This window comes from Mesorhizobium sp. IMUNJ 23232 (assembly GCF_044326205.1).
In the GTDB taxonomy this organism is placed as follows: domain Bacteria; phylum Pseudomonadota; class Alphaproteobacteria; order Rhizobiales; family Rhizobiaceae; genus Kumtagia.
In genome coordinates, this window is record NZ_JBIRCY010000001.1 from 1 (window position 1) to 227,896 (window position 227,896).

Consider the following 227,896-nt stretch of genomic DNA (forward strand, 5'->3'; position numbering starts at 1 on the left):
TCGACTGCGCGGTGTTGTTCTGGCATTGTCATGAACGTCCATCCGAGGCTCCTGGCTGGCGGTCGCGTGTGTGGTAACCGCAACCTCGCATCCAAGCCTCGGACGGACAACCTCCATAGCAATGACACCTAGGCAGCACGATCCGTTGCACCGTCGCCATGCCCTTCGATCCGCTCGCGCATCCGGTCGGCCAGCACTTTTTCCAGCCGCCGCGCCACGCCGGCGTCCCAGGCGTTGCGTTTGCCTTGACTAGTCTGTGGCACGACGGGCAGTGCCAACAGGCGGTCGACGATCGAGTCGTCCTCGCCGAAACCCTCGAAAATCTCGGCATCGAGACGCCCCGGCAGCGCGTGATTTGTACGATTCGTTCCCATGCCGCGAAGCATAGAGGCGCTTCATGACGGACCGAAGGCAAGCCCATGCCGGAAATGTGGTCCGCCGCGCCGACACGTTCCAAACCCGCGCGGTTGCTGGAAAAACGCTTCCCGAATTTTTCAGGAGGCGGCCTCGACCCGGTCGGGAATGCGCCCTTCGACCCGGCCCGCGCCCTCCGCAAACAACTCCACCGGCTCGGAGCGGCCGCGCAGATAGCGCGGCCCCAGGCTGCGCCATTTGCTCGCCGGCTCATTGGCCAGCCGCAGCGCGTGCGCCGAGATCAGCAGCGGCTCCTTGAGCACCTTCGTCTCGCTCTCGACGCGGCTGGCAACGTTCACCGCGTCGCCCAGCACCGCGAATTCCAGCCTGGCCGCGGCCCCGACGATGCCGACAAACGCCTCTCCCGCATGGATGCCGATGCCGACGCGGATCGGCTGGTCGCCGTTCAGCGCACGCGCATCGTTCCAGGCGCGGATCGAGGCCAAAATCGCCTCGGCGCAGCGCACCGCGCGGGCCGCGTCGTCGGGCCGGGCTTCCGGCACGCCGAACACCAGGAACGCGCCGTCCCCGATGAATTTGTCGACCACGCCGCCATGGTTGGCCGCCGCATCGAGGATCAGCGCGCGGTAGTCGCTGATAATGTTCACCAGTTCGTCGGGTGCGGCGTTTTCCTCCAGTGCGGTCGAATCCCGCATGTCGACGAACATCAGGGCGACCTCAGCCTTGCGCCCGGTGCGCAGCGCGCCGGCTGTGCTTGCGGCCATCAGCGGCGCAAGCTCGGTCGGCACGAAACGGCTGAGATTGACGCGGTTCGCCGTCTCCTCGACAGCGTTGAGCAGCATGCGCCGGCCGCGCGCCGCAGCCAGGATGAAGACGCAGGCGGTCAGCGCCAGCATGACCAGCCGCATGATGTTCGGCGGCAGGCTGAACAGCATGTCGAGGGTCTCGGACGCCTGGTGGAAGGAACCGTCGCCGGGATGGGCCGCCAGTATCGCCACCGCCGCGCCGGCCGCAAACAGCAGCGACGCGCAGACCTGCACCGCTGGCCGGAACCGCAGCATGTTGACGGCAAGGAACAGCGGAATGGCGGTGACGATCGGGAAGGCGAAAGCGAAGTCGGCGGGAAGCAGCGATACCCATGAGGTGAAATAAAGCAGGGTCGCCACCAGCGCGGCGTCGACCAGCGCAGCGAGATAGGCCATCCATGGTCGCCAGATGCTGAACCGCAGGAACAGCAGCGTGACAAAGCCCGAGGCAACCACAATGCCAGTCATCAGGGTCGCGTTGGCGAGCAGCGGCCCGAGGGTATCGAGATGTTCCGGGTTCCTGTAGGCCGCCGACCGCAGGCCGACCAGGAGCACGACACCGGCGATGACGCGCACCGCGCTGGCAATCCGCTCCGTCGTGGTGTCAGCCTTGGCCAGAAGCGCGGAAGCCGTCTGATCGCTCAGGGATCGCATGGCGGGAACTCCCAACGATGTCGCCGGGAAGGGATATGCAGCAGCGGCAGGTCCGCGACAAGCGGCCTAAGGTAGCACCGGGATCAGGCCCTTCAGCGATAGCGGCTAACTCGCCGCTCACTCGGCGGCCCGTTCGGCGATCTCGCGCCAGCGCTTCAGGGCAGCGTCGCGGCTGCGTGCCATCGCCTCGATCTCGCGGTCGAGATAGTCGCCTGAGACGACCCACAGGTCGCCGCCTGCCTGCAATACCTTCACATCGAACGGACGTCCGGAGACCGTCACTTGGGCCGTGCGATCCATGATCTCTCCAAGCTTCGCGCAACCCGCCGCCACGATCTTTTTGCCATCCGGGCGTGACAGCCGTTTGTAGGGGTAGCGGCGATGCCGGTGGTCAACGGCTTGCCGTGGCGTGTTCTTCCCGACCCTGCATGGCGCGCGCATCGATCGCCACGCGGGACACGTATTGGGCTTCTGCCGAGTACAAAATATCACTCGCAATGATCGGTGCCTGAAATAGTCCAGCGTTATTTACCGTGAGGCACGCAGTTCCGGAATGACCACCGAAACCGGCATTCCGTCGGCATATCCGCAATGACCCCACGTAACTTACATCCGGCGACTGGCTCCATAATGAGGGCAGGCGTAGTCTGACCAGCAATCCAAGCCGCGTTAACGGCCGACGCGGCTTCTTGAATGATTGAGGGTGGCAATGGATCGCCGGCAGACCAGTCGTATCGCGAAGGTGGCGACCTTCCTGGCAACGATACTGCTGTTCTGCGGCCAAGCGTCGGCGGAGGACGACGCACAGGAACTCGCGAAGAAACTGTCCAATCCGATCGCCTCGCTGATCAGTGTTCCTTTTCAGTTCAACTACGACAGCGGCTATGGCCCGAACGACGGCAACAAGGCCTACGTCAATGTCCAGCCGGTCATTCCCTTCTCGCTCAACGCGGATTGGAACCTGATCTCGCGCACCATCCTCCCCGTGGCTTGGCAGGAAGATATCGCCGGGCCTTCCGGCGACCAGTTCGGCCTCGGCGACACCACGCAGAGCCTTTTCTTCTCGCCTGCCAGGCCGACGCAAAGCGGCCTCATCTGGGGCGTCGGACCGGCCTTCCTGCTGCCGACCGCGACCGACGATCTGCTCGGCGGGGGAAAATGGGGAGCGGGACCCACCGCCGTCGTTCTCAAGCAGAGCGGCGGATGGACCGTCGGCATGCTGGCAAACCACATCTGGTCCTTCGCCGGCGACAGCGAACGGCCGGATGTCAACTCGACATTCCTGCAACCCTTCGTCTCCTACACGACCAAGGACGCCTGGACGTTCACGCTCAACACGGAGAGCACCTACAACTGGGAAGCGGAGGAATGGTCGGTCCCGATCAACTTCCAGATCGCCAAGCTGCTAGTCATCGACAAGCAGCCGATCAGCCTCTTTGCCGGCATCCGTTATTGGGCCGAAAGCCCGGAGAGCGGTCCCGACGGGTTCGGGGTTCGCACCGGAATTACATTTCTGTTTCCGAAAAAATGACCTTTGCGTCACCTTTTGCAACGTGAGGAGTAAGCCAATGACAATCAAATATGCATCTGGCATCGCAATAGCGCTTGCGGGCCTGCTGTGTTCATCGGGACTGGCGCTCGCGCAGGATGCGATCGCTGCGCCTGCCCAAAAGACGATTGGCGCGCACACCCCCAAGATGGTGCCGTCGCTCGCCGTTCTCAATTCCGGAGGAGCCAAGCTCGGGGGCGGCAAGCTGACGATGACCGGCATCGCGCCGAACTCCATCGTGTTCGCCGATCGCCCGGTGAGGGCGGCGGGGCATGTGCTCACCTCCGAATTCATCAAGCAGTGGGATGAAGGCAACGACAGCTTTGCCAAGGATCCGCCCAATGCGACGATATCGGTGATGAACAGCGACGGTTCGGCGATCGAGGACGCCGTCGTGGTTCTGAAATCGCCGAAGCTCGAAGGCAACACGCTGACCTTCGACGTCGCGGTGCTGGAGGGCGAGGTCAAGACGGCAGACGGGCCTGCCTCGCTGTTCATAGACTGGTTTGCCGCTCGCGGCGCTTATGGCCGCGTTGGCGTGGTCGGCGGCGTGGGCTGGCACGCTCCAGTGTGGCACGGCGGCTGGTATGCCCATCCCGGCGCGTATTACGGCGCGGGGTTGGCCACGGGAGCGATGATCGGAGCGGCCGCCGCCTCGGCATACCACCCCTATTATCCGCCGCCTGCCTGCGGCTATTACCCCTATCCGCCCTGCTACTAGGTTTCTGCTCTAGCAACTATCGATCGTTGTCCAGGTCACTGGACCTCGGAAAATCTTGAGGATGAAATGAACGTATCACGTCGCACTGTTTCACTTGGCGGCCTCGGCCTGCTTGCCGCCACGTCGCTGAGCTCGACGGCCGCAAAGGCCGAAGGCCTGATCTCGGACCTGATGGAAGGATCCGACGAATTTGCCGACGCCGTCGAAGCCTACATCTACGGCTATCCGCTGGTGACGATGGAAATGACCCGCCGGGTCATCACCAACGTCGCCGAGCCCGTGGGAACCAAGGGTCCGATGGGCCAGCTCATCAAGCTCAGGGAGTATCCAAACGCCTCGTTCCGCGATGTCACCGCGCCGAACGCGGACACGCTCTACACGACCGCCTTTCTCGATGTCGGCGACGAGCCGTGGGTCGTCAGCCTGCCGGACCTGAACGATCGCTATGCGCTGTTCCCGATGCTCGACGGCTGGACGACCGTTTTCGACGTCCCTGGCAAGCGCACCACCGGAACCGGGGCGCAGACCTTCGCCATCACCGGCCCGGGCTGGGAAGGCACGCTGCCGGACGGTGTCAAGCAGTACAAGTCGCCGACCAGCATCGTCTGGCTGCTTGGCCGCATCTACTGCACGGGCACGCCAGAGGACTACGCCGCGGTCCACAAAATCCAGGACGAGGTGAAGCTCTACCCGCTCAGCGCCTGGGGCAAGGAATGGACGCCGCCGGCCGGCAAGGTCGATCCTTCGATCGATATGAAGACGGCGGTGCGCGACCAGGTGAACAAGATGGACGCGGTCGAGTACTTCACCCTGCTCGCCGAGCTCCTGAAGCGCAATCCGCCGAATGCAGCAGACGCGCCGATGCTCGAGAAGCTGGCCCAGATCGGCATCGTGCCCGGACAGGATTTCGACAAGTCGAAATTCGATCCGGCTTTCGCCAAGCGCATTCCCGAGCTTGGCTTTGCCAAGATCATGCTGCACTTCAAGTTCAGCGATGGCGACATCAAGAACATCGACGGCTGGGGTTTCACGACCAAGACCGGCATCTACGGCACCAATTATGTCCAGCGTGCCTTGATCACGGCGATCGGTCTCGGGGCCAACCGGCCGCAGGACGCGATCTATCCAACGTCACTGAAATCGGCCAGCGGTCTCATCAGGCGGAAGTACGACGGCGCTGAAAAATACGTTCTGACCTTCAAGAAGGGCCTGACGCCGCCCGTCTCCGGCTTCTGGTCGCTGACCATGTATGACGAGAACTACTTCTTCGTCGACAACCCGCTGAACCGCTATTCCATCAGCGAGCGACAGCCGCTGAAGGCCAATGCCGACGGGTCCATCGATCTTCTGATCCAGAACGAGTCTCCCGGCGCCGACAAGGAATCCAACTGGCTCCCGGCGCCGAAGGGCAAGTTCATCCTGATGATGCGGCTCTATTGGCCAAACGAAAGCGACCCGTCGATCATCGACGGCTCGTGGACCATACCGCCGGTCAAGAAGGTGGGATGAACGAGAACGGGCTTGTTCGCTGGCAAGCACCAGTCACCAACCGGGCGCCCTGCGACCGAAAGGCCGCGGGGTGTGTCATCCGAGGTTGAGCGGCTATCAGCCGTATCCGCCCTGCTACTAGGCGCTTGGCTCCCGCCCGTTTGAGGACAATCGGGCAACGACGACAATCCAATGGCAATCGAACTTCCGTATAGAGGATTGACAGATGCGTGCAGGATTTAGGTTCGGCCTTTTCGGCCTGACAACCATTTTATTGGCACTCTCCGGACATGCGGCCGTAAGCGCCGAATGGCCGGACATCCGCGAGGCGAAGAATATCGCCGAGGAAGGCTTCATCTATGGCCTGCCGCTGGTGATGAACTACGCGGTGATGAATGAATTTGCCGTCGACCCGAAGTCCAGCCAGTTCAAGGCGCCGTTCAACAAGATCGACAGCCTCAACCACGTGGCGACCTACGAAGACACGGCGGTCGTCACGCCGAACAGCGACACGCCATACTCGATACTGTGGCTGGACCTGCGTGCCGAGCCGATGGTGATCTCCGTGCCGGCGGTCGAAAAGGAGCGCTATTATTCGGTGCAATTGATTGACGGCAATACCTACAATTTTGGCTACATCGGCAGCCGCGCTACGGGGAATGATCCGGGCTCCTATCTCGTTGTCGGACCCGACTGGAAAGGCGAGAAGCCCGCCGGCATCAAGCAGGTGTTTTCCTCGACTACCCCGTTCGTATTCGCCAACTTTCGGACCCAGCTTATCAACGTCGAAGATATGCCGAACGTGGAGAAGGTGCAGGCCGGCTACGGCGTGCAGCCGCTGTCGGCCTTCCTGAAGCAGCCGGCGCCCCCCGCTGCCCCGAAGATCGACTTCCCGCCGGCCACAACGCAGGGCATAAAGGACAACTTTTTCGACTATCTCGATGCCGCCCTCGAATTCGTGCCGCCCACGCAAGAGGACGAGGCCATTCGGGCCAAGCTTGCACGCATTGGTGTAGGCCCGGGTAAATCGTTCAATTTCAAGGACCTTCCGATCGCTCACAAACTGGAAATCGGCCTTGGCATGAAGGATGGCGATGACAAGGTCGCCAAATTTGCGGCCAGCGGAAACAAAACCATCAACGGCTGGAGCGTCGGTTCCTTGTTTGGCGACCGCGCGTTTTACAAGGGAGATTGGCTGAAACGTGCCGCCGCCGCCAAGGCGGGTCTCTACGGAAACGATGCCGTGGAAGCCATGTATCCCTTTACCCGCACGACTGCGACTGGCGAAACACTCGACGCCAGCAAGCGTAACTACACCATCACCTTTCCCGCCGGGCAACTCCCGCCGGTGAACTCCTTCTGGTCGGTGACGATGTATGACGGGAAAAGCCAGCTCCTGATCAAGAACCCGATCAATCGCTACCTCATCAATTCGCCGATGTTGCCGGGCATGAAGAAGAACGAGGATGGTTCGCTCACGCTCTATATCCAGAAAGACAGCCCCGGCGCGGACAAGGAAGCGAATTGGCTGCCGGCGCCCAATGACACTGTCTATCTCGTGATGCGCCTGTATTGGCCGAAGACCGAAGCGCCATCCATCCTGCCGGCCGGCGAAGGCACCTGGCAGCCGCCCGGTATCGTCGCGGCGCAATAATTTATCCCGACCATGAATTGTCCCGACATGCTGATGCGTGGCGTTGGCTATCGATGAGGAAAGAGCAAATGATACGAACGACGAGACTGCTTTGCGCCAGCGCCGCGATGGTGCTGATAAGCTTGGGCGCCGCGTCCGCCGATACACAGACCTACAAGATGACGACGCCTTTCGCACCGGGCGTCGCCGTGCCGGACAAGATCGAGTCCTCGATCGGGCCGCTCAACCTCCACTACGGCTATCCGTCGGCCGATACCGTCGACAAAATCTACGACAACCTGGACCGCTCGCGCGCGCTACAGGCTTACCTGCTGGCGATTCCGATCGTCAATCAGGCCGGCATGCGCGAATCGATACGCCAGTTCGGGCCCGACAACCAGACCAACGTGATCTGGGAAAATCTGCTCGGTCCGAGGACCGTAGCGCTGACCGGCAACGACAACACGATCTACAACTTCATGTGGGTCGACACGAGCAAGGGGCCGCTGGTTGCCGAGATTCCGCCCAAGGTTCTGGGGATGGTCGACGACTTCTGGTACAAGTGGGTGGCCGACGTCGGCATCACCGGGGCCGACAAGGGCGAGGGCGGCAAGTACCTCCTGTTGCCGCCTGGATACAAGGGCGACATACCGGCCGGGTATCACGTTTTGCGGCCGAGCACCTTCGGCAGCTACCTTGTCTTTCGCGCCTTCGTCGTCGATGGCTCCACCCAACCCGGGGTTGACTCGGTCAAGAAGAACCTGCGGATTTATCCCTTGGCCGAGGCTGCCAATCCGCCGCCGATGAAATTCGTCAATGCCTCCGAAATTCCTTCGAACTTCGTCGCACCGGGTGACTACTCGTTCTGGAGCCTGTTGAACCAGGTCATCCAGGAAGAGCCGGCGGACGGTTCCGATCCCACCACCTTGGGCCTGTTCGCCTCGATCGGCATCGAAAAGGGCAAACCCTTCGCACCCGACGAGCGGATGAAGAAGATCCTCACCGACGCCGCCAACATCGGCGCCGTGACGGCGCGGACGATCGCCTTCAAGGTTCGCGCGAAAGATGCGTATTTCTATCCGGACAGCACGTGGCGCCTGCCGTTTTTCGGCGGCTACAAGTTCGAGTCGGCGCCCGGTGTCAGCAATCTGGACGGTGCTGTCTTCTATTATTACTTCGCCATCGGCGTCACGCCGGCGATGGAGGAGAAGATGGTGGGCCAGGGTTCGCAATATCCCTGGTCGGTTCAGGACGCGGAGGGCAATCCCTTCGATGGCGGCAAGACCTACAAGATGCGTCTGCCGCCAAATATCCCGGTCAAGGATTTCTGGTCGGTCATCGTCTACGACAACCAGACCCGCTCGATGGTGCAGACCGACCAGCAAGCCCCAAGCGTCAGCAGCCAGAACAAGGGGGTCAAGGTCAATGCGGATGGTTCGACGGATGTCTACTTCGGACCCAAGGCCCCGGCAGGAATGGAGAACAACTGGGTGCAGACGATTCCGGACAAGGGCTGGTTCATGATCCTTCGCCTTTACGGTCCGCTGGAACCGTGGTTCGACAAGACTTGGAAGCCGGGTGAGATCGAGCTTGTTCACTGACGGCCTGCATCGCCAACAACCGGACGCCTCGCGACCGAAAGGCCGCGGGGCTGAGCCACCGGATAATGACGGCGAGAACTGCCAGGGTCAGGATCGTCAAGCGATTCACAGGAGTTGGAGATGCATGGTCATGAACGATGTGATCGATCGAGAGCCGGCTTATGATCCCCAGGATTTGGAGCGCCTTCTGGTGGCCCGGCAAAATGCAGGCGACGTCGATGGCATGACCGCCTTGTTCGAGCCCGACGCGGTGGTCGACTGCGGCGGCGGACGGCTGGTGCAAGGCCTGGAGGCCATTCGCGGCTTTTATATCGAGACCAATGCATCAGGGCGAAAGTTCGCGTTCGGCGAGCAGCGGCCGGCGCTGATTTGCGGCGATCTGGCCCTCACGTCGACACGGCTTCCCGATGGCGACGTGACCACGGAGGTCGCCCGCCGACAGAGCGATGGAACCTGGCTTTGGGTGATCGACAGGTACTCCGTCAGCTAGTTGGTGCCATCCGGTTCTGCGCGCTACGCCAGCCTCGCCCGCATCTCGCCTACGCCACCACCACGATCGGCGTCTTGCCCTTGCCCTTCACCCGGTCATACAGGTCGATGACGTCCTGGTTGATCATGCGCACGCAGCCCGACGAGGCCGCCTTGCCGATCGAGCGCCATTCCGGTGTGCCATGGATGCGGAACAGCGTGTCGACGCCGTCCTTGTAGATATAGAGCGCCCGCGCCCCGAGCGGATTGTCGAGACCGCCCGGCTGGCCGCCGGCATATTTCTTCAGCGCCGGTTTGCGAGCCACCATCTCGGAGGGCGGCGTCCAGGTCGGCCATTTGCGCGTGTGGTCGACCACGGCGCGGCCCGACCACACGAACCCTTCCTTGCCGATCGACACGCCGTAGCGGATCGCGTCGCCATTCTCTTGCACCAGATAGAGATGGCGCTTCTGCAAATGGACCACGATGGTGCCGGGTGCCTCACCGGTGGGGTCGACCACCAGCCGCCTCAAGTGAATGGGTTTCAGTTGGTCCGGCGGTATGGCTGGCAGACGGAACCCGTTGTCCGTTGCCGCGGCATACATCAGTTCGGGCTTGCCGAGATTTCCGTAGCCGCCGGGGTTGGGACCGACCGAGGCGGTCTTGATCTCCTCCGAGACCGGCGGGGGCGCCGGCTGAGGCGGTGCCGGCGGCGTCATCGCCGCCACTTTGGGCTGGCTTCCAGGCAGGCCGATGTCGATGGTGCGGCTGCACCCGCCAAGCATCAGGGCGCCGAGACCAACCAGCGCCGCACGCCGGCTGACCGGCGCGGAAAAAGACGGTTCGAGGGTGTCCGCGGGCGAGGAAAAGGCAAGCTTCATCATGCCCGCGAAGCTACACCAGAAGGTCCGAACGTACTGTGTCCGTTCACCCTCTCTATCGAATCTTCACGAAACGTGGTTGATGAAAAGTAAATGAGTTAAGTAGCTGATATAAAAGGTTTTTGGGAGTCGAGACACGTCAAATCGGCGCTGTTGCCGTCATTCTGCACGCGCCGACACCAGAACTCCTCCTTTGCGTCACAATCTCGACCGGAGCCGTTCCTACCTGTCCGCCGAAACATCGTGAGGGACGTCATGACCGAGTCGCTGAAGAACCAGTTCGCACTGCTTTTGGCCGGGGCGCTTGCCGTCGGCCCGCTGGTTGCGGCCAGCGCCGGCCTGATCGCGCTCTTGTCGGCGGGGGTTTTCTGATGGACGCCCGCCAACGCCCCTCCTTGCCCGCTGCGTCGCGCACGCAAGGCCCCTTTACATCTCCGCGCTGGCAGGGATTTATCCTCTCCTTTGAAGAGAGGAGACATCCATGTCGTTTGAAGCCTGGGCGGCCTTCGCCGCGGCGTCCGCTATCCTTCTGATCATTCCGGGGCCGACGATCCTGCTCGTCGTGTCCTATGCGCTCGGCCAGGGCTGGCGCACCGCGCTGCCCGTGGCGGTCGGCGTCGCGCTCGGCGACTTCACCGCCATGACGCTGTCGATGCTGGGCATCGGCGCGCTGCTCGCGGCTTCCGCCACCGTCTTCACCATACTGAAATGGATCGGCGCCGCGTATTTGATCTATCTCGGCATAAAACTCTTCCGCGCCGGCGGTACGCTCAATGCCGAGCCGCGCACCGACAAGACCTCGGCTGCAAAAATGATGGCGCATGCCTGGCTGGTGACGGCGCTCAATCCGAAAAGCATCACCTTCTTCGTCGCTTTCCTGCCGCAGTTTTTGATCCATGAAACGGATTTCTGGACGCAGATGCTGGTATTCGAATCGACCTTCCTGGCGCTCGCTTTCGCCAATGCCTTCGGCTACGCGCTGATCGCCTCGCGCGCCCGCGACCTAGTACACAACCCGCGCGCTTTGCGCATCTTCAACCGCAGTGGTGGCACGCTGCTGGTCGGCGCCGGCATCGCCACGGTGGCGATGCGGCCGGCCGGCTGAGCGCACGGAGGCAGTCATGGCGGGTGACGAAACCCTCACCGGCGCGTCCGACGCCGCTGCCGCGCTGTTCGAAACGGCCCAGCACGAATTGCGCTGTTTTGTCGGCGATCCGGTGGCCTCGGTCGAGGCCGCACTTGCCGACAGCCCCGACTTCGCCATGGCGCATGCCTTCAAGGGCTGGCTCTACGGCCTCTCCACCGACAAGGAGGCGATGCCGGTGACGCAGGCCTGCGCCGAGGCCGCCGCCCGCCTCGCAGGGACCGAGCGCGAACGGGCGCACGCCGAAGCACTCGGCGACCTCGCCGCCGGCGGCTGGCATCGGGCCGGAAAGCGGCTTGCCGCTCACACCGAAACACAGCCGCTGGACGCGCTGGCGCTGCAGGCCGGCCACCAGATCGATTTCTTCACCGGCAACGCTGAAATGCTGCGCGACCGCATTGCCCGCGCCCTTCCGGCATGGTCGCCGGACATGCCCGGCTATCACGCGATCCTCGGCATGCAGGCGTTTGGCCTCGAGGAAAACGCCGACTATGCGCAAGCCGAGGCGCTCGGCCGCCGCGCCGTCGATATCGAGCCGCATGACGGCTGGGCCCAGCACGCCGTCGCCCATGTCATGGAGATGCAATCCCGCCAGCACGACGGCATAGCGTGGATGCGCGACAACGAGGCGGGCTGGACGGAGCGCAGTTTCCTGCAGGTACACAACTGGTGGCATCTGTCGCTGTTCCACTACGATCTCGGCGAGACGGAGCAGGTGCTGGCCCTCTACGACGGGCCGATCTACGGCAGCGGCTCGACGCTGGCGCTCAATCTGCTCGACGCCTCGGCGATCCTCTGGCGGCTCATGCTCGGCGGCATCGACATCGGCAGCCGCTGGTCGCCGCTCGCAGAAAACTGGCTGCCCAAGGCGCGCGACGGCAACTACGCCTTCAACGACATGCACGCCATGATGGCCTTCGTCGGCGCCGGCCGCGACGATGCCGCGCGCGACCTGCTCGCCGCGCAGGAAGAGGCGATGCGGGCCGGGGACGACAACGCAGCCTTCACCCGCGAGGTCGGCCGCCCGGCCACCCTCGGCATCAAGGCGTTCGGCGAAGGCCGCTACGCCGAAGCGGTCGAAGCACTCCGCCCGCTGCCCGCCATCGCCCATCGGTTCGGCGGCAGCCACGCCCAGCGCGACGTTATCGGCCTGACACTGATCGAGGCGGCCCTGCGTGCCGGCGACGGATATCTGGCCCGCGACCTCACCGCGAAACGGCTCGCTGCCCGCCCCGCCAGCCCGCTTTCGGTGCTGTTTGCGCGGCGCGCGGCAATTCTTCCGCCCGCCGCCTGACCGTCAGCAGTGCCGTTGATCTCAGCGGCCTTGCAGGATGCGGATGATTTTCGGCGTCGGACGCCCCGCCACGAAGGCCTGATAGTCGGCATAGGAAAGGCGGCCGGAAGCCGTGGCGGCGATGACCCGCCGGCAGACCACCGTTTTCACGGAGGCCTCGGAGCTGTTCGTCAGCGCTGCTAGGATTTCCATTTCCTTCTTGGATGGATGGGCTTTCCTGACACAATCCGCCACGGCCATCGACCGCAGCTTCGGGCTGCCATCCAGCGCCGTCTGCGCCGCCTCGTATTTTTCCTTGCTCACCGCGCAGCCGGCGAGCGCGAACAGCGCGACACCGACCAGAATTGAAAGCCCTTTCAAATTACCCCCCACAAGTATGAGTTTGCCCGGCAATCTCATACTTGCAACCACAGGACGCGGCAATCCCTTGCGAGTCGGCGGTTACGCCACTCATTTTCCACCAATTTTTCCGAGGCTCGAAAAAAATCTTCTCCGAAGCGGCTTTTACCCATTCGCAGGCGCTGATTTTTTGTTATGAAAAAGCTCTTCTCCGGCGAATGGCGGCTCAGGCCGCTTGTCCGGGTTGCAAAACGACCGCGCGGACGGGAGCCGCGCGGCGATCGGGAGGATTGCGATGTATCTCGGCATAGACCTCGGCACGTCCGGCGTGAAACTTCTGCTGATCGACGGCGATCAGGAGATCGTCGGCTCGGCCAGCGCGCCCATCGAAGTGTCGCGGCCCAATCCCGGCTGGTCCGAGCAGGACCCGGCCGACTGGATCAAGGCGACCGAGGACGCCGTCGCCGCGCTGCGAAAAAAACACCCGAAGGAGACGGCGGCGGTCAAGGGCATCGGCCTGTCCGGCCACATGCACGGCGCGACGATCCTCGGCGATGGCGACGCCATGCTGCGCCCCTGCATCCTGTGGAACGACACGCGCAGCTTTCGCGAGGCAGCCGAACTCGACGCCGACCCGCGTTTCCGGAAAATCACCGGCAACATCGTCTTCCCTGGTTTCACCGCGCCGAAGCTAGTGTGGGTGAAAAACAACGAGCCGGAGGTTTTCGGCAAGGTCAAAAAGGTCCTATTGCCGAAAGACTATCTGCGCCTGTGGCTGACCGGCGAGCATATTTCGGAAATGTCGGATTCGGCCGGCACCTCCTGGCTCGACACTGGCAAACGCAAATGGTCCGCGCCGCTGCTGGAGGCCACGCATCTCGGCGAAGAACATATGCCGTCGCTGGTCGAGGGCACCGAACGCGCCGGCACGCTGCGCGCCGAACTGGCCGAGCGCTGGGGCCTTGGCAAGGGCATCACCGTGGCCGGCGGCGCCGGCGACAATGCGGCCTCGGCCTGCGGCATGGGCACGGTCAAGGCCGGCCAGGCCTTCGTCTCGCTCGGCACGTCGGGCGTGCTGTTCGCCGCCAACGATTCTTATCTCCCCAACCCCGAAAGCGCGGTCCACGCCTTCTGCCATGCTCTACCGAATGCCTGGCACCAGATGGGGGTCATCCTGTCCGCCACGGATTCGCTCAACTGGCTGTCCTCGATCACCGGCCGCAACGCCGCCGACCTCACCACCGACCTTGGCGAAGGGCTGCGCAAACCGACCGGCGTCACGTTCCTTCCCTATCTCTCCGGCGAGCGCACACCGCACAACGACGCCATCATCCGCGGCTCCTTCACGGGGCTGGCGCATGAGTCGGATGTCGCCGTGCTGACGCAGGCGGTGCTGGAGGGCGTCGCCTTCGCCTTCCGCGACAGTCTGCACGCGCTGGAAGCCGCCGGCACAAAACTCAACCGCGTCACCGCCGTCGGCGGCGGCTCGCGCTCGCATTACTGGTTGAAGGCCATCGCCACCGCGCTGAAAATCCCGGTCGACATTCCCGCCGACGGTGATTTCGGCGCCGCCTTCGGCGCCGCCCGCCTCGGCCTGATCGCCGCCGAAAATGCCGACCCGCACGAGGTTCTCACCGCCCCGGTCACCGCCGAGACCATCGAGCCAGTGGGCAAGCTGACCGCGGCCTACGACGAAGCCTACGCCCGCTACCGCGCGCTTTACCCAGCGATCAGGGGGACGATGTGAGCGGGGCGGCAGCTCTTACCTTCTCCCCGTTCACGGGGAGGTCCGCAGGACGCCCCGAAGGGGCGGATGAGGGGCGGCGCCGATCGTCGCCGTTCACGCCGCCCCTCATCTGCCTGCCGGCATCTTCTCTCCGTGAACGGAGAGAAGAGATCCTACCCCGGCACCTTGTCCAAAAACCCCCGCACCATATTCAGCTTGCCATCCTTGATAATGCCGACATCGGTACCCTCGATCACCGACTCGGTTCCTTCCGGCCCGAGCGCCCACGAAAAGCGGATGTAGTTGGCAAAGCCGTCCGGCTTGCCCTTCAGCGAAAACCGGAAGCCGGCGAACTTCTGGTGGACTCCCACGATCAAAGCACTGAGCCCGTCATGGCCGTCTGCCTGCATGACCGGGTCGGCATAGCTGATGTCGTCGGTGAAGGCCGCGCCGAGCAGCGCCCCGCGTTCGGCTGCATCGGTTTCGTTCCACGCCGCGATGTAGCGTTCGGCGATCATGTTCAAATCGGTCATGGCCCTGTCTCCTCTGCTTCGGGTTTCGACACGGGCGTTGTCGGCCATCGCCGGCGGCAATCCAATTACGCGGCAGGTAATCGGGCGCACGCCGCTTATCCATTCCACCGCGGCTGAACCGGCCGGTTGAAATTCGAGAGGAGAAAAAATCATGAGCACGGGATTTTTCGGCGACATCAAGCCGGCCAAATATGAAGGTCCGGATTCGGCCAATCCGCTGGCCTACCGCTTCTACCACAAGGACGAAATCGTCGCCGGCAAACGCATGGAAGACCATCTGCGCTTCGCCGTCGCCTACTGGCACTCCTTCGCCTGGCCGGGCGGCGATCCGTTCGGCGGCCAGACTTTCGAGCGCCCCTGGTTCGGCGAGAGCATGGACAAGGCAAAACTGAAGGCCGACGTCGCCTTCGAGATGTTCTCGCTGCTCGGCGTGCCCTATTACTGCTTCCACGACGCCGACGTGCGCCCCGAGGGCAAGAATTTTTCGGAAAGCGCGGCGCGCCTCGACGAGATCGTCGATATCTTCGCTCAGAAGCAGGCCGAGACCGGCGTGAAACTGCTGTGGGGCACGGCCAACCTGTTCTCCAACCGCCGTTTCATGGCGGGCGCGGCCACCAATCCCGACCCGGACGTTTTTCTCTACTCGGCCGCCACCGTTAAGCGCTGCATCGACGCCACGAAAAAGCTCGGCGGCGAGAACTATGTGCTGTGGGGCGGCCGCGAGGGCTACGAGACCCTGCTCAACACCGACCTGAAGCGCGAGCGCCAGCAGGCCGGGCGCTTCCTGCAAATGGTCGTCGACTACAAGCACAAGATCGGTTTCAACGGCACCATCCTGATCGAGCCGAAGCCGCAGGAGCCGACCAAACATCAGTACGATTACGACGTCGCCACCGTCTACGGCTTCCTCAAGGATTTCGGGCTGGAGAACGAGGTCAAGGTCAACATCGAGCAGGGCCACGCCATCCTTGCTGGCCACTCCTTCGAGCACGAGCTGGCGCTGGCAGGCGCGCTCGGAATCTTCGGTTCGATCGACATGAACCGCAACGACTACCAGTCCGGCTGGGACACCGACCAGTTCCCCAACAACGTGCCGGAAATGGCGCTGGCCTATTATTACGTGCTGCAGGCCGGCGGCTTCACCACCGGCGGCACCAATTTCGACGCAAAGCTGCGCCGCCAGTCGCTCGACCCGCAGGATCTGCTGATCGGCCATATCGGCGCCATGGACTGCTGCGCGCGCGGCCTCAAGGCGGCGGCAAAAATGATCGAGGACAAGGCGCTTTCCGGCCCGCTCGCCGAGCGCTACGCCGGCTGGGACGGCGCCGAGGCGAAAAAGGTCTTGGCCGGTGGCTACACGCTGGACGAGATCGAGCACTATGTCACCAGCCGCGGCATCGAGCCCCAGCCGCGCTCCGGCCGCCAGGAGCTTTTGGAGAACATCGTCAACCGGTACGTGTGAAGTAATTCTGCCCTCTCCCTCCACGAAGTGGGGGGAGAGGTGTCCAGCCCCAAGCGTGCCAAGGCGGAGCGGAGAGGGGCGATCCTGACCAACCGCCGATCGTTTGCGTCACGTCCGTGTCCAGAAAGCCCGCTGCCAGTCAAGGCGATCAGCCTGGACGTCTCCCCCAACCGCCGTTTTCGGCTGTCGGTGACGCGAACCTGCACCCTGGTAGTCGGTCGGCTTGGCACCTAAGCCACCACGTCCCGACGGCCGAACTCGTTGAGCTTAAAGCAAAGGTCGGATTTTGCCAATATTTCTCGCCAGCCTGGTTCATAATAGCCTCTGGTTTCCTGATGCCCTCTGTAGAGACGATTTGATTTTATGACGATTTGCTAATATCCTGACGCCGGAATTTTGGGGAACACCCCATGAAAAGTTCCCAGAGGCATTTTGCTTGTCAATTGTTGTGGCTTGCCCTTGCCGGCGAGGCTGGCGCCCACGATTGGTATACCGACAAAATCGACCCTGTTCTCCATTCAAAATGCTGTGGCAATCGCGATTGCCACTCGCTCAATCCCGATGACGTCAGGTCGGCAAAAGGTGGCGGCTATTTTGTCAGGCAACCTGTTCCCCATTACCGGAATGATCCGCCTGTGGGGGAGTGGTTTATACCGAAAGAGCGTGTGCAAACGGCGCCGGATGACCGCTACCATATCTGTGAGGCTTTGGTGCCGATCAACCGCTTCGTCAGCCCTTACTCGGACGTAGAAACCGATTACAGGCTGAGATGGATGTGCTTCTTCGCGCCCATGGGTACAAGTTCAATCCGCAAAGCGGGCGGTTGTCGAAACTCGAACATTAACTTGCTTGCCCTGGATTCAAACTGACCACTATCGGCGCCCGGCGGCGGATGCATCCCGGCAAAGTCTTGAAAATCAACGAAATTGCGGACCTGCCAAAGAACGGAAGACACTTCGACCGCGACTCGTTCATTGCGCCACCGAATCTCCAATCATATCAGCAGATGGAAGCCGCTCTCCGCAACGATCTCACCATTCGCCAGCAGTTCGATGCGATGATGACCTGCAAAATGCTTGCGTGTGGTGAAATCCTTCACCGTCTGGCTGATCGACAGTTCCGCGGCCGCTCCGGGCGCCAGGTCCAGAACCTTCAGCTTGAACACTTTCCGGTTCGCCACGCCGTTCTTCTTCACGTAATGAACGGCATAGTCGACAACCAGCCGCTGGGATTCATTCGCCGTTGAAACCAGCCGGGCGGCCAGAGAAACCCGCTCGCCAAGCGCGATCTTTTGCGGCGTCACCGCCATCGCTTCGACCTTGAGCAGCGGTTTGCCGCCCGCGCCGACCAGCGCCAGCGCGCGCGAATCTCCTTTTTTGATCAAGGTTCTGAGCGCATGCTTGGCGATCCATGACGTCCGCTCGTCGTCGAGTGGCCACTTTGAAAGCCGGTCCAGCACCCAATCAGGATGGTCCTTGGCGATATCGTTCAGATGGTTGGCGACCGATTTGCGCACATAGAGGCTCGGGTCGCTTTTCAGCCTTTCGAGGATCGGCGCAACCGGCGACGGGTCCTTGATCAGCGACGGGATACGCACCGCCCAGGGCAGGCGCGGCCGGCAGCCTTCGCTGGCCAGCCGCCGCACATGTTCGTTCTCGTCGCCAGCCCATTGCTCCATCACCGCCAAGGTCCGGCTGAGGTCACGCAAAAGGAATGGCCGGACCGCAAATTCCGCCGAGCCGAATTGCGTGAAAAACCGCAACGCTTTCATAGAGATATCAAAATCATCAAGGCCGTAGAGCGCTACAAATTCGGCCAACGAGATCGCCACGAAACTGTGCCTGAGGTGCGGCGCGAGCGCGGAAAGAACCTCGATATTCCGAGCATAGCCGCCCGGCAGCGCCGCGTGCAAAGCCACCGCCACCTGCCGCATCCGCTGCATGATGCCGAGCGCGTCGAGATTTTCGGCCGCCCGAGCCATGAAGGTGTCGGTATCGAAGCCGGCCGAGACGGCGGCCGCCTCGCGCGCGATATGGGCAAGCCGCTCCCGGTCGAAGATTTCCTTCAGCGCTGGCGTACCCGTATCCGATTGTTCCTGCATAACTTTCCGCGCCGCTCAAATCGCCTGTCCGAGGCATTCATAACACGGCCTGTTGCCGACGATCTGTCAGGAGCGTCGGCTCATTACCGAGACAACTGGATGTTTCCGCGGACGGTCGGACTCGCTGGAACAGACCTGACGGTATCGGCCGAGGCTAACCGTTCGCCGCTACCAGCGCCCTCTCCAGCTTGCCCATGCCTTCCGCCAGAATCTCGTCGGAGATGGTCAGCGGCATCAGGATGCGGATCGTGTTGGCGTGAACCCCGCAGGACAGCAGCACCAGCCCTTCGGCGAGTGCGGCCTGCGTCACCCGTTTGGTGGCGTCGGCGTCGGGCTCGGAACCGCCGCGCCCCTTCAGCACGTCGAACGCCACCATGGCGCCGGGTCCGCGGACAAAACCCATCGGCACCGTGTCGTTGCGCTGCGAAATCCGCCCAAGTTCGCCCTTGATGCGCTCGCCGAGCGCATTGGAGCGGTCGAGAAGTCGTTCTTCTTCAATGACATCCAGCACCGCCAGGGCGGCCGCGCAGGCGATCGGGCTGCCGGCATAGGTGCCGCCCAGCCCGCCCGGGTCCGGCGCGTCCATGATTGCGGCCTTGCCGACGACGCCCGACAGCGGGAAGCCGCCGGCCAGCGATTTGGCGATGGTGATCAGGTCCGGCTCGACGCCGGAATTCTCGATGCCGAACAGCTTTCCGGTGCGCGCGAAACCCGTCTGCACCTCGTCGGCGACCAGCACGATGCCGTGGTCGTCACAGATTTTCCTGAGCGCCTGGAGAAGCTCGACCGGTGCGGGATGGAACCCGCCTTCGCCCTGCACCGGCTCGATGATGATTGCCGCAACATTGGCCGGGTCGACGTCGGCGCGGAACAGGTACTCTATCGCCCGGAGCGAATCCGCCACCGTCACATTGTCCTGCGGCACCGGGAACGGCACGTGCCAGACACCAGCCGGCATCGGCCCGAACTTTTTCTTGTAGGGCGCCACCTTGCCGGTGAGTGCGCTGGTGAACAGGGTGCGGCCGTGGAAGGAGCCGGAGAAGGCGATGACATTGGTGCGCCCGGTATGAGCGCGGGCGATTTTCATGGCGTTTTCAACCGCTTCCGCGCCGGTCGAAAACAGGATGGACTTTGCCTCGCCCTTGAATGGCGCGAGCTTGTTCAGCTTTTCGCACAGCGCGATGTAGGGCTCGTAGGGCACGATCTGGAAGGCCGTATGGGTGAAGGCGTCGAGCTGCGCCTTGACTGCCGCAATCACCTTCGGGTGGCGATGGCCTGTATTCAGCACCGCGATGCCGCCGGCGAAATCGATGAAGCGGCGGCCGTCCCTGTCCCAAAGCTCGGAATTTTCCGCCCGCTCGGCGAAGACAGGATAGGCGGTTGCCACCCCGCGCGGTATCGCGGCGACGCGGCGGGACTGGAGCGATGCGTTTTCGGACATGGTTTTCCTCAAGATTCGTAAACAGCAATCGGCGGGGATGTTTTCCGCGCCTTCTCGGCCATCACTATAGCGTGATGGCCCGGCTTTGTATGGCGCACAGGCAAAAATCCGCTGCGGCCAGCGGCGAAGCAATCCCTACGATTGACCGGACACCTCCTCCCGTCCAAAAAGCCAGAACTGGAGCCTAATAGGAAAGTCGCATTGAGCGAATACCCGTATCCGTCGGATTGGGACTTGGCGTGGCTTGCATCCGATAGGAGCAACTACCTCGCAGCCTTCATCACGGCTGGTTCAGGACCGATACCTATCAGCTTGTTGCCTCAACTTAACCGCTATGAGGCAAGCGAGAATCTGGAGTATCTAATGCTCCAGCTACCCATCGTTTCGGAAGCTTGTCTCCTGGTTACGGTACCCACCCCCGATAGCTATATTGAGCTTGCTAGGCGCGGTCTCTACGTTTTCGATTTGAATGACGTTCATCGGACTACAGCCTACAGCTACGCCTACGAGGCGGTTGCTGCGCCGACCTTTCCGATCAGAGCTACTTCTCTGAGCGGCAAACTTGCCAGGACTGCGTCCGAGCAAAACTTGGCTAAGGTTCGCTTTGACGAAAATCGGCTTATTGACATTTCATCATACCTCGACTGCTCGTCGTCCTGACGGGAAAGGCGAGGCTGACTTGGTGGGCAAATTCTCTGTCGCCAATTATTCGTTGCGGTTGCGCTGTCGCAAAACTGCGCTAAACCTGCGGCGACATTCGATCGGAGGAATTCATGGCCGGGACATTCGTGATTGCGCAGGGCGGCGGCCCGACCGCGGTGATCAACCAGACCATGGTGGGCGCGGCGCTCGAGGTGCGCAAGCGGCATCCCGGGGCAAAGGTGCTTGGCGCGCTGCATGGTGTGCGCGGCATCCGCGACGGCAACTATGTCGACCTGACGGAAATCCCGGAGGCCGAATTGCGCCGCATCGCCGGCACGCCGAGTGCAGCGCTGGGCTCGACCCGCGACAAGCCGGACGCCGCCTATTGCGAGGTGGTGCTGAAGGGGCTCCAGAAGATAGATACCCAAGCCTTCATCTATATCGGCGGCAACGACACGTCGGGTACGCAGCAGATCCTGACCGAGGCGTCGGGCGGCAAGATCGCCTTCGTGCATGCGCCGAAGACGATCGACAACGATCTGGAAGAAAACGACCACACGCCGGGTTTCATCTCGGCCGCCGAATATGTCGCCGGCGCGTTTCTCACCGCCGACCTCGATTTCCGGGCGCTGCCCGGCATCTATGTGGCGATCGTCATGGGCCGCCACGCCGGCTTCCTCACCGCCGCCTCCGCCGCCTGGCGGATCGACGGAGATTCTGGGCCACATCTGATCTACGTGCCGGAACGCGCCTTCTCGCCAAAACAGTTCGTCGACGACGTCAAGCGCACGTTGGCGAAACACAAGCGCTGCATCGTGGCCGTCTCGGAAGGCGTCACCGCCGAGGACGGGCGTGCGCTGGTCGAGACCCTGGTGCCGCCGGAGAAACTGGAGCGCGACGCGCATGGTAATCTGAAACTGTCGGGCGGTGATCTCGGCATGGCGTTCGAGCATGCGCTGAAGGAAGGCGTCCCGGGCGCGCGCGCCCGCGTCGACGCGCTGGGCTACATGCCGCGCGGTTTCGTCGGCGCGATCTCCAAGGTCGACCAGCAGGAGGCCTTCGACGCCGGCGCCTTCGCGGTTGCCGTGGCGGGGGAAGGCGGCGGCTCGGTGGCACTGCAGGTCGAGAACGGCAAGACCGCGCTGCGCAAAGTTCCACTGATCAACGTCGCCGGAAAGACGCGGCATATGCCCGACGATTTTCTCGACACCGCCGGCACCGGGCTCGCGCCGGCCGGAAAAGCCTATTTCGAGCGGCTGGTGCCGAAAAAATACGACGTCGGCAAACCGTTCGTCTGAGGCGCGCCGAGACCTCGATGTCCCGTCACACCCGGCTGCGGCGCTGGCTCTATATCCGCCTCGAGCCGACAGCGTGGCACAGGAAAGGCCTGTCGCGGCTCAACAAGTTCATCGTGCTGGTCATCGCCGCCGCCGTGCTGGTGGCGATCCTGGAAAGCGAGCCTACGATTTATTTGGGCCGGGAAAATCTCTTCCTCGGCCTCGAACTGGTCTTCGGTTCGATCTTCCTGGTTGAATATCTGGCGCGGCTGTGGACCTCGGCGGAGGACCCCCGATATGGCGGCGGCTTTTTGGGTTATGTCCGCTACGCGCTGTCGCTACCGGCGATCATCGACTTGCTCGCCATGTCGACGCTGTTCCTCACCTTCTACGGCAACGAGACCTCGCTGCTGCGGCTGTTCCGGCTGCTGCGCATCCTGTCGCTGGCAAAGCTCGGGCGCTATTCCAGAGCCTTCAACGCCATCGGCCACGCCGTCTATTCGCGCCGCTACGAACTGCTGATGAGCCTGATGATCGCCACCGTGCTGCTGCTGGTGTCGTCGACGCTGCTCTACATCATCGAGGGCGAAGGCCAGCCCGCCGCTTTCGGCTCGATCCCGCGCGCCATGTGGTGGTCGATCGCCACGCTGACCACGGTGGGTTACGGCGACGTCATTCCGGCCACGCCGATAGGCAAGATGCTGGCCGGGCTGACGGCGATCACCGGCATCGGCCTGATCGCCATGCCGACCGGCATCCTGGCCGCCGCCTTCAGCGACGCCATCCAGCAGCACCGGGCCGCGCAGGAGAGGGAGCGGGAGGAGAGAGACAACAGAATGTCGTGATCTTCCAGCGTTTCCCTTGCGATCCCAAAAGGGAGCAAGGATGCTGGCGGACTGATCGGCCCGTCAAAAACGCGCAGACAGCATCCATCGCCGCCGAGGGGCGGAAAAATCCGCGCCGGCCGGAAATCCTTCGCTTTTCACGTCCAGTTTGCCGCCGTCATGACGTGTCGGGGCGCAGCGGGTTCAGCGCGTCCAAGGCCAGCGCATGGGCATGCGCCAGAATCTCGTCGACCTCGCGCACGTTCTTGCGGCGCCGGGCGTCGGGGTCGCAGGGCGACAGCCGGCCGCCGGGCGGCCGGCCAAGCCACAGTGGCCGTGTCCGCTGGAACCGGACCGTGCCGCGCGCCGTTCTGCCGCGCACGACTACGGCGCTGCCGATTTGCCGCATTTCCGCGACCGCCGCGTCGCATCGCGCCTTCCAGCGGGCGAACCGTTTTGCCTGTCCCGGCAGGTCGTCGAGCGCCGCGCCCAGCGCCTGGAGCCGCAAGCCGAGACGCGCCGCATCGATCGGGTCGTCCGGCGATGGCGGCGGCGGCAGCGGAGACGGCTCGCTGAAGCCGGGAACTGAAATGCGCGGCACGCCGCGCGCCGGTACATAGCGGCGGCGGACGCGGAACGGATACTTTTGGGGATCGAACAGCGGCAGGCTGATGGTGCGGGGCCTGGCGGCGCGGAGAGCAACGGCCCTCCTCGCTGCTTCGGCACGCCTGAGATCGTCATTCGACACGGTGACGGCGAGGCCGAGGCGGCGCATGGCGGCCGCCGTGTCCACTGGCTTCGGTTTTCGCGGGCGCAGCGGCGGCAAGGTCACCACGATGCCGTGCGCCGCCGCGATGACGAGGCGCCGCGCGGCGGATTCGGCGGGACGCAGCAGCCGCAAGATGGCGCGGTAGAGATGGCGGGGAAGCGTAAGTGCCGGGTCAAGTGCCGGGGACAGTTTACTTTTTTCCGCCAGCGCCTCGTTCTGAACCTCCGGGCCCTTCTGCGGAAAGAAAGTAAACTGTCCCCCTGCGCCAAACCCCATCTCGGCCATGCCGACGAGCATCAGGAGGATGCGCTTCAGCGCCTCCACGTTTCGCTCGATTGCCGCATTTCCGTCGATCAACTCCACCGCCGCTTCCTCCGGACAAGGCCGGCACGCAGCATAGAACATATAGGGAACATTGGCAAGTGTCCAAGGAAAATAATCCTTTGCATTGGCGGTACGGCGAAACTGCCGTCTCGGCGTCAGCACAACACATTGAAAAGGAATGATTTTTCGGGCGGTGGCGGCCCGCGTCGGCGCCTACCCGGCCTGGACGCAAGGCCGGTCGAAAACAATGTCATGCCTGTAAAGCCAAGCAGAAACAGATAGTTGGTGGCAACCCGCGTGGAATCTTGCGTAATAAGCATGACCAAGGGGCCGGCAAGGCCGACAAAGCCGCGATCGGGGCGATCATGGAAACCCCGGGGTAAAACTGTCCCGGATTCAGACCGTGTTCTGGCTCCGGTTGTGGAATCTCAAGCCGGGACATTCGCGTGCTGTCCCGGCGGATGGCATTGAATTGCGGGGTGCGCCTGGTGGAACCGGCTGCCTACGTGTGCGCTTTCAGGGCGTTACCCGGCAAGCGGCGGGTTGAGGCGGGCAAAACCTTCCTGTCGACGGACGAGATTGAATCGCATCGGCGAAGCTGTCTGTCGAAGCCCGCCCAACCAGCTTGGCGGCCAGAGCCCATTGCGGTGGCACATGAGACGTGCGAACCCTGCGGAGTTGAATGTCCGATGCGGGACGCTTTGCCGGCACCGGTTGCAATGTGAGGGCTCCAGAATGACCGCAACCACCGCCGGTGCCGTTCCGCGGCGCGGCATCTGGGGCTGGATGCTGTTCGACTGGGCGGCGCAACCCTTCTTCACCGTGGTCACCACCTTCATCTTCGGCCCATATTTCGTGTCGCGCATGGCCGGCGACTCTACGTTGGGATTGGCCGCCTGGGGCTGGGGCGTGGGCGCCGCCGGCCTCGCCATCGCCATCCTGTCGCCGGTGCTGGGCTCGATCGCCGACCAGACCGGACGCAAGAAGCCTTGGATCATGTTCTTCGCGGCGATCAAGATCACCTGCCTTACGATGCTCTGGTATGCGGCGCCGGGGTCGAGCCTTGTCGAAGTGCTTTTCTTCTTCTGCCTCGCCACCATCGCCGCCGAATTTTCAATCGTCTTCAACGATTCGATGATGCCGCGCCTGTTCTCGAAAGAGGAAACTGGCCGGGTGTCCAATATCGCCTGGGGCCTCGGCTATCTCGGCGGCATGATCGCGCTGATCTTCGTCGTCACCTTGCTCGCTGCCTTGCCGGGGACCGGCAGGACCATCGTCGGCCTACCGCCTCTATTCGGGCTCGATCAGGCGCAGGGCGAGGACGCCCGCGCCACCGGGCCGCTGGCAGCGTTGTGGTACTTCGTATTCATCCTGCCGATGTTGTTCTTCACGCCGGATGGCGCTCGGGGCATGCCGCTTGGCCCGGCGATCCGCACCGGCCTTTCCGAACTGAGATCAACCCTCACGGAAGTGCGCCAGCGGTTCGGCCTTGTCCGCTTTCTCGTCGCCCGCATGGTCTATCAGGACGGCGTCAACGCGCTGCTGGCGCTGGGTGGGGCCTTTGCGGCAAAGATGTTTGGCTGGACAGTAACCGAATTCGGCATCTACGGCATCATCCTCAACGTCATCGCCATATTCGGCTGCTTCGCGGCGAGCCGCCTCGACACCGCTTTCGGCTCGAAATGGGTGGTGATCGTCTCTCTGATCCTGCTGACGCTTGCGACGATCGGCATTGTCTCGACCGGGCCAGGTTTCACCCTGTTCGGGCTGGTCGAATTGTCCACCGCCGACAGCGGCGGCATGTTCGGCACCGCGGCGGAGAAGGCCTATATCGCCTACGGCCTGCTGATCGGCATTGCCTTCGGGCCTGTGCAGGCGTCGTCGCGCTCCTATCTGGCGCGCAGCGTGACGGCGGAGGAGGCAGGACGCTATTTCGGCATCTACGCGCTCGCCGGACGGGCCACCAGCTTTGCGGCGCCAACCCTCGTCGCGACGGTCGCGGCCGTCACCGGGTCCGACCCGGCCGGCATGGCGATGATCCTGCTGTTCCTGGTCGGCGGCCTGCTTGTCCTGCTGCGCACACCCTATCCGGCCGATCGGCCCGCCGGCTGAGTCCTGCCCTGCCCGCCGGCGGGAAGCCGCATCAATGCCTGAAATGCCGGACGCCGGTAAACACCATGGCGATGCCATGCGCGTCGGCGGCCGCGATCACGTCCTCGTCGCGCATCGAGCCGCCCGGCTGGATGACGGCGGTCGCGCCAGCCTCGACCGCTGCCAGCAACCCGTCGGCAAAGGGGAAGAAGGCGTCGGAGGCGACCACCGAGCCTTTTGTCAGCGGCTCGGCCAGTCCGGCAGCCTCGGCCGCGTCCAGCGCCTTGCGAGCTGCGATGTGGGAAGAGTCGACGCGGCTCATCTGGCCGGCGCCGATGCCGACCGTCGCACCGTCCCTGGCGTAGACGATGGCGTTCGACTTCACATGCTTGGCGACGCGGAAGGCGAAGCGCAGATCGGCCAACTCCGTCTCGCTCGGAGCACGTTTCGTCACCACCTTCAGGTCGAGCGCGTCGACCACCGCATTGTCGCGCGACTGCACAAGCAGACCGCCGGCGACCGATTTCACCGTGATCCCGGCCGTGGCAGGGTTCGGCAAGCCGCCGGTCACCAGCAGGCGAAGGTTCTTCTTCGCGGCGATGATCGCCAGCGCTTCCTCGCTGGCCTCCGGCGCGATGATCACCTCGGTAAACGTCTTGACGATCTCTTCCGCCGCCTCGGCGTCGAGCAGCCGGTTGACGGCGACGATGCCGCCGAAGGCCGAGACGGGATCGCAAGCGAGCGCCTTGGCGTAGGCCTCGCGCAGCGTGCCGCCGACGCCGACGCCGCAGGGGTTGGCGTGCTTGATGATGGCGACCGCCGCCGACTGCGTGGGATCGAACTCGCCGACCAGCTCGAAGGCGGCGTCGGTATCATTGATGTTGTTGTAGGAAAGCTGCTTGCCCTGCAGTTGCCGGGCGGTCGCCACGCCCGGCCTTTTGTCGCCGGTGACGTAGAAACCCGCCGACTGGTGCGGGTTCTCGCCATAGCGCATGACTGTCTCCAGTTTTCCGCTGAAGGCGCGCCAGGCGGGGTGCTCGACCTCCAGCGTTTCGGCGAACCATTGCGAGATCGCCGCGTCATAGGCCGCGGTGCGGGCAAACGCCTTGGCCGCCAGTTTCTTGCGGAACTCCAGCGTCAGGCTGCCGGTGTTGAGCTCCAGCGCGTTGAGCACGGCGGCATAGTCGTCGGGTTCGGTGACGACGGCCACATAGGCGTGGTTCTTCGCCGACGCCCGCACCATGGCCGGCCCGCCGATATCGATGTTTTCGACCACTGACGGATAGTCCGCGCCGGAGTGGCGCACCTCCTCGAACGGATAGAGATTGACGACGACGAGGTCGATCGGCTCGATGCCGTTCTGCCGCATCGCCGCGGTGTGCTCGGGATCGTCGCGCACGCCGAGCAGGGCGCCGTGGACCGCCGGATGCAGCGTCTTGACGCGCCCGTCCATGATCTCGGGAAAACCCGTCAGTTCCGACACGTCGCGCACGGCGAGACCGGCGGCGGCAATCGCCTTGGCCGTTCCGCCCGTCGAGACCAGTTCGATGCCGAAGCCGGTCAGCGCCCGCGCGAATTCGACGAGGCCGGCCTTGTCGGAGACGGAAAGCAGCGCGCGGCGGACCATGACGAGATCGGGCGCGGGGATTTTTTTCGAGGCAACGGCCATGGGAGGGTCTTTCGCGACGGGGCGTTGGGTGCGACCTAACACGGGCTGGCCGGAAATCAAGGGAGTCGCGGGCCGGGGATCATACCTGCGGCATCGCCGGTTCGCGGCGTTTCTTCTGGAATTGCCATTGCGCCTCCGGCACCTCGGAAGCCCGGAACGCCAGCACGATCTGGCGGCTGCGGCGCGGGCCGCCGAGCGCGGCGAAGAAGATCGATTCCTCGACCCGCGGCGCAATGTTGGTGGAAAAGAACCAGCGGTCGGCGTTAGGCGGCGCAAGCACCAGCCGCCCCTGGTTGTCGCGGAACAGTTCCACCTCCGGATGGAGATGGAAACGGATGGCCACCGCATCCTGTTCGGAAGCCGGCCCGCCCTGCAGCGTGAAGCGGTCCAGGCCGGCCAGCGTCTCGCCTTCCGCCGAGAGCGTCAGCCGGCGTTCGTGGTAGATGCCGAAACGCCTGACATAGCCGTCGTGGCCGGCGATAAAACCCTGGGCGCCCGGCTGGTCGAGCCGGTCGCAGCGCACTTCGTGCGGCCCGTCGACCAGCGGCGCGCCGATGATGCTGCTGATGCGTTCCGGATGGCTGAAACGCGCCAGCGACGTATCGTTGATGGAGGCGGTGGAATGCGCGGCGGTGGCGCGGCCGAGCGGGCGGAATTCTTCCGCGCCATAGGTGTCGACGCCGGCATTGACGACGAACTGGTGCCGGCCCGACGACAGCTCGAAGGACAGGCAGCCGGCGTGCGCGGCCTCGGCGACCTCCAGGGGCGGCGGCGCGCCGGTGTCGGCGATCACCACCGTTCCGCCCATGGAAAGCCGCTCATAGCCGGAATGCGGCGCATGCAGCAGCGGCGCGCCGGCCGTGTCGTCATGGCGCAGTATGGCGGCCACGCGTTCGTGGATGGTGACGCCCATGCCGTTGAAATGCGCGAGGCTGCCGTCGGCATGGCGGAAGAAGCGCAGCGCCGGCAGCATGCGTTCGACCGCGCCGATCAGCGCCCCCGGCGGGGCTTCCGCCTGGTTGGCGTAGGTCTGGCGCAGCGGCAGGAGATCGGCCAGCAGTTCCATGACCGCCATCGGATTGCGCGAGATGTGGCCGCCGTCGGGCAGGACCTGGCGTTCCAGTTCGTCCGCGAGGTTGCGGGTGGCGTTGCGCAGCGCCGAGGGCGGTGCGGGCAGCGAGAGCGCGGCATAGGCCAGCGCGATGCGGGCGCGCAATTTGCCCTCGCCGTCCGGCATTTCCCGCACCACCGAGCGGAGGTAGCGGATCTGCATCGCCAGCGATCTCAGGAACGAGCGATAGAAGGCGAATTCGGCGCCTTGCAGGACCACCGACGAATGCTGCAGCCAGGCGATCAGGCGCTTGGCCGTCATCGCCGGCTCCCACGCGACGCCCGCAATGTGCGAGCCGTGCGCCGCGATCCAGTCGGACACCAGCGCGCGGGCGTTGGCGGCGGCGAGTTCGGTGCCGGCGGCGCGCATGTGGCGAAGCCAGCGAAACCCGTTCAGGGACTTCAGCCAGCCACGATCCGTCACGTCCAGCAGGAAGGGCGAACGGCCCCCCGTCTCGACCATATGGCCGCTCAGCGGAAAACGGCCGTGATAGATTTCCACCGCCACCTGCGGGTCGGCGAGGCGCAGGTCCGGCGGTGCGATCAGCACACGCTCCGGCGTGCGGCCGCTGTAGCGCCAGCGGTAGAGCGGGCCCGTGCGCAGGCGACGGCGACCCCTCCGCCAATATTCCCTGGCGACCAGCGTCCACAGACGCCTCGTGCTGGCAGCCGCCAAAAATTGCTCCTGGGCTTCGGCTAATTCGCGCCTTGTAGATGATTCAGCCGATGCTGCGAAGGCGAAACGAGATGTTTGGCCGAGCCGGCTCAGATGCTGCGGCGCAGGCGCGCGGCGAAAAATCCATCCATGCCCGAAAGCGATGCGTCCGCCATCGGCATGTCCGCCGGCGTGGTGCGCAGCCAGCCCTCCGGCGTGATGAAATCGTCGATCCCGGCGAATTCGCCCCGTTCGATCGGGTCGGTAGCGAAATCGGTGCTTTGCGAAAGGAACTGCCGGATCATCTCCTCGCCCTCCAGCGGATCGAGCGAGCAATTTGAGAAGACGATCCTTCCGCCGGGCTTGAGCAAACGTACGGCATGATCCAGCAAGCGGCGTTGCAGGCCGGCAAGCTTCTCGATGTCAGCGGGCGACTTCGTCCACGGCACGTCCGGATGGCGGCGCACGGTGCCGGTCGACGAACAGGGCGCATCGAGCAGCACCGCGTCGAACGTCTCGGGCGGCATCCAATCGATGGCATCGGCCTGGACGATCTCCGCCTTCAGCCCGAGCCGGTCGAGATTGGTTTGCAGCCGCGCCAGCCGGCTGCGCGAACTGTCTACGGCGGTGACGGTCGCGCCGGCCGCGGCAAGCTGGGCCGTCTTGCCGCCGGGCGCGGCGCAAAGGTCGGCGACGCGCAGCCCCGCCACATCGCCAAACAGTTTTGCCGGCAGCGCGGCGGCCGCATCCTGCACCCACCACGCGCCCTCCGCATAGAAAGGCAACTCGGCTACGGTGGCGGGCAGCCTGCCGACCCGGACAGAGCCCGTCGGCAGCACGACGCCGCCGAAAATGTTCGCCCAGTGCTGCGGATCAGTCTTTACGGTGAAGTCCGTCAGCGACTCCAGCCGATGCGCGGCAAGGATTTCTTTCGCGCGCTCAGGACCATACGCCTCGCGCAGCCGCGCAACAAACCAGTCGGGCGCATCCGTCACTGCCGCGAGGGTTTCTGGCAGGTCGGCCGCCTTGTCGCGGGCAACACCCCTCAGCACGGCGTTGACCAGTGCCGCGAAACGGGCGGTGCGTGGGTCGCCCTTCGCATGCGTCACGGCAAGGTCGACGGCTGCGCTGTCGGGCACATCGAGAAACAGGATCTGCGCCGCGCCGACATGCAGGATGTGCGACAGCGTCGTCGCGTTGGCCGGCAGCGGCGAGCGCAGCCGCGCCGACATCAGCGCCTCGATTGTTCTGCGGTAACGGAGCGCGGTGACGAGGATGGCGCGGACCAATCCGCGGTCGCGCTGGTCGAGTGCCTTGAATTGCGGATGGCCGTGCTCCTGGTCGGTCAGGCCGTCGAGCGGCGTCTTTGCATCGACCACCGCCGCGAGCAGCCGCGCCGCCGCCATGCGCGCGGCGAGGCCGGGTGCGGACGGCTCGGCAGGCCGGCCCGGCTGGGAGGAAGAGTGCTTGCTGCGTCGTCTGTCCCGCGGCGGCGATCCTTCGCCGCTCACGACCAGCGGCCCTTGCCGCTCTTCGGACCGGTCGGGTTGCGTCCCCAGGGATTGGCCTTGGGTTCAGGCTCCGGGTCTGGCTCGGCGGGCGCAGCCGATGGGTTTCCCCACGGTCCGCCTGTTGAGGCAGGCTTGCGGGCAGGCGTCTCGGCGCGTGGCTGGGGACGAGGCTGGGCGGCCTGGTCCGAGCCGAACTCCTGCGTCATCGCCTCAAGTGCGGCGATGCGGTTTTCCGTGTCCGGGTGCGTCGAGAACAGATTGTCCATGCGCTCGCCCGACAGTGGATTGATGATGAACAGCGGCGCGGTCGCGGGATTGCGCTCGGCGTCGTCGTTGGGGATACGCTCGACGTTGCGGGCGATCTTGTTCAGCGCCGAGGCCAGCCAGAGCGGATGGCCGCAGATCTCGGCGCCGCGCCGGTCGGCGGAGTACTCGCGGGTGCGGCTGATCGCCATCTGCACGATAGCGGCGGCGAGCGGCGCCACGATCATGGCGACGAGCACGCCGATGAAGCCCAGCGGATTGTTGTTTTCGCGATTTCCCCCGAAGAAGAAGGCGAAGTTGCCAAGCATGGAGATCGCGCCGGCAAGCGTGGCGGTGATCGTCATGGTCAGCGTGTCGCGGTTCTGCACATGGGCGAGTTCGTGCGCCATCACGCCGGCGACTTCCTCGTAGGAGAGGCGGTTGAGCAAGCCGGTGGTGGCGGCCACGGCGGCGTTCTGAGGGTTGCGCCCGGTGGCGAAGGCGTTGGGCTGCGGATTGTCGATCAGATAGACCTTCGGCATCGGCAGGTTGGCGCGCGCGGCGAGGTCGCGCACGATGCGGTAATATTCCGGCGCGTTGCGCTCGTCGACCTCGACCGCGTGGTGCATGCGCAGCACCATCTTGTCGGCGTTCCAGTAGCTGAACAGGTTCATGCCGGCGGCGATGAGGAAAGCGATCATCATGCCGCCCGAGCCGCCGATCAGATATCCGACCCCCATGAACAGCGCCGTCATCAGCGCCAGAAGCATGGCAGTCCGCATCATGTTCATTGAAAGCTCCTTGCAGGTCGATCCCAGAGGATTTGCTGCTATATGATGGGGGAGACGCGAGGTTGTTTCAATGATTTCCGACGAAGACGCAATGGCCGTACCCGCCGGCGAAGCGGCAGCAAACCCGCCGGCTTCCAACGGTCCATCGCAAGCAAGGCCGCTGACGGCCGCGGCCCGCAGGGCGCTTGACGAAGCGGCGGCGCGCCGTGCCCAGACCGAAGCGCGGGTGGCCGCCATGCCGCGCGAGTTCGGCGGCCGCCGCGGCGAGGAACCGGTCCGTTACGGAGACTGGGAAATCAAGGGCATCGCCAGCGATTTCTAACGTTTCGTGGTTCGGTCGGGGCCGCGCCCAGCCTGCCGAACGAACTGTCCAGTCGGAACAAAATCGGCCTCCGTCGCGTTTTGGACGACTTCTTTTCCAGATGCGGGGAGGCAATCCATGCTCATTCGGCTCGGCTATGAAATCGCGATTTCCTGCCCTCAGCCGACGCCGGTGATCTCCCTTCTCGAAATCCACCGTGACCGTCAACCCGACATCAAGCGCCAGACCCGCGTCCTGACCTCGCCCTCGGTGCCGACGCGAATTTACACGGATCTCTTCGGCAACATCTGCCGCCGGTTCAGCGCCCCCGCGGGCGGCGTGCGCATCCTCTACGATGCCGTCGTCGAGGACAGCGGCGAGCCGGACGCGGCAAATACGCTGGCGCAGGAAAGCCTGGTCGAAAACCTGCCCGACGATGTGCTGGGCTACCTGCTCGGCAGCCGCTATTGCGAGACCGACCATCTGATGGGACCTGCGTGGCAGCTCTTCGGCCATCTTCCGCCGGGTTGGGCGCGCGTGCAGGCGATCGTCGACTATGTCCATGCGCGTCTGTCGTTCGGTTATGGCTATGCCCGCGCGACCCGAACGGCGGCACAGGCGCATGAGGAGCGCGTCGGCGTCTGCCGCGACTTCGCGCATCTGGCAATCACGTTCTGCCGCTGCATGAACATCCCGGCGCGCTACGTGAACGGCTATCTCGGCGACATCGGCGTTCCCGCCGACCCGGCGCCGATGGATTTCAGCGCCTGGATGGAGGCCTATCTCGACGGCAAGTGGTACAGTTTCGATCCGCGCCACAACATTCCCCGCATCGGCCGCGTGGTGATCGCGCGCGGCCGTGACGCTACCGACGTGCCGCTGCTGCATACGTTCGGGCCGCACTCGCTGTCGACCTTCAAGGTCTGGACCTATGAGCAGGAGACGTCGGCGACGCAGGCGCCGGTGAGGGCCATCAACCGTATGATCGGCACGCATATGCTCTCATAGGTTGAATTTTCTCGACTGAGACAACCTTCTCAACTATGTTTGCTCTTGCGTGATTCATGGAAAAGGAATAAATTCCTTTTCCATGAATCACCATACCTTCCTTCGCCGTGGCATTTCGGCCCTGCTCGCAGCGGTGGGGATCATCGGCGTGTTTCCGTGCAAGGCAGGGCTCGCCGCCGCAAGCTTCGCAGGGCCGGTAGAGGCGCGAGTGCTTTCGGTTCTCGACGGCGACACCTTTGTCGCCGAGACGCATGTGTGGCCGGGGCAATTCGTTCGGATCAATGTTCGTATTCGCGGGGTAGACGCGCCGGAGATGAAAGGCCGCTGCGCATCCGAGCGGCAAGCGGCGCGGCAGGCGCGCGACGTGCTGTCGCTCATGCTGGGCGACGATCCCATCGTCATCTCCAACATCGGCGGCGCCAAATATTACGGCCGGGTGCTGGCCGACGTGTTCACGGCCGAGGGCGAGGAGGTCTCGCGGGTCCTGATCGAGGAAGGGCTGGCCCGCCCCTACAAGGGCGGCAAGCGGCAAAGCTGGTGCGAATGATCCGCCGCGATACAGCGCCGCCGTCCCGATATGGCACATTCTTTCCGGCGCTCGTAGGTCATGGTTAACGCTTGTCAACCAATAGGGCAGGCGCCTGGCCAGCGCTAACCATAACTCCGGGCGACAGTCAGCAATTTCAAAGAGTTGAGACTTCTCCTCGGCTCTCGGCCGGCAACGACTGATCCAGGCCGGAATCCTGCAATGCGCCTTGCGAACGGTTGGCGGACCGTCGGCATGGAGGCGGCAGATGAATTCTCTCGGATTGAAGCTCGCGGCGATTCGTTTCGCCGAGGATCGTAGCGGCAACTTCGCGGTGCTCTTCGGCATGTCGATGATGACGGTCATGATGGCGGCTGGCTTCGGCGTCAACCTGACGCAGGCTTATCATGTGCAGTCCAGCCTTCATGCCGCGCTCGACGCCGCCGTGACCTCGACGGCCCGCGACATCACGACCGGCGTTATCAAGAAAGAAGACGCGCGTAAGGAGGTGGAGAAGATCCTCTCCGCCAACGCCGACGGCAAGTTCGCCGACAAGGGCGCTTTCGTGCTCGACACGCTGACAATCGATGACAGCGCCAAGACGCTGGAGGCTACGGCCCACGCCTATGTCGACCCGGCCTTCCCGTTGTTCGGCTATGATCCGAAGGTGGCGATCACTTCGGCCGCCCTCTATTCCGACAAGAAGGTCGAGATCGCGATGATGCTCGACAATACGTGGTCGATGGATCCGAAGTGGGCGTGGGGGCATGACAAGATCGGAGACCTCAAGAAGGCTGCCACCAACGCGGTCAAGCTGGCGCTCGCGCAGAACCGCGACCCGAAAAATCCACGCGTGCGCGTGGCGCTGGTCCCCTATGCGGATGCGGTCAACATAGGCGATCTCGCCGACCAGGCGAGCTTTTTTGAAACTGCCACCGGTCCGGACGTTCCTCCCTCGAACTACGTCATCAGTTCGGTGAAGCGGCTGGACAACTGCGTGACCGAGCGCAAACGCATAGACGGCAAGCCGGACTTTACGGACGACGGCCCGCAAGAGGAACGGCTCGGGCTGGACAAAAAATGGTATAAGGCGCTGGTCAACCGCGATAACCGATTGAAGCGTAGCGATGGGCAGAAATCCTGTCCCGATGGTGTGCTCGTGCCACTGACGGCTGATGCTGACAAACTTCTTGACTCGATCGAAGGATACAAAGCGGTTGGTGTCACCGCGGGCGCAATCGGAATACAGTGGACCTACTATATGCTGTCGCACCGTTGGGCGAATGCGATAAAGGACGCGTCGATGGGTAAGGGTCCGTCAGACTACGACCCGAAGAAGACCACCAAGGTGGCGATCCTGATGACGGACGGCGTGTTCAACACCGCATTTGCTGGTGTTCCCGCCGGCGGAGAACGCGACAGTTCGGTATCGAAGACCAAGTCGGCGAGCTACGCCAAAAGCCTGTGCAAGAACATGAAAAAGGACGAAATTCAGGTCTTCACCATCGGTTTCGACCTCGACAATGTCGACAAGGACGGTGCGGACCCGAAGGAGGTCAAGGCCATGCTGAAGGCATGCGCGAGCCCGGACACCAAGACCGTCAAGCACTATTTCGAAGCGTCGACAGGCGCGGAACTGGATGCAGCTTTCGCCGAAATCATCCGCAACACCGAACGGCTGGCGCTCACCAAGTAGGCGCTTCCGGCGTTAACGACCCAAAGAAAAAGGCCTCTGTCCCGACCGGGACAGAGGCCTTCCGTGTCTTTCGTCCAGCGCGGCCGTCAGCGGCGATCCCTGGGGATCACCTGCCGCACGTGATCGCGCTTCAGCGGGAAGACTGCTCCCCGAAAAGGCAATCCGCCGAGACCACACGCTGGGAAACGAATACACTCGACATCGGATCACCTCCTTTCGATTGGTTGAACACATGCATATGATGGGGTCTCGCCGCCGGTTTGGCAAGAGCGGCCGCAACCTGCGGGCGTGCAAGCAGATTTGCAGGCGTTGAACGAGGGGTCAGGTCAGAGGCCGGGCGGGTTTGAAAACTGCCCGATGGGGGTGGGAATGGACGCAGGCGACAGGGCGATCCGTATCATTCGGGCGGTGGTGGATACGCTGAGGCCCGGGTTCGCGGTCAGGCTCTGGACGGGGGAGCGTCTCGGCCCGCCAACCGGCGCGACGATTGTGCTCAACGATCAGGCCATCGTCTGGCGTCTGCTTCGCTATCCCAAACTCGATACGCTGATCGAGATGTGGGTGTCGAAAGCGGTCGACATCGAGGGCGGGACGCTCTTCGACATCTTCGAACGCCGCTCGGAAGGCAAGCTGAGAGCAAAACTCAAGACCTTGCCAAAACTCGGGCTGCTGCGCGACTTGCCAATGATCCTGTTTTCGGGAAACCCGACACGGAAAACCGCGGAGCTTGCGGGCCGTGACCCCTTCGTCAGCGGCTCCAGCGCCGAGGCGATCCGCCACCACTACGACATTTCCAACGCCTTCTACCGGCTCTTTCTCGACGAGCGCATGGTCTATAGCTGCGGCTACTTCACCGATTTCGCCAATGGCATCGACCAGGCGCAGGCGGACAAGCTGGAGCACATCTGCAGAAAACTTCGGCTGAAGCCGGGAGACCGGCTGCTCGACATCGGCTGCGGCTGGGGCGCCATGCTGATCTACGCGGCAAAACATTATGGCGTGACCGGCCACGGCGTGTCGCTGTCGGAGCGGCAGACCGAGCTTGCGCGCGAGCGCATCCGCGCGGAGGGGCTCGAGGACCGCATCACGATCGAGATCAAGTCCTACACGGAACTTAAGGGCAGTTTCGACAAGATCTGCTCGATCGGCATGTTCGAGCATCTGGGCATCGCCAACCATGCCACCTATTTCGCCAGCGTGCGCCGCCTGCTGAAGCAGGACGGCATCTACCTGCATCACGCGATCACAAGGCGGTCGAAAGGCACGATGCGCAAGACGCTGAAGAAGGGCGCGGAATACCGGGCGATCATCAAATACATCTTTCCGGGCGGCGAACTCGACACGATCGGCATGACGACCGGCAATCTCGAAGCGCACGGGTTTCTCGTCTACGATGTCGAGAATTTGCGGGAACACTATGCCCGCACCTGTCGGCTCTGGGCCGAGAGGCTGCAAAACCGTTTCGACGAGGCGGTGGCCGAGGTGGGCGAAGCCAAGGCGCGGCTGTGGCTGCTCTATCTCACCGGCTGCTCGATCACCTTCCAGCGCGGCTCGACGCAGATTTTCCAGACGGTGGCGGTCAAGCGCGGCAAGGGCCTCAGCATATTGCCGCCGACGCGGGCGGATTTGTATCGATAGAGTTGGAAACGCTACCGCCTGTCCGCCGAGCCACCTCGACGAGGCCCTACAGGAAGCGCATCGGCGCGCCAAGCGAGACCCGCGCCGGCCTGTCGACGGTGCAATAGACGCCCATATTGTGGGCATTGTGGCGCACCAGGTTGCGCAGGATATTGGGATCGTTGTCAAAACCGTCCTGCGCAATGATGGTGAAGCCGCAGCGGCGGCACGGTTCCGAGATCGTCAGTTCCAGGTCGCCCACAGCCAGCCGCCGGCCGATCCATTCCGTCTCCGGGAACGATCCATCGACCTCGGGCATGTCGACCACGATGTTTGGCCGAAAACGCCGGGCATCGGGATCGCCCTGCGGGTGCAAGGCTTTCAGCCGTGCCATTGAAGCGGTGGTGAGCAGATGCACCGGCGCCTTGCGGTAGCGTTCCGCGGTCAGCGGGCCGGCATAGGCGTCGGAAGCATATTTTCTATCGAACGGACGGATGGATACCGCAAAACCGAGATAGTCTGATACAGCCTCGTCGCTTTCGACGCCCGGCGCCGACAGCCAGCTGCTCTCCGGCGTTGCGATTTCCAATAGACCATCTGGCGAGAGCCGCGTCTTGATGTGCGGCACCTTGTGCCATTTGCGGTCGCCGTCGGGCCGGGCGATCTCGTCCGTCGGGGCTTCGACCAGGCCGAACAGACGATCACCCTCGGCGCCTGAAGCGCCGATATCCAGAATTCCTACCTGCTCGCCACCCAGCGAACTCGCCGGATAGCGCCAGAGACCACTAACCCGGCCGATCTCTTCCATTCGCGGCCTCCAGACCGAGGGTCTACCCTTTCTTGTTCTGACGGTTGGCGACGAGGTCGTCGACCACCGCCGGATCGGCGAGCGTCGATGTATCGCCCAGCGCGCCAAAATCGTCTTCGGCGATTTTTCGCAAAATGCGGCGCATGATTTTCCCGGAGCGTGTCTTCGGCAGGCCGGGCGCGAATTGCAGCTTGTCGGGCGAGGCGATGGCGCCGATTTCCTGGCGCACATGCGCGACCAGTTCCTTGCGCAATTCGTCTGATCCCTGCTCGCCGGCCATCAGCGTCACGTAGCAATAGATGCCCTGGCCCTTGATGTCGTGCGGGTAACCGACGACCGCGGCCTCCGAGACCTTCGGGTGGCTGACCAGCGCCGACTCCACTTCCGCCGTGCCCATGCGGTGGCCGGAGACGTTGATCACGTCGTCGACGCGGCCGGTGATCCAGTAGTAGCCGTCCTCGTCGCGGCGGCAGCCGTCGCCGGTGAAATATTTGCCCTTGTAGGTCGAGAAATAGGTCTGCACGAAGCGCTCGTGGTCGCCATAGACGGTACGCATCTGCCCCGGCCACGAATCGCTGATGCAGAGATTGCCGCTGACGGCGCCCTCCAGCAGCTTGCCGTCGCCGTCGACCAGTTCCGGCTTGACGCCGAAGAACGGCCTTGTCGCCGAGCCGGCTTTGAGGTCCGTGGCGCCCGGCAGCGGCGTGATCAGGATGCCGCCCGTCTCGGTCTGCCACCAGGTGTCGACGATTGGCACCTTCTTGTCGCCGACGACGTTGAAATACCACTCCCAGGCTTCCGGGTTGATCGGCTCGCCGACCGTGCCAAGCGTGCGCAGCGACTTGCGCGAGGTTTTGGTGACATGACCGTCGCCGGCGCCCATCAGCGCGCGCAGCGCGGTGGGCGCGGTGTAGAAGATGTTGACCTGATGCTTGTCGATTACCTCCCAGAAGCGCGACTGCGAGGGATAGTTCGGTACGCCTTCGAACATCAGGGTGGTCGCGCCGTTGGCGAGCGGCCCATACACGATATAGCTGTGGCCGGTGACCCAGCCGACATCGGCGGTGCACCAGTAGATGTCCCCGTCGTGATAATCGAAGACATACTGGTGGGTCATCGAGACCCAGACCAGATAGCCGGCGGTGGTGTGCAGGACGCCCTTCGGCTTTCCGGTCGAGCCGGAGGTATAGAGGATGAACAGCGGGTCCTCCGCCTTCATCTTCTCCGGCTTGCATTCGGCCGGAACCGAAGCAACCTCGTCGTGGTACCAGACGTCTCTACCCGGCGCCCAGCCGACCTTGCCGCCGGTGCGGCGCACCACCAGCACGTTCTTGACCATGACATGCTGGCGCGCCGCGATGTCGATCGCCTTGTCGGTGTTTTCCTTGAGAGGAATGGTCTTGCCGCCGCGCAGGCCCTCGTCGGCAGTGATCACGAAGGTCGATTCGCAGTCGACGATACGGCCGGCCAGCGAATCCGGCGAGAAGCCGCCGAAGACGATCGAATGGATGGCGCCGATGCGGGTGCAGGCGAGCATCGCATAGGCGGCTTCCGGGATCATCGGCATATAGATGGTAACGCGGTCGCCCTTCTTGACGCCGTGCTTCTTCAGCACATTAGCGAGCCGGCAGACGTGGCCGTGGAGTTCCTTGTAGGTGATCTTCTTGTCATCATAGGGGTTGTCGCCCTCCCAGATGATCGCCACCTGGTCGCCGCGCTTCTTCAAATGCCGGTCGATACAGTTGTAGGAGACGTTGGTGCGGCCGTCCTCGAACCATTTGATCGAGACCTTGCCGTTGTAGGAGGTGTTCTTGACCTTGGTGAAGGGCTTGAACCAGTCGATGCGCTGGCCGTGCCTGGCCCAGAACTTGTCCGGATTCTTGATCGAATCGGCATACCATTTCAGGTAGGTCTCGTTGTCGATCAGGGCGCGCTTCTTCCACGCGGGCTGGACCTTGTGGACATGCACTTCGGACATTCTTTTCCCTCCCTTGCGCCGCGACCCATCTGCCATGCGCCGCAACCCGGCGCCAGCCGGTCCGTGATTTGGCCGGCATTATTATCAATTCGCCGGAAACGACAATATTAGACGTTGGGGGCGCGTGGCGGGATGCCGCATCGGCCCTGATTCAGGCGCCGCGATATCTGTTAGCACTCAGCCGGCTTCGCTGCCAAGTTACTGAAATTCTTGACAGAACCGGGACGCCGGGAGCAAATTTGTTAATCGACAGGTAACCGTTGCGTCGCACAATTTGCTTGGGAGGATTGTTCGGCGCTCGAGACGAGGACCGCCATGCGAACCGCTTCCGAAATGGAACTGATGCTCCAGGGCTACGGGCTGACCACCGCGAAGATCCTCTATCATTATCCCGACCATCCGCATCTGCTGCAGACCTACGTCTGGCAGGATTTCGACCTCGCGCCGAAATTCCCGATGCTGTTCAAGTTCCTGGACTTCTGGCAGGAAAAGCTGGAAGGGCCACTGCACTCGGTGGCCTACACCCATCGACGGCTGATCGCGCCCAATGAATGGCGCAAGGTCGACGGCGAGATCGTGCTGCACTGAACCTATTGGCTCGGCGTCGAGCTTGCCACGACTTTCGACTGCTCGCACTTGCTGGCATTGTCGGTCTGCCGATATTCGCCCTTGTTTGCGATCACAAAAGTCGCGATAGGCCTAGGAAGGCCATATTTGTTGGAAAGTATATCACGCAGGGCGAAGAATTCCTGCCGGCAGGTATATAGCGGAAATCCGTTACGCCCAGACGAAAAGCCCGCAGCTTCTATCTCCCCCGCCGTCAATTCGCCATCGACGTCATCGCTTCCCGAAATATAAATTCTTACGGATTTTGGCTCACTCGAACAATTCTCGCGCGTACGGTCGGTCTTTATCTCATAGATCACGCCGGATCGCGTCGTACGGTCCATATCGAAATCTTCCCCCTTCGCGTACTCGGTCTTTCCGGACACACCGCCGGTCATCGCCAGTTTCGCTGTTATTGGGGAAAGTATCGTATTAAGATCGATGCCAAGCTCCACATCAAAGGTAAAATCGAAGGAGATTTGGGTTTCGCAGCTTTTGCTATCGAGAAATCTGCTGTTTAGATACCCAAGTATCTTATCTTTTAATTCATCAATATCTCGGTTATTCTTCCTAAACGCATCTTCTATCGCGTTGTATGCCTCTTTGGCGGGATCATATTTCAGGAACGGAAATGCCCATTCGTTGGATTTCAGAAAAACATCCCTCGAAAGCACCGCAACATCATCGGTTGTCGTGGTAACAACTTCATCGGCGCGCCAAAGGTCGCCAAGTTTTGATTTATCGAGAACAAGTGATATCTTGTTGTCCTCTGAATTTATGTCCGCAACGGCATAGACTTCAGACTGAGTTAATCCAATCTGATTGTATTTTTCGGTTTTCACGTCCTTTTTCGCCTGAATGACGGCGATAAGCTTTACAGATCTACCCTTCGTCTTTTCATCGAATATCGCGCTTCTGAAGAAACCAGCTGGTGGCTTTGCAAGGGTTTTGTTCTCTCCTATCACATAGGTCAACAATCCGTCATAGGTGATTGCAAGGTGCCATGTATTACCTGCGCTGTCCTCATAGCTATTGTTGAGCAAGGCTAATGGGGTTCCTGCCGGTATGTATATTTTCTTTTCATGAATTTGAGGATTTTTTAGAGCGTCATTGCTGTAGATATTGAATAGCCGCCCGATGGTGCTCTTCGCAATTGCATAATCGACAATCTCTACATCTTTGTCTTGCACTTGAAGAGGTTGTGCGTTCAGCGGGGCCAGGACGAACATGGCCACCATGAAGATCGCGAAGCTTAGAAGTCGCATCTGTTGCCTCCCGCACAGCGACCATAGCGGGATTGTAGTCATTAAGCTCCGATCTTTGCAACAGCGTGGCTGCCACTAAAGCGCGCCAAGTATGCCGGAACTGGTCTGTCCGATACGGTAGGTTCATTCAGGAAAACGCGGCGGGACGGCGCCCCGCCGTTCGGTTTCTCTGCCCACTCGCCTCGGCGGCTACGCTCGTTTGACCAGCCCGACAATGATCAGGATGATGATCGCGCCGATCGCCGCGGCGATGATGGAGCCAATCATGCCGCTGCCCAGCGAAATGCCGATCTTCGGAAGCAACCAGCCGGCGACGATAGCGCCGACAATGCCGAGCACGATGTTGCCGACGAGGCCAAAGCCCATGCCTTTGACGACCAGGCCGGCAAGCCAACCGGCGAGGCCGCCTACGATGATCCAGATGATGACGTTGTAGAGTACGTTCGAGCCTTCGACGGCTGCATTTTCCATGAACATTCTCCTGCATCGACCACGGTCGCTGCCTGCCAGCGAATCCTCGCCATGGCCGAATCAGAGAATACGCCTCACGGGCATCCTTATCCAGCATGCGGTTGTGGCCGCCGTTTGCAGGTGCGCATCGCGTGCGGGACGAATCTCAGAGGAAGTTCGGAACAACCCACGGGTTGATCTCGATGCCCGAGCGGCGCGGCGCAGGCGCATTCCCGTTCGGCGCCGGATCGATCGACTGGGTCTTGAATTGATCGAGCACCGGCCGCTCCGCCGGCTTGACCACGCGGGTCTTGGCGGTGGGAGCCGCCGGCGGCTGCTTGACGGTATCCATGGCGAAGAGCGGGCTGGAGACGGCCACCATGACCGCCAGGGCAAGGGCGACTTGTTTCACGATCGGATCCTTTCGCGTAAAATCTCGTACATGTACGCCATTACGTACGCATACGGCATGCGAAGGTCGTGCGCAATAGAAATCTCGTACGTGTACGAAAATATTTCCGAAACGTTAAGAAAAGTCGTGCGAAGCGGCGTTGGGCGTCAGCAGCGTCGCGGATCGTCCAGCGGTGGAACGGGAGCGCTGCGGATGCCCGCAAGCACGACCTCGATCGAGCGCTCGACATAGGCGTCGCGGTCGCCGAAGGGATAGTTCGGAAAGCTGATCAGCAGCGACACGGTGCCATGCCCAAAAGTCCAGATCAGCGTGGCGATGGCGAACACGTCGCCTGAAAGCACGCTCGCGTCGACGCAGGCCTGGACCCGCTGGAGGAGGAGCAGCAGCGCAGGATTGTCCTTGTGGATGCCCTTTAAATCCATGTCCGCGAAGCCGGCCGGGTCGCGCGTCATGAAGACGGTCCGGTATTCGTTTGGATTGTCGAAGCCGAATGCCGCGTATTCGCGCATCAGCTTGATGAGGGCTTCGAGCGGGTCGGCGGGCGCGTCGCGCTCCATGCACCTGGCCAAGACGGCGAAAGCGTCCTGGGCCAGCGCGAACAGGATGGAATGCTTGTCCGGGAAATAGGAATAGACCGACATCGGGGCATAGCCGACGCGCGCAGCCAGCTTCCGGATCGTCAGGCCTTCGTAGCCGTCTTCCTTGACCAGCGCGTGGGCGGCCTCGATCAGCTCGGCGCGGATCCCGGCCTTCTGCGTTTCCCTGCGGCTCCTGGCTTGCATGCTTGGCGGGCCTCCCGACGTGGATTATACGCTGTACGAAAAATGCTTCAACGGCGATGCGGGTTGCAAGATGCAGGTTTCGCGGACGGCAAGGTGTGCGGCATGACGGGAGAAACGAAGCTTGCGGCATTGATTGCCGGGATGCGGCCTTGCTTGCAAACCGGCGTCTTTGTGTTCTGCAGCATCCCGAGCGGCCACGCCGTGCTGCAATATGTCGAACCGGTCATGCTGTTCCGCGAAGCCGAAGGCATCACACTGATCCTGCGCGAAGAGGACGCGGATGCCGCCGGTCTGGCCAAAACCTTCCCGTGCAGGATGATCACGCTGGAGATTCATTCCTCGCTGGAGGCGGTAGGATTCCTTGCCGCCATCACAGCGCGACTTGCCGCCGCGGGCATGGGGGTCAACCCTGTCTCCGCCTTCTACCACGACCATTTGTTCGTGCCGGCCGGCCGGGCGGAAGAGGCGATGGCGATCCTGCGGGAAATGGCGAAGGGCTGAAGTCAACGCCTGCGGACATAAAGAATGTCCGGCAGGCCTTCCTCGTTGCCGCTGCCGTCGCCAAAAGCTTCGGCTTGAAAGCCGTACCATTCATAGAAACCGCGCGCGCCGGAATTGGCTTGGAAGCAATGCAGCTTCGCCACCGGCATGGTCTCGACCGTCTGCGTGAGCAACCGGCTGCCGATGCCGCGACCCGTGAAGGCCGGATCGAGATAGAGCTGTTCTATCCATTCGCCTTTCACGGCAATGAAGCCGACAACGTTTTCGCCGGCTTCAGCGACGGTAACGGCCTGATGGGGAAGAACCTGGTTGGCGATGAAGGCAAGATCCTCGTCGGGCGTATGCAGCACCGGCATCCAGTCGAAGGATGCCAGCGCCGCCCGCATGATCCGGGCTATATCAGCCGCGTCGGCCGGATTTGCCCGACGCAGGACGACCTGTCGCGAAGTGTCCGTCAAGCCGCCTTCTGCTTGGGCTTGACCAGCCCGCGCGCCACCAGCAGTTCGGCGATCTGGATCGCGTTGAGCGCGGCGCCCTTGCGCAGATTGTCGGAGACGATCCACATGTTGAGGCCGTTGTCGAGCGTCGAATCCTCGCGGATGCGGCTGATATAGGTGGCGTCCTCGCCGGCCGATTCCAGCGGCGTGATGTAGCCGCCGTTCTCGCGCTTGTCGATCACCTGGCAGCCCGGCGCGTCGCGAAGAATGTCGCGTGCCTCGTCGGCGGTGATCGGCTTTTCGAATTCGATGTTGACGGCCTCGGAATGGCCGATGAAAACCGGCACGCGCACGCAGGTCGCCGTCACCTTGATCTTGGGGTCGAGCATCTTCTTGGTCTCGGCGACCATCTTCCACTCTTCCTTGGTCGAGCCGTCGTCCATGAAGACGTCGATATGGGGAATGACGTTGAAAGCGATGCGCTTGGTGAACTTTTTTGCCTCGACCGGGTCGGCGACGAAGACGGCGCGGGTCTGCTGGAAAAGCTCGTCCATGCCTTCCTTGCCGGCGCCGGAGACCGACTGATAGGTGGAGACAACCACGCGCTTGATGGTGGCCGCGTCATGCAGCGGCTTCAGCGCCACCAGCATCTGCGCGGTCGAGCAGTTCGGATTGGCGATGATGTTGCGCTTGGTATAGCCGTCGATGGCGTCCGGGTTCACCTCGGGCACGATCAGTGGCACGTCCTGGTCGTAGCGCCAAGCCGAGGAATTATCGATGACGATGCAGCCCTGCTTGCCGATCTTTGGCGACCATTCCTTGGAGACGTTGCCGCCGGCCGACATCAGGCAGATGTCGGTATCGGAAAAATCGTAGGTGTCGAGCGCCTTGACCTTCAGCGTGCGATCGCCGAACGACACTTCGGTGCCGACCGAGCGTCGCGACGCCAGCGCCACCACTTCGCCGACCGGAAAACCGCGCTCTTCCAGAATGTTCAGCATCTCGCGGCCCACATTTCCCGTGGCGCCGACAATCGCTACCTTGAATGCCATGTTACCTGCTCCTGTCCCTCACCGCTTTGCTCTGGGAAAACCCGCTGGCCGGCGCGGGTCTCGTTCCCGGGCCGGACCCGGGTGAGGGCGAGATGGCCAGGGAAATCAGACCGTTTTGGTGACGGTCGTTTTTTTGGCCGGGGTTTTGGTCGAAGCAAAGGACACGCGGTCGCGCCCGGCGCCATGGCCGGGAAAATCGACTGCAAAAAGCGCCATCAACAGGCCGCGCATCGTCCACCTTTTTCGCGGTCTCGACTGTCAAGACCGCCGGCTGTTCGCCCGCGCGTCTCTTTACGCGGTTCGGCTGAAGAGTCAATTGCGCCCCGACGTCGCTTCAGGGCAATCTGGATCACGGAAGCGGCAGCCGGGTCGCGCCAGCAGACCAACATGATCTGCCAGCTCGACCGCAGCCGCCGCGAGGACAAGGCAGCCGCCGCGAGGACAAGATAGTCTATCTGTTCAGTTCCATAGACGGCGTGTGGAGCACCCTCATGCGGCCGAAGGGCCGGGATCGTCGAAACCGTTCGGTCCGGCCGGCACCAGCCGAGGCTGGCCATAGAATGCGCCACGGATCAGCTTCAGCGCGGGCTTGCGCTGCACCGGCGCGGACAGTCCGGCCATGGCTTCCTTCTCGCGCCTCGCGGCTTCGGGCTGGTAATGCACCTTCTCGAGCAGGATTGCCTCTTCGTCGCCGTCACTGTTGGTGAGGACGAATTGCTGGCCCTCGGCGAGGCCAAGCAGCGCCAAGCCGCGCTCCGTGGTGATCGGCAGCAACATGCCGACTGGCGAGCCCATCCGGTCGTGCGAGATCACGCGCGTGTCCGGATCGCGCCCGTCGATGCTGAAGGTGACGCGGCTGCTCAGCGTGGCGACGTTCACGGGAACGTCCTCGCGGAAGACGACCAGGGCGGATTCGATTTTCCGTTTCAGGATCGGCGCCAGCGGGTCGTCTCTGCCGAGGCAGCGGTCGCGCATGACCTCGAGGATGGTGTAGTCCTTGGTCGTCAGGATACAGGTTTCTTTTGACATCGCAGTTCTCCATCGCTCCGCTGAAGGAGCGGTTGCATAAAAACGATATGGAGAATCCCCTGGCCGCGCGGCGCGGCGCAGGGGCTAAAATCCTGCGATGAGGCAGCCTCCGAACAGGGACAGGCGGCAGGGCGGGAAGCACATGGTCATGCCGTCCGCAATTCCCGGTATGCCTGACCTGGAGCCGCGGGAACCATCGGCTCGACGTTTTCGACCGTGAGCCGGTGGATTCGGCCGTCGCGTGCCGTCCAGTCGATGGACTGGCCGGCGGAGAGGCCGATCAGGGCCGCGCCGATGGGCGTGAGGATAGAAACCTTGCCCTCGGCGATGTCGGCTTCGCCCGGGAAGACCAGCGTGACGGCCCTGTCTTCGCCAGCGTCCGTGGTGAAGCGCAAGCGGGAACCCATCCTCACGACATCGGCCGGGATGCGTGCGTCCTCGACGACGCGGGCGCGGTCGAGTTCGGCGAGCAACTGATCCGCGACGTCGGGATTCCTTGCCGAATAGGATTCCGCCAGCCGCGACAAACTCTCGTAGTCCGACCGGGTCACCCTGATCGCAGGCTTGTTGTGTTTTGTGGGAGCCATATCGGCCTCCTCGCAATTTTTCGCCGCAACGGCGCGGAAGCGCCTGCGGCCTTGAACTCATTGTGGATTGATGTCGCCTTCTACGGCGCGGTCCATCCCGCGAGGCGGGGAAACCAGCCTATGCCCCGCGGCCGGGGCGCGACGCGACCGGGCCGGGGGTCAGTGGCCCGCGATAGGGCACACCCGCTCAAGACGAAGAGGGAAGCGCTCGGTCAACATGCCCTGAACGTGGGATGCCGCGGACGGAAAGTCAAGCTCGGCGCGACGCGCCGGGCTATCGGGCGAGGCTCCATACCGTCGTGCGCTTCACTTCGGCGTCTTCCAGCGCACGCGTTACCGGGACCTTATACACGGCGAGCCGGCCGAGCCTCTCCTTCGGCAGGTAGGAGCGGCCGGGATCACCCACGAGTACCTTTGCGCCGCGCGCCGCCAGCGCTGTGAACCATGGGACAAGGCGGTCCGTGAAGGCGCGGTCATAAAACACGTCGCCCGCAAGCACGGTGTCCCAGCCCTCGTCGTGCCCGATCAGATCATCGCCAGAAAACAGCACCGACACGCCATTGGCCGCCGCATTCAGCGTTACGGCCGCCTCGCAGAAGGGATCGATGTCGGCGGCGGTAACGCGAGCCGCACCGGCCTTCGCGGCGGCAATTGCTACAAGGCCGGAGCCGGTCGCGAAGTCGAGAACCGAGCGGCCGCGCGCACACTCCGGATTGTCCAGAACATAGCGTGCAAGCCCCTGGCCGCCGGCCCAGGCGAAGGCCCAGAAGGGCGGCGGCAGGCCGATCGCCTCAAGCTCTTCCTCGGTCCGATGCCAGAGGTCGTGCGCCTCATCGGCGAGGTACAAAATGATTTCAGGCACATGTGGCGGCGCCATCAGCGCCGTGTTGGCGAGGATGAAGGCGGTCTTGTCGCTGGATTGAGGTGCCTTGCCGGGCGCGTTCACGGCGCCGGGTCGACCCCGCCGACGCGGCAGATCTCCCGCCACTCATCCGCCGACACCGGCTGCACCGAAAGCCGGGAATTGTTGACCAGCACCATGTCCTCCAATTTCGGATTGGCCTTGCAGTCGTCGAGCGTCACCGGTTTCGGCACGTCCCGCACCGCTCGGATGTCGACGCATTCCCAGCGTGCGTCGTCCGTGGTGCTATCCTGGTGCGCCAGCTTGCAGACCTCGGCGATGCCGACGATGGCCAGGCCCTCGTTCGAATGATAGAAGAAGCCGAGGTCGCCTATCTGCATGGCGCGCATGTTGTTGCGCGCCTGGTAGTTGCGCACGCCGTCCCACTCCTGGCCGGTCTTGCCCTTGGATTTCAGCATCTCCCAGGAAAAGGACCCCGGTTCGGATTTGAAAAGCCAATACTGCACGGCGTTTCCCCTCGTCTCGATCGACGGCCTCAGGCGGCCGGGTTGTTGAACACCCAGTTCCACTGCTGCACGGTCACGCTTTCGAACAGGCCGACCTTCGAGAACGGATCGTTGGCGGCGATCTCCTTGGCGGCGGCAAGGTCGGCCGCCTCGACCGCAACGAGGCTCCCGCACGGCTTGCCGTCGCCGTCGAGGAATGGGCCGGCGAATTTCAGCCTGCCCTCGGCGTTCAGCTTGTTGAGGTATTCGACATGGGTCGGGCGATTGTCCACCCGCGTCTGCAGATGGCCGGGCTTGTCCTTGCAGGTGAAGACGAAAATCATGGTGGGCTCCTCGTTTGATGCCTATTATCGCAATGCGCAGCCGACCGGAAAGGCCAGCGGCCGCAATTCAGTCGGCCTCGGATTTCAGCGGCCGTGTCATCAGGTTCTCGACCGCCTGTGCGATTGTCAATTTGCCGGTCAGAATGAGCGCGGTGGCGGCGATGATCGGCGCCTCCACGCTTTTTTCGTCGGCGATGCGCGCCGCAATGCCGGCGGTGGCGACTCCTTCGGCGAGCGGCCTTCCGGCGAGCGCCTCGCCGCGCCCGAGCGCCAGCCCGTAGGCAAAATTGCGCGACTGTGCGGAGGCGCAGGTGAGCAGCAGGTCGCCGAGCCCGGACAGGCCCATCAGCGTTTCCGGCTGCGCGCCAAACGCCGCTCCGATGCGCCGCAACTCGACAAAGCCGCGCGTAACCAATGCAGCCTGCGCGCTGGCGCCGAGCTTTGCGCCGATTGTCGCGCCGGCGGCGATGGCAAGCACATTCTTCAGTGCGCCGCCGATCTCGACGCCGGTCTGGTCCGTGGTTGAATAACAGCGGAAGGCGCGGGTCGACAGCGCCGTTGCCAGATCGGCCGCCAAGCCCTCCGACGGCGCCGCGACGACGACGGCGGTCGGCATGCCGCGCGCCACGTCGGTCGCGAAACTTGGGCCGGACAGCGTCGCGCTGGGATTTGCGGGACAGGCTTCGGCGGCGATCTCCGACAGCAGTTTTCCGCTGCCGCTTTCAATGCCCTTGGCGCACAGCACCACCGGCACGCTTTTCGGCATGTGCGGCGCGGCCTGCGCCAGCACCGCGCGCAGCGACTGCGCAGGGATGACGGCAAGGATAGCTTCGGCACCTGCGAGCGACTGCGCGATATCGGTGTCAGTAGCGATGCCAGTCTCGAAGGTCATGTCCGGGAGGTAGCGCGGATTTTGCCCCGCGGCGATGGCGCGCGCCGCGTCCGGTTCGCGTGCCCACAGCGACACATCATTGCCGGCGCGCAAGGCCGTCAGCGCCAAGGCGGTGCCCCAGGCGCCGCCGCCGAGAACCGCGATCCGCGTCATGCCTTGGCGCCCCTGCGTCCGGCTCCGACCACCGGCGCCGACACGTTGTCCAACGGCCAGCGCGAGCGCGGCACGAAATCCATGCCGTCCTCGCCGGCGAGATCGGCGCGCAGCCGCTCGATGCCGGCCCAGGCGATCATCGCCGCATTGTCGGTGCAGAGCGCCAGCGGCGGGGCGACGAAGCCGAAACCGTGTTCGGCGCAAAGTGCCAGCAACGCCTCACGAACTGTCTGGTTGGCCGCGACGCCGCCGGCCACCACAAGTGCGGGCGCGGCTACGTCGGGAAACTCGGTGTTGAATCGGACCAGTGCGCGCCCGACCCGGTCGGCGAGGGCGTCGGTGACCGCCGCCTGAAATGATGCACACACATCCGCGACATCCTGTTCGCCGAGCGGCGCAATCGCTGTCGCAGCCTGTCGAACCGCCGTCTTCAGCCCGGAGAAGGAAAAATCCGGACGTGCCTCGCCTTTCATCGGGCGGGGGAAAGCAAAACGGCCGGCGTCGCCATCCTGCGCCGCCTTCTCGACATTCGGTCCGCCGGGATAGGGCAGGCCCAGCATCTTCGCCGTCTTGTCGAAGGCTTCGCCCAGCGCGTCGTCGATCGTCGTCGCCCAGCGCTGGTAGTCGCCCACGCCGCGCACCAGCACGATCTGCGTATGGCCGCCGGACACCAGCAGCAGCAGGTAGGGGAACGACAGCCCATCGGTCAGGCGCGGCGTCAGTGCATGGCCCTCGAGATGGTTGATCGCCAGCAGGCGCTTTCCGGCTGCCGAGGCAATCGCCTTGGCGGTCATCAGCCCGACGATCAGCCCACCGACCAGCCCAGGCCCGGCGGTTGCGGCCACCGCGTCGATATCGGCGAGTCGGGTATCCGCGTCGGCCAGGGCCGCCTCGATCAAACCGTCCAGTGCCTCGACATGGGCGCGCGCCGCAATCTCCGGAACGACGCCGCCGAAGGCCGCGTGTTCCTCGATCTGGCTGAGCACGATGTTGGAAAGGATGCGCACGTGCCCGGCGTCGTCGAGCGCCACCACGCTCGCGGCGGTCTCGTCGCAACTGGTCTCGATGCCCAGAACGCGGATCATCTGTCCCTTGAAAAAGCGTCTATGATTGTCCGGCGGGGATTTCCCCGTTAGGAGAGGCCCCGCCGGGCGTCACGGCCGGCTGCCTATCATGGACGCGCCCTTATGCAAACTGCCACTCTCAGGATCGGAACGCGCGGAAGCCCGCTAGCACTTGCCCAGGCGCACGAGACGCGTGCGCGGCTGATGGCGGCGCACGGTCTGCCAGAGGAAGCCTTTGCCGTCGAGGTGATCTCGACCAGCGGCGACCGCATCCAGGACCGGCCGCTGTCGGAAGCCGGCGGCAAGGGGCTGTTCACCAAGGAGATCGAGGAAGCGCTGCTCGCCGGCAGCATCGACATCGCCGTGCATTCGTCCAAGGACATGCCGACGCTGCTTCCCGAGGGCTTGCGGCTCTCCGCCTTCCTGCCGCGCGAGGATGCGCGCGACGGATTCGTCGGAAAGGCGGCCGTCACGATCGAATCGCTGCCGCATGGCGCGACGGTCGGGTCGTCGTCGCTGCGCCGGCAGGCGCTGATCCGGAGGATGCGGCCCGACATTTCGGTGGTGACGTTTCGCGGCAATGTGCAGACGCGGCTGCGCAAGCTGGAGGAGGGGCAAGTTCACGGGACGATCCTCGCCCATGCCGGCCTGAGGCGGCTTGGCATGGCCGATGTCATCACCGACCTGATGCCGCTCGAAAAATTTCCACCGGCGCCGGGGCAGGGCGCGATCTGCATCGAGAGCCGTATCGGCGACGCCCGGGTGGAGCGATTGGTAATGCCGATCAACGATGGTCCAACCTGCGTAGCCTTGCTTTGCGAGCGCGCCTTCCTAGCCGCACTCGATGGGTCCTGCCGTACACCGATCGCTGGTTACGCGACGGTGGATGACTGCGATATGCATTTTGCTGGATTGATCCTGTCGCCGGACGGGCAGACTGCGTTCGATGTCGCGATGGGCGGCAGCATCGGGGGACCGGAAAACCTTGGCCGCCGTGCCGGCGAGGCCGTGCGCGAAAAAGCCGGAACGCGCTTCTTCGAGAGCTGGACCTGACTTGTGGCAAAAGTGCTGGTGACCCGCCCGCAGCCGGGCGCCGCGCGCACCGCCCGGCGTCTCGCGGAACTGGGGCACCGGCCGGTCGAACTGCCCCTGACCCGCACGGTGGCACTGCCCGTTGAGGCCGCGTCGCTATTTTCAACGGTCGACGCCGTGGCGGTGACCAGCGCCAACGCGCTTCGGTATTCGCCTGCCCCATTGCTCGCGAGCTTCGGCGACCGCCCCTGTTTCGCCGTCGGCGAACGCACTGCCGCAGAGGCCCGCGAACGCGGGTTCCGGAACGTGACAGCCGCCACCGGCGATGTGGAGTCTCTTGCCGGTCTCATCAGCGCGCGTCTTCGTCCCGGCGCTACCGTTGCTTATTTGACCGGAAAGGTTCGCCTCAGCGATTTCGAGGCCCGGGCGGCTGCGGCCGGGATGACCGTTGTGGTGGTCGAAACCTACGATACGCAGGATATCGACTATCGGTCGCAACAGCTTGCAGACATCGTCGGAACGGAACCGATCGACGCCGTGCTGCTTTATTCGGCCAATGCGGCGGGTTGTTTTTCCAGGCTGCGTTGGCCGGAGGGTTTTGACCATCGGATGGCGCGGGCGGCGTATCTGTGCATGTCATCGCGTGTCGCCGACAGGCTCGAAAACCCTGTGAAAGCGCGTATTCTTGTCGCACCGGAGCCATCGGAAGCCGCATTGTTCGGGCTTCTGCCTGAGGTGGCGGAGCGGCCATGACCCGCCCTCTTTTCAGCCGGAGCCGATGTGATAGGTATCGACCGAGGCGGCATGCCGGCTCGTGAACAACGACAGCGGAGACCAGTGCATGGTCAAGACGCCGAGAACCCGGCATTCCAAGACACGGCGCGAGCCTCTCACCATCGAGCTCGACCCGGCCGATGTTTCGCGCGTGGCCGAAGCGGCGTCGGACGGCCAGCCTTCTTTCGAGACGGACGCGGCCGAACCTGTGGCGGAGACTGATGCCTTGAAGGAGACGACGGCAGGCAAGGGTTCGGACGTTGGCGAGACGGATACGAGCAGCGTTCAGGCGGCTTTTTCCACGGAGACCGGCACCGCTGCGCAGCCCGAACAGGAATACCAGCCGGCCGAGGCGGCGCAGGAGCCGCCCGGCTACGGTTTCGACGAGCCGGAGACGAAACGGGCCGCGCAGGCCGCATCCGAAGAACCTGCCAAGGCAGCCGTCCCGCCTCCACCGCCCCGCCGTGACGGATTTTCGCGCATTGCAGCGGGTGTGATCGGCGGCGTCGTTGCGCTCGCCGCGGCGGGCGGGCTTCAGTATGCCGGCCTGCTCGGCGCGCCGGTTGCGCAATCGGGTGGCAGCCAGTTCGGCGCCGAAATAGAGAGCCTGAAACAGGAAATCGCTGGGCTGAAAAGCGGCCCGGGCGGCGGAGACGCGTCCGGTCAGGTCACGGCGCTCGCCGGCGGACTCGACACGGTCAAGGCCGATGTCGCCGCGCTGAAAGACGCGATGTCCTCCGGCGCCGGTGGTGACGCTGCGGCGGTCCAGGCGCTGGGCGACCGCATGAAGGAACTCGAAACGGCCGTGTCGGCCCTCGGCCAGGCCGGCGCGCCGGATGCGGCAGCCGTCTCGCAACTCGGCGAGCGGATCGCGTCGGTGGAGGCACTGGTCAAATCGGCGGGCGAATCGGCGGCGGCCACGGAAAGCAAGCTGGCCGCGCTCGAACAGTCCGTGACGGCGCTGACTGGCCGCGTCGACGCGCAGGCGCAGCAGCCGAAGATCGCGCTGGCCATCGCCACCGCCGCGCTGAAATCGGCGGTGGACAGGGGCGCGCCGTTCCAGGCGGAGCTCGAGACGTTTGCCGCCATCGCGCCGAACGCGCCGGAGCTTGCAACGCTGCGCGCCCATGCCGAGCAGGGCGTGCCGACGCGCGAGACGCTGCTTGCCGAAGTCGAACCCGCCGCAGCCGCGATGATCGCGGCGGCAAAACCCGCCGATCCCAATGCCGGCTATTTCGACCGGCTGCTGAACAGCGCCGAATCGCTGGTTTCGGTCCGGCCAATCGGCGAGGTCGAAGGCACCGGCGTGCCGGAGATCGTGGCGCGTTTGGAAGTCGCGCTCAAGGCCGGCGACCTTGACAAGGCGGTCACCGAGTTCGATGCGCTTCCCGAGACCGCCAAGGCCGCGGCCGGTTCTTTCGGCGAGAATCTGAAGGCGCGTCGCGATGTCGAGCGGCTGGTCGACCAGGCGATTGCCGGCGCGATGAAGGCCTGAGGACGACAGATGATCCGTATCCTGATCTTCCTCCTCGTCGTTTTCCTGCTTGGCCTGGGTTTCGCCTGGCTTGCCGACCGTCCCGGCGACATGGTGGTGACCCTAGACGGCTACCAGTACCGCGTCACGCTGATGGTCGCCGCCGTCTGCGTGGTGGCCGTGGTCGCGGCCGTGATGATCCTGTGGTGGCTGGTCAAGTCGATCTGGAACAGCCCCTACACCATTTCGCGTTATTTCCGCGTGCGGCGGCGGGACCGGGGCTACCAGGCACTGTCGACCGGCATGATCGCGGCCGGCGCCGGCGACGCAGCACTTGCCCGCAAGAAGAACAAGGAGGCGGCGAAGCTGATCCGCTCCGACCAGGAGCCGCTGATCCAACTGCTCGACGCGCAGGCGTCGCTGCTGGAAGGCGACCATGACGGTGCTCGCCAGAAATTCGAGGCGATGCTCGACGATCCGGAGACGCGGCTGCTCGGCCTGCGCGGCCTTTATCTGGAAGCCGAACGCCTCGGCGACGGCGCGGCGGCGCGGCATTATGCGGGCCGCGCGATCGATCTCGCGCCGCAACTCGGCTGGGCGGCGGATTCGACGCTGGAGGAAAAGACCGCGCGCGGCGACTGGGATGGCGCGATCAAGATCATCGACGCGCAGAAGGCGACGCGGCAGATCGAGCGCGACGCGGCGAACCGCAAGCGGGCCGTGCTGCTGACGGCCAAGGCCCTTGCGCTGTTCGATACCGGATTTGCCGCGGCCAAGACGGCGGCGCTTGAGGCCAACCGGCTTCAGCCGCATTTCGTGCCGGCGGCGGTCGTTGCGGCCAAGGCGCTGTTCCGAGGCGACGATACCCGCAAGGGCGCGAAAATCCTCGAAGCTGCCTGGAAAGCCAACCCGCATCCGGATATCGCCGATCTCTACGTCCACGCCCGTCATGGCGACGCCGTCAACGACCGGCTGGCGCGGGCGAAGAAATTGCAGTCGATCAAGCAGAATCATCCCGAATCGTCGCTGGCAGTGGCGCGCGCCGCGCTCGATGCCGGCGATTTCGCGCTGGCGCGCAAGGAGACCGAATCGGCGATCCGCATGCAGCCGCGCGAAGGCGCCTGGCTGCTGCTGGCTGACATCGAGGAGGCGGATGCGGGCGATGTCGGCAAGGTGCGTCAGCTTCTCGGCAAGGCGGTGCGTGCGCCGCGCGATCCGGCCTGGGTAGCGGACGGGATCGAATCCGACACATGGGCGCCGGTCTCGCCGGTCACCGGCCATCTCGACGCGTTCGAATGGCGCATCCCGGTCGAGCGTCTCGGCAGGGTGATCGAGGACGAGCCCGAGCCGGCGGAGAAGCCGGTGCTCGCCGCGCCTGCTCCAATAGTCGTCGAGGAGCCAGCCGAAGCCGCCGCGCCTGAGCCGATCGTCGAGTTGGAAGCGAAGCCGGCGCCGGTTCCTCCCGAGCCAGCCAACGATCGCAGGCCCGCCGAACCGCTTGCGAAGGCTGCGATGGGTGCCGCCGTGGAACCGCCGGCTGCCGACCGTTCGCCCGAAAAACCCGACGGCGTGGCAATTGTCATCGCGCCGCCTTTGCCCGATGATCCGGGCGTCGATCCCGACGCTCCGGCCAAGGCGCCGCGGCGTTTCGGATTGTTCTGACGGACGGGCGCGGAGTTGTCGGCGATGCTTGAACGAGTGAAGTCCTTCTTCAAGGATTTGCCGGGCGCTGCCAAAGGTCGCGGCATAAGCGGGGACGATCCGCGCGTGGCGGCTGCCGCCCTGATGTACCACGTCATGGATGCCGACGGCGTCCGCCAGGATGTCGAATGGGACCGGATCAAGCAGATCCTGGCCGATTCCTATCATATCAGCGGCCGGGAACTCGACGAGCTTGTCAAGGCGGGCGAGAAGGCCGAACAGGAATCGGTTGACCTCTATGCCTTCACCAGCGTGCTCAGCAGGCATCTCGACGAGGAAGGCCGCATAGCCTTCATCCGGCTGATGTGGGATGTGGTCTATGCGGACGGCGTGCTCCACGAACTGGAGGACAACACCTTGTGGCGGGTCGCCGAATTGATCGGCGTCGACCGCCGAGAGCGCGTGCTGGCCCGTCAGGAGGCGGCGAGCAAGGTTCCGGGCGCGAAAGGCACGCCGACCGATGAATAGAAGGACGGCCGGCAAGCGGCCGCGCATCCTCGTCGTCCTGCATCAGGAATTGTCCAGCCCCGGCCGCGTCGGCCATTTGCTGACCGAGAGTGGTTTCGACCTCGACATCAGGCGGCCGCCGCTCGGCGATCCGCTGCCGGATACGCTCGCCGAGCACGCCGGCGCGGTCGTGTTCGGCGGCCCGATGAGCGCCAACGACGGCGACGAATTCGTCAGGCGCGAGACCGAATGGCTGGCCGTGCCGCTGGTCGAGAACCGGCCCTTCCTCGGCATCTGCCTCGGCGCGCAGATGCTGGTCAACCATCTCGGCGGCAGCGTCGGCAGCCGCGACGACGGCATCGTCGAGATCGGCTGGTATCCGCTCAAGCCGACCGAGGACGGCAAGAGGCTGATGCATTGGCCGGAGATGGTCTACCAGTTCCACCGCGAGGGATTTTCGTTGCCTGCTGGCGCGACCCTGCTCGCCACGGCGGATCACTATCCCAACCAGGCGTTCCGCTATGGTGGCAATGCCTGGGGCATCCAGTTCCATGCCGAACTGACGCGGGCGATGATGCAGCGCTGGGTTGTGCGCGGGGCGCATCGTTTCGAACTGCCCGGCGCGCAGCCAGGCCGAGACCATCTCGGCGGCCGCATGATCTGGGACATGCATCTGAAACGCTGGCTGACCGAGTTTTTGGAGACGGTGTTCGGCCGGCCGGAAGCGGCCTGACGCAATTTCCATCACAGCCCAGCGATTGGCTCAATCGCTCCAGTCACCCTCCGGCGTGCCGTTGAAGCGTTTCCTGAGGCCCGCCCAGCAGTCGATATAGTCCTCCTGCAAGGTCTTGAGTTCGGCCGCGAAGCTGGTCAGCATCTGCGGAAAGCGCGTCTCGAACATGAAGGCCATGGTGTTTTCGAGCTTTGCCGGCTTGAGCTCGGCGCGCGACGCCTTCTCGAAGCCGAAGGCGTCCGGGCCGTGCGCCAGCATCATGTTGTGGAGGCTGACGCCGCCGGGGACAAACCCCTTTTCCTTGGCGTCATACTGTCCGTGGATGAGGCCCATGAACTCGCTCATGATGTTGCGGTGATACCAGGGCGGGCGGAAAGTGTCCTCGGCCACCAGCCAGCGCGGCGGAAAGATGACGAAGTCGACGTTGGCCGTGCCCTCCTCGCCCGAGGGGGCGGTCAGCACGGTGAAGATCGACGGGTCGGGGTGGTCGAACAGGATGGCGCCGACCGGCGAGAAGGTGGCGAGGTCATATTTGTAGGGCGCGTAGTTGCCGTGCCAAGCCACCACGTCGAGCGGCGAGTGGCCGAGTTCGGTGACGTGGAAGGAACCGCACCATTTGACGATCAGCCGGCACGGCGTCTCCCTCTCCTCGAACCAGGCGACCGGTGTCTTGAAGTCGCGCGGATTGGCGAGGCAGTTGGCGCCGATCGGCCCGCGATCCGGCAGCGTGAATTTCGCGCCGTAATTTTCGCAGACGTAACCGCGCGCCGGGCCGTCGACGATCTCGGCCTTGAAGGTGAGGCCGCGCGGCAGCACCGCGATTTCGCCGGGTTTGATTTCGATGACGCCCATCTCGGTGACGAAACGCAGGGTGCCCTGCTGCGCCACCACCAGCATCTCGCCGTCGGCGTTGAAAAAGTGGTCGTCCACCATCGAGACGTTGGCGGCATAGACATGCGCGGCCATGCCGGACTGTCCGAGCGCGTCGCCCGCCGTGGTCATGGTGCGCATGCCGGAAATGAAGTCGGTCGCTCCCTCCGGCATCGGCAGCGGGTCCCAGCGGTACTGGCCGAGCGCCAGCGCGTGGTTTTCCGCGTTCGGCGCGGTCCGCCACAGCGGATAGCTTGTCGCCTTGAAGCGGCCGTGATGCTTGACGCTCGGACGGATGCGGTAGAGCCAGGAGCGCTCGTTGGTGCCGCGTGGCGCGGTGAAGGGCGAGCCGGAAAGTTGCTCGGCATAGAGTCCGTAGGCGGGACGCTGCGGCGAGTTGCGGCCTTGCGGCAGGGAGCCCGGCAGGGTCTCCGTCTCGAAGTCGTTGCCGAAACCCGGCATGTAGGAATGGGTCATGGCCATTCTCCTCCCTCATTCCGATTTATGCGCTTGTTGCAAGCGTAGCCGCCGAGAATGTAACCATCAATGAGGATGAACGCAGGGAGAGACCCCGTGCTCCAGTTCAGATTCGAGGCGGAGGTGATCCACTGGAGAGGGCCGTCGCCCTTCTTCTTCGCGCCGATCCCACTGCAACATAGCGCGGAAATCAGACGGGTATCGAAGCTCGTGACCTATGGATGGGGCGTGATACCCGTCGAGGCGGAGATCGGCGGCGTCGTTTTCCGTACGTCGCTGTTCCCCAAGGACGAGATATATTTGTTGCCTCTCAAGGTCGATGTCAGGCGGAGAACCAACATAACGGCAGGCGATCCGGTTTCCGTCGACATGATAGTTCGGCCTGCCCAGCGATAGACGGCACTTGTGCGTCCGGCACCATCGTCGCTGTCGCCGCCCATATTGCGGAGCGGGGTGAAACCGGGATCTCCCATGCTGCGCAAGCTTGACAGCCGGTCGCCTTTCCCCTTATGAGCCAGCAACACTTTCGGGCGCGCTCTCGGGCGCGCCTTTCCGTTAGGCCCTGCCGGGGCCCCGTTCGACAGGCCAGACCAATGAAGATCAAGAACTCGCTCAAGGCCCTGAAGGGCCGCCACCGCGACAACCGCATGGTTCGCCGCAAGGGCCGCATCTACATCATCAACAAGACCGCCCCGCGCTACAAGGCGCGCCAGGGCTGAGCCCCGGCTCGCCGACGATCCCGGCCGCGGGCCTACCTGCACGGGCATCACGCGAATTTCAGTTTGACGTTCCGCTCCGGGGGCCTAGAGTTCCCTGGATGCGGAATCGTTTTGCTTTCCTGACGGCACTGGTGCTTTTCGGCGCCGCTCCCGCATTCGCCGCCGACGCGGCCTCTCCCCCTCCCACCGAAAAACCCGAAGCCACTATCCCGAAGACCAAGGCCGAGCGGCTTGACGAACTGTTCGCCAATCTCAAGCGCGAGCGCAACGAGAAGGCGGCCGAGCGCATCGCCTCGCGCATCTGGGAGGAATGGAACCGCTCCGACAGCGCCATCGTCGACCTGATGATGCAGTGGTCGCAGCAGGCGGTCGAGAAGAAAAAATTCGACGTCGCGCTGGATTTCCTCGATCAGGTCGTCACCCTGTCTCCGGACTATGCGGAGGGCTGGAACCGCAGGGCGACCGTGCATTTCATGATGCACAACTATGCGAAGTCGATGGCCGACATCGAGCGAACGCTGGAGATCGAGCCCCGGCATTTCGGCGCGCTCTCCGGCCTCGCCCAGATCATGAAAGAGACCGAGCGCAAGGAATTGGCGCTCGACGCCTACCAGCGGGTGCTGGTCATCTATCCAATGCTGCGCAACGCCCAGAACGAAGTCGCCACCCTGTCGGAAGAACTGACCGGCGAAGGCATCTGATCCACGCCGGACGAGGCGCGTATAAAACGATCATCCCCGCCGGCAGCCCATCTTGAATCTCCTGACAGCCGCAGTCGCCTTCCTGCTCGCCCTGGTCCTCGTGCTGATCGGGGCGACGCGCATCGGCGCCTGGCTGATCGAGCGCCGCAACCCGCCCGTCGGCGCGTTTGTGGAGGTCGGCGGGGCGCGCATCCATTATCTGCATGTGCCCGCGCCGGCCGGCGCCGACCTGCCGCCGCTGGTGTTCGTCCATGGCGCCAGCGCCAATCTCAGGGACCAGATGGCGCCGCTTGAGCCCCTGCTGGAGGGCCGCGCCGAAATGCTGTTCTTCGACCGCCCCGGCCATGGCTGGTCGGAGCGCGGCGGCGGCAACGAGACGCTGGAAGGCCAAGCAAAAACGCTGGCGGCGCTGCTGGAGCGGCTCGGCATCGAAAAGGCCGTCGTCGTCGGCCACTCCCTGGGCGGCGCGGTGACGGCGGCTTTCGCGCTGCAATATCCCGAGAAGGTGGCCGGCCTGGTTTTCGTGTCGGCGGCGACCCATCCCTGGCCGGGCGGCGGCACCTCCTGGTATTACGACCTAGCTGCGCTGCCGGCGGTCGGCCGGCTGTTTTCCGAAACGCTTGCCTATCCCGCAGGCATGCTGCGCATGGCTGCCGCGACCGATTGCGTGTTCGCGCCGAATCCTACGCCCGAAAACTATCTGGCCCGGGCCTCCATCCCGCTGGTGCTGCGTCCGGCGACTTTCCGGGCCAACGCCATCGACGTCCGGGGTCTTTACGGCTTCGCGCTCGCCAATGCGCCGCGCTATCCCGACATTTCGGCGCCGACGGTGGTGATCTCCGGCGACAGCGATACGGTGGTCTACGAGGAACTGCATTCGCTTGGCCTGGCGCGCGACATTGTCAGCACGAAACTCGTCTGGGTAAAAAATCTCGGCCACAAGCCGGACTGGATCGCGCCGCAGCTCATCGTCGCGGCGGTCGAGAAACTTGCCGGCAGGCCGGTCGATCTCGATGCGATGGCGCGGGAGGTCGAAGCGCGGATCGCCGGCGACCGGCAGGGCGAAGGGGTTTGCGCCGACGAGAAGCCGGCCGGCGCGGAACTCGCGCCGCAGTAGCGGCGTACAGTGTCTGCCTACGATTGGCTACGGATTTGGGAAAGGCCGGCCTCGACCGCTCAGGCGCGCTTGTCGGCCTCGATATAGGCGATGCGCAGCATGTTGGTGGAGCCGGGGGTGCGCAACGGCACGCCGGCCGTGATGATGACGCGGTCGCCCTGCTTGCCGAAATCCTCTGCCTTGGCGATGCGGCAGGCGCGCTCGACCATGTCGTCGAGATCGGCGGCGTCGGGCGTCACCACGCAATGCGTGCCCCACAGCAGCGACAGCCGGCGCGCCGTCGCCACGACCGGCGAGAGTGCGACGATCGGCACGCGCGGCCGCTCGCGGGCGGCGCGCAGGCCGGTGGTGCCGGAGGCGGTGTAGGTGACGATCGCCGCAAGATTCAGCGTTTCGGCGATCTGCCGCGCCGCCAGCGACACGGCGTCCGCGCCTGTGGCTTCGGGCTCGGAGCGCTGGGCATTGATGATGCCGGGATAGAACGGGTCCTGCTCGACCTGCTCTGCAATGCGGTTCATCATCGCCACCGCCTCGACCGGATAGGCGCCGGCAGCGGATTCGGCTGACAGCATGATGGCGTCGGCGCCTTCGAAGACCGCGATCGAGACGTCCGACACCTCGGCGCGGGTCGGCACGGGAGCGGTGATCATCGATTCCAGCATCTGCGTGGCGACGACCACCGGCTTGCCGGCGCGCCGCGCGGCGCGGGTGATCTGTTTCTGGATGCCGGGCACGGCTTCCAGAGGCATTTCGACGCCGAGGTCGCCGCGCGCCACCATGATCGCGTCCGAAAGCTCGATGATCTCGGGCAGCCGGGCGACCGCCTGCGGCTTCTCGATCTTCGACATCAGCAGGGCACGGCCGCGGGCGATCTTGCGCGCCTCTGCGAGATCGTCCGGGCGCTGGACGAAGGACAGCGCCACCCAGTCGACGCCGGTTGCCAGCACCGCGTCGAGATCGGCGCGGTCCTTCTCGGTCAGCGCCCCGACCGGAAGCTCCGTGTCGGGCAGGCTGACGCCCTTCTTGTCGGAAATCTTGTCGCCGGCGATGACGATCGTCTCGATCGAATTGCCGTCGCAGCGGACGGCCTTCAACTCCAGCTTTCCATCGTCGATCAGCAGCCTGTGGCCGACCTGCACCGACTGCAGGATCTCGGGGTGCGGCAAATGCACGCGATCGGCATTGCCGGGCGTCGCATCGTTGTCGAGGGTGAAGGTCTGGCCGAGCCGCAGCGCCACCTTGCCTTCGGCAAACTTGCCAACGCGCAGTTTTGGCCCCTGCAGGTCGGCGAGGATGCCGATGGGCCTGCCGACCGCTTCCTCGACGGACCGGATCCGCTCGACCAGCGTGCGCATCTGCGGGTGGTCGGTGTGGCTCATATTGATGCGAAAAACGTCGGCGCCGGCCTCGAACAGCTTGCGGATCATCTCGACCGACGAGGAGGCCGGCCCGATGGTGGCGAGGATCTTGACTTTGCGGCTGCGTCTCATGGTGTAGGCGTCCCCGTCGCGGCGGCATCTCCGCCGGTCGCGGGCTGGTCGGTGAGCTGGACCATCCAGCTTGCCTGTTCACCCGTGTCGTATTCCTGGAAGCCGGCGCGTTGAAAACCTCTGGCCACGCAGTCGGTTACGCCGGCGATCTTGAATTCCTTTTCCGCCACGCACATGGTGATCGGACCGTCCCAGCGGCCGCCGCGCTCGGCGTCCTCGGCGTAGAGATAGTAGAAGCGTGAGGCGAGCGGCCCCTCGATCAGCGTCTTGCAGCTCGATCCCTCGACATGCCACCAGCCTTCGGTGACCCATCCGGCCTTGGCGCGATAACCGATGCCGACGCCGACCAGGTTCTGGGTGGCGTTGCAGACGCGGAAATCGGCCCGCGCCTCGCCGGCGCCGAAGCCAAGGAACGCCATGAAGACAGCCGCAACCGCGACGGCGCAACGGCTGCGCAGGCCGGCGGCAAGGACCATTTCCAAACCTCTTGAAGCTGACGAAATCATTCCCGGGCACCCCTTTTCGGAAAACTGCGCGCGCATGTCAACGCGCGCGGCCCGTCGATCCAATCGATTTAAGTCCCGGCGCGCCAAATCATGAGCCCGCTTCGGACTTCGGGCTCAAGATTGGCGAAACAACGGCATTGCGCCTTCCGCCGCTTCATGGAAAGACCCGTGCCTTCCTTAGATTGCAACGATCCATATGGAATGTTCATGACACGATCGGCACTTTTCGCCCCCGTCGTGATGATCGAGGGCGACCGGCGGCGTGGCATCCTGCTGGTCGCCGACCATGCGCGCCGCGACCTGCCGGACGAATATGGCGACCTCGGCCTGCCGCGAACCGAGTTCGACCGTCACATCGCCTACGACATCGGCGTCGAGGAAGTGATCCGCGGGCTTGCCGCCCGCCTCGGCGCGCCGGCCGTCTTTGCCGGCTTCTCGCGGCTGCTGATCGATCCGAACCGGGGCGAGGACGATCCGACGCTGATCCGCCAGCTCTATGACGGGACGATCGTGCCCGCCAACTATCCGATGACGGATGCGGAGCGCGAGCGGCGGCTGGACATGTTCTACCGTCCCTACCAGGATGCCGTCGGTGCCATGATCGCGTCGGTGGCGCATGAGAGCGGCGCCGCGCCCTTCATCTTTTCCATCCATTCCTTCACGCCGGTCATGCAGGGCCGGGTGCGCCCGTGGCATGCCGGCGTGTTATGGGACCTGGACGATCGCGTGGCAAAACCGCTGATCGAGATGCTGGCGGCCGACCCGCTGCTCACGATCGGCGACAACGAGCCTTATGACGGCGCGCTGAAGGGCGACACCATGTACAAGCACGCGATCGTCAACGGCTTCGCCCATGCGCTGCTGGAGATTCGGCAGGATTTGATTGCCGACGAGACCGGCGCCGAGGCCTGGGCCGAGCGGCTCGCGCCGATCGTTGACGCAATCAACCGGCAACCCGATATACATGTGGTGAAACAATATGGTTCGCGCACCGGCCCCTTCTAGTGGGATTTGGGTAAAACCGGCCTGCGAATGACAGGCCGCGATGCGATCCCGAACGCGAGCCGGTGGAGGCCGACATGTCCGAACTGAGCGACGACCAGAAGCGCGATTTCGAGGCGGCGGCTTTCCGGCGGCTGGTCGAGCATTTGCGCGAACGAAGCGACGTGCAGAATATCGACCTGATGAACCTCGCGGGTTTTTGCCGCAACTGCCTGTCGAACTGGTATCGCGAGGCGGCTGAAGCGTCCGGCACCGACCTGTCGAAGGAAGCGTCTCGCGAAATCGTCTACGGCATGCCCTATGCCGAATGGCAGGCGCTACACCAGACCGAGGCTTCCGACGCCAAGAAGGCCGTCTTCGAGCAGAATCGCCCGAAGGACCATTGACAGGCGGCCTGTTTCCAATGGATCGCGGCGGAAGCTGACTGGCGACCCGTCGCGCCACAAACGCCCGCCTGCCCGCTCCGGTATGGGCATTCCCGGACGGCAACACGCATCGCTCTTGACCCTCCTTCACGCTTCGGGCATCGAACCGCGTCCTCGCCGCGCTTCCGAGTCGCGGCCCTTTCAATCGCCGTTCGGAGACAGACATGGCCGAAGACATCACCGAAACCAGCCAGACCGTCGCGGCAGGCCAGCTCAAGGCTTTCATCGAGCGCATTGAGCGACTGGAAGAGGAAAAGCAGACCATCGCCGACGACATCAAGGACGTCTACGCCGAGATGAAGGGCACGGGTTTCGACACCAAGGCCGTGCGGACGATCATCCGCCTGCGCAAGAAGGACGCCAACGAGCGGCAGGAAGAGGAAGCGATCCTCGACCTCTACATGGCCGCGCTCGGCATGGCCTGAATTTTCTCGCGGCCACGTGGTTGGCCGCGCGACGCTTGCCGAGAGCGAAGGCCTCGGTCATGCCGGCGGCAGTGCGCCGCTGTGCGTCAAGCCACGTCGAGGACGATCTTGCCGATGTGCTCGCCCTCTTCCATCCGCTCGTGGGCGCGCCAGGCTTCCTTGAACGGAAAGATCATGTCCATCACCGGCACGACGCGGCGGGCGGTGAGCAGCGGCCAGACCTGGGCCTCCAGAGCCGCCGCGACCGCGCCCTTGAACTCGGTGGTGCGCGGCCTCAGCGTCGAGCCGGTGTGGACGAGGCGCTTGACCATGATCTTCGACACATCGGCGCTGGCCGTCGCCCCCATCTGCGTGGCAATCTGCACGATGCGCCCCTCGACCGCCGCCGCCGAATAGTTGCGGTCGACATAGTTGCCGCCGACCATGTCCAGGATGACGTTGGCGCCCTTGCCTGATGTAAAGGTCTTTACGGCCTCGACGAAATCCTCCATCTTGTAGTCTATGGCGAGATCGGCGCCGAGCGCACGGCAGGCTTCGCATTTGTCGGGCGAACCGGCGGTGGTGATGACCGTCGCGCCAAATGCCTTGGCGAGTTGGATGGCGGCCGTGCCGATGCCCGAACTGCCTCCATGGACGAGCAATGTTTCTCCTGACTTCAGGCCGCCGCGCTCGAACACGTTGTGCCAGACGGTGAAGAAGGTTTCGGGAAGGGCGGCCGCCTCGGTCTTGGTGAAACCCGCGGGCACCGGCAAAGCGTTGGTTTCGTCGACCTTGCAGAATTCCGCATAGCCGCCGCCTGGCGTCAGCGCACAGACCGCGTCGCCGACCCGCCAGCGCTTCACGCCCGGGCCGACTGCCGCCACCGTTCCCGCCACTTCCAGCCCTGGCAGGTCCGAAGCGCCGGGCGGTGGCGGATAGGCGCCCTTGCGCTGAAGCACGTCCGGCCGATTGACGCCGGCTGCGCTCACACGGATCAGGATCTCGCGCCCTTCGGGTTCTGGAACCGCTCGTTTCTCCGGCTTGAGCACCAGCGGCCCGCCCGGCTGCGAGATCGCCACCGCCGTCATGCGCGCCGGGATTTTCGTGTCGTCCGCCATCATCTTTCGCTCCGATCTGTCCTGCCGCCGCAATTGCCTATTGGGTCAGCCCTTATGTAGGGTGTCCGCCGATCTGGCAAACCGGAGGTCGAAGATGGCGATATTCGACGACGAACCACGCAAGCCGGCAAGTGCCCACGTGGTGGGCCAGGACATATCCCTGGTGTCCGTCGATGAACTGTCCGAACGGATCGGGCTGCTGAAAGCCGAGATCGAACGACTGGAGGAAGAACGCGCCAAACGCGGCCAGACGAAATCTGCGGCCGAGGCGCTTTTTCGAAAGTGAGCGAGGTCGTGGGCGACAAGCGCTTAACACTCGTTGTTCAATTTATGTTATAGGATGGCGCGACCAGACAGGAGATTGCGCCGTGAATGTATCGATCGGAAAACGCTGGGAAGACTTCGTCGACGACTTGGTCAAGGAAGGCCGCTACGGTTCGCAGAGCGAGATAGTCAGGGAAGGCTTGCGGCTGGTGGAGGAGCGCGAGGCGAAGCTGAAGGCGTTGCGTGAGACCATTGATGCGTCGATCGCGAAGGGCGGCAGCCATAGCGCCGAGGAGGTCGACGCTTACGTGGACCGGCGCCTCGATGAATGGGAGGCCGCGCGGACACAGGGCTGATCGTGGCCACGCTGCGTTACACCGATGTCGCCCGAGCCGACATCGCGGACATCACGCTCTACATCGCAACGGAAAGCGGCAGCCGCAGAACGGCTGAAAACTTCCGCGCTCGACTTCACCAGAAGTGTCGGCACCTTGCATCACTGCCCGGCACGATGGGGCGGTCGAGGCCGGAATTGCGGCCGGATCTGCGCAGCGTGGCATTCGGAAGCTATGTGATCTTCTTCCGCTATCGAGATGACCTCTTCGAGGTCGTCAACGTGCTGGAAGGGCATCGGGACATTGGAGACTATTTTGCCGGGGATGAGACGTAGCCATCTTCCTCGGTGGTAGGCTCTTTCAGCAACGTTGCTTTCCGCGCTGTCAGGATTGGGCATGAGTTGGCTCCGGGCGCGCGGGCAACCGGCGGAGGTCTATTGCAGACGAAGCAGCCGGCCGGCGGCACCCGGCGTCGTATGTCGTGGTCACGCTATGGACGAAATCGGCTATTGTAACGCCGGTCCCTTCCTCTTCTGATCCGGATTGAATGATGTTTGCGACCTACCGGCCGATCCTTTCCCTGCTGCGCGGCACCGCCTTCCTGCTGGCGGCGTCGGGCCTGCATGGTCTGCTGCTGCCGCTGCGAGGGCAGGAAGAAGGATTCTCGACAACCGTGCTCGGCTTGCTCGGCACGGCCTGGGCAGGTGGGTTCGTTGCGGGCTGTTTCCTTGCACCGCGCCTTGTCAGGCGCGCCGGGCATGTGCGGGCTTTCGGGGCGTTTGCTGCGTCCGGCGCGATCATCGCGCTGCTGACCGGGCTGATGATCCATCCCGTCGCCTGGATCATCCTGCGCGCCGCCACCGGCTTCACCATGGCGGGCGCCTTTATGGTCATCGAAAGCTGGCTGAACGAGAAGGCGACCAACGAGAACCGCGGCACGGTCTTCGGCCTCTACATGATGGTGACCTATGCCTCGATCATGGCCGGCCAGATGATCGTCGCGGCGGGGGACGTGCGTTCCGATTCGCTGTTCATGGTGGCCGGCATCTTCTTCTGCCTCGCCCTGCTGCCGACCGCCATGTCGACGGCCGCGACGCCAAAGCCGCTGCAGGACGTCTCGCTCGACGTCAGAAGCCTGTATGCAAACTCGCCGGTCGCCTTCTTCGGCTGCCTGCTGGTCGGCGTGGCCAATGGCGCCTGGGGCACGCTGGGCGCCGTCTACGGCGCCCGCATCGGCATAACCACGGCCGAGATCGCGCTGATGATGAGCCTTGTCGTCGTCGCCGGCGCCGCCATGCAACTGCCTGTCGGCCGCGTCTCGGACCGGACGGACCGGCGCTACGTGCTCGCCGCTGCCTCGCTGGGCGCGGCGCTGTTCGGCCTGCTTGTGTTCTTCGCCACGCCACGCGGCGGCGTAACGGTCATCGTCATGACCGCCTGCTATGGCGCGCTCGCCTACACGCTCTATTCGCTGGCGGTGGCGCACGCCAACGATCATGCGAGTCCCGAAGATTTCGTGAAAGTGTCGGGCGGCCTGCTGCTGCTCTACGGGTTCGGCACGATGATCGGCCCGCTGCTGGGGTCATTGCTGATGAGCTGGATGCGGCCGGAGAGCCTGTTCCTGGCGACGGCCGCCGCGCATATCGCGCTAGCCGCCTACACGCTGCTGCGCATCTCGAAGCGCGCGCCGGTGCCCGTCGATGCCCGCGAGGCGTTCAAGACCATGCCGTCCGAGCGTGGCGCGACCCCCGAAGCGGCGCGGCTTGATCCGCGAATCAAGCCCGAACAAGACGGTTGAGTATTTTCGGGACTTGCCGCACCATTAGGTCATGCTCACTGACGCGTTCGCGGCAATTGCAGACCCACACCGGCGACATCTGCTGGAAGAACTCCGGCGCGGGCCGAAGACGGTCGGTGAATTGGCCTCCGGCCTGCCGGTGTCGAGGCCGGCGGTCTCGCAGCATCTGAAAGTCCTGCTGGATGCCGGGCTGGTGAGCGCCAGGGCCGAGGGAACGCGGCGCGTCTATGCCGTCAGCGAAAACGGCTTTCTCAAACTGAACATCTGGCTGGATCAGTTCTGGACGGCATGAGGCCGACCCAAGCATAAATCGGATTGCCAACGCCTCGACATTCTGTCGAGCAGCGATGTGAAGGCTCGCAGATAAAAACCAACTACCGCCCTAGCGGCAAGAATTGCCGCCGGGCGCCGGGAAACGTTTCTGAACCGATGTCTGGCTCAGTGCGTGGTATGCCTCAATTTCTCCATTTCGTCTTTCAGTGCCAACTTGCGTCGCTTGAGGGTCACGATTTCGAGATCGTCCACCGACGGATGGCTCAATGCCTCGTCGATCTGGCGTTCGATGTCGCCGTGTTTCCGCTGAAGTTCGTCAAGGTGGTGGGCAAGAGACATGCTTGCTTCTCCCTTCATGGTTTCCTCGATCGCACGCCATACCGCGGCTACCGCCCATGCCGCCGTGTGACGGTACGGTGACACTCTGCCACCAGATTGCGGCAATGTCGAATGCGATCTGGTAGGATTTCCTGAAACGGCGAAATATGGTATTGGGTTCGCGCCGGGCGGCCCAGCACGACCGGACCCGCCTCATTTGGCGCCCGGCGCCGGAATTTCGTTGACGGAAACCCATGTCGGACCAGGATCAGACCGAGATTCGTCTCGAGTTCGCCAAGCTCAAACAAGAACATGCCGATTTCGACGCCGCGATCAACGCGATGATCGCCATGGCCTGCGATCCGCTGCAGATCCAGCGCATGAAAAAGAAGAAACTGGCGATCAAGGACCGGCTGGTCACGCTGGAAGACCGGATTATCCCCGACATTATCGCGTGAGCGGCCCGGCGTCGCGCGCATTGATCATGCGCGCGACGTCATTTCGGGCAGCCCGGAGTTCCCGCCTGCTGGCCTTCAGCGCTTCGGCAGCCACTTCTTTTCGATTCGGCAGACCATGGTGAAGGCCGGGTCGAAGACGTTGCCGACGTCGTAACGGACGACCTGTCCCATGAGGTGGCTGGCGGCTTGCGGGCTCAGGCCGTAGTCGCCGGTCAGCCAGTTGAACATGTCGGTCGTCGCATGCTGCAGCGCCTGGTCGAGCGGCCTGGCGTTGCCCACCGAAAAGATGTCGGTGGCGCTCTCGCCACGCGGCCAGACAAGATTGCAGTGCTTTTCGACGGTCAGGCGAATCTCGACGTCGAAGCAGGTCTCGATGCCGGTGCCGACGATCTCGCCGTCACCCTGCGTCGCGTGGCAGTCGCCGAGGAAGAACAGGGCGCCGGGCACGGCGACGGGGAACCACACGGTCGCGCCTGGGCCAAAACCCCGGTAATCCATGTTTCCGCCGTTCTCGGCGCTGGTCGCGGTGGAGAAGGCCTGGCCGCCGCCCGGCGCCACACCGAAGCAGCCGATCATCGGTTCCAGCGGCAGGACGAGGTGCTCGAGGCCCGGCACGGCGGGCTCCGGGGTGGCCGTCAGCGCCTGCCGGTCGATCCGCCAGTTCGTCTTGTCGCGCGGCGGCAGGCCGCGGACGAATTCCGGGTCGACGACGTTGCCCGCCAGCGACGCCCGGGTCCATCCCGTGGCGCGGATCGGCGTCATCCGCAGGATTTCGACCTTCAGCGCGTCGCCCGGCTCGGCGCCGGTCACGAAGATCGGGCCGTTCATCGGGTTCGGCTCGGGGGCGCGCTTGACGCCGTCCTTGTCGATGCCGTGAGCGTCGATCGTTTCGGTGATCACCGTATCGCCCGACGCGATGGTGAGGGCGGGAGGCAAGGTGCCCAGCACATTGTGCCAGTGGGTGGCGCTAAAGCGATGCGTTGTCATGGTCGAAGGCGTAGCCAAACGCCTCTGTCGCCGCAAGCGTGCGTCAAGCCATTCGCCGGACCTGGAACAAAGTCGCCGCCGGAACATGCTGCCGGTGGTGGCAACAGGCCGTTCCGCGCCGGCTATCCTTGCGAGCCTCCCGGAATTCCGTTATGCGCCGCATTCCGTACGATCGGGGATACACCGTGACCGAACGCAGAGCCGATGTGGCGATCATCATGGGCAGCCAGTCCGACTGGGCGACCATGAAACATGCCGCCGAGACGCTGGACGCGCTCGGCGTGCCGCATGACGACCGCATCGTCTCGGCGCATCGGACCCCGAAACGGCTTTATGATTTCGCCACAGGCGCAAAGGCAGCCGGCCACAAGGTGATCATCGCGGGGGCCGGCGGAGCGGCCCATCTGCCGGGGATGACGGCGGCCTTGACCTCACTGCCGGTGTTTGGCGTGCCGGTGGAATCCAAGGCGTTGTCCGGACAGGACTCTTTGCTTTCCATAGTCCAGATGCCGGCAGGCATTCCCGTGGGCACGCTGGCGATCGGGCGGGCCGGCGCGGTGAATGCCGCGCTGCTGGCCGCCGCTGTCCTTGCCCTCACCGACGAGGGGCTGGCGGCACGGCTGGAGGACTGGCGCTCGCGGCAGACCGCCGCCGTGGCCGAGGCGCCATCCGACGCATGACAAAGCCGCTTCAGCAAAATTCGACCATCGGCATCATCGGCGGCGGCCAGCTCGGCCGCATGCTGGCGATGGCCGCGGCGCGGCTGAGCTATCGCACCGTGATCCTGGAGCCGCAGGCGGATTGCCCGGCCGCGCAAGTTGCTAACAGGCAGATAGTCGCTGCCTATGACGATCCGGCCGCGCTGGACGAATTGGCGCATGTGTCTGCCGTCGTGACCTACGAGTTCGAGAACGTGCCGGTCGCCGCCGCCGAACGGCTTGCGGCCTCCGTTCCAGTTTTTCCGCCGCCTCGTGCGTTAAAAGTGTCGCAGGATCGGCTGACCGAAAAGACGTTTCTCAACGACATCGGCGTGAAGACCGCCGATTTCCGGGCCGTCGGCAGCGATGGCGATCTCGCCGCCGGGCTGGCAGCGTTTGGCGGCAGCGGCATATTGAAGACACGGCGGCTGGGTTATGATGGAAAAGGCCAGCGCCTGTTCCGCGACTTCGCGGACGATCCGGCCGGCGATTTCGCCGCGATGGGCGGCGTGCCGCTTATCCTCGAAAAATTCGTGCCGTTCGACCGCGAGATTTCGGTGATCGCGGCGCGCGCGGCGGATGGCGCAATCGCCGCTTTCGATCCCGCCGAAAACGTGCACCGGCACGGCATCCTCCATAGCTCGACTTTGCCAGCTTCTGTTTCGCCGGCGACCGCGAAGGCGGCGACCGAGGCGGCGTTCTCCATACTTGAGGCGCTGGACTATGTCGGCGTCATTGGCGTCGAGTTCTTCGTGCTGGGCGACGGCGGCCTGCTTGCCAACGAGATCGCGCCGCGCGTTCACAATTCGGGGCACTGGACCGAAGCCGCCTGCGCGGTCTCGCAATTCGAACAGCATATCCGCGCCGTAGTTGCCCTGCCGCTGGGAGACGCGCGCAGGCATTGCGACTGCGTGATGGAAAATCTGGTCGGCGACGACGTTCTTCGCGCGCCGGAGTTGCTGCGGGAGCCCGATCTGGTGCTGCATCTCTACGGTAAGGCGGAAGCCCGGCCCGGCCGCAAGATGGGACATTTCACGCGGCTGCGGCCGACCTGAAGTAAGCCGGCGAAAAACTGCCGCCTATACGCCTCGGACTATGACGCGCCTTTCAGGCTGGCAGGGATTCCGATGACATTTCCCACGCCAAACGAATCGTCCGCAGACGCACGGGGCACCTGTAGGAAATGTTGAACGGGCGGTTTACCCATTCGACACGAAACTGTCATGCAACTGTTACATAGGCTCGTTAAGGCCTCTCCGCGTGACGCCGATGACAGGCGTGCTAGCCAAATTTTCCGACAGGAGCAGGCCCCATGAAAAAAGCTATCCTCACAGCGTCGGCTGCGGCCTTGGCGCTTGCCGCCTCGGCCGGCTATGCCGCCGCGCGCGACCAGATCCAGATCGTTGGATCGTCCACCGTGTTTCCGTTCACCACCGCTGTCGCCGAGAAGCTCGGCCAGGGCGGCAAGTTCAAGACCCCCGTGGTCGAATCCACCGGCACTGGCGGCGGCATCAAGCTGTTCTGCGGCGGCGTCGGCGAGAACACCCCCGACTTCACCAATGCCTCGCGTGCCATCAAGGACAGCGAGCTTGAGACCTGCAAGGCCGCCGGTGTTACCCCGGTCGAGATCAAGGTCGGTTTCGACGGCATCGTGCTCTCCAACTCCAAGGCCGGTGCGGTTGCGGACCTGACGAAGGAAGAGATATTCAAGGCTCTCGCCAAGAACGTCGCCGTCGACGGGAAGGTCGTGCCCAATCCGTACAAGAACTGGTCTGACATCGACGCGTCGCTCCCGAATTCGAAGATCGAGGTTCTTGGCCCGCCGCCCACGTCGGGCACGCGCGACGCCTTCGTCGAACTCGTGATGACCGAAGCCTGCCAGGAAGAGGTCAAGGCCGCGAACGCCAAGGCCTGCGGCGAAATCCGCGAGGACGGCGCTTTCGTCGAAGCCGGCGAGAACGACAACCTGATCGTACAGAAGCTCGAAGCCAATCCGGCCGCCTTCGGCATCTTCGGCTTCTCCTTCCTCGACCAGAACGCCGACAAGCTGCAGGGTCACAAGATTGACGGCGTCGAGCCGACCTTCGAGAATATTGCGTCGGGCAAATATGGCGTGTCGCGCTCGCTCTTCATCTACGCCAAGAAAGAGCATGTCGGCACGATTCCCGGCATGGAAGAGTTCATCGCCGAATACACTTCTGACGCCGCCTGGGGTCCCGAGGGCTATCTGGCCGACAAGGGCCTGATCCCGCTGCCGGACGACCAGCGCGCCCAGTCGGCCGCTGACGCCAAGGCTCTCAAGGGCATGGGTTCCTGATAGGCTTCAAATGGCCGGCCCGGGCGAGAGACTTGCCCGGGCCGGCTGTTCCGTGCTCGGAAGGCCGGATGTTTGATCCGGGAAGGTGTGCGTCCTTGAAAACGGCGGATTCGAGTTCCTGAAAATGGTCAGCTACCTCGTCCTTGCTCTCATCGCTCTTTTCATAGTCGTATTTTTTGTCGGGCGTTCCCGCGCGATTGCCTGTGTCGACGGTGAAGTCGCCAAGCTCCATTCGCTGCCCGGCCAGCACGGTATGTTCCTGGCGCTCGTGTCCGCCGGGCCTGCTCTTCTTGCCGTCATCGTCTGGGGCATCATAACGCCGGGAATTGAAGCGTCGGTCGTCGAAAACCGTTTCGCGGCGGAACTTGCTGGCATGGGCGTGCCGCAGGTGGAGGCTTTCCTGCGCGACGCCCGCGCGATTGCCTTCGGCGGGGTCGTCGGCTTCACCGACGCGACGAAGGAAGCGGCGGCCGCGGTTTTCAAATCCGCTCACGCGACGAGTAGCTGGGTCATCCTGGTTGTGGCGGCTGCGCTTGCCGTGGCCGGATTCCTCTGGGCCTATTCCAGAATCGCGCCGGCCTATCGGTCGCGCCACGTCGTCGAGCGTATCGTCCGTGTTTTCCTGATCGTCTGTTCCGCTGTCGCGATCCTGACGACGATCGGCATCGTCCTGTCGCTGATTTTCGAATCGTTCCGCTTCTTTGAGCAGGTACCGTTCTACAAATTCCTGTTCGGCACGCATTGGAGCCCGCAAAGCGCCTTCACCGGCGCGGGCGCTCAGGCGGGCGATGTCAATACCGAGATTTTCGGCATCGTTCCGCTGTTTGTCGGCACCTTGCTGATCACGTTGATTGCCATGCTGGTCGCGGCCCCCGTGGGGTTGATGGCCGCTATCTATCTCTCCGACTACGCTTCAAAGCAGGTGCGCGCGGTCGCTAAGCCGGTCCTCGAAATACTCGCCGGCATCCCGACCGTCGTCTATGGCTTCTTCGCCGCGCTCACCGTGGCCCCGTTCTTCCGCAATCTCGGCGAAAGCGTCGGACTGAGCGTGGCGTCGGAGTCCGCGCTGGCGGCGGGCATCGTCATGGGAATCATGATCATCCCCTTCGTTTCATCTCTGTCCGACGATGTCATCAATGCCGTGCCCCAATCGCTCCGCGACGGCTCGGCCGGCCTTGGCGCGACCAAGTCGGAAACGATCCGCAAAGTGGTCATCCCCGCCGCGCTCCCGGGCATCGTGTCGGCTATGCTGCTCGCGGTCAGCCGTGCCATCGGCGAGACGATGATCGTGGTCATGGCGGCGGGCCTGGCGGCCAACCTGACGCTCAATCCGCTCGAAGCGGTAACGACGGTGACCGTTCAGATCGTCACGCTCCTCGTGGGGGATCAGGAGTTCGACAGCGCCAAGACGTTGGCTGCCTTCGCGCTCGGACTGGTCCTGTTCTGCATCACGCTTGCCCTCAACATCGTCGCGTTGCGCGTCGTCCAGAAGTATCGAGAGCAATATGACTGACACCACCGCCTTTCCCGGCATCGCAACCCGTCCGACGAGCATCCATACAGACGACACGGCCAAGGCGCGCCTCAAGAAGCGTTATGCGGCCGAGTTGCGCTTCAAATGGCTGGGCGCCGGAGCGGTAGGGCTCGCCGCCCTTTTTCTCATTCTGTTGCTGTCGACGATCGTCACTGAGGCGATCCCGGCGCTGCGCATGAACTATCTGACGCTGCCGCTTGATCTTTCGGCCGCCAAGGTGGATCCGGCCAAGCTCGATACGGTCAACTACGATGCCATCGTTCAAGACGCCCTGGCGGCGAAGGTTCCCGATGCGAGCAGCCGCCAGGACCGGCGGCTGGTGCGCGGCCTCGTCTCTACGGGCGCCGGTCTGCTGCTGCGGCAAGACATCGCCAAGGACCCGTCCATGCTCGGCAAGACGGTCGACTACGCCGTTCCTGTGGACGATTTCGCCGACCTCTATTTCAAGGGTCTTCTTGCCGACGCCGGCAGCGTGTCGGCGTTGACAGGCGAGGTGACCGCCTCGGCCGACAGCGGCGACGTCGACGTGACCTTCTCAAGCGATGCGATACTGGCGATCGCCCGCGGCGCCGGCGCTACGGAAGGCGAGGGCGGCGTGCTGCAGCTAACCAGCGGCGCTTCCTCGCTTCTCGTCGAGATGAACGGTGGAACGGTCAAGCTCACGCAACTCGCGAAGGGCGCCGATGGCGGAGTGGCTGCGAAAGGCCTGGTTCTTAAAAAGCTGTCGGGCACCGCACCCGCGGCGAACGGCACCGCCTCTCTGCGGATTATCGACATGCCGGAAAGCTCGCGCAAGATTTCCGACAAGGAGATCGTGTGGCTCGATGCCCTCAAGGCGCAGAACCTCGTCGAGAGCCGGTTCAACTCGATCTTCTTTTTTTCCGGCGCCAGCCGCGAACCCGAGCTTGCCGGCGTTTGGGGCGCTATCGTCGGTTCGTTTCTCACCATGGTCGTGACGCTGGCGATCGCTTTCCCGATCGGCGTCGCCGCCGCGATCTATCTGGAGGAATTCGCGCCGAAGAACCGGTGGACGACCCTCATCGAGGTCAACATCAACAATCTCGCCGCCGTTCCCTCGATCGTCTACGGCCTGCTCGGACTTGCCGTGTTCCTGAATTTCTTCGGCCTGCCGCGCTCGGCGCCGCTTGTCGGCGGCATGGTGCTGGCGCTGATGACGCTGCCGATCATCATCATCGCGTCGCGCGCCTCCATCCGAGCGGTGCCGCCGTCGATCCGCGAAGCGGCGCTGGGCATCGGCGCGTCGAAGGTTCAGACTGTGTTCCATCATGTGCTGCCGCTGGCGATGCCGGGCATCATGACCGGCACGATCCTTGGCATGGCGCATGCGCTCGGCGAGACGGCGCCGCTGCTGATGATCGGCATGGTTGCCTTCATCGTCGACATACCCGGCGGATTCACCGACCCGGCGACGATTCTGCCTGTGCAGATATTTATGTGGGCGGATTTTCCGGAGCCCGGGTTCCAGCAGAAGACATCCGCCGCGATTCTCATCTTGCTGGCGTTCCTGATCGTGATGAACGCCATAGCTGTCATCCTGCGCAAGCGCTTCGAGCGCCGCTGGTAAGGGGTAGAGGGACATGAACATCATGACGGAAGCCAAGGTCGAGCAGAAGCTTCGGGACCAGTCGGTCGGTCCGGCGATCAAGGTAAAGGGCGAGAAGGTCACCGTTCATTACGGCCAGAAGCAGGCGCTGTTCGACGTCAATCTCGACGTGCGCGAAAACCAGGTGACGGCGCTGATCGGCCCGTCGGGGTGCGGCAAGTCGACCTTCCTGCGCTGCCTCAATCGCATGAACGACACGATCCCGATCTGCCGCGTCGGCGGCAACATCACCCTCGATGGCGAGAACATCTACGACCCGAGGATCGACGTGGTCGAATTGCGCGCCCGCGTCGGCATGGTGTTCCAGAAACCCAACCCGTTCCCGAAGTCGATCTACGAGAATGTCGCCTACGGCCCGAAGATCCACGGCCTCAGCAAGAGCAAGGCCGATCTCGACGGCATCGTTGAATCCAGTCTGCAGAAGGCGGCGATCTGGAATGAGGTCAAGGATCGTCTGCACGAGCCCGGCACCGGGCTTTCCGGCGGCCAGCAGCAGCGCCTCTGCATCGCCCGCGCCATCGCCGTGTCGCCGGAAGTCATCCTGATGGACGAACCCTGCTCGGCGCTCGACCCGATCGCCACCGCCAAGGTGGAGGAGCTGATCGACGAATTGCGCGCCAACTACACGATCGTCATCGTGACGCACTCGATGCAGCAGGCGGCGCGCGTGTCGCAACGCACCGCCATGTTCCATCTGGGCTACCTGGTCGAGGAAGGGGCGACGGACAAGATGTTCACCAACCCCGACGACAAGCGCACGCAGGACTATATTACCGGCCGCTTCGGCTGATCCGGCTCAAGGAACACGAGAATGCGCGAACATACCGTTGCCTCGTTCGACGAGGATCTGGAACAGATCGACCAGTTGATCCGCGACATGGCCGATCTGTCGAGCTCGATGGTCGGCGATTCGATCCGGGCGCTGCTGCACACCGACACGGCAGCGGCGCAGCGGATCATTTCCGAAGACACCGTCATGGACGCCAAGCAGCGCGAGCTGGATGACCGGGCTATCACCTTGATCGCCAAGCGCCAGCCGATGGCGCAGGATTTGCGCGCCGTGTTGGGCGCCATCCGCATGGCCGGCGACCTCGAGCGCATCGGCGATCTCGCCAAGAATGTAGCCAAGCGCGTTGGCGCGATCGGCGAGGGCGCCACGCCGCGCGGTCTGTCGCACGGCATCGACGACATGGCGACGCTGGTGCTCGCCCAGATCAGCGGTGTGATTGCCGCCTATACCGGACGCAAGCCGGACGAACTCGACAGGCTGCGCGCCGAAGACGAGAAGATCGACCTCAAATACACTTCGGTGTTCCGCGAATTGCTGACCTACATGATGGAAGACCCGCGCAACATCACCACCTGCACGCATCTGCTGTTCTGCGCCAAGAATCTGGAGCGCATCGGCGACCACGTGACCAACATTGCGGAAAACGCCTATTATGTGCTGACCGGCTCGCAGCTTCCGGCGAACCGCCCGAAACTCGACGAGACGGCGACGACCGTCCTCGCCGAATAATTTCAAGCGAGGTGCGATGATCGCTCCGAAGGTCATGGTGGTCGAGGACGAAGAACCGCTCGGCGTCCTCCTCCGCTACAATCTGGAATCGGAAGGTTATCAGGTCGAGGTCGTCATGCGCGGCGACGAGGCTGAGATACGGCTCCAGGAAAACGTGCCGGACCTGCTGGTGCTCGACTGGATGCTGCCGGCCGTCTCCGGCATCGAGCTCTGTCGGCGGCTCAGGATGCGGCCGGAGACCGAGCGGCTGCCTATCATCATGCTGACGGCGCGCGGCGAGGAGAGCGACCGGGTGCGCGGGCTGGCCACCGGCGCCGACGACTATCTGGTAAAACCGTTCTCGACGCCGGAATTCGTGGCGCGGGTGAAAGCGCTGCTGCGGCGCGCCAAGCCGGAGGTGCTGTCCTCGGTGCTGAAGGTCGGCGACATCGTGCTCGACCGCGAATCGCACCGGGTCTACCGCAAGAAGAGCGAGATCAGGCTTGGGCCGACCGAGTTCCGGCTGCTGGAATTCATGATGCGGCATCCCGGCCGGGTATTCTCGCGCGGGCAACTGCTCGACAATGTCTGGGGCGAGACGATCTACATCGACGAGCGCACCGTCGACGTGCATGTCGGACGGCTGCGCAAGGCGGTGAACACCGGCCGCCTGCCTGACGTCATCCGCACCGTGCGCGGCGCCGGCTACTCCATAAGCGAAGAATGATTGCCCATCCCGTCGCGGTTTCGCGGCGGGCGTCATTCTCGCGCAATCTTCTTCCCCGACAGTGCGCGGCGCGCTCCCGGCCGGCATTAGCGTTTTGTTATCCTTAATTCGATACTTTGGCAGGCATGAAGCCTGCGGGAAACCATATGCAAATCCTGTCCAAGAATCGGAACATCGCCGAGATGGACGCCCTCATGGATGCCCAGGACGACCGCAAGACAAAACTCGTCGACCGGCGCGCCATCCAGGAATCGGTTTCGTATCTAAGAAGTCACGGCTTCGACGCCGAAGAGGTCCAGCGCTGCCTGGTGCGGTATTTCTACGTCGACCTCGACCTGCTCAACGAAGCGCTGACGGAACACTAACCGCCTCGGCGGTCTCAGCGAGATCAATGTGGCCGGCTCTGGCCAGGTGTCTTGGCGCTGACATCGACGCCGATATGCGGCGGCGGAGCGCGATGGACCTTCCGGCGTCGTGTAGCCCTTGCGACAGCCTTGTCTTCGCTGCTGTTTTCCTCGACCAGCCGGCGGCCAATTCGATAGGCCACATATCCGGCCAGCGCGGCGGCGGCCAAACCGAAGCGGGTCATTTCATTGTCCTCCGTCTTTTTGGCTTTCCTGAAGATGCATCTGCCGGAACGGGTTCGGCTTCAGCGTCGGGCGCCATGTATTTTGCGGCGAGCCGTGTCGCCACCACCGCCAGACCGAGCCGGACAAGCCATTTGATCATCGAAAAATCTCCATTCGCTCCAGCGGAAACTCGCATGTGCGAGAAGAAGTTCCGGGATGATCGTCCGGCGCTTGGGACTCCCTTCTTGACCTGGCAAAGATTGCCGTGCGACTTTTCTGCCACCCGCGCGTTGAACCAGCCAACGGAGGAAGACCCGATGGCGAAGACAGCGAAGCAAGAAGGCCAGTTGGCGGCAGGCCAGGAACTCGAGGTTAAGCATCTGGCGGAAACGACCGACCTCTCGCCACGCCAGGCGCGCGAACTTCTGAAGCGCCACGGCAACGATTGGGAAAAGATCCGCAAGGAAGCGGAAACGTTCAAGGCCGAGGGGTAAGACATGGCGGGCTTCGAAGGACGCACCGCCGATCCGCCAATCTCGGAGGGAGCCCGCCTTCTTCTTGGTCCAGCCGCGAATTAGGGGCGATAACGGCCGCGAACCGCGCTAAGGACAGCGCGGTTCCTTCACTCGCATACCGAGCCCGATGTCTTCTCAAACCGCGACAGCCGCAAGCCAGCGCTATGCTGCCTTCCGGCACCGCCCGTTCCTCGCCTTCTGGTCGGCACGTTTCCTGGCGACGTTCTCGACCCAGATCGTTTCCGTGGCTGTAAGCTGGCAGGTCTACGACCTGACGAGAGATCCTTATGATCTCGGGCTTGTCGGCATCGTTCAGTTCATCCCATCGCTGCTGCTCGTGCTTGTCACCGGCGCTATTGCTGACCGGTTCGGGCGCCGTTTTGTCATGGGACTGGCGGCAATGCTTGAGGCGGCATGCGCGCTGGCGCTGCTTTTGCTTACGCTCCGTGGATTGAACAGCGTCATGCCTGTTTTCGCGGTGCTAGCCATGTTCGGCGTTGCGCGCGCCTTCTTCGGCCCGGCCGCCGCTTCGCTGGTCGCCAATCTGGTACCGCCCGAGGATTTCGCCAATGCCGTCGCATGGAATTCGTCCGCCTGGCAGACTGCGACGATCGTCGGGCCGGTTGCCGGCGGCCTGCTCTACGGCATTTCGGCCGAGGTAGCCTACGGTTTGGCCACGCTGCTGATGGTGGCCAGCGCGATATTGATTTTCGTCATTCCCAAGCCGGCCCGGCAGGCCGGTGCGGAACGCCCGTCGCTGGATACTCTGTTCGCCGGGTTCCGCTACATCTGGAGCGAAAAGGTCGTGCTGGGCGCCATATCGCTCGACCTCTTTGCGGTGCTGCTTTCCGGTGCGGTCGCCCTGCTGCCGGTCTATGCACGAGATATTCTCGATCTTGGGCCGTGGGGACTCGGCATGCTGCGCGCTGCGCCGGGCATCGGCGCCCTGCTGGTTGCCGTCTGGCTTGCCGGCCATCCGCTGCGCGACCGTGCGGGCATCATCATGCTCGTGTTTGTCGGGCTGTTCGGTGCCTTCACCATCGTATTCGGCGTCTCGACGATCACCTGGGTATCGATCTTCGCGCTCGCCATGCTCGGCGCTACCGACATGGTCAGCGTCTATGTGCGCGAGACGCTGATTCAGTTGTGGACGCCGGATGAGGTGCGCGGTCGCGTGAACGCGGTCAATATGGTCTTCGTCGGAGCGTCCAACGAACTCGGCGAATTCCGCGCCGGAAACATGGCTTCCTACATCGGCACGGTTCCCGCTGTTGTTTTCGGCGGCGTAGGCGCCATTGCAGTCGCGGGGCTGTGGGCGTGGCTGTTCCCGAAACTGCGCAACATCCGCAGCCTTGCGGGGCGGGAATGAGGCTGTAAGCTCCCTGCGCTCGCCGTTGCCTTCAAAACCAGGCCGGCCGGACGTTTATCCCCCTGTCGCATTTGCGTGGGAAATTACGCGGCAAATGTTTCTGTTGGCCGGTGCGTCGATCCGGCGTAGGGATGCCGCCGCAAAAGGACCCGCGTGGGCGCGTTTCCGGGGAAATGCGCCCTCATCCAAGAGAAGGTAGACTATGCGCGTATTGATGGTTGGCGCCGGCTATGTCGGGCTGGTCTCGGCGGCCTGTTTCGCCGATTTCGGACACCAGGTCGTCTGCATCGACAGCGACGCGGCCAAGATCGACGCCTTGCGCGGTGGAAAAATCCCGATCTACGAGCCGGGCCTCGGCGACCTGGTCTCGGCCAATCTCAGGGCAGGGCGGCTGAGCTTCGATACCGATCTCAACAAAACCATCGCCGATGCCGAGGTGGTGTTCATGGCGGTCGGCACGCCGTCGCGTCGCGGTGACGGCCATGCGGACCTCAGCCACGTCTATGCCGCCGCGAGGCAGATCGCCGGCGCGCTGCGCGGCTTCACCGTCATCGTCACCAAGTCGACCGTCCCGGTCGGCACCGGCGATGAGGTGGAACGCATCATTCGCGAGACAAATCCGGGTGCCGATTTCGCGGTCGTGTCCAATCCAGAATTCCTGCGCGAAGGCGCGGCGATCTCTGACTTCAAGCGGCCCGACCGCATCGTCATCGGCATGGACGACGAGCGGGCGCGGGCCTGCATGGCGGAGGTCTACCGGCCGCTCTACCTCAACGCCGCGCCGATCATGTACACGTCGCGCCGCTCCGCCGAACTGATCAAATACGCCGCCAATGCCTATCTGGCGATGAAGATCACCTTCATCAACGAGATGGCCGACCTCTGCGAGGCGCTCGACGCCGATGTGCAGGACGTGGCGCGTGGCATCGGGCTCGACCAGCGCATCGGCTCGAAATTCCTGCATGCCGGGCCGGGTTATGGCGGCTCGTGTTTTCCCAAGGATACGATGGCGCTGGCCAAGGCGGCGCAGGATGCCGCCAGCCCGGTGCGCCTTGTCGAGGCGACCGTCGCCATCAACGATTCGCGCAAGCGGGCGATGGCCCGCAAAGTGACGGCGGCCTGCGGCGGCGAGGTGCGTGGCAAGACGGTCGCGGTGCTCGGGCTAACCTTCAAGCCGAACACCGACGACATGCGCGAGGCGCCGTCGCTGGCTTTGATCCAGGCGCTGCAGGACGGCGGCGCCCGCGTGCGCGCCTATGATCCGGAGGGCATGGAAGGGGCAAAAACCCTGCTCGACAATGTCGATTTCGGAAAATCGCCCTACGAGATCGCCGAAGGCGCGGACGCGCTGGTCATCGTCACCGAGTGGGACGCGTTCCGGGCGCTCGATCTCGAGCGGATCGGCAAGACGATGAAAGCACCGGTGCTGGTGGACCTGCGCAACATCTACAAGCAGGACGAGGTGGAGAAATACGGTTTTGCCTATACCAGCGTCGGCCGGCCGAGGGCCAAGCGGGCGGCGTGAGCGACGGTTTGGAGCGAGGAACTGCGATGAGCGAACGGAGCAGGCCGTCGGCACGGGCGGACTACCGGATGTTCCGGACCATCCAGACGCGCTGGATGGACAACGACGTCTACGGCCACATGAACAATGTGGTCCACTATTCGCTGTTCGACACGGCGGTGAACGGTTGGCTGGTCGAGAATCGGCTGATCGATTTCCACGGCGGCGAGACCGTGTTTTTCGTCGTCGAAACCGGCTGCCGTTATTTTTCGGAGCTTGCTTTTCCGGACGTAGTCGCAGCGGGAATCAGAGTGACAAAACTCGGAACGTCATCCGTGCGCTACGAGATCGGCCTGTTCCGAAACGACGAGGATGTCGTGGCCGCCGAGGGGTTCTTCGTGCATGTCTTCGTCGATCGCGCGACACGCAAGGCGACAGTTATCACCCCCGAATTGCGCTCGGCGCTTGAGGCCATTTCCGCCTGATCCAAACCGGCGATTTATGACAGTTTGACTTTTGTCAGTAGCCGTGACTATTGTCGAAGCCGGAGGAAACATGCCCATCCGTCCGGCGGAACAGATCATACACAAGGCCGCGTGGCTCTACTATTCCCACGGCCTGCGGCAGGACGAGGTGGCGCGCGAGCTCAACATCTCGCGGGCGTCGGTCGCCATGTATCTGCGCAAGGCGCGCGATACCGGCATCGTCACCATCTCCACCTCGACCCAGCTTTTCGCCGACGACGTGCTGGCACGCGAGCTCGAGGACGCACTGAAGCTCGACGCCGTGTGGGTGGTGCCGGACAGCACGCATTCGTCCGATCCGACCGCCGACATACCGCTGGTCGCCGCAAACGTCTTTCTCGGCCTGATCACGCGCGGCGCCCGCATCGGCGTCGCCTGGGGGCGGACCGTCTACACCATCGCCGACCAGATGGCCCATGCCGATCTTCAGGGCGTGACCGTGGTGCAGCTCTGCGGCAATCTCGGTGCGCCCTACTCCTACCGGCCCGACGAATGCACGATGGAGATCGCGCGGCGACTTAACGCCAAGGGCCTGAATTTATATGCGCCGCTTGTGCTGAGCACGGAAGAGCTGGCGTCGATGCTGCGCGCCGAACCCGTCATCCGCGAGCAGCTCGACGGAATCCGCACCTGCGACCTGGCGCTGTTTTCGATCGGCACCGTTGGCGCCGACAGCCATATCGTCAAATGCGGCGCGGTCGATCTCGACGAACTCGGCGAGTTGCATGCGGCCGGAGCGGCCGGCGTCATTGCTGGGCGGGTCATCGACCGCCGGGGGACGTCGCTCGATTGCGCCTACAACCGCCGCCTGATCTCCGCCGACATCGAGTCGCTGCGCGCCATTCCGAAGCGGCTGGTGGTGGTGCAGGAAGACAGCAAGTTCGAGCCGCTGAAGGCCGCTCTCGCCGGAAAACTATGCACCCATCTCGTCGTCGGCGCGGGCATGGCGCGGCGGCTTCTCGATTTCGCGCGCGCCGGGCGCGAGACCTGATCATCAACGGTCATGACCGGCCGCTCATCCAAAACGCCGCGTGACCTCAACCGCCAACCGATACCGGGACGAAGACGATGAAGAATTTGTGGAATGACGCCGAGGCTGAAAGACTGGTCGAGGCCTATGCGAAAAAGGGCGTCGGGCGCGAATTGGCGCTGCGCGTCTACACGACCCGCCTGCTCGGCGGCGACCCGCGGCTGGTGCTGCATGGCGGCGGCAACACGTCGGTCAAGGAGGTGATGACCGACCTCGTCGGCGACGAATGGGACGTGCTCTGCGTCAAGGGCAGCGGCTGGGACATGGGTGTGATCGAGCCACAGGGCCTGCCGGCGGTTAAGCTGAAGCCGCTGCTCAAGGCGCGCAAGCTCGAAAAACTTTCGGACGAGGACATGGTGGCGCTGCAGCGCGCCAATCTGATCGACCCGAACGGCCCGAATCCCTCAGTGGAGACGCTGCTGCACGCCTTCCTGCCGCATAAATTCGTCGACCACACCCACTCGACCGCCATCCTGTCTCTGATCGACCAGGCGGACAGCCAGCCGATCTGCGAAAAAGTGTTCGGCAAGACGTTCGGGTTCGTGCCCTACATCAAGCCCGGCTTCGATCTCGCCAAGGCAGCGGCCGAGGTTTTTGAGCAGGACACATCGGTGATCGGCCTGATCCTCGACAAGCACGGTATTTTTACCTTCGGCGATACAGCGCAGGAGGCCTACGACCGGATGATCGATGCGGTCACCCGCGCCGAGGAGTATGTGGCGAAGGAGGGCAAGCCGGCGGGCGCGCCCGCCGCGATGCCGGCCAGCCTGGCGAAAGCCTCCGACATCGCGCCGATGCTGCGCGGCGCGGTCGCGGTGTCGAAGGGTGAAGGCCGCTTCGACCGGATGATCAGCGATTTCCGTACCTCGCCGGCGATCCTCGACTTCCTGCGGGGGCCGCGGCTGGAGGCGCTGGCGAAGACTGGCGTGTCGACTCCCGACCTGTCGATCCGCATCAAGACCGGGCCGATGGTGCTGCCGGCTCCGGACGCCGCCGACCTGAAAGGTTATGAGGCCGCGGTGCGTGAGCGGGTCGCAGCGTTCGCCCATCTCTATGAAGATTACTTCACCAGCAACGACGCGCGCGACGACGTGAAGCGCACGATGCTCGATCCGATGCCGCGCCTGACGCTGGTGCCGGGGCTCGGCATGTTCGGTCATGGCCGCACGCTGAAGGACGCGAAGATCGCCTCCGACGTCGGCGAGATGTGGATCGAGGCGGTGAAGGGCGCGGAAGCCATCGGCACCTTCCAGCCGCTAGCCCATTCCGACCTTTTCGAGCTGGAATACTGGTCTCTGGAGCAGGCGAAACTTGCCGCCAACAAGCCTAAGCCGCTGACCGGGCAGGTGGTGCTGGTCACCGGCGGGGCCGGCGCGATCGGCGCGGCGACGGCAAAACTCTTCGCCGACTATGGCGCGCACGCGGTAGTGGTCGATCTCGATGCCGAGCGCGCCGCCGAGGCGGCCAAGAAGGCGGGCAACCAGTCGATCGGCGTCGGCTGCGACATCACCAATCCCGTGGCGCTGCGTGCAGCGTTCGACCGGGCGGTCGAGGTTTATGGCGGCCTCGATATATTGGTGTCGAACGCCGGTGCGGCCTGGGAAGGGGTGATCGGCGATCTGGACGACGCGCTGCTGCGGAAAAGTTTCGAGCTGAACTTCTTCGCTCATCAGAACGCGGCGAAAAACGCCGTGCGCATCTTCAAGCAGCAGGGCACGGGTGGCGTGCTGCTATTCAACACCAGTAAGCAGGCGATCAATCCGGGCGCAAAATTCGGCGCCTACGGCCTGCCCAAGGCGGCGACGCTGTTCCTGTCGCGCCAGTATGCGCTGGAATACGGCCCCATCGGCGTGCGCTCCAACGCGGTCAACGCCGACCGCATCCGCTCCGGCATCCTGACCGCCGACATGATCGCCAGCCGCTCCAAGGCGCGCGGCCTGTCGGAGAAGGACTATATGTCCGGCAATCTGCTCGGCCAGGAGGTCACCGCGCAGGACGTGGCGCAAGCGTTCCTGCACCACGCGCTGGCCGAGCGCACCACCGCCGACGTGACCACCGTCGACGGCGGCAACATCGCGGCGACGCTGCGATAGAGTTTGCGAAGGCAGTTTCGTTTTGCCGCTGGAAGTGCTATATTTGTAGCACTTCCAGCGGAGACTTATAATGTCGGTTACATCGAAAATCCGTCGCCAGGGTGGCGCGGCTGTGATCACCATCCCGCCGGCGCTCCTCAAGCTGATGGACCTTGACGTTGGTTCTCAGGTTTCCCTCACCGTATCCGAGGGAGAACTGATCGCTCGGCCTGTGAGGCATTCTCGCAAGCGGTATTCCCTGGATGAACTGCTTGAGGGTTCCGAGGTTTTGACCGAATTGAATGCTGAAACCGAATGGGCGCGCGAAGGCGAGTCGGTTGGGCGCGAAATCTCTTGATGGTGCGAAGCAGCGTACCGCGCCGGGGCGACGTCTTCTGGATCGATCCGAATCCGATTTCAGGCCGGGAGATGAAGGATCGGCATCGCTTCGTTGTTATTACACCTCGCGAGATCAATGCGCTCGGTGTCAGCATGACGGTGCCGATCACCACTGGAGGCATGTATTCCCGAAATGTCGGTCTAGCGGTGCCGGTCATCGGACACGAAACGACCGGCGTGGCGGTATGCAATCAGGTCCGGAGCTTCGATATCGAGGCCCGTGTGCGAGCCGGCACAGCACGTTATGTGGAAACGTTGGATGACGCGACAACCACCGAGATTGTCGCGCGCGTGGTCAGTGCGATCGATCCGGAAGAATAGCCGCTTTTCTGCTCAAGCGTCGGCATGGCGTCGCGGATTGGAATGCCGAAGAGCGAGTTTGCAGCAATTGTCACCTCAATTGACAATTGCCAAAGGCATTTCTAGTTTGCGGCGGAATGCTGTCGCGCTGCAAAGCCGATAGTCGGGGAGGATTGAATGACGGCACATGATGCCTTCAAGGCGTTGACGGTAGAAACGCTGCCGGCGCGGCTGGGCGGCCTGGAGGCTATGCAATCGCGGCTTGGCGCCGATTCGGCCGCCTGGCGGGTGCGCGAGGTGGGCGACGGCAATCTCAACCTCGTCTTCATCGTCGAGGGGCCGGCGGGCGGCGTGGTGGTCAAGCAGGCGCTGCCCTATGTCCGCCTCGTCGGCGATTCCTGGCCGCTGCCGCTGAAACGCTCCTTCTTCGAGTATCACGCGCTGACGCGACAGGAAGCGCGCAATCCGGGCTCGACGCCGAAGATTTTCCATTTCGACGAGGCGCAGGCGCTGATCGTCATGGAATATCTGTCGCCGCACATCATCCTGCGGCGCGGGCTGATCGCCGGCAACATCTACCCTAAGGTCGGCCGCGACCTCGGCCTGTTCATGGCGCGCACGCTGTTCCGCGGTTCGGACTTCCACATGGAGACGAAGCAGCGCAAGGCCGATCTCGCGCTGTTCGCCGACAATGTCGAACTTTGCGATATCACCGAAAACCTCGTGTTCTCCGATCCTTATTTCGACGCGAAACTCAACCGGCATACATCGCCGCAGCTCGATCCGCTCGTTGAAGAACTGCGCGCCGACCGCGACCTGAAAGTCGAGGCGCAGCGCTTAAAACATCTGTTCGCGGCCAATGCCGAGACGCTGGTGCATGGCGATCTGCATACCGGCTCGATCATGGTGACCAACACCGACACGCGCATGATCGATCCGGAATTCGCCTTCTACGGGCCGATGGCCTTCGATGTCGGCATGGCGCTGGCAAATTTCTGGATGGCGTTCTTCTCGCAGCGCGGCCACGAGAAGGCGCCGGGCGACCGCGCGGCCATGCGCGCGTATCTGCTCGATGTCGTCATTGAGGCGTGGTCGGTTTTTCGGGCCGAATTCTCGCATCTGTGGCGCACCGAGCGCACTGGCATCCTCTATCAGAAGAGCCTGTTCGAGGATCAGGGCGATGTTCTCGCCTCCGAGCAGGCGCTGGACCATGTGCTTCATCAACTCTTCGACGACATGCTGGGGTTTGCCGGCGTCGAATGCCACCGCCGCATCCTCGGCCTCGCCCACAACGCCGATTTCGAGACGATCGAGGACGCCGACCTGCGTGCCTCCTGCGAGGCCAAGGCGCTGCGTTTCGGCCGGCATCTGGTGGTCAACCGCCGGAACATCCACGGCATCGAGGAAGTTAACAATCTGGCCAAGCTGATCGAGAAGGAGCCAGCTCTATGAAGGTCGGCGACACGCATTACCGGACTATCTGGCTGAACAAGGATGGCCGCTCGGTCGACATCATCGACCAGCGCTGGCTGCCGCACGCTTTCCGCGTCGAGACCGTGGATACGGTGGACGGCATCGCCACGGCGATCCGCGACATGTGGGTGCGCGGCGCGCCGCTGATCGGGGTGACGGCGGCCTATGGCGTCGCCTTGCAGATGGTGGAAGACCCTTCGGATGAGGCGCTGAAAGCCGTCTGGCACAAACTTCACGAAACGCGCCCGACCGCCATCAACCTGCGCTGGGCGCTGGACGAGATGACGCGCTTGCTGAAAACCTTGCCGGCTTCCGAACGGGCCAAGGCTGCCTATAGGCGCGCCGCGGAGATCGCCGACGAGGACGTCGAACTCAACCGCTCGATTGGCCGCAACGGCCTGAAAATCATCCAGGACATCGCGGCGCGCAAGAAGCCAGGCGAGAGGGTGAACGTTTTGACCCATTGCAACGCCGGCTGGCTGGCGACCGTGGACTACGGCACGGCGACCGCGCCGGTCTATCTCGCGGTGGAGGCCGGAATCCCGGTGCATGTCTTCGTCGACGAGACGCGGCCGCGCAACCAGGGCGCACAGCTTACGGCGTGGGAGATGGCAGGGCACGGCGTGCCGCATACGCTGATCGTCGACAATGCCGGCGGGCACCTGATGCAGCACGGCGAAGTGGACATGGTCATCGTCGGCACCGACCGTACGACCGCCAATGGCGACGTGTGCAACAAGATCGGCACCTATCTGAAGGCGCTCGCCGCCGCGGACAACGGCGTGCCGTTTTATGTCGGGCTGCCGTCGCCCACCATCGACTGGACCGTGGCCGACGGGCTGAAGGAGATCCCGATCGAGGAACGCTCCGCCGACGAGGTGTCGCTGGTGTGGGGCCGCGCCGGCAATGGTGAGATCGCGCAGGTCCGCATCTCGCCGGACGCGACGCCGGCCCGCAACCCCGCCTTCGATGTTACGCCGGCACGGCTGGTGACCGGGCTGATCACCGAACGCGGCGTGGCGAAGGCTTCGCGAGATGGGCTGCTGGAGCTCTTCCCGGAGCGCCGCCGGGCGGCATAGGGGCCTCGTTGGACGGCCTGTTTGAAGTCGGCGAAGGTTTTGGCGGAGGTGTTCCCCCTGACGGGATGCCTCCGCCATTGTATGCCGCGCTATCGTTTCTGCTCAAAAAATATCCACACTCGGCCAGATGATGCAAAAATAGGCATGTCACTGCCCTGCCTGCGCAAAAAAATCTCACGCCGATCGTGAGCCGCGCAAGCATCTTGCAGGCCGGAATCGCGCGACCGCGCGGTAAACGACTGTAAATAATCCGTTAATTCTGAGGTTCCGTGACATCTCCAACAACTGGCACAGGGGTTGCATCGCTTGCTGCGGTGCAACAACCCAGTTCCGGAGGTGTCCATATGAGGGGTTTCCAAACAACCATAAAAAGTCTGTTCGCGGCGGGGGCGCTTGCGGCTGGCTTGAGCATGGCCGCACCGGCCATGGCGCAGGACGACACGATCAAGGTCGGCATTCTGCATTCGCTGTCGGGCACGATGGCGATTTCCGAGACGACGCTGAAGGACACGATGCTGTTCCTGATTGACGAGCAGAACAAGAAGGGCGGCCTGCTCGGCAAGAAACTCGAGGCGGTGGTCGTCGATCCGGCTTCCGACTGGCCGCTGTTTGCCGAAAAGGCGCGCGAGCTGATCGAGAAGGACAAGGTCGCCGCCGTGTTCGGCTGCTGGACCTCGGTGTCGCGAAAGTCCGTGCTGCCGGTGTTCGAGGAACTCAACAACCTGCTGTTCTACCCCGTCCAGTATGAGGGCGAGGAAAGCCAGCGCAACGTCTTCTATACGGGTGCCGCGCCGAACCAGCAGGCCATCCCGGCCGTGGACTACCTTATGAACGAGGAAGGCGTGCAGCGCTGGGTGCTCGCCGGCACCGACTATGTCTATCCGCAGACCACCAACAAGATCCTGCAGGCCTATCTCGAATCCAAGGGCGTGGCCAAGGAAGACATCATGGTCAACTACACGCCGTTCGGTCATTCCGACTGGCAGACCATCGTCACCGACATCAAGAATTTCGGCTCGGCCGGCAAGAAGACCGCCGTGGTGTCAACCATCAACGGCGACGCCAACGTTCCCTTCTACAAGGAACTCGCCAACCAAGGCATCAAGGCCGAGGATATTCCGGTCGTGGCTTTCTCGGTGGGCGAAGAAGAATTGGCAGGTCTCGACACCGGCCCGCTGGTCGGCCACCTGACCGCGTGGAACTATTTCCAGTCGGTCGACGTGCCCGAGAACGCTGACTTCATCGCCAAGTGGAAGGAATATACAAAGAACCCAAAGCGCGTGACCAATGACCCGATGGAAGCCCATGTCATAGGCTTCAACATGTGGGTCAAGGCGGTCGAGAAGGCTGGCGCCACCGATCCGGACGCTGTCATCGACGCCATCGTCGGCGTGTCGGTGCCGAACCTGTCGGGCGGTTTTTCCACCATGATGCCGAACCACCACATCACCAAGCCGGTGCTGATCGGCGAGATCCAGGCCGACGGCCAGATGGAGACGGTGTGGCAGACCTCCGGCCTGGTGGTCGGCGACGAATGGTCCGACTACCTGCCCGACTCCAAGGATCTGATCTCCGATTGGCGCGCGCCAATGTCCTGCGGCAACTTCAACGTTGCAACCGGCAAGTGCGGCGGCAAGGGCGTGAACTAAGGCATGATCCCGAAAAGTTGCAGACTTTTCGGGCCAGATCATGCCCACAAACGATAGCGCATCCTCCCAAGTGACCGCGCAAAGACCCCGGGCGGGGTTCCTCTCTCGCCTCGCCCGGGGAAATCTCTCCCAAAGACGATTTAGAGTGCTGGCCTAGATGAGTTCATCCGCTCTACGTTGCCCACTTTTGTCCTGCCGGACATCTCCTGCTGCGGCGAAAAGCCAGCCGGGAATGGAGATCGCGACCTTGCAAGGTCTGCGCCAAAGGCCCGTCCCTGTCGTCATTCCCGACCTTGTGAGCGAGCGAAGCGAGCGGAGAGTGTCGGGAATCCATGCCTCACGCTTTCCGCTTCCGTATCGTGGCGGAACCGAGGAAGCATCCGGTTCTGCACCGGCTCTGGAGTTTCCATGCGGAGGCATGGATTCCCGACACTCTCCGCTCGCTCACGAGGTCGGGAATGACGACAGGGATGAGAGCGCTCACAAAGCTGCACTCTTCTCCTCGCCGGAAGCGAACACCTCGGCGACGGACCTTTCCTCGGCAGGTCGAAGGAAGACGCCAGGAAAAGCGATTCTCACCTTTCTGACATTCTTCCTTTCACTCCTGATCGCCGCCCTTCCCGCTTCCGCCGACGAAGCCGCGTTGCGTGCAACCGTCGCCAAATTCGCGACGGTCAAGAATTTTCCCGAGACGGAAGCCGTCGTTCGCGAATTGGCCGCGACCGGCGACCCGGCGGTCGCAAAGCCGCTAACTGCGCTGTCCGATGGCGATCTCTATTTCCGCAAATCCGATGCGGCCGTCTTTATCGGCAAGGAAAGCGGCCAGACCGTCAAACTCGCCGACCCGCTCACAGCCGCCGACGCCGGCGAGGCCGCCAAGGCGGAAGTCACCAAGGTCAAGGTCAACAACAGCCTGCGCCGCACCATCCGCGAGGCATTGGGTGGTCTGACCCTGAGCTCACCGGACCCGGCTGCGCGGCTCGCCGCCGCGCAGACCATGTTCAAGGCGCCCGACGCCAATTCCATCGAAGCGCTCGACGCGGCGATCATCGATGAAACCGTCGCCAGCGTGAAAAAGCAGCTTGAGCAGGCGCGTGCCTCCGCGGTACTCGTTTCCGACATGCCCGCCAGCGAAAAGCTGGCGGCAATCGCCGTGCTGGAGGCGCGCGGCGATCGCGACGCGCTGTCGCAACTCACCGCCGTCGAGGCGAAGTCCGATGGCGCCGTCAAGGATGCCGCCACGGCGGCGATCGGTGAGATTAATTCGTCGCTGGCGCTGTGGGCCGCCGGTCAGAACGTCTGGTACGGCATCTCGCTCGGTTCCGTGCTGCTGCTGGCGGCGATCGGCCTCGCCATCACCTTCGGCGTCATGGGCGTCATCAACATGGCGCATGGCGAGATGGTGATGCTCGGCGCCTATACGACCTATGTCGTGCAGGAGGTGATTCGCAGCTCGGCGCCCGGTCTCTTCGACTGGTCGCTGGCGATAGCCCTGCCGCTGGCCTTCCTGGTGGCGGCCGCCGTCGGTTTCTTGATCGAGCGCGGCATCATCCGTTTCCTCTACGGCCGCCCGCTGGAGACGCTGCTCGCCACCTGGGGCGTGTCGCTGATCATCCAGCAGGCGGTGCGCACCATTTTTGGGCCGACCAATCGCGAGGTCGGCAATCCGTCCTGGATGTCCGGCGCCTTCGAACTCGGCCAGCTTTCGATCACCTGGAACCGGCTGTGGATCCTGTGTTTCGCGCTCGCCGTGTTCTTCGTGCTGCTGTTCGTCATGAAACGCACGCCCTGGGGCCTGCAGATGCGCGCCGTCACCGCCAACCGGCGCATGGCTGCGTCCATGGGCATCCGCACGCCGTGGGTCGACGCGCTGACCTTCGCGCTGGGCTCCGGCATCGCCGGCATCGCCGGCGTGGCGCTCAGCCAGATCGACAACGTCTCGCCCAATCTCGGCCAGGGCTACATCATCGACAGTTTCATGGTCGTGGTGTTCGGCGGCGTCGGCAATCTCTGGGGCACGCTGGTCGGCGCCCTGTCGCTCGGCATCCTCAACAAGTTTCTGGAACCCTATGCCGGCGCGGTGCTCGGAAAAATCCTGGTGCTGGTGCTGATCATCCTGTTCATCCAGAAGCGTCCGCGCGGCCTGTTCGCCCTCAAGGGCCGGGCGGTGGAAGCATGATCAACGAAGTTACCCCCACCCCTAGCCCCTCCCCACAAGGGGGAGGGGGATGCGGAAGCGCCGCCGCCAGGTCCCCCTCCCCCTTGTGGGGAGGGGCTAGGGGTGGGGGTTCTCGGTTCGGTATTGGGCACCGGAGATCCCTGCCATGATCTCCGGAAAGTTCTTCGCCGCCGGCGCAGACCGCCGCATCGCCATCACTATCCTCATCCTGGTGGCGGTGGCGATCGTCGTGCCTGTGCTGAACATTCTGGTGCCACCGGATTCGGCCCTGCACGCGCCCTCCTACATGGTGGCGCTGACCGGCAAATACCTCTGCTACGCGCTGCTGGCGCTCTCGCTCGACCTGGTCTGGGGCTACTGCGGCATCCTTTCGCTCGGCCATGGCGCCTTCTTCGCGCTCGGCGGCTACGCGATGGGCATGTACCTGATGCGGCAGATCGGCGACCGCGGCGTTTACGGCAATCCGATCCTGCCCGACTTCATGGTGTTCCTGAATTACAAGAAACTGCCCTGGTTCTGGTACGGGTTCGACCAGTTCTGGTTCGCCGCCCTCATGGTCATGTTGGTGCCCGGCCTGCTTGCCTTCGTGTTCGGCTGGTTCGCCTTCCGCAGCCGCGTCACGGGAGTGTATCTGTCGATCATCACCCAGGCGATGACCTATGCGCTGCTGCTCGCCTTCTTCCGCAACGACATGGGATTCGGCGGCAACAACGGCCTGACCGATTTCAAGGACATTCTCGGCTTCCACGTGCAGGCCAACACGACGCGCTCGGCGCTGTTCGCGGCCAGCGCGCTGGCGCTGGCGCTGGGCGTCTGGGTGACGTGGCGCATCATCGGCTCGAAATATGGAAAGCTGCTGATGGCGGTGCGCGACGCCGAGAGCCGCACGCGCTTTCTCGGCTGGCGGGCGGAGAACGTAAAGCTGTTCGCCTTTACTGTTTCCGCAGTGATGGCGGGTATCGCCGGCGCGCTCTACGTGCCGCAGGTCGGCATCATCAATCCCGGCGAGTTCGATCCCGCCAACTCGATCGAAGTGGTTGTTTGGACGGCGGTCGGCGGCCGCGCCACCGTCGTCGGGCCGATCATCGGCGCGCTACTCGTCAATGCCGGAAAAAGCTGGTTCACCGGCGTGCTGCCGGAATTCTGGCTGTTCGCGCTGGGCGGGCTGTTCGTTTTCGTCACGCTGTTCCTGCCGAAGGGTGTCGTCGGCATGTACGACCAGTGGCGGGCTGGTCGCGGTGAGCATCGCAAGGCGGCGGCCGGCGACGCACCGCCGCCTGCCCCGGTGTCGCCCACGGTCGAGTCGGCGCGCGCCGAAAAAGGTTGGCAGGTCCCGTCCGGCGGCCCCGAACCGGCGGCAGCGGAGTAGCGCCATGTCGAAGAGCGGCACCATCCTCTATCTCGACGGCGTCTCGCGCTCTTTCGACGGGTTCAAGGCGATCAACAATTTGTCGCTGGTGCTCGACAAGGGCGAGATGCGCGCCATCATCGGCCCGAACGGCGCGGGCAAGACTACGATGATGGACATCATCACCGGCAAGACCAAGCCGGATACCGGCGAGGTTTTCTACGACGGGCAGACGGATCTCACCAAGCACGACGAGGCCGAGATCGCCATGATGGGCATCGGCCGGAAATTCCAGAAGCCAACGGTTTTCGAGAGCCACACCGTCGAGGACAACATCGTTCTGTCGCTGAAGGGGCCGCGCTCGATTTTTCCGGCGCTGTTCCACAAGCGTTCGGCCGACGAGCAGCGGCGGATCGACGAGATCTTTTCGACCATCCGCCTCGGCGACAAGCGGCACGACCTCGCGGCCAACCTTTCGCACGGCCAGAAGCAATGGCTGGAGATCGGCATGCTTTTGGCGCAGGACCCGAAGCTGCTCTTGGTCGACGAACCGGTCGCCGGCATGACCGACGCCGAGACCGAAGAGACGGCGCGATTGCTGAAGGAAATCAACAAGACGCATTCGGTGGTGGTGGTCGAGCACGACATGCATTTCGTGCGTGAGCTCGGCGTCAAGGTCACCTGCCTGCACGAAGGCTCGGTGCTGTCGGAAGGCACGCTGGATTTCGTGTCCGCCGACGAGCGTGTCGTCGAGGTCTATTTGGGGCGGTGACGGCGATGTGGCGGGTTTGTCTCGACAGATTTGATGGGGTCCGTTCGCGTGGTACCCCCACCCCTAACCCCTCCCCACAAGGGGGAGGGGGACCGGATTGCATCGCCGCTGGGCTCAGATCGTTGACGGTTTCGCACGGCGTGACGGCAGTAAAGTCCCCCTCCCTCTTGTGGGGAGGGGTTAGGGGTGGGGGTAACCCACCTAGCCATTTCACCAACCTCCCCTGGCGTGCCGGAAGGCCCGCCACCCCCGCCGTCGAGGCGGCGGGGGCGCGGGGGGACCAGAAGGGGGCGGTTGGCCATGCTTGAGGTCAAGGACGCCACTTTGCACTACGGCGCGGCCCAGGCGTTGCGTGGCGTCTCCCTCAAGGCCGATGCCGCGAAAATCACCTGTGTGCTCGGCCGCAACGGGGTCGGAAAAACCAGTTTGATGAGATCGATCGTCGGCCACCACAGGCTGACGAGCGGCACCATAGCCTTCGAGGGGAAGGCGCTCGACCGGAGCGCGGCGTATGATCGCGCCCGGTCGGGCATCGCATTCGTACCGCAGGGGCGGGAGGTGTTTCCGCTGCTGACGGTAAAGGAGAACCTCGAATCCGGCTTCGCGCCGCTGAAGCGGGCGGACCGCAACGTGCCGCCGCATGTGTTCGAGCTTTTCCCGGTGCTGAAGCAGATGCTGTCGCGGCGCGGCGGCGATCTTTCCGGCGGCCAGCAGCAGCAACTGGCGATCGGCCGGGCGCTGGTGATGCGGCCAAAACTTTTGGTGCTCGACGAACCGACCGAAGGCATCCAGCCGTCGATCATAAAAGATATCGGCCGCGCCATCCGCTATCTGCGCGACACCGCCGGCATCGCCATCCTGCTGGTAGAGCAATATCTGGACTTCTGCCGCGAACTCGCCGACGAGGTGAACATCATGGACCGCGGCCAGGTGGTCCATACCGGCCCGGCGGAAGACCTCGACCGGCCGGAAGTAAGGAGGTTCCTGACAGTATAACGCGGTCTTTTCTTACGTCGCGGAAAGGCGCATCATTCTCTTCTCAACGGGAGGAGGGTCAAGCATGAATGCCGTCGATACCGTCAAGAAAATCTATGAGCTTTATGCAGCGGGGGACCTGGAGGGCACGATGAATTTGTGCGCGCCGGATGTTCGTTTCGTCTGGAAAGCCGATCCGGGCTTTACGCGCTTCTGCGGAACGCAAGCCGGGCTGGAGCAATTCCGCCGGAGGCTCGATCATCTCCACGAAGTCTTCGATTACAATTCCTTCCGGGTGGTTTCGATCTTCGGCGACGGCGAGCGCGTCGCCGCCGAGACCGAGATCGAGATGACCCACAAGGGCAGCAACAAGCGGATGCGGCTGGAGAACGCGCATTTCTGGACGGTCAAGGACGGCAAGGTCACCGAACTCACCGAATATTACGACACCGCCTTGGTGGCTGACGCCGACAGGGCGGCAGCATAGCTTCGAACGAGCGGTCGAGGCGGCTCAAGGCCGCCTCGTTTCCTCAAGCCGCTTAAATCCGGTCAGAGCAGCAGATCGGACGAGTTCAAGGCCGTCCCGACCACATGGATGGCCATTTCGGGGTCGATGTCCGTATCCAGATTGACCTCGACGAGAAAATTGTCGCCGGATAGTGACGTGATCCGCACCTGATAGGCTTCCGAGAATGCGCCGCCGACATAGCTCAGCGGCTGGTCGCCGAACACGTTCGGATCGGTGTCGATCGGCCTGAGATCGATCTTGTCACCTTCGGCACGCGAAAAATCCTTCACGCTGTCGAGCGTGCCGGAGACTGGCGATTCGCCCGCATCGAAGACGAAGCGGTCGGCGCCCGCGCCGCCGAAAAGCTGGTCTGCGCCGTTGCCGCCGGTGAGATAGTCGTCACCCAGCCCGCCCATCAGCTTGTCGTTGCCGCCGTCGCCGAACAGGCGATCCTGGCCGCGGCCGCCGAACAAATAGTCGGTGCTGATCGTGCCCGACACCGTGTCCGGATCGCCGTCGGTGTCGAGCAGCAGGCCCGATCTGACCTCGGCGAGTGTCGCGTTGCGGACGGTGATGCGCTCCAGATTGCCACCCCAATAGGTGTTGATGAGGACGTCGGCGCCGGACTGGACGATATACGGGTCGATCGAGGCGAGGTCGCCGACATGCATGCCGCGCAGGTCGATCCTGTCGCCGGCAGCGAAGTCGGCAATCGTGTCGCCGCCGAAGCCGCGGCTGTCATAGACGAAGACGTCGTCGCCGGCGCCGCCGCGCAGCAGGTCGCTGCCGTTGCCGCCATAGAGATAGTCGTCGCCGACGCCGGCATTGATGTGGTCGTTGCCGCCCTCGCCATAGATCCGGTCCTGGCCGCGCCCGCCGAACAGATAGTCGGTGCTGATGGTGCCGGAGAGCGTCAGCGGGTCGGTGTCCGGGTCGACCTTGATGGCCGCCTTGACCGCGTCGAGCGAAGCGTCCCGGATGGTGATGCGCTCCAGATTGCCGCCCCAGTAGGTGCTGATGACGACATCGTCGCCGGACTGCACGATGTAGGGCGTGATGCTCTGGATGTCGCCGACATGGATGCCGCGCAGGTCGATCTTGTCGCCGGTGGCGAAGTCGCCGATCGTGTCGCCGCCGAAGCCGCGGCTGTCATAGACGAACAGGTCGTTGCCGGCGCCGCCGCGCAGCAGGTCGCTGCCGTTGCCGCCCGTGAGGTAATCGTTGCCGACGCCGCCGTTGAGCTGGTCATTGCCGCCGTCGCCATAGAGACGGTCCTGGCCACGGCCTCCGAACAGAGTGTCTTCGCTGATCGTGCCGGAGACCGTGCGCGGATCGGTGTCGGCGTTGAGCTTGATCTGGGCGAGCACATTGGCCAGCGTGGCGTTCTGGATGGTGACGCGCTCCAGATTGCCAGCCCACGAGGTGGTCATGACGACATCGTTGCCGGACTGCACAATGTAGGGCCTGATGCTGTCGACATCCCCGACATTCATGCCGCGCAGGTCGAGCCGGTCGCCAGTGGTGAAGTCGGCGATGGTGTCGGAGCCGAAGCCGCGGCTGCCGTAGCCGAAGAAGTCGTTGCCGGTTCCGCCGCGCAACAGGTCGTTGCCGTTCTCGCCATAGATGTAGTCGTTGCCGACGCCGGCATTGATCTCGTCGTCGCCGCCGCCGCCATAGATACGGTCCTGGCCGCGCCCGCCGAACAGCACGTCGTCGCTGATGGTGCCGGAAATGGTCAGCGGATCGACATCCGGGTTGAGCCGGATCGAGGCCAGAACGTTGGCCAGCGTGGCGTTCTGGATGGTGATGCGTTCCAGGTTGCCGCCATAGAAGGTGCCGATGACGACGTCGTCGCCGACCTGCGTGACATAGGGCCTGATGCTGTCGAGGTCGCCGACATTGATGCCGCTGAGGTCGATCTTGTCGCCGGTCAAGAAGTCGGTGATCGTGTCGGCGCCGAAGCCGCGCGAATCATAGGCGAAGATGTCGCTGCCGGCGCCGCCGGTCATGGTGTCGTTGCCCGATCCGCCGACAATGATATCGTTCCCGCCGCCCCCCAGCAGCGTGTCGTTTCCGCCATAGCCATAGATGTAGTCGTTGGCGGAACCGCCTGTCAGTGTGTTGTCGCCGATCGTGCCTTCGATCACAGCCATTCAGGACTCCTTTTTGGGCTGTTGAGGGGTGGGCATGCTTAAAGCGCAACCATGACGTGTCAATCACAACCGTCTTTCCTGCGGTTGGACCAGCCGGGAATTGTGCAAAAATACCGCTTGACCTTCCAGTGACTGGAAAGATTACGGTTCGATCCCACATAGGAATGACACGGGAATGACGGCCTTGAACCATCACCACCATGCGAATCACCGGCACGAGGGCGGCTCGGCACTCGAGGTCGTGCGCGACCCGGTCTGCGGCATGACCGTCGACCCGGCGGCGGGAAAACCGTCGCTGGAATACGGCGGGCGTACCTATCACTTCTGCTGCAACGGCTGCAAAACCAAGTTCGAAGCCGATCCGGAGCGCTATCTGGAGGCAAAAGACCCGGTCTGCGGCATGACGGTGAAACGGGCCAGCGCCAGACATTTTCTGCGCCATGAAGGCACGGGTCACTATTTCTGTTCGGCCGGCTGCAAATCGAAATTCGAAGATGAGCCGGCAAATTATCTCGGCGAACGGAACCCCGAGCCGCCGGCGCCGAAAGGCACCAAATACACCTGCCCGATGCATCCGGAAGTGGTGCGCGACGGCCCCGGCTCCTGCCCGAAATGCGGCATGGCGCTGGAGCCGATGGGCGTGCCCACCGGTGAGGAAGGCCCCAATCCCGAGCTTGTCGACTTCACCCGGCGGCTGTGGGTCAGCGCCGTGCTGTCGATCCCGCTGCTGGCGCTGACCATGGGGCCGATGCTGGGCCTGCCGATCCGCGATTGGCTCGGAGAGCAGGTATCGGTTTGGACAGAACTCGCGCTCGCCACGCCCGTCGTATTGTGGGCGGCGATCCCGTTCTTCCACCGCGGCTACGAATCGATCGTCAACCGCAGCCCGAACATGTGGACGCTGATCTCCATCGGCGTCGGCGCGGCCTATGTCTTCAGCGTCGTCGCCACGCTGTTCCCGGACATGTTTCCGCATGAGATGCGTGGCCATGGCGGCGCCGTGCCGGTGTATTTCGAGGCCGCCGCCGTCATCGTGGCGCTGGTGTTTCTCGGCCAGGTGCTGGAGTTGAAGGCGCGCGAGCGCACCGGGTCGGCGATCCGCGCGCTGCTCGACCTCGCGCCGAAGACGGCGCGCAGAATCGGCAAGGACGGCGGCGAGACCGACGTGCCGCTCGACCAGGTGCACACCGACGACCTCCTGCGCATCCGCCCCGGCGAGAGCGTGCCGGTGGACGGCATTGTCGAGGATGGCCGTTCGGCGGTGGATGAATCCATGCTGACGGGCGAGCCGCTGCCGGTCGAGAAAGGCAAGGGCGATGCGCTGACCGGCGGCACGCTTAACCGCAACGGCACGCTGGTGATGCGCGCCGAAAAAGTCGGCGCCGATACCATGCTGTCGCGCATCGTCGAGATGGTCGCCAAGGCGCAGCGCAGCCGCGCGCCCATCCAGGGGCTGGCCGACACGGTGTCCTTCTACTTCGTGCCGGCCGTCGTGTTGGTGGCCATCGTAGCCTTTGCGGTGTGGGCAATCTTCGGGCCGGGACTGACCTTCGCCATCGTCTCGGCGGTGTCGGTGTTGATCATCGCCTGCCCCTGCGCACTGGGGCTGGCGACGCCGATGTCGATCATGACGGCGACCGGGCGCGGCGCGCAGGCCGGCGTGCTGATCAAGGACGCCGAGGCGCTGGAGCGTCTCTCCAAGGTCGATACGCTGATCGTCGACAAGACCGGCACGCTGACCGAGGGCCGGCCGCGGCTGACCGACGTGGTGGCTGCCGGCAGGTTGGACGAGGACGCGCTGCTCGGCCTGGCCGCCGCGCTGGAACAGGGTTCCGAACACCCGCTGGCGGAAGCGATCGTCGAAGGCGCGCGCGAACGAGGCGTTTCGATCGACAAGGCGACCGCCTTCGAGGCGGTGACCGGCAAGGGCGTGAAAGGTGTCGTTGCCGGCCACGCGGTTGCACTCGGCAACGCCGCGATGATGCAGGACATCGGCGTGGACGTCGCTTTGCTCGCGCCCAAGGCCGATGCGCTGCGCACCGAGGGACGGACGGTGATGTTCGTCGCGCTGGAGGGCCGTCTCGCCGGCTTCGTCGCCGTCGCCGATCCGGTCAAGGCCAACGCCGCCGACGCCATCCGAGCGCTGCACGACAGCGGCTTGAAGATCGTTATGGCGACCGGCGACAATGCGCTTACGGCGAAGTCCGTAGCCAGGAGACTGGGCATCGACGAAGTCCGCGCCGACATGACGCCGGAAGCAAAACACGCGCTGGTCGAGGAGTTGCGCGGGCGTGGAGCCAAGGTGGCCATGGCCGGCGACGGCGTCAACGACGCGCCGGCGCTGGCGGCGGCCGATGTCGGCATCGCCATGGGCACCGGCGCCGACGTTGCGCTGGAAAGCGCGGGGATTACGCTGCTCAAGGGCGACCTTTCCGGCATTGTGCGGGCGCGGCGACTCTCCCAGGCGACCATGCGCAACATCCGCGAAAACCTGTTCTTCGCCTTCGCCTACAACGTCGTCGGCGTGCCGGTTGCGGCGGGCGTGCTCTACCCCATCTTCGGCACGCTGCTGTCGCCGATGCTGGCCGCCGCCGCCATGAGCCTGTCGTCGGTGTCGGTGATCGGCAACGCGCTGAGGTTGCGCGGGGTGAAGCTGTGACCGGCTGCCGCAGCGAAGGGGCTTGAGCTTCCACTTGGTGGAAGCCCTAGCCTGCCGAAGGAATTTGGAGAAGAGATATGAACATCGGAACGGCTTCGGAAAAGTCCGGCCTGCCGCCCAAAACCATCCGTTATTACGAGGATATCGGCCTGCTCAGCCCGGGCCGCGCCGGCAACGGCTATCGCGACTATTCGGTCGCCGATGTTCACCGGCTAAGATTCCTGCAGCGCTCGCGTGGGCTCGGCTTCTCGGTCGAGGAATGCCGCCAGCTCCTGTCGCTTTATGGCGACACGCATCGCGAGAGCGCCGAGGTCAAGGCGATCGCCGAATCGAAACTCGTCGAGATCGACCGCAAGATCGCCGAACTGCTGGAACTCAAGGCGACGCTCGGCCACCTGGTCGAAGCCTGCCACGGCGACCATCGGCCGGAATGCCCGATCCTCGACGGGCTGGCCGGACACCATCACTGAGCGTCTCGGCGCCCAATTTCTCCCAACTGCACCGAAAGGAACTGCAATGACCTTGCTCCGCACCACCCTGCTCGCCGCGACGCTCGCCCTGCCGCTATCTTGGGCCGCCTTCGCGCAGACGGACCATAGCGGCCATACAATGACCCAGGACGCTGCCGCGCCGGCGGCCGAGGCCGGCTACAAGCGGGCGATGGACACCATGCACGAGACGTTCGGAAAGATCGTCTATTCCGGCAATGCCGATGTCGATTTCGTGCGCGGCATGATCCCGCACCATCAGGCAGCGATCGACATGGCGAAGGTTCAGCTCCAGTACGGCAAGGACCCGGAAATCCGCAAGCTTGCCGAAGCCATCATCTCCGCGCAGGAGAAGGAGATTGATGAGATGGAGGCCTGGCTGAAGGCCAACGCACCGAAGTAGTCAGTGGAAGTGAACGGCATTTGCTGGGATTTCGGCCGGCGCAGCCTGCGGATGGAACCCAGGCCGGCCGGCTTCCCCGACGGATTGCCCCGACCCATGCATTTCAATGTTGTCCGTCAAGCAGGACGCGGCAAATGAGATTTTGGCATAGTTGCCGGGCAGGCTGGCCAGCCTGAAATCCGGGGCGGTTTGCGTAATTCCGGGTTCAAGCCCTGCCGCAACGGCAGCGCGGGAACGGAATTGAGCAAACTGTCCCCCGGGCACTTCCATGATCGCCGCTTTGTCGGCCTTGCCGGCCTCTTGGTCATGCTTGTTACGCAAAAATCCACATGGGTTGCCACCAACTATCTGTTTCTGCTTGCCTTTACAGGCATGACATTCTTTCCGGCTGGCCTTGCGCCCGGGCCGGGAAGGCCCTGAGGCACGCCGCCATCTCCCGAAAAATCAAGCCTTTTCAATGTGTTGCGTGAGCAGTGTGAAGCCAGCCTCGCCGCGCCGTTATCCTCAAGGATTATTTTCTTAGGGTGCTTGTATTTGTTCCCCATATGTTCCATTCTGGATGTCGGCCTTGTCCGGAGGAGGCGGTGGTGGAGGTGATGGACGGGAGTTGGACAATCGAGAAGAACCGGGAGGCGCTGAAGCGCATCCTCCTGATGCTCGTCGGCATGGCCGAGATGGCCGGCGGTGCGTCAACTCTGCCCCGCCACCTCTACCGCGCCATATTGCGGCTGCTGCGCCCGGCCGAATCCGCCGCGCGTCGGCTGATCATTGCGACAGCGCGCGGCATCGTGGTCAACCTGCCGCCGCTGCGGCCGCGAAAGCTCAAGCCAAAAATTTCCGACACGGTGGCCGCCATGCGCCGCCTCGGCCTCGCCGTCAATTTGTCGAAGCAAGACTTTGCCCGCTATGAAGCCGAGTGCAAAGCCGCCGAACGGCGCGCCGCCAGGCCCCGCGCAATCTGCCTGCCGCTGTTCGATCCGCAAAAATATCCGTTCCGCGTCCGCCGCCGCTATGTACCGGCGCGCGGCGTGCCGCGTATTTCAGTTCCCGGCTTCAGCGAGCGGGCTGCGCTGCCGCCGCCGCCATCGCCGGACGACCCGATCGATGCGGCGCGGCTCGGCTTGCGGCTCGCCGCACTGGGTGCGGCGCTCGACGACCTGCCAAAACAGGCAAGGCGCTTCGCCCGCTGGAAGGCGCGCTGCGACGCGGCGGTCGCGGAAATGAGGCAAATCGGCAGCGCCGTGGTCGTGCCCGGCAGAACGGCGCGCGGCACGATCCGATTCCAGCGGACACGGCCACTGTGGCTGGGCCGGCCGCCCGGCGGCCGGCTGTCGCCCTACGATCCGGACGTTCGGCGCCGCAGCAACATCCGCGAGATCGACGAGATTCTGGCGCATGCCCATGCGCTGGCCTTGGACGCGCTGAACCCGCTGCGCCCCGACACGTCCTGACGGCCGCAAGCGGGACGCGATAATCGAAGCATAGAGGCCCGGCGCGGATTTTTCCGCCCCTCGGCGATGATTCGTGCTGTCCACACCTACCGTTGCGCGGTTGTTGGCGAAGCCGGCCGGACCGACTTGGAGATTGTCCTCAAATGCGATGAGCTGGCCGCTATTGGAGGATCCGTGATGAATCACATCACCGTCAAATCATGCATCAGCCCGGCCGCCACCGACAGACGCGAGACCGTGATGTCGCCGCCCTCCGTCAGCGCCTGCAGCCGCTCGCGGGTGCGCGCGACGCGCTCGCCGCCGGCTTCGAGCCAGCGCGCGACGGGATCGCTTTCCCCGCTTTGCGAGGCCAGCGCCGAGATCGCCATGCCGCGCCATGCCGCGCCGATCGTGTCCATAGCGCGGATCAGCGCCAACCCCTCATAATAATCGGAGGGCGCGATGGCGCGGGCGGCGTCCTCGATGCGGGCAATGCGGAACGCCTCGCTGACGGCGAAGAACGCCTTTGCCGCGTCGATGATGCCCGCTCCCGCGGTGCGCGCGACCAGGGCGATGTCGGGTAAAGCGTGCACCGCATCGGCATTGGCGAGTTTTTCAGCCAGTGCTTCCGGCGCGCCGTCCGCGACAAGAGTCTCGCGGCGCTCGTCGAGCTTGGCCTTGGTATAGGCGGGCACCAGCCCGGCAAGCTTCGGCTCGAGCGCCTTGCGCGCCTCTTGCAACTCGGCGATGCGGACGCCGACCGGTTCGCCGGAATGGTCGTTCTTCAGCAGCCAACCGGTCTCGATGAACAGCAGCCGCCCGACCGACTGATAGAGATCGAGCTGGAACTGGCCGTCGATCCTGTTGTCGAGCGCGTCGATCTGGGCATAGAGCGCCGGCAAGGCAAAGCCGTCGCGCACCACGACAAAAGCTTTCGCCACGTCGGCGGCGCTGCAGCCCGTTGCATCCTGAAGCCGGCTCAGGAAGGAGGGTCCGCCGCGATTGACGAGGTCGTTTGCAAGCACGCGCGACACGATCTCGCGGCGCAGCCGGTGCTCGTTGATGTCTCCCTCGTATTTCTGCGCCATCTGGTCGGGGAAATAACCGAGCAGGTCGCGCTCGAAATGCGGATCATCCGGCACGTCGCTGGCGACGAGGTCGGAGAACAGCACGATCTTGGCATAGGCGAGCAGCACGCCGAGTTCGGCCCGCGTCAGCGGCTCGCCGCGCGCCCCGCGCTCGGCAAGGGCGGCATCCGACGGCAGCGTCTCGACTGCCCGGTCGAGCAGGCCGCGCGATTCCAGCCCGGAGATGAAACGCGCCTGGTGCGGCAGGTCGGCCAACCCGCGCTTCCTCTGGAGCGAGAGCGCCAGCGTCTGCTGGTAGTTGTTGGAAAGCACCAGCTCGCTGACTTCCGGCGTCATTTCGGCCAGCAGCGTGTCGCGGGCGGGGCGCGTCAGGGCGCCCTTGCGCATGGCCGAGGCCAGCGCAATCTTGATGTTGACCTCGACGTCGGAGCAGTTGACGCCGGCGGAATTGTCGATGGCGTCGGAATTGCAGGCGCCGCCCTTCAGGCCGAACTCGATGCGACCGCGCTGGGTGACGCCGAGATTGGCGCCTTCGCCGATCACCTTAGCGCGGACTTCCGAGGCGGTCACGCGGATGGCGTCGTTGGCGCGGTCGCCGACCTCCTGATTGGTCTCCCCCGTGCCCCGGACATAGGTGCCGATGCCGCCGAACCACAGAAGATCGGCCGGCGCCTGGAGGATGGCCTTCATGATCTCGGCCGGCGAGGCTGTAGTTTTTTTAAGCCCGATCGCCGCGGCGGCGGCTTCCGACAGCGTCACCGACTTCTGCGCGCGCGAGACGATCGCACCGCCTGCGGAAAGTTTTGCCTTGTCGTAGTCCTGCCAACTCGATCGCGGCAGATCGAACAGGCGCTGCCGCTCGGCGAGCGTCGCGGCCGCATCGGGCGCGGGGTCAATAAAAATGTCGCGGTGGTCGAAGGCGGCGACCAGCCGGATTTCCGGCGACAGCAGCATGCCGTTGCCGAACACGTCGCCCGACATGTCGCCGACGCTGACGACGGTGAACGGCTCCTTCTGGATGTCTCGGTTCATCTCGCGGAAGTGGCGTTTCACCGCCTCCCAGGCCCCCTTGGCGGTGATGCCCATCTTCTTGTGGTCGTAGCCGGCCGAGCCGCCGCTAGCGAATGCGTCGTCCAGCCAGAAATCATGCGCCTGGCTGATGGCGTTGGCGGTGTCGGAGAAGGTCGCCGTGCCCTTGTCGGCGGCCACCACGAAATACGGATCGTCGCCGTCGCGGCGCATCACGCCCTGCGGTGGAACGATGCCTTTGGCATCGATGTTGTCGGTGACCGACAGCAGGCTGGAGACGAAATTGATGTAGGCCTGCCGGCCTGCCTCGAACCACAGGTCGCGGCTGGAGGCCGGCGGCAGCCGTTTCGGTAAAAAGCCGCCCTTGGCGCCGACCGGCACGATGACGGCGTTCTTCACCTGCTGCGCCTTGACGAGGCCAAGCACCTCGGTGCGGTAGTCCTGTGCCCTGTCCGACCAGCGCAGGCCGCCACGCGCCACCGGGCCGAAGCGCAGATGCACGCCCTCGACCTCGGGTCCATAGACAAAAATCTCCCGCCACGGCCTGGGCTCGGGCAGGCCGACCAGCGCCCGCGAGTCCAGTTTTATCGCCAGCGAGCGCGGCTTGTCGGTGGCAGGGGCGAAATGGTTGGTGCGCAGCGAGGCTTCGACGAGGTTGAGATAGCGGCGGATGATGGTGTCGTCGTCGAGGTTCGGCACCTCCTCCAGCGCGTCCTTGATCTTGGCCTTCAGATGTTTCGCCGTCACCTCGCCGTCCTGACCGGCAGGGTCGAACATGGCGACGAAAAGCTGGAACAGGCCGCGCGAGATCTCCGGATAGCGGTTCAGCACATTGGCGATGACGTCCTGGCTCTGCGGAATGCCGGCCTGCTGCAGATAGCGGCCATAGGCGCGCAGGATGACGATCTCGTTCGACCACAGGCCGGCGGTCTGGGCGAGCGCGTTGTAGCCGTCATTGTCGGCCACGCCGTTCCAGACCGACAGCAGCACGTCCTCCAGCAACTTGCCGCCGTCGGACAGATCGATCGGCTTGCCGAAGGCGTTCTTCAGGTCCATGTCGTGGATGAAGACCCGGCCGCCGTCGTCGCGGTCGATCTCGAAGGTGCGCTCGCTGATGACGCGGAACCCCATGTTCTCCAGCATCGGCACGCGGCGCGACAGCGTGACCGGCTCGCCGAAATGATGGATCTTCAGCGCCGCCTGTTTTTGCGGCTGGTCGGCATGCCGGTAATAGTCGATGGCGATCGGCTTTTCCGCGGACAAGCCTGAGACGCGGCGCGCGTCGGCCAGCGCTTCCGCCGCGGTAAAACTGCCGCGATAGCTTTCCGGGAATTTTCCGGCCACCGCCGCCAGCTTTTCGTCGAGACCCGAGGCCGCCGCCTCGTCGCGCAGCGCATCCTCCCAGGTCCGCACGATGTCGCGGATCGCCGCCTCGATCGCCTGCGGCTCGACTTCGGGCGTCTTGCCCCCCGAGCGGCCGATGATGAAATGCACCCGCGCCAGCCCGCCCTCGGGGAAGGCCGGGTAGTAGGCGGAGAGCCGCCCGTCGAAGACAGTTTTGAGATATTGCCCGATCTTTTCACGAACGATCGAATCGTAGCGGTCGCGCGGCACGAAGACGAGGACCGAGACGAAGCGGTCGAACTGGTCGACGCGCACCAGCGCGCGGATGCGCGGGCGTTCGACCAGGCCGAGGATCGCCTCGGCATGCGGCTGGAGCACGGCGATCGGTATCTGGAAAAGCTCGTCGCGCGGATAGGATTCCAGCACGTTGATCAGCGCCTTGCCGGAATGGTCGCCCCGGTCAAATCCGGATTTCTGGATGATCGTCTCGGCCTTGGAGCGCAGATAGGGTATCCGCATCACCGAACGCGTGTAGGCGGTCGAGGTGAACAGGCCGACGATGCGCAGCTCGCCGGTAAGCTCGCCCTCGGGGGAAAAGGTCTTGACGCCGATATAGTCGAGATAGGCACGCCGGTGGACGACCGACTTGGCGTTGGCCTTGGTGACGATCAGCGGCTCGGGACCGTGCAGGAAGGCGCGGATCTCCTGCGTGGTCTGGCCATCCGAGGTGTTGTCGCGCCTGAGCACCCGCACGTCCGGGTCGGCGAGGATGCCGAGGCCGCGTTTGTCGGAACGCTCCAGCGTGCCGGTCTTCTCGCCGCCCTGGTAGCTGAACTCGCGCATGCCGAGGAAGGTGAAATTGTCGTCGCGCAGCCATTCCAGGAAGGCGATCGCCTCGGTCAGCGCCGCCTTCTCCAGGGGGATCGGCGAATAGCGGAATTCGGTGATCGCCCGGTCGAGGCGGGCCAGCATCGGCTTCCAGTCGGCCGTCGCGGCGCGCACCTGCGCGACCACTTTCGCCAGTTGCTCCTTGAGCTTGGCCGCCTCCTCCGCCGACAGCGGCTTGACGTGGACATGAATGACGCTCAGCCGGTCTGCCGCGAGGTCGCGCGCCGACCCGTCGCCGAGGATCTCCTCGACGCCGCCTTCGCCATGGCGCACGACCAGCACGGGGTGGGTGACCAGAGTCGGCTCGCCGGCCGCTTCGGTGATTTCGCCCAGCACCGAATCGAACAGGAACGGCATGTTGTCGTTGACGACGGTGATGACCGTGACCGGCAATCCCTCGCGGGTGACGCCGGCGTCGCGGTTGATGGCGACGATGCTTTCGCCCTTGTGGTGGGCGGCAACCGCTTCGCCGGCGAGGCTTGCCGCTCGCTTCAGCATCGCGGGATCGTAGGCTGCCGTGTCCTCGGCGGGAGCCCGGGCGAGCAGGAAATCGGCGAGGCCGGTCAGCCGGCCGGCATCGGACGCGGCGCGCTCCTTGCCATTCTTCTTGGGTCCGTTTCTGGATTTCGCGTCGCCCATGAAAATCCTCCCGTCTTATTGTTTTGCCGCATCGTATCAGATGAAAGGCGATTTTCGACCCGCCCTGCGCCTCAATTCAGCCGGAAAATGGGCGAGCGCCATGACCGCCGCGTGACGTTTGCGGTATCGGACGATCGCAATGGCAGGAAATCGCAGGCCGCACCGCCAGCGAGCACCACACGGCCCGCCCACGATCCTTAACCGGCGGCATTCAGCGCGCGGCGATTGCCGCCGCCGCGCCGGCCATGGTGGTGGCGCTTATCCGATTGGCGATGCGCATCGCCCTGGCGCTCTTCAGCAGGCGGCGCGCCTGCGCCGCGGCGACCACCCAGGCGAGGTCGATGGCGATCAGCACCAGCGCCATGGTCACCGTCAACTCCGCCCAGCCGAGCAGCGTGACCGAGGCAAGGTCGATGATGGTCGGCAGCAGCGCCAGGTAGAACATCATGATCTTCGGGTTGCCGAGCGTCACGGCCATGCCGGCGAAGAACAGTTTTAGCGGCGCGTCCTCCTTCGGCAGGCCGCCACCCTCGGTCTTCACCGGCGCCGTCCACATCTTCCAGGCGAGATAGATCAGGTAGACGACACCCAGCCATTTCACGACCACGAAGGCGAGATGAAAAGTCTGGGCGATGAAGGCCAGCCCGAACACCGCCAACGTCAGCCAGATGCCCTCGCCGATCCACATGGCGAGCAGAAACGGGAAGACGTCGCGAAAGCCCTTGGAGATGACGCGCGCGACCAGCGCGGCAATGCTGGGACCGGGTGAGCCAGCCGCCACCAGCAGCGCACCGGCAAAGATCAGCAGGGAAGAAAGTTCCATCGCAAGGCTGCTCCGTCAGAGACCGCATTATTGGACACCCTGGCGGCTTTTTCCAGGGCGCAGCTTTTTGAAAAGGCTTGGTGCAGCCGGATTGCCGACTTCAGCCGGTCCGTGACGGGCGCCTCAGCGCCTCACCGCCGCCTCGGCATGCCCGCGCAAAAGCACCATCAGGCGTTCGGCCTCCGCCGCGGCGCCGGTCTCGTCGCGGTCGAGAATCTTCTGGATCAACTCGACATGCCGGCCGGCCGACTCCGCCAGTCCGGTCTCGCGCTGGTAGCGGAACCAGAACCGGCGCGAATGCGTCTGCAGCGGAGCGGCGAGGCGCGCGGCGAAGGGATTGTCGGCGGCAATCGCCATCGCCTCGTCCAGCGCCTTGTCGGCTTCGAGGAAGGCGACCACGTCGGTGGCCAGAACGGCGCGGTGCATGGCCTGCGCGGCGTCCTGGAAACGCTCCCCGGCGTCGGGCGTGGCGAAGCGGGCGGCGGAACGGGCCAGCACGATTTCGATGCCGGTGCGCGCGTCCAGCACGCGCAGCCAGTCGCCGGCGTGAAGCGGCGCGATGGCGAGCCCGGCGCGCGGCCGGATTTCCAGCAGCCCCTCCCACGCCAGCCGCTGGATCGCCTCGCGCAACGGCGTGCGGCCGAAGCCCAGCCGGTCGGTCAGCGCACCCTCGGTGGTGACGCTTCCAGGGGCCAGATCGAGCGTGACGATGGCCCGCTCCAGCGCCCGATAGGCGCGGCTGCTGGCTGATTCGGCACTGATATCCAAGCGGTCCAAGCGAAACTCCGGCGTTGATATTCTGTTGATATATCACATCGGAATCACCGTTGACACTCCCGCCGACAATAAGATATATCAGTAATATATCTGAAGGAGAGCAATCATGTGGAGCGGTGTCTTCCCGGCCGTGACGACCAAGTTCACGCAGGACGATAAGTTGGATTTCAAGGAAATGGAGCGCTGTTTCGCCCTCCAGATCGAGGCCGGATGCGACGGTATCATCGTCGCCGGCTCGCTCGGCGAGGGCCCCATGCTGTCGCATGACGAGAAGATCGACGTGCTGAAGACCGCGCAGAAAGTTGCCGCCGGCAGGCCGGTCCTGCTCACTGTCAATGAGGCGGCGACCCGCGATGGCGCAGCCCTTGCGAAGCGCGCGGCCTCGGGCGGCGCGGACGGGCTGATGGTGGTGCCGAGCCCGATCTACCACACCAATCCCGAGGAGACGGTCGCCACGTTGAAGGCCGTCGCGGCGGCCGGCGGCCTGCCGGTGATGATCTACTCCAACCGCATCGCCTACCGCGTCGACGTCACTGTTGAAATCATGGAAGAACTGGCGTCCGATCCGCTCTTCGTCGCCATCAAAGAATCGTCGGACGACATCCGCCGCTCCACCGACATCATCAACTGCTTCGGCGACCGCTTCGACCTGTTCACCGGCGTCGACAATCTAGCCTTCGAGGCGCTGTCGGTCGGGGCCATCGGCTGGGTCGCCGGGCTGGTCACCGCCTTCCCGAAGGAGACGGTCGCCATCTACCAGTTGATGAAGCAGGGCCGCCGCGACGAGGCACTGAAAATCTATCGCTGGTTCCGCCCGCTGCTCGACCTCGACGTGTCGAGCTACCTCGTCCAGAACATCAAGCTGGCGGAAGTGTTCGCCATCGGCACCAACGACCGCGTCCGCATGCCGCGCCAGCCGCTGTCGGGCGAGCGCCGCGCGGCCGTCGAGAAGATCGTCAAGGGCGCGCTGGCCGTGCGGCCCGAACTGCCGAAGCTTTCGGTGGCCAAAGCGGCTTAGTCCGTCGTCCGTTCGCTGTACCGTTCATGCCCCCTCACCCGCCCTCCGCTTCGCTCGGGCGACCTCTCCCCGCCGGGGAGAGGAGATCGGCGCCGCCGCTACTCCGCCTTTTGACGCTGCAAGGGTGGCGCAATCGGTGCGGAATCTCCTCTCCCGGGCGGGGAGAGGTCGCCCGAGCGAAGCGGAGGGCGGGTGAGGGGGCCATCTCGTCTATCTGGGGCGAACACGTCAAATGAGCTCGACGGCCTCAGACGACATCATCATCGTCGGCGCCGGCATAATCGGCATCTGCGCCGCGGCATATCTGGTCGAGGCCGGCCGTTCCGTCACGGTCATCGACCGCACCGGCATCTGCGAGGAGACGAGCTCCGGCAATGCCGCGGCTTTCGCCTTCTCCGACGTGCTGCCACTCGCCCACAAGGGCATGATCCGCCAATTGCCGAAATGGCTGGCCGACCCGCTCGGCCCGCTTGCCATCCCGCCTGTTTATCTGCCGAAACTTTTGCCCTGGCTGTTTCGCTTCTGGCGGGCCGGTTCGGCAGCGAGATACGAAGGGGCGCTGGCCGCACAGGCGTCGCTGATGAAACTCGCCGAGGCGGAATGGATGGGCCTGATGGACCGGTCCGGTACGCGAAAAATGCTGCGCGAGGACGGTTCGCTCGAACTCTATGAAAGCGAGGCGGAGTTTTCGGCCTCCCTGCCCGGCTGGGCCGCGCGCGACCGTTTCGGCATAAACTACAGTCACGTGGCGGGCGACGAACTGGCGGCGCTCCAACCGGGCCTGTCGTCGCGTTTCGTCAAGGGCACTTTCGTGCCAGGCTGGAAAACCGTCGCCGACCCGAAACTGCTCGGCAAGGCGGTGTGGGCCCATGCCGAAAGCAAGGGCGCGCGATTCCTGCAAGGCGATGTCGGTTTGGTCACCCGGTCGAGGGACAGGATAGCCATCCAGTTGCGCAGCGGGCGCACGATCATGGCAGAGCGGCTGGTGGTTGCGGCCGGCGCTTGGTCGCATCTTGTTGCGCGGCATTTCGGCGACCGCATTCCGTTGGAGACCGAGCGTGGCTACAACACGACGCTGTCCAAGACCGCCTTCGACGTGAAACGGCAGTTGATCTTTTCCGGCCACGGTTTTGTCATCACCCCACTCGACACGGGACTGCGCGTCGGCGGCGCGGTGGAACTCGGCGGACTACGGCGTCCGCCAAACTACGCCCGCTCGAAAGCCATGCTGGAGAAGGCGAAAACTTTTCTGCCGGGGCTGGACCCGTCCGACGGCCGCGAATGGATGGGCTTTCGGCCCTCGCTCCCGGACTCGCTGCCGGTCATCGGCGCATCGGCGGCCGTTCCGAACGTCTTCTACACCTTCGGCCACGGCCATCTCGGCCTGACCCAGGCCGCCGCCACCGGCCGCTTGATCCGCGACATGGTTCTCGGCCAGAGTCCGGCGATCGACATAAAACCGTTTTCGGCACAACGCTTCTGAGGCATCGGCGCCATGGCGCGACATTCCTTCTTCTGCATAGACGGCCACACCTGCGGCAATCCGGTTCGCCTCGTCGCCGGCGGCGGGCCGCTGCTCGACGGCGCGACGATGATGGAGCGCCGCGCCCATTTCCTCGCCGAATACGACTGGATCCGCACCGGGCTGATGTTCGAGCCGCGCGGCCACGACATGATGTCGGGTTCGATCCTCTATCCGCCAACGCGCGAGGATTGCGACATCGCCATCCTGTTCATCGAGACCTCCGGCTGCCTGCCCATGTGCGGCCACGGCACGATCGGCACGGTGACCATGGCGATCGAGCACGGGCTGATAAGGCCGAAAACGCCGGGCGTGCTGCGCCTCGACACGCCGGCAGGGCTGGTGATCGCCGAATACCGACAGGAGGGACAATATGTGGAGGAAGTGCGCATCACCAACGTGCCGTCCTTCCTCTATGCGGAGGGACTGACGGTCGACTGCCCGGTGCTCGGCGAGATCACCGTCGACGTTGCCTATGGCGGCAATTTCTACGCCATCGTCGAGCCGCAGAAGAATTTTCGCGACATGGCGGATTATTCAGCCGGCGACCTGATCGCCTGGAGCCCTGTCGTACGCCAGCGGTTGAATGAAAAGTATTCGTTCGTGCATCCGACCAATCCGGGCATCGACCGGCTGTCGCATATGCTGTGGACCGGCGTGCCGACGCAGCCCGGCGCCCATGCCCGCAACGCCGTGTTCTACGGTGACAAGGCGATCGACCGCTCGCCCTGCGGAACCGGCACTTCGGCGCGCATGGCGCAGCTTCACGCCAAGGGAAAACTCAAAGCCGGCGACGATTTCGTGCACGAATCGATCATCGGCTCGCTGTTCCATGGACGGGTCGAAAACGAGGTCGATGTCGCCGGCAAACCGGCGATCATTCCGTCGATCGGCGGCTGGGCCCGGCAGACCGGTTTGAACACCATCACCATCGACGACCGCGATCCGTTCGCGCATGGGTTTGTCGTCAAGTAACCTTTGGGAAGGTTTGACAAGCTTTTAGGCCAGCGGAGGGAGCGAGGAGTTTCGTGCAAAAAATCACGAAAAATTGGGATTGAAACGACGGTTTCTTTCGGTTCACCTGTTGAAAACAGCCGATTCATCAAGGACATTGCGTTATGCCAATGATAGGTTCCGCGCTGGTCCAGTTAGCCGACACAAAAAACCGGCAGGCGGGTGGGGTGCCTGATTTCGGGCAGGGCGATGCAAGAATGGCATTGCAATCCGGCCTCGAAACCGTAGGACTAGGGGAACAAAGAAAAGGAATGCACCCTGCCGGGCGACATTCCAGGGGAGCCGCAGACATATGGGATATTTTATCCAGCAGCTTGTGAACGGGCTGACGCTGGGGTCCATCTATGGGCTGATCGCGATCGGCTACACGATGGTCTACGGCATCATCGGCATGATCAACTTCGCCCATGGCGACATTTTCATGCTCGGGGCCTTCACCGCCCTGATCGTCTTCCTCATCCTCGGCGCCATGTTCTACTCGATACCGGTGGTCGTCGCCCTGCTGATCATGATGATCGTGGCGATGCTGCTGACCAGCCTCTACAACTGGACCATCGAGAAGGTCGCCTACCGGCCTCTGCGCGGTTCTTTCCGGCTCGCCCCGCTGATCACCGCCATCGGCATGTCGATCGCGTTGTCCAATTTCGTGCAGGTGACGCAAGGCCCGCGCAACAAGCCGATCCCGCCGATGGTCAGCAAGGTATACGAAGTTGGAGGCATCTCGATCTCGCTGAAGCAGATCATCATCGTCATCGTCACGGTGCTGCTGCTCGCGCTGTTCTGGTATCTCGTCAACAAGACCTCGCTCGGCCGCGCCCAGCGCGCCTGCGAACAGGACCGCAAGATGGCCGCACTTCTCGGCATCGACGTCGACCGCACCATCTCGATCACCTTCATCATGGGCGCCTCGCTTGCCGCCGTCGCCGGCACGCTGTTCCTCATGTATTACGGCGTCGTCGCCTTCTCCGACGGCTTCGTGCCCGGCGTGAAGGCCTTCACCGCCGCGGTGCTCGGCGGCATCGGGTCGTTGCCCGGCGCGGTGCTTGGTGGGCTGATGATCGGCTTCATCGAGAGCATGTGGTCGGCCTATTTCTCGATCGACTACAAGGACGTCGCCGCCTTCTCGATCCTGGCCATCGTGCTGATCTTCCTGCCCTCCGGTATTCTCGGCCGGCCCGAAGTCGAAAAGGTCTGAGCCCATGGCGGCGATCACCACCTCCGCCCCGGCCGTCGCGGTCAATCCGATCCAGCAGGGCCTCAAGGAAGCGTTTTTTGCGGGCATCATCGCCTTCGGCCTGTTCGTGCTGTTCATAGGGCTGAAGACCGACCAGAACATCAGCAACGAACTGATCCTCGTTCAGCGCTGGGGCCTGTTGGCGATCATCGTCATCATCGTGATGGCCGTCCGCTTTCTCTATGTCGCCTTCGCCCTGCCGGCGCTTGCAAGCCGCAAGGCGGCGAAGGCGGCGGCTCCCGCCGTGGCGGCGGAACCCGGCTTTTTCGGACAGCATTTCCAGCAGATCGCCGTCGTGCTGCTGTTCCTGTTCCCGGTTGTCGCCATCTCGCTCAGCGGCCTGCAAGGCTCGCTGAAATGGATCGACAATTTCGGCATCCAGATCCTGATCTACGTGATGCTGGCCTGGGGTCTGAACATCGTCGTCGGCCTCGCCGGCCTGCTCGATCTCGGCTACGTCGCCTTCTACGCCGTCGGCGCCTACGCCTACGCGCTTATCGGCACCTACCTCTACGCGGTGCTGCCGCCCGAATATGCGTGGATGGCGTTCTGGATCCTGCTGCCGGCAGCGGGACTCATGGCCGCCTTCTGGGGTGTGATCCTCGGATTCCCGGTGCTGCGCCTGCGCGGCGACTATCTGGCCATCGTGACGCTGGCCTTCGGCGAGATCATCCGCCTCGTGCTGATCAACTGGCGCGAGGTCACCAACGGCTCGGCCGGCATCTCCGGCATCCCGAAGGTCGAGTTCTTCGGCTGGTTCACCTTCAACGTCTCCAGTCCGAACTACATCGCCAAAGTGTTCGATCTGCCGACGTCGAGCGTCTACTACAAGATTTTCCTCTATTATCTCATCCTGCTGCTCTGCCTGCTCACCGCCTACGTGACGATCCGGCTGCGCCGCATGCCGGTCGGCCGCGCCTGGGAAGCCATGCGCGAGGACGAGATCGCCTGCCGCTCGCTCGGCATCAACACCACCACTACCAAGCTGACGGCGTTCGCCACAGGCGCGATGTTCGCCGGTTTCGCCGGCTCCTTCTTCGCCGCCCGCCAGGGGTTCGTCAGCCCCGAATCCTTCGTGTTCATCGAATCGGCGATCATCCTCGCCATTGTGGTGCTGGGCGGCATGGGTTCGCTGGTCGGCATCGCCTTCGCCGCGCTGGCGATGATCGGCGGCACCGAGATCCTGCGCGAGCTGCAGTTCCTGAAGCAGGTGTTCGGTCAGGATTTTACGCCGGAACTCTACCGCATGCTGCTGTTCGGCATGGCCATGGTCATCGTCATGCTGTGGAAGCCGCGCGGCTTCGTCGGCAGCCGCGAACCGACCGCGTTCCTGCGCGCAAGAAAGGCCGTGTCGGCCTCCTTCACCAAGGAAGGTCACGGTTGATGAGCGCAGCGACTGCGATGTCCGATATGCCCATCCTCAAGGTCGACCATCTGTCGATGAAATTCGGCGGGCTGGTCGCGATCGGCGACCTTTCCTTCGAGGCGCGGCGCGGCGAGATCACCGCGCTGATCGGCCCGAACGGCGCCGGCAAGACCACCGTGTTCAACTGCATCACCGGCTTCTACAAGCCGACCGAAGGCATGATCACGCTGACCCGCCGCGACGGCTCCGCCTATCTGCTGGAACGACTGCCCAACCACGAGATCCCGGCTTACGCCAAGGTGGCGCGCACCTTCCAGAACATCCGCCTGTTCTCCGGCATGACCTTGCTGGAGAACCTGCTCGTCGCCCAGCACAACAAGCTGATGAAGGCCTCGGGCTACACGATCATGGGCCTGCTCGGCATAGGCGGCTATCGCAAGGCCGCCGCTGAGTCGGTCGAACTCGCAAAATACTGGCTGGAGAAGGCGGACCTCGTGGACCGCGCCGACGACCCGGCCGGCGACCTGCCCTACGGCGCGCAGCGCCGGCTGGAGATCGCCCGCGCCATGTGCACCGGCCCGGAACTGCTCTGTCTCGACGAGCCGGCCGCCGGCCTGAACCCACGCGAGTCGCTGGCGCTCAACACGCTGCTCAACGACATAAAGAACAATACCGGCACCTCGATCCTGCTGATCGAACACGACATGTCGGTGGTCATGCAGATTTCTGATCATGTCGTCGTGCTGGAATACGGACGGAAGATCTCCGATGGCGACCCGGGCTTCGTGAAGAGCGACCCGCGCGTCATCGCCGCCTATCTCGGCGTCGACGACGAAGAGGTCACCGATGTCCTGACCGAAGTCGGCGACGACCAGGTGATCGAACAGCTCGACGCCGAGCCAGACCGCGCCCACGGTCCCGCCGACTCGTCCTCGATGATGGCGGGCGCGGTTTCCGACACGATCGCTCACAGCGACGACTACGGCGAGCGCATCACCGTGTCGCCGTCCGCGTCCAAGGCGCGCCAGATCGACGAACGGGAGGCGCGCGCCAAAGCCGCCAAACCCGGCGACGCCAAGCGTGAGGGTGACGAATAATGGCCGCGCAGACTTTGCTCGACGTCAGGGGCGTCGAGACCTATTACGGCAACATCCGCGCCCTGAACGGCGTCAACGTCGCCGTCAACCAGGGTGAGATCGTCGCGCTGATCGGCGCCAACGGCGCCGGCAAGTCGACGCTGATGATGACCATCTTCGGCAGTCCGCGGGCGCGCGCCGGCACCATCACCTTCGCCGGCACCAATATCACCAACATGCCGACGCATGAGATCGCGCGGCTCAGGATCGCGCAGTCACCCGAGGGCCGGCGCATTTTTCCGCGCATGACGGTACTCGAAAATCTCCAGATGGGCGCCAGCCTCGACAAGCTGAAGCATTTCGACGAGGACGCCGAAAAAGTCTTCACCCTGTTTCCGCGCCTGAAGGAACGCATCAGCCAGCGCGGCGGCACGCTTTCGGGCGGCGAGCAGCAGATGCTGTCGATCGGCAGGGCGCTGATGGCGCGGCCTAAGCTGCTTCTGCTCGACGAGCCGTCGCTGGGTCTGGCGCCGCTGATCGTCAAGCAGATTTTCGAGGCGATCCGGGAGCTCAACCGCTCGCAGGGCCTGACGGTTTTCCTGGTCGAGCAGAACGCCTTCGGCGCGCTGAAGCTGGCCACCCGCGGCTACGTCATGGTCAACGGCAACGTTACCATGAGCGGCACGGGCAAGCAGCTTCTGGCCGACCCGGAAGTGCGCGCCGCCTATCTCGAAGGCGGACGGCACTGAGCTTTTGGAGTGACCGCGATGCACGGAATTCTCTACGAGGAACCCTCGATCTGGCAGTTCTTCTTCGTCACCTGTCTGCTCGGCGGCTGGGCGGCGTGGATGACCGGCCGCGCCTGCGCGCAGACCTGGCGCCCCGTCGCCGCGCTGGTCATCTACCTGCTGCTGCTCGGCATAGCGGTGCGTTTCATCCATCACGCCTTGTTCGAGGGCACGATGTTCACCGCCCAGTATTACATCGTGGATACGATTATCCTGCTGATCGTCGGCCTCGTGGGCTATCGCATCACCCGGACGAACCAGATGGTATCCCAATACCACTGGCTCTACGAAAGGACGTCGGCGCTCGGCTGGAAAGCCAAGAGCTGAACGTTCACCAATCGCGCCGAAACAAGGACGAAACGGCGTGACAACCGCCTGAAAATCGGCAAACTGGCCTTTCTGCGATAAGGGTGGGCATCGCATGAAGGCATCATCCTCGCCCACCCCGTAAATGGGAGCGTTTAAATGAAGAAATCACTTCTGTCCGCAGTTGCGCTGGCCGCCTTGATGGCGTTCGGCGGCAGCGCTTGGGCGGACGTTGTCATCGGCGTCGCCGGCCCGATCACCGGACCGAACGCCGCCTTCGGAGCACAGCTCCAGAAGGGCGCCGAGCAGGCTGCCGCGGACATCAACGCCGCGGGCGGCATGAATGGCGAGCAAATCAAGATCGTTGTCGGCGACGACGTCTCCGATCCGAAGCAGGGCATCTCGGTCGCCAACAAGTTCGTCGCCGATGGCGTCAAGTTCGTGGTCGGCCACTTCAACTCGGGCGTCTCGATCCCGGCCTCGGAAGTCTATGCCGAGAACGGCATCCTCGAGATCACGCCTGCCGCCACCAACCCTGTCTTCACCGAGCGCGGCCTGTGGAACGTGTTCCGCACCTGCGGCCGCGACGACCAGCAGGGTTCGGTCGCCGGCGCCTACCTAGCAGCCAAGTTCAAGGATGCCAAGATCGCCGTCATCCACGACAAGACCCCTTATGGACAGGGCCTTGCCGACGAAACCAAGAAGGCGATGAACGCCGCGGGCGTCAACGAAGTCATGTATGAAGGCGTCAATGTCGGCGACAAGGACTTCTCGGCCCTCATCGGCAAGATGAAGGAAGCCGGCGTCTCGATCATCTACTGGGGCGGCCTGCACACCGAGGCCGGCCTGATCATCCGCCAGGCGGCGGATCAGGGCCTGAAGGCGACACTGGTGTCGGGCGACGGCATCGTGTCGAACGAACTGGCCTCGATCGCGGGCGATGCGGTTGCCGGCACGCTGAATACCTTCGGCCCGGATCCGACGCTGAACCCGGCCAACAAGGAACTGGTCGAGAAGTTCAAGGCCGCCGGCTTCAACCCGGAAGCCTACACGCTCTACTCCTACGCCGCCGTCCAGTCGCTGGTCCACGGCGCCAAGGCCGCCAACTCGATCGACGCGCAGGAAGTCGCCAAGGCCCTGAAGGCCTCCGCGCCGTTCCCGACCGCGCTCGGCGACATGTCCTTCGACGAGAAGGGCGACCCCAAACTCCCGGGCTACATCATGTATGTCTGGAAGAAGGGCGACGACGGCAAGTACACCTACGTCCCGGAGTGAGCTGATCATCGCTTGACGGAACACAGATGCCCGGCGCTTGCGCGCCGGGCATTTTTTCGTTCGGCGGCTGCCTATTCTTAAATCGGGTTCTACGTTCTGCCGATTTTGGTTGCACTGCAACATTTTCGCGCTATTCATGGATTTCCAGCCATCTCCAGGCAGTCGGAGCGCGTTCTTGCCGATCACCAAGATCCTCGTCGCCAACCGGTCCGAAATCGCCATCCGCGTCTTCCGCGCGGCCAATGAGCTCGGCCTCAAAACCGTGGCGATCTGGGCGGAAGAGGACAAATATTCGCTCCATCGCTTCAAGGCCGACGAGAGCTACCAGGTCGGGCGCGGACCGCATCTCGCCAGGGATATGGGTCCTATCGAGAGCTACCTCTCCATCGAGGAAATTATCCGCGTCGCAAAACTCTCGGGCGCCGATGCGATCCATCCCGGCTACGGCCTGCTTTCGGAAAGCCCGGAATTCGCCGAGGCCTGCGCCGAAAATGGCATCACTTTCATCGGCCCGAAGCCGGAGACGATGCGCCGGCTTGGAAACAAGGTCGCGGCGCGCAGTCTCGCCATAGAGGTCGGCGTGCCGGTCATCCCGGCGACCGATCCGCTGCCCGACGACGCTGATGAGATCAAGAGGCTTGCCAAGGAGGTTGGCTACCCCGTGATGCTGAAGGCCTCCTGGGGCGGCGGCGGGCGTGGCATGCGCGCCATCCGCGGTGAAGCCGATCTGCTGCGCGAGGTGACGGAAGGCAAGCGCGAAGCAAAGGCCGCCTTCGGCAAGGACGAGGTCTATCTCGAAAAGCTGATCGAGCGTGCCCGGCATGTCGAGGTGCAGGTGCTGGGCGACACGCATGGCAACGCCGTCCACCTGTTCGAACGCGACTGCTCGATCCAGCGCCGCAACCAGAAGGTCGTCGAGCGCGCTCCAGCGCCTTATCTCAGTCAGGAACTGCGCGAGGAACTGTGCGGATACGCGCTCAAGCTCGCCAAGGATACGCACTACATCGGCGCCGGCACTGTTGAGTTCCTGCAGGACGCCGACACGGGCAAATTCTACTTCATCGAGGTCAACCCGCGCATCCAGGTCGAGCACACCGTCACCGAGCAGGTGACGGGCATCGATATCGTCAAGGCGCAGATCCACATCCTCGACGGTTTCGCCATCGGCACGCCGGAGTCGGGCGTGCCCGTGCAGAAGGACATCCGCCTCAACGGCCACGCCCTTCAGTGCCGCATCACCACCGAAGACCCGGAGCAGAATTTCATTCCCGATTACGGCCGCATCACCGCCTATCGCGGCGCCACCGGCTTCGGCATCCGGCTGGACGGCGGCACGGCTTATTCCGGCGCGGTGATCACGCGCTTCTACGATCCGCTGCTGGAGAAACTCACGGCATGGGCGCCGTCGCCGCTTGAGGCAATCGCCCGCATGAACCGCGCGCTGCGCGAGTTCCGCATCCGCGGCGTGGCGACCAACCTCACCTTCCTCGAAGCGATCATCAACCACCCGTCCTTCCGCGACAATTCCTACACGACAAAATTCATCGACTCGACACCCGAACTTTTCGCGCAGGTGAAGCGGCAGGACCGCGCCACCAAGCTGCTCAACTATCTTGCCGACGTGACGGTCAACGGCCATCCGGAAACCCGCGGCCGGCCGATGCCGAAGGCCGACGCGGCTGCGCCTGAGGTGCCTTATCTGGACGGGCCGGTGGCGGACGGCACCAGGCAGAAACTCGATGCGCTCGGTCCAGAGAAATTCGCTGCCTGGATGCGTGGGCGGAAGCAGGTGCTGGTCACCGACACGACTATGCGCGATGGTCACCAGTCGCTGCTGGCGACCCGTATGCGCACGCATGACATAGCGGGCATCGCCGGCACCTATGCCCGCGCCCTGCCGCAATTGCTGTCGCTGGAATGCTGGGGCGGAGCGACCTTCGACGTCGCCATGCGCTTCCTGACGGAGGACCCCTGGGAGCGCCTGTCGCTGGTTCGCGAAGCGGCGCCCAACCTGTTGCTGCAGATGCTGTTGCGCGGCGCCAACGGCGTCGGCTACACCAACTACCCGGATAATGTCGTCCAGCATTTCGTAAAACAGGCGGCGGAAGGCGGCATCGACCTTTTTCGCGTCTTCGACTGCCTGAACTGGGTCGAGAACATGCGCGTCGCCATGGACGCCGTCGGCGCCCAGGGAAAACTCTGCGAAGCGGCGATGTGCTACACAGGCGACATCGGCGATCCCGACCGTGCCAAATACGACCTGAAATATTATGTCGGCCTCGCCAAGGAACTGGAAGCCGCCGGCGCCCACATCCTGGCGGTCAAGGACATGGCCGGCCTGCTCAAGCCGGGCGCGGCGCGCGTGCTGTTCAAGGCGCTACGCGAGGCGACCGACCTGCCGATCCATTTCCACACCCACGACACGTCCGGCCTGTCGGCCGCCACGGTGCTCGCGGCCGTCGACAGCGGCGTCGACGCCATCGATGCGGCGATGGATTCCTTCTCCGGCAACACCTCGCAGCCCTGCCTTGGTTCGATTGTCGAGGCGTTGAAGGGCACCGAGCGCGATCCCGGCCTCGATACCGGATGGGTGCGCCGCATCTCCTTCTACTGGGAGGCCGTGCGCAACCAGTACGCCGCCTTCGAAAGCGACCTGAAAGGCCCCGCCTCCGAAGTCTACCTGCACGAAATGCCGGGCGGCCAGTTCACAAACCTCAAGGAACAGGCCCGCTCGCTCGGGCTGGAGACCCGCTGGCACGAGGTCGCGCAGGCCTATCACGACGTGAACCTAATGTTCGGCGACATCGTTAAGGTAACGCCTTCGTCCAAGGTGGTTGGCGACATGGCGCTGATGATGATCAGCCAGGACCTGACCGTCGCCGACGTCGAGAACCCGGCCAAGGATATCTCCTTCCCGGACTCGGTGGTTTCCATGCTGCGCGGCGATCTCGGTCAGCCCCCCGGCGGCTGGCCAGAGGCGCTACAGAAGAAGGCCCTTAAGGGCGACAAGCCGATAACGGTCCGTCCCGGCTCATTGCTCAAGGCTGCCGATCTCAAGAAAAGCCGCAAAGAGATCGAGGAAAAGCTCGGCCGCAAGCTGACGGAGCAGGAGTTCGCCTCCTGGCTCATGTATCCGAAAGTGTTTTCGGACTTCGCTGCGGCGCAGGACGTCTATGGCCCGGTCAGCGTGCTGCCGACGCCGATCTATTTCTACGGCATGAAGGCCGAGGACGAGATCTTCGTCGACATCGAGAAGGGCAAGACGCTGGTCATCCGCTGCCTTGCCATCGGCGAAGTCAACGAAAAGGGCATGGTCACTGTCTTCTTCGAGATCAACGGCCAGCCGCGCCGCGCCAAGGTGCCGGATCGCGCCCATGGCGCCTCCAACGGCAAGGCCCGCCGCAAGGCCGAGCCCGGCAATGACGCTCATGTCGGCGCACCGATGCCGGGCGTGATCTCAACGCTTGCGGTCAATGCCGGGCAGGCGGTGAAAGCCGGCGACGTGCTTCTGTCCATCGAGGCCATGAAAATGGAGACGGCCATGCATGCCGAACGCGACGGCACCATCGCCGAGGTTCTCGTGCGCACCGGCGACCAGATCGACGCCAAGGATCTGCTGGTCGTCTTCGAATAGGGTGACGACCATGCCGATGACGCCCTGATCGCGGCTGCATGGCGGTCGAGCTTTCGTGGGATCGGAGCGGCGTGTCGCACAGGCGGTTGTCCGCGCGGCGTTGCCTTGGCGAAAGCTTTCCATTTCCGTTGCGATTCGGCTTGGCTCTCGCTATATAGATCGTGATTTCCCAAAAAATCGGTGGTTCTGACCACCGCCCGCGCTAGGGACGCGGGCGAACGAGAGGATATTTCGCGATGGCAAACACCCTGCTCATGCCCAAGGCGACCGCCGTCTGGCTGGTCGACAACACCGCCCTTTCCTTCGACCAGATCGCGCAGTTCTGCTCGCTGCATCCGCTCGAGGTGAAGGCTATCGCCGATGGCGAATCAGCCCAGGGAATCAAGGGCATGGACCCGATCATGACCGGGCAGTTGTCGCGTGACGAGATCGCCAAGGCCGAGAAGGACGAGAACTACCGCCTGCGACTGTCGGACCCAAAGGTACGCGTGCCGGAATCAAAGCGCCGCTCACCGCGCTACACGCCGCTGTCGAAGCGCCAGGATCGGCCGAACGCCATCCTGTGGCTGGTGCGCAACCATCCTGAACTCAAGGATGCGCAGATTTCGCGCCTCGTCGGCACCACCAAGTCGACCATTGAGCAGATCCGCGAGCGCAAGCACTGGAACGCCGCGAACCTTCAGCCGATGGATCCGGTAACCCTCGGGCTTTGCTCGCAAATCGACCTCGACATCGAGGTCCAGCGCGCCTCCGCGGGCAAGCCGGCGCCTGCGCCTGTCGGCGACACGCTTCTGCCGGCGTCGATGACCGAGCGGCTGACGCCGGCGGTCACCAAGCCGAAGGAAGAGGACGATGAACTCGACGCCGACGCGGTGTTCGCAAAACTCTCGGCGCTGAAGTCCAAGCCGGAAAACGACGAGGAATAGGCGGCCGGTCGAAGCGCGCGGGACCTACGACTCCCGCGCCCGCCCTGCCATCCCCATATCGTCGCCTGTCCGCTCCATGGTCCGGTAGAAGTCGGCAAGCAGCTTGCCCTTCTCGGGCTTGAACTTGCGCTCGGCGCAGGCGACGCTGGCGATGCGGTCGATGCGGAAGGCGCGGAAATCGCGACGCATCTCGCACCAGGCGACGAGCGTCCACACCTTTCCCCAGAACCACAGGCCGAGCGGCCGCACATCGCGCATCGAGCCGCGACCGGCCTCGTCCTTGTAGTCGAGGGTGAGCACCGTGCGGCTCTCCACCGCGCGTTCGATCAGGTCGATCGCCTGGCGGTCGGCGTCGCTGACCACCCACATCGGCGTATGGATCTCGGTGCGTGCAATGCGGTCCTTCTCGCCGTCTGGCAGCACGGCGCCGATCTTGATCAGAGCTTCCTCCGCAGCCCGCGCCATCGCTGCGCCGCCGAAGGCCCGCACCATGCGCGCGCCGGCGACTAGCGCCACGATCTCGTCACGCGTGAACATGAGCGGCGGAAGGTCGAAACCCTCCCGCATGATGTAGCCGACGCCCGCCTCCCCGTCGATCGGCACGCCTGTCGATTGAAGATCGGCGATATCGCGGTAGATGGTCCGTTCGGATACTTCGAGCCATTGCCCGAGCATCTGCGCGGTCACCAGCCGGCCGCCGCGGAAATGCTGGACGATCTGGAAGAGACGGTCTGCTCGCCGCATGGATCAATCTCCGAGCCCTTCCCGCCGCCGCTGTTTTGCGACGAAGTCCGCGCCGAACGACAGTCTTTTTGTCGTGGGCGTATTGGCGTCGAGCACCCGCCAGAACGGCGTGACATCCTCGATCGGCATGCCGCGCTGCAGCGCTTCGTTGGCCGCTTCCGCGACGGTCCTGAGATGATATCCCATATAGACCGGGCAGGACACCTCGGCCCCGTTCTCGATTGCCAGCGCTGTTCGCAGGGCACGCACGTCGAGCTTCACGCCTTCCGGGATGGAACGGATGTAGTCGTCGACCTGGCGCGCCGTCGGCACCAGCATGGTCTGACCCTCGATCACGTCGCCGACGGTGCGCGGCGACTGCTTGATCACCGGCTGGCCGGTGTCGAGCCTGTCGGTCCAGGTCTTCATCAGGCGCTTCCAGTCGGAACGAACAGGCCGAAACTGTTGCCGTCCAGGTCAAGGCAATAGGCAAAACGGCCAGCCGGTATCTCGATCGCCGGAGAGACCACCTTGCCGCCGTTTTCGGTCACGCGCCGCATGCCGTCTTCCAGCGGCGCGGCCACGGCCAGATGGACGGTCGGCCCGGTACCTGCGGGAGCCGGCTTTCCCGGATAGACATGCCCGGACGCCCCAGGTTCGCGTGCAGTGAACATGGCGATCGGGTTAGGGCCGGATTCTTCGAGCGAGAGCGTGTTCTGCAGAACCGCGCCATAAAAGCGCTGTGCCGCATCCATGTCAGTCACCGGTATTTCGAACCAGAGAGATGCTTTCGGCGGTATGAAGCTGGTCATGACGTTCCCTCGGCTTATGATTGTATCTTGTCATGAGGCTCCTGACAGCATTCTGTCAGGAGGAGAGTCATGACGATGGCAGGTGTTCCCTGGCGTACAGGGCCTTCATCTCGGAAAGCTCCGCTTCCCGCTCCGGATGGAGGGCCGACAGGAAAGCGTGGGCGAAGGTGCCGGGCGCCGATCCCGGCGCGGAAATGATCCTGCCGTCCGCGACGGCATGTGGCACGTCTGCGTATCTCTCGCGTCCCGGATAGTCCGGCAGATGTTTCAATATCCAGTCGCGACCATTGCTGGTGTGTTTCGCGTGCGCGAACAGTCCGGCCCGGGCGAGCGGCAGCGTTCCGCCGCAGATGCCGCCGACCACGCCGCCGCGCTCAACAACAGCGTTGAGCAGCGCGGCAAGGTCCGGCGCCTGCGATGTCGGCCACAGGTCGGAACCGATTACCGCAACGGCATCCAGATCCGCGTTGTCCGCAACGGCGATGTCGCGGTCGGGCGTCAGCAGGAAACCACCGATCGAGCGGACGGGTTTGCGGCCGGGCGACATAGCGACAGCCTTCGCCCCGAACCATTCGACGGCAGAGGCCGAAAGCAGGCCGAATTCCCAGTCGGCAAAACCCTCGACGAAAACGAGCCCGATCGTGCTCTGCATCAGCTTGCTCCAGACCCGTTACGGCGGCGTATATGTCGCCGCCGTACCTTCATTCCAATGCTTCGCGGCCTCAGTTGAATGTGGCCGGCTTTCCGAAGCGATCCGGCCAGCCTATATCCTTGCGGATGTCCGCCGGCAGCGAATTGAGAAACCGCTCGGTGCGCGCTTCGTTGCGAAGGGTCTGCATCTTGCCCGTATAGCGGCGGATCGAACGGACGACGTTCAGCGGATTCATGATGGCTTCTCCTCATCTTTACGAAGCCATCATCGCACACCCCTCCTGACAGCACTCTGTCAGGTGGTTGCGTTTTCGTTCAGGCCGTCGGTAGGGGCACCGTATAGTTGAGGGCAAGCCGTCCGCCATCGGCGTAGAGTGTCTGTCCGGTGACGTAGCTCGCCTCGTCGGAAGCCAGGAAGGCGGCAATTGCCGCGATTTCGTCGGGATTGCCGATGCGGCCGAGCGGCGTTCGCGACAGCAGCCGGTTGCGCGCGCCGGCATCGCTGTTGGTGGCCGCCAGCATGTCGGTGGCGATCGAACCCGGACCGATCGCGTTGACGCGGATCCCGTGTGGCGCCAACGCCAGCGCCATCACGCGGGTCAACTGGTTGACGCCGCCTTTCGAAACGGAATAGGCGACCTGGTCGGGGATCGCGACCACCGCGTTGATCGACGACATGTTAACGATCGAACCGGGACTACCGCCGCCCTTGACCTTGTCGACCATATATCGGGCAACGGCCTGCCCCGCAAGAAACGATCCTTTCAGGTTGACATGCAGGACGCGGTCGAAGTCCTCCTCGCTCAGGTCGAGGAACGCCTCACCGTGGACAATGCCGGCATTGTTGACGAGGATGTCGATGTCCCCGAAACCCTCCAGCGCCGCGGCGACCAGATTGTGGACGTCGAGCCGTTTGCCGACATCTGTCTTGCAGAACCTGGCCTCCCCGAAACCCGACAGGTCACGCTCGGCCTTGCCGCCGCGCGCCATGTCGATATCGGCGATCATCACCTTGCAGCCTTCCTGCAGGAACCGCCTGGCGATGGCGAAGCCGATGCCGCCCGCCGCACCCGTCACGATAGCCACCTTGCCTTGCAGTTTCATCGTGTCGTTCCTCCGGCCGGCCGAACGTGACAATGCGGCAGCACTTGGTCAACAGGCGCCATGCGGCTTCGCCGATGCTTGAGGGATTGTGCTGGCGTCGAAGCCACGACACACTATCTACAAATGATGGCCAGAGAAGAACGCTCGAAATGCCGATATCCATAGGCAAGTCAGTCGCAGCGATGGCGATCATTCTTGCCACTTTGCTGAACTGCGCCACCCAGGGCAATGCGCTTACCCTGCAGCAGCGACAAAACGACTACGCCACGCAAAAGCGTCTCGGAATACCGCTACCCGCCATCGAGCAACGCCGGCGAATGCTGGATTTCCAACAGCAGCAGCGGCGTTATCGCGCCCAGGACCGCCGCAATGCGATGAAGCCGCGGCCGAACACCGTCATCCCGCGCACACAGCCAACCTGCCAGAATCAGATCTATGGGAACGAATATCTGCGACGGCGCAACTGTCCCTGACGCAGGGATTGGCTGGTGGTCGCCCTACGGGGCGCTATCCCTTTTGTAATTTGATCCACAAGCGGCGATAATTCGCCTGTCGCTGTCGATTTGTCATGACATGCCCCGATAAGTCCCGCGCTGCCTCCTCGCGCTGAAACCCCGCAAAGCTATTCTCGTCGCGTGATCGCCTCTCGATCAGCGGCGGAGGCTTTTCGTGCCGTCTGTCGTCGCAGCGACCGAGGGAGGCATGCTGTGCCGAACGCCCCTGGCCGCCATTGGCCTCGGCTGGTCGGAGAGAGTGGATAGCTTCTGCTCTAGGACCGGCTGAGACACGAAGGGAGTTACCAAAATGGTCGCCTGGACCGGCACCGTAGCCAACGAGTTCAAAAGCGGCAGCGCCGATGCAGACCAGCTTGATGGCGCCGGCGGCAACGACACCTTGCATGGCCTTGACGGTGACGACGAACTACGCGGCGGCGCCGGCGACGACGAGATCTATGGCTGGCAAGGCGCCGACCAGCTTTTCGGCGGCGACGGCAATGACTGGATCGTCATGGGCCGTCCCGATTTCTACGGCACCCCGGGCGGCACCTATGGATCCGACATAGCCGACGGCGGCAACGACGTGGACATGATCGTGATCAGTTGGTGGAACCAGTTGATCAACGGTGTCGCCACCTCGATCACGCTGGATTTCGGCGACGGCAATTTCACCGTGCACGGCGGCGGCTCGGACTGGGAGAAGGCGTCGAATTTCGAGCAGCTCTCTTACTACGGGTCCGAAGGCGGCGACGTCATCACCGGCGGCGAAAGCGACGATTTCTTCCAGCTCGGCGGCGGCAACGACATCCTGCGCGCCAAGGGCGGCGACGACTACATCTACGACAATGGCGGCAAGTTCGACATCGACGCTGGCGCGGGCACCGATACGCTGCGGCTGGATACGCTGTCGCTCCTGACCTCGAGCGCGACGTTCAAGCTGACCGGCAGCGGCGTGGCGACGGTCGGCGGCTCGCTGAGCGGTGCCGTCAAGAATGTCGACGCGCTCTACATCGAATGGAACAGCGGCACGGGCTATGACGATGCCTTCACCGGCGGGAACTACGACGACACGATCCACGGCGGGGCCGGCAACGACACGATCGAGGGCGGCGGCGGCAACGACAAGCTCGTCGGCCAGGCGGGCGACGACGTCATCCGCGGCGGCGCCGGCAACGACTCCATCGACGGCGGCGGTTTCCTCGGCGTCAATCCGAACTTCACCGGCTACGACATCCTTTACGGCGAGGACGGCAACGATTCGCTCGATGCCGGGTCGGACGGCAGCACCATGCGCGGCGGCAATGGCAGCGACAGTCTCGCTGGCAGCGGCGAGGTCGACGTCCTCTACGGCGATGCCGGCAATGACGGTCTTTATGGCGGCGGCGGCGACGACAAGATCTATGGCGGCGACGGTGACGACGGCATCCGCTGCGACGACGGCGCCGACCGGATCGACGGCGGTGGCGGCATCGACGGCATCACCTTCTACTGGGCCGAGGTCGATCCGGCGACGTTGCGTGAATACGGCGCGACCGCCGACCTCGAGAACCAGAGCAACAACAAGGGCCGCGAGGCCGTAGGCGATATCTACATCTCGATCGAGAATATCCACGGCACCTATAACGGCGAGGACACGCTGCGTGGAAACGACGCCGACAACATTCTCGACGGCGACGGCAACGCCGACATACTGGAGGGGCGCGGCGGCGCCGATCAGCTTATCGGCGGTCCCGGCATCGGCATACGCGCACTGGATACGGCCTCCTACCTGAGCGCACCGACTGGCGTGACCGCCAATCTTGCGGCGCCGGCCGGCAACACCGGCGACGCCAAGGGCGACACCTACGTTTCGATCGAAAACCTCGAAGGCTCGGCCTTCGCCGACAAGCTCACAGGCAACACCGTCGCCAACGTGCTGACCGGCCTCGGCGGTAACGACACGCTGGCCGCCGGGGCCGGAGCCGACCTGCTCGACGGGGGAACCGGCGCGGACAAGATGGACGGCGGCGCAGACAGCGACAGCTACATCGTCGACAATGCGGCCGACTTGGTTATCGAAGCGGCGGGCGGCGGTACTGCCGACCGGGTGTCGGCTAGGGCGAGTTTTGTGCTGACGGCGGGCGTCGAGGTCGAACTCTTGACCACGACCTCTTCCGGCGGGACCACCCCGATCGACTTCGCCGGCAATGCGCTGAGGCAGGAGATCACGGGCAATGCCGGCGTCAATACGCTGAAGGACGGCGGCGGAGCGGGCGACCTGCTGCGCGGCATGGGCGGCAACGACACCTATCTCGTCTATAGCGCTGCCACGACCATCGTCGAAGCCGCTTCGCAGGGAGCCGCCGACAGGGTCATGGCGGCCGTCGACTACAAGCTCGGTTCGGGCGTCTGCGTCGAGCAGCTTACGACCACGAGCGCGAGCGGAACGTCGGCGATCGACCTCACCGGCAATGCGCTGAAGCAGGAGATCATCGGCAACGCCGGCGCCAATATCCTGAATGACGGCGGCGTGGGCGCGACCGACACGCTAAGGGGTCTCGGTGGCAACGACATATACCTGATCTACAATTCCGGCGATCTCATCGTCGAGGGCTCTTCGCAAGGTGCGGCGGACAGGGTCGCGGCGACCGTGGACTACACGCTCGGCGCCAGCGTCTACGTCGAGGCCATGCAGACGACCAGTTCCGCCGGGACCTCCGGCATCGACCTGACGGGCAACGCCATCGCGCAGGCGATCTTCGGCAATGCCGGGTCGAACATTCTTGACGGCAAGGGCGGCAGCGACGCGCTGACGGGTGGCAACGGCAAGGATTTTTTTGTCTTCTCGACCGCGCTAGGCGCATCCAACGTCGACACGATCGCCGATTTCAGCGCCGTGGACGACACCGTCCGGCTGGAGAACGCGGTCTTCACCGCGCTGACCGCAACCGGCACGCTTGCCGCTTCCGCGTTCCGCGCCAACACCACCGGACTTGCCGGAGACGGCACCGACCGCATCATCTACGAGACCGACACCGGCAAGCTCTACTACGACGCGAATGGTACCGCGTCGGGCGGCGGCGTTCATTTCGCCACGCTTACCGTCGGCCTCGGCCTCACAAGCGCCGATTTCGTCGTGGTGTAACCGGCACAGCGTCCGCATGGACGTCGGATGCGCCTATCGACCGGCGCCACACAGAACGGCGCTCCTTGCCGTCCCATTGAATAGGCCTCCATAACCCGACGATTGCGCCGTTGCTGGTTGCTTTTAGACGGCACCGCAAGGGCAACCCTTCTCTCCCGAGAGCAGGCAACGCCTGCACGGCGGCGCAAGTGCTGTTGATCCCTCAGCCCTGGGACGCAGGGCGATGCTGCTGACGGATGTTGTCACGAAGACATTGCCGCCGACTTGTTTCACACAGCGCTCGTCCCTAAGTGCACCGCACAAGAAACGTCTTCCGCCCTTGTCGGAGGGCACGGTACTCGCGACGGGATCGAGTGTATCGGGTCGAACCGCAGGGAAAATAACAGGATTGTCATAGGCATAGCCGGACTGTCGTTGCCCTGGGGAAATGCTGCGGCGCAACAGGGCTTGATAAACCAACCCGGCTGGCTCCATAAATCGATTATAGCGCGCAAGCGACGAGTGAGAGGCGCATATGGTTATGAGCGATATTTCCTCCAGACGTTCGATGCAGCGCTCAGGTGCGGCGAGATTGCGGTCGCTGATCGCCGGGCTTTCGGCGGCGCTGCTGTTCCCCTCAGCCGCCGCGTGGGCGCAGCAGGCGCCGCCACCTCCACCCGTCACTGTGGCGAAGCCGGTCGTGCGCGATATTGTCGAAGACGACGAGTTCGTCGGACGTTTCGAGGCCGTCGACGAGGTGGCTGTTCGGTCGCGCGTCGCCGGCTATCTGCAGGAAGTCCATTTCCGGGACGGCGCCCTGGTGGCGAAAGACGACCTGCTGTTCACCATCGACCAGCGCCCTTACCAGGCCGCCTATGATGCGGCGAAGTCGCAAGTGGACGTGACCACCAGCGCGCTGGAGTTCGCCAAAATGCAGCTCGAACGAGCCGAACAGCTCGCCAAGACGGGCAACCTGTCCGCTTCCGCGCTCGACGACCGTCGCCGCGAGTTTCTGGCCGGCCAAGCGCAGCACAACGGCGCCCAGGCCTCGCTGCGCACCGCCAGCCTCGACCTCGAATTCACCGAGATCAAGGCGCCGCTTGCCGGCCGCATCGGCCGGCGGCTGGTGTCGGTGGGCAATCTTGTGCAGCCCGATTCGACACTGCTGACCACGATCGTCGCCGTCGACCCTATCGATTTCTATTTCGACATCGACGAGCGTTCCTACTTCGCTTACGCCCGCGACGCTCGCACCCGGGGCGGCGTGATGCAGGAGGGCGGCGGCGGGCTCGACGTGGTCGTGCATGTCGCCGATCGCAATGAGGCCGCCTTCAACGGCAGGCTCGACTTCGCCGAGAACCGGCTGGACCAGCAGACTGGCACGATGCGCGTGCGCGCCCGCTTCGACAACAAGGACGGCGTTCTCCAGCCCGGCATGTTCGGACGCGTCAACGTTCCGGGTTCCCTGCCGCACAAGGGCATCCTCCTGCCCGACGAAGCGATCGGCGCCGACCAGAACCGTCGCATCGTCTATGTCGTCGATGACAAAGGGCTGGTCTCCACCAAACCGGTGCGCACCGGCCCGCGCATCGACGGCTACCGGGTGATCCGCGAAGGCCTGACTGGCGACGAGACCGTCGTCGTCAACGGCCTGATGCGCGTGCGCCCCGGTGTCACCGTCAAGCCCGAGATGACCACCCTTTCGCCGAAAGCGACCGAAGGTCAGACGCAATGAGTTTCTCGCATTTTTTCGTCAACCGCCCGATCTTCGCGGCGGTGCTGTCGATCGTGCTCTTGATCGTCGGCTCAATCGCTTACACCCAGCTTCCGGTCGCGCAGTATCCGGAGATCGCGCCGCCGACCATCGTGGTCCGTGCCTCCTATCCCGGCGCCGACGCCGAGACCATCGCCGCGACGGTGGCGACGCCGATCGAGCAGGAGATCAACGGCGTGGAGCACATGCTCTACATGTCGTCCTATTCCTCCAATGACGGCGCGATGGCGCTCACCATCACCTTCAAGCTCGGCACCGACCTCGACCAGGCGCAGGTGCTGGTGCAGAACCGGGTGTCGATCGCCGAGGCGCGTCTTCCCGAGGAGGTGCGGCGGCTCGGCATCACAACGGCCAAGAGCTCGCCCGACCTGATGATGGTCGTGCACATGCTGTCGCCCGACGATACCTACGACCAACTCTACGTCTCCAACTATGCCCGCACCCGCATTCGCGACGTGCTTTTGCGGCTCGACGGCGTCGGCGACGTGATCATTTTCGGCGAACGCGAATATTCGCTTCGCATCTGGCTCGATCCGCAAAAATTGTCGGGCTACGGCATGACCGCCGGCGACGTGGTGGAATCCTTGCGTGAGCAGAACGTGCAGGTTTCCGGCGGCTCGATCGGCGCGCCGCCGATCGACGATGGCGCAGCCTTCCAGTATACGGTGACAACCCAGGGCCGCTTCGACGACGCCCGCGATTTCCGCTATGTCATCGTCAAGTCCACCGAAGACGGCCGCCTGATCACGCTGCAGGACGTGGCGCGCATCGAACTCGGCGCCAAGGACTACGTCACCAACTCCTATCTCAACGGCAAGCAGGCGGTGGCGCTCGGCATCTTCCAGCGGCCCGGCACCAACGCACTGGCTTCGGCGGAAGAGATTCAGCAGACCATCAAGCAGCTTTCGGCCGATTTCCCGAAGGGGCTCGCCTACGACATCATCTACAACCCGACCGAATTCATCGCCGAATCGATCAACGAGGTTTACAAGACCATCATCGAGGCGATCCTGCTGGTCGTCATCGTGATCATCGTCTTCCTGCAAAGCTGGCGCATGGCGATCGTGCCGATCGTCGCTATCCCCGTCTCGCTGATCGGCACGCTGGCGGTGCTGCTCGCGTTCGGCTTCTCGCTCAACATGCTGACCTTGTTCGGCCTGGTGCTGGCGGTCGGCATCGTCGTCGACGACGCCATCGTGGTGGTCGAGAATGTCGAACGCAACATCGCCATGGGACTCAGTCCGCGCGGAGCGGCGCACCGCACCATGGACGAAGTGGGCACGGCGGTCATCGCCATCTCGCTGGTGCTGATCGCGGTGTTCGTGCCGACCGCCTTCATCCCCGGCATCTCCGGCCAGTTCTATCTGCAATTCGCGATCACCATCGCGGTGTCGACGGCGATCTCCGCCTTCAACTCGCTGACGTTGTCGCCGGCGCTGGCCGGCGTACTGTTCAAGCCGCACGGCACGCAGCATTCCAGCTTCTTCCTTGCCCGCTTCGGCCGCGCTCTCGCCAACGGCTTCAACCGCGGCTTCGACGCGATGGCGCACGGCTACGCCAGGCTGGTGCATTTCCTCGTCGGCTCGACGACGATGCTGCTGGTCATGCTGGCGGTCTTCGCCGGCCTGATCTACGCCACCTACCACATGCTCCAGACGGTGCCGCGCGGTTTCATCCCGCAGATGGACCAGGGCTACGCGATCGTCGTCATCCAACTGCCCGAGGGCGCATCGCTCGGCAGGACCGACGCGGTGGTGCGGAAGGCGTCGGACATCATCCGCGCCACGCCCGGCGTCGCCAACGCGGTCGCCTTCGCCGGCTTCTCGGGCGCGACCTTCACCAATGCCAGCAATGCCGGTGTGGTGTTCGCGCCGTTCAAGAGTTTCGAGGAACGGCTCGAGCACGGCCAGTCGGCCGGCCAGATCATCGGCCAGTTGTTCGGCAGCCTGCAGAGCATCCAGGAAGCCTTCATCATCGCGGTGCCGCCGCCCTCGGTGCGCGGCATCGGCAATTCCGGCGGCTTCAAGATGATGCTGCAGGAGCGCAACAGCGCCGATATGCGGCCGATCCTGGCGCTTGCCTATCAGATCATGGGCGTTGCCAACCAGACACCCGGCCTGACCGGCGTGTACACCACCTTCTCGGCGTCCAGCCCGCAATTCTACCTGGAGATCGACCGCGACAAGGCGCGCATGCTGAACGTGCCGATCCCCAACATCTTCGAGACTCTGTCGATCAATCTCGGCACGTCCTATGTCAACGACTTCAACGCCTTTGGCCGCGTCTACCAGGTGCGGGCGCAGGCCGACCAGGCCTTCCGCGTCGACCGGGACGACATATTGAGGCTCAAGGTGCGCTCGGCGACGGGCGCGCTGGTGCCGCTGGGCACGCTGGTCGAGATCCGCGACGTGACCGGCCCCTCGCTGGTGCAGCGCTACAACATGTATGTGTCCGTGCCGGTGCAAGGCAACGCCGCGCCCGGCGTGTCGACCGGCACGGCGCTCGACCTGATGGAAAAGGTCGCGGCCGAGAACCTGCCGCCGGGAACCTCCTACGAGTGGACCGAACTGGCGCTGCAGGAAAGGCAGACCGGCAATACGGCGGTCTTCATCTTCGGCCTGTCGGTGCTGTTCGTCTTCCTGGCGCTGGCGGCACAGTATGAGAGCTGGGTCATGCCCTTCGCCATCGTGCTGATCGTTCCGCTCGGCGTGCTGGCGGCCTTGCTCGGCGTCGCTTTCCGGGGACTGGACAACGACATTCTGGTGCAGATCGGCCTGATCGTGCTGGTCGGCCTGGCGGCGAAGAACTCGATCCTGATCGTCGAGTTCGCGCGACAAGCGCAGGAACGCGGCGCCTCGCCGGTGGACGCCGCCGTCGAGGCGGCGCGGCTGCGCCTGCGGCCGATCCTGATGACCGCCTTCGCATTCATCCTTGGCGTTGTGCCGCTGATGATCGCCACAGGCCCGGGCGCCGAGATGCGCCAGTCGCTCGGCACGGCGGTGTTTTCAGGCATGCTCGGCGTCACCATCGTCGGCCTGTTCCTGACGCCGGTCTTCTATGTGACGCTGCGGCGGCTGGTGCCGTACCGCCCGCCGGCCGACACCGCGACGCCGGTGCTCACGCCGGGTGAGTGACAGACGCAAGGGCCGCCTCGGTGAGGCGGCCCTTGCCTTTTGTTGATTTCCCGCTTTGCGTCAGATGACGCTGAAATCAGCGTTCGTCAGTGCGAGACCGGCAGTCAATATGGCGAACTGGATGCCGACAGTCGCGCCGGTCCCGTCGGCGTCGTAGAACAACTTACCCGTATCGCTCTCGTAGATGATGCGGTCGCTGCTGTCTCCCGCCAGACCGGTCGTGTTGGCGCGGAAGGCGGCGGACGCCAGCGTTCCCGTCGTGGTCAGCGCGGTGAAGACCACATTATCCAGTTGCACCGTGTCGTCGGCGACCGAGAAGTCGGTGACAGTATCGACATTGCCGCTGGCGCTGAGCGTGGTGTTGAAACGGAAATTGTCCTTTCCGGCACCGCCGGTCAGCGTGTCCTTGCCGGAACCGCCGTTCAGCGTATCGTCGCCAGAGCCACCGCTCAGCGTGTCGTTGCCCGATGAGCCGGCAAGCGAATTGTTGGCCGAATTACCGGTGATGATGTTGCCGAGGCTATTGCCCGATCCGTTGATGGCGCTGCTGCCGGTGAGCGTCAGCCTTTCCACATCGCCGAACACCTTTGTCGTGTCGGCAAGGTTGAAGCTGATCGACGACTTCACCGTGTCGGTCCCCGCACCGCCGTCGGAATTCTCGTCGACGATATCGCCAGAATTGTCGACGACATAGGTATCGTTGCCGGTGCCGCCGCGCATGTCATCGGCGCCTGCCTTGCCGTCCAGCACGTCGTTGCCGCCGAGACCGCGAAAGCGATTGGCGGCGCTGTTGCCTGTGAACGTGTCGTCGGCGTCCGTGCCGCGAGCCCTTTCGATGCCCACCAGCGTATCCTGCCTGCCGAAACCGTCGACGGCCACGCCCGTCGTCAAGTTCACCGTAACGCCGTCGTTGCCGCCTCTGCTGAAGTCGCGGTCGTAGCGTACCTCGTCAAGACCGCCCTTGCCGTCGATCTTGTCGCGTCCACCCAATCCCATGAACTGCTCGTCAAGCGAGGAGCCGTTGAGCGTGTCGGCGAACTGCGTGCCGCGAAAACCTTCGAAGCCGGTGAAGGTTTCGCTGTTGCCCCACGGGTCGACCACCGTTCCCGCCGTGGCGTCCAGTACAATGCCGCGTATCGCCGTCTGATCACCATAGGTGGACCGGAAACTCAACTGGTCGAACCCTGCGCCGCCGTCACAGCTGTCTTTGCCGGCGCCGCCGTCGATAATGTCGTCGCCAGCGTTGCCTTTTAGCACATCGTTGCCGGCATGGCCGTAAATGTCGTCAGTTCCTGACGACCCGTTGATCGTATCGTTGCCCTTCATCAGCCATTGATTGAAACCCCAGGAATCGAACCCGTCATCGTACTGGTAAGCCTCAGACGAATCGTAAACATCGACCAGCGGCAGACTGAGACCCGTGATGGTCTGCTGAATCGTTGTGCCGTCCTCCCGGAACAACTGCAGGTCCGTCAGCGTGCCTGCCGTCGCCCAGCCGTCCGCATCAAGGGCGAAGCCCGTGCCGTTCAACCTGAGAACGAGGCCGTTCTGCAGCTCGAAGACTATTCCCGTCGCGGTCGGCGTGCCGACCAGCGTTGCGTTGTGGAGATCGAGAAGTTCTCCAAGAGATGGATTGTAATCCACGAAAGCCGGTAGATACGTTCCTCCCGGGAACGCCATTGTCACGGTTGCCATTTGACTTCCCCCTATTTGGCGGTTGCAAAATCAACCATCCGGCCGTTCAGACAGCCGCTGCCGTATGACAAATTCCCGGCGGCATCCGCGCTGGACAGACACACTGTCGGCAGGGCGGCCATGCGAGCCTCCCACCAGTTCCCCAATCGCCATTTAGTGGAGGTTACGGGTTTTTCGCGTTTTTTTCAAGCATCTCTACGACACCTGGAAACAGTAGTGCAGGATCAAGCCGATTTTATCTCCGAACCGACGCAAAGATGCTGCCGCCTTCTACCTGAGGTCGAAAATCTATTCTCGACAAATTTCCTGAGACAAGGGTAACAGTCGAGGATCGGCGCAATTGCTTATCCGGCCGCCGGCATCATCCCCAAACGGGATACTGCGCTATATGGCCCGGCTTGCCGCCTACAGGCCGATCCCCCGCGCCTTTAGCGCCGCCGCGATCTCGTCGAGGATCGCCGGGTCGTCGATGGTCGCCGGCATTGTCCACGGCTCGCAGTCGGCGATTTTCTGCATTGTGGCGCGAAGAATCTTGCCCGACCGCGTCTTCGGCAGGCGCTTGATCACCACCACAGTCTTCAGCGCCGCCACAGCGCCAATCCGGTCGCGCACCAGCGCCACGATCTCGCTTTCGATCTCCGCCGGGTCGCGGTTGGCGCCGGCGTTAAGCACGACGAACCCGCACGGCACCTGGCCCTTCATCGCGTCGGCGATGCCGATCACCGCGCATTCAGCGACGTTGGGGTGTTCCGCCAGCACCTCCTCCATGCCGCCGGTCGACAGGCGATGGCCGGCGACGTTGATGATGTCGTCGGTTCGCGCCATGATGAAGAGATAACCGTCTGCATCGACCAGCCCCGCGTCGGCGGTTTTATAGTGGCCAGGGAACTCAGCGAGATAGGCTTCGCGAAACCGCCGGTCGGCGTTCCAAAGCGTCCGCAGGCAGCCGGGCGGCAGGGGCAGTTTCAGCACCACATTGCCGAGCGTGCCGGCCGGCACCGGATGGCCGGCGTCGTCCAGCACGCGCACGTCGAATCCCGGCATCGGCACGCCCGGCGATCCGTGTTTCACCGGCAGCATGCCGAGCCCGACCGGGTTCTGGGTGATCGGGTGGCCGGTTTCCGTCTGCCACCAATGGTCGATCACCGGCACGCCCAGCATCCGTTCCGCCCACTCGAGCGTCGGCGGATCGGCGCGCTCGCCGGCGAGGAACAGCGTCCGGAATTTCGACAGGTCGTATTTCGGGACAAATGAGCCCAGCGGGTCCTGCCCCTTGATGGCGCGGAACGCGGTCGGCGCGGTGAAGAGTGTCACCACGCCGTGCTCCGCAATCACGCGCCAGAACGTGCCGGCATCCGGCGTGCCGACCGGCTTGCCCTCGAACAGAATTGTCGTACAGCCATGCAGCAGCGGCGCGTAGACGATGTAGGAATGCCCCACCACCCAGCCGACATCCGACGCCGCCCAGAACACCTCGCCCGGCTTGACGCCGAACTCGTTTTCCATCGACCATTTCAGCGCGACCATATGGCCGCCATTGTCGCGCACCACACCCTTCGGCTGACCGGTCGTGCCCGACGTGTAGAGAATGTACAGCGGGTCGGTGGCGGCGACCGGCACGCAGTCGACATTGGCGCCGGCGGCACGCTCGCACGCCACCTGGTCGGCGAAGTCGAGGTCGCGGCCCTCGACGAAATCACAGCGCTGATGGTCGCGCTGCAGGATCAGGCAGCGCCCGACCTTGTGGCGCGCCATGCCGATGGCTCCATCGAGCAGCGGCTTGTAGGCGACGGTGCGCCCCGGCTCCAGGCCGCAGGAGGCGGAGATGATGAGCTTCGGCGTCGCATCGTCGAAGCGGGTGGCAAGCTCGCGCGCGGCAAAACCGCCGAAGACGACGGAGTGGACGGCGCCCAGCCGCGCGCAGGCGAGCATGGCAAACACCGCTTCCGGCACCATCGGCATATAAATGATTACGCGGTCGCCTTTTTCGACGCCCTGGTTCTTCAGCACCGAGGCCAGCGCCACAACCTCGCGCTTCATTTCGGCATAGGTGAATTTCTGGGTCGTGCCCGTGATCGCGCTGTCATGGACCAGCCCAAGCTGGTCGGCGCGCCCTCGCTCGACATGGCGGTCGAGCGCGTTGAAGCAGGTGTTGCATTCCGCGCCTACGAACCAGCGGCCGTAGATGCCGGCTTCTGCGTCGAACACCTTGTCCCACGGCTTCGTCCAGTCGATATCGCGCGCCGCTTCGGCCCAGAACTTTTCCGGGTCGGTTTGCCAGGCCGCATAGACTTCGTGATAACGCGACGCCACCGGCGCTCCTCCCGCTCCGATCCTACGCGAAGCTTAGCCGCCCGTGCGCCTGTGCGTCCACCTGACTATTGGCGAAGGAAGCGTCTGGCCGCTGGCAGGAAGATTCTCGCTGACAGCGGATTGCGCTTTGACAGCACGATCCGCGCCTGCTCAATGGCATGATGTCGAAAGCGCTGTCGCTCGTCATCGTCGCCATGATGATCATCCAGCTCATCAAGCCGCTCGGCTTGCCGGGGCTGAGGCAGCGCCGCGATTTCTGGAAGCTCGCGGTTGCGGCGCTCGCCGCGATCTCGCTGACGATGATCCTCAGCCACGCGACGACATAGTCGTCAAGCCTTCTTCAGCACCTCGACGCCGGGCAGTGGCTTGCCTTCCATCCATTCGAGGAACGCGCCGCCAGCGGTCGACACATAGCTGAAATCATCCGCCACACCGGCATGATTGAGCGCGGCCACCGTGTCGCCGCCGCCGGCCACCGACACCAGTCCGCCGGCCCTGGTCTCGGCCGCGGCGGCCTTGGCGGCAGCCACGGTCGCGGTATCGAAAGGCGCGACCTCGAAAGCGCCCAGCGGCCCGTTCCAGACCAGTGTGTTGGCGCGGCCGATCCATTCGACGATCTTTTCAACCGTCTTCGGGCCGACGTCGAGGATCATGCCATCAGTCGGTATCTTTTCGATCGGCATCACCTCGTTCGCCGCGCCGGCCTTGAACTCCTTGGCCACCACGCCGTCCGACGGCAGGATGATGGCACAGCCGGCGGTGGCCGCGTCGATCATGATCTGCTTGGCGGTGTCGGCGAGATCGTGCTCGCAGAGCGATTTGCCGACATTGGTGCCGCGCGCCGCGAGAAAAGTGTTGGCCATGCCGCCGCCGATCACCAGCGCGTCGACCTTCTTCACCAGGTTGGTCAAGAGGTCGATCTTGGTCGACACTTTTGCACCGCCGACGATGGCGACGACCGGACGCTTTGGATTGCCGAGGCCGGCATGCAGCGCGTCGAGTTCGGCCTGCATAGTGCGGCCGGCATGGGCAGGCAGGTGGCGCGCCAGTCCCTCGGTCGAGGAATGGGCGCGATGCGCGGCGGAGAAGGCGTCGTTGACGAAAATGTCGCCGTTCTTCGCCAGCGCCTCGGTAAACGCCTTGTCGTTTTTCTCCTCGCCCTTGTGGAAGCGGGTGTTTTCCAGCAGCAGAATGTCGCCGTCCTTCATCGCCGAGACCGCCGCCGCGGCCTTGTCGCCAATGCAGTCGGCGCTGAAACCCACTTTGCGGCCAATAATCTCGCTGGTGGCGCGGGCGATGGGCTCCAGCGAGAATTCCGGCGTTGGACCGTCCTTCGGCCGACCGAAATGCGCCAGTAGAATAACCTTGGCTCCCTTGTCGGCAAGCTCGGTGATCGTCGGCGCGACGCGCTCGATGCGGGTGGCGTCGGTCACCTTGCCGCCGGCGACCGGCACGTTCAAATCAACGCGGACGAGCACGCGCTTACCCTTTGCGTCGCCGATGTCGTCGAGGGTCTTGAAGGCGGTCATCCAGCGTCTCCTAACTGATTTGGGCGGACATTATCGCGCCGCGCCGTCGATGCAAGGTGGCCTTTCAGCCGACAGTCGTGTCTTCCGGGGAGCGCGTTGCCGCAGGCGCCGGCGTCGTCGCAACTGCCGATCTGTCGAAGCGCCGGCGGAGATAGGCCTTGATCCGGTCGCGTATTTCCGCCGCGCCGAAGAAGGCGGGTATCGCCGGCGGCAGCGTCGGCTCCAGCGCCACGCCGACGCTCATGATCCGTCCCTTCTCGTCCACGTCGCGCACGATCAGTTCGATCGTCCCGAGGTTTACCCGGTCCGCATATTCGGCATGTCCACCGAGCCTCGCCACCATCAGCGCGCCGATGGTCAGGCCGCGTTCCGGCTCCGCAAGCGTCGCTTCGTAGGCCGCTTCGAGGTCGGTCGCTGGTCGCGCCGGATCGACGGCAAAGGCGCCGAAGAAATCCTCGTCCTCTGGGTCGACCTCGGTGCGGCTGGCGAACAGCCGGTCGAGCAGCCGCGGATAGCGGTCCGGCACGAAGATGTAGACATGGTCGCCGGCGACCAGCCGGCCCGCATCCTGGAATTTGATCGAGCGGCCCTCACGCACCACCAGCGACGGCCGCGCCCAGCGCGGGATGCGTTGGCCCCGCAGCACCGGGCTGCCGGCAACCACCGTGTAAGCGAGCAGTTCATGATGCGCCGAACCGGGAAGCTCCAGCTCAACCTTCTGCAGCGGCCCCAGCCGCGCCGGCACGATCAGGCCGAGCCACCGCGCCAGCGGCCCCACCGTCCAGCCCTGCACGACCAGCGACACCAGCACGACGATGAAGGCAGTGTTGAAGATCATTCTTCCATGCTCCAGTCCGCCAAGGATCGGCGTAATGGCGAGCAGGATCGACACCGCGCCGCGCAGGCCAACCCAGGAGATGAACGCCGTCTCCTGCCTGGGCATGCTGAACGGGATGAGGCAGAGCCACACCGCCAGCGGCCGTGCCACGAATATCAAGACAAGACCGAGCAGGACCCCCATAGGTAGGATCGGCAGGAACTGCGACGGCGTTGCGAACAGGCCGAGCACCAGGAACATGATGATCTGCGCCAGCCACGACATGCCGTCCTGGAATCGCTTCAGCACGGAGACGGCTCGGATGTCGGAATTGCCGGCGACCAGCCCCGCCAGATAGACGGCGAGGAAACCCGATCCGCCGATTGCGCCGGCCGCCGCGAAGATCATCAGCGACAGCGTCAGCACGAAGATCGGCAGCAGGCCACTGTCGAGGTTGAGCCGATCGACCAGGCGCACGATGCCGTAACCGCCGGCGAAGCCGATGAAGCCGCCGACGACCATGTGGGTGACGAAGCCGATCACCAGGTCGAGCAGGATGACGTCGGCGTCGGGATTGGCGCCGATCGCGATCACCTCGACCAAGGTGATGGTGAGGAAGATGGCGATCGGATCGTTGGTGCCGGACTCGATTTCGAGCGTGGCGCGCACTCGCTCGCGCAGATTGATGTTGCCCGCGCGCAGGAGGAAGAACACGGCGGCGGCATCGGTCGACGCGACCGCCGCCCCGAGAAGAAAGGATTCCAGCCAGGACAGGCTTGTCAGGTAGAAAGCCGCGATCCCGAACAGCAATGTCGTCAAGGCAACCCCAAGGGTAGCCAGGGTCAGTGCGGGCGCGGCCGCCTGGCGAAAGATCTTCAGTGGCGTACCGAAGCCGGAATCGAACAGGATGACGGCAAGCGCCAGTGAGCCGGCAAAATAAGCCAGTTGCGCGTTGTCGAATTCGATGCCGAGACCGTCGGTACCGCTGCCCAGCCCGATGGCCAAAAACAGCAGCAGCAGCGGAGCGCCAAAGCGGAAGGCGATCAGGCTCGAAAACGCGGCGGCGACCACAAGGGCCGCGCTGACCAGCGTTGCGAGATAGATTGCCTGATCCATGCCGATTTCGCTCCCTCATTCGCAAGATCGTCGATTCATGCAGAGTGCGGCGAAGACAAGGCGTTGGGCAACCGATTTGCGGCAAACGTACCGGCAAAACGAAAAACGCCCGGCCGAGGCCGGGCGCTCCGAATTTACGAATGCGTATCGGGAGTTAGGCGATCGTCTTGCCGAAGGTCGCGGTGACGTCGGCCATGCGGTTGGAGAAGCCCCATTCGTTGTCGTACCAGCCGAGGATGTTGACGAAATTGCCGTCCATCACCTTGGTCTGGTCGAGCAGGATGGTCGCCGAATGCGGATCGTGGTTGAGGTCGGACGACACCAGCGGATGGTTGGTGTAGGTCATGACGCCCTTCAGCTTGCCGTTGGAAGCCGCGATCAGCGCGTCGTTGACCTCTTGCACGGTGGTGTTGCGCTTGGCGACGAACTTCAGGTCGACCAGCGAGACGTTCGGGGTGGGCACGCGGATCGAGATGCCGTCCAGCTTGCCCTTAAGCTCCGGCAGCACGAGGCCGATTGCCTTGGCCGCCCCCGTCGAGGTCGGGATCTGCGAAAGTGCTGCGGCGCGGGCGCGGTAGAGATCCTTATGCATGGTGTCGAGCGTCGGCTGGTCGCCGGTGTAGGAATGGATGGTGGTCATCATTCCCTTCTCGATGCCTACCAACTCGTTCATGACCAGTGCCATCGGCGCCAGGCAGTTGGTGGTGCACGAGCCGTTCGAGATCACGACGTGATCCTTGCTGAGCTTATCGTGATTGATGCCGTAGACGACGGTCAGGTCGGCACCATCGGCCGGAGCCGAGACGATGACGCGCTTGGCGCCAGCGGTGAGATGCGCCGAGGCCTTGTCCTTGGAGGTGAAGATGCCGGTGCATTCGAGCGCGATGTCGACGCCGAGATCCTTCCAGGGAAGCTGTGCCGGATCCTTGATCGCGGTCACCTTGAACTTTTCGGAGCCGATGCCGATGGAATCGCCGTCGACCGTTACCTCATGCGGGAACCTGCCGTGCACGCTGTCGTAGCGCAGCAGATGCGCGTTGGTCTCGACCGGGCCGAGATCGTTGACGGCCACGACGTCGATGTCCTTGCGGCCGGACTCATAGATGGCGCGCACGATGTTGCGGCCGATGCGGCCGAATCCGTTGATGGCAACTCTGACGGTCATGAAATTCCTCCTGTCGCGGTAAAGGCGCGGCTACGCTTGGGAATGGTGCCGCCCGCTTCTTAGCGTCGGGCGGGCAAAGAATCCATATGCCGGAAGGGCGAATTTAAATCGATTAGCACCTGGTACAGCGCTTTATTCCGCCTGCCCGGCATGCGACATCGCGGCGCATGACGGGCGCCGCGAGCCAAAGGTGGAACGGAAGCCGCTACTTCTTGTGCAGACGCTTCTCGACCGCATCGACGGTCGCGCCGGCTGTGATGCCGAAATGCGGGTAGAGCTGCTCGATCGATCCGGACGCGCCAAAACCGTGCATGCCGATGAAGATGCCGTCGAGGCCGATGAAACGGTCCCAGCCGAGCCTTATGCCGGCCTCGATCGCCACTTTTACCTTGGCCTTGCCGATCAGCGCGGCCTTGTATTCCTCCGACTGTTCCTCGAACAGTTCGAAGCAAGGCACCGAGACGACCCGCGTCGGATGGCCGTGCTGCTGCAGCAGGGTGCGGGCAGCAACCGCGATCTCGACCTCGGAACCGGTGGCGAAGATCGTCACGGCCGTCTCGCCGTCGGCGGTGGCAAGCTCGTAGGCGCCCAGCCGGCACGGGTTCTCCTCGTTGAACTCGGTACGCAGCGCCGGCAGGTTCTGGCGGGTCAGCGCCAGCGTCGACGGGGTCTTCGTGCTCTCCAGCGCGATCTGCCAGCATTCGGCCGCCTCGGTGGCGTCGGCCGGACGCATGACCAGATGGTTGGGGATGGCCCGCAGCGCCGCAAGGTGCTCGACCGGCTGGTGGGTCGGGCCGTCCTCGCCGAGGCCGATGGAATCATGGGTCATCACGAAGATGGTGCGGATGCCCATCAGCGACGCCAGCCGCATCGATGGCCGCGCATAGTCGGAGAAACACATGAAGGTGCCGCCATAGGGGATGACGCCGCCATGCAGCGTCAGGCCGTTCATGGCCGCCGCCATACCATGCTCGCGGATGCCGTAGTGGACGTAACGGTTGCCGTAGTTCCCCGCCGAGATCGCGTTGGTCTGGCTGGTCTTGGTGTTGTTGGAGCCGGTCAGGTCGGCCGAGCCGCCGATGGTCTCGGGCACCACGCCGTTGATCACCTCCAGCGCCATCTCGCTCGACTTGCGGGTCGCGACCTTCGGCTTGTCGACGGCAAGCTTCTTCTTGTAGGCGGCGATCGCCTCGTCAAAGCCGACCGGCAGGTCGCCGCGCATGCGCCGCTCGAATTCGGCGCGCGTGTCGGCGCCGCTTCCGGCCAACCGCGCTTCCCAGTCCTTGCGGCTCTTCGCCGAGTTTAGGCCCGCCAGCCGCCAGGCGTCGAGGACGTCGGAAGGGACCTCGAAGGGCGCAAACTCCCAGCCCAGAGCCTTGCGGGTCGCGGCGATCTCGTCCTTACCAAGCGGCGACCCGTGGGCAGCCTTGGTGCCGGCCTTGGTCGGCGCGCCGAAACCGATGGTGGTCTTGCAAGCAATCAGGGTCGGACGGTCGGATTTCTGCGCCTGCTCGATGCAATTGGCAATGGCTTCCGGGTCGTGGCCGTCGCAGGCCAGCGTGTTCCAGCCGCTGGCGGCGAAACGCGCGCCCTGGTCGGTCGAATCGGCCAGCGACACCGCGCCGTCGATCGAGATGTTGTTGTGGTCCCAGAACACGGTCAGCTTGTTGAGCTTCAGATGGCCGGCCAGCGCCAGCGCCTCCTGGCTGATGCCCTCCATCAGGCAACCATCGCCGGCGATCACATAGGTGTGGTGGTCGACCAGCCCGTCACCGAACTGCGCATTGAGGATGCGCTCGGCCAGCGCCATGCCGACGCTGTTGCCGAAACCTTGCCCGAGCGGGCCGGTGGTGGTCTCGATGCCGGCGGCATGGCCGTATTCCGGATGGCCGGCGGTCTTGGAGCCGAGTTGGCGGAAATTCTTGATCTCGTCGATGGTGATGTCCTCGTAGCCGGTCAGATAGAGCAACGAGTAGAGCAGCATCGAACCGTGACCGGCGGACAGAATGAAGCGGTCGCGGTCGGGCCAATGGGGATTCTTCGGATCGTATTTCAGGAAGCGCGTGAACAGTACCGTGGCGATGTCGGCGCAACCCATCGGCAGGCCGGGATGCCCGGAATTCGCCTTCTCGACGGCATCCATGGACAGGAAGCGGATCGCATTGGCCATGCGGTCGTGCTTTTCGCGGCTCGTCATGCGGGATCTCCGAGAGCTTGGGGGGAATGGACTTTCCAAAAGCAATGGACACATGACCGTTGTCAAGTCGCTTTCAGCATGGCTGTTCTAGGCGCGCTGCTCGCGCTTGAGGAAGTCGACGAACGCACGCAGCGGGCCGGGCATGTGGCGGCGGCTGTGATAGTAGAGGAACGGCCCCGAGAACGGCGGCAGCCAGTCGTCCAGCACACGCTCCAGCGCGCCCGAGGCCAGTTCGGCGGCAATAAACCCTTCGAAGGTGCAGAGGATGCCCAACCCGTCGACGGCGGCCGCGATTTCCAGGTCGCCGTTGCTGGAGACCAGCGGCCCGTGCGGCACGACCTTGACCGCCTCGCCGTCGCGCTCGAATTCCCATGACAGCGCAGCGCCACTCGCAAAGCGGTGACGGATACAGGCATGATCGAGCAGGTCGCGCGGATGTGCGGGGCGGCCGTGCGCCGCGAAATAGGCCGGAGAGGCGGCGGCGACATAACGCTGCCGGCGCGGACCGATCGGCACGGCGATCATATCGCGCTCCAGCCGCTCGTCGTAACGCACGCCGGCGTCGAAGCCGGCCGCCAGCACATCGATGAACGTATCCTCCGCCATCACTTCCAGCACGATGTCCGGATGCTGGCGCAAAAAGCGCGTGACCAGTCGCGGCAGCACAATGCGCGCCACCACCGTCGGCACGTTGAGCCTGAGCGTGCCGATCGGGCTGTCGCGAAAACTGTTGACGGCATCGACCGCCGCGCCGACCTCGCCCAGCGCCGGCGCAAGCCGCTCCAGCAGCCGGTTGCCGGCCTCGGTCAGCGTCACGCTGCGGGTCGTGCGCTGTATGAGGCGCACGCCGAGGTTTTTTTCCAGCCGGCGCAACGCTTCGCTCAGCGACGACGCCGACACGCCCCGCGTGATCGCCGCGGCGCGAAATCCGCCGGCGCGCGCCACGGCGGCAAAGGCATCGAGATCGGCAAGGTCGGGCATCGCCATTGTTCGTTCATCCGCACAAACTGTTCCGCATTGCCCGGATTATCGCACGAAACGACAGGGCGCATATAGAGTCGACAGCACCTGCGATCGAAAGGAAAACCGCAATGCAAAAGCGTCCATTGGGCAAGACAGGCCCGCTCGTCTCCGCTCTCGGCCTCGGCTGCATGGGCATGTCCGATCTCTACGGACCGTCCGACCGCGCCGAAAGCATCGCCACGATCCACGCCGCGCTCGAAGCCGGCATCAACCTGCTCGACACCGGCGATTTTTACGGCATAGGCCACAACGAGATGCTGATTGCAGAGGCGCTGGCCGGCGGCAAGCGCGACGAAGCCGTCATCAGCGTGAAATTCGGCGGCATGCGCGATCCCGCCGGCAATTTCATCGGCTTCGACACCCGTCCCGTGGCGATCAAGAATTTTGCCGCCTATTCGCTGAAGCGGCTGGGCGTCGACCACATCGACATTTACCGGCCGGCGCGCCTGGACCCGAACGTGCCGATCGAAGACACGGTCGGCGCCATCGCCGACCTGATCAAGGCCGGCTATGTCGGTCACATCGGCCTCTCCGAAGTCGGCTCCGAGACGATCCGGCGCGCCGCCGCGATGCATCCCATCGTCGACCTGCAGATCGAATATTCGCTGATCTCGCGCGGCATCGAGACCGGCATCTTGCAGACCTGCCGTGAACTCGGCATCGGCATCACCGCCTATGGCGTGCTGTCGCGAGGCCTGATCAGCGGCCACTGGAGCAAGGACCGCAAGGTCGAACGCGATTTTCGTGCCCACAGCCCGCGCTTCCAGGGCGACAACCTCGACCGGAACCTGGCCCTGGTGGAGGCGTTGCGCAGGGTCGCCGAGGCGAAGGGCGTGTCGGTTGCCCAGATCGCCATCGCCTGGGTCGCCGCGCAGGGCGACGACATCGTGCCGCTGGTCGGCGCCCGCCGTCGCGACCGGCTAGCGGAAGCGCTGGGCGCGCTGGCGGTGACGTTGACCGCGGCCGATCTCGCGGCAATCGAGCAAGCCGTACCAAAAGACGCCGCTGCCGGCGAACGTTATGCTTCGGCACAGATGGCCATGCTCGACAGCGAAAGGGCCTGAACGCCCGTCGCCGCACCCCTGATTAGAAAATTCCGGCGCCCTCGCCACCTATTGGCGTGGGTGCCGGCATTGCTGCGCCGGTTAAGCAGGGGATAGGTCAGCCGGCGTGTTGACTGGCAATTGACACGGTGCCTAATCTTTCCCGGGTAAACTGTTATTATCCGTCAATGATTCGGGGATTGGCGGAATTTCGACGGGTGCCATGACCGGGGAAACGACGCTACGGGAAGTCATCATCCGCCTGGGCAAGGCGATGGACTTGCTCGAACATGCGGCGGCCGGGCGGCTCGAAAGCGAACAGGACTATTCCGAAGCCGAGGCCGAAGTGCAGCGCATGAACGCCGACCGCAGCCGGCTGGCGCAGGAACTCGACCTCTCCGAAGCGCGCGCCGAGCGGCTGGAGGAAGCCAACAAGGAAGTGTCCCGGCGTCTGGTGACCGCGATGGAGACCATCCGCGCGGTTCTCGACAGGTAGGTTCCCATGGCCCAGGTGACGGTCTCGATCGACGGCAAGACCTATCGGATGGCTTGCGACGAAGGCCAGGAAGAACATCTTCTCGACCTTGCCCAGCGCTTCGACCGCTACGTCTCGCATCTCAAGGATTCCTTCGGCGAGATCGGCGACCAGCGGCTGACCGTCATGTCCGGCATCATGGTCATGGACGAACTGACCGAGTTGCAGAAGCGCGTGAAAGGCATGGAGAGCGAGATCATGACGCTCCGCAAGACCCGCGACGACGCGCTGATGAAGGCCGACAAGAACGACGCCGCGCTGACCGGCGCGCTGGCCGGCCTCGCCCAGCGCATGGAGACCCTGGCGGGCCGGCTCGCCGTCAAGAAGGACTGAGCGTTTTCGGCCTGTCCTCCCCGCACTTCGCGCTCGACGCCATTCCTACATTCTGCAACACTTTAGCCCGACCGGCGTGGATGCCGCGTCCATGTGGTGAGCGGGGTGGATATGCGGCGACTGCTTCTCATGGCGGCCTTGATGCTGGCGGGACTCCTTGCTCCAACTCTTGCCCAGGCCGAGGAAATCCCTGTCCCGACGCAAGCCCAATGGGCGGACGCCAAGAAGACGGTGAAACTCGCCAACGGGCGGACGCTGACCTATGTCGAGATGGGCAGCACGGATGGTGCGCCAACGCTGCTGCTGCATGGCTACACCAACAACAGCCGTAGCTGGTCGCTGGTCGCGCCATTCCTGAAACATCGGCATCTGTTCGCCATCGATCTGCGCGGGCACGGCAAGTCCGATGCGCCGCCCTGCTGCTACGCCTATACGGACCTTGCCGACGACGCTTCCCAGTTCCTCGACGCAGTGGGCATCGCCAAGGCCGACGTGATCGGCCATTCGCTGGGATCGCTGGCAGGCCAGTTGCTCGCGGCCCAGCATCCGGAAAAGGTCGGCAAGCTGGTGCTGGTCTCCTCGACCACGGCGATCGGCAGCGGGCCGGGTTCCTGGCTGTGGGACAACGTCACCCAGCTCAAGGCGCCGATCGACCCGAACAGCCAGTTCATGAAGGACTGGTATGCCAACCCCAACCCGGTCGACGAGGATTTTCTCACGCGCGAGCGGACGGAAAGCGCCGCAACGCCTATCCATGTCTGGACCGGCGTGTTGTGGGGTGCGGCCATTGGCGACCTGACGCTTATCGCCTCGCAGGTAAAGGCGCCGGTGCTGGTGCTTTGGGGCGAGAAGGACGGGCTGTTCGACCTGCCGCACCAGGAGAAGCTGGAAAAGGCCTATCCGGACGCGCGCTTCGAGGTGTTTGCCGGTGCTGGCCACAACATGTTCTGGGAGTTTCCCAGGGACGCTGCGACCATTATCAAGGATTTTCTGAACCAGAAGGACGAGCCTCCGCTTCCGGACCAGCCGGCGCCGGCGCAATAGGCGCGGTTTGCTCGCCTACCGGCTGGCGATCAGCGCACCGGTGCCGATCATGGCACTGCCGGCAACGCGGTTCATCCAGCGCAGCCGCGCGCCGGTGCGGAACCAGGCGGAGGATTTGCCAGCCAGCACCGAATAGGTGCTCATGGTCAGCACATTGACGCTGAACACCACCGCCATGATGAGCAAGGCGTCGATCATCGTGAGCGTCCGGAGGTCGAGGATCAGCGGCATCAGGCTGGCGTGGAACAGGATCGCCTTCGGATTGGAGAGCGCCAGCGTAAGCCCGAGCAGGAACGGACGTCCGCCGCCGCCGGCCGGCTGCGCCGTGTCCGTCTCGATGGTGCCGGCCGAGCGCCACATCATGATACCCAGCCAGATCAGGTAGGCCGCGCCGGCATATTTCGCGACGAGGAACACCACGGAAAACGCCTGAGCCAACGCGATCAGGCCGAGCATCGCGATGGTAACCAGCGTCATGTCGCCCAGCGCCACCCCGAGCCCGACCATGATGCCGCGCCGCGTGCCGCGCGAGATGCCTGTGGCGATCACCGCCAGCATCGACGGTCCGGGCGTGGCGGCGGCGACGAAATGCGCCGCGCAATAGGCGAAAAACACGGTCAGTGTCATGGCGGTCCTCCTTGTCGGAGGGCCACGCTATGCCAGCCGCGGCGCATCGTCAGCGGCGGCATTGTGACGGGGACAAGAAATGCGGCAGCCATTCGGACGTGCGGCGACGTGGACTACGCTCGGGCGGGTTGGGCGGCGGTCGGGTGCACCGGAGTCCGCCTAGGGCGTGTCGAGATCACTGCGAGTGAATGAAGGCAGGCGACACGGGTCGGTTTGGGGGAAGGCTGCCGGCAACGCAGCAGTCGGTCTCCTCTTGCGTACCGCCTATCCGTGCGCTACATACTGAACCAAATGGTTCAGTATTCAACAGCCCGCCTCGATGCCTCGTTCGCCGCGCTCTCGGACGCCACCCGACGTGGCGTCCTGGAGCAGCTCGGACGTTCAGACGCTTCGATCACGGAGCTTGCCGAAAAATTCCACATGACCCTCACGGGCATGAAGAAGCACGTCGGCGTCCTGGAGCAGGCGGGGCTTGTTACCACTGAAAAGGTCGGCCGGGTGCGGACCTGCAAGCTCGGCCTACTCGGACTGGAGGAGGAGGCGGCATGGATCGAGAGGCACCACCAGCTCTGGGATGCACGCTTCGACGCGTTGGACAAAATTGTTGAGGAATTGAAACGGAAGGAGAAACTCGATGGACGATAGAAGAGAGAGTGAGCCCATGAAGAACCGCACGACGGTGGAACGGAAGTCCGAGCGTGAGCTGGTCGTCACGCGGACCTTCGACGGCCCGACGCGCATCGTGTTCGAAGCGTGGACCAGACCCGAGCTGTTCAGGCAGTGGTGGGTGCCAAAGTCGATGGGCATGCTCCTGCGTTCCTGCGAGATGGATGTTCGTGTCGGGGGCGGGTACCGTTTGGTGTTCGGCCAGGATGCCGCAACGGCCATGGCATTCTTCGGCAAGTACCTTGAAGTGATACCGAACGCACGCCTCGTCTGGACGAATGAGGAAAGTGACGACGCTGCCGTGACCACGGTGACCTTCGAGGAAAAAGGAGGCAAGACGCTGCTGGTCCTGCGCGAACTCTACCCCTCGAAGCAAGCTCTCGACGCTGCCGGCACCGGGGCGGCGGATGCGATGCCCGAGCAGTTCGAGCAACTGGACGAGCTTCTCGTCACGCTCGGCGCGAGCGCGGGACGATCATGAAGTCGCCGACCTCGCGGCCGGCTGCCTGGCTCTGCGCCGTTCCCGGTCCCTGAGCTACCGGCAGCGAAGTCGAAAGCCATTCGGAGCGCCCGAATCTCAACTTTGGCGCTCCGCCTTGCCGCGCGTCGCCTCCGGTGCTATTGGCCCGCGGCCAACCGGAGGGAGGCTACAATGCGCAAGACCCGCACTTTCGACGACCAGCCCTGCTTTTGAGGTCACCTCGAAGCGCCGTAAATCCTATCCATCGGAAACCCACGTGAAACGTGGGCATCGCTTCGTCCATGACGGCGTCGAGCTGATCGAAAAGCTTGGCCGCAACGATCCCTGCCCATGCGGCTCCGGGAGGTTGTTTCAAGAAATGCTGCCTGAAGAGCGGGCGGTATGACGGCGCGTTGCGTGCCCATTACTTTTAGGGAGTGAGGAGCGATCGAGACGCAGGAGCAATAGCGAGAGAGTAGCTGGCTCCTGCACCCGAGCTGATCCAAAACCAAACGGCGGGCTTTTGGCCCGCCGTCGGTTCAGTGTCCGCTAAAAACCCGGATCAGGACGCCGCGGCTTCCTCGGCCGGGGCGGCGGTGGCGGCGGCGATTGCCGCGGCGGCCTCGTCCTGCGCCTTCTTGATGGCGTCGAGGCGGGCCTGCGCCTTCTTGCCCGGCAGCGCCTTGGTCGGGTTGGAACGCGCCTCGCGCTTGGTCAGGCCAGCCTCGTCGAGGAAGCGGGCGACGCGGTCGGTCGGCAGCGCGCCATTGCCCAGCCAATGGGTGATGCGCTCGTTGTCGAGTTTTACGCGTTCACCATCCTTCGGCAGCAGCGGGTTCCAGGCGCCGACCGCCTCGATGAAGCGGCCGTCGCGCGGGGAACGCACGTCGGCGACGACGATGTGGTAGTAGGGACGCTTCTTCGAGCCCGCACGGGCCAGTCGTATCTTCAGGGACATTGTCTTACTCCTAAGTCCTGTTGGTTGGCTGAGGTCAGCCGTTGGTGGAGGCGCCCTCAGCGCCGGGTGCAGTCGCGCCATTGCTGGCGGCGATCTGTTCGTGGTGGCGGATCACTTCCTTGATGACGAAGTTCAGGAATTTTTCCGCAAAATCGGGGTCGAGATTGGCGTCCTGCGCCAGTTGCCGCAGCCGCGCGATCTGCTGCTGCTCGCGCGCCGGGTCCGCCGGTGGCAGGCCATGCGTGGCCTTCAGCACGCCGACCGCCTGGGTACAGCGAAAACGCTCGGCCAGCATGTGGATGAGTGCGGCGTCGATGTTGTCGATCGAGGCGCGATAACCCTTCAGCGCTTCATAGGCATCCGTCACGCGCTTGTAGCCGGCGGCGATGGGATCGTAGGCGTCCTGCTCCTTCATCTCCTCCTCACTTCTTCTTGCCGAGACCCGGCAGCCCGCCAGGACCGCCGAGACCCGGCAGTTTCAGGCCGCCCGGCAGGCCGGGGAGCCCACCGCCGCCAAGACCCGGAAAGGTCGGCGGCAGGCCCTTCGGCATACCGCCGCCGAGGCCGGAAGCCTCCGCCTGCTTCTGCAGCGCCTCGAGTTGTTTCGGGTCCATCTTAGACAGGTCCGGCATTCCGCCCGGCATCATGCCGCCCAGCCCCATCTTGGAGGCGAGCCCGCCCATCATGCCGCGCATCAGGCCGCCGCCTTTGCCCTTGCCGCCCATGGCCTTCATCATGTCGGCCATGCCGCGATGCATCTTCAAGAGCTTGTTGATGTCGGAGGCATCGGTGCCGGAGCCGGCGGCGATGCGCTTCTTGCGGCTGTGCTTCAGCATGTCCGGATTGGCGCGCTCGGCCCTGGTCATCGACGAGATGATGGCGAGCTGGCGCCCGAACATCCTGTCGTCCAGCCCGGCGGCGGCCATCTGGTCCTTCATCTTGCCCATGCCGGGCATCATGCCCATGATGCCGCCCATGCCGCCGAGCTTCTGCATCTGGCGAAGCTGGTCGGCGAGGTCGTTCAGGTCGAACTTCCCCGACTGCATCTTTTTCGCCATCGCCGCGGCCTTTTCCGCGTCGATGTTTTCGGCGGCCTTCTCGACCAGGCTGACGATGTCGCCCATTCCGAGGATGCGGTCGGCGATGCGGCGCGGGTGGAATTCCTCCAGCGCATCCATCTTCTCGCCGACGCCGATCAGCTTGATCGGCTTGCCGGTGACCGCGCGCATCGAGAGTGCAGCGCCTCCGCGCCCGTCGCCGTCCATGCGGGTGAGCACGAGGCCGGTGATGCCGACGCGCTCGTCGAAGGAGCGGGCGAGATTGACGGCGTCCTGGCCGGTCAAGGAATCCGCCACCAGCAGGATCTCGTGCGGCGAAGAAACGGCCTTGATCTCGGCCATCTCCTGCATCAGCGGCTCGTCGATATGGGTGCGGCCGGCGGTGTCGAGGATGACCACGTCGTGGCCACCTAGTTTTGCCGCCTGCACCGAACGCTTGGCGATGTCGACCGGCGACTGGCCGGCGACGATCGGCAGCGTCGCGACTTTCGTCTGCTCGCCGAGCTGGCGCAACTGCTCCTGCGCGGCCGGGCGGCGCGTGTCGAGCGAGGCCATCAAGACCTTCTTGCCTTGCCGCTCGGTCAGCCGCTTGGCGATCTTGGCAGACGTCGTGGTCTTGCCCGAGCCCTGCAGGCCGACCATCATGACGACGACCGGCGCCGGCGCGTTGAGGTCGATCGCCTTGCCCTCGGCGCCGAGCATGTCGACCAACTCGTCATGGACGATCTTGACGACCATCTGCCCCGGCTTGATCGACTTCAGCACCTCGGCGCCGACGGCCTTGGTGCGCACCTTGTCGACGAAGGAGCGGACGACCTCGAGCGCCACGTCGGCCTCGATGAGCGCGCGCCGCACCTCGCGCAGGGCCGCCGAGACATCCGCCTCCGACAGCGCGCCGCGGCCGGTCAGACCGTTCAGAATGGAACCAAGCCGTTCCTGTAGGCTCTCGAACATCCGTCTTCCTTCGTCTCGTGCGTGATGCCCGAGAGGTAGTGCATTCGCGGCGAAGTCCCAAGCACCGGGGACAGTTTACTTTCTTTCCGCAGAAAGGCTCCGGCCGCGGCGATCTCGCGCGGGCGGAAAGAAAGTAAACTGTCCCCAGCATCAGACCGCCAAAACCAAAAAGCACCCGGGGGCGCATCGCGCTGCCGGGTGTTGGCCTCCGGGATCGGTCCTGACTGGTCAGGCGCCCCGGTCGGCGGCTCGGAAAAAATCCTCGTCGCTGAATTGCGTCGGCTTCAACAGGAAATTTGGTGGAAAGTCAAGGACGGCGGAATTTGCCGCCGAGTTTACCGCGTGTCGAAGGATCGCGTTAGAACTCCAATCAACGAATCAACTCCGCAGCCCCGGTGCCTCCTGCCCCGTGCGCTCGACATATTCGGTATAGCCACCACCATAGGCGTGCATACCATCCGGCGTCAGTTCCAGCACGCGGTTCGACAGGGCCGCGAGAAAATGCCGGTCGTGGCTGACGAACAGCATCGCCCCTTCGTAGCGCGACAGCGCCTCGATCAGCATCTGCTTGGTGGCGATGTCCAGATGGTTGGTCGGCTCGTCCAGCACCAGGAAATTCGGCGGGTCGAACAGCATTTTTGCCATCACCAGCCGCGCCTTCTCGCCGCCCGAGAGCACGCGGCATTTCTTCTCGATCTCGTCGCCGGAAAAGCCGAAACAGCCGGCCAGCGCCCGCAGCGGCGCCTGGCCGGCCTGCGGAAATGAATCCTCCAGCGATTGCAGCACGGTGCGCTCGCCGTCGAGCAGTTCCATGGCGTGCTGGGCGAAATAGCCCATCTTGACGCTCGGGCCGCGCGAAACCGTGCCGTCGTCAGGCTCGGAAGCCCCTGCAACCAGTTTCAGCAGGGTGGATTTCCCCGCCCCGTTGACCCCCATCACGCACCAGCGCTCGCGGCGACGCACCTGGAAGTCCAGCCCCTCATAGATGCGGCGGCTGCCAAAACTCTTGTGGACGTTCTTCAGCGTCGCGACGTCCTCGCCGGAACGCGGCGCCGGCTGGAACTCGAAGCGCACCGTCTGCTGGCGCTTCGGCGGCTCGACCTTGTCGATCTTCTCCAGCTTCTTGACGCGGCTCTGCACCTGTGCGGCGTGGCTGGCGCGCGCCTTGAAGCGTTCGATGAAGGCGATTTCCTTGGCCAGCATCGCCTGCTGGCGCTCGAACTGCGCCTGCTGCTGCACCTCGGCGACTGCGCGCTGCTGGCGGTAGAACTCGTAGTCGCCGGAATAGGTGGTCAGCGCGCCACCGTCGATCTCGACGATTTTTCCCACGATCCGGTTCATGAACTCGCGGTCGTGCGAGGTCATCAGGATCGCGCCGTCAAAACCTTTCAGGAAATTCTCTAGCCAGATCAGGCTTTCCAGATCGAGATGGTTCGAAGGCTCGTCGAGCAGCATCGCGTCCGGTCGCATCAGCAGGATTTTCGCCAGCGCAACCCGCATCTTCCAGCCGCCGGACAGTTTTCCGACGTCGCCGTCCACCATCTCCTGGCTGAAACCGAGGCCGTCGAGCACCTCGCGGGCGCGGCCGTCCAGCGCATAGCCGTCGAGTTCGTCAAAACGGTGCTGCACGTCGCTGTATCGCGTCAGGATATCGTCCATCTCGTCGGCGCGATCGGGATCGCCCATGGCGGCCTCCAACTCGGCCATCTCGGCCGCCAGCGCACTGACCGGGCCGACGCCATCGATAACTTCATGCACGGCGCTGCGGCCGGCCATGTCGCCGACATCCTGGTTGAAATAGCCGATGCTCACGCCCCGGTCGATCGAGACCTGGCCCTCGTCCGGCTGCTCCTCGCCTGTGATCATGCGGAACAGCGTCGTCTTGCCGGCGCCGTTGGGGCCAACGAGGCCGACCTTCTCGCCGCGCTGGATCGCGGCGGAAGCCTCGATGAAGACGATCTGCTTGCCGTTCTGCTTGCCGATGGATTCGAGACGGATCATGCGTTTCCAACTTTGGAAATTCCGGCCCGAATGCGTCGCGACCGCGAGAAGGCACCCCTAAACCATTGCGCCAGCGGCCGCGCAAGGGTTGCGGATGTCACAGCCAAAGCGTCGAGGCGGCAGAAACAGGCCGCTTGCGGAAGCGCGACCTCGGGTCAAAATGCAGCCGAAATATCACGGCGCCGACGGAGACGACTGAAACAGTCGCTCAACCGCGCCCGGTTGTTTCGCAGATCCGGCAGCTTACGGGGCGAACACCTCGATCGCCTCCTCGAACCCCTTGACCTCGTGGCTGCCGCACGAGCGGAAGCGCTGGTCCTTGTCCGCCCACGCTTCCGCAAACGCTGCACTCACCAGGATCGGCCGGTCGACCACCCTTGTCAGGCTTTCGATGCGGAAGGCGACGTTCACGGCGTTGCCGAGCGCGGTGTTTATGCCCTTGCCCATCGAGCCCAGCGCCACCGTGCCGACATGGATGCCGATGCGGCAGTCCATGCCGATACCGTGACGGGATTTCAGCAGGGCGCGGGTCGGCGAGGTCGGCGTCAGCTCGATCGACCGCAAGGCTTCCGCCGCGAACAGCGCCTGCTTGCGGATGCCGATCTCGGTGCCATGCCAGTAGGCGAAGACGCAGTCGCCGATGAATTTGTCGATCGAGGCGCCGTGGCGTTTCAGGATGGCGTCGCAATCGGCATACCATTCACGCAGCAATTCGGCGACCTGACCCGCCGACAGCAAGGTGCAGATGGCGGTAAAACCTTTCAGGTCGCCGACGAGAATGGTCATCTGCGCGTTCTGCACGGGCTCGGGCGCATGCCGCGATATCTGCGTCCGCTCGTTCAGGACCTCGGTCCTGGCCGCAGTCGAGCCGGCGTCCTCGAACACCAGCAACACCTTGCCGATCTGCAAGCGGTCGCCGGATCGCAGCGCGCGCGCGGCGTTGAGGGCCGAGCCGTTGACGAAGGTGCCGTTGGCGCTGCCCAGGTCGACGACCCAGAAATTGGCGTTCTCGTAGCGCACGCTCGCATGCTGGCGCGAGACGCTAGCGTCGGCCAGGCGAATGGTCGCGGTATCGCTGCGCCCGATTAGCGACACGTCGCCGAGCGGAAAAATCTCGCCGCTGATCGCATCCCGCATCGACGCCCGCATCGGCCTGCCGTCCACCCCGTCGAATCTCGCCCGCGCGCCCGGATAGCCGGGCGAAGCGGTGAAGGATACTATGGCCGCGCCGCTTGTCCAATGCGCGGACCGAAGACTTTCCCGGCGTTCTTTCAGGAAAGCTTTAGCCCAGATAAGTAGACGCCACAAAAGCCGCCAGCACGACGAAGGCGAACAGATCGCTCACCATCGCGATGGTCTCGTTGCGACTGCGGGCCGGCTCCATGACGTGTCTGCCACCCGCGACCCCGTAGAAAATGCCGGCCGCGATCGCCGCCGGCAGCACGAAGCTTTGAGCCAGCAGCGACAGGACGCCGACCACGCCGATCGAAAAATTGGCCACGCCCAGTTCGCGCACCACCGGAAGCGCCTCGTTGCTCTTCATGTCGAATATCTCGCGCGCCGTGAACTGCGGCTGAAAATATTGCCGTAGGCCGGCGAGCAGCAGGCGGACACCGGCGCACCAGAACACGAACCACTTTCCGACCAGCGGCATGATTGCCGCGCCGGCAGGGAGGGAAAGATATTCGACCAGCACCGAGACGATCGGCAGGACGAACATCAGCCCGACAACGAGCGCCAGATACATGTCCTCGCCCTTTCCACGTCGCACCAGCCCCATAGAGGCGGCGCCGGATGCGCCCGCGCAATGTCCTTATTGCAAAGGTTTCAGGCCCGCAAAAACCGTCGGCAGGAATTCGGAAATCGTCGGGTGGATCGGCACGGAACGCACCAGCGTGTCGACCTTGGCCTTGGCATACATCAGGTCGAGGATGCCGTGCACGACCTCGTCGCCACTGGCGCCGAGGATCGACGCACCGAGGATATGGCGGCTGTCGGCGTCGACCAGAACCTTCATGAAGCCTTCCGTCTCGCCGCGCTCGACGGCGCGGCCGACGCGCGACATCTGGATGCCGCCGATCAGGCAGTTTTTGCCCGACTTGCGCGCTTCCGCCTCTGTCATGCCGACGCGGCCGAGCGGCGGATCGATATAGAGCCCGTAGCATGGGAAACGGTCGCTGAGCCGGCGGTGGTCAGCGTCGAGCAGGTTCGCCGCGACGATCTCAAAATCATTGTAGGCGGTGTGGGTGAAGGCGCCGCGGCCGTTGCAGTCGCCCATCGCCCAGACGTTTTCGGCGGTGGTCCGCAACTGGTCGTCGACCTTGATGTAGCCGCGCTCGTCGGTCTCGATGCCGGCGACCTCCAGGCCGAGGTCGTCGGTGTTGGGCCGCCGGCCCATCGCCAACAGCACATGGCTGCCAAGGACTTCCGGCGCGCCGTCGGTGCAGTCGACGCCGACCGCGATGTCGTCGCCCTGAAGCCGGAATTTTATGCACTCCGCTTTCAGCCGGAAGGCGATGCCTTCCTTGGCCAATATGTCGTGGATCGCCTGCGACACGTCCTCGTCCTCGCGCCCGGTCAGCCGCGGCCCCTTCTCAACGACCGTCACCTCGCTGCCGAAGCGGCCGAACATCTGTGCGAATTCCAGCCCGATATAGCTGCCGCCGACCACTATGAGGTGACGCGGCAGCGTGTCGAGTTGAAGGATCGAGCTGTTGGTGAGGTAAGGGACGTCATTGACACCCGGCAGGTCGGGCACCGAGGCGCGGCCGCCAACGTTGAGAAAAATCTTCTCTCCGGAAAGCACGTCGCCATTCACCTCGATCTGGCCTGGCGAACGAAATCGGGCGTGGCCCTCGATGAAGGTGACATTGGGGGTGGCCGCCAGCCAGTCGCGCAGGCCGTTGCGCGAATCCAGCGTCACCTTCTCCTTGCGCGCCATGACGCGCTTGATGTCGATGCCGATCTCGCCCAGCACCACGCCGTAGTCGGCGCCGCGCCGCGCCATGCGGGCGGCGTAGGCGCTGGCGACCATCGTCTTGGTCGGCTTGCAGCCGGTGTTGACGCAGGTGCCGCCCAGGAATTTGCGCTCGATCATGGCGACGCGCTGGCCCGCATTGGCCAGCCTCACGGCGAGCGAAGGTCCAGCCTGCCCGCCGCCGATGACGATCGCGTCGAAGGCCGTCGTCATAGGAAGGCCGACACGGCCACCAGTCCGAGCACGATGGCGACCACGTCCTCGATGAGCGCCGCCGGCCGGTCCTGCCCGAACATGGCGGCGAGGCGGCCGCGCGCTTCGGCGCCGCCATAGGTACCGATCACGGCGCCGATGACGCCGGCGATTGCGCCGCCGATCGTCGCGCCGCCGGCCGCGCCGATCACCCCGCCGCAGAAGGCACCGCTGACGATGCGCGCGCCGAATTGCTGCGGCACTTTCCGGCTCGGCGTCGACGGAAGCTGGTCGGTAACGAACTCGACCAGCGCGAGTATGGAAAAAATCCACGGCGTGAACCGGTAGCCCATGAAGGCCGCCCAGCTTTCCGAAATCCCCGGCAGCCAGCCGAGCGCCGCGCCCCAACTGACGACCGCCGGCGCGGTCATGGCGCGCAGCCCGGCGACGATGCCGATCAGCAAGGCGGCAAGATAGATCGACATTGTTCGGTCCCCGAGCTTTTGCGGCAGTACAGCACTCCGCCCGCCCGCCCGCAACCGGCGTGCGATGCCGCACTGCAATATTCCTGCATCGGTGAAGCGGATGTGACGGATGGTCCAGGCGAACGAGTGCCGGGGACAGTTTACTTAATTCCGCCCGCGTCAACCTTTAAGCGCCGCGTCTTTCTGCGGAATTAAGTAAACTGTCCCCTGGAGTTCCCCTCAGCTCAGCGAGTCGATCTTGCGCTGCATGGCGGCGATCTGCTCCTTGAGTTCCGACAGGTCGTCGGCCTTGTCGGCAGGCTTTTTCTCAGCCGGCTCGGGCGCAGTGGTACCTGGCACGCCACCCGGAAACGGCGTGAACATCCGCATCGCGTTCTGGAACAGTTCCATGTTGCGGCGTGTCTGCTCCTCCAGTGCCTTCATCGGCGGCGCCATCTTCATGAGGTCGACCGGCGTCTTGCCGAAGGCCGACTTCATCTGCTCGCGAAAGCGCTCCTGCTCCTTGGCGAAGGCCGACATCGACTGTTCGAGGAAGCTCGGCACGATCATCTGCATCTGGTCGCCGTAGAAGGAAATCAGTTGCCGCAGGAACGGGATCGGCAGCATGTTCTGCCCGTCCTTGTTCTCCAGCTCGAAGATGATCTGGGTCAGCACCGGATGGGTGATGTCTTCGCCCGACTTGGCATCCTGCACGGTGAAATCCTCGCCGCGCTTGACCATGCCGGCGAGGTCCTCCAGCGTCACATAGGTGCTTGTGCCTGTATTATAGAGGCGGCGGTTGGCGTATTTCTTGATGACGACGGGTTCGTCCTTCGCGGCCATCAAAATCCTCCCGGGGATACCGCGCCGCAGGGTAAGCGGCCGGTAACGATTGCGCGTTGAGGCAAGGATACGCGCAAAACCGTCATAATTCCAAGCGGTTTGTGCGGTGCGGGATTCCAGCGGGGGCGATGCGGCAGGAAAAATGCTGCGCAGCAGTTGCGCAGCACGAAAGCCGGCGCATGCCGCGCATGGCTGCCCGCCGATTTTCAGGTTTGACTCGTCCGCGCGACAAGGCCACATAAAGTCCAGGGAAACAGGGCGGCAAAGCCGCCAACAAGGTCTGGAGAAGCAAGAATGTCCGATGCCATCGTCGTCGCCAGCGCGGCCCGCACTCCGGTCGGCTCATTCAACGGCGCCTTCGCCGCCACCCCCGCGCACGACCTCGGCAGCGTCGTGGTCAAGGAAGTGCTGGCGCGCGCCGGCGTCGAGGCCGGCGAAGTCGACGAAGTGATCCTCGGCCAGGTGCTGACCGCCGGCCAGGGCCAGAACCCGGCGCGGCAGGCCGCCATCAACGCCGGCGTGCCGAAGGAGGCCACTGCCTGGGGTTTGAACCAGGTCTGCGGCTCCGGCCTGCGCGCCATCGCCATCGGCATGCAGCAGATCGCGGCGGGCGACGCCAAGATCATCATCGCCGGCGGCCAGGAATCGATGTCGCTGTCGGCCCATTGCCAGCATCTTCGTGCCGGGACCAAGATGGGTGACCTGAAGCTGATCGACACGATGATCAAGGACGGGTTGTGGGACGCCTTCAACGGCTACCACATGGGCAACACCGCCGAGAACGTGGCAAAGCAGTTCCAGATTACCCGCGACGACCAGGACCGGTTCGCGCTTGGCTCGCAGAACAAAGCGGAGGCCGCGCAGAAGGCAGGAAAATTCAAGGACGAGATCGTCGCGGTCACGGTCCCCGGCCGCAAGGGCGACACCATCGTCGACAGCGACGAATATATCCGCCACGGCGCGACGCTGGACGCCATGCAGAAGCTGAGGCCGGCCTTCGACAAGGACGGCACGGTGACCGCCGCCAACGCCTCGGGCCTCAATGACGGCGCCGCCGCCACACTGCTGATGACGGAGGCGGAAGCCTCCCGCCGTGGCATCACGCCGCTGGTCCGCATCGTCTCCTGGGCGACCGCCGGCGTCGACCCGGCCGTGATGGGCACCGGCCCGATCCCGGCCTCGCAGAAGGCGCTGCAAAAAGCCGGCTGGTCGGTCGGCAATCTCGATCTGGTCGAGGCCAACGAGGCTTTCGCCGCGCAGGCCTGCGCGGTCAACAAGGGCATGGGCTGGAACCCCGATATCGTCAACGTCAATGGCGGGGCGATTGCCATCGGCCATCCGATCGGCGCGTCCGGCGCGCGTGTCTTCAACACACTTGTCTTCGAGATGCGCCGCCGCGGCGCGAAGAAGGGTCTTGCCACGTTGTGCATCGGTGGTGGCATGGGTGTCGCGATGTGCGTCGAGGCGTTGTGACGGTCGCCGTTGCCGGAAAGCAACAACATCCTTGACTTCGAGGAAACCGCGGGTCGGTACAGATGTCGCGTTTGCGGACTGAACCATTATCCTTTCGAGCCTTGGGGATCCGACGGCATTCCCTCGCATGCCATCTGCGAGTGCTGCGGCGTCGAATTCGGATATTCGGACGACGGTGTTGAGGGTTGCAATATTGTCCGAAAGCACTGGGTTCTGAATGGTTGCAAGTGGTTTGACCCAAAAGAAATGCCGAAGGGATGGAATCCGGTTGAGCAATTGAGCAGGGTTCCTTCCGCATTCAGGGGAACAGAATACGACCTAGTCATTGTGCAGGTGCGCGATCACGCAAGCAGCAAATAAAAAGGGAGAGGAACAAATGACCAGAGTTGCACTCGTCACAGGCGGCTCGCGCGGCATCGGCGCGTCCATTTCCGTCGCCTTGAAAAACGCCGGCTATAAAGTTGCCGCCAATTACGCCGGCAACGATGAAGCCGCGCAGAAATTCACTGCCGAGACCGGCATAAAGACCTACAAATGGTCGGTTGCCGACTATGATGCCTGCGTTGCCGGGATAAAACAGGTCGAGGCCGATCTCGGCCCGGTCGAGGTGCTGGTCAACAATGCCGGCATCACCCGCGATTCCATGTTTCACAAGATGACCCTGCAGCAATGGCGCGAGGTCATCGACACAAATCTGAGCGGCGCCTTCAACATGACGCATCCGCTGTGGACCGGCATGCGCGACCGCAAATTCGGGCGGGTCATCACTATTTCCTCCATCAACGGCCAGAAGGGCCAGATGGGCCAGGCGAATTATTCCGCCGCCAAGGCCGGTGACATCGGCTTCACCAAGGCGCTCGCCCAGGAGGGAGCTCGCGCCGGCATCACCGTCAACGTGATTGCGCCGGGTTATATCGGCACCGACATGGTGATGGCCGTGCCGGAAAAGGTACGGGAATCGATCGTGGCGCAAATCCCGGTCGGCCGCCTCGGCGAGCCCGACGAGATCGCCCGCTGCGTCGTCTTCCTCGCCTCCGACGAGGCCGGCTTCATCACCGGTTCGACGCTGACGGCCAATGGCGGGCAGTATATTACCTGACCGCGTCGGCAGACGGATCGATGCGACGGATGAGCCCGTCGCATGATCGTTCTTGGTCGCGCCGCAATTCCACTGAACGTTATAAAACAAAACGACGGCGCATCGAACGCCGCCGTCTCGCCTGCCTTTGAATCAGGCGTCAGCCTGACGCATTACTTCTTCTCGAACAGCGCCGAATGCACGATGCCGGCCAGCGCGCCGCCGATCAGCGGGGCGACCCAGAACAGCCAGAGCTGCGCCAGCGCCGGGCCTTCGGCGAACAGCGCCACGCCGGTCGAGCGGGCAGGGTTGACCGAGGTGTTGGTCACCGGGATCGAGATAAGGTGGATCAGCGTCAGCGCCAGGCCGATGGCGATCGGCGCGAAACCGGCGGGAACGTCGCCGGAGGTGACGCGCAGGATGACGAACAGGAAGATGAACGTCAGCACGATTTCCGTGATCAGGCCGGAGAGCAGCGAATATTTGCCGGGCGACGCGTCGCCATAGCCGTTGGAGGCGAAGCCGCCGACGCCGGCAAAGTCCGCCTTGCCGCTGACGATCGCGTAGAGAACGATCGCCGCCACGATCGCCCCCACCACCTGCGCGATGATGTAGGGAATGACGTCCTTGGCCTCGAACCGGCCGCCGGTGAACAGGCCGACGGTGACCGCCGGATTGAAATGCCCGCCGGAGATGCCGCCCACCGCATAGGCCATCGTCAGCACGGTCAATCCGAACGCCAGGGCGACGCCCAGGAACCCGATTCCCAACTCCGGAAAACCTGCGGCCAGCACCGCGCTGCCGCAACCACCCAACACAAGCCAGAATGTACCGATAAATTCAGCGATCAGTCGCTTCGACATGGCAAAATTCCCTCCTTGACCACGACTCACACTCTATCGCTGGTTTCGTGCAAAAAACAGCGGTTGCGCTCGGTCCAACTGCACGTTTTGCGCGTACCAACGAGGGGATTCCGTGGAATCGATTTTGGATTCAGGATCAACAGGATAGCCTAAAAGAGCTGGCCACGGCCCAAGGGAACAAACCCTGAATCAGGCCGAGTCAGCGATTCGTCGCCGTTTCGTTCCAGACTCGTTCCGCGGATCAGCCGCGCCGGGACGTTCCTGAGGACGGGAGCACGCGCCGCGGCTCCATGGCGATTGACGTAGAACATTGCGCTTCCCCTCCGGCACGGAAGTCCCTATTTGTCTCCGGATGGCCGGCATGTTGAAACTCCGTGCGCAAGGCACCGCTGAACGTCGCGGCGCAGTCCAGCCGAAGGGCCGATTTCCGATCCAATGAATCTTCACCAGACCAGAAACGACCCGCTGATCCTCTCCGGGCGCGATGTGACCGCCGTTTTGGGGCCGACCAACACCGGCAAAACCCATCTCGCCATCGAGCGCATGGTCGCCCATGAAAGCGGCGTCATCGGCCTGCCGCTCCGGCTGCTTGCGCGCGAGGTCTATGGCCGCGTCTGCGAAAAGGTCGGGGCGAACAAGGTCGCGCTGGTCACCGGCGAGGAGAAGATCACGCCGGCCGGTGCGCGCTATTCGGTCTGCACCGTCGAGGCGATGCCGCGCGAGACCGACGCCGCCTTCGTCGCCATCGACGAAATCCAGCTCGCCGGCGACCTTGAGCGCGGCCACATCTTTACCGACCGCATCCTGCATCTGCGCGGAAGGCAGGAGACGCTGCTGCTCGGCGCCGCCACCATGCGCGGCATCCTCGAAAAACTGCTGCGCGGCATATCGGTGGTCACCCGTCCCCGCCTGTCGCATCTAGCTTATGCCGGGTCGAAAAAACTCACCCGTCTGCCGCGCCGCTCGGCGGTGGTCGCCTTCTCTGCCGACGAAGTCTACGCCATAGCCGAACTGATCCGACGCCAGCGCGGCGGCGCGGCCGTGGTGCTGGGAGCTCTCAGCCCACGCACCAGAAACGCCCAGGTAGCGCTCTACCAGTCGGGAGACGTCGATTACCTCGTCGCCACCGACGCGATCGGCATGGGGCTCAATCTCGATGTCGACCACGTCGCCTTCGCCCAGAACCGAAAATTCGACGGATACCAGTATCGCCCGCTGACCGCCGCTGAACTCGGCCAGATCGCCGGCCGCGCAGGCCGGCATCTGCGCGACGGCACGTTCGGCGTCACCGGCCAGGTCGATCCGCTCGACGACGATCTGGTCGAAAAGATCGAGGGCCATGATTTCGAGCCAGTGAAGGTGCTGCAATGGCGCACCGCGCATTTCGATTTTTCCAGCCTTGATGCGCTGCGTCATTCGATCGAGACGCCGACGCCGGTCGAGGGGCTGACGCGCGCCTTGCCCGCCGTCGATGCCCGTGCGCTGGAGCAGCTTGCCCGCGATCCCGACATCCAGCGGCTGGCGGTCGGACGCCAGCGTGTGGCGCTGTTGTGGGACGTCTGCTCGCTGCCCGACTATCGCCGCATCGCGCCCGCCCAGCATTCCGAGCTTGTCGGCTCGATCTACACCGACATCGCCCGGCGCGGCCATGTCGACGAGGATTACATGGCCGAGCAGGTGCGCCGCGCCGATTCCACCGACGGCGACATCGACACGCTGTCCAACCGCATCGCCCAGATCCGTACCTGGACCTATGTATCGAACCGGCCCGGCTGGCTGGCCGATCCGCTGCACTGGCAGGAAAAAACGCGCGAGATCGAGAACAGATTGTCGGATGCGCTGCATGAGCGGTTGACGAAACGCTTCGTTGATCGCAGGACATCCGTGCTCATGCGGCGCCTTAGAGAAAATACCATGCTTGAAGCCGAGATAGACCCGTCCGGGACCGTGAATGTCGAAGGCCACCATGTCGGCGACCTGCAGGGCTTCCGCTTCACCGCCGACCAGAGCGCCGGCGGCGAGGACGCCAAGGCGGTCCGCGCCGCCGCGCAGAAAGCGCTTGCCACCGAGTTCGAGGCGCGTGCTGAAAAGTTCGCGCTTTGCGGCAACCACGACATCGCGCTGGCGTCCGACGGCATTTTACGCTGGATCGGCGCGCCCATCGGCACGCTGGCCGCCACCGAGGACGCGCTGAAGCCGCGTGTCATCCTGCTCGCCGACGAACAACTGACAGGACCGGCGCGCGACAAGGTCGTCGCCCGTGCCGAGCGTTTCGTGACGTTCCAGATCGAGACTCTTCTCAAGCCGCTGATCGATTTGAAGCAGGCCGATCAACTGACCGGTATCGCCCGCGGCATCGCATTCCGGCTGGTCGAGCAGTTTGGATTGATCAACCGCCGCGACATCACCGACGAAGTGAAATCGCTCGACCAGGAAGGCCGCGCCGCGCTCCGCCGGCTCGGCGTGCGGTTCGGCGCCTACCACATCTTCGTTCCGGCCCTCATCAAGCCGGCGCCGGCCAGCATCATCACGCTGCTCTGGTCGCTGAAGAACGACGGCAAGGACAAGCCCGGTTTCGGCGATATCGTCCACATGCTGGCCGCCGGCCGAACCTCCGTGCTGGTCAACGCCGTATTCGACAAGGCGTTCTACGCGCTTGCCGGCTTCCGCATCCTCGGCCGCCGCGCCGTGCGCGTCGACATTCTGGAGCGGCTGGCCGACCTGATCCGCCCTGCCCTGTCGTGGAAGCCCGGCACGGGCCTGCGCCCCGACGGCGCCTTCGACGGCAGCGCCTTCCTGGTCACACCGGCGATGATGTCGATCCTCGGCGCAACCGGCGAGGACATCGAGGACATTCTGAAGGGCCTCGGCTACCGCTCCGAACCGAAACCGCAGGCGGACGTCAAGGCGCGCCTCGAAGCACTTGACCTTGCCGCCCGAGAAGCCGTCGCCAAGGCCGCCGCCGACCGCGCCGCCGCGCAGGAAGCCGCCGCTGCCGAAAAGGCGGCTGCTGCCGAACGGGCCGCCGCCGAGCAGGCTGCAAGCGACGACGCCGCTGTCACGGCCGGAACGGATGCAGCCGCGGCAGCCGAAACGGTCACCGCGGTCGAGTCTTTCCCGGGCACCGAGACCGCTGCAACTGAGTCGCCAGCCTTGGCGGAAGCCGCCGATACGACCGAGACCGTTGCCTCTGCTGAAACGGACCAGTCCGAATCGCTTTCGGCCGCTGAGGACGACGCTTTTCCCAGCACTGCCCCGGAGACCGTGGTGGCAAGCGAAGCTGGCGACCAGCATGCCGGTGAAGTGGCAGCCGCCGTAGAAGAGGCGGCAACCGATGAGGCCCTCGGTGAAACGGCAGGCGACGAGACCATAACCGCGTCGGCGGATAGAGAGATTGCCGCGGCGACCGAAGCCGAGTCCGCGCAGGCTGTAGAAGCATCAACGCCAAAGCCCCAATCGGAAAGCGCGGTCACTGAGGATGCGGCGCCGGAGCCGGAAAAAACGGCTTCCTTTGAAGCGATTCAGGAGGATGCGTCCTCAACTTCCGGCGAAGTGATTGAAAAGCCCGATTCTTCCGAAGTTCATGCATCTTCCGGAACAGCGTTCGAAGCCCCTGCCGAAGCTTCCTCCGAAACGCCCGTCGAGGAGCCTAAGCCATTGCTTTTGTGGCGTCCTGCCCGTTTCGAGCGCCCACGACATCATCGCCATGGCGACCGCAATCGCCCGCAACGGGATGGACAGCCTCGCGGAGACCACCAGAGGCACGATGGCCCGCGGCGGGATGGCCAACGGCCAGAAGGCTCGATACCGGAAGGCCAGCGCGACGCTCGTGGTCCCAGGCGCGACCGCCCGCATGGAGCGCCCGCCGGTGACCAGCGCCAATCCGATCAACGTCCTGGAAACAAACCGAAATTCGATCGCAGCCGGTTCAAGGGCAAGCCCGACGGCAACCGTCCGCAAGCGGATGGCAACCGGTCGGATCGCGGGGACCGCCAGGATAGCGGAAACCGGTCAGATCATCGCAACAAGGACGGCGGCAAGCCCGCCTTCCAGGCCAAGCCGCGCGAAGAACGTCCGGTTCGTTTCGACCCGGACTCGCCCTTTGCAAAACTCGCGGCCTTGCGCGACCAGCTCAAGAAGTAATGGCCGAGACACGGCAACGTATTGATAAGTGGCTGTTTTTCGCGCGCGTCGTCAAATCCCGCTCGCTCGCCGCCAAGCTCGCGCAGGCGGGCCGCGTGCGGATCAACGGCGAAAAGACCGACAAGGCTTCCGACCTGGTGCAGATCGGCGACACGCTGACCATCACGCTCGAACGCCGCATCCTGGTCTACAAGGTGCTTGCGCCGGGCAATAGGCGTGGCCCTGCCGAAGAAGCCCGCACGCTCTACGAGGATCTCTCGCCGCCATCCGTGAGCGAGAAATCCCTCCCGGACGCGCTTCCCGCCGTCCGCGACATCGGCAGCGGCCGCCCCACCAAAAAGGAGCGGCGGCAGACCGATCGGCTGCGCGATGACTCCTGAACCGATGCGGTCGGATGGAATGATTCGTGCCTAGTCTGCCACATGATCCGAAACGCCATTCCGCCCTGCGGCTTAGCAGCGCAAAGCTGACCCTTGCCAGCGTGCGGCAAAGGAATTACGTCACGCCTGACCGATGAGCGGCAAGCCGCCGGAGCCTCGCTATGACCTACCTCGTCACCGACAACTGCATCAAGTGCAAGTACATGGACTGCGTCGAGGTCTGTCCGGTCGACTGCTTCTATGAAGGCGAGAATATGCTCGTCATCCATCCCGACGAGTGCATCGATTGCGGCGTGTGCGAGCCCGAATGCCCGGCCGACGCCATCAAGCCCGACACTGAGCCCGGGCTGGACAAGTGGTTGAAGCTCAACACTGAATATTCGGTCAAATGGCCGAACATCACCACCAAGAAGGACGAGCCGCCGGACGCCAAGGAGTTCGACGGGGTGGAGAACAAGCTGGAGAAGTATTTTTCGCCGGAACCCGGCGAAGGCGACTGATACAAGACCCTCGGCCGGACGTTTTTGAGATGTGGCTGGAGTGCGGGCGAAAGGCCTTGCGCTGGCGCCTCTCTTCGCGGGTGCAGTAAATTCTTGATTCTTGCCCGTTTTTATGCTACCCCATAAAAACATGCCGCAGACACGTCGTCGTTTAATGGCGAAGAGCCTCTACCACTGAAAGGTGTAGTTCTCATCCGGCCAAGGCAACTTGGGCTGGGTTTTGCCGTTTAGGCATTACCCCGGCTCGGGCTTTTCCGGAGGGGCTCGTGCTGTCTCTGGCGGCTCTCGTTCGGCGAAAAGGCCGATCCAATTGTCGGCCGGCACGGAGTGCCGGCGGCGCAACAGGAGTTCAGGGCGTAATGGCAACGACACAAGTGCAGAAGAAGTCCCCGGTCCGTCACGGGTTCAAGAGCGGGGAGTTCATCGTCTATCCGGCGCACGGCGTTGGCCAGATCGTGTCGATCGACGAGCAGGAAGTCGCCGGTCACAAGCTCGAACTCTTCGTCATCGATTTCGCCAAGGACAAGATGCGCCTCAAGGTGCCGGTCGCCAAGGCGACCGCCATCGGCATGCGCAAGCTGTCGGAGACCGATTATGTCGAGCGCGCTCTGAAAGTCCTGCAGGGCCGCGCCCGCGTCAAGCGCACCATGTGGTCGCGCCGTGCGCAGGAATACGATCAGAAAATCAATTCCGGCGACTTGATCTCCATCTCCGAGGTGGTGCGCGACCTCTATCGCGCCGAGAACCAGCCGGAGCAGTCCTATTCCGAGCGCCAGCTCTATGAGGCGGCCCTGGATCGCATGGCGCGCGAGATCGCCGCGGTGAACCGCGTGTCGGAGACCGAGGCCGTCCGCATGATCGAGACCAACCTTGCAAAGGGTCCGAAGCGCGGCGCGAAGGCCGACAATGAGGAAGCCGAGCAGGAAGAGGCTGCCTGAACGGCGCCTTTCCTACCAAACTCGAAAAACCCGGCCTCGCGCCGGGTTTTTTGTTTTCCGAACGATCGACAACTCGCGCGAACCACTCCGGCAATTCACAAAGTCGTGCGACTCCCGCCGGAACCATCCCGGAGACCCCGCGTTTTGCAGCAACTGCGGAGCGTTGAAGTCTCCGGGACGGCATCCGTGCGTGCGGATCACGCTATCGTCATTGTCGTTGCCCGTGACCTTCCCACTTTGCCGGTTTTAGATTTTCCGGGACGGGGCCCTTGTTCGGGACAACAGTCATGGATGACAAAGCCAGAAGGTCGATGATCAACGCGGCTATGGCCGCGCCATATCTCGAGCGCGCTGAAGAACTGGAACTCGCCCAGCGATGGCGCAACAATCACGATCAGGACGCCATGCATCGCATCACCGTCGCCCATATGCGGCTGGTGATCTCGATGGCGTCGCGGTTCCGGCATTTCGGCCTTTCCATGGGTGATCTCATCCAGGAAGGCCATGTCGGCCTGCTCGAGGCCGCAGCCCGCTTCGAACCGGAGCGCGAAGTCCGCTTCTCTACCTATGCCACCTGGTGGATACGCGCCTCGATGCAGGACTACATCCTGCGCAACTGGTCGATCGTGCGCGGCGGCACCAGTTCAGCGCAGAAAGCGCTGTTCTTCAATCTGCGGCGGCTGCGGGCGCGGCTCGCCAGAGGTGATAACATGCTGACCGGCCCGGCGCTCTACAAGGAGATCTCGTCCGAGCTTGGTGTTTCGGAAGCCGATGTGGCGCTGATGGATTCGCGGCTTTCCAGCCCGGATTCCTCGCTGAACGCGCCGATGAACGACGAGGGCTCCGGATCGGCGGACCGGATGGATTTCCTGATTTCCGACGCGCCGCTGCCGGACGAGATAGTCGGCGAGACGATCGACGTGGAACGCCGCTCCGGCTGGCTGCACAAGGCGCTTGGCGTGCTCAACGACCGCGAGCGGCAGATCATCGCGGAGCGCAGGTTGCAGGATGAGGGCGCCACGCTGGAATCACTCGGCGAGGCGCTGGGCATTTCCAAGGAGCGCGTGCGCCAGATCGAAAGCCGGGCGCTGGAGAAGCTGCGCGTAGCGCTGGTCAGCGGAAGTTCGGCCTTTCTTGCCTGACGACGCAGCGCTGGTCGCCTGGACCCAACCTTTCGGCCACACTGAATGACCACTGTGGCTTGCCGACTTACTGATCCGTGATGATCTTGACCTTGTCGCCGGCCGACACCGACGCCACCGGCGACAGTGCGTTGAGCAGGCGGAACAGGTCGAGCTTGCGGTCGACTCCCACCATCTTCGCCGACAGCGTGCCGACGGTGTCGCCAGCCTTCACCGTAATGACCCGCACATGCAGCGGCTTCAGCGCAGCCTTCTCGCTGGCGCTCAGCGCCTTGAAGCTGCCGCCGACGGAACGCGCGATGACGTTGATGGTCGTATTGGCGACCGGCGCGGCGGTGAGCAGCCGGTAGACCTGACCGCCGACGCGGATGACCGTGATGTCGAACTGCCAGCCTTCGGCGCGTGCGCTGGCGATCGCCGCCTCATTGCCGTTGATCGTCTCGCTGCGCACGCTGGCGGCGTCCAGGCCGGTCACCCAGCCGGAGCGGATATAATCGGGCAGCGACACCTTGCGGTCGAGCGTCACCCCGTCGAAGCGGATCGCCACGTCTCCCGGTCCGGTAGCCGTGACGGCAGCGGCTGTGTTGTCGATGACAAAATTCGTCGGCACCGAGAACGAGATACCGAGCCCCGGATGCAGGAAGGTGCTGCCGCGCACATAACCTTCTTCCGGCGTATCGCCGAAGAGCAGGCCATCGATGCCGGCCAGAAAGGAATCGCGCTCGGTGGCGCCGGTGCCCGGCTGGCCGAACTGCCTGGCATGCATGCGTGCAAGCTCGATGCGCTGCGGCGCGTTGGGATGGCTGGCGAGGAAGTCGAGGCTGGGATCGGTGGCGCCGCTGATCGAGCGGAAATTGCTGTAGTCGGCCATAGACTGCAGGAAGCGCGCCGCCGCATAAGGGTCGTAGCCGGCCAGCCCGCTGGTCTTGATGCCGATCGCGTCGGCTTCCAGTTCCTGGTTGCGTGAGAATTGCGCGAGCCTGAGCTTGCCGCGGATCAGCGCCACCTTGGCGGTCGGCGTCTCGCCGAGCACCTCGCCGACCACCTTGGTGGCGAGAACCTCCTCGGCCTCCTTCTGCTGGCGCGCCAGCCCGTGATTGGCGGTGACGTGGCCCATCTCGTGGGCGATCACCGCCGCCAGCTCGGCGGAATCGTTGGCCAGCGCCAGCAGGCCGCGCGTCACGTAGAGGTAGCCGCCCGGCAGCGCGAAGGCGTTGACGTTGGGCGAATTGAGGATGGTGATGCGGTAGGTCTGCGTCGGATTGTTCGAGACGGTGGTCAGGCTGCCGACCACTTTTGCGACCATCCGCTCCAGCTTCGGATCGGAATATTCACCGCCATAGGTGGCGAGAATGCGCGGATGCTGGGCACGCGCCAATTCCGCCAGCCGGTCGTTGCGGGTGACGGTGTCGACCGTGACCGGCTTGTCCGAGGGCTGGAAATTCGATTCCTCGACGCTGCTCGGAAAGCTCTCGCAACCGGCCAGGAACGCAATCATCGCCAGCGCCGCCAGACGCCGGGCATTCGCACGCAGGAAGGCATACGAAACTTCGCGTCTGTTCAGGACGTCCGGCAGGGCAGATTCCTCTCGTTCTGTGGCCGCAGGCGAATCTCGCCTTCCCAGCGTTGCGCAGCTAGCCAATACGCATTCCGAACACAACGACGGAAAGGTAGCAAGGCCTCGTCTGCCTCGCAATTATGTCGGCTTCCGGGCGATTCTCGGCAATTCGTCTGCAGAGCCTGCTTCACCGATATAGCGCTGGAACGCAGCCGGTCCAGTTTTGCGGAAGAAATCGGCAGTTGGCCCTGCCCCGGCCACCTTGCCATCTTCGACGAATATCATATGGCCGGCCACCCGTCGCGCATCCTCGGGATGGTGCGTGACCAGCACGACGGTAAGGCCGCGTTCGGCCTGCAACGCCGTGATCAGGTCCATCATGTCGTCACGCAGCGATGGGCCGAGCGCAGCAAATGGCTCATCCATCAACAGCACCGGGCGGTTGCGGACCAGCACGCGGGCAATCGCCACACGCTGCCGCTCGCCGCCGGAAAGTTCGCGCGGCAGCCGTTTTTCCTTGCCGGCAAGGCCGGTGCGCTGCAAGGCTTCGGCTATCGCCTGGTGATCTCCCGGCGACAGTTTCAACGACGGCGAACGGCCGAGGCTGACATTCTTCTCCACGCTTAGATGCGCGAAGAGGTTGTTTTCCTGGAAGACCATCGACACCGGCCGGCGGTCCGGTGGCAGATTGGTGACGTCCGTATCGCCGATCAGCACGCGCCCCGCCTCCGGCGTCCGGAAGCCGGCGATGATGTCGAGCAGCGTCGATTTTCCCGACCCGCTCGGCCCCATCACCGCAGTGATCGCCGCCGGCGGGATATCGACATCGAACCGCATCTCCATCTCCGGATAGCGGAAGCGCACGCCTTCGACGCGGATGCCGGCTTGCCTCATCGCACGGGCTCCCTGCCGAACCGGTCGGCGATCATCATCAGCGCCAGGCAAAGCAACCCGAGCAGCAGTGCAAGACCGGCGGCGTCGGCGGTGCGGTAGCTGCCCATGCGCGCCAGAAGCAGGTACGGCAGCGTCTGCACGGAATCGCTGCCGAACAGCGCGACCACGCCGAGATCGCCCAGCGACAGAGCCATGGCGAAGGCGCCGGCCGTGGCGAGAGCGCGTTTCATCACCGGCCAGTCGATCAGTTTCAGTCGCGTCCAGCCGAAGAGGCCAAGCGCCGCGCACAGCCGGTCGTGGCGCTCCGCCGCCGCGTCATGCGCGGGGCGGATGGCACGGATGGCGAATGGCATCGCCATGACGGCGTTGACGGTGGCGACCATCACCGGGGCTATTGCAAACACGTCGGTATAGTGGCGCACCAGCAGGAACCAGCCGGCACCGATGACGATCGGCGGCACGACAAGAACGAACCCCGCGCCGGTGTCCATTGCGCGTTCAAGCAGCGAGCCGGAATGCCGAGCAATTGCCAGGGCCCGGCGGGCGGCGACCAGCGACCAGGCCAGGGCGACGGAGAGGAAGGATGCTGCGAGCGCCAGCACGATGCTGGTAGCGGTCGCCTTCTGCACCGTCGTCTCTCCTGCAAGACGGACAAGGTCGGCCTGCAGACCTGAGATCAGAGTAGCCACCAGCGGCCCGGCGACGAAAAGCAACGCTGCTCCAAGCAGGATCGCATTGAATACCGTCTCGCCCTTGCCGGCTGCGGGCGGGCGCGGCGACGCGATGCTGAGATTGGCTTCGCCGGTCATGTTGGCGCCAAGACGCGACAGCGCGAAGACGGCAGCGACGGTCAGTATGATCTGCAAGGCCGTCAAGGTCACCGCGCGCGCCGGATCGAAGTCGAAGCGCAGCGCCTGGTAGATCGCGACCTCCAACGTCGTCGCACGTGGCCCGCCACCGAGCGTCAGCACCAGCGTAAACGAGGTGATGCAGAGCATGAACACCAGCCCGGCGACGCCGGGAAGAGCGGCGCGCAGCACCGGCCATTCGATGAAACGGAAGGACGGCACGGCGCGCATGCCGAGCTGGCTCGCCAGCCGCCATTGGTCGGAACTCACCGTGTTCAGCGCTTCGAGGAAGAGCCTTGTGGCTAGCGGCAGGTTGAAGAAGACATGCGCGACAAGGATGCCGGAAAGACCATAAATGCCCGACCAGTTGCCGCCAGTGAACCGGCCGAGCGGGCCGGCAAGGTAGCCGGCCCGGCCGAACAGTTCGAGCAGGCCCAGCGCGGCGACGATCGCGGGCAGCGCCAGCGGTAGCGCGAACAGCCGGAGAATCAAGGCCCGACCGGAGAATATGGGATGACGCGACAGCGCGCGGGCAAGCAGGATGGCCGGCGCAATCGACAGCAGCGTCGACAGCACCGCTTGCCATAACGTGAACAGCATGACGCGCAGCAGATAGCCGTCGAAGGCGGCGATGGCGCCCGTCCAGTCGCCAAAACCTTCGAGAACGAGCCCGAGAAACGCCCCACCGATCAGGATACCTATGCCGGCGAGGGCTGTAATGCCGGCAAGGACGCGGCGGTCGGGCTTGTGCGTTTCAGGCACGACGCGCCCTCGGACATGGTTGAACAATCTTGGAAGCTAACTTTCCTTCGCACCCCCCTCTGTCCTGTCGGACATCTCCCCCGCAAGGGGGGAGATTGGCCGGCCGCTCTGATTTCGCCAATCGCCAACGTTGCAGAACGGGCAGCTTCGCTGAAGCTGCCAATCTCCCCCCTTGCGGGGGGTGAGGAGTGGTCCGCGAAGCGGACGAAAAGCCAAAGATTTGGCTTTTCGAACGACGAGCGCCCGGAGCGAAAGCGAAGGGCGTCCGACAGGACAGAGGGGGGTGCGAAGGAACGACCACTTGGACGACTAGCGGATACGGCTTACTCGCTCATCGCCGCCAGCCACTCGTCGACCCAGGCCTTGCGGCTCTTCTCGACCTCGTCCGAACTGTAGATCAGCGTCTTTTCCGGCTTCACCAGCGTGTCGAAGGCGGCGTTGAGCGGCTTGTCGGTCTTCCCCGCCGGGAACATCCAATTGGTCTCGGGAATGACGTCCTGGAATTTCGGGCCGGTCATGAAGGCGAGGAACTGTTTTGCCAGCGGGTTGGCGGCGCCGACCGTCGTCATCCCTGCCACCTCGACCTGCAGGTAGTGACCTTCGGAAAACGGCGCGGCCTTGTACTTCTCGGTGCCCTCCGCGACGATGTGGTAGGCTGGCGAGGTGGTGTAGGACAGCACCATCGGCGCCTCGCCCTTGGTGAACAGGCCGTAGGCCTCGCTCCACCCCGGCGTGACGGTCAGCACGCGCTTCCTGAGCTTCGCCCAGGCCGCAGGCGCCTCGTCGCCATAGACCGAGCGCACCCACAGAAGCAGGCCGAGCCCAGGTGTCGCGGTGCGCGGATCCTGGATGACGATTTTTTGGGCCGGGTCTCCGTCCACGAGTTCGTGCAGGCTCTTCGGCGGATTAGCCAGCTTTTCGGAATCGTAGATGACTGCGAAGTAGCCGTAGTCGAAGGGCACAAAAGTGTCGTCGCTCCAGCCGCCGGGCACATTGACGGCGGACGTATCGACGCCCGACGGGGCGAACAGGCTGGTAGCCTTGGCGTCGGCGGTCAGGTTGGTGTCGAGGCCGAGCACGATGTCGGCCTTGGTGCCCACGCCTTCCAGCTTCACGCGGTTGAGCAGGGCGACGCCGTCGGCCACGCCGACGAATTTGAGGTCGCAGCCGCATTCGGCTTCAAAAGCCTTTTCCACCTGCGGGCCGGGCCCCCATTCGGCGGTGAAGCTCTCATAGGTGTAGACGGTGAGGGTTTTTTCCTGCGCGGCGGCGGGCGAAAGGCCGGCAGCGAGCAGCAGGGCCGGGAACAGAACAGTCGAAATCACGCGCATCGGCGCCTCCATCGTTTGAATTGAAGGGAATGGGCGCCGGACTGTCCGATCGCTTCTAATCCCTCCGCCGGTACGAGCCGGATCAGGTTCAGCGGGTTGGCGACGTCTGCCTCTCAGCCGGTCAGCGATCTCCCGCAGCCGGCACCCCGTTAGAGCGGGGCGGACCATAGGCCCGGCGGCGCATGCGCGCAAGCGGCTTTGTCGGCTTCCGTTTTCCGCTATCGCCGTGATAGAGCCCTGCCGCATGAGCCTTTTCACCATCCTGCTTGGCGGCGATCTTTTTCCCACGCCCGCCGTCGCGCGCCGGGTCGCGGGATCGCGCGTCATTGCGGCCGACGCGGGAATGAAGCACGCGGCGGTCCTCGGCATCGTGCCGGAACTGTGGGTGGGTGATTTCGATTCCGAGCCGGAGACGCTGCCGGATCATCTGAAGGCGGTCCAGCGCCAGGGTTTTCCGCGCGAAAAGGACAAGACGGACGGCGAGCTTGCCGCCGACATTGCGCTATCGCTGGGCGCCACCTCGCTGCTGCTGGTCGGCGCCTTCGGGGGCACGCGCAGCGACCACGAATTCCTGCATCTGACGCTGGCCATCCGCCTGGCGGAGAAGGGAATCCCGGTCGTCCTGACCAGCGGCACGCAGGAGGGGTTTCCGCTCAGTGGCAGGTCCGAATTCTCCTATCCGAACAATACCTTGTTCAGCGTCATCGCGTTCTCGGAACTCTCGGGCCTGACGGTGACCGGCGCCAAATGGCCGCTGCACGATGTCGAGGTGCCTTTCGGCTCGTCATGGACGATCTCCAACGAGACCGATGGACTTATGCAAGTCACCGTGCGGGGCGGCCGCGCCATGCTGATCGTTCATCCGCAACCGGCCGGACAGGAATAGAAAGACCGACATGGCTCCTCCGCTGCTTGCCCTCGACGGCATCCGCCTGACCTTCGGCGGCACGCCCTTGCTCGACGGTGCGGCCTTGTCGGCCTCGGCCGGCGACCGCATCGCGCTGGTCGGCCGCAATGGGTCGGGAAAATCGACGCTGCTGAAGATCGCCGCCGGGCTGATCGAGCCGCAGGACGGCGAGGTGTTCCGCCAGCCTTCGGCGACGATCCGCTATCTGCCGCAGATCCCCGACATGGAGGGTTTTGCCACGGTGCGGGCCTATGTCGAATCCGGCCTCGGGCCGGCCGACGACCCGTATCGCGCCACCTACCTGATGGAAAACCTCGGCCTGACGGGCGAGGAGGAGCCGGAAAACCTCTCTGGCGGCGAGGCGCGGCGTGCCGCCCTTGCCCGCGTGCTGGCGCCGCAGCCGGACATCGTGCTGCTCGACGAGCCGACCAACCATCTCGACCTCGAAACCATCGAATGGCTGGAGGACGAGATCAACCGCTCCAGTTCCGCCGTCATCGTCATCTCGCACGACCGCCGTTTCCTCGAGCGTGTCAGCCGCGCCACCGTCTGGCTGGACCGTGGCCAGACACGCCGGCTGGACCGGGGTTTTGCGCATTTCGAGGCCTGGCGCGACACGGTGCTGGAGGAAGAGGAACGCGACCAGCACAAGCTGGCGCGGCAGATCGTGCGCGAGGAGCACTGGCTGCGCTATGGCGTCACCGCGCGGCGCAAACGCAACATGCGAAGGCTGGGCGATTTGCAGGACATGCGCCAGCGCCTGCGCAGCCATCGCGGCCCGGAGGGCCTCGTCAATTTGGCTGCGACGGACGCTTCGGAATCCGGGAAACTGGTCATAGAGGCCAAGGGCATCGGCAAGCGCTACGGCGACCTCGTCGTCGTCGACAATTTCTCGACCCGCATCGCCCGCGGCGCGCGGATCGGCCTGGTCGGGCCGAACGGCGCCGGCAAGACGACGTTGTTGAAGATGCTGACCGGCGAGCTTGCGTCGGACAGCGGCTCGATCCGGCTCGGCGCAAATCTGGAGATCGCCACGCTCGACCAGAAGCGCGCGGTCGATCCCGACGAGACGCTCTCGCATTTCCTCACCGACGGTCGCGGCGACAACCTCGTCGTCAATGGCGAGGAGAAACACGTCGTCTCCTACATGAAGGACTTTTTGTTCAAGCCGGAGCAGGCGCGCACTCCGATCCGCGAGCTTTCCGGCGGCGAGCGGGCCAGGCTGATCCTGGCGCGTGTGCTGGCCCGTGCCTCCAACCTGCTGGTGCTGGACGAGCCGACCAACGACCTCGACATGGAGACGCTCGACCTGCTGCAGGAACTGGTGGCGGGTTATGCCGGCACGGTGCTTCTGGTCAGCCACGACCGCGACTTCCTCGACCGCACCGTCACCGGCATCATCGCCCCGGACGGCGGCGGGCGCTGGATCGAATATGCCGGCGGCTATTCCGACATGCTGGCGCAGCGCGGCGGCACGAAGCTGGCGGACCGCCGCAAGGATGCCAGGCCGGACGGCAGTTCCATGCCGAAGCCCGAGCCCGCGCAGCCGTCGTCAAAGGCGCCGGCGCAAAAACTCTCCTTCAAGCAGAAATTCGCGCTGGAGAACCTGCCGAAGAAGATGGAGGCCGTCGCGGCCTCGATCTCCGCGCTGGAGGACCGTATCTCCGACCCGGCCTTCTATACCCGCGATCCCGGTGGCTTCCAGAAAACCATCGCCGCGCTGGACAAGGAGCGCTCGACGCTCAAGGCGATGGAGGACGAATGGCTGGAACTCGAAATGCTGCGCGAGGAAATGGAAGGCTGACGTGCTGCGGCCTGCCCAGGCCCGCCAAGCCTCAGCCGGTCAGCCGCTGCCCGCCGCCTGCCAGGCCTTCAGCGCCTCGTCGAACACTTTCGTGCCGGGGATGCCCTTTTCCATCGTGAACAGCGCGCGGCGGCCGGATTTGTACTGAACCGGCACGTCAATCCACGACTGGCTGCGCAGCAGGCGGGTGTTCGCCTCGATCTCCGGCTTGCTGTCGTTCAGCGCGATCAGGAAGAAGCCGTCGGCGATCTTGGCCGGAATGCCGAGCAGCGGGCTGCCGGCTTCCTGTTCGGACCCCTTCAGCGACAGGCGAAGCACATTCTCGATGCCGCCGCCCTCGAAACCCTGCGGGGTCAGGAAGATCATCTCGACGATGTGGCTTGCCGGCAGCGTTTGGTCGGCGTTGCGGCGGATGGTCATGCGCAATTGCACGTCCTTGCCGGGGATCGTCGCCTCGGCGCGGATCGCCGGCTCGGGCGGCAGGTCGCCGCCCGGTGATTCCTGTACCAGCGACCAGACGATCGAGCCAGGCTCGGCGGACGCCTCGGAAACGTTGGTGCGCTCCTCGTAGAAAATTGCCTTCTGGCCGACAGCGACCGACTGCTCCTGCTGTGCCGGTTGAGCGGGCTGGACCGGCGGAACGGGCTCGGCTGCGGCCGGTGTCGTGCCCGCCTGGGCAGGATCGGCCGGCGGAGTGGGCGTCTCGGATGGCGTGGCGGGAGCGGCGGCCGTGTCCGGCGTTGCCGCCGCATCGGGCGTGGCCGGAGGAGTCGGCGTCTCTGCTGGTGTTGCCGGAGCGGCCGCTGCATCTGGCGCTACAGCAGCATCAGGCGCGGCAGGCGGCGTTTCAGGCGTTTCCGCCGTCGCGGCCGGAGTCTCCGTCGGCGTGGCCGGCTGCGGCGCAGTGGCAGGCGGCTCAACTGGCTCGGCTGCGGGCATGGACGGCTGGGTAACCGCAGCGACCGACGTTCCTTCGCCGATCGCCGCCGGTCCGCCGGCCGGGCCAGCATCGATTTCGGTGCCGTCGGGGCTGAGGCGCTGGGTGAATTTCTGCGGCCCGGCATCCACTGGCGCCGGCGCGGCGGCTTCTGGCGCCGGCTGGACGGGTTCGGGCGCCGTCGACGGCTGCACCGCGGCGACATCCGGAGCCGGGGTTTCGGCCGCCGGCGCGGTGGGTGCGGCCGCCGGCTCGTTCGAAGAGAGGTTCAGGCCGGTTATGCCGACGCGCGCCAGCAATTGCTCGACCTGGTCGCGCTTCAGCCAGGCCAGGTATCCGCCGCCGGCGAGAAGCGCCAGCACCACGAGCGCGACGACGAGGCCATAGCCGCGGCGGCGCTCCGGCTCCTCCTCGGGCGCGATCGTCTCGCCGTCTTCCTTTTCCGGCAGGAACGGAGGTTCGGCATCCTGCTGGGAAAAATTGTCGTCCTCGAATTCGGCAACCGGCTTGGGATTGTTGGCCGGGACCGGGAGGACCACCGGCACGGCGGCTTTTGGAGCCGGATCGGCCTTTGCATGAGCCGGCGGCGGCGTCTTTGCGGCCGGGGCGGCCGCAGGTGTCAGCACCGGCGGCTTCGCGGCCGGCACGGGAGGCGGCGCTTTTTCGGCAGCCGGAGCTTTCGCGGCCGGATCCCGCAGCGGAATGTGTGGAGCCGGGTTCTTCAGTGAGGCAAAGACGCTTTCCAGTTCACTCAGCGGGTCGGCCGGCTTGCTGCGCGCATATTCCTTCTCGACCTGGACGATTGCTTCTTCGAGCGCCTGCTTCTGCTTGGCGACCACGCCCTCCGGCAGCGGCGGATTCATTGCCGCCAGCTTTCCCGAAATGGTGATGCGCGCCTTCTCGTACACCTTCTCGCGCATCGCGGGCGTGGTGTCACTCAAGCCTTCCAGGGTCTTCTTCAGGACCGCTACGAAATCCGCCATTCTATCGTCGACCTGTGGACTGGATTGCCCGCGGCGCGCCGGCCGGCGGCGGCAGTTCGGGAATCGCCATAACTAATCTTGAAACGGGTCGGTCACAAGTATCGTGTCGTCCCGTTCCGGGCTGGTGGAAAGCAGCGCGACGGGCGCGCCGATCAGTTCCTCGATATATCGCACGTATTTCACCGCCTGGGCCGGCAATTCGGCCCAGCTTCTCGCCCCGGCCGTCGTTTGCGACCACCCTTCGAGGGTTTCATAGATCGGTTTAACCGCAGCTTGTGCCCGCATTGAGGCAGGAAGATAGTCGATTCTCTGCCCGTCAAGCTCGTAGCCGACGCACACCTTGATCTCCTTCAGGCCATCGAGCACGTCCAGCTTGGTCAGCGCTATGCCGGTTATGCCCGAGGTCTTGACCGTCTGGCGCACCAGCACCGCGTCGAACCAGCCGCAGCGGCGCGGGCGGCCTGTGTTGACGCCGACCTCACGGCCGACTGTCGCCAGATGGCGGCCGATCTCGTCGTCGAGCTCGCAAGGGAAAGGCCCCTCGCCGACGCGGGTCGTATAGGCCTTGGTGATGCCCAGCACGTAGTCGATCGCCGTCGGGCCGAGGCCGGAGCCTGCGGCTGCCTGTCCCGCAACCGTGTTCGACGAGGTGACGAACGGATAGGTACCGTGGTCGTTGTCAAGCAGGGCGCCTTGAGCGCCCTCGAAAAGGATGCGGGCGCCGGCGCGGCGGTTCTCGTCAAGCACGCGCCAGACCTGGTCCATGAAGGGCAGGATTTTGTCGGCGATCGAGGTCAGTTCCTCGCGGATCGCCGCCGCCTCGACCTCGGCGAGCCCCATGCCGCGCCGCAACGCGTTATGATGGGTGAGCAGCCGCTCGATCTTGAGCATCAGCGTCTCGGGCTCGGCGAGGTCGATCAGCCGGATCGAGCGACGGCCGACCTTGTCCTCATAGGCCGGACCGATGCCGCGCCGCGTCGTGCCGATCTTGAGGGCGGAATTGGAGTCCTCGCGAAAACCGTCGAGTTCGCGGTGCAGCGACAGGATGAGCGGCGCATTGTCGGCGATGCGGAGTACTTCGGGGGTGATGGTGACGCCCTGCCCGCGAAGCTTTTCCACTTCCTGAACAAAATGATGCGGGTCGACGACCACGCCATTGCCGATGACCGACAGTTTGCCCTGGACCAGGCCGGAGGGAAGCAAAGCGAGCTTGTAGTTGACGCCGTCGATGACCAGCGTGTGGCCGGCATTGTGACCGCCATGGAAGCGCACGACCACATCGGCGCGATCGGCCAGCCAGTCGACGATCTTGCCCTTGCCTTCGTCGCCCCATTGCGAGCCGACGACCACCAGATTGGCCATGCTGTTTCCTTCCGATGTGCAGAACCCGCCCGGCAGGTGCCGGACAACAGGCTTCTATAACGGCAAGGTTTGGCGAGCGCGACCGTAGAAATCAGCCGAAATGGCGTGCAGGCACAATAATTTTCGGCTTTACTTGTCGCACGGACGAAGGCAGCGGTCTGGCCGCCGCCACCAGGCAAGGAGGAACTGAATGACCAACACGAAGATGACGGCCGAGATCGAAGGCAAAGCTGGCTTCATCGCGGCGCTTGACCAGAGCGGCGGGTCGACCCCCGGCGCACTGCGCCTCTATGGCGTACCGGAAACTGCCTACAGCGGCGACACCGAGATGTTCAAGCTGGTCCATGAGATGCGGGTGCGCATCATGACCGCGCCGGCCTTCACGGGCGACAAGATCCTGGCGGCCATCCTTTTCGAGCGCACGATGGACGGAGTGGCGCAGGGCAAGCCCGTCCCGTTGTTCCTGTGGGAGGATCGCAAGATCGTCCCGTTCCTCAAGGTCGACAGCGGGCTCGCGGCCGAGGCGGACGGTGTCAGCCTGATGAAGCCGATGCCCGGGCTTGAACCGCTGCTGGAGCGCGCCGTGAAAGCCGGCATCTTCGGCACAAAAATGCGTTCGGTCATCAACCTGCCGTCGAAGGCGGGCATCGCGGCAGTGGTCGCGCAGCAGTTCGACGTAGCCGCGCAGATCGCCGCCCATGGGCTGATGCCGATCATCGAGCCGGAAGTGTCGATCAAGAGTCCGGACAAGTCTGGCGCGGAAACGATCCTTCGAGAAGAAATCCTGAAAAAGCTCGACGCCCTGCCGCAGGATCGGAAAGTCATGCTGAAGCTGACGATCCCCGATACGCCGGATTTCTACGCGCCGCTGGTCAAGCATCCGCGCATCGCCAGGGTCGTGGCGCTGTCGGGCGGCTACGGCCGCGCCGACGCCTGCAAGCGGCTCGCCGCCAACCACGGCATGATCGCCAGTTTCTCGCGGGCATTGGCCGAAGACCTCCGGCATTCGATGAGCGACGCTGAATTCGACGCCGCGCTCAAGGAATCGATCGACGAAATCTACGCCGCCTCGACCCAAAAAGTCTGAGCCGAGGCGCAGGTAGCCGGCGTCCTAGACGCCGGCCACGTCGAATTTCAGCGGCTTGGCCGAGACGATCTTGGGGTTGGCGCGCAATTCGGCCAGCACATCCTCGGGGAACGGCGCGTCGAGATAGAGCAGCGCGATGGCGTCGCCGCCAGGCCGGTTGCGGCCGAGCTGGAAGTTGGCGATGTTGACGTTGTTCTTGCCGCAGATCGTGCCGAGCAGGCCGATGATGCCGGGCGCGTCGGGGTTGGTGGTGTAGAGCATGTGCTGTCCCACCTCTGCATCGAGGTTGATGCCTTTGATCTGGATGAAGCGCGGCTTGTGGTCGGAAAAGCAGGTGCCGGCGATCGAGCGGGTCTGCTTCTCGGTGGTCACCGTCAGCTTGATGTAGCCGTCGAACACGCCCGATTTGTCACGCTTGACCTCGGACAGCATGATGCCGCGCTCCTTCACCATGATCGGCGCCGACACCATGTTGACGTCGGCCACTTGCGGCCGGATCAGGCCGGCGAGCGCCGCGCTGATCAGGGCGCGCGTGTTCATGGCGGCGGTGGCGCCGTCGAACAGCAATTCGACCTCCTTGATCGGCTCTTCAGTGACCTGGCCGACGAAAGCGCCCAGCACTTCCGCGAGCTTGATGAACGGTTTCAGCCGCGGTGCTTCCTCCGCCGTGATCGACGGCATGTTGATGGCGTTGGAGACCGCGCCTTTGATCAAATAGTCGGACATCTGCTCGGCGACCTGCAGCGCGACGTTCTCCTGCGCCTCGCTGGTGGAGGCGCCGAGATGCGGCGTCGTCACCACATTCTCCATGCCGAACAGCGGGTGCTCGGTCGCCGGCTCGGTCTCGAACACGTCGATGCCCGCTCCCGCTACCTTGCCACTCTTCAGCGCCGCGATAAGATCCTTCTCGACGATGAGCCCGCCGCGCGCGCAGTTGATGATGCGGACGCCGTCCTTCATTTTTGCAATTGCCGACGCGTCAATGATGTTGCGGGTCTTGTCGGTCAGCGGCGTGTGCAGCGTGATGAAGTCGGCGCGATGGAACAGTTCGTCCAGTTCAACCTTCTCGACGCCGAGTTCGGTGGCGCGGCTTTCGGACAGGAACGGATCGTAGGCGACGACGTGCATCTTCAGGCCGACGCCGCGCGTCGCCACGATCGAGCCGATATTGCCACAGCCGACGATGCCGAGCGTCTTGCCCGTGATCTCGACGCCCATGAAGCGGTTCTTCTCCCACTTGCCCGCGTGGGTGGAAGCGTTGGCCTCGGGAATCTGGCGGGCCAGCGCGAACATCATGGCGATGGCGTGCTCGGCGGTGGTGATCGAATTGCCGAAGGGCGTGTTCATGACGATGATACCGCGCCGTGAGGCGGCGGGGATGTCGACATTGTCGACGCCGATGCCGGCGCGGCCGATCACCTTCAGATTGGTCGCGGCGGCGATCAGCTTTTCGGTGACTTTTGTCGCCGAGCGAATGGCGAGGCCGTCATAGTCGGCGATCTTTGCGAGCAAGGCATCCTTGTCCTTGCCGAGATCGGGCAGGTAGTCGACCTCGACGCCGCGATCCTTGAAGATCTGGACGGCGGTGGTGGAGAGTTTGTCGGAAACGAGAACGCGGGGCATGGCAGCTTCCTTTTGCCACCCTCCCCTTGAGGGGGAGGGTCGGACCGTAGGTCCGGGGTGAGGTGAATTCATCTGATATGGATGGGGATCACACCCCACCCCGACGCTTCGCGTCGACCCTCCCCCTCAAGGGGAGGGTAGCTGGCGGCTAGGCCGCAGCCTTCAGCGCCGCCTTCTGCTGCGCAAAAGCCCAGTCGAGCCAGGGCGTCAGCCTGCGCAGATCGTCGGCCTCGACGGTCGCGCCGCACCAGATGCGCAGGCCGGGCGGGGCGTCGCGGTAGCTGGCGATGTCGTAGGCGACTTTCTCCGCCTCAAGCGCGGCCGTTAACGCCTTCACGAAAGCCTGCTGGCCGACGTCGTCGAGGCCGGCGACCGCCGGGTCGACGAAACGCAGGCAGACCGACGTGTTCGACCGCGTCTCCGGAACTTCCGCCAGGAAGTCGACGGCGGCATTTTGCGCCACCCAGTCCGCCAGAACGCCGGCATTGGCGTCGGCGCGGGCGACCAGCCCGTCCAGCCCGCCGACCGACTTCGCCCATTCCAGCGCATCGATATAGTCCTCGACGCACAGCATGGACGGCGTGTTGATGGTCTCGCCCTTGAAAATACCCTCGATCAGCTTGCCGCCTGAGGTCAGGCGAAAAATCTTCGGCAGCGGCCAGTCGGGCTTGCAGGTCTCCAGCCGCTCGACGGCGCGCGGCGACAGGATCAGCATGCCATGCGCGCCCTCGCCGCCCAGCACCTTCTGCCAGGAGAAGGTCACGACATCGAGTTTCTGGAAATCAAGCCTTTGGGCGAAAGCCGCCGAGGTGGCGTCGCAAATGGTCAGGCCCTTGCGATCCGCCGGGATGAAATCGGCATTGGCGACGCGCACGCCCGAGGTCGTGCCGTTCCAGGTAAAGACCACGTCGCGGTCGAAATCGACTTTTTCGAGATCGGGGAGTGCACCGTAGGGCGCCTCGAATATCCGCGCATCCTTGAGCTTGAGTTGCTTGGCGACATCGGTCACCCAGCCTGCGCCAAAGCTTTCCCAGGCCAGCATGTCGACGCCACGCGCCCCGAGCAGCGACCACATCGCCATCTCGACCGCGCCGGTGTCGGACGCCGGCACGATGCCGATGCGGTAATCGGCGGGAACCTCAAGCACCTCGCGCGTCAGCGCGATGGCCTGCTCCAGCTTGGTCTTGCCGATTTTTGCGCGATGAGAACGGCCGAGCGCGGCATTCTTCAGCGCCTCGACCGACCAGCCGGGGCGTTTCGCGCAGGGACCTGAGGAGAAATTGGGATTTGCCGGACGGAGTCCGGGCTTGGATGTCGTCGTCATGCTTCTATCCTTCCAGATAGCAAGCCCCTCGTTGGGGAGGGGTGGCCCGCTGGTGGGGATATTGGCTCGGACGCGCGCCGTCAAGGGCAAAGTTTTTGTCGCATCCGGAACAGAATGCCGCAGCGGCAGCCCGAACGCAAGCGGCGGGCAAAAGCCCGCCGCGCAAGAATGCCTGAAGACTGACTTACGGGGTCACCAGATTTCGTAGCGCAGGCCAACGCGGATTTCGTGCTGCGCAAGGTCGCTGTCCTCGCCCTTGATGCTCACGCCGTCGCTGGCCCATTTGAACATGTCGCCATTGTCGATCTGCTTGTAGCGATAGCCGACATCGACCTTCCAGTTGTTCGCGAGATCGTAGGATGCGCCCGCCATGAGGGCATAGGTGAAGCGCCAGTCGCTCTCACCGCCCATGCTGCTGGAGCCCACAAAGTTTTCCGGGCAGACCGCGTCGCCATCGACGCAGAAATATTCCGATCCGAGGTCCGACCAACTGACATAGCTGAAGCCGAGGCCGGCGCCGAGATAGGGCGTGAAACCCGCATACGTGCCGAGGTCGACATAGCCGTTTGCCATGACGCTGATGGCGGACATGTCGGCGTCGTCTTCGGAACGGCAGCCCGTGCCTTCGAAGTCCGGGTCGCTCGAACAGGGCACGGCGCTGCGGGTGCCGCCGGAGAAATCGGAGCGAAAACCGTCGACCGTGGCGTCGGCGCGGAACCATTCGTTGAACTGGTAACCGACACCACCGCCAAAGGTGAAATCATCGTCCAGCGAGGCGCCGTTGAACGAGGAATCGGTGGAGGTCCCGCCGCTGGAGACGCGATATGTATAATCCCCAGTGTCGTTCGAGATGATGTAGCCTATGTCGCCGCGCAGATACCATCCCGATCCGACTTCGACCGGAACAACCTCCTCTGCTTGCTCGACGAAGACCGGCGGCTCGTAGTCCGCCGCGACGGCGTGAGACAGGGGAAATACGGTTGCCGCAAGCAGCAAAGCGATGCGTCTGGCAAGGAACATGGTCAGGAAACTCCTCATACGACGATGACGCCGACAGTTCATCCATCGCGGTCGAGAAGTATTGTTAACCATAACGGTTAAATCACCGTTAAGGCTAATCAAAAGTTTACGAGGCAATTAACCACGTGTTCGCAGCATAAAACAAAACCGCCCGGCTCAAGGCCGGGCGGTCTTTTGACGAATTCAGGTTGCGGACTACTGCTTGTAGACGGGAGCGGGTTCGATCGGGGCCGGCGCCACGCAGCCGTTGTTGCCGCTGAACTGGTAGCGCAAGCCGGCCCGCACTTCATGTGTGTTGAAGCCATTGTCGTAACCGGGGCCGGCATTCGCCGCGTAGCCGAACATCTGGCCGCCATCAATATGCGAGAAGCGATAGCCCACGTCGAGTTTCGTCGTGTCGGTCAGGCAGTAAGATACGCCCGCCATGGCGGCATAGGCAAACCGCCAGTTGCCGTCACCATCATGTTCGAATTCACCGTCGTCGTCGTTGTTGACGAGCTTGTCCCATTTGACGTACGCGCCGCCGATACCGGCGCCGACATAGGGCATGAAGCCGTTATAGGTGCCAAGGTCGACATAAGCGTTGGCGAGCATCAGGAACGCCTGCACAGACGAGCTGTCGGACGAGGTGCAAGGCTCACCGTCACCGCAGAAACCCTCGGTGCTGCCGTCGAAATCCGACTCAAAAAAGTAGTCGCCTGTCAGATCCACACGGAAATAGTCGTTGACCTGGTAACCGATACCGGCGCCGAGCGACATGGCGCCTTTGAGGTCGCCATCCAGGTCACCCATCTCTCCGGGGGCACCATAGAGGACGTAATCAGCGCCGCGAAAATCGGACCAGTGGTAATCGATATCGCCGCGAATATACCAGCCGCCGACATTCGGCGCGTCATAGACGACCGGCTCGACCGGCGCTTCCACAACCGGCGGCTCCACATAATCCGCCGCGAGCGCCGGCAGGATGACGCTGCTTGCGAGAATGGCCGCAAGGCCCGCAATTCCAAGTCTGACCATTTTCAATACCCCACGTTCCCCGGGACCCAGGCACTCGCCCGAAAGAGGTTGAACTCGACGTGGACAATGAAGGGTAAAGGTTAAAGCTGGCTTAACCCTGTTGCTTAACCATGATTCGCGGAAAGAACGCCGCTCCATCGCGAAAACCGAACGACAGGAGCTGCCAATGGACCCCGGCACATGAGCTTGCGAGGGTCAAAACGGGGAGCGGACAAGAGCGCCTCGGGGGGTCGGCCGAGGTTCACTTGGATGCAGCAAGGCACCCGACGACACCCGAGGACGTCATCTTCCTTCTGGCTGCTTTGGCTATGTTCGCCGGCCCGAAAAGCGGTACCCGACCCGTCGGGTTGCGAGGCTGAGCGGCGGGAGCATGCTCCCGCCGGACGGATCACTCAGGCGGCCGAGCGCAGTTCGGAAATCACGCCGACGAGGTCGTTGACGACCGCTTCGACCAGGCCGCGATCGTCGCCTTCGGCCATGACGCGGATCAGTGGTTCCGTTCCGGAAGGACGGATCACCAGCCGGCCGGTCGTGCCGAGACGGTCGCGAGCATCCTCTATCGCGGCTTTCACCGCCTTGGTTTCGAGCGGCTTGCCGCCCGAAACCCGGACATTCTTCAGAAGCTGCGGCACCGGCTCAAACTTCCGGCAAAGCTCGCTGACCGGCTTGTTGGAACGCTTGATGCAGGCCAGCACCTGCAGCGCCGACACCAGACCGTCGCCGGTGGTGGAGAAATCGGAAAGCACGATATGACCAGACTGTTCGCCGCCGACATTGAAGCCATGCGCCCGCATGTGCTCGACCACATAGCGGTCGCCGACCTGGGTGCGGAAAAGCTGCAGGTCGATGCTCGACAGGAAGCGCTCGAGGCCGAGATTGGACATGATCGTGGCGACCACGCCGCCACCGGCCAACCGACCGTTCTGCTGCCAGGCCTCGGCGATCAGGGCGATGATCTGGTCGCCGTCGACGACCGTGCCGTTCTCGTCGACAATGATCATCCGGTCTGCATCGCCATCGAGCGCGATGCCGATGTCGGCGCGGACTTCATGCACTTTCTTGGCGAGGCTGGCGGGGTGTGTCGACCCGCAATCCTGATTGATGTTGAAGCCATTGGGCTCATTGTTGATGGTAAAGACCTCGGCGCCGAGTTCCCAGAGGGCCGCCGGCGCCACCTTGTAGCCGGCGCCGTGGGCGCAATCGATGACGATGCGCAGTCCGGCCAGCGACATGGAGCGCGGCAGGGTCCGCTTGGCGAATTCGATGTAGCGGTCGTGCACACCGTCGACGCGCTTGGCGCGCCCCAGACCATCGGCATCGGCCAGAGCAATGTCGACATCGTGGTCGAGCAGGCTCTCGATGCGCATCTCGATCTCGTCGGAGAGCTTGTAGCCGTCCGGCCCGAACAGCTTGATGCCGTTGTCGTAGTAGGGATTGTGCGAGGCCGAGATCATCACGCCGATATCGGCGCGCAGCGACCGCGCCAGCATGGCGACGGCAGGCGTCGGGATCGGGCCGAGAAGGAAGACGTCCATGCCGGCCGCGCAGAAGCCTGCCACCATGGCGTTCTCGATCATATAGCCGGAGAGCCGCGTATCCTTGCCGAGCACGACGCGATGACGGTGCTTGCCGCGTTGGAAGGAGAGGCCCGCGGCCATTCCCACCTTCATCGCCACTTCGGCGGTCATCGGATATTTATTGGCGCGTCCCCGGATTCCATCCGTTCCGAAATACTTTCTCGTCATTCAGGTAGGTCCCCAAACAAGCTCGATGACGCCGCCTTTGCCACAAATCGGACAGCCGGGCGGCATCACAAAGTGTGAGTATCTGTTACGAATCCCTTAGAAGTCATTTCCAATTCCGAGTTCTGACTTCGTCCGTCGATTCGCGATTGCATATTGCAGCTTGACGCCGCCTTGCCCCTACCAAAAGTCAAGTTCTTTGCAGACACTGGGTCTGGTATGAACCAATAAGCTGTTTTTGTTTAATCTTTTTATGACACGCAGTTCCATGCTGACGACCCGACAGGCAGCAGAAGCCGTGTATCAGCACATCCTGTCCGCGGAAAACCGATATCGCCCAAATGCCGCCCCCATGGGAGGCCGCAATTGATCTTAGCAGATTGTGGCATGTCCGTGGCAAGGGGCCTTGATTCGGCTCTGCAATTACGCCCTGCATCGCCAAATGACGCAAATCGGGCAGATGGCCGCCATGGCTTGTCAGCCAAACGGATGAGGCCGTCGTCACTTTGCGGCATGCTGATATGTGTCCTGCATCGAGCGACCTGCGGGAAGAGCCGCAGCGCCTGCGATGCCGGCTCCGTCGGAGGGCAGGTGTCGTGGAATGCATGACATCGTCATCGTCTTGCCGCTTTGGCGAGTGATGCTCTACCCGGCGCTATTCACTGGCCCGGCCGATCATTGCGCGCTATGATTGCGAGGGGAATTTGTGAGCGGTAGCAGGAGACGCCGTATGCTCATCACTCGACTGGCCACCCTTTCCTGTCTTGCCATCCTTGCATCCTTCATGGCCGCGCCGGCAAGCGCCCTGACCATGGCCGAATGCAGCGCCAAATATAATGCTGCCAAGGAAGCCGGAACGCTTGGCGGCATGAAGTGGAACGACTTCCGCAAGGCGGAGTGCGGAGCCGACAGCAGCGCCGCAGCCGAACCGGAGCCTGCGAAACCGGCAAAGAAAGCGGCGGCGTCCGAAACCTCGGACGAGACGGCAAAAGGCCTGACCATGGCCGAATGTAGTGCCAAGTATAACGCCGCCAAGGACGCCGGCACGCTCGGCGGCCTCAACTGGAACCAGTACCGCAAGGCCGAATGCGGCCCCGGCGCGAGCAGCACGGCCGCCACCGCTCCGGCAAAGACAGAAAAGAAGACAAAGGCCGCAGCTTCGTCCGAAACCACGGACGAGACGGCGAAAGGCCTCAGCATGGCCGAATGCAGCTCCAAATATAATGCCGCCAAGGAGGCCGGCACGCTCGGCGGCATGAAGTGGAACGATTTCCGCAAGGCCGAATGCGGTCCCGGCGCGAGCACCACGGCCGCCACCGCTCCGGCAAAGGCAGAAAAGAAGACGAAGGCCGCGGCCTCGTCCGAAACCACGGACGAGACTGCAAAGGGCCTCAGCATGGCCGAATGCAGCTCCAAATATAATGCCGCCAAGGAGGCCGGCACGCTCGGCGGCATGAAGTGGAACGATTTCCGCAAGGCCGAATGCGGTCCCGGCGCGAGCACCACGGCCGCCACCGCTCCGGCAAAGGCAGAAAAGAAGACGAAGGCTGCGGCCTCGTCCGAAACCACGGACGAGACTGCAAAGGGCCTCAGCATGGCCGAATGCAGCACCAAATATAACGCCGCCAAGGACGCCGGCACGCTCGGCGGCATGAAGTGGAACGATTTCCGCAAGGCCGAATGCGGCCCCGGCGCAAGCGCCACGGCCGCCGCTGCTCCGGCCAAGGCCGAGAAAACCACCACCGCGACGGAAGGCAAGGGCCTGACGATGGCCGAGTGCAGCGCAAAATACCAGGCGGCGAAGGCTGGCGGTTCGCTGAACGGCATGAAGTGGAACGATTTCCGCAAGTCGTCCTGCGGCGCGAATGCCTCGGATGATGAGACGGTGCCGGCGGCCGACGAAGCCAGCTATACCAATGAGCCGGACGTGCCGACCACCGTCGCGCCGCGCGGCGTCAAGTTCCCGACCGCGATCTCGCGGAAATTCTCGACCGAGACTCCCGGCAAGGCTCGGATGCACACCTGCCTGGAGCAGTACTACGCCAACAAGGACGCCGATGCGCTCGGCGGCCTGCGCTGGATCCAGAAGGGCGGCGGCTTCTACAGCCTGTGCAATGCCAGGCTGAAGGCCAATTCTTGAGGGATTTGAAGATATTGTGCCGGCGAAGTTTTGGCTTCGCCGGCTTTTTCTTGGGCATTTGAATAGCAGGCATGAAGGCTTGGCAGACCCGACGCCTTAGAGACTTTGACGCTGAGCGAGATTCGCCTGGCGCTGCCTGATCAATAGCCCGCTTGCCCAGTGCCACAAAGTCCGGCTCTGCCCATCTTTGCCATCAGGCCCTCGCCAAAAACCATATCACGGTCGGCGGGGACCAGAAACTCCAGTCCCGGGACCGCCATCGTCTCCTCGAAGGAAACAAAGCCGAGCGCCGGGCTGAAGTCCGATCCCCAATGCAGGTTGGACGGCGCGAAGCGTTGCAGCAGCACCTCGACAAAGGGCCGCGCGCCGGGGTGAGGCGGAACCGAATCGACGGCATAGAGGCCCGAGAGCTTGACACCGACATTTGGCCGGGATGCGAGGCGAAGCAGTGGATCGAGACGCTCCGCCGCCTGCTGTGAAGTCGAGATGCCTTCTTGGGGCCCTGGCAGCCCCAGATGCGAGAACAGGAAGGCGCACTCCGTGGCCCTTTCGACCAGCGCCTGCAGATAGCCAATCGCTTCAGGGCGCGCGTTGAAGGATACGATGGCATGGGCGCGGCCGAGCCGCTCCCAAATCGCCTGCGGCCAGCCGCAAAGCGCTTGGGCCGACGCAGTGTCCGGCAGATAGACGGCGATGCCGATATGCCCGGCGGCGAGCAATTCTTCGATCCGACCGACCGTCGGCGTTGGGTGGGGTTCGAAGAAAGCGAGGCTGTTGATCCAGGGCCGTGTCCGGGCCAGTTCGCGGACATAGGCATTGTTGCCCGGATCGATACCGTCCGCCTCGTAGCAGACGACAAGGCCGGTTGCGATGCCATGACGATCCATCAACAGTTCATAGGCATCCACCTCCCGTGCCGACCCAGCGGTTCGGAGCTTGTCATAGCCGTTACGGAAGAGATGGAGATGGGCGTCGACGATCATGGGCCATCCAACGCATGAAGGATCATCTCGGCGGCGAGCAGGCCGTTCAGCGCGTCTTCCGGCGTCACCGGCGCCAGAGACTCGCGGGCGTCGATGCCGGTGAGGAAACAATCGAGTTCGGTTCGAAGCGGGTCGTCGGCCGCGGATATATCGATATGGCGCCGGGCCGGGCCGAAAACATCGATATGGCTGCCGACGACGAGTTCGGCGCTACCCCGGCTGCCGACGATCTCCACGTGATCCGGCGGACATTCGGGACCGGAATGCAGCCACGCGGTGGAGATTTGCCACAGGACGCCCGTCGAGCTTTCGACCTGCGCGGTCGTCAAGGAGCGGTTCGTTGCCTCGGGTCGCCGCGCCGCATGCGCCGAGACGGCCGAGCCGCCGTCGAACCAGAGAGCGAGATCGATGTCGTGGATCATCGTCATCAGCACGGGATCGATGTCGGTGTAGCGAACCGCGTGGCTGGCATCGCGATAGCGCCGCGAGGTGAAATTCAGCAGCTCGCCGATTTCGCCTTGCCGGAGAATGTCCAGCAACTGCCTGTGGCCGGCCGAGAAGCGCAGGATGTGGCCCGGCTGGAGAAAGGTTTCGCTGGCTGCCGCCACGCCGCAGAGACGGCGCATGGTTGCCGCATCCAGCGCCACCGGCTTCTCGACCAGCACCGGCACACCGCGTTCGAGCGCGGCTATCGCCGGTGCTGCGTGGGCTGCGGCAGGTGTCGCGACCACGATGCCGTCGGGTGCAAAGCGTTCCAGCAGGGCGAAGGCGTCGGTGTCGCGATCGGCAAGCGGGAACATCTCGCCAAGCCGCGCCAGTTCCGTTTCCCGCGTTTCCGCGACGGCGAGGGTCAGATCGCCAATCGCGGTGAGCGTCTTCAGATGTTCCTTGCCGAATGTGCCGCCGCCGGCGACCAGTATTTTCATGGCCCGGTGCCTTCGGCGCCCGCCCCGCAGATCAGGGCGCAGATCTTCCGGCATCCCTCGAAGACCGGATGCCCACTGCGCAACGCCGCGATCGAGGCGGCGCCCGAAAGATCGGCGGCAATGCCGAATTCGAACCAGAGCCATTGCGAGGCGGCGAGCATGGCGTCGTCAGGGACGAGCACGACCTCCGAGACGTTCTTTCGTGCGATCTCGAAGAGGCGCTCGTCGGTGCGCCGGCAGCTCATGGTGGCGACTCGGCTGGTGATTTCCGGCAGCGTGACCACATGGCCGGCGTCGAGGCTCGCCTTCATCGTCGGCGACCCATCGGGCTCGACGGCGACGATACGAATATCGGGGCGGCGCGCCTTTATGGCTGTCGAAAGGCCCGAGATCAGTCCGCCACCGCCGATGGCGACGACGATCGTGTCGAAATCCGCGATCTGGTCGAGGATTTCGAGGCCGAGCGTTCCTTGGCCGGCAACGACCAGCGGATCGGCGAAGGGATGGAAATAGGCTGCGCCGCTGCTGCGCGCATAGTCCAGAGCCGCTTCATTGGAGATGCTCCAATCGGCGCCGACGATGCGCACGTCGGCATCCCACCCACGCATCTTTTCCACTTTGGCGGGCGAAACGGCCTCCGGCACATAGACGACCGCCGGCACGCCGGCGACCTTGGCGGTGCGTGCGACAGCCAGCCCATGATTGCCGCCGGATGCGGTGACGATGCCGTTGCGGATCTCGTCCTTCGGCGCGCCGAGCAGCCGGTTCATGGCGCCGCGCGCCTTGAACGAACCCGTGACCTGGTTGAGTTCGAGTTTCAGCGTGACGCCTGCATCGAGCGGCAACGGTTCGCGGGCGAGCGTTGCGTCCATGACAGGCGTCCGCCGAACATAGGGCGCGATCCGCTCGCGAGCGGCTTCGATGTCAGAAATGCTGATCATGTATGTTTCCCGTAAGGCGAGGCGACCACAACGCAACAATTGCCCGGCGAAACGCGCCCGGGATGGCGGCGTCCGTAGACGATGCCGTCGATGCCATAATGCAGGGTCAGAGGCTGCGCGGTAAGATCCCAGATGCGATGAATACGCCCGGCCGGCTGGCCGGCCGACACTGTCTCTCCGTTCGCATGAAACGGCTCGAATACGCCTTCGATCGGCGCGTAGACATAGGCGGGCGGGCCGGCCAGTTCGAGGACCGGCCGTTCGGTGTCCGACTTCGTCTCGCCCTCGATCACGCCGAGATGGGCGAGCACATTGCGCACGCCACGCCGGCAGATCGCCAGCGCGTCGAGCGAGACCGTGCCGCCGCCCCGCATTTCGGTGCCGACCGTGACCAGGCCGGCGGCGCACGCGGTGGCGGTGGCGGTCCGTTTGTCGCCCAGGTTGGAGATGACGACATTGTAGGGCGCGTCGAAGGCCTTAACAGCAGCGACGCTGCGGCGGTGCAGGTCCGGGTCATCGGTAGGCTCGATGATGGCGCTCGGCAATATGTCGAGCGAGGAACCTCCCGAATGCAGGTCGAGGAACGCGTCGGCCATCGGAAAAATCCGCTGCGAGACATAGGCCGCGATCTGCTCGGTGATGGTTCCCATTACGTCGCCCGGCCAGACACGATTGAAATTCAGGCCGTCGACGGGCGACGTACGCAGGGCCGCAAGCACGGCATGAACGTTGTTGGCCGGCATGAGAATCAGCCGCCCCTGGATCAAGCCTGGATCGAGGTCGCGCGCCAGCTCGCCAATGGCGATCGGCCCTTCATACTCGTCGCCATGATTGCCGCCCTCGATGACGACCGTCGGGCCTTTGCCGTTAGCGATGACCGCAATCGGAACCTGGGTGACTCCCCAGGCATCGCTATGCGGCGAATGGGGAATGCTGACGAAGCCGACCTGGCGACCAAGTCTGTCGAAATCGACATTGGTGAAGGCGTTCCCGGTATAGATCTGCGAGGTATCAAGCATGGTACTCGTCTTGTCGTTGTCGGCGGCCATCTCAGCCGCCGCGGATTGTTTTTATGGTAGCTTCAAGGCCGTTGGCGGCGGCAGGGTCGAGCGCGCCGAAGCGAAACGATGTTCGATAGGCCGCGCCGGGTGCCACCCAGACGATCTGCCGGTTGGCTGTCGCGGCGGCGAGGCCGTCGGGAGCGGCGGTGGCCGGCAGCACCAGGCCGAGGGCGTCCTGATCCGGTCCCCGGGTCAGCCACCGGACAGCGTACGGAAGGTCGTCCGGGCGCCAGCTTACGAAATCGCCGGAACCATTGGGATGACGTTGCAATGCATGCGTCCAGCCGTCGGCGGCGCCGGCGGCCTTCATGGTCTGCACCAGTTCGGGCTGAATCGGCACGCCGGCCTTGAGCGTACGGTGGGAAGAGGGATCGGCTGCGATGGCGCGATGGTAGGCGACAACCGCTTCGTCTTCGTCCTGCGCCAGATGGGGTTGCCGGACGGTGGCGTCGGCACGGTCGTCGCGAACGCTGTCGATCAGGACGGCGCCGTCGACCGGCCGGAAATTGATGTGGGCGAGATAGAGGAAGGGCAGCGGCTTGCCGGCGCGGTTCTCGACATCGACCGCCATATCGAGCGAGGTCGCACCTTCACGAATGCGGACACGCGGCCGCGAGACGAAATCGTGGTGAAAGGCCTTGGCGTCCCGGGCAATACCCGTGAGATCGAGATAGGCCCCTGCCTCGTCCTCGCCGAAGACCAGTTGCGCGTCGGTGTGGGGAAGATTGGGCAGCTCGCCATGCAGCGGATGGGTGTCCGTGGGTCCGGGATTGCCCATCGATGTGCCGCCGCAATGCAGGAACAACGCGCCATAGGTTCTGAGATAATCGCGCGTCGGCTGCGGCTCGTCGAACATCGACTTCATCGTGAGGCTGCGGCCGAAGAACACCGCGTCCCACACCTGCTGGCCCTGGAAGGGCAGCAAGGTCACCGTGCCGGCGCCGTTGTCGACACGCAGGCCGGCCACGCCGGACTTGTAGCGGAAGGCAGTCGCGACGAGTTTGCCGCTATGCGCGACGCGCTTTTCGCGCTCGCCGAACAGCGACGGGTCGAGTTCCAGCGTGACCTGACCAGGCATTGTTGAATCCTCCCGAGACTGCTTCTAGCGCGTGCGGGCGATGCGAGGCACGGCGTTCGCCTCGAGCCTGTGCCCCATGCGCGCAAGCAATGCCGCCGATGCCTTGCACACCTCGGCATAGATCGCGCGTTCGTCCAGCGCGGTGAAGCGGCCTTCTTCCAGGATCACGCGGCCGTCGATGATGACGGTATGCACTGACTTCGCTCTCGACGCATAGAACAGGTTGCGGATCATGTTGGTGGTCGGCACCATTTCCGGCCGGTCGAGCGTGTGGATGACAATGTCGGCGCGCTTGCCTGGCTCCAGCGAACCGACCCGGTCTTCCAGGCCGACCGCACGGGCCCCGCCGCGCGTCGCCATGTAAATCCCGTCCTCGGCGATGAGATAGGTGCGGTCCATGTGGACGTCGCGCGCCGCCATGACGGCGAGGTTGGCCTGGCGCCACAGGTCGAAATCATTTGACCAGTTCGGCGAATCCGAGCCGAGCGCGATGCTGGCGCCGCGCCGCCAGAGTTCGGCGTGGCGACCGTGCAGCGAACTGCCATGGCCCCACATCATCGAGGCAGCCGGCGCCCAGGCGATCGAGGTGCCGCGATCGAGCAGCACGTCGCATTCGGCGTCGGTCAGGTGGTTGGCGTGGCCGAAGGTGACGTTGCGGTCGAGGAAACCGGTCTCGAACAGATGGACGAGCGGGTCCTTGCCGAAGCGCTGGCGGTCGGCCGCGGTGTCGGCAGGGCTGTAGGACTGATGGATGTTGAGCGTTACATTGGCGGCGTCGGCGCAGGCTTTCGCCTCCATCATCAACTCCTCGCTGGCCGTGCCGAGCCCGAGCACCGCGACATGGCCGGTGACAAGCGCGTCCGGATCGGCATTGCGCGTCAACTGCGTGCCCATGGACGCCAGGGCCTCGGCGTGCGTCTTCGGCGCGCGGACGAGTTCGGTGTGGAGGCGCGCCTGGGCCGCACAGGTCGCGCAACCTTCCTGATGATCGTCGGTCTTGCCTTGCGCAAAACCTTGCGGCTGGTCCCAGATGAACGCATCGCCGACGACGGCGCGCACACCGACCTCTTTGGCGGCGCGCGCCGCCATTTCAGGCGTCAGCACGGTGCCCGCCTCCATGAAGCAGGTCGTACCGTTGCGCACCATCTCCATGCAGGCGAGCAAAACGGAGAGGTATTCGTCCTCGTCGGTGACGTTGTTGTAGAAATGGCCCTCGAAGGTGTCGAAGGCGTCGCTTTCGACCAGATGGTCGGGCAGCGCACCCCGGTAGAGGTGGAACGACGCATGAAGGTGGCATTCGACGAAGCCGGGATGCACCGGCGCGCCCTTCGCGTCGATGGTTCGCGCTGCCGAATAGCGCGCCGAAATATCGGCGTCGTCGCCAACGGCGAGGATGCGGCCCTTGGCGCCAATGGCGACGGCTCCGTGCTCGTGGATGGTCGCGGCATCGTCCATGGTGATGACGTAGCCGTGACGGATCAGAAGCTCCGCCTTTTGCGGTTCGGCACTCATTCCAGATCCTCCCTCAATATGGTCGCTGCACTTTCCGCCCAGGCGAGCGTCACCCGATCTCCCGGCGCGATGCCTTCGGCTTCCTCGTCGCGGGTCTCCGCCCAGACGATGGCGCCGGATTCGACACGTGTTCCGATGCGCACACTGTTGCCCTGATAGATGATTTCGCTGACGGTTCCGCCGACGCTCGATCCGGGCGCCGCCGAATCTTCGCCGGGCCGCAACCGGATGGCCTCGGGACGCAAGGACAGCGCGGCGCGCTGGCCGTCGCGCAAATGCGTCTCGGTTCTGGGTGCGAAGAAGGCGCCGCTCTCGGTCTGCAGCACCACCCGATCAGCCTCGATCGCAACGACGGTTCCGCGCAGCAGGTTGGTGGCGCCGACGAAATCCGAGACGAAGACCGAATTCGGCCGACGGTAGATGTCGCGCGGCGTGCCATGCTGGACGATGCGGCCATTGTTCATGATGGCGATGCGGTCCGACATCACCAGCGCCTCGGTCTGGTCGTGGGTGACGAAGACGAAGGTCGCGCCGAGCCGTTTCTGGATGGCGCGCAGTTCAAGCTGCATCTGCTGCCTGAGCTTCAGGTCGAGCGCCGACAGCGGTTCGTCGAGCAGCAGCACGCGCGGCTCGCCGGCAAGCGCCCGCGCCAGCGCCACACGCTGCGCCTGGCCACCGGAGAGTTGCAACGGCTCGCGCTCGCCGAGGCCATCGAGCCGCACCAGCGCCAGCGTCTCGTCGACCCGCGCCTTGATGCGGGCGGCGTCCCAGCGCTGGAGTTTCAGGCTGTAGCCGATGTTTTCCCGCACGCTCATATGCGGGAAAAGCGCGCCGCGCTGGAAGACGAGATTGGTCGGGCGCTTCTCCGGCGGCCGAGCGGTGACGTCGTCGCCGTAGATGCGCACCGTCCCCGTGGTCGGCTGCTCGAAGCCGGCGATGATGCGCAGCAGCGTCGACTTCCCGCAGCCGCTGGCGCCGAGCAGCGACACGAACTCGCCGTCGCCGACATTGAAGTCGACCCGCTCCAGCGCGGTCGTCTGGCCGAACTGCTTGCGGACCCCGGCAATTTCGACGGCTGATACGGACACTAGACCTTCTTCCGGTTGAGGATGTTGGAGCCGATGACGAGGCAGACCAGCAGCGTCAGCAGGATCGTGGCGATGGCATTGATCGACGGGTCGACGCCGCGGCGCATGAGGCCCCACACCAGCACCGGCACAGTCTGCTGGTTGCCGATGTTGAACCACGTCACCACGAACTCGTCGAGCGACAATGCGGCGGCGAGCAGTGCGGCGCCGATGATCGATGGGCGGATCAGCGGGAAGGTTACGTCGCGGAACGCCTGGTAGGGCGTGGCCCCGAGGTCGCGCGCGGCTTCCAGCGTGCTGAAGTCGAACGTCTCCAGCCGCGCATTCATGGTCAGGACGACGAAAGGCAGGCTGACGATGATATGGCCGATCGCCGTGTTCAGCAGTCCTTGCGGCATGCCAAGCGCACGGAAGAACACCGCGAGCGAGATGCCGATGACCAGCAAGGGAACCACGGCCGGCAGCAGGCTGGTGGCGAGCAGCGCCGCCCGCACCCTTGCCCGCTTCAGCGCGACGAGACCGAAGGAGAAGGCTGCGCCGAAGATGCCCGAGAGGATTGCGGACACCAGAGCCAGCACGAGGCTGTTCTTCAGCGCCGTCGACATAAGCGGGTTCGAAAAGGCACTGGCGTACCAGGAGAGCGTAAAACCCTCGATCGGCATGCTGAGCCGCGGCGACGTGGTGACGGAGAATAGGACGATGACCGCGATCGGTGCGTAGAGGTAGACGAGCACGAGGCCGATGAAGATTGCCGGCGGCAGTTTCCGGAGGCTCACCATCGCGTCACCCACCGGATGAGCCGGACGACGGTGAGATAGGATAGCAGCATCACCGCGACGACGACGAAGGCCATCGCCGCGCCAAGCGGCCAGTTGGAGCCGATGCCGCGGAACTGGTCGGCGATGATGTTGCCGATGAGCAGGCTCTGGGTGCCGCCGACGAGGCTTGGCGTGACGAAGTCGCCGGCTGCCAGCAGGAAAGAGAAGGCGAAGGCGGTGCGCAGCCCCGGCAGCGCCATCGGCACGAGCACGGTGCGCAGGACGTGGAAACGGCCGGCGCCGAGGTCCCGCGCCGCCTCCATGTGATCGCGCGGCACGTTGAGCATCGCCGAATAGAGCGGCAGCACCGCCAGCGGCAGCAGCAGCCCGCTCAGCGTGATGACCACGGCGATGTTGCTGTAGATCAGGAATTCGAGCGGAGCGTCGATCAGCCCGAGCCATTGCAGGGTAGAGTTGAGAAGTCCCTGCTTTCCCAGGATTGTGCGCCAGGCATAGATGCGCACCAGATAACCGCTGAATAGCGACAGCAGGACGATCTGCAGGATCAACTGCCCTCGCCGCTCGAAGACGAAACGCATGCAATAGGCAAGCGCAAAAGCGGTCGGCACGATGACCAACGTGGTGACGAACGCGACGCCGATCGTGCGCAGCATTAAGGCCTGATAGAGCGGCGACGTGAAGATCTTCTCGTAATTGGCCAGCGTGAAGCCGGGGACCAGCGCAAAGCCTTTCGCCGTCCAGAAGCTGATGACCAGCAGGCACAGCATCGGCACCGCAAAGAACGCGGCGTAGAACACGCCCGCTGGGAGCAAGGCCCCCGGCGAACGGCGCGCGCCGCCCATCGATGCGGTGGTTGCATTTGCCATTGGTCAGATCGCTGGTTGCGGAACTATCTATAGTCGGGCCGGCCGGCGGCCGCATCGTCGGACACAGCGGCCGAAGCGCGGATCACGAGGCCTTGAAAGTCTGCCACGCTTCCACCCACGACGGTGCACCCACTACCTCGCCGTCGGGTTCCTGCGGCGGCACGACGATCTGGGTGCCGAGAATGCCCCCGCCGGGTGCGCGGACATTGTCGTAGGGGAACATCCCGCGGATATCCTCCTTCATCAGTCCGAAGGCAGCCTCGACCGTGCAGCCCGATGCCAATTCGCTGGCAAGCGCCGCATTTGATTCGGGCTTGGTCATGAAGTCGATGAAGGCATAGGCGTTGTCGAGGTTGGGGGCGTCGACGGCGATGGCATAGGCGTCCGACCAGAAGAACGTGCCGTCGACCGAGGGCGAGCCGACGGTGAGCTCGACGCCCTTGTCCTTGGCGATCATCACCTGATAGGCCCAGCCGCCGATGCCGATCGACGCATCGCCGCGCACCAGCACGTCGGCCATGTCGCCATGCGAGGCGCCGATGGTCACCACATTGGGCTTCACCTTCAGCATCGCTTCCAGCACCTGCTGGAGCTGCGCGGCGGTCAGGCGGTTCGGTTCGGGCATGTCCAACGACTTTGCCCACAGCCAGATGTTGCCGAACGGATCGTCCAGCAGCACCAGCTCGCCCTTGTATTTCGCATCGGCGAAATCGGTGTATTTCGCCGGCATCGCGTCCCATTTCTTCGGGTTGTAGACGCAGGGTTCGTCGCCCCAGATGATCGGGATGCCGTAGGTCTTGCCGTCCTTGACCAGCCACGGCGCATCCTTGAATGCCGGGAACAGGCCGCTTGCGGTTGGGATGCGGGCGAGATCCAGCGGCTGGAAGAGTTCCGTGCCGGATTTCAGGATCGCCGTCTGGAAATCCTTGTTGGGGGTCAGGATGTCCATGGCGCCCCGGCCGCCGGTGTTGAAGCGGGTCAGGGCCTCGTCGGCCGCCGACTGGAAGGAGGCATTCATCTTGATCTTGTTGGTCTCAAGGAACGCCTTGGCGACGTTGCCGCCGTGTTCGCCGTCCCAGCCCAGGAAATTCAGTTCGCCGCCGAGCGCCGCGAATGCCGGTTCGGAGACTCCGAGAACCGTTAGTGCCGACAATCCGGCCGCGCCCTGGATGAAGCGGCGGCGGCTTACATCGGCATTGAGCCTTGCATCGAGGAAGGTCTTCAGTCTGTCGTCCATGATGGTTCTCCTCTGTGTCTCTCTCGTCGAGAGCCCTTGCTATCTGTTCCCCGTGCCGGGTTATTCCCGGCCTCGATCGTAATTAGGAATGGTTTTGTATATGAAGTCAAGTACTGTATATGAAACCGAACAAGGAGACGAAGCCGTGAACCACGATTCCGCCGAAGATCGCGCCGGCTACTCGGCGCCTGCCCTGGAGAAGGGGCTCGACATCCTGGAGCTTCTGGCCGCCGAAGCCGAACCGATGACGGCGCGGCAGATCGGCGAGCGGCTTGGCCGTTCCAAAAGCGAGATCTTCCGCATGGTCTATGTGCTGGTCGATCGCGGCTACCTGCGCCGCGACGCGGCCACCGACCAGTTGACGCTCAGCAACCGGCTGTTCGAACTTGGCATGCGCACGCCGCGGTCGCGCACGCTGGTCGAGGTGGCGCTGCCCGCAATGGAGCGGTTGAGCAACGCCGTCGGCCACGCCGCCCACCTCGTGGTGGTGAACCGCGGCGAAACCGTCGTCATCGCCAATGCCGCTCCGCGGACCGAGTTCAATTTTTCATTGCAGCTCGGCTACAGCCGTCCGGCAACGGATGCCGCTTCGGGCCAGACCATCATCGCCTTCCAGGCCGCGCCGCGGCGGCAGGCGATGATCGAGGAAAGCCTGGCGCTGGTCGACCGGAAGCCTCGGCTAAAAGTGCTCGGCGAGCAACTCGACCTCATCGTTGCGACCGGCTCCGTAACGTCGCCAAGCCACCATTTCGAGGGGATCACCGACGTCTGTGCGCCGATCCTGGATAAATCGGGGTGGGCAATCGCCAGCGTCGTCATGCCCTGCCTGCAGAAGATCGGCTCCGGCCGGGATTTCGAGGATGTCCGCGACAGGCTTGTTGCGACCTGCCGCGAAATCTCCGAGGCGCTCCTCTGACTCTTGGCTCCCAGGAAGAGACGCGGGCGCTGCTTCAGCGTTGTCCGGAAAACCGTGGCTTGCGCTTCTCCAAAAATGCCGCCACCGCCTCGGCGAAATCCTCGGTGGCCGCGCAGTCGGCGAAGGCGGCGGCTTCGGCGTCGAGTTGCTGCGGCAGGGTCCGCTGGAGCGACTGGCGCATCAAGGCCTTGATCCTGCCCTGCGGCGCCTGTGCCTGCGAGGCGAGCCGAGCGGCCAGCCTGGCAGTCTCGGCCTCCAGATCCCCGATCGGCACCAGCCGGTTCACGAGGCCCAGCGACAGCGCCTGGCGGGCGTCGATATTGTCGGACAGAAGCGCAATCTCCAGCGCGCGGCGGTAGCCGACCAGTCGGGGCAGTGCATAGGAGGCGCCGCAATCCGGCGAGGCGCCGACGCGGGCGTAGGCGAGATTGAAAACCGTGTCGTCGGCCGCGATCAGCAGGTCGAGATTGAGCGCAAGCGACATACCCGCGCCCGCCACCACCCCTTCAGGCTGCCGATGGTGATGGCGGGGCTCTCCGCCAGCCGGAACAGCGCGCGATGCATCGGGTCTATCAACTCGCTTGCGGCGAGACGCTTGTCCTGCGACCGGTGGAAATGGGAAAGGTCGCCGCCGGCGATGAAGGCGCGGCCTTCGGCGGACACGATGATGACGCGCAGATAGTGTTCCGCAAGGGCATGCTCCACCGCCTCTTCGAAACCTTGCGAGACTTCGATGTCCACGGCGTTGAGGCGGGCCGGACGGTTGAACCTGATCTCCGCGATGCCATCGGAAATGCAAAAGAGGACCGGTGGAGTTAGATCAGCCATGGCCTATCCCGCGCGTGATTGGGCCGGGGGGACAGTATCGTCCTGCAATTGGGCGATGGCCGCCGCGTAGTCGTCGATCAGCTTTTCGCAGAGGTGCGCCGCCGGCAGGATTTCCCGTATGGAGCCCACGCCCTGGCCGGCCGACCAGACGGTCTTCCAGGCTTTGGATTCGTTTTTCATGTCGAGCTTGTGATGTTCGGGCAGGTCGTCGGGGTCGAGCCCGGCAGCGACGATGCTGGGGCGCATGAAGTTGGCATGCACGCCCGATATGGCCGGCGTGTAGAGGATATCGGCCGCATTCGAAGCCACCACCATGTCCTTGTAGGCCGGGGTGACCATCGCTTCCCTTGTGGCGATGAAGCGCGTGCCCAGATAGGCGAGGTCGGCGCCCATCATGCGTGCCGCGGCAATGTGCCTGCCGGTGGTGATCCCGCCTCCGAGAACCAGCATTCCTTCGAAAAACGAACGGATTTCGGCGAGGAGCGCGAAGGGACTGAGCGTTCCGGCATGTCCGCCGGCGCCGGCACAAACGGCGATGAGGCCATCGACACCGGCGGCTGCCGCCTTTTCCGCATACCGGCGGCTGATCACGTCATGCAGGACCAGTCCGCCGTAGGAATGCACCGCCTGAACGACCTCGCTCACCGCGCCCAGCGAGGTTATGACGATCGGAACGCGATGGCGGACCACCTCTTCGAGGTCGGCGTCGAGCCGTGGATTTGAACGGTGCACGATCAGGTTGACGCCGTAGGGCGCGGCGCCGGAAAAGCGGGACAGGCGTGCCTCGATCTCGGCGAGCCATTCGACGAAGCCGGCGGTCGTGCGCTGGTTCAGCGCCGGAAACGTGCCGATCACGCCGGAACGGCAGACCTCCACCACGAGGTCCGGTCCCGAGGTCAGGAACATCGGCGCGGCGATGGCTGGCAATCTTACCCTGCCCTGGAGACTGCGCGGCAACGGCATCAGAATTTCTCTCCTTCATGGCAGGCGAACAAGGGCGGCGGGCAGTCGAGAAACCGTTTCTCGGCGAGCCGCGGCGGCCCGCCGATATTTTCCAGCAGATGCGCCCGCAGCAGATAGAGATGCGCGTCCGATTCGGCGCTGAACCCGATCCCGCCATGCACCTGGATGTTGCTCGCGGCGTTCTCGAGTGCGTTGCGCGCCGCGATCTGCCGGCAGGCAGCACTCTGGAAATCCGCGTCCTCCCAGCCGTCACGCTCGGCAATCGCCGCGAATACGAGTTGTGCAGACAGAACCTCGGCGTTGATCGCCATGTCAGCGCAGCGATGCTTCACTGCCTGGAACGAGCCGATCGTCTGCCCGAACTGGCTCCTGATGCCCGCATAGCCGACGGCCATGTCGCGCGCCGCCTCGGCGATACCGAGCAACTGTGCCGCCACGAGCAGTTGCGCGATACGCGGCAGCCGCGAACTATTCGAGGAAACACGCGTGACGATGGCGTCGTCGCTCAACACGGCGCGCGCCGCAGTGACGCTTCGGTCGGTGCAGGCCACCGCCTCCGGCTTCAGCCGGGCAATATCCAGGAGGACTGCACCGGTCTCGTTCCAGAGTACGCCGAGGCCGCAGCCCTCCCAGTCGAACAGCATCAGCGGTTCGCCTGCGGGAGCCTCGAGTGCTGTGGGGCGCAGCGTGTTCGCCAGGCAAATCCGTTTCTCACCCGAGCTGATTGCCTCGAAATCAGCATAGCCAGCCTGTGCCGCGATCCGCGCCGCGACCGCGGCGGCCAGCGCCCCCGGCGTCACCAGATGGCGCCCGAACTCGATGTGCAACAGCACTTCCTCGACCACCGAAAGCTCGCTCGCGCCCGTCTCGTCCGGGCTGAACAGGCCGAACGCTCCGAAATCCGCGACGGCCTTCAGGGCATTTGCATCCTGCGCGAAATCCGGGCCGCGCGCGCGAAGCCGCGCCACGGGAAAGCCGTCCGACAGCATGGAGCGCAGCGAGGCGACGATCTGGGACTGTTCGGACGACAGGTTGAGGTCGATCGTCATCGTCCGCCTCCGCGCGGCAGGCCGAGAATGCGTTCGCCGATGATGTTGCGCTGGATCTCCGCCGTGCCACCGGCGATCGTTTCGCTGAAGGCTTCGAGATAGGCGGGAATCCATTCGTTATCCGGCGAAGCTTCGGCATTTTGCGGGCCGAGCAGGTCCATGGCGATCCGGTAAATGCGCTGGGCGAGTTCCGCGAAGAACAGACGCACGATCGAACCGTCGAATGGCGTCGCCGGCTCCTTGAACAAGGTTTTGTAGGTCAGCGCGCGCAACGCCGCGGCCTCGGCCCGGGCGACGGCAATGCGATGCAGAAGGCCGCCATCCACGGCGTCGCTCCGCATCCGCGCCATCGCGCTCAGGGCCTCGATCCGAGCGCTCAGTTCGACTTGCAGGGCGGTCGCCGCCGTGGCGCGCTCGAAGCCGAGCGTCGTCATGGCGACGTTCCAGCCGTCATGCAGGGCGCCGACCACATTGCTCAGCGGAATGCGGACATCGTCATAGAAAACCTGAGCAAAGTGCGTGACCCCAGCCATGTTCTCGATCGGCCGCACCGTGATGCCGGGCAGCTTCATGTCGCATATGACCCAGCTCAGGCCCTTGTGGCGCTGCGAGCCGGGGTCCGTGCGGATCAGCAGTTCCTGGTAGTCGGCAATGTCGGCGTGGGTGGTCCATATCTTCTGGCCGTTGACGACCAGATGGTCGCCTTCGACACGGCCGGACGTGCGCAGGCTGGCGAGGTCGGAACCGGAATCCGGCTCCGAAAAACCCTGGCACCACAATGCCTCGCCCGCCAGTATCTTCGGCAGATGGAACGACTTCTGCGCCTCGCTGCCACAGGCGATCAGGGTCGGGCCGGCATGGTTGAAGCAGACGAAGGTCGGGTCGAGGGGGCTCGGAGCGCCGGCGGCAACGCTCTCCTCGTGCCAGATGATCTGCCGCTCATAGGACAGGCCGAGCCCGCCATAGGCGGCCGGCCACGAAATACCCGACCAGCCGGCGGCATGGCGCTTGCGGACCCAGTCGAGCGCGAACGCCCGTGCGGCAGGGCCTCCCATCGGCGCCCGCGCCGACGGAACGTTGGCGAGCAGCCACCGTCTGGCTTCCTCCCGAAACGCCCGGTCCTCCTCGGTGAATTCGAACCTCAAGGCCACCCTCGCTCTTCCAACGGCCAATCCCCCGCGCACGCAGCCGAGGGCTGCACACCACAGGGTCAAGCCTGCCAAACGCCGGCACTAGGCAATATGACTGGCCGGCATTCGAATATTCTCATATTATGGGACACTGCATCTCCTGATGCCGATCCTACATCCGTGTCAGTTGGAATCAAGGGCGCAAGGAATCCAATTGACACAAGCTCTTCACTAATACTAATGCTGCGACCGGCGCCATAGCCGATTGTTTCAATTAGTGAGACAAACTGACTGACCGCATGATATTCACATGGTCCACCGAGGAGTCGAAGTTTCGCGATCGGGTCGTCGATTTCCTTCGCTGCGAACTCCCGTCCGACTGGGATCGGATATCGCTCCATGGTCCGGGTTCCCGCGAGCAGACGGAGTTCTCGCTCAGCTTTTGTCCGCGCCTAGCGGAAGCCGGCCTGCTGGTGCCGCATTGGCCGAAGCAATATGGCGGCCATGACGGATCGACTTGGGAGCATCTGATCCTCGGCGAGGAAATGTAGTCGGCGGGCGAGCCGCGGGGCCCGCAATACATGAACGTCAACTGGATCGGCCCAACACTGATGCGTTTCGGCTCCGCGGAGCAGCAGCAGCGTTACCTCCCCGAGATCGGCGCCGGCAAGGCGATATGGTGCCAGGGTTTTTCCGAACCGTCGGCCGGTTCCGATCTGTTTTCGCTGCGCACTTTCGCGCAACGCGAGGGCGACCAGTACATCATCAACGGTTCGAAGATCTGGACGTCCTACGCCGCCCTGGCGGACCATTGCTTCCTGCTCGCCCGCGTCGGCGGCAAGCGCCGGGAAGGCGTCTGCATCTTCCTGATCGACATGAACACCCCCGGCATTTCGGTTCGGGCGATCCCCAGCCTGATCGGTGAAGGCGACATTCATGAAGTCTTCTTCCGCGATGTCGCGGTGCCGGCCGGCTCGCTTCTCGGCGAGGAGGGCGCGGCGGCCTCCATCATCAAGTTCGCCCTGGGGCATGAGCGCGTCGGCATCGCCCGCTATGAACTCGCCCGCCGCACGCTCGATGCCGCCGTCGGCCGGTTGAAGGAGCAGAGATCGTGGCGGGACAGCCACATCCGTTTCCGCGCCGGCCAGGCGCTCGCCGCGTGCGAGGCGGCTCGCCTGCTGGTCTACAATGTTGCCGACATGCGTGCGCGCGGCCTGCCCCCGAGCGCCGATGCCAGCCTGGCGCGGGTCGCCGTCATTGGCGCGGATCATGCGGTGGCGAACTTTGCGCTCGAATTCCTGCCGGGCGCCTTCCTCGCCGGCGACCTGCCGCAGGTGCTGCGCCATCACGAGCGGGCGATCGTCGCCGGGATCGCTTCGGGAGCCGCCGAGGTGCAGCTCGACATCATCGCGCAGAGCCATCTCGAACTTCCGCGAGTCTAGCCGCCGTGAACATGCAGCCTACGGCCGAACAGGCCGCCTTCGTCGAAGCGCTCGAAAAACTGCTGTCGCAGATTCCGCAACCGTCGACCGACGGGCAGAGGTCTTTCTTCTCCGAAGCCGCCGATTCGGCTCTGGAGGCAGGCGGAATGCTGGATGCCGCGGGCTTCGAGGAATACGGGCCGCTCGCTGCCGCCCTGCTGGTCGATAAGGTCGCACGGCTGCCCATCGTCGTGGAAGCTGCCACGTCATCCTTGATACGCCCGCTTGTATGTCCGGACTGGCCGCGCCCGATCGCGGTCATCGTCGGCGACATGGCCGGCGCCGCGCGATTCCTCTGCCAGGCCCGCTCCGTCATCTTCCTGACCGGTGGGCAGGCACGCATTGCGCGCATCGACGCTGGAGACAGCCTCGACGTGTCGGGCTTCTTCACCTATCCGGTCGGGCGGCTGGCAAACCCGGACGCTTGTTTCGCGCGCTCCGAACCCTTGGGCGATCGGGGTGAGTGCATGCGTCTCCTGCGCATCGCGGTGGCTGCGGAGATCAACGGCTGCCTGCAAGGCGCCCTCGACGAAGTCACCGGATATGTAAAGATCAGAAAGCAATTCGGCAGGCCCCTCGGCTCGTTCCAGGCGCTCCAGCACCGGCTGGCATCGGCCGCCAGCTCGGTCGCCGCCGCTCGCCTGCTGACATTCAGGGCGGCCGCAAGGGGAGACGAGGCCGAGGCGGTAGCGGCCCTCGGCTACGCCCAGGATTGTGCGACCCGCATCGTTTACGACCTGCACCAGTTCATGGGCGCGATGGGGCTGACGCTCGAACATCCGCTCTACCGCTGGACCTATCGCGTCAAGCTCCTCCTGTCCGACCTGGGTGGGGCCTACGAACAGCTCGGCCGGCTTTCCGGGATGACCTGGGGCGAGACGGCTCCCTGAAGCGTCGCAGTCAAGGGATGGATGCATGAACGCGGGCTGGCAAGGCCGTTATGAAACGCTCCGCTTCGAACGGCGCGGCCGGGTGCTGACGATCGTCTTCAACGATCCGGACCGCCTGAACGCGGTCGGCAGCCGCATGCACCACGAGCTGGGCCGTGTCTTCCTGGACGCCGCCGACGATTCCGAAAGCGACATCATCGTGCTGACCGGCGCGGGCAGGGCATTTTCGGCGGGCGGCGACGCCGACCGCATCCAGGAAATCGCGGCGCGCCCGATATCGTTTCTCGACGACGTTGCCTCAGCGAAACGGATCGTATTCTCACTGCTCGACCTCGAGAAACCGGTCATCGCCAAGGTCAACGGGCCGGCGGTCGGCCTCGGCGCCACGATCGCGCTGTTCTGCGACGTGACGTTCATGGCCGATACGGCGAGGATCGGCGACCCGCATGTATCGGTCGGCCTAGTTGCCGGTGACGGCGGCGCCGTGATCTGGCCGCAACTCGTCGGATTTTCCAAGGCTAAAGAAATCCTGATGGCGGGCGAACTGCTCGATGCGACCAAGGCCGTGTCGCTCGGCCTCGTCAACCACGCGGTCCCGGCGGCCAAGCTCGACCGGACGGTCGATGCCTATTGCGACAGGCTGGCAGGCGGCGCGACCAACGCGGTCCGCTGGACCAAGGTCGCAATAAACCTCGAACTCAAGCGGATCGCGCATGCGATCATGGACGCCAGCATCGCCTACGAGGCGCTGTCCGCCCACTCGGCGCATCACGCGGAGGCAGCATCCGCCTTCCTGCGGAAACGCAGACGCAAGTCCGGCGACAAATAGAAAGTCCGTCGACCATCCCCGTCCTTCGGCAAAGATCTGGTGGAGGCGCGAGAATGTTCAGGCATGAAAGCAAGGCCGCGGTCGCCATGGGTCGACGGCGGTCACCAGATGGTCCGATCAGCGTTCTGCGGCGGCGCAGGAATCAAAAAGCCCGCTGCTGGGAGGAGGTAGCAGCGGGCTCGATTTGATTGCGGCGAGGGAGGAGGTTCGCCGCTTTCAGCGTCGGCATCGCATCTGGGAGGAGTAAGATGGCCGACAACGACGACTTTATTCGAGTCGCGAAATATTGCAACGCACAATTTCATGACGCGGCGCAAAATAAGGTGATATGCGTGATTCCGTCGCAGTTCACAGCCACCACAGCCCAATTCGCGATGGGCTTTCGAAGTCCGAATACCGGGTGTTGCGGGGCGGCGGCTACAGCGACGCCTGGAGCGCAACCTTCCGCTCGGACCGTCGCCTGGAAATCTCGTACCAGATGGCGCAGACGACCGTGACGCTGATCAGGATCAGCGCCAGCGCGTTGATCGTCGGCGTGATGCCACTGCGCACCTTCGAGAAAACGTAGACCGTCAGCGTGTCGTAGGTGCCGCGCGTGAACAGCGTCGTATTGAAGTTCTCGATCGACTGGAAGAAGGCGATGGCCGCGCCCGCGCCCATAGCGGGATAGAGATGCGGCAGCAGGATGCGGCGCAGCACCTGGGCGTGGCTGGCGCCGAGGTCGAGGGCCGCCTCTTCCAGGGCGCGGTCGAAGCTCTGCAGCCGGGCGAGCACAAGCAGCATGACGAACGCCGCGATGTAGGAGACCTGGCCGAGTGCAGACAGATGCAAGCCGGCGGGAACGGAAAACCGGTTCCAGAACAGCAGCGTCGAGATGCCGATGACGGCGCCCGGCGTCAGGATCGGCGCAACCATCAGCGCATAAAGGACGGAGCGGGACGAACCCGTCATGCTGTTGATCAGGATCGCTGCCGCCGTGCCGATCGGGACCGACAACACGACCACGGCAATTGCGACGAAGATCGTGTTGCCGAAGGCGACCCACATCCGGCTGTCGTTCCACAGTTCCACGAACCAGCGATCGGTAAAACCGACCCATGGATAAACCGACGGAAAGCGCGAATCGTTAAACGCCGCACCCCCCATGACGATGAGCGGCAAAAGCATGTAGGCAAGGAACAGCGCCATATAGAGGTGGAATATCCAGTCGGAGCGGCGCGCCTGGCTCATTTGGCGATGTCCGACAGCTTGACCCGGAACAGCCGCATCACCAGTGACACGAACACGGTGCAGAGCAGGAGCAGCAGGAAGGCGTAGGCCGATCCGGTGTTCCAGTCCTGCGATTCGAACATCCACTGCTGGATGATTTCGGTGAACCACCGCGAATTTGTCGAGGCCAGCAGCGTCGGCACCAGGATCGATCCGGCCGACAGCATGAACACCATCACCGCGCCCGACGCGATGCCGGGCTTGGCGTGCGGCAGGATGACCCGCCAATGCGTCCGCCACCATGGCGAACCGAGATCTTCGGCCGCCTCGATCTGGTTGGTGTCGAGCGACTGGATCGCATTGTAGATCGGGAAAAGCATGAACAGCACATAAGTGTAGACAAGGCCGATGATCACGCTTCGGAAGCCCGTCATCCAGCGGATCGGCTGGTCGATGATGCCGAGGCCGGTCAGGGCGAAGTTGAGCGGCCCCTTCAGCGCCAGGATGATGAACCAGGCGAACGACCGCAGCACTTCGCTGACCCACAGCGGGATCAGCAGCAGCAGGAACAGGGTCGGCAAGATGTTGCCGCGCGCCACCTTCGCCAGATAGTAGGCCAGCGGATAGGCAAGCACGAAGCACAGGAAGGTGACGACGCTGCTGTAGACGATCGTCCAGATGAAAACCTGGATGTGGATCGGGCTTCGGAAGAACGTCAGATAGTTGTTGAGGCTGTAGACATCCTTGGGTCCGCCCATGTCCGCCATCGGCAGATAGGGCCGGAACGAGTTCTCGAAGAGATAAAGGTCCGGCAGGATCACCAGCGCCAGCAGCCAGAACGCGGTGACCGCGGCGAAGATGACCGTCAGCGCGACCCCATAGCGGCGCAACAGGTCGTTCATGCGCGCGCGCCGGCGACCGGCGGCGTTTCATCCGCCAGGATGACGGCGCGCTCCGGATCGAACACCAGATGCAGTTTCTCACCGAGCGCCGGGACGGCAGACGACCCGTCGTTACGCGCCTCAGCAACAAGGACGCGTCCGCCCTGGTCTCGCGCCTGAATGCTTATGAAATTGCCCTCGAAGGCGACATCCGAAATTTCCACCGGAATGGCGTTCTCGCCATTGGTCGGCTTGCCGACCAGCCGCGCATGTTCCGGCCGCACATAGAGTTTTGATGTCGAGGCCGTTTTGGCATTCGGCCCGACCGTCGCCTTGAAGGTGCCGGCGCTGGTCTCGAACTCCGCCGCGCTGCCGGACATGTGGCCGATCCTGCCGGAGAAGATGTTGTTCTCGCCGACGAAGGACGCCACGAAACCGTTCACCGGGTTGTTGTAGATGTCCTGCGGCACGGCGACCTGCTGCAGCCGGCCATGCGACATGACCCCCACGCGATCCGACATCGCAAGCGCTTCGCCCTGATCGTGGGTGATGTAGATGAAGGTGACGTTGGTTCGCTTCTGGATCGCCCGCAGCTCGGCGCGCATGTGCTGGCGTAGCTTTAGGTCGAGCGCCGACAAAGGCTCGTCAAGCAGCATGACCTTGGGCTCGACGGCGAGTGCACGCGCGATCGCGACGCGCTGCTTCTGCCCGCCCGACAACTGGCTGACGGCCTTGTCGGCGGCGCCCGGCAGGTCGACGAGGCGCAGCAGTTCCTCGGCCTTGTCGCGGCGCCGCTTCTTGTCGATGCCGCGCACTTCCAGGCCGAAGGCGATGTTTTCCCAGACCGGCATCAGCGGGAACAGGGCAAGGTTCTGGAAGATCAGCGCCGTCGGCCGCTGATTGGGGCGGATGCCCCGCATATCCTGGCCGCCGATGGTAATCGCGCCTTCAGTTGGAGAAATGAAGCCGGAGATCATCCTGAGAATGGTGGTCTTGCCGCAGCCGGACGGCCCGAGAAACGAGAAAAACTCACCGGCCCTGATATGGACGGTAACGCGATCGACGGCCCGGAAGGTTCCGAAGTCCGCGCATACGCTATCAAGATCAACACCGGCGCTCATGCAGGTTCAGTCTGCACCAATTGTCATGATTTACGCTAGTCCAGATTGCCGCGATGCAACAAAAAACCGCCGGATTCGCTGGAACCCGGCGGTCGTGCCCGCGCCGTCTCAGGCGGCGATGAATTTGTCGGCGTATTCGCCGCGCAGCTTGATGAACCAGGCCTGCTGTTCCGGCCACCACCAGAGCTTCTGCGTCGCGTCGCCCGGCAGGGCCGAATTGTAGAATTCCTTGACCTCGGCGCTGGCGAGATCGATCGCGCCCTTGGCAACCGGGTTGGCCGAGAAGGCCTTCGCCCAGGCCGCCGAGCCTTCCGGCGTCGCGACCCATTTGGCGAACTCATGCGCCTGCTCGACGTTCTTGGCGTTCGCCATCAGCGCAAAGCCCTGGTTCCAGGCGAAGGCGCCTTCCTTCGGCGCAATGTAGCCGAAGCCGTCGGCGCGCAGATTGTAGCCGGTGGAATCCCAGTTCAGGCCGATAACGGCGCCGTTGGTCCGATAGGCGGCCTGGGCTTCGTTCTCGCCCTTCCAGAACTGAGCGACGTTCGCCTTGTGCTTGACGGCCTCGGCGAGCGCGATGTCCCACAGTTCCTTCATCGTGGCCTCGTCCTTGTAGCTGTCGAGCCACGGCTTCGGCAGTTTGCCTTCCGCGTCCAGCCAGCGGCCCATGGCGGCCAAGCCGGAGTGGGCGCGAATGCAGACCTTGCCCTCGAATTTCGGATCGAACAGGTCGCCGAGGCTGGCCTTGCCGTATTCGGTCGGGGCGTCGGCCTTGGAATAGACGATCGCCTCGGTGCCCCACACGGAGAGCACGATCATGCGCTTGCCGTCCACAGTCGCCATCTCGCCCATCGCGCCGTCGGCCAGGCCGGGCAGATAATTGTCGAGCGAAAGCTTGCTGGTATCCCAGCCCTGCACCAGGCCGTTGGAAGCCCAGCCGCCGATGCGGTCGACGGTCGGCTCGCAAACGTCGATAGCGCCGGTCTGCAGCGACAGCTTGGCCTGGGCGAACATCGCGTCCTGGTCGGGCTGCTCGTTGAAGTTGACCTTGATGCCCGTCGCCTTCTCGAAGGCCGGGAAAACCGTCGCGGCCAGTTCCGGATAACCGGCCCAGCCCATGAAGTTCAGTTCGCCGGACGCTGCCAGCGCCTTGCTCGATATGATGGCGGGAGCCGCCAATATGCCTACACCGGCAGCCGTCCCTTGCAGAAAGGTACGACGGCTGACGGATTTGATGAACCTGTTCACGATTGCATCTCCCATTCAGTTCCCAAAGACAAAGTGTTTGCTTTCATTCGCCGGCTTTTCGAGAAGCGTATTCCCCAGGCGTTGTTCTTATGACGGCTACAGGTAACGTTGCCGTGACGCTCTCGGCAGGCCAGCGAAGCTTGCTATCTGATATCATCAGGTCCGCCGTTGTCCAGAGACACTACCATTCTCGATAAACTGACAGGCCACTCCCGAGACTCCTCAATTCTGCACCGCCGTTTTAGCTCCTCGGCAAGTGCCTCTCCTTGCAGTAGGCTAGCGATCATATCCGGATGGTGACCGACTTGGTCTTGCAGTAGCTGGCAACCGCGACGAGGCCCTTCTCCCGGCCTATGCCGGATTTGCGGTTGCCCCCGAACGGCGTCTCGATGCCGCCGGCGAAATATTCGTTGACGTAGACCTGGCCGGCATCGACGTCACGCGCGAAGCGGTGCGCCTTCGAGAGGTCGCGGGTGAAGATGCCGGCGACCAGCGCATAGCGGGTGCAGTTGGCGGCGGCGACGGCTTCGTCGAAATCGTCGACCACCTGAACGGCGAGCACCGGGCCGAAAATCTCTTCCTGCACGACAGGGTCGTCCCAGGCGAGGTTGTCAACGATCGTCGGCTCGAAGAACCAGCCTTTTCCGGTCGCGGGATCGAGCGTCGGGTTGCCACCGGTCGGAATGGCGAGGCCACGGCTCCTGGCATCGTCGAGATAGGCGGAAATCTTCGCCAGATGCTCTGCCGAATTGATCGCGCCGAAATTGACGCTTTCCGACAGGCCGTGCCCCATGCGCAGGTCCCGGGCGCGCTGCACCAGGCGCTCGATGAACTTCGTATGGATGGCGCGCTCGATCACCAGCCGCGACCCGGCAGAGCATATCTGGCCGGCATTCTCGAAGATCGCGCCGACGACATTGTCCAGCGCAAGCTCGATATCGCAGTCGGCGAGCACGACGTTGGGCGACTTGCCGCCGAGCTCCAGCGTGACCGAAGCGATATTGCGGGCGGCGGCCTGCATGACGTTGATGCCGGTCGCAGTCGAGCCGGTGAAAGTGATGTGGCTGATATCAGGGTGGGCAGTGAGCGGCGAGCCGACCGCGGCGCCCGTGCCGGTCACGACATTGCAGACACCGTTCGGCAAGCCGGCCGTGTGCAACAGTTCCGCCAGCATCAGCGCCGTCATTGGCGTCTGCTCGGCGGGTTTCACAACGGCCGTGCAACCGGCCGCAAGCGCCGGCGCTACGCTGCGGGCCGTGGTCGAAAGCGGATAGTTCCAGGGGATGATGTGCGCGGTCACGCCGACCGGCTCGTTGATCGAGAACGAGGCATAGTCTTCGCCGAGCGGAAAGCTCCTGCCCTCGTTCTTGTCCGCCGCGCCCGCGTAGTAGTCGAAGCACCGGGCCGCTCCGGCGACATCGCCCCGCGCTTCCGAAATCGTCTTCCCGCTGTCCAGCACCTCGGTGATGGCCAGCCGCTCCGCATGCTCGCGGATCAAGCCGGCGGCTTGCGACAGGATTCGGCTGCGCTCTCGCGGGAGGACCTTTTTCCACGCCCCTTCGCCGGCGCGCCTGGCGGAAGCGACGGCTATCGCCGTGTCCTCAGCATCGCCCGCCGCAAATGTCGCGTGAGGGCTTGCCCGGCCGGGGTCGAAACTCTCCATCATGCCGCCGCCGGCAGAAGGCCGCCATGCCCCGTCGATGAAATGCTTGTCCGGCAGACCCGGCAGCACGCCGGTTCGCTTGACCTGATGCAGCAAGCTTTCATCGCTCATGCGCGTTCGCTCATCTGGTAGCGTGATTTTGCCAGCCATTCCGGATCGACCTCGACGCCCCAGCCCGGCTCGTCCGAAACCAAAACCTGCCCTTCCCTGACATCATAAGGGGATTTGACGAACAGCCCCTCCTGCCAGGGATAATAGTCCTCCCCTTCGATCGAGAATTCCAGATATTTGCCGGCGCCCTCGATGGCCCGAAGCAGATGCATCGTGAAGAGCGTGACCAGCCCGAGATTGGCGCTGTGCGGCGTAATCGGCAGGCCGGCGGCCTGCGCCATCCGGCAGACGCGCAGCGTGCGGCTGATCCCGCCGAGATAAAGGATGTCGGGCTGCACGATGTCGACGGCGCGCATGTCGATCATGTGGCGCCAGGTCGGGATCTCGCAGTCCTGCTCGCCGCCGGTGACCGCAATGTCTAGCGCGTCAGTCACTTCCCTAGTCTGTTCAAGCTCCCAATAGAGACACGGCTCCTCGAAATGCTCGACGCCGTTGTCCTCCAGCATCCGGCCGACCTCGATCGCCCGCTTCGGCGAAAATCCGCTGTTCGCGTCGACCAGCAGCGCTACCCCGTCGCCGAGCGCCTTACGGATCGTCGGGATAATCTCCTCCGTCCGCCCCCGCCACTCATCCACGTCATGACCATATTCGGCGGCGACCCTGAACTTGAAGGCGTCGAAGCCAAACTCGCCCTGCAGGCGTCTGAACCGCTCGGCCTCCGCGTTGGGTGTAATGTCGCGCTTCATCGAGGAGGCGTAGGCGCGCAGCGGACCCGGCGTCCCGCCGAGCAAGCTGGCCACCGGCAATCCGGCCTCCTTGCCGCGAAAATCCCAGATGGCGGTGTCGAGGCCGCCGAGCGCCCGCTTCATGTAGGAACCGGGAAACTTGTGCTCGCGCTCGATCACCTTGTCGGTCAGCGCGTCGATGTCGTCGAACTCCACTCCAAGCACCCAGGGGGCCACCTGCCTGTGCAGGACGGTGGAGGTGATGTCGGAATTGTAGGTCGAAACCTGCCCGAGGCCAGTGGCACCGGTACTCGTGGTAATGCGGACGAAACCGACGAATTGGGTCGAAAACGTCTCAACGCGATCGATGCGCATCTGGACCTCGCAATATGAGCCGACAACCAGGGCTCTATCGTCGCGGCGTCGGGCGCGTGTAAGGTCCATTTTCGAAAATCGCGCGGGCCGATCGCCCGTGCTGGCACTGGTTGGCGGAACAGGCGGGCAGGTTTGAAGCGATCAGGAGGCGAATTGCTGTTTGCGATCGAAATCGATCGCAGCTCCGGCAAGTCGATAACCGCGCAGGTCTACAAGGCCGTCAAGCAGATCATCGTCTCGGGCAATCTCGCTGTCGGCAAGCGGCTGCCGTCGAGCCGCACGCTGGCCGACGAACTTGACATCTCGCGCACCACCGCCATCGCCGTGTTCGAGCGCCTCGCCTCGGAGGGCCTGATCGTCTCGCGCACCGGATCCGGCTCGTTCGTCTCGGCCGCCGCCGAGGCACAGAGGCCGCGCGCCCGGCTGGTGGTGGAAAACGAGCGGCCGGCGACCACAAAACTTGCCGATCTCATCGAGCAGGCGTCACCGAAATTCTTCCAGCGCCTTGCCCATCCGCAGAAGCTGCGCGCCTTCATCACTGGCCTGCCGGATTACGATGCGTTTCCGCTCGCCGTCTGGTCGCGGCTCACGGCCAAGCATTGGCGGCAGCCGCGCGACACGATTTTGGGCTATTCGGACCCGAACGGCCTTACCTCGCTTCGCCAGGCGATCGCTGAGCATTTGCGCGCCAGCCGCGGCATCGCCTGCGATGCCGAGCAGATATTCATCGTCAACGGCGCGCAGCAGGCTTTTGACCTGATCGGACGCGTGCTTCTCAATCCGGGCGACCCGGTGTGGTTCGAGAATCCCGGCGCGATCGGCGCGCGCAACTCCTTTATCGCCTGCGGGGCAAGCATGGTGCCGGTGCCGGTCGACGCCGAAGGCCTTTCAGTCGAAGCAGGGCTCAGGCTTTCGCCAAGATTCCGGCTGGCCTTCGTGACCCCGGCGCACCAGCATCCGACCGGCGTCGAGATGAGCCTGCGGCGGCGGGCGCAATTGCTCGGCGCCGCGAACGAGCAGGACGCCTGGATCATCGAGGACGACTATGACGGCGAGTTCCGTTATGACGGCCGCCCGCTGCCGACCTTGAAAAGCGCCGACCACGCCGAGCGCGTCATCTATGTCGGCACTTTTTCGAAGTCGATGTTCCCGTCGCTGAGGCTAGGCTTCTATATCGCCCCCAAACCGCTTGTCCCGGTTTTCCAGCGCGTATCCGGCGCCTTCCTGCAAGGCGTGCCGGCCAGCATCCAGGCGGTGCTTGCCGCCTTCATCAACGAGGGGCATTTCGCCACGCATCTCCGCCGCATGCGCGAAATCTACCGCCAACGGCACGAGGCATTCCGGGACGCGGCGGAAAAGCGGCTCGGCGGTTTGCTGGATTTTTCGCCATCGACGGCGGGCTTTCACGTCGTCGGCAAGTTTGTCCAGCCGCACCATCGGGAGGAAGAGGTGCAGGAGGCCGCCGCCGCGGCCGGTCTGATCGTGTCACCGATCAGCCGCTTCTGCATCGATCCGGTCGCCACGAAAGGGCTGGTCCTCGGCATCAGCGCAATCGACCAGCGTGCGATCCGCAAAGGCGTTGAGATATTGGCTTCCGTGCTGGAGAAGCCCGCATAAAACATGCCGGGCCGTCAGCGATTGTCCTCGAGGATCATCGCCGCCCCCTTCTCCGCCACCATGAATGTCGGCGCGTTGGTGTTTCCCGATGTGACGTTCGGAAAGATCGAGGCATCGATGACACGCAGCCCGTCGATGCCATGCACGCGCAGCCGGGGATCGACAACGGCATCGCGGGCGTCCGGACCCATCCGGCACGTGCACGAGGCGTGAAAGACGCTACCGGCGCGGGCCTTTATGTCGTCGGCAAGCTGATCATCCGTGACGGTGGCAGCACCGGGCAGCATCTCGTCCTCGATCAGCGGGCGCATTGCCGGCTGCCCGGCGATTTTCCGGATCAGGCGCACCCCATCGATCATCTCCCGCATATCGTCGGGGTGGGAGAAGTAGCACGGTTCGATCACCGGCGCCGCGAAGGGATCGGCGGAACCTGCCCGGATGAAGCCCCTGCTTTTCGGTCTGCATTGCGAAATGCCGATGAAAAACCCTGGAAAGGGGTCAGGTAGTGTCAGCCGGCGCGCGCCCGGCGTCGGCTTGCTGTAGCTGACCGGCGAAAAATAGAGCTGCATGTCGGCATGAGCGAGCCCCGGATCGCTGCGCACGAATCCGCCGGCCTGGTTGACGCTCAGCGAAAGCGGCCCGTCGCGAAACAAGAGGTAGCGCAGCCCGAGTTTCGCCCGACCGAACCAGCCGCGCAGTTCGTGATTGAGCGTGGGCTTTCGGGAACGATAGAGATAATCGATCCCGAGATGGTCCTGCATGTGCCGGCCGACCGCCGGGAGATCGTGGACGACCGGCAGCCCTAAGCCTTGCAGCAGGCTGCCGGGGCCGACGCCGGAATACTGCAACAGCAGCGGCGAGTTCACCGCGCCCCCCGAAACGATCACCTCGCGGTTTGCGCGGAAGCTGAATTTCCCGCCGGCTCTTTGAACTTCGACACCGATGGCGCGCCCTTGCTCGAAAAGGACCCGCGTGGCGAATGCGCCGGTCAGGACCGTCAGGTTCTTGCGCCGCATCGCGGGGCGCAGGAAGACCGTGGCCGCCGAAGCCCGCATGCCATTCTTCGTCGTGATCTGGTAGATCGCGGCGCCTTCCTGCCGGCCGCCATTGTAGTCCGCGGTTCGCGGGTAACCGGCCTGCCCGGCGGCATCCAGAAAGCTTTCACACAGCGGATGCGCCCGCCCCGCCATGTCGACGACATGCAGGGGTCCATCCCTGCCGCGTTCGTCCGACTGCTCGCCCTCGAAGGTCTCGAAGGATTTGAAATGGGGAAGGACGTCGTCAAAACCCCAGCCGGGATTGCCGGCAGCCTTCCAGTCGTCGAAGTCATGGCGCTGGCCGCGCACAAAGATCATCGCGTTGATCGAACTCGATCCGCCCAGCACCTTTCCGCGCGGCCAATAGCTCGTACGGCCGTTGAGCGCCTCCTGCGGCCCGGTGGAGTACATCCAGTTGACGCGTGGATTGTAGAAACTGTGGCCGTAGCCGATCGGCATGCGGATCATGAAGCGGCGATCAGAGCCGCCCGCTTCGAGAAGCAGGACGGTGAATTTCCCAGACCTGCTCAGGCGATCCGCCAGCAGGCAACCCGCCGTGCCGGCACCAACGATCACAAAGTCGAAACTTTCCATGCAAGACGTCGTATGACCACGCAATCTGCTTGACATAGAGCGTCGGCTACAGCGCGTGGCGAACCATTCCCGTCAAAACATCATGCCGCTTGGCCGGCTACGCCCGGCGTGCGACATCCGAAAGTCGGTGTCGCACCGGCCCTGCTGTTGATTATCTGGCAAATCCCTCCGACGCCTTCCGGGATCGTTCATCCGCCGCCCGGCACGGGCAATGCGGCAGCGGGCGCGGCAGGAGCGGGCTGCCTGTGTTCGCGCACCATCCTCACCAGCGTCTTTTTCCACGCGGCGATACGCTCGGGCGTTGCGATGGAACTGTGCGCGGCCAAGCTCAGCGCCAGCATGGCCGGCCCCTGCGCGGAAGCGACCGCGACACCGAGGCCGTAGACCTCGCGCACCACGGTTCCCTCGCTTTCCGCGAAGCCGAGCCGGCGCGCGTTGTCGACATTGCTTCTTATGCGCTCGAGGCTGAGCGCCGGATAGGTTTGAAGATGGGGTTCGATGGCCTTCAAGACCCTGTTCAGGTCGGGGTCGGCCGTGCTGGCGAGTAGGGCGGTGGCTCCGGCGCCGACCCCGAGCGGGCGTCGCTGGCCCAGCTCGACGGGGATGACACGAACGACGCCCGACCCCTCGGCCCTGTGCAGACAGACGCACTCGATGCCGCTGCGGCCCATCAGATAGGCGGTCGCCCCGGTTTCGCGCGCCAGATCGTCGACGACGCTGCGCCATGTCATCAGGTCGTGCTGCAGGTTGCTGGTCGCCAGGCCGAGTTCGAAGGTCAGGGAGCCTATGACGTGCCGCCGGGTGTTGCCGCTGGTCGCCACCAGCCCCTCGTCGGACAGGCATTTGAGAATGCGGTGCGTCGTCGATCGGGACAGGCCCATGGCTTGAGACACGTCGCGCAGGCTCACGCCCTCCCGCGACCCGCTGGCGATATAGCGCAGTATGTTCGCCGCGCGCCTGATCGCTTGCGTCCCGTCAGGTTTGGCTTCGTCGTCGAACATAAGTACCCACCTCAAGGCCGAGCATGGCTAACGCATCTCGCCAGGCACGACAATACAGGCTTCAGAAGGCGAGATGGCGCTGTATCTTCTCCAGGGACCGGTCGAATTCGGTCCAGTTGCCTTCGAATGCGATGCGGCCCGTATCGATCACCACCGCATGGTCGGTGCGTTGGCGCGAGAACCAGATGCTCTGTTCGGCGAGCAGCAGCGCTATGCCGTACTCCTCGCAGCAGGACACCACCTGCTCCGCCAGTTGCTCGACGATCGTCGGCGCCAGCCCCTCGGTGGGTTCGTCCAGCAACATCAGATAGGGCCGCGCGGCGACGCCTCGTGCCACAGCCAGCATCTGCTGCTGGCCGCCGCTCATCATCGAGCCGCGCCGGTCCCGCAACGGGCCGAGCAGGGGGAAACGCTCCAGCAGTCCGTCGACATCGACATTTTCGCGCCCGCGCGCCGCGCCATATTGTGCGATCTTCAGGTTTTCGTAGGTCGTCAGATGGCCGAAGATGCGCCGGTCCTCGGGGACGAGCGCCAGCCCGAGGCGCGCGCGTTCGTTCGGTGCCTGGCCGGTCAGTGCCTCGGACCGGAACGCCATGTGTCCCTCGACCCTCGGACCGGCATTCATGATGCTCTTGAGCAGCGTGGTCTTGCCGGCGCCGTTGCGCCCCATCACCGCGACGCGCCGGCCCTGGCCGACGGACAGGGTGATGTCGTGCAGAATCTGGCTCTGGCCGTAGAAGGCGTTCACATCCGACAGTTCAAGCATGTCCGGCCCCCTTGCCGAGATAGACGCGCTTGACCGCTTCGTCCTCGCGGACCGTCTGCGGATCGCCGACGCAGACGATCTGTCCGTAGTTCAGCACCATCACGCGGTCGGCGAGCCCGAAGACCACGCCCATGTCGTGCTCGGTGAGAACGATGGTCAGACCACGGCTCTTGAGGTCCTGAAGCAGCCGCGTCGTGCTGCGGCGGTCCTCCGCCGACATGCCGGCCGTCGGCTCGTCCAGCATCAGGATGCGCGGCCGGCCCGCAAGCATGGTGGCGAATTCCAGGCGCTTCTTGTCGCCATGCGACAGCAGCGAAGCCTCGTCGTCGAAGTTGCGGCCCAGTCCGACGCTTTCCAGCACCCCTATCGCTTCCCGCCGGGTCGCGGCGGAAGGCCGCCAGTCCCACCACGGACCGACAGGCTCTCCACGGGCCACCTTGCTGCTTTCGATCGCCAGGATGACATTGGTCAGGATCGACATCTCGCCGAAAACGCGCGCCACCTGGAAGGTCCTGCCGACCCCGCCCCGGGCGCGCTGATGGACGGGCTGCCGCGTCACGTCGTGACCATCCATCACCACGCTGCCGGTAAAATCCCGCGTTTCGCCGGTGAGCACCTTGAACAGCGTCGTCTTGCCCGCGCCGTTCGGCCCTATGATGGCGAAGGCTTCGCCGGCGTCGATGGACAGGTCGACGCCCTTGAGCACTTCAAGCTTGCCGTAGTTCTTGTAGATTTGCTTTGCGACGACCAGGCTCATGTCGCCGCTCCTTGCCTGGAATCCAGGCTATAGCGGCGGTAGGAACGGGACAAGGTCTGCACCAGTCCGTAGATGCCGGCCGGCGCCAGCAGGACGACGGCGAGAAGCGTTCCCCCGACGATCAGTTCGGACAGGCCCGGAAGCGTGCGGGTCATGTAGTTGATCAGCGCAAGCGCGAAGGCGCCGGTGACCGGACCCCAGAACGAGCCGGCGCCACCGAGCAGCGTCGCCAGCATCGGCTGGGCCGAAGTCAGCCACGACAGCGTATCGACCGACACGATCTGCGCCCACGGTGCAACGATCGCGCCGCACAGCGCCGCCACCGCGCCGGCCAGCGTGAAAGCGGCGATCCGCTGGCGCAGCACGTTGATACCGAGGAAAGCCGCGCGTTCGGCATCGATGGCGACCGCCAGCAGCGTGCGCCCCACGAGCCCGACACGAACCAAAGCAGGCCCGCCGTCGCCGCCGTGCAGACGATCAGGATGAAATAGTAGTATGCGTTGGGCGACGTCAGATCGACGGTGAAAGCCCCCATGTCGATCCGCGGCCGGGTCAGGCCGGAAAGCCCCTCGTCGCGCCCCAGCAGGTCGGAATAGCTGACGAACAGCAGGACCAGTTGCGACAGCGCCAGCGTCAGGATCGCAAGCTGGATGCCGTTGGTGCGGGGCAGGATGATCAGGCCGATAACGAAGGCGACGGCGCCGCCGAGAACGATCGAGATCACCAGCGATGCCAGGAAGGGGATCGGCACATGATGCGCGATGATCGCCGCCATCGTATAGGCGCCGATCCCGTAAAACATCGAATGCCCGAACGAAGCGATGCCGGAGTAGCGGAACAAAAGGTTCCACGACAGGGCGAAGACGGCCTGGGCCATCGTCAGGCCGATGAGGAACAGCAGCCCCTGGTTCGCGAACATCGGCGCTGCTACCAGGGCAACGATGCAGAGAAGGCCGAAGAGCAGACGCGGATCCGTCAGCTTCATCAGGCGCGCTCCGGGAAGAGACCCTGCGGCTTGAGCAGGATGACCAGGATCAGGACGACATAGGCGACAACTCCCGGCATCGACGGCAGCAGCACCGAATTGAAGCTTTCGAAGAGACCGAGGATGAGGGCGGCGAGGAAGGCGCCGCGTACGCTTCCCAGCCCGCCGATGATGACGGAATTGAAGGCGAGCAGCAGATAGGACTGCCCGAGGCTGAGCGACAGCGTCTGATTGGCGACGAGCAGCGCGCCCGCCAGGCCGACAAGCGCAAAGCTCGCGCCGGCGCTGATCAGCTTCAGGCGCTGGACCCGCAATCCGATCACGTCGGCCATCCAGGGATCGCGCGCCACCGCCTGCACCAGCTTGCCGAACCAGAGATGGTTTAGGCCCCATTCCAGAAGCACGAAGACGATGATGCCGCAGGCGATGATGAAGAACGAATAGTAGGTGACCGGTATGCCGATGTTGACGATCTGGTCGAGCACCGGCGGCGGGAAGACGGTGTAGAAATCCTGCCCGAAGATCAGCTTGGCCGCCCCTTCGGTCAGGAGCAGGATCGCGAATGTCGCTATCAGCGTATAGTCGTTCGCCACCCCGGCCAGCCGCCTGAGCACGACGCGGTCGACGATGAGCCCGATGATGCCG

Annotated in this window: 210 protein-coding genes, 2 pseudogenes and 1 riboswitch (1 of these 213 cut by a window edge); of the genes and pseudogenes, 110 read left to right on the forward strand and 102 right to left on the reverse strand. The window is 64.1% G+C overall.

The features are described from left to right. Positions 1-128 precede the first annotated feature (128 nt). The 3 genes from ACH196_RS00005 to ACH196_RS00015 form a co-directional block, all read right to left on the reverse strand. Positions 129-374, reverse strand: coding sequence for a hypothetical protein (locus ACH196_RS00005; RefSeq protein ID WP_396643842.1), 246 nt, complete (start codon positions 372-374; stop codon positions 129-131). Between the two features lie 120 nt (positions 375-494). Continuing rightward, a complete protein-coding gene (locus ACH196_RS00010; RefSeq protein ID WP_396643843.1) occupies positions 495-1,835 on the reverse strand; it encodes an adenylate/guanylate cyclase domain-containing protein in 1,341 nt (446 codons plus the stop codon). A 117-nt stretch (positions 1,836-1,952) separates the two neighbouring features. Next, positions 1,953-2,135: a hypothetical protein gene (locus ACH196_RS00015; RefSeq protein WP_396643844.1), complete on the reverse strand. Its 183-nt coding sequence runs from the start codon at positions 2,133-2,135 to the stop codon at positions 1,953-1,955. A 409-nt stretch (positions 2,136-2,544) separates the two neighbouring features. Between ACH196_RS00015 and ACH196_RS00020 the strand changes: the two genes are divergently transcribed. The 6 genes from ACH196_RS00020 (at position 2,545) to ACH196_RS00045 (ending at position 9,317) form a co-directional block, all read left to right on the forward strand. After that, positions 2,545-3,366: a transporter gene (locus tag ACH196_RS00020; RefSeq protein ID WP_396643845.1), complete on the forward strand. Its 822-nt coding sequence runs from the start codon at positions 2,545-2,547 to the stop codon at positions 3,364-3,366. A 37-nt stretch (positions 3,367-3,403) separates the two neighbouring features. Continuing rightward, positions 3,404-4,105, forward strand: a complete 702-nt coding sequence (locus tag ACH196_RS00025) for a hypothetical protein (RefSeq protein WP_396643846.1) — start codon at positions 3,404-3,406, stop codon at positions 4,103-4,105. 66 nt (positions 4,106-4,171) lie between these two features. Beyond that, the gene (locus tag ACH196_RS00030; RefSeq protein ID WP_396643847.1) at positions 4,172-5,614 is read left to right on the forward strand and encodes a DUF1254 domain-containing protein; all 1,443 of its coding nucleotides are present in this window, start codon (positions 4,172-4,174) and stop codon (positions 5,612-5,614) included. A gap of 205 nt (positions 5,615-5,819) precedes the next feature. Further along, entirely contained in the window at positions 5,820-7,247 is a 1,428-nt protein-coding gene (locus tag ACH196_RS00035) for a DUF1254 domain-containing protein (RefSeq protein ID WP_396643848.1), read from the forward strand. Between the two features lie 68 nt (positions 7,248-7,315). Further along, the gene (locus ACH196_RS00040) at positions 7,316-8,827 is read left to right on the forward strand and encodes a DUF1254 domain-containing protein (RefSeq protein ID WP_396643850.1); all 1,512 of its coding nucleotides are present in this window, start codon (positions 7,316-7,318) and stop codon (positions 8,825-8,827) included. A gap of 130 nt (positions 8,828-8,957) precedes the next feature. Further along, entirely contained in the window at positions 8,958-9,317 is a 360-nt protein-coding gene (locus tag ACH196_RS00045; RefSeq protein WP_396643852.1) for a YybH family protein, read from the forward strand. Positions 9,318-9,366: 49 nt separating this feature from the next. Here the strand turns inward: ACH196_RS00045 and ACH196_RS00050 are convergent, their stop codons facing one another. After that, positions 9,367-10,176, reverse strand: a complete 810-nt coding sequence (locus ACH196_RS00050) for a L,D-transpeptidase (RefSeq protein ID WP_396643854.1) — start codon at positions 10,174-10,176, stop codon at positions 9,367-9,369. Between the two features lie 481 nt (positions 10,177-10,657). Here ACH196_RS00050 and ACH196_RS00055 point away from each other — a divergent pair, with 481 nt between their 5' ends. Next, the gene (locus ACH196_RS00055; RefSeq protein ID WP_396643856.1) at positions 10,658-11,281 is read left to right on the forward strand and encodes a LysE family translocator; all 624 of its coding nucleotides are present in this window, start codon (positions 10,658-10,660) and stop codon (positions 11,279-11,281) included. Positions 11,282-11,297: 16 nt separating this feature from the next. Then, positions 11,298-12,614, forward strand: coding sequence for a tetratricopeptide repeat protein (locus ACH196_RS00060; protein WP_396643858.1), 1,317 nt, complete (start codon positions 11,298-11,300; stop codon positions 12,612-12,614). A gap of 21 nt (positions 12,615-12,635) precedes the next feature. On the opposite strand, the gene ACH196_RS00065 is transcribed toward ACH196_RS00060, so the two are convergent. Continuing rightward, the gene (locus tag ACH196_RS00065; RefSeq protein WP_396643860.1) at positions 12,636-12,974 is read right to left on the reverse strand and encodes a hypothetical protein; all 339 of its coding nucleotides are present in this window, start codon (positions 12,972-12,974) and stop codon (positions 12,636-12,638) included. Positions 12,975-13,248: 274 nt separating this feature from the next. Here ACH196_RS00065 and xylB point away from each other — a divergent pair, with 274 nt between their 5' ends. After that, positions 13,249-14,700: a xylulokinase gene (gene xylB / locus ACH196_RS00070; RefSeq protein ID WP_396643862.1), complete on the forward strand. Its 1,452-nt coding sequence runs from the start codon at positions 13,249-13,251 to the stop codon at positions 14,698-14,700. A gap of 152 nt (positions 14,701-14,852) precedes the next feature. Here xylB and ACH196_RS00075 read toward each other — a convergent pair whose 3' ends face one another. Further along, complete coding sequence (locus tag ACH196_RS00075) at positions 14,853-15,365, reverse strand: nuclear transport factor 2 family protein (protein ID WP_396644413.1); 513 nt, start codon at positions 15,363-15,365, stop codon at positions 14,853-14,855. Between ACH196_RS00075 and xylA the strand changes: the two genes are divergently transcribed. Beyond that, positions 15,364-16,674 carry a xylose isomerase gene (gene xylA, locus ACH196_RS00080; RefSeq protein WP_396643864.1) on the forward strand — a complete coding sequence of 437 codons (1,311 nt, stop codon included), beginning with the start codon at positions 15,364-15,366 and terminating at the stop codon, positions 16,672-16,674. The genes ACH196_RS00075 and xylA overlap by 2 nt on opposite strands. A gap of 410 nt (positions 16,675-17,084) precedes the next feature. Then, a complete protein-coding gene (locus tag ACH196_RS00085; RefSeq protein WP_396643865.1) occupies positions 17,085-17,543 on the forward strand; it encodes a hypothetical protein in 459 nt (152 codons plus the stop codon). A 125-nt stretch (positions 17,544-17,668) separates the two neighbouring features. Here the strand turns inward: ACH196_RS00085 and ACH196_RS00090 are convergent, their stop codons facing one another. Both ACH196_RS00090 and gabT read right to left on the reverse strand, forming a co-directional pair. Further along, positions 17,669-18,775 (reverse strand): DNA alkylation repair protein, encoded by a 1,107-nt coding sequence (locus tag ACH196_RS00090; protein WP_396643866.1) that lies wholly within the window; start codon positions 18,773-18,775, stop codon positions 17,669-17,671. Between the two features lie 154 nt (positions 18,776-18,929). Next, the gene (gene gabT, locus ACH196_RS00095) at positions 18,930-20,216 is read right to left on the reverse strand and encodes a 4-aminobutyrate--2-oxoglutarate transaminase (RefSeq protein ID WP_396643868.1); all 1,287 of its coding nucleotides are present in this window, start codon (positions 20,214-20,216) and stop codon (positions 18,930-18,932) included. Between the two features lie 201 nt (positions 20,217-20,417). On the opposite strand from gabT, the gene ACH196_RS00100 reads away from it, so the two are divergent. From ACH196_RS00100 to ACH196_RS00110, 3 genes are all read left to right on the forward strand, one after another. Further along, a complete protein-coding gene (locus tag ACH196_RS00100; protein WP_396643869.1) occupies positions 20,418-20,876 on the forward strand; it encodes a hypothetical protein in 459 nt (152 codons plus the stop codon). Positions 20,877-20,989: 113 nt separating this feature from the next. Further along, on the forward strand, positions 20,990-22,156 hold the full coding sequence (locus ACH196_RS00105) for a diphosphate--fructose-6-phosphate 1-phosphotransferase (protein ID WP_396643870.1): 1,167 nt from the start codon (positions 20,990-20,992) through the stop codon (positions 22,154-22,156). Positions 22,157-22,173: 17 nt separating this feature from the next. Continuing rightward, the gene (locus tag ACH196_RS00110) at positions 22,174-22,980 is read left to right on the forward strand and encodes a potassium channel family protein (protein WP_396643872.1); all 807 of its coding nucleotides are present in this window, start codon (positions 22,174-22,176) and stop codon (positions 22,978-22,980) included. A 157-nt stretch (positions 22,981-23,137) separates the two neighbouring features. Here ACH196_RS00110 and ACH196_RS00115 read toward each other — a convergent pair whose 3' ends face one another. Beyond that, entirely contained in the window at positions 23,138-24,091 is a 954-nt protein-coding gene (locus ACH196_RS00115; protein ID WP_396643873.1) for a hypothetical protein, read from the reverse strand. Positions 24,092-24,787: 696 nt separating this feature from the next. Here ACH196_RS00115 and ACH196_RS00120 point away from each other — a divergent pair. After that, positions 24,788-26,164 carry an MFS transporter gene (locus ACH196_RS00120; protein WP_396643875.1) on the forward strand — a complete coding sequence of 459 codons (1,377 nt, stop codon included), beginning with the start codon at positions 24,788-24,790 and terminating at the stop codon, positions 26,162-26,164. Positions 26,165-26,195: 31 nt separating this feature from the next. Here ACH196_RS00120 and purH read toward each other — a convergent pair whose 3' ends face one another. From purH to htpX, 4 genes are all read right to left on the reverse strand, one after another. After that, positions 26,196-27,812, reverse strand: a complete 1,617-nt coding sequence (purH, locus tag ACH196_RS00125) for a bifunctional phosphoribosylaminoimidazolecarboxamide formyltransferase/IMP cyclohydrolase (RefSeq protein WP_396643877.1) — start codon at positions 27,810-27,812, stop codon at positions 26,196-26,198. Positions 27,813-27,891: 79 nt separating this feature from the next. Continuing rightward, positions 27,892-29,598: a heparinase II/III family protein gene (locus ACH196_RS00130; protein WP_396643879.1), complete on the reverse strand. Its 1,707-nt coding sequence runs from the start codon at positions 29,596-29,598 to the stop codon at positions 27,892-27,894. Positions 29,599-29,687: 89 nt separating this feature from the next. Further along, the gene (locus ACH196_RS00135) at positions 29,688-31,094 is read right to left on the reverse strand and encodes an RsmB/NOP family class I SAM-dependent RNA methyltransferase (RefSeq protein ID WP_396644415.1); all 1,407 of its coding nucleotides are present in this window, start codon (positions 31,092-31,094) and stop codon (positions 29,688-29,690) included. Beyond that, positions 31,085-32,122: a zinc metalloprotease HtpX gene (gene htpX / locus ACH196_RS00140; RefSeq protein ID WP_396643880.1), complete on the reverse strand. Its 1,038-nt coding sequence runs from the start codon at positions 32,120-32,122 to the stop codon at positions 31,085-31,087. Before htpX ends, ACH196_RS00135 begins: the two co-directional genes overlap by 10 nt. 70 nt (positions 32,123-32,192) lie before the next feature. Here htpX and ACH196_RS00145 point away from each other — a divergent pair, with 70 nt between their 5' ends. From ACH196_RS00145 to ACH196_RS00165, 5 genes are all read left to right on the forward strand, one after another. Beyond that, entirely contained in the window at positions 32,193-32,444 is a 252-nt protein-coding gene (locus ACH196_RS00145; RefSeq protein WP_396643881.1) for a DUF1674 domain-containing protein, read from the forward strand. A 117-nt stretch (positions 32,445-32,561) separates the two neighbouring features. Then, on the forward strand, positions 32,562-33,431 hold the full coding sequence (locus ACH196_RS00150; protein ID WP_396643883.1) for a transglutaminase family protein: 870 nt from the start codon (positions 32,562-32,564) through the stop codon (positions 33,429-33,431). An 82-nt stretch (positions 33,432-33,513) separates the two neighbouring features. Further along, a complete protein-coding gene (locus ACH196_RS00155) occupies positions 33,514-33,978 on the forward strand; it encodes a thermonuclease family protein (protein WP_396643885.1) in 465 nt (154 codons plus the stop codon). Positions 33,979-34,225: 247 nt separating this feature from the next. Then, positions 34,226-35,653 carry a pilus assembly protein TadG-related protein gene (locus ACH196_RS00160; protein WP_396643887.1) on the forward strand — a complete coding sequence of 476 codons (1,428 nt, stop codon included), beginning with the start codon at positions 34,226-34,228 and terminating at the stop codon, positions 35,651-35,653. A 369-nt stretch (positions 35,654-36,022) separates the two neighbouring features. Continuing rightward, on the forward strand, positions 36,023-37,291 hold the full coding sequence (locus ACH196_RS00165; protein ID WP_396643889.1) for a class I SAM-dependent methyltransferase: 1,269 nt from the start codon (positions 36,023-36,025) through the stop codon (positions 37,289-37,291). A gap of 46 nt (positions 37,292-37,337) precedes the next feature. Here ACH196_RS00165 and ACH196_RS00170 read toward each other — a convergent pair whose 3' ends face one another. Then, entirely contained in the window at positions 37,338-38,078 is a 741-nt protein-coding gene (locus ACH196_RS00170; RefSeq protein ID WP_396643891.1) for an MOSC domain-containing protein, read from the reverse strand. A gap of 22 nt (positions 38,079-38,100) precedes the next feature. Continuing rightward, on the reverse strand, positions 38,101-40,056 hold the full coding sequence (gene acs / locus ACH196_RS00175) for an acetate--CoA ligase (protein ID WP_396643893.1): 1,956 nt from the start codon (positions 40,054-40,056) through the stop codon (positions 38,101-38,103). Between the two features lie 315 nt (positions 40,057-40,371). On the opposite strand from acs, the gene ACH196_RS00180 reads away from it, so the two are divergent. Further along, positions 40,372-40,644 carry an usg protein gene (locus ACH196_RS00180; RefSeq protein ID WP_396643895.1) on the forward strand — a complete coding sequence of 91 codons (273 nt, stop codon included), beginning with the start codon at positions 40,372-40,374 and terminating at the stop codon, positions 40,642-40,644. A 2-nt stretch (positions 40,645-40,646) separates the two neighbouring features. Here ACH196_RS00180 and ACH196_RS00185 read toward each other — a convergent pair whose 3' ends face one another. The 4 genes from ACH196_RS00185 to ACH196_RS00200 all read right to left on the reverse strand — a co-directional run bounded on the left by ACH196_RS00185 (position 40,647) and on the right by ACH196_RS00200 (position 43,571). Next, positions 40,647-41,927, reverse strand: coding sequence for a hypothetical protein (locus ACH196_RS00185; protein ID WP_396643897.1), 1,281 nt, complete (start codon positions 41,925-41,927; stop codon positions 40,647-40,649). Positions 41,928-42,116: 189 nt separating this feature from the next. Then, positions 42,117-42,398, reverse strand: coding sequence for a GlsB/YeaQ/YmgE family stress response membrane protein (locus ACH196_RS00190; RefSeq protein WP_396643898.1), 282 nt, complete (start codon positions 42,396-42,398; stop codon positions 42,117-42,119). Positions 42,399-42,543: 145 nt separating this feature from the next. Continuing rightward, entirely contained in the window at positions 42,544-42,789 is a 246-nt protein-coding gene (locus tag ACH196_RS00195) for a hypothetical protein (RefSeq protein ID WP_396643900.1), read from the reverse strand. A 146-nt stretch (positions 42,790-42,935) separates the two neighbouring features. Next, the gene (locus ACH196_RS00200; protein WP_396643902.1) at positions 42,936-43,571 is read right to left on the reverse strand and encodes a TetR/AcrR family transcriptional regulator; all 636 of its coding nucleotides are present in this window, start codon (positions 43,569-43,571) and stop codon (positions 42,936-42,938) included. 102 nt (positions 43,572-43,673) lie between these two features. Here ACH196_RS00200 and ACH196_RS00205 point away from each other — a divergent pair, with 102 nt between their 5' ends. Further along, the gene (locus tag ACH196_RS00205) at positions 43,674-44,072 is read left to right on the forward strand and encodes an ACT domain-containing protein (RefSeq protein WP_396643903.1); all 399 of its coding nucleotides are present in this window, start codon (positions 43,674-43,676) and stop codon (positions 44,070-44,072) included. 2 nt (positions 44,073-44,074) lie between these two features. Here ACH196_RS00205 and ACH196_RS00210 read toward each other — a convergent pair whose 3' ends face one another. The 10 genes from ACH196_RS00210 to tsaD form a co-directional block, all read right to left on the reverse strand. After that, on the reverse strand, positions 44,075-44,530 hold the full coding sequence (locus ACH196_RS00210) for a GNAT family N-acetyltransferase (RefSeq protein ID WP_396643905.1): 456 nt from the start codon (positions 44,528-44,530) through the stop codon (positions 44,075-44,077). Beyond that, entirely contained in the window at positions 44,527-45,561 is a 1,035-nt protein-coding gene (locus ACH196_RS00215; protein ID WP_396643907.1) for an aspartate-semialdehyde dehydrogenase, read from the reverse strand. Before ACH196_RS00215 ends, ACH196_RS00210 begins: the two co-directional genes overlap by 4 nt. A gap of 105 nt (positions 45,562-45,666) precedes the next feature. Continuing rightward, positions 45,667-45,792, reverse strand: a complete 126-nt coding sequence (locus tag ACH196_RS00220; protein WP_396643909.1) for a hypothetical protein — start codon at positions 45,790-45,792, stop codon at positions 45,667-45,669. Positions 45,793-46,050: 258 nt separating this feature from the next. Next, positions 46,051-46,590: a nucleoside-diphosphate kinase gene (locus tag ACH196_RS00225; protein ID WP_396643911.1), complete on the reverse strand. Its 540-nt coding sequence runs from the start codon at positions 46,588-46,590 to the stop codon at positions 46,051-46,053. A 146-nt stretch (positions 46,591-46,736) separates the two neighbouring features. Continuing rightward, entirely contained in the window at positions 46,737-47,177 is a 441-nt protein-coding gene (gene rnk, locus ACH196_RS00230) for a nucleoside diphosphate kinase regulator (RefSeq protein WP_396643913.1), read from the reverse strand. A gap of 274 nt (positions 47,178-47,451) precedes the next feature. Continuing rightward, positions 47,452-48,054 carry a class I SAM-dependent methyltransferase gene (locus ACH196_RS00235; RefSeq protein ID WP_396644417.1) on the reverse strand — a complete coding sequence of 201 codons (603 nt, stop codon included), beginning with the start codon at positions 48,052-48,054 and terminating at the stop codon, positions 47,452-47,454. A gap of 65 nt (positions 48,055-48,119) precedes the next feature. After that, positions 48,120-48,545, reverse strand: coding sequence for an EVE domain-containing protein (locus tag ACH196_RS00240; RefSeq protein ID WP_396643915.1), 426 nt, complete (start codon positions 48,543-48,545; stop codon positions 48,120-48,122). A 29-nt stretch (positions 48,546-48,574) separates the two neighbouring features. Next, positions 48,575-48,868, reverse strand: a complete 294-nt coding sequence (locus ACH196_RS00245) for a YciI-like protein (RefSeq protein ID WP_396643916.1) — start codon at positions 48,866-48,868, stop codon at positions 48,575-48,577. A gap of 67 nt (positions 48,869-48,935) precedes the next feature. Beyond that, positions 48,936-49,913 carry an NAD(P)H-dependent glycerol-3-phosphate dehydrogenase gene (locus ACH196_RS00250; RefSeq protein ID WP_396643918.1) on the reverse strand — a complete coding sequence of 326 codons (978 nt, stop codon included), beginning with the start codon at positions 49,911-49,913 and terminating at the stop codon, positions 48,936-48,938. After that, on the reverse strand, positions 49,910-50,995 hold the full coding sequence (gene tsaD, locus ACH196_RS00255) for a tRNA (adenosine(37)-N6)-threonylcarbamoyltransferase complex transferase subunit TsaD (protein WP_396644419.1): 1,086 nt from the start codon (positions 50,993-50,995) through the stop codon (positions 49,910-49,912). The genes ACH196_RS00250 and tsaD overlap by 4 nt, the downstream gene beginning before the upstream one ends. A gap of 105 nt (positions 50,996-51,100) precedes the next feature. Here tsaD and hemC point away from each other — a divergent pair, with 105 nt between their 5' ends. From hemC to ACH196_RS00285, 6 genes are all read left to right on the forward strand, one after another. Next, positions 51,101-52,030, forward strand: a complete 930-nt coding sequence (hemC, locus tag ACH196_RS00260; protein WP_396643919.1) for a hydroxymethylbilane synthase — start codon at positions 51,101-51,103, stop codon at positions 52,028-52,030. Between the two features lie 3 nt (positions 52,031-52,033). Beyond that, positions 52,034-52,762 (forward strand): uroporphyrinogen-III synthase, encoded by a 729-nt coding sequence (locus ACH196_RS00265; protein ID WP_396643921.1) that lies wholly within the window; start codon positions 52,034-52,036, stop codon positions 52,760-52,762. Between the two features lie 88 nt (positions 52,763-52,850). Further along, a complete protein-coding gene (locus ACH196_RS00270; protein ID WP_396643922.1) occupies positions 52,851-54,278 on the forward strand; it encodes a COG4223 family protein in 1,428 nt (475 codons plus the stop codon). A gap of 9 nt (positions 54,279-54,287) precedes the next feature. Then, positions 54,288-55,919 carry a heme biosynthesis HemY N-terminal domain-containing protein gene (locus tag ACH196_RS00275; protein WP_396643924.1) on the forward strand — a complete coding sequence of 544 codons (1,632 nt, stop codon included), beginning with the start codon at positions 54,288-54,290 and terminating at the stop codon, positions 55,917-55,919. Between the two features lie 24 nt (positions 55,920-55,943). Continuing rightward, positions 55,944-56,426: a TerB family tellurite resistance protein gene (locus ACH196_RS00280; RefSeq protein ID WP_396643926.1), complete on the forward strand. Its 483-nt coding sequence runs from the start codon at positions 55,944-55,946 to the stop codon at positions 56,424-56,426. Further along, positions 56,419-57,138, forward strand: a complete 720-nt coding sequence (locus ACH196_RS00285; protein ID WP_396643928.1) for a glutamine amidotransferase — start codon at positions 56,419-56,421, stop codon at positions 57,136-57,138. Before ACH196_RS00280 ends, ACH196_RS00285 begins: the two co-directional genes overlap by 8 nt. A gap of 30 nt (positions 57,139-57,168) precedes the next feature. On the opposite strand, the gene hmgA is transcribed toward ACH196_RS00285, so the two are convergent. Continuing rightward, the gene (hmgA, locus tag ACH196_RS00290; protein ID WP_396643930.1) at positions 57,169-58,485 is read right to left on the reverse strand and encodes a homogentisate 1,2-dioxygenase; all 1,317 of its coding nucleotides are present in this window, start codon (positions 58,483-58,485) and stop codon (positions 57,169-57,171) included. A 96-nt stretch (positions 58,486-58,581) separates the two neighbouring features. Between hmgA and ACH196_RS00295 the strand changes: the two genes are divergently transcribed. From ACH196_RS00295 to ACH196_RS00310, 4 genes are all read left to right on the forward strand, one after another. Further along, positions 58,582-58,881 (forward strand): DUF1905 domain-containing protein, encoded by a 300-nt coding sequence (locus tag ACH196_RS00295; RefSeq protein WP_396643931.1) that lies wholly within the window; start codon positions 58,582-58,584, stop codon positions 58,879-58,881. Between the two features lie 197 nt (positions 58,882-59,078). Then, a complete protein-coding gene (gene ykgO / locus ACH196_RS00300) occupies positions 59,079-59,204 on the forward strand; it encodes a type B 50S ribosomal protein L36 (RefSeq protein ID WP_188824503.1) in 126 nt (41 codons plus the stop codon). 98 nt (positions 59,205-59,302) lie between these two features. Then, entirely contained in the window at positions 59,303-59,905 is a 603-nt protein-coding gene (locus tag ACH196_RS00305; RefSeq protein ID WP_396643932.1) for a tetratricopeptide repeat protein, read from the forward strand. 52 nt (positions 59,906-59,957) lie between these two features. Then, positions 59,958-61,022, forward strand: coding sequence for an alpha/beta fold hydrolase (locus ACH196_RS00310; RefSeq protein WP_396643933.1), 1,065 nt, complete (start codon positions 59,958-59,960; stop codon positions 61,020-61,022). Positions 61,023-61,081: 59 nt separating this feature from the next. On the opposite strand, the gene pyk is transcribed toward ACH196_RS00310, so the two are convergent. After that, positions 61,082-62,512, reverse strand: coding sequence for a pyruvate kinase (gene pyk / locus ACH196_RS00315; RefSeq protein WP_396643934.1), 1,431 nt, complete (start codon positions 62,510-62,512; stop codon positions 61,082-61,084). Beyond that, the gene (locus ACH196_RS00320) at positions 62,509-62,931 is read right to left on the reverse strand and encodes a DUF1036 domain-containing protein (RefSeq protein ID WP_396644421.1); all 423 of its coding nucleotides are present in this window, start codon (positions 62,929-62,931) and stop codon (positions 62,509-62,511) included. The genes pyk and ACH196_RS00320 overlap by 4 nt, the downstream gene beginning before the upstream one ends. A 294-nt stretch (positions 62,932-63,225) precedes the next feature. Here ACH196_RS00320 and ACH196_RS00325 point away from each other — a divergent pair, with 294 nt between their 5' ends. The 3 genes from ACH196_RS00325 (at position 63,226) to ACH196_RS00335 (ending at position 64,870) form a co-directional block, all read left to right on the forward strand. Continuing rightward, positions 63,226-64,023 (forward strand): N-formylglutamate amidohydrolase, encoded by a 798-nt coding sequence (locus tag ACH196_RS00325; RefSeq protein WP_396643935.1) that lies wholly within the window; start codon positions 63,226-63,228, stop codon positions 64,021-64,023. Positions 64,024-64,097: 74 nt separating this feature from the next. Continuing rightward, positions 64,098-64,406 carry a DUF1244 domain-containing protein gene (locus ACH196_RS00330; RefSeq protein ID WP_396643936.1) on the forward strand — a complete coding sequence of 103 codons (309 nt, stop codon included), beginning with the start codon at positions 64,098-64,100 and terminating at the stop codon, positions 64,404-64,406. A 203-nt stretch (positions 64,407-64,609) separates the two neighbouring features. Continuing rightward, a complete protein-coding gene (locus ACH196_RS00335; protein WP_308060297.1) occupies positions 64,610-64,870 on the forward strand; it encodes a DUF2312 domain-containing protein in 261 nt (86 codons plus the stop codon). Positions 64,871-64,956: 86 nt separating this feature from the next. Here the strand turns inward: ACH196_RS00335 and ACH196_RS00340 are convergent, their stop codons facing one another. Next, positions 64,957-65,967, reverse strand: a complete 1,011-nt coding sequence (locus ACH196_RS00340) for an NAD(P)H-quinone oxidoreductase (RefSeq protein WP_396644423.1) — start codon at positions 65,965-65,967, stop codon at positions 64,957-64,959. A gap of 94 nt (positions 65,968-66,061) precedes the next feature. Between ACH196_RS00340 and ACH196_RS00345 the strand changes: the two genes are divergently transcribed. The 5 genes from ACH196_RS00345 (at position 66,062) to ACH196_RS00365 (ending at position 68,656) form a co-directional block, all read left to right on the forward strand. Next, complete coding sequence (locus ACH196_RS00345) at positions 66,062-66,253, forward strand: DUF1192 domain-containing protein (protein ID WP_396643937.1); 192 nt, start codon at positions 66,062-66,064, stop codon at positions 66,251-66,253. A gap of 82 nt (positions 66,254-66,335) precedes the next feature. Continuing rightward, positions 66,336-66,587 carry a type II toxin-antitoxin system ParD family antitoxin gene (locus ACH196_RS00350; RefSeq protein WP_396643939.1) on the forward strand — a complete coding sequence of 84 codons (252 nt, stop codon included), beginning with the start codon at positions 66,336-66,338 and terminating at the stop codon, positions 66,585-66,587. A 2-nt stretch (positions 66,588-66,589) separates the two neighbouring features. Next, positions 66,590-66,901 (forward strand): type II toxin-antitoxin system RelE/ParE family toxin, encoded by a 312-nt coding sequence (locus ACH196_RS00355; RefSeq protein WP_396643940.1) that lies wholly within the window; start codon positions 66,590-66,592, stop codon positions 66,899-66,901. 215 nt (positions 66,902-67,116) lie between these two features. Beyond that, the gene (locus tag ACH196_RS00360) at positions 67,117-68,364 is read left to right on the forward strand and encodes an MFS transporter (RefSeq protein ID WP_396643942.1); all 1,248 of its coding nucleotides are present in this window, start codon (positions 67,117-67,119) and stop codon (positions 68,362-68,364) included. A 31-nt stretch (positions 68,365-68,395) separates the two neighbouring features. Continuing rightward, positions 68,396-68,656, forward strand: coding sequence for an ArsR/SmtB family transcription factor (locus ACH196_RS00365; RefSeq protein WP_396643944.1), 261 nt, complete (start codon positions 68,396-68,398; stop codon positions 68,654-68,656). 146 nt (positions 68,657-68,802) lie between these two features. Here the strand turns inward: ACH196_RS00365 and ACH196_RS00370 are convergent, their stop codons facing one another. After that, on the reverse strand, positions 68,803-68,976 hold the full coding sequence (locus tag ACH196_RS00370) for a YdcH family protein (protein ID WP_396643946.1): 174 nt from the start codon (positions 68,974-68,976) through the stop codon (positions 68,803-68,805). A gap of 233 nt (positions 68,977-69,209) precedes the next feature. Between ACH196_RS00370 and ACH196_RS00375 the strand changes: the two genes are divergently transcribed. Continuing rightward, entirely contained in the window at positions 69,210-69,413 is a 204-nt protein-coding gene (locus tag ACH196_RS00375) for a YdcH family protein (RefSeq protein WP_396643948.1), read from the forward strand. 75 nt (positions 69,414-69,488) lie between these two features. Here ACH196_RS00375 and ACH196_RS00380 read toward each other — a convergent pair whose 3' ends face one another. Beyond that, entirely contained in the window at positions 69,489-70,400 is a 912-nt protein-coding gene (locus ACH196_RS00380; protein ID WP_396643950.1) for an acetamidase/formamidase family protein, read from the reverse strand. Positions 70,401-70,585: 185 nt separating this feature from the next. On the opposite strand from ACH196_RS00380, the gene purE reads away from it, so the two are divergent. From purE to ACH196_RS00505, 25 genes are all read left to right on the forward strand, one after another. After that, the gene (purE, locus tag ACH196_RS00385) at positions 70,586-71,080 is read left to right on the forward strand and encodes a 5-(carboxyamino)imidazole ribonucleotide mutase (protein WP_396643951.1); all 495 of its coding nucleotides are present in this window, start codon (positions 70,586-70,588) and stop codon (positions 71,078-71,080) included. Continuing rightward, a complete protein-coding gene (locus tag ACH196_RS00390) occupies positions 71,077-72,153 on the forward strand; it encodes a 5-(carboxyamino)imidazole ribonucleotide synthase (RefSeq protein ID WP_396643952.1) in 1,077 nt (358 codons plus the stop codon). Before purE ends, ACH196_RS00390 begins: the two co-directional genes overlap by 4 nt. A 257-nt stretch (positions 72,154-72,410) precedes the next feature. Further along, positions 72,411-73,415, forward strand: coding sequence for a PstS family phosphate ABC transporter substrate-binding protein (locus ACH196_RS00395; protein WP_396643954.1), 1,005 nt, complete (start codon positions 72,411-72,413; stop codon positions 73,413-73,415). A gap of 124 nt (positions 73,416-73,539) precedes the next feature. Then, positions 73,540-74,928 (forward strand): phosphate ABC transporter permease subunit PstC, encoded by a 1,389-nt coding sequence (pstC, locus tag ACH196_RS00400; protein WP_396643956.1) that lies wholly within the window; start codon positions 73,540-73,542, stop codon positions 74,926-74,928. Next, positions 74,921-76,534 (forward strand): phosphate ABC transporter permease PstA, encoded by a 1,614-nt coding sequence (pstA, locus tag ACH196_RS00405; protein ID WP_396643958.1) that lies wholly within the window; start codon positions 74,921-74,923, stop codon positions 76,532-76,534. Before pstC ends, pstA begins: the two co-directional genes overlap by 8 nt. Positions 76,535-76,547: 13 nt before the next feature. Continuing rightward, complete coding sequence (pstB, locus tag ACH196_RS00410) at positions 76,548-77,363, forward strand: phosphate ABC transporter ATP-binding protein PstB (RefSeq protein ID WP_396643960.1); 816 nt, start codon at positions 76,548-76,550, stop codon at positions 77,361-77,363. A gap of 21 nt (positions 77,364-77,384) precedes the next feature. Then, positions 77,385-78,092, forward strand: coding sequence for a phosphate signaling complex protein PhoU (phoU, locus tag ACH196_RS00415; protein WP_396643962.1), 708 nt, complete (start codon positions 77,385-77,387; stop codon positions 78,090-78,092). A 16-nt stretch (positions 78,093-78,108) separates the two neighbouring features. After that, positions 78,109-78,798 carry a phosphate regulon transcriptional regulator PhoB gene (gene phoB / locus ACH196_RS00420; RefSeq protein WP_396643964.1) on the forward strand — a complete coding sequence of 230 codons (690 nt, stop codon included), beginning with the start codon at positions 78,109-78,111 and terminating at the stop codon, positions 78,796-78,798. Positions 78,799-78,944: 146 nt separating this feature from the next. Continuing rightward, complete coding sequence (locus ACH196_RS00425; protein ID WP_396643966.1) at positions 78,945-79,163, forward strand: hypothetical protein; 219 nt, start codon at positions 78,945-78,947, stop codon at positions 79,161-79,163. 92 nt (positions 79,164-79,255) lie between these two features. Further along, entirely contained in the window at positions 79,256-79,861 is a 606-nt protein-coding gene (locus ACH196_RS00430) for a hypothetical protein (RefSeq protein WP_396643968.1), read from the forward strand. A 148-nt stretch (positions 79,862-80,009) separates the two neighbouring features. Beyond that, positions 80,010-81,251 carry an MFS transporter gene (locus tag ACH196_RS00435; protein ID WP_396643970.1) on the forward strand — a complete coding sequence of 414 codons (1,242 nt, stop codon included), beginning with the start codon at positions 80,010-80,012 and terminating at the stop codon, positions 81,249-81,251. 202 nt (positions 81,252-81,453) lie between these two features. Beyond that, a complete protein-coding gene (locus tag ACH196_RS00440) occupies positions 81,454-82,776 on the forward strand; it encodes a UDP-glucose dehydrogenase family protein (RefSeq protein WP_396643972.1) in 1,323 nt (440 codons plus the stop codon). A gap of 26 nt (positions 82,777-82,802) precedes the next feature. Then, positions 82,803-83,240 (forward strand): acyl-CoA thioesterase, encoded by a 438-nt coding sequence (locus ACH196_RS00445; protein ID WP_396643974.1) that lies wholly within the window; start codon positions 82,803-82,805, stop codon positions 83,238-83,240. Between the two features lie 70 nt (positions 83,241-83,310). Then, positions 83,311-84,270, forward strand: a complete 960-nt coding sequence (locus tag ACH196_RS00450; RefSeq protein WP_396643976.1) for a sugar-binding transcriptional regulator — start codon at positions 83,311-83,313, stop codon at positions 84,268-84,270. 77 nt (positions 84,271-84,347) lie between these two features. Next, positions 84,348-86,402, forward strand: coding sequence for a bifunctional aldolase/short-chain dehydrogenase (locus ACH196_RS00455; protein ID WP_396643978.1), 2,055 nt, complete (start codon positions 84,348-84,350; stop codon positions 86,400-86,402). Between the two features lie 70 nt (positions 86,403-86,472). After that, positions 86,473-86,739, forward strand: a complete 267-nt coding sequence (locus tag ACH196_RS00460; protein ID WP_396643980.1) for an AbrB/MazE/SpoVT family DNA-binding domain-containing protein — start codon at positions 86,473-86,475, stop codon at positions 86,737-86,739. Then, positions 86,739-87,101 (forward strand): type II toxin-antitoxin system PemK/MazF family toxin, encoded by a 363-nt coding sequence (locus tag ACH196_RS00465; protein WP_396643981.1) that lies wholly within the window; start codon positions 86,739-86,741, stop codon positions 87,099-87,101. Before ACH196_RS00460 ends, ACH196_RS00465 begins: the two co-directional genes overlap by 1 nt. Positions 87,102-87,257: 156 nt before the next feature. Further along, positions 87,258-88,532: an S-methyl-5-thioribose kinase gene (gene mtnK / locus ACH196_RS00470; protein ID WP_396643983.1), complete on the forward strand. Its 1,275-nt coding sequence runs from the start codon at positions 87,258-87,260 to the stop codon at positions 88,530-88,532. Beyond that, positions 88,529-89,632, forward strand: coding sequence for an S-methyl-5-thioribose-1-phosphate isomerase (gene mtnA / locus ACH196_RS00475; protein ID WP_396643984.1), 1,104 nt, complete (start codon positions 88,529-88,531; stop codon positions 89,630-89,632). The genes mtnK and mtnA overlap by 4 nt, the downstream gene beginning before the upstream one ends. Before the next feature lie 344 nt (positions 89,633-89,976). Then, positions 89,977-91,281, forward strand: a complete 1,305-nt coding sequence (gene urtA / locus ACH196_RS00480; RefSeq protein WP_396643985.1) for an urea ABC transporter substrate-binding protein — start codon at positions 89,977-89,979, stop codon at positions 91,279-91,281. 571 nt (positions 91,282-91,852) lie between these two features. Next, the gene (gene urtB / locus ACH196_RS00485; protein WP_396644424.1) at positions 91,853-93,460 is read left to right on the forward strand and encodes an urea ABC transporter permease subunit UrtB; all 1,608 of its coding nucleotides are present in this window, start codon (positions 91,853-91,855) and stop codon (positions 93,458-93,460) included. Between the two features lie 145 nt (positions 93,461-93,605). After that, a complete protein-coding gene (gene urtC / locus ACH196_RS00490) occupies positions 93,606-94,829 on the forward strand; it encodes an urea ABC transporter permease subunit UrtC (protein WP_396643986.1) in 1,224 nt (407 codons plus the stop codon). A 4-nt stretch (positions 94,830-94,833) separates the two neighbouring features. Continuing rightward, positions 94,834-95,580 (forward strand): urea ABC transporter ATP-binding protein UrtD, encoded by a 747-nt coding sequence (urtD, locus tag ACH196_RS00495; RefSeq protein ID WP_396643987.1) that lies wholly within the window; start codon positions 94,834-94,836, stop codon positions 95,578-95,580. 300 nt (positions 95,581-95,880) lie between these two features. Continuing rightward, entirely contained in the window at positions 95,881-96,576 is a 696-nt protein-coding gene (gene urtE / locus ACH196_RS00500; protein WP_396643988.1) for an urea ABC transporter ATP-binding subunit UrtE, read from the forward strand. 64 nt (positions 96,577-96,640) lie between these two features. Further along, positions 96,641-97,042, forward strand: a complete 402-nt coding sequence (locus ACH196_RS00505; RefSeq protein WP_396643990.1) for a nuclear transport factor 2 family protein — start codon at positions 96,641-96,643, stop codon at positions 97,040-97,042. Between the two features lie 62 nt (positions 97,043-97,104). Here ACH196_RS00505 and ACH196_RS00510 read toward each other — a convergent pair whose 3' ends face one another. Then, positions 97,105-99,216 (reverse strand): hypothetical protein, encoded by a 2,112-nt coding sequence (locus tag ACH196_RS00510; protein WP_396643991.1) that lies wholly within the window; start codon positions 99,214-99,216, stop codon positions 97,105-97,107. Positions 99,217-99,391: 175 nt separating this feature from the next. Between ACH196_RS00510 and ACH196_RS00515 the strand changes: the two genes are divergently transcribed. The 3 genes from ACH196_RS00515 (at position 99,392) to ACH196_RS00525 (ending at position 102,766) form a co-directional block, all read left to right on the forward strand. Further along, a complete protein-coding gene (locus ACH196_RS00515; RefSeq protein WP_396643992.1) occupies positions 99,392-101,875 on the forward strand; it encodes a heavy metal translocating P-type ATPase in 2,484 nt (827 codons plus the stop codon). 77 nt (positions 101,876-101,952) lie between these two features. Further along, entirely contained in the window at positions 101,953-102,345 is a 393-nt protein-coding gene (gene cueR / locus ACH196_RS00520) for a Cu(I)-responsive transcriptional regulator (protein ID WP_396643993.1), read from the forward strand. 46 nt (positions 102,346-102,391) lie between these two features. After that, positions 102,392-102,766 carry a DUF305 domain-containing protein gene (locus ACH196_RS00525; protein ID WP_396643994.1) on the forward strand — a complete coding sequence of 125 codons (375 nt, stop codon included), beginning with the start codon at positions 102,392-102,394 and terminating at the stop codon, positions 102,764-102,766. Here ACH196_RS00525 and ACH196_RS00530 read toward each other — a convergent pair whose 3' ends face one another. Then, positions 102,767-103,087 carry a hypothetical protein gene (locus ACH196_RS00530; protein ID WP_396643996.1) on the reverse strand — a complete coding sequence of 107 codons (321 nt, stop codon included), beginning with the start codon at positions 103,085-103,087 and terminating at the stop codon, positions 102,767-102,769. A 275-nt stretch (positions 103,088-103,362) separates the two neighbouring features. Here ACH196_RS00530 and ACH196_RS00535 point away from each other — a divergent pair, with 275 nt between their 5' ends. Continuing rightward, positions 103,363-104,217: a hypothetical protein gene (locus ACH196_RS00535; protein ID WP_396644426.1), complete on the forward strand. Its 855-nt coding sequence runs from the start codon at positions 103,363-103,365 to the stop codon at positions 104,215-104,217. A 182-nt stretch (positions 104,218-104,399) separates the two neighbouring features. On the opposite strand, the gene ACH196_RS00540 is transcribed toward ACH196_RS00535, so the two are convergent. The 3 genes from ACH196_RS00540 to ACH196_RS00550 form a co-directional block, all read right to left on the reverse strand. Further along, entirely contained in the window at positions 104,400-109,184 is a 4,785-nt protein-coding gene (locus tag ACH196_RS00540; RefSeq protein WP_396643998.1) for an NAD-glutamate dehydrogenase, read from the reverse strand. Between the two features lie 211 nt (positions 109,185-109,395). Beyond that, positions 109,396-110,007: a LysE family translocator gene (locus ACH196_RS00545; protein WP_396644000.1), complete on the reverse strand. Its 612-nt coding sequence runs from the start codon at positions 110,005-110,007 to the stop codon at positions 109,396-109,398. Positions 110,008-110,130: 123 nt separating this feature from the next. Continuing rightward, positions 110,131-110,775: a GntR family transcriptional regulator gene (locus tag ACH196_RS00550; protein WP_396644428.1), complete on the reverse strand. Its 645-nt coding sequence runs from the start codon at positions 110,773-110,775 to the stop codon at positions 110,131-110,133. 115 nt (positions 110,776-110,890) lie between these two features. Here ACH196_RS00550 and ACH196_RS00555 point away from each other — a divergent pair, with 115 nt between their 5' ends. The 11 genes from ACH196_RS00555 (at position 110,891) to ACH196_RS00605 (ending at position 124,943) form a co-directional block, all read left to right on the forward strand. Continuing rightward, complete coding sequence (locus tag ACH196_RS00555) at positions 110,891-111,802, forward strand: dihydrodipicolinate synthase family protein (protein WP_396644002.1); 912 nt, start codon at positions 110,891-110,893, stop codon at positions 111,800-111,802. A gap of 232 nt (positions 111,803-112,034) precedes the next feature. Further along, positions 112,035-113,285: an NAD(P)/FAD-dependent oxidoreductase gene (locus ACH196_RS00560; RefSeq protein WP_396644004.1), complete on the forward strand. Its 1,251-nt coding sequence runs from the start codon at positions 112,035-112,037 to the stop codon at positions 113,283-113,285. Between the two features lie 12 nt (positions 113,286-113,297). Then, the gene (locus tag ACH196_RS00565; protein WP_396644006.1) at positions 113,298-114,299 is read left to right on the forward strand and encodes a 4-hydroxyproline epimerase; all 1,002 of its coding nucleotides are present in this window, start codon (positions 113,298-113,300) and stop codon (positions 114,297-114,299) included. Between the two features lie 331 nt (positions 114,300-114,630). After that, positions 114,631-115,533, forward strand: a complete 903-nt coding sequence (locus ACH196_RS00570; RefSeq protein WP_396644007.1) for a branched-chain amino acid ABC transporter permease — start codon at positions 114,631-114,633, stop codon at positions 115,531-115,533. A 4-nt stretch (positions 115,534-115,537) separates the two neighbouring features. Then, on the forward strand, positions 115,538-116,956 hold the full coding sequence (gene livM, locus ACH196_RS00575; RefSeq protein WP_396644009.1) for a high-affinity branched-chain amino acid ABC transporter permease LivM: 1,419 nt from the start codon (positions 115,538-115,540) through the stop codon (positions 116,954-116,956). After that, positions 116,956-118,035 (forward strand): ABC transporter ATP-binding protein, encoded by a 1,080-nt coding sequence (locus tag ACH196_RS00580; protein WP_396644010.1) that lies wholly within the window; start codon positions 116,956-116,958, stop codon positions 118,033-118,035. The genes livM and ACH196_RS00580 overlap by 1 nt, the downstream gene beginning before the upstream one ends. Beyond that, positions 118,035-118,763, forward strand: a complete 729-nt coding sequence (locus ACH196_RS00585) for an ABC transporter ATP-binding protein (protein WP_396644012.1) — start codon at positions 118,035-118,037, stop codon at positions 118,761-118,763. Before ACH196_RS00580 ends, ACH196_RS00585 begins: the two co-directional genes overlap by 1 nt. An 18-nt stretch (positions 118,764-118,781) precedes the next feature. Then, on the forward strand, positions 118,782-119,129 hold the full coding sequence (locus ACH196_RS00590; RefSeq protein ID WP_396644013.1) for a DUF6867 family protein: 348 nt from the start codon (positions 118,782-118,784) through the stop codon (positions 119,127-119,129). A 138-nt stretch (positions 119,130-119,267) separates the two neighbouring features. Further along, positions 119,268-120,383, forward strand: a complete 1,116-nt coding sequence (locus ACH196_RS00595; protein ID WP_396644014.1) for a branched-chain amino acid ABC transporter substrate-binding protein — start codon at positions 119,268-119,270, stop codon at positions 120,381-120,383. A 175-nt stretch (positions 120,384-120,558) separates the two neighbouring features. Beyond that, positions 120,559-124,017, forward strand: a complete 3,459-nt coding sequence (gene pyc, locus ACH196_RS00600; protein ID WP_396644015.1) for a pyruvate carboxylase — start codon at positions 120,559-120,561, stop codon at positions 124,015-124,017. 236 nt (positions 124,018-124,253) lie between these two features. Next, on the forward strand, positions 124,254-124,943 hold the full coding sequence (locus ACH196_RS00605; protein ID WP_396644017.1) for a DUF1013 domain-containing protein: 690 nt from the start codon (positions 124,254-124,256) through the stop codon (positions 124,941-124,943). Positions 124,944-124,967: 24 nt separating this feature from the next. Here ACH196_RS00605 and ACH196_RS00610 read toward each other — a convergent pair whose 3' ends face one another. From ACH196_RS00610 to ACH196_RS00635, 6 genes are all read right to left on the reverse strand, one after another. Continuing rightward, positions 124,968-125,687: a helix-turn-helix transcriptional regulator gene (locus ACH196_RS00610; protein ID WP_396644019.1), complete on the reverse strand. Its 720-nt coding sequence runs from the start codon at positions 125,685-125,687 to the stop codon at positions 124,968-124,970. Between the two features lie 3 nt (positions 125,688-125,690). Continuing rightward, on the reverse strand, positions 125,691-126,095 hold the full coding sequence (locus ACH196_RS00615; protein ID WP_396644021.1) for a hypothetical protein: 405 nt from the start codon (positions 126,093-126,095) through the stop codon (positions 125,691-125,693). Next, positions 126,095-126,478: a VOC family protein gene (locus ACH196_RS00620; RefSeq protein WP_396644023.1), complete on the reverse strand. Its 384-nt coding sequence runs from the start codon at positions 126,476-126,478 to the stop codon at positions 126,095-126,097. Before ACH196_RS00620 ends, ACH196_RS00615 begins: the two co-directional genes overlap by 1 nt. A 67-nt stretch (positions 126,479-126,545) precedes the next feature. Further along, on the reverse strand, positions 126,546-127,130 hold the full coding sequence (locus ACH196_RS00625; RefSeq protein ID WP_396644025.1) for a DJ-1/PfpI family protein: 585 nt from the start codon (positions 127,128-127,130) through the stop codon (positions 126,546-126,548). Positions 127,131-127,200: 70 nt separating this feature from the next. Next, entirely contained in the window at positions 127,201-127,365 is a 165-nt protein-coding gene (locus tag ACH196_RS00630) for a hypothetical protein (RefSeq protein WP_396644027.1), read from the reverse strand. A gap of 79 nt (positions 127,366-127,444) precedes the next feature. After that, positions 127,445-128,233, reverse strand: coding sequence for an SDR family NAD(P)-dependent oxidoreductase (locus ACH196_RS00635; protein ID WP_396644029.1), 789 nt, complete (start codon positions 128,231-128,233; stop codon positions 127,445-127,447). Between the two features lie 182 nt (positions 128,234-128,415). Between ACH196_RS00635 and ACH196_RS00640 the strand changes: the two genes are divergently transcribed. From ACH196_RS00640 to ACH196_RS00655, 4 genes are all read left to right on the forward strand, one after another. Beyond that, positions 128,416-128,706, forward strand: a complete 291-nt coding sequence (locus ACH196_RS00640) for a hypothetical protein (RefSeq protein WP_396644031.1) — start codon at positions 128,416-128,418, stop codon at positions 128,704-128,706. Between the two features lie 331 nt (positions 128,707-129,037). Continuing rightward, positions 129,038-131,854 (forward strand): calcium-binding protein, encoded by a 2,817-nt coding sequence (locus tag ACH196_RS00645; RefSeq protein WP_396644033.1) that lies wholly within the window; start codon positions 129,038-129,040, stop codon positions 131,852-131,854. 520 nt (positions 131,855-132,374) lie between these two features. Next, positions 132,375-133,568 carry an efflux RND transporter periplasmic adaptor subunit gene (locus tag ACH196_RS00650; protein WP_396644035.1) on the forward strand — a complete coding sequence of 398 codons (1,194 nt, stop codon included), beginning with the start codon at positions 132,375-132,377 and terminating at the stop codon, positions 133,566-133,568. Continuing rightward, positions 133,565-136,741, forward strand: coding sequence for an efflux RND transporter permease subunit (locus ACH196_RS00655; protein WP_396644037.1), 3,177 nt, complete (start codon positions 133,565-133,567; stop codon positions 136,739-136,741). Before ACH196_RS00650 ends, ACH196_RS00655 begins: the two co-directional genes overlap by 4 nt. 60 nt (positions 136,742-136,801) lie before the next feature. On the opposite strand, the gene ACH196_RS00660 is transcribed toward ACH196_RS00655, so the two are convergent. Next, positions 136,802-138,436, reverse strand: a complete 1,635-nt coding sequence (locus ACH196_RS00660; protein WP_396644039.1) for a calcium-binding protein — start codon at positions 138,434-138,436, stop codon at positions 136,802-136,804. Positions 138,437-138,841: 405 nt separating this feature from the next. Beyond that, complete coding sequence (locus tag ACH196_RS00665) at positions 138,842-140,749, reverse strand: propionyl-CoA synthetase (RefSeq protein ID WP_396644041.1); 1,908 nt, start codon at positions 140,747-140,749, stop codon at positions 138,842-138,844. Between the two features lie 161 nt (positions 140,750-140,910). On the opposite strand from ACH196_RS00665, the gene ACH196_RS00670 reads away from it, so the two are divergent. After that, complete coding sequence (locus ACH196_RS00670) at positions 140,911-141,075, forward strand: hypothetical protein (RefSeq protein WP_396644042.1); 165 nt, start codon at positions 140,911-140,913, stop codon at positions 141,073-141,075. A gap of 3 nt (positions 141,076-141,078) precedes the next feature. Here the strand turns inward: ACH196_RS00670 and ACH196_RS00675 are convergent, their stop codons facing one another. From ACH196_RS00675 to ACH196_RS00695, 5 genes are all read right to left on the reverse strand, one after another. Next, complete coding sequence (locus ACH196_RS00675; RefSeq protein ID WP_396644044.1) at positions 141,079-142,278, reverse strand: phosphoglycerate kinase; 1,200 nt, start codon at positions 142,276-142,278, stop codon at positions 141,079-141,081. Positions 142,279-142,342: 64 nt separating this feature from the next. Further along, the gene (locus ACH196_RS00680) at positions 142,343-144,211 is read right to left on the reverse strand and encodes a potassium/proton antiporter (RefSeq protein WP_396644046.1); all 1,869 of its coding nucleotides are present in this window, start codon (positions 144,209-144,211) and stop codon (positions 142,343-142,345) included. A 154-nt stretch (positions 144,212-144,365) separates the two neighbouring features. Next, the gene (gene gap, locus ACH196_RS00685; protein ID WP_396644047.1) at positions 144,366-145,376 is read right to left on the reverse strand and encodes a type I glyceraldehyde-3-phosphate dehydrogenase; all 1,011 of its coding nucleotides are present in this window, start codon (positions 145,374-145,376) and stop codon (positions 144,366-144,368) included. Between the two features lie 205 nt (positions 145,377-145,581). After that, entirely contained in the window at positions 145,582-147,573 is a 1,992-nt protein-coding gene (gene tkt, locus ACH196_RS00690; RefSeq protein ID WP_396644048.1) for a transketolase, read from the reverse strand. Positions 147,574-147,660: 87 nt separating this feature from the next. Then, a complete protein-coding gene (locus ACH196_RS00695) occupies positions 147,661-148,560 on the reverse strand; it encodes a LysR substrate-binding domain-containing protein (RefSeq protein WP_396644050.1) in 900 nt (299 codons plus the stop codon). Between the two features lie 104 nt (positions 148,561-148,664). On the opposite strand from ACH196_RS00695, the gene ACH196_RS00700 reads away from it, so the two are divergent. The 4 genes from ACH196_RS00700 (at position 148,665) to ACH196_RS00715 (ending at position 151,551) form a co-directional block, all read left to right on the forward strand. Further along, positions 148,665-149,660 carry an aldo/keto reductase gene (locus ACH196_RS00700; protein ID WP_396644052.1) on the forward strand — a complete coding sequence of 332 codons (996 nt, stop codon included), beginning with the start codon at positions 148,665-148,667 and terminating at the stop codon, positions 149,658-149,660. Between the two features lie 202 nt (positions 149,661-149,862). After that, positions 149,863-150,135: a DUF4164 domain-containing protein gene (locus tag ACH196_RS00705; RefSeq protein ID WP_396644054.1), complete on the forward strand. Its 273-nt coding sequence runs from the start codon at positions 149,863-149,865 to the stop codon at positions 150,133-150,135. A 6-nt stretch (positions 150,136-150,141) separates the two neighbouring features. Continuing rightward, the gene (locus ACH196_RS00710) at positions 150,142-150,507 is read left to right on the forward strand and encodes a cell division protein ZapA (RefSeq protein ID WP_396644056.1); all 366 of its coding nucleotides are present in this window, start codon (positions 150,142-150,144) and stop codon (positions 150,505-150,507) included. Positions 150,508-150,648: 141 nt separating this feature from the next. Further along, on the forward strand, positions 150,649-151,551 hold the full coding sequence (locus tag ACH196_RS00715) for an alpha/beta fold hydrolase (RefSeq protein ID WP_396644058.1): 903 nt from the start codon (positions 150,649-150,651) through the stop codon (positions 151,549-151,551). Between the two features lie 15 nt (positions 151,552-151,566). On the opposite strand, the gene ACH196_RS00720 is transcribed toward ACH196_RS00715, so the two are convergent. After that, the gene (locus ACH196_RS00720; protein ID WP_396644060.1) at positions 151,567-152,178 is read right to left on the reverse strand and encodes a LysE family translocator; all 612 of its coding nucleotides are present in this window, start codon (positions 152,176-152,178) and stop codon (positions 151,567-151,569) included. Between the two features lie 291 nt (positions 152,179-152,469). Between ACH196_RS00720 and ACH196_RS00725 the strand changes: the two genes are divergently transcribed. The 3 genes from ACH196_RS00725 to ACH196_RS00735 are packed head-to-tail and all read left to right on the forward strand — an operon-like array spanning position 152,470 to position 153,710. Continuing rightward, positions 152,470-152,823: an ArsR/SmtB family transcription factor gene (locus ACH196_RS00725; protein ID WP_396644430.1), complete on the forward strand. Its 354-nt coding sequence runs from the start codon at positions 152,470-152,472 to the stop codon at positions 152,821-152,823. 16 nt (positions 152,824-152,839) lie between these two features. Then, positions 152,840-153,325, forward strand: a complete 486-nt coding sequence (locus ACH196_RS00730) for an SRPBCC family protein (RefSeq protein WP_396644062.1) — start codon at positions 152,840-152,842, stop codon at positions 153,323-153,325. Then, a complete protein-coding gene (locus ACH196_RS00735) occupies positions 153,252-153,710 on the forward strand; it encodes an SEC-C metal-binding domain-containing protein (protein WP_396644064.1) in 459 nt (152 codons plus the stop codon). Before ACH196_RS00730 ends, ACH196_RS00735 begins: the two co-directional genes overlap by 74 nt. Positions 153,711-153,866: 156 nt before the next feature. On the opposite strand, the gene rpsP is transcribed toward ACH196_RS00735, so the two are convergent. The 9 genes from rpsP to phaR form a co-directional block, all read right to left on the reverse strand. Then, positions 153,867-154,262, reverse strand: coding sequence for a 30S ribosomal protein S16 (gene rpsP / locus ACH196_RS00740; RefSeq protein WP_396644066.1), 396 nt, complete (start codon positions 154,260-154,262; stop codon positions 153,867-153,869). Positions 154,263-154,296: 34 nt separating this feature from the next. Next, positions 154,297-154,677 carry a chorismate mutase gene (locus ACH196_RS00745; RefSeq protein WP_396644068.1) on the reverse strand — a complete coding sequence of 127 codons (381 nt, stop codon included), beginning with the start codon at positions 154,675-154,677 and terminating at the stop codon, positions 154,297-154,299. A gap of 7 nt (positions 154,678-154,684) precedes the next feature. Continuing rightward, positions 154,685-156,274, reverse strand: a complete 1,590-nt coding sequence (ffh, locus tag ACH196_RS00750) for a signal recognition particle protein (protein ID WP_396644070.1) — start codon at positions 156,272-156,274, stop codon at positions 154,685-154,687. A 378-nt stretch (positions 156,275-156,652) separates the two neighbouring features. Then, entirely contained in the window at positions 156,653-158,275 is a 1,623-nt protein-coding gene (locus ACH196_RS00755) for an ABC-F family ATP-binding cassette domain-containing protein (protein ID WP_396644072.1), read from the reverse strand. A 243-nt stretch (positions 158,276-158,518) separates the two neighbouring features. Beyond that, on the reverse strand, positions 158,519-159,439 hold the full coding sequence (locus tag ACH196_RS00760; RefSeq protein WP_396644073.1) for an FHA domain-containing protein: 921 nt from the start codon (positions 159,437-159,439) through the stop codon (positions 158,519-158,521). Between the two features lie 118 nt (positions 159,440-159,557). Then, positions 159,558-160,022, reverse strand: a complete 465-nt coding sequence (locus tag ACH196_RS00765) for a DUF6790 family protein (RefSeq protein ID WP_396644074.1) — start codon at positions 160,020-160,022, stop codon at positions 159,558-159,560. Positions 160,023-160,088: 66 nt separating this feature from the next. Then, positions 160,089-161,465 carry an FAD-containing oxidoreductase gene (locus ACH196_RS00770; protein WP_396644076.1) on the reverse strand — a complete coding sequence of 459 codons (1,377 nt, stop codon included), beginning with the start codon at positions 161,463-161,465 and terminating at the stop codon, positions 160,089-160,091. After that, positions 161,462-161,929 (reverse strand): DUF4126 domain-containing protein, encoded by a 468-nt coding sequence (locus ACH196_RS00775; RefSeq protein WP_396644077.1) that lies wholly within the window; start codon positions 161,927-161,929, stop codon positions 161,462-161,464. The genes ACH196_RS00770 and ACH196_RS00775 overlap by 4 nt, the downstream gene beginning before the upstream one ends. 219 nt (positions 161,930-162,148) lie before the next feature. Continuing rightward, positions 162,149-162,751 (reverse strand): polyhydroxyalkanoate synthesis repressor PhaR, encoded by a 603-nt coding sequence (phaR, locus tag ACH196_RS00780; protein WP_396644078.1) that lies wholly within the window; start codon positions 162,749-162,751, stop codon positions 162,149-162,151. 294 nt (positions 162,752-163,045) lie between these two features. Between phaR and ACH196_RS00785 the strand changes: the two genes are divergently transcribed. Beyond that, positions 163,046-164,224 (forward strand): acetyl-CoA C-acetyltransferase, encoded by a 1,179-nt coding sequence (locus ACH196_RS00785; RefSeq protein WP_396644080.1) that lies wholly within the window; start codon positions 163,046-163,048, stop codon positions 164,222-164,224. Positions 164,225-164,600: 376 nt separating this feature from the next. Next, on the forward strand, positions 164,601-165,323 hold the full coding sequence (locus ACH196_RS00790; protein ID WP_396644081.1) for a beta-ketoacyl-ACP reductase: 723 nt from the start codon (positions 164,601-164,603) through the stop codon (positions 165,321-165,323). A gap of 152 nt (positions 165,324-165,475) precedes the next feature. Here the strand turns inward: ACH196_RS00790 and aqpZ are convergent, their stop codons facing one another. Continuing rightward, the gene (aqpZ, locus tag ACH196_RS00795; protein ID WP_396644083.1) at positions 165,476-166,165 is read right to left on the reverse strand and encodes an aquaporin Z; all 690 of its coding nucleotides are present in this window, start codon (positions 166,163-166,165) and stop codon (positions 165,476-165,478) included. A 435-nt stretch (positions 166,166-166,600) separates the two neighbouring features. Between aqpZ and ACH196_RS00800 the strand changes: the two genes are divergently transcribed. The 5 genes from ACH196_RS00800 to ACH196_RS00820 all read left to right on the forward strand — a co-directional run bounded on the left by ACH196_RS00800 (position 166,601) and on the right by ACH196_RS00820 (position 173,268). Beyond that, positions 166,601-170,308, forward strand: a complete 3,708-nt coding sequence (locus ACH196_RS00800) for a helicase-related protein (RefSeq protein WP_396644084.1) — start codon at positions 166,601-166,603, stop codon at positions 170,306-170,308. Then, positions 170,308-170,688, forward strand: a complete 381-nt coding sequence (locus ACH196_RS00805; protein WP_396644086.1) for an RNA-binding S4 domain-containing protein — start codon at positions 170,308-170,310, stop codon at positions 170,686-170,688. Before ACH196_RS00800 ends, ACH196_RS00805 begins: the two co-directional genes overlap by 1 nt. Before the next feature lie 161 nt (positions 170,689-170,849). Beyond that, positions 170,850-171,188, forward strand: coding sequence for a ferredoxin FdxA (fdxA, locus tag ACH196_RS00810; RefSeq protein ID WP_349006189.1), 339 nt, complete (start codon positions 170,850-170,852; stop codon positions 171,186-171,188). Positions 171,189-171,547: 359 nt separating this feature from the next. Continuing rightward, the gene (locus ACH196_RS00815; protein ID WP_396644088.1) at positions 171,548-172,126 is read left to right on the forward strand and encodes a CarD family transcriptional regulator; all 579 of its coding nucleotides are present in this window, start codon (positions 171,548-171,550) and stop codon (positions 172,124-172,126) included. A 287-nt stretch (positions 172,127-172,413) separates the two neighbouring features. Continuing rightward, positions 172,414-173,268: an RNA polymerase factor sigma-32 gene (locus ACH196_RS00820; protein WP_396644090.1), complete on the forward strand. Its 855-nt coding sequence runs from the start codon at positions 172,414-172,416 to the stop codon at positions 173,266-173,268. Between the two features lie 67 nt (positions 173,269-173,335). Here the strand turns inward: ACH196_RS00820 and ACH196_RS00825 are convergent, their stop codons facing one another. The 4 genes from ACH196_RS00825 to thiB form a co-directional block, all read right to left on the reverse strand. Then, complete coding sequence (locus ACH196_RS00825; protein WP_396644091.1) at positions 173,336-174,766, reverse strand: M48 family metalloprotease; 1,431 nt, start codon at positions 174,764-174,766, stop codon at positions 173,336-173,338. Positions 174,767-174,964: 198 nt separating this feature from the next. Further along, positions 174,965-175,720 carry a thiamine ABC transporter ATP-binding protein gene (thiQ, locus tag ACH196_RS00830; protein ID WP_396644093.1) on the reverse strand — a complete coding sequence of 252 codons (756 nt, stop codon included), beginning with the start codon at positions 175,718-175,720 and terminating at the stop codon, positions 174,965-174,967. Continuing rightward, positions 175,717-177,330 (reverse strand): thiamine/thiamine pyrophosphate ABC transporter permease, encoded by a 1,614-nt coding sequence (thiP, locus tag ACH196_RS00835; RefSeq protein ID WP_396644095.1) that lies wholly within the window; start codon positions 177,328-177,330, stop codon positions 175,717-175,719. The genes thiQ and thiP overlap by 4 nt, the downstream gene beginning before the upstream one ends. A 323-nt stretch (positions 177,331-177,653) precedes the next feature. Beyond that, positions 177,654-178,661 (reverse strand): thiamine ABC transporter substrate binding subunit, encoded by a 1,008-nt coding sequence (thiB, locus tag ACH196_RS00840; protein ID WP_396644096.1) that lies wholly within the window; start codon positions 178,659-178,661, stop codon positions 177,654-177,656. A 42-nt stretch (positions 178,662-178,703) separates the two neighbouring features. Further along, positions 178,704-178,820: riboswitch (TPP riboswitch) on the reverse strand. A gap of 85 nt (positions 178,821-178,905) precedes the next feature. Between thiB and ACH196_RS00845 the strand changes: the two genes are divergently transcribed. Both ACH196_RS00845 and ACH196_RS00850 read left to right on the forward strand, forming a co-directional pair. Next, a complete protein-coding gene (locus ACH196_RS00845) occupies positions 178,906-179,547 on the forward strand; it encodes a thiamine diphosphokinase (protein WP_396644097.1) in 642 nt (213 codons plus the stop codon). A 10-nt stretch (positions 179,548-179,557) separates the two neighbouring features. Next, a complete protein-coding gene (locus ACH196_RS00850) occupies positions 179,558-181,372 on the forward strand; it encodes an ABC-F family ATP-binding cassette domain-containing protein (protein WP_396644098.1) in 1,815 nt (604 codons plus the stop codon). A gap of 39 nt (positions 181,373-181,411) precedes the next feature. Here ACH196_RS00850 and ACH196_RS00855 read toward each other — a convergent pair whose 3' ends face one another. After that, positions 181,412-183,292, reverse strand: a complete 1,881-nt coding sequence (locus tag ACH196_RS00855) for a hypothetical protein (protein WP_396644099.1) — start codon at positions 183,290-183,292, stop codon at positions 181,412-181,414. A 72-nt stretch (positions 183,293-183,364) separates the two neighbouring features. Then, positions 183,365-184,654, reverse strand: a complete 1,290-nt coding sequence (locus ACH196_RS00860) for an adenylosuccinate synthase (RefSeq protein WP_396644101.1) — start codon at positions 184,652-184,654, stop codon at positions 183,365-183,367. 190 nt (positions 184,655-184,844) lie between these two features. Here ACH196_RS00860 and ACH196_RS00865 point away from each other — a divergent pair, with 190 nt between their 5' ends. Next, positions 184,845-185,741 (forward strand): fructose bisphosphate aldolase, encoded by an 897-nt coding sequence (locus tag ACH196_RS00865; protein WP_396644103.1) that lies wholly within the window; start codon positions 184,845-184,847, stop codon positions 185,739-185,741. Between the two features lie 24 nt (positions 185,742-185,765). Here ACH196_RS00865 and serA read toward each other — a convergent pair whose 3' ends face one another. The 5 genes from serA to glmM all read right to left on the reverse strand — a co-directional run bounded on the left by serA (position 185,766) and on the right by glmM (position 192,470). After that, positions 185,766-187,364 carry a phosphoglycerate dehydrogenase gene (serA, locus tag ACH196_RS00870; protein ID WP_396644105.1) on the reverse strand — a complete coding sequence of 533 codons (1,599 nt, stop codon included), beginning with the start codon at positions 187,362-187,364 and terminating at the stop codon, positions 185,766-185,768. Between the two features lie 148 nt (positions 187,365-187,512). Further along, a complete protein-coding gene (locus ACH196_RS00875) occupies positions 187,513-188,688 on the reverse strand; it encodes a phosphoserine transaminase (RefSeq protein ID WP_396644107.1) in 1,176 nt (391 codons plus the stop codon). Between the two features lie 192 nt (positions 188,689-188,880). Further along, positions 188,881-189,708 carry an outer membrane protein gene (locus tag ACH196_RS00880; protein ID WP_396644109.1) on the reverse strand — a complete coding sequence of 276 codons (828 nt, stop codon included), beginning with the start codon at positions 189,706-189,708 and terminating at the stop codon, positions 188,881-188,883. Between the two features lie 195 nt (positions 189,709-189,903). Further along, the gene (locus tag ACH196_RS00885; protein WP_396644111.1) at positions 189,904-190,725 is read right to left on the reverse strand and encodes an outer membrane protein; all 822 of its coding nucleotides are present in this window, start codon (positions 190,723-190,725) and stop codon (positions 189,904-189,906) included. A gap of 392 nt (positions 190,726-191,117) precedes the next feature. After that, entirely contained in the window at positions 191,118-192,470 is a 1,353-nt protein-coding gene (gene glmM, locus ACH196_RS00890; protein ID WP_396644113.1) for a phosphoglucosamine mutase, read from the reverse strand. Positions 192,471-193,863: 1,393 nt separating this feature from the next. On the opposite strand from glmM, the gene ACH196_RS00895 reads away from it, so the two are divergent. Beyond that, a complete protein-coding gene (locus ACH196_RS00895) occupies positions 193,864-194,607 on the forward strand; it encodes a hypothetical protein (protein ID WP_396644432.1) in 744 nt (247 codons plus the stop codon). A gap of 140 nt (positions 194,608-194,747) precedes the next feature. On the opposite strand, the gene ACH196_RS00900 is transcribed toward ACH196_RS00895, so the two are convergent. The 10 genes from ACH196_RS00900 to ACH196_RS00945 all read right to left on the reverse strand — a co-directional run bounded on the left by ACH196_RS00900 (position 194,748) and on the right by ACH196_RS00945 (position 205,078). Continuing rightward, complete coding sequence (locus ACH196_RS00900; RefSeq protein ID WP_396644115.1) at positions 194,748-195,590, reverse strand: amidohydrolase family protein; 843 nt, start codon at positions 195,588-195,590, stop codon at positions 194,748-194,750. Continuing rightward, positions 195,587-196,516, reverse strand: coding sequence for a Gfo/Idh/MocA family protein (locus ACH196_RS00905; RefSeq protein WP_396644116.1), 930 nt, complete (start codon positions 196,514-196,516; stop codon positions 195,587-195,589). The genes ACH196_RS00900 and ACH196_RS00905 overlap by 4 nt, the downstream gene beginning before the upstream one ends. Further along, positions 196,513-197,457 carry a threonine/serine dehydratase gene (locus ACH196_RS00910; RefSeq protein WP_396644117.1) on the reverse strand — a complete coding sequence of 315 codons (945 nt, stop codon included), beginning with the start codon at positions 197,455-197,457 and terminating at the stop codon, positions 196,513-196,515. Before ACH196_RS00910 ends, ACH196_RS00905 begins: the two co-directional genes overlap by 4 nt. Continuing rightward, a complete protein-coding gene (locus ACH196_RS00915) occupies positions 197,454-198,506 on the reverse strand; it encodes a succinylglutamate desuccinylase/aspartoacylase family protein (protein WP_396644118.1) in 1,053 nt (350 codons plus the stop codon). The genes ACH196_RS00910 and ACH196_RS00915 overlap by 4 nt, the downstream gene beginning before the upstream one ends. Before the next feature lies 1 nt (position 198,507). After that, positions 198,508-199,596, reverse strand: coding sequence for a DUF4432 family protein (locus tag ACH196_RS00920; RefSeq protein WP_396644119.1), 1,089 nt, complete (start codon positions 199,594-199,596; stop codon positions 198,508-198,510). Positions 199,597-199,620: 24 nt separating this feature from the next. Further along, positions 199,621-201,108, reverse strand: coding sequence for an amidohydrolase family protein (locus tag ACH196_RS00925; protein WP_396644120.1), 1,488 nt, complete (start codon positions 201,106-201,108; stop codon positions 199,621-199,623). Continuing rightward, a complete protein-coding gene (locus ACH196_RS00930; protein ID WP_396644122.1) occupies positions 201,105-202,196 on the reverse strand; it encodes an ABC transporter ATP-binding protein in 1,092 nt (363 codons plus the stop codon). Before ACH196_RS00930 ends, ACH196_RS00925 begins: the two co-directional genes overlap by 4 nt. Beyond that, positions 202,196-202,972, reverse strand: coding sequence for an ABC transporter permease (locus ACH196_RS00935; RefSeq protein ID WP_396644123.1), 777 nt, complete (start codon positions 202,970-202,972; stop codon positions 202,196-202,198). Before ACH196_RS00935 ends, ACH196_RS00930 begins: the two co-directional genes overlap by 1 nt. Beyond that, positions 202,969-203,841, reverse strand: coding sequence for an ABC transporter permease (locus ACH196_RS00940; RefSeq protein WP_396644124.1), 873 nt, complete (start codon positions 203,839-203,841; stop codon positions 202,969-202,971). The genes ACH196_RS00935 and ACH196_RS00940 overlap by 4 nt, the downstream gene beginning before the upstream one ends. 82 nt (positions 203,842-203,923) lie before the next feature. Then, complete coding sequence (locus tag ACH196_RS00945) at positions 203,924-205,078, reverse strand: PotD/PotF family extracellular solute-binding protein (RefSeq protein ID WP_396644125.1); 1,155 nt, start codon at positions 205,076-205,078, stop codon at positions 203,924-203,926. 145 nt (positions 205,079-205,223) lie between these two features. Between ACH196_RS00945 and ACH196_RS00950 the strand changes: the two genes are divergently transcribed. Beyond that, a complete protein-coding gene (locus ACH196_RS00950; RefSeq protein WP_396644126.1) occupies positions 205,224-205,994 on the forward strand; it encodes an IclR family transcriptional regulator in 771 nt (256 codons plus the stop codon). Between the two features lie 34 nt (positions 205,995-206,028). On the opposite strand, the pseudogene ACH196_RS00955 reads toward ACH196_RS00950, so the two are convergent. The 4 genes and pseudogenes from ACH196_RS00955 to ACH196_RS00970 form a co-directional block, all read right to left on the reverse strand. After that, positions 206,029-206,822: pseudogene (locus ACH196_RS00955) on the reverse strand (enoyl-CoA hydratase/isomerase family protein). A 3-nt stretch (positions 206,823-206,825) separates the two neighbouring features. Next, positions 206,826-207,785, reverse strand: coding sequence for an NAD(P)H-dependent flavin oxidoreductase (locus ACH196_RS00960; RefSeq protein WP_396644127.1), 960 nt, complete (start codon positions 207,783-207,785; stop codon positions 206,826-206,828). Further along, the gene (locus ACH196_RS00965) at positions 207,785-208,834 is read right to left on the reverse strand and encodes an acyl-CoA dehydrogenase family protein (protein ID WP_396644128.1); all 1,050 of its coding nucleotides are present in this window, start codon (positions 208,832-208,834) and stop codon (positions 207,785-207,787) included. The genes ACH196_RS00960 and ACH196_RS00965 overlap by 1 nt, the downstream gene beginning before the upstream one ends. Beyond that, positions 208,831-209,979 carry an acyl-CoA dehydrogenase family protein gene (locus ACH196_RS00970; protein WP_396644129.1) on the reverse strand — a complete coding sequence of 383 codons (1,149 nt, stop codon included), beginning with the start codon at positions 209,977-209,979 and terminating at the stop codon, positions 208,831-208,833. Before ACH196_RS00970 ends, ACH196_RS00965 begins: the two co-directional genes overlap by 4 nt. A 284-nt stretch (positions 209,980-210,263) precedes the next feature. Between ACH196_RS00970 and ACH196_RS00975 the strand changes: the two genes are divergently transcribed. Genes ACH196_RS00975 through ACH196_RS00990 form a run of 4 tightly spaced genes read left to right on the forward strand, consistent with a single transcriptional unit; the run spans position 210,264 to position 213,164 of the window. Then, complete coding sequence (locus ACH196_RS00975) at positions 210,264-210,515, forward strand: acyl-CoA dehydrogenase family protein (protein ID WP_396644130.1); 252 nt, start codon at positions 210,264-210,266, stop codon at positions 210,513-210,515. Between the two features lie 30 nt (positions 210,516-210,545). Then, on the forward strand, positions 210,546-211,406 hold the full coding sequence (locus tag ACH196_RS00980; RefSeq protein ID WP_396644131.1) for an acyl-CoA dehydrogenase family protein: 861 nt from the start codon (positions 210,546-210,548) through the stop codon (positions 211,404-211,406). Between the two features lie 11 nt (positions 211,407-211,417). After that, positions 211,418-212,335: an acyl-CoA dehydrogenase family protein gene (locus ACH196_RS00985; RefSeq protein ID WP_396644434.1), complete on the forward strand. Its 918-nt coding sequence runs from the start codon at positions 211,418-211,420 to the stop codon at positions 212,333-212,335. Between the two features lie 25 nt (positions 212,336-212,360). Next, positions 212,361-213,164: an enoyl-CoA hydratase/isomerase family protein gene (locus ACH196_RS00990; protein ID WP_396644132.1), complete on the forward strand. Its 804-nt coding sequence runs from the start codon at positions 212,361-212,363 to the stop codon at positions 213,162-213,164. Positions 213,165-213,581: 417 nt separating this feature from the next. On the opposite strand, the gene ACH196_RS00995 is transcribed toward ACH196_RS00990, so the two are convergent. The 6 genes from ACH196_RS00995 to ACH196_RS01020 all read right to left on the reverse strand — a co-directional run bounded on the left by ACH196_RS00995 (position 213,582) and on the right by ACH196_RS01020 (position 220,494). Further along, positions 213,582-214,394 carry an ABC transporter permease gene (locus tag ACH196_RS00995; RefSeq protein ID WP_396644134.1) on the reverse strand — a complete coding sequence of 271 codons (813 nt, stop codon included), beginning with the start codon at positions 214,392-214,394 and terminating at the stop codon, positions 213,582-213,584. Then, positions 214,391-215,275 (reverse strand): ABC transporter permease, encoded by an 885-nt coding sequence (locus tag ACH196_RS01000; protein WP_396644136.1) that lies wholly within the window; start codon positions 215,273-215,275, stop codon positions 214,391-214,393. The genes ACH196_RS00995 and ACH196_RS01000 overlap by 4 nt, the downstream gene beginning before the upstream one ends. Next, positions 215,272-216,375, reverse strand: coding sequence for an ABC transporter ATP-binding protein (locus tag ACH196_RS01005; RefSeq protein WP_396644138.1), 1,104 nt, complete (start codon positions 216,373-216,375; stop codon positions 215,272-215,274). The genes ACH196_RS01000 and ACH196_RS01005 overlap by 4 nt, the downstream gene beginning before the upstream one ends. A gap of 108 nt (positions 216,376-216,483) precedes the next feature. After that, positions 216,484-217,620 carry an extracellular solute-binding protein gene (locus ACH196_RS01010; protein WP_396644140.1) on the reverse strand — a complete coding sequence of 379 codons (1,137 nt, stop codon included), beginning with the start codon at positions 217,618-217,620 and terminating at the stop codon, positions 216,484-216,486. Positions 217,621-217,903: 283 nt separating this feature from the next. Further along, positions 217,904-219,394, reverse strand: coding sequence for an aldehyde dehydrogenase family protein (locus ACH196_RS01015; protein ID WP_396644141.1), 1,491 nt, complete (start codon positions 219,392-219,394; stop codon positions 217,904-217,906). Then, positions 219,391-220,494 carry a mandelate racemase/muconate lactonizing enzyme family protein gene (locus ACH196_RS01020; RefSeq protein ID WP_396644143.1) on the reverse strand — a complete coding sequence of 368 codons (1,104 nt, stop codon included), beginning with the start codon at positions 220,492-220,494 and terminating at the stop codon, positions 219,391-219,393. The genes ACH196_RS01015 and ACH196_RS01020 overlap by 4 nt, the downstream gene beginning before the upstream one ends. 153 nt (positions 220,495-220,647) lie before the next feature. On the opposite strand from ACH196_RS01020, the gene ACH196_RS01025 reads away from it, so the two are divergent. Then, positions 220,648-222,111, forward strand: a complete 1,464-nt coding sequence (locus ACH196_RS01025) for a PLP-dependent aminotransferase family protein (protein WP_396644145.1) — start codon at positions 220,648-220,650, stop codon at positions 222,109-222,111. 14 nt (positions 222,112-222,125) lie between these two features. Here ACH196_RS01025 and ACH196_RS01030 read toward each other — a convergent pair whose 3' ends face one another. The 7 genes and pseudogenes from ACH196_RS01030 to ACH196_RS01060 form a co-directional block, all read right to left on the reverse strand. Then, entirely contained in the window at positions 222,126-223,742 is a 1,617-nt protein-coding gene (locus ACH196_RS01030) for a GMC family oxidoreductase (RefSeq protein WP_396644147.1), read from the reverse strand. Positions 223,743-223,930: 188 nt separating this feature from the next. Next, positions 223,931-224,743 carry an IclR family transcriptional regulator gene (locus ACH196_RS01035; RefSeq protein WP_396644149.1) on the reverse strand — a complete coding sequence of 271 codons (813 nt, stop codon included), beginning with the start codon at positions 224,741-224,743 and terminating at the stop codon, positions 223,931-223,933. A gap of 61 nt (positions 224,744-224,804) precedes the next feature. Continuing rightward, positions 224,805-225,509 carry an ABC transporter ATP-binding protein gene (locus tag ACH196_RS01040; protein WP_396644151.1) on the reverse strand — a complete coding sequence of 235 codons (705 nt, stop codon included), beginning with the start codon at positions 225,507-225,509 and terminating at the stop codon, positions 224,805-224,807. Continuing rightward, complete coding sequence (locus ACH196_RS01045; RefSeq protein ID WP_396644153.1) at positions 225,502-226,266, reverse strand: ABC transporter ATP-binding protein; 765 nt, start codon at positions 226,264-226,266, stop codon at positions 225,502-225,504. Before ACH196_RS01045 ends, ACH196_RS01040 begins: the two co-directional genes overlap by 8 nt. Beyond that, the gene (locus ACH196_RS01050; RefSeq protein ID WP_396644155.1) at positions 226,263-226,694 is read right to left on the reverse strand and encodes a branched-chain amino acid ABC transporter permease; all 432 of its coding nucleotides are present in this window, start codon (positions 226,692-226,694) and stop codon (positions 226,263-226,265) included. The genes ACH196_RS01045 and ACH196_RS01050 overlap by 4 nt, the downstream gene beginning before the upstream one ends. 65 nt (positions 226,695-226,759) lie before the next feature. Continuing rightward, positions 226,760-227,251 (reverse strand): annotated as a pseudogene (locus ACH196_RS01055) (branched-chain amino acid ABC transporter permease); the annotation flags it as partial. Beyond that, positions 227,251-227,896 carry the 3' portion of a branched-chain amino acid ABC transporter permease gene (locus ACH196_RS01060; protein ID WP_396644157.1) on the reverse strand. 227 nt of this gene lie beyond the right edge of the window, so 646 of the gene's 873 nt are visible here — the last part of the coding sequence; its start codon lies beyond the right edge, outside the window; the stop codon is at positions 227,251-227,253. The gene ACH196_RS01060 and the pseudogene ACH196_RS01055, both read right to left, overlap by 1 nt.

Excerpts from the sequence above, each read along its gene's own strand:
- cueR (WP_396643993.1), top strand. The coding sequence starts at position 101,953 with ATGAACATCGGAACGGCTTCGGAAAAGTCCGGCCTGCCGCCCAAAACC.
- ACH196_RS00755 (WP_396644072.1), bottom strand. The coding sequence starts at position 158,275 with ATGATCCGTCTCGAATCCATCGGCAAGCAGAACGGCAAGCAGATCGTC.
- ACH196_RS00050 (WP_396643854.1), bottom strand. The coding sequence starts at position 10,176 with ATGAAGCTTGCCTTTTCCTCGCCCGCGGACACCCTCGAACCGTCTTTT.
- ACH196_RS01005 (WP_396644138.1), bottom strand. The coding sequence starts at position 216,375 with ATGAGCGCCGGTGTTGATCTTGATAGCGTATGCGCGGACTTCGGAACC.
- ACH196_RS00990 (WP_396644132.1), top strand. The coding sequence starts at position 212,361 with ATGAACGCGGGCTGGCAAGGCCGTTATGAAACGCTCCGCTTCGAACGG.
- ACH196_RS00075 (WP_396644413.1), bottom strand. The coding sequence starts at position 15,365 with ATGATTTTTTCTCCTCTCGAATTTCAACCGGCCGGTTCAGCCGCGGTG.
- ACH196_RS00560 (WP_396644004.1), top strand. The coding sequence starts at position 112,035 with ATGAGCTCGACGGCCTCAGACGACATCATCATCGTCGGCGCCGGCATA.
- ACH196_RS00725 (WP_396644430.1), top strand. The coding sequence starts at position 152,470 with ATGGTTCAGTATTCAACAGCCCGCCTCGATGCCTCGTTCGCCGCGCTC.
- ACH196_RS00010 (WP_396643843.1), bottom strand. The coding sequence starts at position 1,835 with ATGCGATCCCTGAGCGATCAGACGGCTTCCGCGCTTCTGGCCAAGGCT.
- ACH196_RS00895 (WP_396644432.1), top strand. The coding sequence starts at position 193,864 with ATGGCCGAATGCAGCTCCAAATATAATGCCGCCAAGGAGGCCGGCACG.
- ACH196_RS00015 (WP_396643844.1), bottom strand. The coding sequence starts at position 2,135 with ATGGATCGCACGGCCCAAGTGACGGTCTCCGGACGTCCGTTCGATGTG.
- pstA (WP_396643958.1), top strand. The coding sequence starts at position 74,921 with ATGACTGACACCACCGCCTTTCCCGGCATCGCAACCCGTCCGACGAGC.
- ACH196_RS00275 (WP_396643924.1), top strand. The coding sequence starts at position 54,288 with ATGATCCGTATCCTGATCTTCCTCCTCGTCGTTTTCCTGCTTGGCCTG.
- ACH196_RS01035 (WP_396644149.1), bottom strand. The coding sequence starts at position 224,743 with ATGTTCGACGACGAAGCCAAACCTGACGGGACGCAAGCGATCAGGCGC.
- ACH196_RS00720 (WP_396644060.1), bottom strand. The coding sequence starts at position 152,178 with ATGACACTGACCGTGTTTTTCGCCTATTGCGCGGCGCATTTCGTCGCC.
- pyk (WP_396643934.1), bottom strand. The coding sequence starts at position 62,512 with ATGAGACGCAGCCGCAAAGTCAAGATCCTCGCCACCATCGGGCCGGCC.
- ACH196_RS00675 (WP_396644044.1), bottom strand. The coding sequence starts at position 142,278 with ATGACCGCCTTCAAGACCCTCGACGACATCGGCGACGCAAAGGGTAAG.
- phoB (WP_396643964.1), top strand. The coding sequence starts at position 78,109 with ATGATCGCTCCGAAGGTCATGGTGGTCGAGGACGAAGAACCGCTCGGC.
- ACH196_RS00375 (WP_396643948.1), top strand. The coding sequence starts at position 69,210 with ATGTCGGACCAGGATCAGACCGAGATTCGTCTCGAGTTCGCCAAGCTC.
- ACH196_RS00915 (WP_396644118.1), bottom strand. The coding sequence starts at position 198,506 with ATGGCCGCCGACAACGACAAGACGAGTACCATGCTTGATACCTCGCAG.
- ACH196_RS00440 (WP_396643972.1), top strand. The coding sequence starts at position 81,454 with ATGCGCGTATTGATGGTTGGCGCCGGCTATGTCGGGCTGGTCTCGGCG.
- ACH196_RS00595 (WP_396644014.1), top strand. The coding sequence starts at position 119,268 with ATGAAGAAATCACTTCTGTCCGCAGTTGCGCTGGCCGCCTTGATGGCG.
- rpsP (WP_396644066.1), bottom strand. The coding sequence starts at position 154,262 with ATGTCCCTGAAGATACGACTGGCCCGTGCGGGCTCGAAGAAGCGTCCC.
- ACH196_RS00865 (WP_396644103.1), top strand. The coding sequence starts at position 184,845 with ATGACCAACACGAAGATGACGGCCGAGATCGAAGGCAAAGCTGGCTTC.
- thiB (WP_396644096.1), bottom strand. The coding sequence starts at position 178,661 with ATGCGCGTGATTTCGACTGTTCTGTTCCCGGCCCTGCTGCTCGCTGCC.
- ACH196_RS00340 (WP_396644423.1), bottom strand. The coding sequence starts at position 65,967 with ATGGCGGACGACACGAAAATCCCGGCGCGCATGACGGCGGTGGCGATC.
- ACH196_RS00980 (WP_396644131.1), top strand. The coding sequence starts at position 210,546 with ATGAACGTCAACTGGATCGGCCCAACACTGATGCGTTTCGGCTCCGCG.
- ACH196_RS00110 (WP_396643872.1), top strand. The coding sequence starts at position 22,174 with ATGTCCCGTCACACCCGGCTGCGGCGCTGGCTCTATATCCGCCTCGAG.
- ACH196_RS00435 (WP_396643970.1), top strand. The coding sequence starts at position 80,010 with ATGTCTTCTCAAACCGCGACAGCCGCAAGCCAGCGCTATGCTGCCTTC.
- ACH196_RS00455 (WP_396643978.1), top strand. The coding sequence starts at position 84,348 with ATGAAGAATTTGTGGAATGACGCCGAGGCTGAAAGACTGGTCGAGGCC.
- ACH196_RS00025 (WP_396643846.1), top strand. The coding sequence starts at position 3,404 with ATGACAATCAAATATGCATCTGGCATCGCAATAGCGCTTGCGGGCCTG.
- ACH196_RS00625 (WP_396644025.1), bottom strand. The coding sequence starts at position 127,130 with ATGCAGAGCACGATCGGGCTCGTTTTCGTCGAGGGTTTTGCCGACTGG.
- ACH196_RS00925 (WP_396644120.1), bottom strand. The coding sequence starts at position 201,108 with ATGAGTGCCGAACCGCAAAAGGCGGAGCTTCTGATCCGTCACGGCTAC.
- ACH196_RS00155 (WP_396643885.1), top strand. The coding sequence starts at position 33,514 with ATGAATCACCATACCTTCCTTCGCCGTGGCATTTCGGCCCTGCTCGCA.
- ACH196_RS00330 (WP_396643936.1), top strand. The coding sequence starts at position 64,098 with ATGTCCGAACTGAGCGACGACCAGAAGCGCGATTTCGAGGCGGCGGCT.
- ACH196_RS00090 (WP_396643866.1), bottom strand. The coding sequence starts at position 18,775 with ATGCAGGAACAATCGGATACGGGTACGCCAGCGCTGAAGGAAATCTTC.
- ACH196_RS00655 (WP_396644037.1), top strand. The coding sequence starts at position 133,565 with ATGAGTTTCTCGCATTTTTTCGTCAACCGCCCGATCTTCGCGGCGGTG.
- ACH196_RS00030 (WP_396643847.1), top strand. The coding sequence starts at position 4,172 with ATGAACGTATCACGTCGCACTGTTTCACTTGGCGGCCTCGGCCTGCTT.
- ACH196_RS00705 (WP_396644054.1), top strand. The coding sequence starts at position 149,863 with ATGACCGGGGAAACGACGCTACGGGAAGTCATCATCCGCCTGGGCAAG.
- ACH196_RS00250 (WP_396643918.1), bottom strand. The coding sequence starts at position 49,913 with ATGACGCGGATCGCGGTTCTCGGCGGCGGCGCCTGGGGCACCGCCTTG.
- ACH196_RS00170 (WP_396643891.1), bottom strand. The coding sequence starts at position 38,078 with ATGGAAGAGATCGGCCGGGTTAGTGGTCTCTGGCGCTATCCGGCGAGT.
- ACH196_RS00145 (WP_396643881.1), top strand. The coding sequence starts at position 32,193 with ATGATTTCCGACGAAGACGCAATGGCCGTACCCGCCGGCGAAGCGGCA.
- hmgA (WP_396643930.1), bottom strand. The coding sequence starts at position 58,485 with ATGACCCATTCCTACATGCCGGGTTTCGGCAACGACTTCGAGACGGAG.
- ACH196_RS00715 (WP_396644058.1), top strand. The coding sequence starts at position 150,649 with ATGCTGGCGGGACTCCTTGCTCCAACTCTTGCCCAGGCCGAGGAAATC.
- urtD (WP_396643987.1), top strand. The coding sequence starts at position 94,834 with ATGTCGAAGAGCGGCACCATCCTCTATCTCGACGGCGTCTCGCGCTCT.
- ACH196_RS01040 (WP_396644151.1), bottom strand. The coding sequence starts at position 225,509 with ATGCTTGAACTGTCGGATGTGAACGCCTTCTACGGCCAGAGCCAGATT.
- ACH196_RS00735 (WP_396644064.1), top strand. The coding sequence starts at position 153,252 with ATGCGATGCCCGAGCAGTTCGAGCAACTGGACGAGCTTCTCGTCACGC.
- ACH196_RS00055 (WP_396643856.1), top strand. The coding sequence starts at position 10,658 with ATGTCGTTTGAAGCCTGGGCGGCCTTCGCCGCGGCGTCCGCTATCCTT.
- ACH196_RS00320 (WP_396644421.1), bottom strand. The coding sequence starts at position 62,931 with ATGGCGTTCCTTGGCTTCGGCGCCGGCGAGGCGCGGGCCGATTTCCGC.
- ACH196_RS00855 (WP_396644099.1), bottom strand. The coding sequence starts at position 183,292 with ATGGCGGATTTCGTAGCGGTCCTGAAGAAGACCCTGGAAGGCTTGAGT.
- ACH196_RS00395 (WP_396643954.1), top strand. The coding sequence starts at position 72,411 with ATGAAAAAAGCTATCCTCACAGCGTCGGCTGCGGCCTTGGCGCTTGCC.
- ACH196_RS00040 (WP_396643850.1), top strand. The coding sequence starts at position 7,316 with ATGATACGAACGACGAGACTGCTTTGCGCCAGCGCCGCGATGGTGCTG.
- xylB (WP_396643862.1), top strand. The coding sequence starts at position 13,249 with ATGTATCTCGGCATAGACCTCGGCACGTCCGGCGTGAAACTTCTGCTG.
- purH (WP_396643877.1), bottom strand. The coding sequence starts at position 27,812 with ATGGCCGTTGCCTCGAAAAAAATCCCCGCGCCCGATCTCGTCATGGTC.
- urtE (WP_396643988.1), top strand. The coding sequence starts at position 95,881 with ATGCTTGAGGTCAAGGACGCCACTTTGCACTACGGCGCGGCCCAGGCG.
- fdxA (WP_349006189.1), top strand. The coding sequence starts at position 170,850 with ATGACCTACCTCGTCACCGACAACTGCATCAAGTGCAAGTACATGGAC.
- ACH196_RS00360 (WP_396643942.1), top strand. The coding sequence starts at position 67,117 with ATGTTTGCGACCTACCGGCCGATCCTTTCCCTGCTGCGCGGCACCGCC.
- ACH196_RS00305 (WP_396643932.1), top strand. The coding sequence starts at position 59,303 with ATGCGGAATCGTTTTGCTTTCCTGACGGCACTGGTGCTTTTCGGCGCC.
- ACH196_RS00085 (WP_396643865.1), top strand. The coding sequence starts at position 17,085 with ATGAAAAGTTCCCAGAGGCATTTTGCTTGTCAATTGTTGTGGCTTGCC.
- ACH196_RS00960 (WP_396644127.1), bottom strand. The coding sequence starts at position 207,785 with ATGCCGTTGCCGCGCAGTCTCCAGGGCAGGGTAAGATTGCCAGCCATC.
- ACH196_RS00370 (WP_396643946.1), bottom strand. The coding sequence starts at position 68,976 with ATGTCTCTTGCCCACCACCTTGACGAACTTCAGCGGAAACACGGCGAC.
- ACH196_RS00770 (WP_396644076.1), bottom strand. The coding sequence starts at position 161,465 with ATGACGACGGCCTTCGACGCGATCGTCATCGGCGGCGGGCAGGCTGGA.
- ACH196_RS00540 (WP_396643998.1), bottom strand. The coding sequence starts at position 109,184 with ATGGGCGACGCGAAATCCAGAAACGGACCCAAGAAGAATGGCAAGGAG.
- ACH196_RS00535 (WP_396644426.1), top strand. The coding sequence starts at position 103,363 with ATGGACGGGAGTTGGACAATCGAGAAGAACCGGGAGGCGCTGAAGCGC.
- ACH196_RS00730 (WP_396644062.1), top strand. The coding sequence starts at position 152,840 with ATGAAGAACCGCACGACGGTGGAACGGAAGTCCGAGCGTGAGCTGGTC.
- ACH196_RS00815 (WP_396644088.1), top strand. The coding sequence starts at position 171,548 with ATGGCAACGACACAAGTGCAGAAGAAGTCCCCGGTCCGTCACGGGTTC.
- ACH196_RS00800 (WP_396644084.1), top strand. The coding sequence starts at position 166,601 with ATGAATCTTCACCAGACCAGAAACGACCCGCTGATCCTCTCCGGGCGC.
- ACH196_RS00280 (WP_396643926.1), top strand. The coding sequence starts at position 55,944 with ATGCTTGAACGAGTGAAGTCCTTCTTCAAGGATTTGCCGGGCGCTGCC.
- ACH196_RS00900 (WP_396644115.1), bottom strand. The coding sequence starts at position 195,590 with ATGATCGTCGACGCCCATCTCCATCTCTTCCGTAACGGCTATGACAAG.
- ACH196_RS00630 (WP_396644027.1), bottom strand. The coding sequence starts at position 127,365 with ATGAATCCGCTGAACGTCGTCCGTTCGATCCGCCGCTATACGGGCAAG.
- ACH196_RS00820 (WP_396644090.1), top strand. The coding sequence starts at position 172,414 with ATGGATGACAAAGCCAGAAGGTCGATGATCAACGCGGCTATGGCCGCG.
- ACH196_RS00985 (WP_396644434.1), top strand. The coding sequence starts at position 211,418 with ATGCAGCCTACGGCCGAACAGGCCGCCTTCGTCGAAGCGCTCGAAAAA.
- ACH196_RS00790 (WP_396644081.1), top strand. The coding sequence starts at position 164,601 with ATGACCAGAGTTGCACTCGTCACAGGCGGCTCGCGCGGCATCGGCGCG.
- phaR (WP_396644078.1), bottom strand. The coding sequence starts at position 162,751 with ATGGCCGCGAAGGACGAACCCGTCGTCATCAAGAAATACGCCAACCGC.
- thiQ (WP_396644093.1), bottom strand. The coding sequence starts at position 175,720 with ATGAGGCAAGCCGGCATCCGCGTCGAAGGCGTGCGCTTCCGCTATCCG.
- ACH196_RS00875 (WP_396644107.1), bottom strand. The coding sequence starts at position 188,688 with ATGACGACGACATCCAAGCCCGGACTCCGTCCGGCAAATCCCAATTTC.
- ACH196_RS00150 (WP_396643883.1), top strand. The coding sequence starts at position 32,562 with ATGCTCATTCGGCTCGGCTATGAAATCGCGATTTCCTGCCCTCAGCCG.
- ACH196_RS00245 (WP_396643916.1), bottom strand. The coding sequence starts at position 48,868 with ATGATTTTCGTCTTCACCTGCAAGGACAAGCCCGGCCATCTGCAGACG.
- ACH196_RS00220 (WP_396643909.1), bottom strand. The coding sequence starts at position 45,792 with ATGCGCGGCCTGTTGATGGCGCTTTTTGCAGTCGATTTTCCCGGCCAT.
- ACH196_RS00745 (WP_396644068.1), bottom strand. The coding sequence starts at position 154,677 with ATGAAGGAGCAGGACGCCTACGATCCCATCGCCGCCGGCTACAAGCGC.
- ACH196_RS00425 (WP_396643966.1), top strand. The coding sequence starts at position 78,945 with ATGCAAATCCTGTCCAAGAATCGGAACATCGCCGAGATGGACGCCCTC.
- ACH196_RS00335 (WP_308060297.1), top strand. The coding sequence starts at position 64,610 with ATGGCCGAAGACATCACCGAAACCAGCCAGACCGTCGCGGCAGGCCAG.
- ACH196_RS00845 (WP_396644097.1), top strand. The coding sequence starts at position 178,906 with ATGAGCCTTTTCACCATCCTGCTTGGCGGCGATCTTTTTCCCACGCCC.
- hemC (WP_396643919.1), top strand. The coding sequence starts at position 51,101 with ATGCAAACTGCCACTCTCAGGATCGGAACGCGCGGAAGCCCGCTAGCA.
- ACH196_RS00270 (WP_396643922.1), top strand. The coding sequence starts at position 52,851 with ATGGTCAAGACGCCGAGAACCCGGCATTCCAAGACACGGCGCGAGCCT.
- ACH196_RS00515 (WP_396643992.1), top strand. The coding sequence starts at position 99,392 with ATGACGGCCTTGAACCATCACCACCATGCGAATCACCGGCACGAGGGC.
- ACH196_RS00285 (WP_396643928.1), top strand. The coding sequence starts at position 56,419 with ATGAATAGAAGGACGGCCGGCAAGCGGCCGCGCATCCTCGTCGTCCTG.
- ACH196_RS00035 (WP_396643848.1), top strand. The coding sequence starts at position 5,820 with ATGCGTGCAGGATTTAGGTTCGGCCTTTTCGGCCTGACAACCATTTTA.
- ACH196_RS00180 (WP_396643895.1), top strand. The coding sequence starts at position 40,372 with ATGCGAACCGCTTCCGAAATGGAACTGATGCTCCAGGGCTACGGGCTG.
- ACH196_RS00965 (WP_396644128.1), bottom strand. The coding sequence starts at position 208,834 with ATGACGATCGACCTCAACCTGTCGTCCGAACAGTCCCAGATCGTCGCC.
- ACH196_RS00185 (WP_396643897.1), bottom strand. The coding sequence starts at position 41,927 with ATGCGACTTCTAAGCTTCGCGATCTTCATGGTGGCCATGTTCGTCCTG.
- ACH196_RS00610 (WP_396644019.1), bottom strand. The coding sequence starts at position 125,687 with ATGCGGCGAGCAGACCGTCTCTTCCAGATCGTCCAGCATTTCCGCGGC.
- ACH196_RS00695 (WP_396644050.1), bottom strand. The coding sequence starts at position 148,560 with ATGGCGATGCCCGACCTTGCCGATCTCGATGCCTTTGCCGCCGTGGCG.
- ACH196_RS00450 (WP_396643976.1), top strand. The coding sequence starts at position 83,311 with ATGCCCATCCGTCCGGCGGAACAGATCATACACAAGGCCGCGTGGCTC.
- ACH196_RS00325 (WP_396643935.1), top strand. The coding sequence starts at position 63,226 with ATGACACGATCGGCACTTTTCGCCCCCGTCGTGATGATCGAGGGCGAC.
- ACH196_RS00365 (WP_396643944.1), top strand. The coding sequence starts at position 68,396 with ATGCTCACTGACGCGTTCGCGGCAATTGCAGACCCACACCGGCGACAT.
- ACH196_RS00345 (WP_396643937.1), top strand. The coding sequence starts at position 66,062 with ATGGCGATATTCGACGACGAACCACGCAAGCCGGCAAGTGCCCACGTG.
- ACH196_RS00850 (WP_396644098.1), top strand. The coding sequence starts at position 179,558 with ATGGCTCCTCCGCTGCTTGCCCTCGACGGCATCCGCCTGACCTTCGGC.
- ACH196_RS00910 (WP_396644117.1), bottom strand. The coding sequence starts at position 197,457 with ATGATCAGCATTTCTGACATCGAAGCCGCTCGCGAGCGGATCGCGCCC.
- pstB (WP_396643960.1), top strand. The coding sequence starts at position 76,548 with ATGAACATCATGACGGAAGCCAAGGTCGAGCAGAAGCTTCGGGACCAG.
- pstC (WP_396643956.1), top strand. The coding sequence starts at position 73,540 with ATGGTCAGCTACCTCGTCCTTGCTCTCATCGCTCTTTTCATAGTCGTA.
- ACH196_RS00860 (WP_396644101.1), bottom strand. The coding sequence starts at position 184,654 with ATGGCCAATCTGGTGGTCGTCGGCTCGCAATGGGGCGACGAAGGCAAG.
- livM (WP_396644009.1), top strand. The coding sequence starts at position 115,538 with ATGGCGGCGATCACCACCTCCGCCCCGGCCGTCGCGGTCAATCCGATC.
- ACH196_RS00805 (WP_396644086.1), top strand. The coding sequence starts at position 170,308 with ATGGCCGAGACACGGCAACGTATTGATAAGTGGCTGTTTTTCGCGCGC.
- gap (WP_396644047.1), bottom strand. The coding sequence starts at position 145,376 with ATGACCGTCAGAGTTGCCATCAACGGATTCGGCCGCATCGGCCGCAAC.
- tkt (WP_396644048.1), bottom strand. The coding sequence starts at position 147,573 with ATGACGAGCCGCGAAAAGCACGACCGCATGGCCAATGCGATCCGCTTC.
- phoU (WP_396643962.1), top strand. The coding sequence starts at position 77,385 with ATGCGCGAACATACCGTTGCCTCGTTCGACGAGGATCTGGAACAGATC.
- ACH196_RS00680 (WP_396644046.1), bottom strand. The coding sequence starts at position 144,211 with ATGGATCAGGCAATCTATCTCGCAACGCTGGTCAGCGCGGCCCTTGTG.
- serA (WP_396644105.1), bottom strand. The coding sequence starts at position 187,364 with ATGCCCCGCGTTCTCGTTTCCGACAAACTCTCCACCACCGCCGTCCAG.
- ACH196_RS00215 (WP_396643907.1), bottom strand. The coding sequence starts at position 45,561 with ATGGCATTCAAGGTAGCGATTGTCGGCGCCACGGGAAATGTGGGCCGC.
- ACH196_RS00995 (WP_396644134.1), bottom strand. The coding sequence starts at position 214,394 with ATGAGCCAGGCGCGCCGCTCCGACTGGATATTCCACCTCTATATGGCG.
- ACH196_RS00605 (WP_396644017.1), top strand. The coding sequence starts at position 124,254 with ATGGCAAACACCCTGCTCATGCCCAAGGCGACCGCCGTCTGGCTGGTC.
- ACH196_RS00590 (WP_396644013.1), top strand. The coding sequence starts at position 118,782 with ATGCACGGAATTCTCTACGAGGAACCCTCGATCTGGCAGTTCTTCTTC.
- ACH196_RS01015 (WP_396644141.1), bottom strand. The coding sequence starts at position 219,394 with ATGAGCGATGAAAGCTTGCTGCATCAGGTCAAGCGAACCGGCGTGCTG.
- ACH196_RS00235 (WP_396644417.1), bottom strand. The coding sequence starts at position 48,054 with ATGGCGCCGCCACATGTGCCTGAAATCATTTTGTACCTCGCCGATGAG.
- ACH196_RS00880 (WP_396644109.1), bottom strand. The coding sequence starts at position 189,708 with ATGTTCCTTGCCAGACGCATCGCTTTGCTGCTTGCGGCAACCGTATTT.
- ACH196_RS00785 (WP_396644080.1), top strand. The coding sequence starts at position 163,046 with ATGTCCGATGCCATCGTCGTCGCCAGCGCGGCCCGCACTCCGGTCGGC.
- acs (WP_396643893.1), bottom strand. The coding sequence starts at position 40,056 with ATGTCCGAAGTGCATGTCCACAAGGTCCAGCCCGCGTGGAAGAAGCGC.
- ACH196_RS00105 (WP_396643870.1), top strand. The coding sequence starts at position 20,990 with ATGGCCGGGACATTCGTGATTGCGCAGGGCGGCGGCCCGACCGCGGTG.
- ACH196_RS00645 (WP_396644033.1), top strand. The coding sequence starts at position 129,038 with ATGGTCGCCTGGACCGGCACCGTAGCCAACGAGTTCAAAAGCGGCAGC.
- ACH196_RS00580 (WP_396644010.1), top strand. The coding sequence starts at position 116,956 with ATGAGCGCAGCGACTGCGATGTCCGATATGCCCATCCTCAAGGTCGAC.
- urtA (WP_396643985.1), top strand. The coding sequence starts at position 89,977 with ATGAGGGGTTTCCAAACAACCATAAAAAGTCTGTTCGCGGCGGGGGCG.
- ACH196_RS00620 (WP_396644023.1), bottom strand. The coding sequence starts at position 126,478 with ATGACCAGCTTCATACCGCCGAAAGCATCTCTCTGGTTCGAAATACCG.
- ACH196_RS00120 (WP_396643875.1), top strand. The coding sequence starts at position 24,788 with ATGACCGCAACCACCGCCGGTGCCGTTCCGCGGCGCGGCATCTGGGGC.
- ACH196_RS00765 (WP_396644074.1), bottom strand. The coding sequence starts at position 160,022 with ATGTATCTGGCGCTCGTTGTCGGGCTGATGTTCGTCCTGCCGATCGTC.
- htpX (WP_396643880.1), bottom strand. The coding sequence starts at position 32,122 with ATGAACATGATGCGGACTGCCATGCTTCTGGCGCTGATGACGGCGCTG.
- gabT (WP_396643868.1), bottom strand. The coding sequence starts at position 20,216 with ATGTCCGAAAACGCATCGCTCCAGTCCCGCCGCGTCGCCGCGATACCG.
- ACH196_RS00505 (WP_396643990.1), top strand. The coding sequence starts at position 96,641 with ATGAATGCCGTCGATACCGTCAAGAAAATCTATGAGCTTTATGCAGCG.
- ACH196_RS00565 (WP_396644006.1), top strand. The coding sequence starts at position 113,298 with ATGGCGCGACATTCCTTCTTCTGCATAGACGGCCACACCTGCGGCAAT.
- ACH196_RS01020 (WP_396644143.1), bottom strand. The coding sequence starts at position 220,494 with ATGCGCATCGATCGCGTTGAGACGTTTTCGACCCAATTCGTCGGTTTC.
- ACH196_RS00920 (WP_396644119.1), bottom strand. The coding sequence starts at position 199,596 with ATGCCTGGTCAGGTCACGCTGGAACTCGACCCGTCGCTGTTCGGCGAG.
- ACH196_RS00975 (WP_396644130.1), top strand. The coding sequence starts at position 210,264 with ATGATATTCACATGGTCCACCGAGGAGTCGAAGTTTCGCGATCGGGTC.
- ACH196_RS00460 (WP_396643980.1), top strand. The coding sequence starts at position 86,473 with ATGTCGGTTACATCGAAAATCCGTCGCCAGGGTGGCGCGGCTGTGATC.
- ACH196_RS00640 (WP_396644031.1), top strand. The coding sequence starts at position 128,416 with ATGGCGATCATTCTTGCCACTTTGCTGAACTGCGCCACCCAGGGCAAT.
- rnk (WP_396643913.1), bottom strand. The coding sequence starts at position 47,177 with ATGGCTCCCACAAAACACAACAAGCCTGCGATCAGGGTGACCCGGTCG.
- ACH196_RS00555 (WP_396644002.1), top strand. The coding sequence starts at position 110,891 with ATGTGGAGCGGTGTCTTCCCGGCCGTGACGACCAAGTTCACGCAGGAC.
- ACH196_RS00660 (WP_396644039.1), bottom strand. The coding sequence starts at position 138,436 with ATGGCAACCGTGACAATGGCGTTCCCGGGAGGAACGTATCTACCGGCT.
- ACH196_RS01000 (WP_396644136.1), bottom strand. The coding sequence starts at position 215,275 with ATGAACGACCTGTTGCGCCGCTATGGGGTCGCGCTGACGGTCATCTTC.
- ACH196_RS01030 (WP_396644147.1), bottom strand. The coding sequence starts at position 223,742 with ATGGAAAGTTTCGACTTTGTGATCGTTGGTGCCGGCACGGCGGGTTGC.
- ACH196_RS00710 (WP_396644056.1), top strand. The coding sequence starts at position 150,142 with ATGGCCCAGGTGACGGTCTCGATCGACGGCAAGACCTATCGGATGGCT.
- ACH196_RS00585 (WP_396644012.1), top strand. The coding sequence starts at position 118,035 with ATGGCCGCGCAGACTTTGCTCGACGTCAGGGGCGTCGAGACCTATTAC.
- ACH196_RS00060 (WP_396643858.1), top strand. The coding sequence starts at position 11,298 with ATGGCGGGTGACGAAACCCTCACCGGCGCGTCCGACGCCGCTGCCGCG.
- ACH196_RS00545 (WP_396644000.1), bottom strand. The coding sequence starts at position 110,007 with ATGGAACTTTCTTCCCTGCTGATCTTTGCCGGTGCGCTGCTGGTGGCG.
- ACH196_RS00430 (WP_396643968.1), top strand. The coding sequence starts at position 79,256 with ATGGACCTTCCGGCGTCGTGTAGCCCTTGCGACAGCCTTGTCTTCGCT.
- ACH196_RS00165 (WP_396643889.1), top strand. The coding sequence starts at position 36,023 with ATGGACGCAGGCGACAGGGCGATCCGTATCATTCGGGCGGTGGTGGAT.
- ACH196_RS00905 (WP_396644116.1), bottom strand. The coding sequence starts at position 196,516 with ATGAAAATACTGGTCGCCGGCGGCGGCACATTCGGCAAGGAACATCTG.
- ACH196_RS00200 (WP_396643902.1), bottom strand. The coding sequence starts at position 43,571 with ATGCAAGCCAGGAGCCGCAGGGAAACGCAGAAGGCCGGGATCCGCGCC.
- ACH196_RS00945 (WP_396644125.1), bottom strand. The coding sequence starts at position 205,078 with ATGGACGACAGACTGAAGACCTTCCTCGATGCAAGGCTCAATGCCGAT.
- ACH196_RS00005 (WP_396643842.1), bottom strand. The coding sequence starts at position 374 with ATGGGAACGAATCGTACAAATCACGCGCTGCCGGGGCGTCTCGATGCC.
- xylA (WP_396643864.1), top strand. The coding sequence starts at position 15,364 with ATGAGCACGGGATTTTTCGGCGACATCAAGCCGGCCAAATATGAAGGT.
- ACH196_RS01045 (WP_396644153.1), bottom strand. The coding sequence starts at position 226,266 with ATGAGCCTGGTCGTCGCAAAGCAAATCTACAAGAACTACGGCAAGCTT.
- ffh (WP_396644070.1), bottom strand. The coding sequence starts at position 156,274 with ATGTTCGAGAGCCTACAGGAACGGCTTGGTTCCATTCTGAACGGTCTG.
- ACH196_RS00700 (WP_396644052.1), top strand. The coding sequence starts at position 148,665 with ATGCAAAAGCGTCCATTGGGCAAGACAGGCCCGCTCGTCTCCGCTCTC.
- aqpZ (WP_396644083.1), bottom strand. The coding sequence starts at position 166,165 with ATGTCGAAGCGACTGATCGCTGAATTTATCGGTACATTCTGGCTTGTG.
- ACH196_RS00510 (WP_396643991.1), bottom strand. The coding sequence starts at position 99,216 with ATGGCTGTGATCGAAGGCACGATCGGCGACAACACACTGACAGGCGGT.
- ACH196_RS00390 (WP_396643952.1), top strand. The coding sequence starts at position 71,077 with ATGACAAAGCCGCTTCAGCAAAATTCGACCATCGGCATCATCGGCGGC.
- ACH196_RS00380 (WP_396643950.1), bottom strand. The coding sequence starts at position 70,400 with ATGACAACGCATCGCTTTAGCGCCACCCACTGGCACAATGTGCTGGGC.
- ACH196_RS00160 (WP_396643887.1), top strand. The coding sequence starts at position 34,226 with ATGAATTCTCTCGGATTGAAGCTCGCGGCGATTCGTTTCGCCGAGGAT.
- ACH196_RS00940 (WP_396644124.1), bottom strand. The coding sequence starts at position 203,841 with ATGGCAAATGCAACCACCGCATCGATGGGCGGCGCGCGCCGTTCGCCG.
- ACH196_RS00775 (WP_396644077.1), bottom strand. The coding sequence starts at position 161,929 with ATGTCGATCTATCTTGCCGCCTTGCTGATCGGCATCGTCGCCGGGCTG.
- ACH196_RS00020 (WP_396643845.1), top strand. The coding sequence starts at position 2,545 with ATGGATCGCCGGCAGACCAGTCGTATCGCGAAGGTGGCGACCTTCCTG.
- ACH196_RS00190 (WP_396643898.1), bottom strand. The coding sequence starts at position 42,398 with ATGGAAAATGCAGCCGTCGAAGGCTCGAACGTACTCTACAACGTCATC.
- ACH196_RS00465 (WP_396643981.1), top strand. The coding sequence starts at position 86,739 with ATGGTGCGAAGCAGCGTACCGCGCCGGGGCGACGTCTTCTGGATCGAT.
- ACH196_RS00525 (WP_396643994.1), top strand. The coding sequence starts at position 102,392 with ATGACCTTGCTCCGCACCACCCTGCTCGCCGCGACGCTCGCCCTGCCG.
- ACH196_RS00445 (WP_396643974.1), top strand. The coding sequence starts at position 82,803 with ATGAGCGAACGGAGCAGGCCGTCGGCACGGGCGGACTACCGGATGTTC.
- ACH196_RS00570 (WP_396644007.1), top strand. The coding sequence starts at position 114,631 with ATGGGATATTTTATCCAGCAGCTTGTGAACGGGCTGACGCTGGGGTCC.
- glmM (WP_396644113.1), bottom strand. The coding sequence starts at position 192,470 with ATGACGAGAAAGTATTTCGGAACGGATGGAATCCGGGGACGCGCCAAT.
- ACH196_RS00205 (WP_396643903.1), top strand. The coding sequence starts at position 43,674 with ATGACGGGAGAAACGAAGCTTGCGGCATTGATTGCCGGGATGCGGCCT.
- ACH196_RS00225 (WP_396643911.1), bottom strand. The coding sequence starts at position 46,590 with ATGTCAAAAGAAACCTGTATCCTGACGACCAAGGACTACACCATCCTC.
- ACH196_RS00670 (WP_396644042.1), top strand. The coding sequence starts at position 140,911 with ATGTCGAAAGCGCTGTCGCTCGTCATCGTCGCCATGATGATCATCCAG.
- ACH196_RS00885 (WP_396644111.1), bottom strand. The coding sequence starts at position 190,725 with ATGGTCAGACTTGGAATTGCGGGCCTTGCGGCCATTCTCGCAAGCAGC.
- ACH196_RS00650 (WP_396644035.1), top strand. The coding sequence starts at position 132,375 with ATGAGCGATATTTCCTCCAGACGTTCGATGCAGCGCTCAGGTGCGGCG.
- ACH196_RS00825 (WP_396644091.1), bottom strand. The coding sequence starts at position 174,766 with ATGATTGCGTTCCTGGCCGGTTGCGAGAGCTTTCCGAGCAGCGTCGAG.
- ACH196_RS00045 (WP_396643852.1), top strand. The coding sequence starts at position 8,958 with ATGAACGATGTGATCGATCGAGAGCCGGCTTATGATCCCCAGGATTTG.
- urtC (WP_396643986.1), top strand. The coding sequence starts at position 93,606 with ATGATCTCCGGAAAGTTCTTCGCCGCCGGCGCAGACCGCCGCATCGCC.
- ACH196_RS00635 (WP_396644029.1), bottom strand. The coding sequence starts at position 128,233 with ATGAAACTGCAAGGCAAGGTGGCTATCGTGACGGGTGCGGCGGGCGGC.
- mtnA (WP_396643984.1), top strand. The coding sequence starts at position 88,529 with ATGAAGGTCGGCGACACGCATTACCGGACTATCTGGCTGAACAAGGAT.
- ykgO (WP_188824503.1), top strand. The coding sequence starts at position 59,079 with ATGAAGATCAAGAACTCGCTCAAGGCCCTGAAGGGCCGCCACCGCGAC.
- ACH196_RS00615 (WP_396644021.1), bottom strand. The coding sequence starts at position 126,095 with ATGAAGACCTGGACCGACAGGCTCGACACCGGCCAGCCGGTGATCAAG.
- mtnK (WP_396643983.1), top strand. The coding sequence starts at position 87,258 with ATGACGGCACATGATGCCTTCAAGGCGTTGACGGTAGAAACGCTGCCG.